Annotated in this window: 221 protein-coding genes, 1 tRNA gene, 5 pseudogenes and 3 riboswitches; of the genes and pseudogenes, 136 read left to right on the top strand and 91 right to left on the bottom strand. The window is 71.6% G+C overall.

Features of this window, described 5'->3' with window-relative positions; all coding sequences use genetic code 11:
• Positions 1–22 precede the first annotated feature (22 nt).
• The 3 genes from B0I31_RS01085 to B0I31_RS01075 form a co-directional block, all read right to left on the bottom strand.
• Positions 23–691 carry an RNA polymerase sigma factor gene (locus tag B0I31_RS01085; RefSeq protein WP_425444336.1) on the bottom strand — a complete coding sequence of 223 codons (669 nt, stop codon included), beginning with the start codon at positions 689–691 and terminating at the stop codon, positions 23–25.
• Complete coding sequence (locus B0I31_RS01080; protein WP_106613401.1) at positions 688–1248, bottom strand: RNA polymerase sigma factor; 561 nt, start codon at positions 1246–1248, stop codon at positions 688–690. Before B0I31_RS01080 ends, B0I31_RS01085 begins: the two co-directional genes overlap by 4 nt.
• Before the next feature lie 68 nt (positions 1249–1316).
• Positions 1317–1778: a hypothetical protein gene (locus B0I31_RS01075; protein ID WP_106613961.1), complete on the bottom strand. Its 462-nt coding sequence runs from the start codon at positions 1776–1778 to the stop codon at positions 1317–1319.
• Positions 1779–1836: 58 nt separating this feature from the next.
• Between B0I31_RS01075 and B0I31_RS01070 the strand changes: the two genes are divergently transcribed.
• The 7 genes from B0I31_RS01070 to B0I31_RS01040 all read left to right on the top strand — a co-directional run bounded on the left by B0I31_RS01070 (position 1837) and on the right by B0I31_RS01040 (position 8711).
• The gene (locus tag B0I31_RS01070; protein ID WP_106613400.1) at positions 1837–2385 is read left to right on the top strand and encodes a TetR/AcrR family transcriptional regulator; all 549 of its coding nucleotides are present in this window, start codon (positions 1837–1839) and stop codon (positions 2383–2385) included.
• Positions 2378–2659: a DUF167 domain-containing protein gene (locus B0I31_RS01065; RefSeq protein WP_106613399.1), complete on the top strand. Its 282-nt coding sequence runs from the start codon at positions 2378–2380 to the stop codon at positions 2657–2659. Before B0I31_RS01070 ends, B0I31_RS01065 begins: the two co-directional genes overlap by 8 nt.
• A 179-nt stretch (positions 2660–2838) precedes the next feature.
• The gene (locus B0I31_RS01060) at positions 2839–4311 is read left to right on the top strand and encodes a potassium/proton antiporter (protein WP_181319976.1); all 1473 of its coding nucleotides are present in this window, start codon (positions 2839–2841) and stop codon (positions 4309–4311) included.
• A 64-nt stretch (positions 4312–4375) separates the two neighbouring features.
• Positions 4376–4489, top strand: a riboswitch (SAM riboswitch).
• Between the two features lie 35 nt (positions 4490–4524).
• Positions 4525–5844, top strand: coding sequence for an aminotransferase class V-fold PLP-dependent enzyme (locus B0I31_RS01055; RefSeq protein ID WP_106613397.1), 1320 nt, complete (start codon positions 4525–4527; stop codon positions 5842–5844).
• Positions 5845–5867: 23 nt separating this feature from the next.
• On the top strand, positions 5868–6455 hold the full coding sequence (lspA, locus tag B0I31_RS01050) for a signal peptidase II (RefSeq protein ID WP_245949574.1): 588 nt from the start codon (positions 5868–5870) through the stop codon (positions 6453–6455).
• On the top strand, positions 6452–7387 hold the full coding sequence (locus B0I31_RS01045) for an RluA family pseudouridine synthase (protein WP_106613396.1): 936 nt from the start codon (positions 6452–6454) through the stop codon (positions 7385–7387). The genes lspA and B0I31_RS01045 overlap by 4 nt, the downstream gene beginning before the upstream one ends.
• A gap of 109 nt (positions 7388–7496) precedes the next feature.
• Positions 7497–8711, top strand: a complete 1215-nt coding sequence (locus B0I31_RS01040; protein WP_106613395.1) for a multidrug effflux MFS transporter — start codon at positions 7497–7499, stop codon at positions 8709–8711.
• A gap of 88 nt (positions 8712–8799) precedes the next feature.
• On the opposite strand, the gene B0I31_RS01035 is transcribed toward B0I31_RS01040, so the two are convergent.
• Entirely contained in the window at positions 8800–9711 is a 912-nt protein-coding gene (locus tag B0I31_RS01035) for an AsnC family protein (RefSeq protein WP_106613394.1), read from the bottom strand.
• A 213-nt stretch (positions 9712–9924) separates the two neighbouring features.
• On the opposite strand from B0I31_RS01035, the gene dnaE reads away from it, so the two are divergent.
• From dnaE to B0I31_RS01020, 3 genes are all read left to right on the top strand, one after another.
• Positions 9925–13458, top strand: coding sequence for a DNA polymerase III subunit alpha (gene dnaE / locus B0I31_RS01030; protein ID WP_106613393.1), 3534 nt, complete (start codon positions 9925–9927; stop codon positions 13456–13458).
• Positions 13459–13546: 88 nt separating this feature from the next.
• A complete protein-coding gene (locus B0I31_RS01025; protein ID WP_245949573.1) occupies positions 13547–14776 on the top strand; it encodes a cytochrome P450 family protein in 1230 nt (409 codons plus the stop codon).
• The gene (locus B0I31_RS01020) at positions 14763–16031 is read left to right on the top strand and encodes an adenosylmethionine--8-amino-7-oxononanoate transaminase (RefSeq protein WP_106613392.1); all 1269 of its coding nucleotides are present in this window, start codon (positions 14763–14765) and stop codon (positions 16029–16031) included. Before B0I31_RS01025 ends, B0I31_RS01020 begins: the two co-directional genes overlap by 14 nt.
• Here the strand turns inward: B0I31_RS01020 and B0I31_RS01015 are convergent.
• Both B0I31_RS01015 and B0I31_RS01010 read right to left on the bottom strand, forming a co-directional pair.
• On the bottom strand, positions 16011–16652 hold the full coding sequence (locus B0I31_RS01015) for a hypothetical protein (protein ID WP_106613391.1): 642 nt from the start codon (positions 16650–16652) through the stop codon (positions 16011–16013). The two genes, B0I31_RS01020 and B0I31_RS01015, sit on opposite strands and share 21 nt — an antisense overlap.
• Before the next feature lies 1 nt (position 16653).
• The gene (locus B0I31_RS01010; protein ID WP_106613390.1) at positions 16654–16893 is read right to left on the bottom strand and encodes a glutaredoxin family protein; all 240 of its coding nucleotides are present in this window, start codon (positions 16891–16893) and stop codon (positions 16654–16656) included.
• 60 nt (positions 16894–16953) lie between these two features.
• Here B0I31_RS01010 and bioD point away from each other — a divergent pair, with 60 nt between their 5' ends.
• From bioD to B0I31_RS00990, 4 genes are all read left to right on the top strand, one after another.
• Positions 16954–17670 (top strand): dethiobiotin synthase, encoded by a 717-nt coding sequence (gene bioD, locus B0I31_RS01005; RefSeq protein ID WP_106613958.1) that lies wholly within the window; start codon positions 16954–16956, stop codon positions 17668–17670.
• Between the two features lie 101 nt (positions 17671–17771).
• Positions 17772–18788, top strand: coding sequence for a biotin synthase BioB (gene bioB, locus B0I31_RS01000; protein WP_106613389.1), 1017 nt, complete (start codon positions 17772–17774; stop codon positions 18786–18788).
• A gap of 17 nt (positions 18789–18805) precedes the next feature.
• Entirely contained in the window at positions 18806–18994 is a 189-nt protein-coding gene (gene bsaP, locus B0I31_RS00995; RefSeq protein WP_342751448.1) for a biotin synthase auxiliary protein BsaP, read from the top strand.
• Positions 18995–19033: 39 nt separating this feature from the next.
• On the top strand, positions 19034–19630 hold the full coding sequence (locus tag B0I31_RS00990; protein ID WP_106613387.1) for a DUF2567 domain-containing protein: 597 nt from the start codon (positions 19034–19036) through the stop codon (positions 19628–19630).
• 6 nt (positions 19631–19636) lie between these two features.
• On the opposite strand, the gene B0I31_RS00985 is transcribed toward B0I31_RS00990, so the two are convergent.
• The 5 genes from B0I31_RS00985 to B0I31_RS00965 all read right to left on the bottom strand — a co-directional run bounded on the left by B0I31_RS00985 (position 19637) and on the right by B0I31_RS00965 (position 24042).
• Positions 19637–20389: a putative hydro-lyase gene (locus B0I31_RS00985; protein WP_245949572.1), complete on the bottom strand. Its 753-nt coding sequence runs from the start codon at positions 20387–20389 to the stop codon at positions 19637–19639.
• Positions 20390–20394: 5 nt separating this feature from the next.
• Entirely contained in the window at positions 20395–21657 is a 1263-nt protein-coding gene (locus B0I31_RS00980) for an MFS transporter (protein WP_106613385.1), read from the bottom strand.
• Positions 21658–21912: 255 nt separating this feature from the next.
• Positions 21913–22647 carry a type I 3-dehydroquinate dehydratase gene (gene aroD / locus B0I31_RS00975; protein ID WP_181319932.1) on the bottom strand — a complete coding sequence of 245 codons (735 nt, stop codon included), beginning with the start codon at positions 22645–22647 and terminating at the stop codon, positions 21913–21915.
• A gap of 31 nt (positions 22648–22678) precedes the next feature.
• Positions 22679–23356 (bottom strand): LON peptidase substrate-binding domain-containing protein, encoded by a 678-nt coding sequence (locus B0I31_RS00970; RefSeq protein ID WP_106613383.1) that lies wholly within the window; start codon positions 23354–23356, stop codon positions 22679–22681.
• A complete protein-coding gene (locus B0I31_RS00965; RefSeq protein WP_181319931.1) occupies positions 23353–24042 on the bottom strand; it encodes an NUDIX hydrolase in 690 nt (229 codons plus the stop codon). Before B0I31_RS00965 ends, B0I31_RS00970 begins: the two co-directional genes overlap by 4 nt.
• 64 nt (positions 24043–24106) lie before the next feature.
• Here B0I31_RS00965 and nadA point away from each other — a divergent pair, with 64 nt between their 5' ends.
• From nadA to nadC, 3 genes are read left to right on the top strand one after another with little or no spacing between them, the layout of a single operon-like run.
• Positions 24107–25126, top strand: coding sequence for a quinolinate synthase NadA (gene nadA / locus B0I31_RS00960; RefSeq protein ID WP_106613382.1), 1020 nt, complete (start codon positions 24107–24109; stop codon positions 25124–25126).
• Entirely contained in the window at positions 25123–26745 is a 1623-nt protein-coding gene (locus B0I31_RS00955) for an L-aspartate oxidase (protein ID WP_106613381.1), read from the top strand. The genes nadA and B0I31_RS00955 overlap by 4 nt, the downstream gene beginning before the upstream one ends.
• Positions 26742–27572 (top strand): carboxylating nicotinate-nucleotide diphosphorylase, encoded by an 831-nt coding sequence (nadC, locus tag B0I31_RS00950; RefSeq protein WP_106613380.1) that lies wholly within the window; start codon positions 26742–26744, stop codon positions 27570–27572. Before B0I31_RS00955 ends, nadC begins: the two co-directional genes overlap by 4 nt.
• Before the next feature lie 99 nt (positions 27573–27671).
• Here the strand turns inward: nadC and B0I31_RS00945 are convergent, their stop codons facing one another.
• On the bottom strand, positions 27672–28598 hold the full coding sequence (locus B0I31_RS00945; RefSeq protein ID WP_106613379.1) for a DUF2382 domain-containing protein: 927 nt from the start codon (positions 28596–28598) through the stop codon (positions 27672–27674).
• 112 nt (positions 28599–28710) lie between these two features.
• Positions 28711–29487 carry a carbon-nitrogen hydrolase family protein gene (locus B0I31_RS00940; RefSeq protein WP_106613378.1) on the bottom strand — a complete coding sequence of 259 codons (777 nt, stop codon included), beginning with the start codon at positions 29485–29487 and terminating at the stop codon, positions 28711–28713.
• A gap of 29 nt (positions 29488–29516) precedes the next feature.
• Here B0I31_RS00940 and B0I31_RS00935 point away from each other — a divergent pair, with 29 nt between their 5' ends.
• Both B0I31_RS00935 and B0I31_RS00930 read left to right on the top strand, forming a co-directional pair.
• The gene (locus tag B0I31_RS00935; RefSeq protein ID WP_245949571.1) at positions 29517–31061 is read left to right on the top strand and encodes an ABC transporter substrate-binding protein; all 1545 of its coding nucleotides are present in this window, start codon (positions 29517–29519) and stop codon (positions 31059–31061) included.
• Between the two features lie 64 nt (positions 31062–31125).
• Positions 31126–32256 (top strand): aminotransferase class V-fold PLP-dependent enzyme, encoded by a 1131-nt coding sequence (locus B0I31_RS00930; RefSeq protein ID WP_245949570.1) that lies wholly within the window; start codon positions 31126–31128, stop codon positions 32254–32256.
• On the opposite strand, the gene B0I31_RS00925 is transcribed toward B0I31_RS00930, so the two are convergent.
• Entirely contained in the window at positions 32237–33550 is a 1314-nt protein-coding gene (locus tag B0I31_RS00925; RefSeq protein ID WP_106613375.1) for a M14 family metallopeptidase, read from the bottom strand. The two genes, B0I31_RS00930 and B0I31_RS00925, sit on opposite strands and share 20 nt — an antisense overlap.
• 153 nt (positions 33551–33703) lie before the next feature.
• Between B0I31_RS00925 and hisD the strand changes: the two genes are divergently transcribed.
• The 5 genes from hisD (at position 33704) to B0I31_RS00905 (ending at position 37635) form a co-directional block, all read left to right on the top strand.
• On the top strand, positions 33704–35020 hold the full coding sequence (gene hisD, locus B0I31_RS00920; protein WP_106613374.1) for a histidinol dehydrogenase: 1317 nt from the start codon (positions 33704–33706) through the stop codon (positions 35018–35020).
• Entirely contained in the window at positions 35017–36120 is a 1104-nt protein-coding gene (locus B0I31_RS00915) for a histidinol-phosphate transaminase (RefSeq protein ID WP_106613373.1), read from the top strand. Before hisD ends, B0I31_RS00915 begins: the two co-directional genes overlap by 4 nt.
• On the top strand, positions 36117–36716 hold the full coding sequence (gene hisB / locus B0I31_RS00910; protein ID WP_073899729.1) for an imidazoleglycerol-phosphate dehydratase HisB: 600 nt from the start codon (positions 36117–36119) through the stop codon (positions 36714–36716). The genes B0I31_RS00915 and hisB overlap by 4 nt, the downstream gene beginning before the upstream one ends.
• Positions 36717–36872 carry a hypothetical protein gene (locus tag B0I31_RS40300; protein WP_181319930.1) on the top strand — a complete coding sequence of 52 codons (156 nt, stop codon included), beginning with the start codon at positions 36717–36719 and terminating at the stop codon, positions 36870–36872. It begins immediately after the preceding gene.
• 172 nt (positions 36873–37044) lie between these two features.
• Positions 37045–37635 (top strand): TetR/AcrR family transcriptional regulator, encoded by a 591-nt coding sequence (locus B0I31_RS00905; RefSeq protein WP_106613372.1) that lies wholly within the window; start codon positions 37045–37047, stop codon positions 37633–37635.
• On the opposite strand, the gene B0I31_RS00900 is transcribed toward B0I31_RS00905, so the two are convergent.
• Together B0I31_RS00900 and soxR are read right to left on the bottom strand one after the other, a co-directional pair.
• Positions 37607–38122 carry an RNA 2'-phosphotransferase gene (locus B0I31_RS00900; protein WP_106613956.1) on the bottom strand — a complete coding sequence of 172 codons (516 nt, stop codon included), beginning with the start codon at positions 38120–38122 and terminating at the stop codon, positions 37607–37609. The two genes, B0I31_RS00905 and B0I31_RS00900, sit on opposite strands and share 29 nt — an antisense overlap.
• A 52-nt stretch (positions 38123–38174) precedes the next feature.
• Positions 38175–38618 (bottom strand): redox-sensitive transcriptional activator SoxR, encoded by a 444-nt coding sequence (soxR, locus tag B0I31_RS00895; RefSeq protein ID WP_181319975.1) that lies wholly within the window; start codon positions 38616–38618, stop codon positions 38175–38177.
• 71 nt (positions 38619–38689) lie between these two features.
• Here soxR and B0I31_RS00890 point away from each other — a divergent pair, with 71 nt between their 5' ends.
• From B0I31_RS00890 to priA, 5 genes are read left to right on the top strand one after another with little or no spacing between them, the layout of a single operon-like run.
• Complete coding sequence (locus B0I31_RS00890; protein ID WP_106613371.1) at positions 38690–39385, top strand: thiamine pyrophosphate-dependent enzyme; 696 nt, start codon at positions 38690–38692, stop codon at positions 39383–39385.
• A complete protein-coding gene (locus B0I31_RS00885) occupies positions 39382–40281 on the top strand; it encodes a transketolase family protein (RefSeq protein ID WP_106613370.1) in 900 nt (299 codons plus the stop codon). The genes B0I31_RS00890 and B0I31_RS00885 overlap by 4 nt, the downstream gene beginning before the upstream one ends.
• A 9-nt stretch (positions 40282–40290) precedes the next feature.
• Complete coding sequence (locus B0I31_RS00880) at positions 40291–40761, top strand: hypothetical protein (protein WP_106613369.1); 471 nt, start codon at positions 40291–40293, stop codon at positions 40759–40761.
• 52 nt (positions 40762–40813) lie between these two features.
• On the top strand, positions 40814–41449 hold the full coding sequence (gene hisH / locus B0I31_RS00875) for an imidazole glycerol phosphate synthase subunit HisH (RefSeq protein WP_106613368.1): 636 nt from the start codon (positions 40814–40816) through the stop codon (positions 41447–41449).
• 19 nt (positions 41450–41468) lie between these two features.
• On the top strand, positions 41469–42203 hold the full coding sequence (priA, locus tag B0I31_RS00870) for a bifunctional 1-(5-phosphoribosyl)-5-((5-phosphoribosylamino)methylideneamino)imidazole-4-carboxamide isomerase/phosphoribosylanthranilate isomerase PriA (protein WP_106613367.1): 735 nt from the start codon (positions 41469–41471) through the stop codon (positions 42201–42203).
• On the opposite strand, the gene B0I31_RS00865 is transcribed toward priA, so the two are convergent.
• From B0I31_RS00865 to B0I31_RS00855, 3 genes are all read right to left on the bottom strand, one after another.
• The gene (locus B0I31_RS00865) at positions 42166–42891 is read right to left on the bottom strand and encodes a Clp protease N-terminal domain-containing protein (RefSeq protein ID WP_106613366.1); all 726 of its coding nucleotides are present in this window, start codon (positions 42889–42891) and stop codon (positions 42166–42168) included. The genes priA and B0I31_RS00865 overlap by 38 nt on opposite strands.
• Positions 42892–42940: 49 nt before the next feature.
• The gene (locus B0I31_RS00860) at positions 42941–43306 is read right to left on the bottom strand and encodes a PPOX class F420-dependent oxidoreductase (RefSeq protein ID WP_106613365.1); all 366 of its coding nucleotides are present in this window, start codon (positions 43304–43306) and stop codon (positions 42941–42943) included.
• Between the two features lie 80 nt (positions 43307–43386).
• The gene (locus tag B0I31_RS00855; protein ID WP_033437808.1) at positions 43387–43590 is read right to left on the bottom strand and encodes a cold-shock protein; all 204 of its coding nucleotides are present in this window, start codon (positions 43588–43590) and stop codon (positions 43387–43389) included.
• Positions 43591–43920: 330 nt separating this feature from the next.
• Here B0I31_RS00855 and hisF point away from each other — a divergent pair, with 330 nt between their 5' ends.
• The 3 genes from hisF to hisI are packed head-to-tail and all read left to right on the top strand — an operon-like array spanning position 43921 to position 45421.
• Positions 43921–44694: an imidazole glycerol phosphate synthase subunit HisF gene (hisF, locus tag B0I31_RS00850; protein ID WP_106613364.1), complete on the top strand. Its 774-nt coding sequence runs from the start codon at positions 43921–43923 to the stop codon at positions 44692–44694.
• Positions 44694–45071, top strand: coding sequence for a hypothetical protein (locus B0I31_RS00845; protein ID WP_106613363.1), 378 nt, complete (start codon positions 44694–44696; stop codon positions 45069–45071). The genes hisF and B0I31_RS00845 overlap by 1 nt, the downstream gene beginning before the upstream one ends.
• Complete coding sequence (gene hisI, locus B0I31_RS00840) at positions 45068–45421, top strand: phosphoribosyl-AMP cyclohydrolase (protein ID WP_106613362.1); 354 nt, start codon at positions 45068–45070, stop codon at positions 45419–45421. Before B0I31_RS00845 ends, hisI begins: the two co-directional genes overlap by 4 nt.
• Positions 45422–45427: 6 nt before the next feature.
• On the opposite strand, the gene B0I31_RS00835 is transcribed toward hisI, so the two are convergent.
• A complete protein-coding gene (locus B0I31_RS00835) occupies positions 45428–46042 on the bottom strand; it encodes a TetR/AcrR family transcriptional regulator (RefSeq protein ID WP_245949569.1) in 615 nt (204 codons plus the stop codon).
• Between the two features lie 94 nt (positions 46043–46136).
• Here B0I31_RS00835 and B0I31_RS00830 point away from each other — a divergent pair, with 94 nt between their 5' ends.
• From B0I31_RS00830 to B0I31_RS00795, 8 genes are all read left to right on the top strand, one after another.
• Positions 46137–47678, top strand: coding sequence for an anthranilate synthase component I (locus tag B0I31_RS00830; protein WP_106613360.1), 1542 nt, complete (start codon positions 46137–46139; stop codon positions 47676–47678).
• Positions 47671–48150: a Trp biosynthesis-associated membrane protein gene (locus tag B0I31_RS00825; RefSeq protein WP_106613359.1), complete on the top strand. Its 480-nt coding sequence runs from the start codon at positions 47671–47673 to the stop codon at positions 48148–48150. Before B0I31_RS00830 ends, B0I31_RS00825 begins: the two co-directional genes overlap by 8 nt.
• 210 nt (positions 48151–48360) lie before the next feature.
• Positions 48361–49170 (top strand): indole-3-glycerol phosphate synthase TrpC, encoded by an 810-nt coding sequence (trpC, locus tag B0I31_RS00820; RefSeq protein ID WP_106613358.1) that lies wholly within the window; start codon positions 48361–48363, stop codon positions 49168–49170.
• 20 nt (positions 49171–49190) lie between these two features.
• Positions 49191–50414, top strand: a complete 1224-nt coding sequence (gene trpB, locus B0I31_RS00815; protein ID WP_106613357.1) for a tryptophan synthase subunit beta — start codon at positions 49191–49193, stop codon at positions 50412–50414.
• Positions 50411–51196, top strand: a complete 786-nt coding sequence (gene trpA, locus B0I31_RS00810) for a tryptophan synthase subunit alpha (RefSeq protein ID WP_106613356.1) — start codon at positions 50411–50413, stop codon at positions 51194–51196. The genes trpB and trpA overlap by 4 nt, the downstream gene beginning before the upstream one ends.
• A gap of 150 nt (positions 51197–51346) precedes the next feature.
• The gene (locus B0I31_RS00805) at positions 51347–51931 is read left to right on the top strand and encodes a Uma2 family endonuclease (protein WP_106613355.1); all 585 of its coding nucleotides are present in this window, start codon (positions 51347–51349) and stop codon (positions 51929–51931) included.
• Positions 51932–51966: 35 nt separating this feature from the next.
• Positions 51967–53004, top strand: coding sequence for a prolipoprotein diacylglyceryl transferase (gene lgt / locus B0I31_RS00800; protein WP_106613955.1), 1038 nt, complete (start codon positions 51967–51969; stop codon positions 53002–53004).
• 5 nt (positions 53005–53009) lie between these two features.
• Positions 53010–53675 carry a response regulator transcription factor gene (locus B0I31_RS00795; RefSeq protein WP_106613354.1) on the top strand — a complete coding sequence of 222 codons (666 nt, stop codon included), beginning with the start codon at positions 53010–53012 and terminating at the stop codon, positions 53673–53675.
• Positions 53676–53682: 7 nt separating this feature from the next.
• On the opposite strand, the gene B0I31_RS00790 is transcribed toward B0I31_RS00795, so the two are convergent.
• Positions 53683–54213, bottom strand: coding sequence for an AMIN-like domain-containing (lipo)protein (locus B0I31_RS00790; protein WP_106613954.1), 531 nt, complete (start codon positions 54211–54213; stop codon positions 53683–53685).
• A 75-nt stretch (positions 54214–54288) separates the two neighbouring features.
• Between B0I31_RS00790 and B0I31_RS00785 the strand changes: the two genes are divergently transcribed.
• The gene (locus B0I31_RS00785) at positions 54289–55653 is read left to right on the top strand and encodes a sensor histidine kinase (protein WP_106613353.1); all 1365 of its coding nucleotides are present in this window, start codon (positions 54289–54291) and stop codon (positions 55651–55653) included.
• Here B0I31_RS00785 and B0I31_RS00780 read toward each other — a convergent pair.
• A complete protein-coding gene (locus tag B0I31_RS00780) occupies positions 55650–56594 on the bottom strand; it encodes a TAXI family TRAP transporter solute-binding subunit (RefSeq protein WP_245949568.1) in 945 nt (314 codons plus the stop codon). The two genes, B0I31_RS00785 and B0I31_RS00780, sit on opposite strands and share 4 nt — an antisense overlap.
• Positions 56595–56735: 141 nt before the next feature.
• On the opposite strand from B0I31_RS00780, the gene dctA reads away from it, so the two are divergent.
• The 5 genes from dctA to B0I31_RS00755 all read left to right on the top strand — a co-directional run bounded on the left by dctA (position 56736) and on the right by B0I31_RS00755 (position 66163).
• Positions 56736–58106: a C4-dicarboxylate transporter DctA gene (gene dctA / locus B0I31_RS00775; RefSeq protein WP_106613352.1), complete on the top strand. Its 1371-nt coding sequence runs from the start codon at positions 56736–56738 to the stop codon at positions 58104–58106.
• A 364-nt stretch (positions 58107–58470) separates the two neighbouring features.
• Positions 58471–63009, top strand: a complete 4539-nt coding sequence (gene gltB / locus B0I31_RS00770; RefSeq protein ID WP_106613351.1) for a glutamate synthase large subunit — start codon at positions 58471–58473, stop codon at positions 63007–63009.
• Positions 63002–64507 (top strand): glutamate synthase subunit beta, encoded by a 1506-nt coding sequence (locus B0I31_RS00765; RefSeq protein WP_106613350.1) that lies wholly within the window; start codon positions 63002–63004, stop codon positions 64505–64507. The genes gltB and B0I31_RS00765 overlap by 8 nt, the downstream gene beginning before the upstream one ends.
• A gap of 239 nt (positions 64508–64746) precedes the next feature.
• Positions 64747–65715, top strand: a complete 969-nt coding sequence (locus tag B0I31_RS00760; RefSeq protein WP_181319929.1) for a trypsin-like serine protease — start codon at positions 64747–64749, stop codon at positions 65713–65715.
• An 82-nt stretch (positions 65716–65797) separates the two neighbouring features.
• Positions 65798–66163: a carboxypeptidase-like regulatory domain-containing protein gene (locus B0I31_RS00755; RefSeq protein ID WP_181319928.1), complete on the top strand. Its 366-nt coding sequence runs from the start codon at positions 65798–65800 to the stop codon at positions 66161–66163.
• A 54-nt stretch (positions 66164–66217) separates the two neighbouring features.
• On the opposite strand, the gene B0I31_RS00750 is transcribed toward B0I31_RS00755, so the two are convergent.
• Complete coding sequence (locus B0I31_RS00750) at positions 66218–68182, bottom strand: helicase-associated domain-containing protein (RefSeq protein ID WP_106613347.1); 1965 nt, start codon at positions 68180–68182, stop codon at positions 66218–66220.
• 93 nt (positions 68183–68275) lie between these two features.
• On the opposite strand from B0I31_RS00750, the gene B0I31_RS00745 reads away from it, so the two are divergent.
• A complete protein-coding gene (locus B0I31_RS00745) occupies positions 68276–68932 on the top strand; it encodes a DUF2461 domain-containing protein (protein ID WP_106613952.1) in 657 nt (218 codons plus the stop codon).
• Between the two features lie 444 nt (positions 68933–69376).
• Here B0I31_RS00745 and B0I31_RS00740 read toward each other — a convergent pair whose 3' ends face one another.
• Positions 69377–69727, bottom strand: coding sequence for a VanZ family protein (locus tag B0I31_RS00740; RefSeq protein ID WP_106613346.1), 351 nt, complete (start codon positions 69725–69727; stop codon positions 69377–69379).
• A gap of 82 nt (positions 69728–69809) precedes the next feature.
• Between B0I31_RS00740 and pyk the strand changes: the two genes are divergently transcribed.
• Genes pyk through B0I31_RS00725 form a run of 3 tightly spaced genes read left to right on the top strand, consistent with a single transcriptional unit; the run spans position 69810 to position 72780 of the window.
• On the top strand, positions 69810–71234 hold the full coding sequence (gene pyk / locus B0I31_RS00735; protein ID WP_106613345.1) for a pyruvate kinase: 1425 nt from the start codon (positions 69810–69812) through the stop codon (positions 71232–71234).
• Positions 71235–71242: 8 nt separating this feature from the next.
• Entirely contained in the window at positions 71243–72166 is a 924-nt protein-coding gene (gene tesB / locus B0I31_RS00730) for an acyl-CoA thioesterase II (RefSeq protein ID WP_181319927.1), read from the top strand.
• A gap of 53 nt (positions 72167–72219) precedes the next feature.
• Positions 72220–72780, top strand: a complete 561-nt coding sequence (locus B0I31_RS00725; RefSeq protein ID WP_106613344.1) for a Uma2 family endonuclease — start codon at positions 72220–72222, stop codon at positions 72778–72780.
• Positions 72781–72795: 15 nt separating this feature from the next.
• Here the strand turns inward: B0I31_RS00725 and B0I31_RS42865 are convergent.
• Positions 72796–72870: pseudogene (locus B0I31_RS42865) on the bottom strand (VOC family protein); the annotation flags it as partial.
• Between the two features lie 130 nt (positions 72871–73000).
• On the opposite strand from B0I31_RS42865, the gene B0I31_RS00715 reads away from it, so the two are divergent.
• Positions 73001–73561, top strand: a complete 561-nt coding sequence (locus B0I31_RS00715; RefSeq protein WP_146173699.1) for a Uma2 family endonuclease — start codon at positions 73001–73003, stop codon at positions 73559–73561.
• Between the two features lie 20 nt (positions 73562–73581).
• Here B0I31_RS00715 and B0I31_RS00710 read toward each other — a convergent pair whose 3' ends face one another.
• The 4 genes from B0I31_RS00710 to B0I31_RS00695 are packed head-to-tail and all read right to left on the bottom strand — an operon-like array spanning position 73582 to position 76218.
• Positions 73582–73971, bottom strand: coding sequence for a VOC family protein (locus B0I31_RS00710; protein ID WP_106613342.1), 390 nt, complete (start codon positions 73969–73971; stop codon positions 73582–73584).
• Complete coding sequence (locus B0I31_RS00705) at positions 73968–74264, bottom strand: ArsR/SmtB family transcription factor (RefSeq protein WP_106613950.1); 297 nt, start codon at positions 74262–74264, stop codon at positions 73968–73970. The genes B0I31_RS00710 and B0I31_RS00705 overlap by 4 nt, the downstream gene beginning before the upstream one ends.
• Positions 74265–74296: 32 nt before the next feature.
• Positions 74297–75685 (bottom strand): pyridoxal phosphate-dependent decarboxylase family protein, encoded by a 1389-nt coding sequence (locus B0I31_RS00700; RefSeq protein WP_106613341.1) that lies wholly within the window; start codon positions 75683–75685, stop codon positions 74297–74299.
• Between the two features lie 26 nt (positions 75686–75711).
• On the bottom strand, positions 75712–76218 hold the full coding sequence (locus tag B0I31_RS00695) for an Lrp/AsnC family transcriptional regulator (protein ID WP_106613340.1): 507 nt from the start codon (positions 76216–76218) through the stop codon (positions 75712–75714).
• Between the two features lie 41 nt (positions 76219–76259).
• Between B0I31_RS00695 and B0I31_RS00690 the strand changes: the two genes are divergently transcribed.
• Positions 76260–76880: a LysE family translocator gene (locus B0I31_RS00690; protein ID WP_245949567.1), complete on the top strand. Its 621-nt coding sequence runs from the start codon at positions 76260–76262 to the stop codon at positions 76878–76880.
• A 68-nt stretch (positions 76881–76948) separates the two neighbouring features.
• Positions 76949–78721, top strand: a complete 1773-nt coding sequence (locus tag B0I31_RS00685) for a sigma-70 family RNA polymerase sigma factor (protein WP_106613339.1) — start codon at positions 76949–76951, stop codon at positions 78719–78721.
• Positions 78722–78806: 85 nt separating this feature from the next.
• On the opposite strand, the gene B0I31_RS00680 is transcribed toward B0I31_RS00685, so the two are convergent.
• The 3 genes from B0I31_RS00680 to B0I31_RS00670 form a co-directional block, all read right to left on the bottom strand.
• Positions 78807–80189, bottom strand: a complete 1383-nt coding sequence (locus B0I31_RS00680; RefSeq protein WP_219910566.1) for a hypothetical protein — start codon at positions 80187–80189, stop codon at positions 78807–78809.
• A gap of 76 nt (positions 80190–80265) precedes the next feature.
• Complete coding sequence (locus B0I31_RS00675; RefSeq protein WP_106613338.1) at positions 80266–82143, bottom strand: ricin-type beta-trefoil lectin domain protein; 1878 nt, start codon at positions 82141–82143, stop codon at positions 80266–80268.
• A gap of 163 nt (positions 82144–82306) precedes the next feature.
• Positions 82307–83314 (bottom strand): LacI family DNA-binding transcriptional regulator, encoded by a 1008-nt coding sequence (locus B0I31_RS00670; protein ID WP_106613337.1) that lies wholly within the window; start codon positions 83312–83314, stop codon positions 82307–82309.
• A gap of 123 nt (positions 83315–83437) precedes the next feature.
• Here B0I31_RS00670 and gndA point away from each other — a divergent pair, with 123 nt between their 5' ends.
• The 3 genes from gndA (at position 83438) to B0I31_RS00655 (ending at position 88037) form a co-directional block, all read left to right on the top strand.
• Entirely contained in the window at positions 83438–84877 is a 1440-nt protein-coding gene (gene gndA / locus B0I31_RS00665; RefSeq protein WP_106613947.1) for an NADP-dependent phosphogluconate dehydrogenase, read from the top strand.
• A 24-nt stretch (positions 84878–84901) separates the two neighbouring features.
• Positions 84902–85519, top strand: coding sequence for a rhomboid-like protein (locus tag B0I31_RS00660; RefSeq protein WP_106613336.1), 618 nt, complete (start codon positions 84902–84904; stop codon positions 85517–85519).
• A gap of 319 nt (positions 85520–85838) precedes the next feature.
• Positions 85839–88037 (top strand): SulP family inorganic anion transporter, encoded by a 2199-nt coding sequence (locus B0I31_RS00655; RefSeq protein WP_106613335.1) that lies wholly within the window; start codon positions 85839–85841, stop codon positions 88035–88037.
• Positions 88038–88272: 235 nt separating this feature from the next.
• Here the strand turns inward: B0I31_RS00655 and B0I31_RS00650 are convergent, their stop codons facing one another.
• On the bottom strand, positions 88273–88596 hold the full coding sequence (locus B0I31_RS00650; RefSeq protein WP_106613334.1) for a hypothetical protein: 324 nt from the start codon (positions 88594–88596) through the stop codon (positions 88273–88275).
• A 168-nt stretch (positions 88597–88764) separates the two neighbouring features.
• Between B0I31_RS00650 and B0I31_RS00645 the strand changes: the two genes are divergently transcribed.
• The 7 genes from B0I31_RS00645 (at position 88765) to B0I31_RS00615 (ending at position 99665) form a co-directional block, all read left to right on the top strand.
• Positions 88765–89613 (top strand): helix-turn-helix domain-containing protein, encoded by an 849-nt coding sequence (locus tag B0I31_RS00645; RefSeq protein ID WP_106613333.1) that lies wholly within the window; start codon positions 88765–88767, stop codon positions 89611–89613.
• Positions 89614–89629: 16 nt separating this feature from the next.
• Positions 89630–89821: a DUF397 domain-containing protein gene (locus tag B0I31_RS00640; protein ID WP_106613332.1), complete on the top strand. Its 192-nt coding sequence runs from the start codon at positions 89630–89632 to the stop codon at positions 89819–89821.
• Positions 89822–89970: 149 nt separating this feature from the next.
• Positions 89971–90618 carry a DedA family protein gene (locus B0I31_RS00635; protein WP_106613331.1) on the top strand — a complete coding sequence of 216 codons (648 nt, stop codon included), beginning with the start codon at positions 89971–89973 and terminating at the stop codon, positions 90616–90618.
• Positions 90619–91000: 382 nt separating this feature from the next.
• A complete protein-coding gene (locus B0I31_RS00630) occupies positions 91001–93856 on the top strand; it encodes an AfsR/SARP family transcriptional regulator (protein WP_106613330.1) in 2856 nt (951 codons plus the stop codon).
• Between the two features lie 103 nt (positions 93857–93959).
• Positions 93960–96293, top strand: coding sequence for a chitinase C-terminal domain-containing protein (locus B0I31_RS00625; protein WP_106613946.1), 2334 nt, complete (start codon positions 93960–93962; stop codon positions 96291–96293).
• Between the two features lie 181 nt (positions 96294–96474).
• A complete protein-coding gene (locus B0I31_RS00620; protein ID WP_106613329.1) occupies positions 96475–96663 on the top strand; it encodes a hypothetical protein in 189 nt (62 codons plus the stop codon).
• An 11-nt stretch (positions 96664–96674) separates the two neighbouring features.
• On the top strand, positions 96675–99665 hold the full coding sequence (locus B0I31_RS00615; protein ID WP_106613328.1) for a helix-turn-helix transcriptional regulator: 2991 nt from the start codon (positions 96675–96677) through the stop codon (positions 99663–99665).
• 139 nt (positions 99666–99804) lie between these two features.
• On the opposite strand, the pseudogene B0I31_RS43020 reads toward B0I31_RS00615, so the two are convergent.
• The 3 genes and pseudogenes from B0I31_RS43020 to B0I31_RS00600 all read right to left on the bottom strand — a co-directional run.
• Positions 99805–100057, bottom strand: a pseudogene (locus B0I31_RS43020) (transposase); the annotation flags it as partial.
• A gap of 168 nt (positions 100058–100225) precedes the next feature.
• Positions 100226–101383 (bottom strand): DegT/DnrJ/EryC1/StrS family aminotransferase, encoded by a 1158-nt coding sequence (locus tag B0I31_RS00605; RefSeq protein ID WP_106613326.1) that lies wholly within the window; start codon positions 101381–101383, stop codon positions 100226–100228.
• A 168-nt stretch (positions 101384–101551) separates the two neighbouring features.
• Complete coding sequence (locus tag B0I31_RS00600) at positions 101552–102541, bottom strand: LLM class oxidoreductase (RefSeq protein WP_106613325.1); 990 nt, start codon at positions 102539–102541, stop codon at positions 101552–101554.
• A 1092-nt stretch (positions 102542–103633) separates the two neighbouring features.
• Between B0I31_RS00600 and B0I31_RS00595 the strand changes: the two genes are divergently transcribed.
• The 8 genes from B0I31_RS00595 (at position 103634) to B0I31_RS40295 (ending at position 113603) form a co-directional block, all read left to right on the top strand.
• Positions 103634–104386, top strand: coding sequence for an ABC transporter ATP-binding protein (locus B0I31_RS00595; RefSeq protein ID WP_106613324.1), 753 nt, complete (start codon positions 103634–103636; stop codon positions 104384–104386).
• A 4-nt stretch (positions 104387–104390) separates the two neighbouring features.
• The gene (locus tag B0I31_RS00590) at positions 104391–106913 is read left to right on the top strand and encodes an ABC transporter permease (RefSeq protein ID WP_106613323.1); all 2523 of its coding nucleotides are present in this window, start codon (positions 104391–104393) and stop codon (positions 106911–106913) included.
• Between the two features lie 393 nt (positions 106914–107306).
• The gene (locus B0I31_RS00585) at positions 107307–108581 is read left to right on the top strand and encodes an extracellular solute-binding protein (protein ID WP_106613322.1); all 1275 of its coding nucleotides are present in this window, start codon (positions 107307–107309) and stop codon (positions 108579–108581) included.
• A gap of 62 nt (positions 108582–108643) precedes the next feature.
• Positions 108644–109558 carry a carbohydrate ABC transporter permease gene (locus tag B0I31_RS00580; RefSeq protein WP_245949656.1) on the top strand — a complete coding sequence of 305 codons (915 nt, stop codon included), beginning with the start codon at positions 108644–108646 and terminating at the stop codon, positions 109556–109558.
• 5 nt (positions 109559–109563) lie between these two features.
• Entirely contained in the window at positions 109564–110388 is an 825-nt protein-coding gene (locus B0I31_RS00575; protein WP_106613944.1) for a carbohydrate ABC transporter permease, read from the top strand.
• Between the two features lie 8 nt (positions 110389–110396).
• Positions 110397–111815, top strand: a complete 1419-nt coding sequence (locus tag B0I31_RS00570) for a GH1 family beta-glucosidase (protein ID WP_106613943.1) — start codon at positions 110397–110399, stop codon at positions 111813–111815.
• Between the two features lie 278 nt (positions 111816–112093).
• On the top strand, positions 112094–113413 hold the full coding sequence (locus B0I31_RS00565) for an alpha-lytic protease prodomain-containing protein (protein WP_106613321.1): 1320 nt from the start codon (positions 112094–112096) through the stop codon (positions 113411–113413).
• 28 nt (positions 113414–113441) lie between these two features.
• The gene (locus tag B0I31_RS40295; protein WP_181319925.1) at positions 113442–113603 is read left to right on the top strand and encodes a hypothetical protein; all 162 of its coding nucleotides are present in this window, start codon (positions 113442–113444) and stop codon (positions 113601–113603) included.
• A 61-nt stretch (positions 113604–113664) separates the two neighbouring features.
• On the opposite strand, the gene B0I31_RS00560 is transcribed toward B0I31_RS40295, so the two are convergent.
• The 6 genes and pseudogenes from B0I31_RS00560 to B0I31_RS00540 all read right to left on the bottom strand — a co-directional run bounded on the left by B0I31_RS00560 (position 113665) and on the right by B0I31_RS00540 (position 117406).
• Entirely contained in the window at positions 113665–114651 is a 987-nt protein-coding gene (locus tag B0I31_RS00560) for a LacI family DNA-binding transcriptional regulator (RefSeq protein ID WP_245949565.1), read from the bottom strand.
• An 82-nt stretch (positions 114652–114733) separates the two neighbouring features.
• Positions 114734–115825 carry a GNAT family N-acetyltransferase gene (locus B0I31_RS00555; protein WP_106613320.1) on the bottom strand — a complete coding sequence of 364 codons (1092 nt, stop codon included), beginning with the start codon at positions 115823–115825 and terminating at the stop codon, positions 114734–114736.
• 77 nt (positions 115826–115902) lie between these two features.
• Entirely contained in the window at positions 115903–116286 is a 384-nt protein-coding gene (locus B0I31_RS00550) for a hypothetical protein (protein WP_106613319.1), read from the bottom strand.
• 72 nt (positions 116287–116358) lie between these two features.
• Positions 116359–116655, bottom strand: a complete 297-nt coding sequence (locus tag B0I31_RS41470) for a DNA glycosylase AlkZ-like family protein (RefSeq protein ID WP_425444335.1) — start codon at positions 116653–116655, stop codon at positions 116359–116361.
• Positions 116656–116720: 65 nt separating this feature from the next.
• Positions 116721–116924 (bottom strand): annotated as a pseudogene (locus B0I31_RS43015) (DNA glycosylase AlkZ-like family protein); the annotation flags it as partial.
• 86 nt (positions 116925–117010) lie between these two features.
• Positions 117011–117406 (bottom strand): hypothetical protein, encoded by a 396-nt coding sequence (locus B0I31_RS00540; protein ID WP_106613317.1) that lies wholly within the window; start codon positions 117404–117406, stop codon positions 117011–117013.
• 124 nt (positions 117407–117530) lie between these two features.
• On the opposite strand from B0I31_RS00540, the gene B0I31_RS00535 reads away from it, so the two are divergent.
• The 4 genes from B0I31_RS00535 to B0I31_RS41455 all read left to right on the top strand — a co-directional run bounded on the left by B0I31_RS00535 (position 117531) and on the right by B0I31_RS41455 (position 122815).
• Positions 117531–118082, top strand: coding sequence for a DM13 domain-containing protein (locus tag B0I31_RS00535; protein ID WP_106613316.1), 552 nt, complete (start codon positions 117531–117533; stop codon positions 118080–118082).
• A gap of 249 nt (positions 118083–118331) precedes the next feature.
• Positions 118332–119324 carry an AraC family transcriptional regulator gene (locus B0I31_RS00530; protein ID WP_106613941.1) on the top strand — a complete coding sequence of 331 codons (993 nt, stop codon included), beginning with the start codon at positions 118332–118334 and terminating at the stop codon, positions 119322–119324.
• Positions 119325–119441: 117 nt separating this feature from the next.
• Complete coding sequence (locus B0I31_RS41460) at positions 119442–120758, top strand: phosphodiester glycosidase family protein (protein WP_245949563.1); 1317 nt, start codon at positions 119442–119444, stop codon at positions 120756–120758.
• Entirely contained in the window at positions 120719–122815 is a 2097-nt protein-coding gene (locus B0I31_RS41455; protein WP_245949562.1) for a metallophosphoesterase family protein, read from the top strand. Before B0I31_RS41460 ends, B0I31_RS41455 begins: the two co-directional genes overlap by 40 nt.
• 162 nt (positions 122816–122977) lie before the next feature.
• Here B0I31_RS41455 and B0I31_RS00520 read toward each other — a convergent pair whose 3' ends face one another.
• The 3 genes from B0I31_RS00520 to B0I31_RS00510 are packed head-to-tail and all read right to left on the bottom strand — an operon-like array spanning position 122978 to position 126752.
• Entirely contained in the window at positions 122978–125041 is a 2064-nt protein-coding gene (locus B0I31_RS00520) for a 3-hydroxyacyl-CoA dehydrogenase NAD-binding domain-containing protein (RefSeq protein ID WP_106613315.1), read from the bottom strand.
• Positions 125041–126243: an acetyl-CoA C-acetyltransferase gene (locus B0I31_RS00515; RefSeq protein WP_106613314.1), complete on the bottom strand. Its 1203-nt coding sequence runs from the start codon at positions 126241–126243 to the stop codon at positions 125041–125043. Before B0I31_RS00515 ends, B0I31_RS00520 begins: the two co-directional genes overlap by 1 nt.
• A gap of 56 nt (positions 126244–126299) precedes the next feature.
• Positions 126300–126752, bottom strand: coding sequence for a GNAT family N-acetyltransferase (locus tag B0I31_RS00510; protein ID WP_106613313.1), 453 nt, complete (start codon positions 126750–126752; stop codon positions 126300–126302).
• Positions 126753–126882: 130 nt separating this feature from the next.
• On the opposite strand from B0I31_RS00510, the gene B0I31_RS00505 reads away from it, so the two are divergent.
• From B0I31_RS00505 to B0I31_RS00470, 9 genes are all read left to right on the top strand, one after another.
• Complete coding sequence (locus B0I31_RS00505; RefSeq protein ID WP_425444334.1) at positions 126883–128007, top strand: acyl-CoA dehydrogenase family protein; 1125 nt, start codon at positions 126883–126885, stop codon at positions 128005–128007.
• A gap of 1 nt (position 128008) precedes the next feature.
• Positions 128009–129133 carry a CaiB/BaiF CoA transferase family protein gene (locus tag B0I31_RS00500; RefSeq protein WP_106613311.1) on the top strand — a complete coding sequence of 375 codons (1125 nt, stop codon included), beginning with the start codon at positions 128009–128011 and terminating at the stop codon, positions 129131–129133.
• A 409-nt stretch (positions 129134–129542) separates the two neighbouring features.
• Positions 129543–129704 (top strand): hypothetical protein, encoded by a 162-nt coding sequence (locus tag B0I31_RS40290; RefSeq protein WP_181319924.1) that lies wholly within the window; start codon positions 129543–129545, stop codon positions 129702–129704.
• Positions 129705–129905: 201 nt separating this feature from the next.
• Positions 129906–130394, top strand: coding sequence for a transcriptional regulator (locus tag B0I31_RS00495; RefSeq protein WP_077006273.1), 489 nt, complete (start codon positions 129906–129908; stop codon positions 130392–130394).
• 112 nt (positions 130395–130506) lie between these two features.
• Positions 130507–130890, top strand: coding sequence for a hypothetical protein (locus tag B0I31_RS00490; protein ID WP_106613310.1), 384 nt, complete (start codon positions 130507–130509; stop codon positions 130888–130890).
• Positions 130891–130905: 15 nt separating this feature from the next.
• The gene (locus B0I31_RS00485; RefSeq protein ID WP_106613309.1) at positions 130906–131208 is read left to right on the top strand and encodes a DUF3817 domain-containing protein; all 303 of its coding nucleotides are present in this window, start codon (positions 130906–130908) and stop codon (positions 131206–131208) included.
• A 63-nt stretch (positions 131209–131271) separates the two neighbouring features.
• Positions 131272–131359, top strand: a riboswitch (glycine riboswitch).
• A gap of 1 nt (position 131360) precedes the next feature.
• A riboswitch (glycine riboswitch) is annotated at positions 131361–131455 on the top strand.
• A gap of 125 nt (positions 131456–131580) precedes the next feature.
• Complete coding sequence (gene gcvT / locus B0I31_RS00480; RefSeq protein ID WP_106613940.1) at positions 131581–132684, top strand: glycine cleavage system aminomethyltransferase GcvT; 1104 nt, start codon at positions 131581–131583, stop codon at positions 132682–132684.
• Between the two features lie 15 nt (positions 132685–132699).
• Positions 132700–133965 (top strand): serine hydroxymethyltransferase, encoded by a 1266-nt coding sequence (gene glyA / locus B0I31_RS00475; RefSeq protein WP_106613308.1) that lies wholly within the window; start codon positions 132700–132702, stop codon positions 133963–133965.
• 79 nt (positions 133966–134044) lie between these two features.
• Positions 134045–134650, top strand: a complete 606-nt coding sequence (locus tag B0I31_RS00470) for a malonic semialdehyde reductase (RefSeq protein ID WP_106613307.1) — start codon at positions 134045–134047, stop codon at positions 134648–134650.
• Between the two features lie 69 nt (positions 134651–134719).
• Here B0I31_RS00470 and B0I31_RS00465 read toward each other — a convergent pair whose 3' ends face one another.
• Positions 134720–135382, bottom strand: coding sequence for a hypothetical protein (locus tag B0I31_RS00465; protein ID WP_106613306.1), 663 nt, complete (start codon positions 135380–135382; stop codon positions 134720–134722).
• A 171-nt stretch (positions 135383–135553) separates the two neighbouring features.
• On the opposite strand from B0I31_RS00465, the gene B0I31_RS00460 reads away from it, so the two are divergent.
• Positions 135554–137617, top strand: coding sequence for a S9 family peptidase (locus B0I31_RS00460; protein ID WP_106613305.1), 2064 nt, complete (start codon positions 135554–135556; stop codon positions 137615–137617).
• Between the two features lie 143 nt (positions 137618–137760).
• On the opposite strand, the gene B0I31_RS00455 is transcribed toward B0I31_RS00460, so the two are convergent.
• The 4 genes from B0I31_RS00455 to B0I31_RS00440 form a co-directional block, all read right to left on the bottom strand.
• Positions 137761–138603, bottom strand: coding sequence for a spermidine synthase (locus B0I31_RS00455; RefSeq protein WP_106613304.1), 843 nt, complete (start codon positions 138601–138603; stop codon positions 137761–137763).
• Complete coding sequence (gene speD, locus B0I31_RS00450; RefSeq protein ID WP_106613303.1) at positions 138600–139013, bottom strand: adenosylmethionine decarboxylase; 414 nt, start codon at positions 139011–139013, stop codon at positions 138600–138602. The genes B0I31_RS00455 and speD overlap by 4 nt, the downstream gene beginning before the upstream one ends.
• Positions 139014–139068: 55 nt before the next feature.
• Entirely contained in the window at positions 139069–140265 is a 1197-nt protein-coding gene (locus B0I31_RS00445) for a type III PLP-dependent enzyme (RefSeq protein ID WP_106613302.1), read from the bottom strand.
• Positions 140266–140363: 98 nt separating this feature from the next.
• Positions 140364–141581 carry a metallophosphoesterase gene (locus B0I31_RS00440; RefSeq protein WP_342751447.1) on the bottom strand — a complete coding sequence of 406 codons (1218 nt, stop codon included), beginning with the start codon at positions 141579–141581 and terminating at the stop codon, positions 140364–140366.
• A 115-nt stretch (positions 141582–141696) separates the two neighbouring features.
• Here B0I31_RS00440 and B0I31_RS00435 point away from each other — a divergent pair, with 115 nt between their 5' ends.
• The 3 genes from B0I31_RS00435 to pabB all read left to right on the top strand — a co-directional run bounded on the left by B0I31_RS00435 (position 141697) and on the right by pabB (position 145269).
• Entirely contained in the window at positions 141697–142200 is a 504-nt protein-coding gene (locus B0I31_RS00435; RefSeq protein ID WP_106613301.1) for a SigE family RNA polymerase sigma factor, read from the top strand.
• A complete protein-coding gene (locus tag B0I31_RS00430; RefSeq protein WP_106613300.1) occupies positions 142197–143126 on the top strand; it encodes a hypothetical protein in 930 nt (309 codons plus the stop codon). The genes B0I31_RS00435 and B0I31_RS00430 overlap by 4 nt, the downstream gene beginning before the upstream one ends.
• Positions 143127–143250: 124 nt before the next feature.
• Positions 143251–145269, top strand: a complete 2019-nt coding sequence (gene pabB / locus B0I31_RS00425) for an aminodeoxychorismate synthase component I (RefSeq protein ID WP_106613299.1) — start codon at positions 143251–143253, stop codon at positions 145267–145269.
• A gap of 65 nt (positions 145270–145334) precedes the next feature.
• Here pabB and B0I31_RS00420 read toward each other — a convergent pair whose 3' ends face one another.
• Positions 145335–145676 carry a histone-like nucleoid-structuring protein Lsr2 gene (locus B0I31_RS00420; RefSeq protein ID WP_015104119.1) on the bottom strand — a complete coding sequence of 114 codons (342 nt, stop codon included), beginning with the start codon at positions 145674–145676 and terminating at the stop codon, positions 145335–145337.
• A 273-nt stretch (positions 145677–145949) separates the two neighbouring features.
• On the opposite strand from B0I31_RS00420, the gene B0I31_RS00415 reads away from it, so the two are divergent.
• Both B0I31_RS00415 and B0I31_RS00410 read left to right on the top strand, forming a co-directional pair.
• A complete protein-coding gene (locus B0I31_RS00415; protein WP_106613298.1) occupies positions 145950–146231 on the top strand; it encodes a metal-sensitive transcriptional regulator in 282 nt (93 codons plus the stop codon).
• 68 nt (positions 146232–146299) lie between these two features.
• Positions 146300–146373 (top strand) — tRNA-Leu (locus B0I31_RS00410).
• A 925-nt stretch (positions 146374–147298) separates the two neighbouring features.
• Here B0I31_RS00410 and B0I31_RS00405 read toward each other — a convergent pair.
• The 4 genes from B0I31_RS00405 to B0I31_RS00390 form a co-directional block, all read right to left on the bottom strand.
• On the bottom strand, positions 147299–147565 hold the full coding sequence (locus B0I31_RS00405) for an RNA polymerase sigma factor (protein WP_245949561.1): 267 nt from the start codon (positions 147563–147565) through the stop codon (positions 147299–147301).
• 85 nt (positions 147566–147650) lie between these two features.
• Complete coding sequence (locus B0I31_RS00400; RefSeq protein WP_245949560.1) at positions 147651–148067, bottom strand: DMT family transporter; 417 nt, start codon at positions 148065–148067, stop codon at positions 147651–147653.
• Positions 148067–148387, bottom strand: coding sequence for a DMT family transporter (locus B0I31_RS00395; RefSeq protein WP_106613297.1), 321 nt, complete (start codon positions 148385–148387; stop codon positions 148067–148069). The genes B0I31_RS00400 and B0I31_RS00395 overlap by 1 nt, the downstream gene beginning before the upstream one ends.
• 33 nt (positions 148388–148420) lie before the next feature.
• Positions 148421–149008: a DsbA family oxidoreductase gene (locus tag B0I31_RS00390; RefSeq protein WP_106613296.1), complete on the bottom strand. Its 588-nt coding sequence runs from the start codon at positions 149006–149008 to the stop codon at positions 148421–148423.
• Between the two features lie 117 nt (positions 149009–149125).
• Here B0I31_RS00390 and B0I31_RS00385 point away from each other — a divergent pair, with 117 nt between their 5' ends.
• From B0I31_RS00385 to B0I31_RS00375, 3 genes are all read left to right on the top strand, one after another.
• Entirely contained in the window at positions 149126–149479 is a 354-nt protein-coding gene (locus tag B0I31_RS00385) for a MerR family transcriptional regulator (RefSeq protein WP_106613295.1), read from the top strand.
• Between the two features lie 83 nt (positions 149480–149562).
• On the top strand, positions 149563–150144 hold the full coding sequence (locus tag B0I31_RS00380) for a TetR/AcrR family transcriptional regulator (RefSeq protein ID WP_106613294.1): 582 nt from the start codon (positions 149563–149565) through the stop codon (positions 150142–150144).
• Positions 150145–150149: 5 nt separating this feature from the next.
• Positions 150150–152312: an MMPL family transporter gene (locus tag B0I31_RS00375; protein WP_106613293.1), complete on the top strand. Its 2163-nt coding sequence runs from the start codon at positions 150150–150152 to the stop codon at positions 152310–152312.
• 49 nt (positions 152313–152361) lie between these two features.
• On the opposite strand, the gene B0I31_RS00370 is transcribed toward B0I31_RS00375, so the two are convergent.
• A complete protein-coding gene (locus tag B0I31_RS00370) occupies positions 152362–153105 on the bottom strand; it encodes an SDR family oxidoreductase (protein ID WP_106613292.1) in 744 nt (247 codons plus the stop codon).
• 81 nt (positions 153106–153186) lie between these two features.
• Between B0I31_RS00370 and B0I31_RS00365 the strand changes: the two genes are divergently transcribed.
• The 5 genes from B0I31_RS00365 (at position 153187) to B0I31_RS00345 (ending at position 156453) form a co-directional block, all read left to right on the top strand.
• Entirely contained in the window at positions 153187–153681 is a 495-nt protein-coding gene (locus tag B0I31_RS00365) for an RrF2 family transcriptional regulator (RefSeq protein WP_106613291.1), read from the top strand.
• Positions 153682–153810: 129 nt separating this feature from the next.
• Complete coding sequence (locus tag B0I31_RS00360; protein ID WP_106613290.1) at positions 153811–154110, top strand: hypothetical protein; 300 nt, start codon at positions 153811–153813, stop codon at positions 154108–154110.
• Entirely contained in the window at positions 154110–155471 is a 1362-nt protein-coding gene (locus tag B0I31_RS00355; protein ID WP_106613289.1) for a putative T7SS-secreted protein, read from the top strand. Before B0I31_RS00360 ends, B0I31_RS00355 begins: the two co-directional genes overlap by 1 nt.
• A gap of 23 nt (positions 155472–155494) precedes the next feature.
• On the top strand, positions 155495–155980 hold the full coding sequence (locus B0I31_RS00350) for a hypothetical protein (RefSeq protein WP_106613288.1): 486 nt from the start codon (positions 155495–155497) through the stop codon (positions 155978–155980).
• Positions 155977–156453 carry a YbaB/EbfC family nucleoid-associated protein gene (locus tag B0I31_RS00345; RefSeq protein WP_245949559.1) on the top strand — a complete coding sequence of 159 codons (477 nt, stop codon included), beginning with the start codon at positions 155977–155979 and terminating at the stop codon, positions 156451–156453. The genes B0I31_RS00350 and B0I31_RS00345 overlap by 4 nt, the downstream gene beginning before the upstream one ends.
• A 1-nt stretch (position 156454) precedes the next feature.
• Here B0I31_RS00345 and B0I31_RS40285 read toward each other — a convergent pair whose 3' ends face one another.
• The 3 genes from B0I31_RS40285 to B0I31_RS40275 all read right to left on the bottom strand — a co-directional run bounded on the left by B0I31_RS40285 (position 156455) and on the right by B0I31_RS40275 (position 157150).
• Positions 156455–156631 carry an RGCVC family protein gene (locus tag B0I31_RS40285; protein ID WP_181319923.1) on the bottom strand — a complete coding sequence of 59 codons (177 nt, stop codon included), beginning with the start codon at positions 156629–156631 and terminating at the stop codon, positions 156455–156457.
• 103 nt (positions 156632–156734) lie between these two features.
• A complete protein-coding gene (locus tag B0I31_RS40280) occupies positions 156735–156881 on the bottom strand; it encodes a hypothetical protein (RefSeq protein WP_181319922.1) in 147 nt (48 codons plus the stop codon).
• 53 nt (positions 156882–156934) lie between these two features.
• Positions 156935–157150, bottom strand: a complete 216-nt coding sequence (locus B0I31_RS40275) for a hypothetical protein (RefSeq protein ID WP_181319921.1) — start codon at positions 157148–157150, stop codon at positions 156935–156937.
• Positions 157151–157303: 153 nt separating this feature from the next.
• Between B0I31_RS40275 and B0I31_RS40270 the strand changes: the two are divergent.
• A pseudogene (locus B0I31_RS40270) lies at positions 157304–157465 on the top strand (DUF6218 family protein); the annotation flags it as partial.
• A 67-nt stretch (positions 157466–157532) separates the two neighbouring features.
• Here the strand turns inward: B0I31_RS40270 and B0I31_RS00335 are convergent.
• Positions 157533–157733, bottom strand: a complete 201-nt coding sequence (locus B0I31_RS00335; RefSeq protein ID WP_106613936.1) for a cold-shock protein — start codon at positions 157731–157733, stop codon at positions 157533–157535.
• Positions 157734–158153: 420 nt separating this feature from the next.
• Between B0I31_RS00335 and B0I31_RS40260 the strand changes: the two genes are divergently transcribed.
• Positions 158154–158306 (top strand): hypothetical protein, encoded by a 153-nt coding sequence (locus B0I31_RS40260; RefSeq protein WP_181319918.1) that lies wholly within the window; start codon positions 158154–158156, stop codon positions 158304–158306.
• Between the two features lie 117 nt (positions 158307–158423).
• Here the strand turns inward: B0I31_RS40260 and B0I31_RS00330 are convergent, their stop codons facing one another.
• Together B0I31_RS00330 and B0I31_RS00325 are read right to left on the bottom strand one after the other, a co-directional pair.
• Positions 158424–159299 carry a dioxygenase family protein gene (locus B0I31_RS00330; protein WP_106613287.1) on the bottom strand — a complete coding sequence of 292 codons (876 nt, stop codon included), beginning with the start codon at positions 159297–159299 and terminating at the stop codon, positions 158424–158426.
• Between the two features lie 124 nt (positions 159300–159423).
• Positions 159424–160320 (bottom strand): helix-turn-helix transcriptional regulator, encoded by an 897-nt coding sequence (locus B0I31_RS00325; RefSeq protein ID WP_181319917.1) that lies wholly within the window; start codon positions 160318–160320, stop codon positions 159424–159426.
• Positions 160321–160652: 332 nt separating this feature from the next.
• Between B0I31_RS00325 and B0I31_RS00320 the strand changes: the two are divergent.
• Positions 160653–161333 (top strand): annotated as a pseudogene (locus tag B0I31_RS00320) (ATP-binding cassette domain-containing protein); the annotation flags it as partial.
• 121 nt (positions 161334–161454) lie between these two features.
• On the opposite strand, the gene B0I31_RS00315 reads toward B0I31_RS00320, so the two are convergent.
• Positions 161455–162933, bottom strand: a complete 1479-nt coding sequence (locus B0I31_RS00315; RefSeq protein WP_106613934.1) for an AAA family ATPase — start codon at positions 162931–162933, stop codon at positions 161455–161457.
• A gap of 156 nt (positions 162934–163089) precedes the next feature.
• On the opposite strand from B0I31_RS00315, the gene B0I31_RS00310 reads away from it, so the two are divergent.
• Genes B0I31_RS00310 through B0I31_RS00295 form a run of 4 tightly spaced genes read left to right on the top strand, consistent with a single transcriptional unit; the run spans position 163090 to position 167837 of the window.
• Positions 163090–164730 carry a phosphorothioated DNA-binding restriction endonuclease family protein gene (locus tag B0I31_RS00310; protein WP_146173696.1) on the top strand — a complete coding sequence of 547 codons (1641 nt, stop codon included), beginning with the start codon at positions 163090–163092 and terminating at the stop codon, positions 164728–164730.
• 9 nt (positions 164731–164739) lie between these two features.
• A complete protein-coding gene (recQ, locus tag B0I31_RS00305; protein WP_106613285.1) occupies positions 164740–166542 on the top strand; it encodes a DNA helicase RecQ in 1803 nt (600 codons plus the stop codon).
• Entirely contained in the window at positions 166539–167336 is a 798-nt protein-coding gene (locus B0I31_RS00300; protein ID WP_106613284.1) for a pentapeptide repeat-containing protein, read from the top strand. Before recQ ends, B0I31_RS00300 begins: the two co-directional genes overlap by 4 nt.
• A gap of 60 nt (positions 167337–167396) precedes the next feature.
• On the top strand, positions 167397–167837 hold the full coding sequence (locus B0I31_RS00295) for a hypothetical protein (protein ID WP_219910565.1): 441 nt from the start codon (positions 167397–167399) through the stop codon (positions 167835–167837).
• On the opposite strand, the gene B0I31_RS00290 is transcribed toward B0I31_RS00295, so the two are convergent.
• Both B0I31_RS00290 and B0I31_RS00285 read right to left on the bottom strand, forming a co-directional pair.
• Positions 167803–169803, bottom strand: coding sequence for an NACHT domain-containing protein (locus B0I31_RS00290; protein ID WP_106613282.1), 2001 nt, complete (start codon positions 169801–169803; stop codon positions 167803–167805). The genes B0I31_RS00295 and B0I31_RS00290 overlap by 35 nt on opposite strands.
• A 128-nt stretch (positions 169804–169931) precedes the next feature.
• The gene (locus B0I31_RS00285) at positions 169932–170732 is read right to left on the bottom strand and encodes an alpha/beta fold hydrolase (protein ID WP_106613281.1); all 801 of its coding nucleotides are present in this window, start codon (positions 170730–170732) and stop codon (positions 169932–169934) included.
• A gap of 92 nt (positions 170733–170824) precedes the next feature.
• Between B0I31_RS00285 and B0I31_RS00280 the strand changes: the two genes are divergently transcribed.
• Positions 170825–171208 carry a RidA family protein gene (locus B0I31_RS00280; protein ID WP_106613280.1) on the top strand — a complete coding sequence of 128 codons (384 nt, stop codon included), beginning with the start codon at positions 170825–170827 and terminating at the stop codon, positions 171206–171208.
• Between the two features lie 70 nt (positions 171209–171278).
• Entirely contained in the window at positions 171279–172475 is a 1197-nt protein-coding gene (locus B0I31_RS00275; protein WP_106613279.1) for an MFS transporter, read from the top strand.
• On the opposite strand, the gene B0I31_RS00270 is transcribed toward B0I31_RS00275, so the two are convergent.
• A complete protein-coding gene (locus tag B0I31_RS00270; protein WP_106613278.1) occupies positions 172476–172895 on the bottom strand; it encodes a CoA-binding protein in 420 nt (139 codons plus the stop codon).
• Positions 172896–172985: 90 nt separating this feature from the next.
• On the opposite strand from B0I31_RS00270, the gene B0I31_RS00265 reads away from it, so the two are divergent.
• Positions 172986–174278 carry a PI-PLC domain-containing protein gene (locus B0I31_RS00265; protein ID WP_106613277.1) on the top strand — a complete coding sequence of 431 codons (1293 nt, stop codon included), beginning with the start codon at positions 172986–172988 and terminating at the stop codon, positions 174276–174278.
• Here B0I31_RS00265 and B0I31_RS00260 read toward each other — a convergent pair.
• The 4 genes from B0I31_RS00260 to B0I31_RS00245 are packed head-to-tail and all read right to left on the bottom strand — an operon-like array spanning position 174275 to position 178399.
• Positions 174275–175096 carry a S1 family peptidase gene (locus tag B0I31_RS00260; protein WP_219910564.1) on the bottom strand — a complete coding sequence of 274 codons (822 nt, stop codon included), beginning with the start codon at positions 175094–175096 and terminating at the stop codon, positions 174275–174277. The genes B0I31_RS00265 and B0I31_RS00260 overlap by 4 nt on opposite strands.
• A gap of 59 nt (positions 175097–175155) precedes the next feature.
• Positions 175156–176226, bottom strand: a complete 1071-nt coding sequence (locus B0I31_RS00255; RefSeq protein ID WP_106613275.1) for a CaiB/BaiF CoA transferase family protein — start codon at positions 176224–176226, stop codon at positions 175156–175158.
• Positions 176227–176276: 50 nt separating this feature from the next.
• Complete coding sequence (locus B0I31_RS00250) at positions 176277–176786, bottom strand: DinB family protein (RefSeq protein WP_106613933.1); 510 nt, start codon at positions 176784–176786, stop codon at positions 176277–176279.
• Positions 176787–176815: 29 nt separating this feature from the next.
• Positions 176816–178399, bottom strand: a complete 1584-nt coding sequence (locus B0I31_RS00245; protein WP_106613274.1) for a thiamine pyrophosphate-binding protein — start codon at positions 178397–178399, stop codon at positions 176816–176818.
• Between the two features lie 63 nt (positions 178400–178462).
• Between B0I31_RS00245 and B0I31_RS00240 the strand changes: the two genes are divergently transcribed.
• From B0I31_RS00240 to B0I31_RS00205, 8 genes are all read left to right on the top strand, one after another.
• Entirely contained in the window at positions 178463–179053 is a 591-nt protein-coding gene (locus tag B0I31_RS00240) for a hypothetical protein (protein ID WP_219910563.1), read from the top strand.
• A gap of 190 nt (positions 179054–179243) precedes the next feature.
• Positions 179244–180206 carry a hypothetical protein gene (locus B0I31_RS00235; RefSeq protein ID WP_106613273.1) on the top strand — a complete coding sequence of 321 codons (963 nt, stop codon included), beginning with the start codon at positions 179244–179246 and terminating at the stop codon, positions 180204–180206.
• 206 nt (positions 180207–180412) lie between these two features.
• On the top strand, positions 180413–181018 hold the full coding sequence (locus B0I31_RS00230; protein ID WP_053718528.1) for an ANTAR domain-containing response regulator: 606 nt from the start codon (positions 180413–180415) through the stop codon (positions 181016–181018).
• 278 nt (positions 181019–181296) lie between these two features.
• The gene (locus B0I31_RS00225) at positions 181297–182472 is read left to right on the top strand and encodes a branched-chain amino acid ABC transporter substrate-binding protein (protein ID WP_245949558.1); all 1176 of its coding nucleotides are present in this window, start codon (positions 181297–181299) and stop codon (positions 182470–182472) included.
• A gap of 126 nt (positions 182473–182598) precedes the next feature.
• Entirely contained in the window at positions 182599–183561 is a 963-nt protein-coding gene (locus B0I31_RS00220; RefSeq protein ID WP_106613271.1) for a branched-chain amino acid ABC transporter permease, read from the top strand.
• Complete coding sequence (locus B0I31_RS00215; RefSeq protein ID WP_106613270.1) at positions 183558–184724, top strand: branched-chain amino acid ABC transporter permease; 1167 nt, start codon at positions 183558–183560, stop codon at positions 184722–184724. Before B0I31_RS00220 ends, B0I31_RS00215 begins: the two co-directional genes overlap by 4 nt.
• Positions 184725–184756: 32 nt before the next feature.
• Complete coding sequence (locus B0I31_RS00210) at positions 184757–185497, top strand: ABC transporter ATP-binding protein (RefSeq protein WP_106613931.1); 741 nt, start codon at positions 184757–184759, stop codon at positions 185495–185497.
• Complete coding sequence (locus B0I31_RS00205) at positions 185487–186191, top strand: ABC transporter ATP-binding protein (RefSeq protein ID WP_106613269.1); 705 nt, start codon at positions 185487–185489, stop codon at positions 186189–186191. Before B0I31_RS00210 ends, B0I31_RS00205 begins: the two co-directional genes overlap by 11 nt.
• A gap of 56 nt (positions 186192–186247) precedes the next feature.
• On the opposite strand, the gene B0I31_RS00200 is transcribed toward B0I31_RS00205, so the two are convergent.
• Positions 186248–186802 carry a DUF4352 domain-containing protein gene (locus B0I31_RS00200; protein WP_245949556.1) on the bottom strand — a complete coding sequence of 185 codons (555 nt, stop codon included), beginning with the start codon at positions 186800–186802 and terminating at the stop codon, positions 186248–186250.
• A gap of 61 nt (positions 186803–186863) precedes the next feature.
• Positions 186864–187286, bottom strand: coding sequence for a hotdog fold thioesterase (locus B0I31_RS00195; RefSeq protein ID WP_106613268.1), 423 nt, complete (start codon positions 187284–187286; stop codon positions 186864–186866).
• A gap of 51 nt (positions 187287–187337) precedes the next feature.
• Between B0I31_RS00195 and polA the strand changes: the two genes are divergently transcribed.
• Together polA and B0I31_RS00185 are read left to right on the top strand one after the other, a co-directional pair.
• Positions 187338–190013: a DNA polymerase I gene (gene polA, locus B0I31_RS00190; RefSeq protein WP_181319916.1), complete on the top strand. Its 2676-nt coding sequence runs from the start codon at positions 187338–187340 to the stop codon at positions 190011–190013.
• Positions 190014–190110: 97 nt separating this feature from the next.
• A complete protein-coding gene (locus tag B0I31_RS00185; RefSeq protein WP_146173695.1) occupies positions 190111–190560 on the top strand; it encodes a hypothetical protein in 450 nt (149 codons plus the stop codon).
• Positions 190561–190704: 144 nt separating this feature from the next.
• Here the strand turns inward: B0I31_RS00185 and B0I31_RS00180 are convergent, their stop codons facing one another.
• A complete protein-coding gene (locus B0I31_RS00180) occupies positions 190705–191160 on the bottom strand; it encodes a winged helix-turn-helix transcriptional regulator (protein WP_106613266.1) in 456 nt (151 codons plus the stop codon).
• Between the two features lie 77 nt (positions 191161–191237).
• Here B0I31_RS00180 and B0I31_RS00175 point away from each other — a divergent pair, with 77 nt between their 5' ends.
• The 7 genes from B0I31_RS00175 to B0I31_RS00145 all read left to right on the top strand — a co-directional run bounded on the left by B0I31_RS00175 (position 191238) and on the right by B0I31_RS00145 (position 197485).
• Positions 191238–191741 (top strand): GNAT family N-acetyltransferase, encoded by a 504-nt coding sequence (locus tag B0I31_RS00175; RefSeq protein ID WP_106613265.1) that lies wholly within the window; start codon positions 191238–191240, stop codon positions 191739–191741.
• A 14-nt stretch (positions 191742–191755) separates the two neighbouring features.
• Positions 191756–193057 carry an alpha/beta hydrolase gene (locus B0I31_RS00170; protein ID WP_245949555.1) on the top strand — a complete coding sequence of 434 codons (1302 nt, stop codon included), beginning with the start codon at positions 191756–191758 and terminating at the stop codon, positions 193055–193057.
• Between the two features lie 68 nt (positions 193058–193125).
• Positions 193126–194418, top strand: a complete 1293-nt coding sequence (locus B0I31_RS00165; RefSeq protein ID WP_106613263.1) for a Gfo/Idh/MocA family protein — start codon at positions 193126–193128, stop codon at positions 194416–194418.
• Between the two features lie 9 nt (positions 194419–194427).
• Positions 194428–195024 carry a P-loop NTPase family protein gene (locus B0I31_RS00160; protein ID WP_245949554.1) on the top strand — a complete coding sequence of 199 codons (597 nt, stop codon included), beginning with the start codon at positions 194428–194430 and terminating at the stop codon, positions 195022–195024.
• Positions 195021–195614, top strand: coding sequence for a Rossmann-fold NAD(P)-binding domain-containing protein (locus B0I31_RS00155; RefSeq protein ID WP_106613262.1), 594 nt, complete (start codon positions 195021–195023; stop codon positions 195612–195614). The genes B0I31_RS00160 and B0I31_RS00155 overlap by 4 nt, the downstream gene beginning before the upstream one ends.
• A gap of 85 nt (positions 195615–195699) precedes the next feature.
• On the top strand, positions 195700–196680 hold the full coding sequence (locus B0I31_RS00150) for a P-loop NTPase fold protein (protein WP_106613261.1): 981 nt from the start codon (positions 195700–195702) through the stop codon (positions 196678–196680).
• 7 nt (positions 196681–196687) lie between these two features.
• Positions 196688–197485 carry a hypothetical protein gene (locus B0I31_RS00145; RefSeq protein ID WP_106613260.1) on the top strand — a complete coding sequence of 266 codons (798 nt, stop codon included), beginning with the start codon at positions 196688–196690 and terminating at the stop codon, positions 197483–197485.
• 4 nt (positions 197486–197489) lie between these two features.
• Here the strand turns inward: B0I31_RS00145 and B0I31_RS00140 are convergent, their stop codons facing one another.
• The 5 genes from B0I31_RS00140 to B0I31_RS00120 form a co-directional block, all read right to left on the bottom strand.
• The gene (locus tag B0I31_RS00140) at positions 197490–198077 is read right to left on the bottom strand and encodes a TetR/AcrR family transcriptional regulator (protein ID WP_245949553.1); all 588 of its coding nucleotides are present in this window, start codon (positions 198075–198077) and stop codon (positions 197490–197492) included.
• Positions 198074–199969 carry a YhgE/Pip domain-containing protein gene (locus B0I31_RS00135; RefSeq protein ID WP_106613258.1) on the bottom strand — a complete coding sequence of 632 codons (1896 nt, stop codon included), beginning with the start codon at positions 199967–199969 and terminating at the stop codon, positions 198074–198076. The genes B0I31_RS00140 and B0I31_RS00135 overlap by 4 nt, the downstream gene beginning before the upstream one ends.
• Positions 199966–200583, bottom strand: coding sequence for a P-loop NTPase family protein (locus B0I31_RS00130; RefSeq protein WP_106613257.1), 618 nt, complete (start codon positions 200581–200583; stop codon positions 199966–199968). The genes B0I31_RS00135 and B0I31_RS00130 overlap by 4 nt, the downstream gene beginning before the upstream one ends.
• Before the next feature lie 84 nt (positions 200584–200667).
• A complete protein-coding gene (locus B0I31_RS00125) occupies positions 200668–201591 on the bottom strand; it encodes a GNAT family N-acetyltransferase (RefSeq protein WP_106613256.1) in 924 nt (307 codons plus the stop codon).
• 10 nt (positions 201592–201601) lie between these two features.
• Positions 201602–202435: a class I SAM-dependent methyltransferase gene (locus B0I31_RS00120; RefSeq protein WP_106613255.1), complete on the bottom strand. Its 834-nt coding sequence runs from the start codon at positions 202433–202435 to the stop codon at positions 201602–201604.
• A gap of 192 nt (positions 202436–202627) precedes the next feature.
• Between B0I31_RS00120 and rpsA the strand changes: the two genes are divergently transcribed.
• The 3 genes from rpsA to coaE all read left to right on the top strand — a co-directional run bounded on the left by rpsA (position 202628) and on the right by coaE (position 206078).
• Positions 202628–204124, top strand: a complete 1497-nt coding sequence (gene rpsA, locus B0I31_RS00115) for a 30S ribosomal protein S1 (RefSeq protein WP_073888692.1) — start codon at positions 202628–202630, stop codon at positions 204122–204124.
• 141 nt (positions 204125–204265) lie between these two features.
• Positions 204266–204874 (top strand): hypothetical protein, encoded by a 609-nt coding sequence (locus B0I31_RS00110; protein ID WP_245949552.1) that lies wholly within the window; start codon positions 204266–204268, stop codon positions 204872–204874.
• Between the two features lie 28 nt (positions 204875–204902).
• Entirely contained in the window at positions 204903–206078 is a 1176-nt protein-coding gene (gene coaE, locus B0I31_RS00105) for a dephospho-CoA kinase (protein ID WP_106613253.1), read from the top strand.
• Here the strand turns inward: coaE and B0I31_RS00100 are convergent.
• Both B0I31_RS00100 and B0I31_RS00095 read right to left on the bottom strand, forming a co-directional pair.
• The gene (locus B0I31_RS00100) at positions 206054–206572 is read right to left on the bottom strand and encodes a ribonuclease FAU-1 family protein (protein ID WP_106613252.1); all 519 of its coding nucleotides are present in this window, start codon (positions 206570–206572) and stop codon (positions 206054–206056) included. The genes coaE and B0I31_RS00100 overlap by 25 nt on opposite strands.
• A gap of 136 nt (positions 206573–206708) precedes the next feature.
• Positions 206709–207227: a ribonuclease FAU-1 family protein gene (locus B0I31_RS00095; RefSeq protein WP_106613251.1), complete on the bottom strand. Its 519-nt coding sequence runs from the start codon at positions 207225–207227 to the stop codon at positions 206709–206711.
• A 57-nt stretch (positions 207228–207284) separates the two neighbouring features.
• Here B0I31_RS00095 and B0I31_RS00090 point away from each other — a divergent pair, with 57 nt between their 5' ends.
• Both B0I31_RS00090 and uvrB read left to right on the top strand, forming a co-directional pair.
• Positions 207285–208583 (top strand): DUF5685 family protein, encoded by a 1299-nt coding sequence (locus B0I31_RS00090; protein ID WP_106613250.1) that lies wholly within the window; start codon positions 207285–207287, stop codon positions 208581–208583.
• Positions 208584–208645: 62 nt separating this feature from the next.
• Entirely contained in the window at positions 208646–210805 is a 2160-nt protein-coding gene (uvrB, locus tag B0I31_RS00085; protein ID WP_106613249.1) for an excinuclease ABC subunit UvrB, read from the top strand.
• Here uvrB and B0I31_RS00080 read toward each other — a convergent pair.
• The 4 genes from B0I31_RS00080 to B0I31_RS00070 all read right to left on the bottom strand — a co-directional run bounded on the left by B0I31_RS00080 (position 210798) and on the right by B0I31_RS00070 (position 213123).
• Entirely contained in the window at positions 210798–211916 is a 1119-nt protein-coding gene (locus B0I31_RS00080; RefSeq protein ID WP_106613248.1) for a hypothetical protein, read from the bottom strand. The two genes, uvrB and B0I31_RS00080, sit on opposite strands and share 8 nt — an antisense overlap.
• Entirely contained in the window at positions 211913–212479 is a 567-nt protein-coding gene (locus tag B0I31_RS00075) for an RNA polymerase sigma factor (RefSeq protein ID WP_106613247.1), read from the bottom strand. Before B0I31_RS00075 ends, B0I31_RS00080 begins: the two co-directional genes overlap by 4 nt.
• Complete coding sequence (locus B0I31_RS40255; RefSeq protein WP_181319915.1) at positions 212476–212631, bottom strand: hypothetical protein; 156 nt, start codon at positions 212629–212631, stop codon at positions 212476–212478. Before B0I31_RS40255 ends, B0I31_RS00075 begins: the two co-directional genes overlap by 4 nt.
• Positions 212632–212733: 102 nt before the next feature.
• On the bottom strand, positions 212734–213123 hold the full coding sequence (locus B0I31_RS00070) for a hypothetical protein (protein ID WP_106613246.1): 390 nt from the start codon (positions 213121–213123) through the stop codon (positions 212734–212736).
• A gap of 36 nt (positions 213124–213159) precedes the next feature.
• Here B0I31_RS00070 and B0I31_RS00065 point away from each other — a divergent pair, with 36 nt between their 5' ends.
• Positions 213160–213513, top strand: a complete 354-nt coding sequence (locus B0I31_RS00065; protein ID WP_106613245.1) for an MmcQ/YjbR family DNA-binding protein — start codon at positions 213160–213162, stop codon at positions 213511–213513.
• A gap of 52 nt (positions 213514–213565) precedes the next feature.
• On the opposite strand, the gene B0I31_RS00060 is transcribed toward B0I31_RS00065, so the two are convergent.
• Both B0I31_RS00060 and B0I31_RS00055 read right to left on the bottom strand, forming a co-directional pair.
• On the bottom strand, positions 213566–214492 hold the full coding sequence (locus tag B0I31_RS00060) for an ABC transporter permease (protein ID WP_106613244.1): 927 nt from the start codon (positions 214490–214492) through the stop codon (positions 213566–213568).
• The gene (locus B0I31_RS00055; protein WP_181319914.1) at positions 214489–217356 is read right to left on the bottom strand and encodes an alpha/beta fold hydrolase; all 2868 of its coding nucleotides are present in this window, start codon (positions 217354–217356) and stop codon (positions 214489–214491) included. The genes B0I31_RS00060 and B0I31_RS00055 overlap by 4 nt, the downstream gene beginning before the upstream one ends.
• Positions 217357–217635: 279 nt before the next feature.
• Here B0I31_RS00055 and B0I31_RS00050 point away from each other — a divergent pair, with 279 nt between their 5' ends.
• From B0I31_RS00050 to B0I31_RS00030, 5 genes are all read left to right on the top strand, one after another.
• Entirely contained in the window at positions 217636–218646 is a 1011-nt protein-coding gene (locus tag B0I31_RS00050; RefSeq protein WP_106613243.1) for a TerC family protein, read from the top strand.
• Positions 218647–218699: 53 nt separating this feature from the next.
• Positions 218700–220610, top strand: a complete 1911-nt coding sequence (locus B0I31_RS00045; RefSeq protein ID WP_106613242.1) for a S9 family peptidase — start codon at positions 218700–218702, stop codon at positions 220608–220610.
• Between the two features lie 144 nt (positions 220611–220754).
• Positions 220755–221438 carry a Crp/Fnr family transcriptional regulator gene (locus B0I31_RS00040; protein WP_106613241.1) on the top strand — a complete coding sequence of 228 codons (684 nt, stop codon included), beginning with the start codon at positions 220755–220757 and terminating at the stop codon, positions 221436–221438.
• A gap of 73 nt (positions 221439–221511) precedes the next feature.
• Positions 221512–222117 (top strand): nucleotidyl cyclase domain-containing protein, encoded by a 606-nt coding sequence (locus B0I31_RS00035; RefSeq protein ID WP_245949551.1) that lies wholly within the window; start codon positions 221512–221514, stop codon positions 222115–222117.
• A 198-nt stretch (positions 222118–222315) separates the two neighbouring features.
• Positions 222316–222879 (top strand): GNAT family N-acetyltransferase, encoded by a 564-nt coding sequence (locus tag B0I31_RS00030; protein WP_106613239.1) that lies wholly within the window; start codon positions 222316–222318, stop codon positions 222877–222879.
• Positions 222880–222886: 7 nt separating this feature from the next.
• On the opposite strand, the gene B0I31_RS00025 is transcribed toward B0I31_RS00030, so the two are convergent.
• The 5 genes from B0I31_RS00025 to B0I31_RS40250 form a co-directional block, all read right to left on the bottom strand.
• A complete protein-coding gene (locus B0I31_RS00025) occupies positions 222887–223543 on the bottom strand; it encodes an RES family NAD+ phosphorylase (protein ID WP_106613238.1) in 657 nt (218 codons plus the stop codon).
• A 39-nt stretch (positions 223544–223582) separates the two neighbouring features.
• A complete protein-coding gene (locus B0I31_RS00020; RefSeq protein WP_106613237.1) occupies positions 223583–224167 on the bottom strand; it encodes a DNA-binding protein in 585 nt (194 codons plus the stop codon).
• Between the two features lie 235 nt (positions 224168–224402).
• On the bottom strand, positions 224403–225278 hold the full coding sequence (locus tag B0I31_RS00015; RefSeq protein ID WP_106613236.1) for a hypothetical protein: 876 nt from the start codon (positions 225276–225278) through the stop codon (positions 224403–224405).
• 94 nt (positions 225279–225372) lie between these two features.
• Positions 225373–225789: a hypothetical protein gene (locus B0I31_RS00010; protein WP_106613235.1), complete on the bottom strand. Its 417-nt coding sequence runs from the start codon at positions 225787–225789 to the stop codon at positions 225373–225375.
• Positions 225790–225800: 11 nt separating this feature from the next.
• Positions 225801–226627, bottom strand: an 827-nt coding sequence (locus tag B0I31_RS40250) for a hypothetical protein (RefSeq protein WP_181319913.1), incomplete at its 5' end; no start/stop codon positions are given.

The following is a 226627-nucleotide window of genomic DNA, read 5'->3' as shown; positions in this document are numbered from 1 at the left end:
AAGCACGTCCTCGCCGGACGGGCTACCGCACGTCGTCCTGCTCCAGCCGCGCCTTGAGGCGGTCGAGGCAGCGGCCTCTGGTGGGGCCGATCGAGCCGCGTGGCATGGCGAGGGTCTCGGCGACGACGCGGTACTCGGCGCGGCCCGCCAGGACGGTCAGCCGGAGCAGCTCCTGACAACGGCGTGGCATGGAGTTGAAGGCGCGCCACAGCCGGCGATCACGGTCGTCGCGCAGGGCTTCCGGCTCCGGGAGCCACCGGTCGTCGGGCATGTCGACGGCCGAGTCGGTGGACAGGGCCGGGCGGCCGTTGAGGTCGCGCCAGGCCCGTTGTGCCTCGCGGCGGGTGGCGACGATCAGCCAGCCGGCCACGGCCCTGGGCTCGACCAGCCGGTCCAGGTGGCGCAGCAGGCTCAGCCACACCGTCTGCACGACGTCCTCGGCGGTGGCCTGGTCCAGGCCGTTGCCCCTGGCCACGTGCCACACCAAGGGGGTCAGCTCGGCCACCAGCGAGTCCATCGCCTCCCGTGAGCCGGACCGCGCGGCCACGACCAGGGCCGCCTGCCGTTCGTACCTCGACGCCTGAGCCATGATCGCGGCCACGCCGAGGTCGTCCGTGCCGGGGTCCTCCGGGATGGCTTCGGCCAGTTCGGCGCGCAGGTGGTCCAGCCGGGGGTCCAACTCGTCGGTCATGACGTCTCCTTCCCGCGCTGGGAGCCGCGCACCCGCCGCTCCTCGTTGCCGACCTGCTCGCTGACCAGCGCCCGCGCCTGCGACACGTACCGCCGCACGGACGCCCGCCTGCACCCCAGCACGTCGGCGATCTCGTCGTCGGCGAAGTCCCAGAACCGCAGCACCAGCGCGGTGCGCAGGTGGTCCGGCAGGTTCACCACCGCCGCCAGCGTGCTGACCAGCTCGTGCCACGTCTCGGCGTCCCGCTGCTTGGGCACCAGGATCCGGTACGTGCCGCGCTGCCGGGCGACCACCTCGTCGGTCAGGTCGCCCGGCCGCTCCCGTCGACGGGCCTGGTCCACCAGCAGGTTGCGGATCGTCTTCACCAGCCAAGCACGCCTGGACCCGGGAGCGATCACCGGCCAGTGCCGCCACGCGGCGACGAACGCCTCCTGCACCGCGGACTCGTGGTCCAGGTGCGGTGACATCACCGCCGCGAAGCGGAACAGCCTGGTGCGCTCGCGGTGGTAGAAGTCGCTGAAGGTGGCCGCGTGGTCGTCGGGATCCTCCGGCGTCACGAACCCTCCCCCCTCTGGTCCCGGTAACCGGTAGACGGACGAGACCGGGGGTTGTGGAGGAAATCCGGTCAGGCGGGTTGGCGGGCACCCCTCCGGGCCACCGCGCGCAGCAACCGGACCAACGGCGACCACCTGGCCGGGTGAACGGGCGGGTGGCCGGCGGCACGGGCCGCGTTGTCGAGCAGGTCTTCCAGGAGGGCGTCGTGCAACCACCGCACGGCCAGCGGCCACCCCAGCCGCATCAGGCCGCGCGGCCGACCGGTCAGAGTGTGCCGCAGCCCGCCCGGCACCGCTTCCAGGACGTGCCCGCCGTCCACGCCGAGGCTGCGCGCGAACGTGAACTCGACCCGCTGCCCCGGGACGTAGTCGGTGCAGCGGTAGCGCACGAACCCGTGCCCACCGTCCGCGCCGACGCCGAGCGGCCGGTCGAGCACCAGCGGCGGCCACCGGTCGGACGGCCACAGCTCCACGATCCGGTCGACCAGGCCCTCACTGTCGGGGAACAACCGGGTGTGCACGTTGTTGATCATCGACACCACCTCCGTACGGGACCGTATGGTCCGTTACCGTACGGTAGCGTATGGAGCTATGGCACGGCGGACGCGTGACGACTGGACCGGGGTGGCCCTGCGAGCGCTGGCGGAGGGCGGGGTGGCCGCGGTCGCGGTGGAACCGCTCGCGGCGCGCATCGGCGCCACCAAGGGCAGCGCCTACTGGCACTTCCCCAACCGGGAAGCCCTGCTCAAGGCCACCCTCGAACGCTGGGAGCGCGAGCACACCGAGGCCGTGATCGAGCTGGTCGAGTCGGTGCCGGGGCCGCTGGAGAAGCTGCGGCTGCTGTTCGCCACCGTGCTGGAGAGCGTCGAGGACAGCGCGGTGGAGCTGGCCATGCTCGCGGCCAAGGACGACCCGGCGGTCGCGCCCGTGCTGGGTCGCGTCACCGAGCGCCGCATCGCCTACATGGAGGACCTGTTCGGCCAACTCGGGTTCGACGCCGACGTGGCGCACCAGCGGGCCGTGCTCGCCTACTCGGTCTACCTGGGACAGGCCCAGCTGATGTCGTCCACCCCGCACGTGGTCAAGGGGCGGCGCGCGCTGCTGGAGGAGACGCTGACCATGGTGATGTGCCGTGCCTGAGGGGTTCAGGTTCGGGATCCGGGTGAAGCCGGGCGCGAAGCGGGAGGCCGTGGGCGGCCGGTGGGGTGACGGCGCGCTGGTCGTCGCGGTCGCGGCGCCCGCCGTGGAGGGCAAGGCGAACGAGGCCGTGCGCAAGGCGCTGGCCAAGGCGTTCGGCGTGCGCGGGCAGGACGTCGAGGTGGTCGCGGGCGAGCGCGGCCGGGACAAGGTCGTGCGGGTCGACCCCGCCCCGGCCGACGCCGCCGAGGTGCTGGCGCGGCTGCTGGACGGCTGAGCGCGCACGAACGTCCGTTGTGGACGGTGCGGGGCCGGAGGACTTCCGGCTGGTGACGCTGAGTGGTGCCGCGTGGTGCCGTCCGGGCGTGCCGGATTCGTCCATTTCGGTGTCACCGGGGAGAATGACCCCGTCGAGTGAAGTCGCGGTGACGACGGCCTGGAGGTCGAGTGGGCGGTGTGACGGGCTTCCTCGGCATCGCCGCCGCGGTTCTCCTGCTTTCGGTCATCGCGGTCAGGGTGTCGATCCGGCTCGGTCTGCCGTCCCTGCTGCTCTACCTCGGCATCGGGGTGCTGCTCGGCGAGGCCGTGGTGGGCATCCAGTTCGAGGACGCCGACCTGACCCGTTCGCTGGGCACGGTCGCGCTCGTGCTGATCCTCACCGAGGGCGGGCTGACCACGCGGTGGAGCGCGGTGAGACCGGCGCTGGGCCTGGGCATCGCGCTGTCCACGGTGGCCGTGGGCGTGAGCATCGCGGTCACCGGGTTCGCGCTGCACTTCCTGCTGGACATGGACTGGCGCACGGCGCTGCTGTGGGGCGCGGTGCTGTCGTCCACCGACGCGGCGGCCGTGTTCAGCGTGCTGCGCGGGGTGGGCGTGGGCAAGCGGCTCATCGGCGCGCTGGAGCTGGAGTCCGGCATCAACGACGCGCCGGTCTACATCGCCGTCGTGCTGCTCGCGTCACCCGATCCCATCACCTGGACCGCGCCGCTGCTCATGGTCTACGAGCTGATCGCGGGCGGTGTGATCGGGATCGTGCTCGGCTGGGTCGGCGGTGTCGCGCTGCGCCGGGCCGCGCTGCCGGCCACCGGCCTGTACCCGCTGGCCACGGTCGCCGTGTGCCTGCTCGCCTACACCGTCGGCGACCTCGCGCACGCGTCCGGCTTCCTCGCCGTCTACATCGCCGCCCTCGTGCTCGGCAACGCCCGCCTGCCGCACCGCGCGGACACCCTGTCGTTCGCCGAGGGGCTGGGCTGGATCGCGCAGATCGGGCTGTTCGTGCTGCTCGGCCTGTACGCCTCGCCCGACCGGCTGCTCGACGCGCTGGTACCGGCCCTGGTCGCGGGCGCGGTGCTGGTGCTGCTGGCCCGGCCGCTGTCGGTGCTGTGCGCCGCGCTGCCGTTCCGCGTGCCGTGGCGTGAACAGGTGTTCATCTCGTGGTCGGGGCTGCGCGGCGCGGTGCCGATCGTGTTCGCCCTGCTGCCGCTGATCCAGGGCGTGGCCGGCGCGCAACAGCTGGTGGACGCGGTGTTCGTGCTGGTCGTGGTGCTGACCGTCGTCCAGGGCACGACCCTGCCGTGGCTGGCCAAGTGGCTGCGGCTGGTCAAGTCCGGCGAGGCGCACGAGGTGCAGGTCGACTCGTCGGCGCTGGACGAGCTGGGCGCCGAGCTGCTCCAGGTCCGCATCCAGCCGGGCTCCAAGCTGCACGGCGTGTACCTGTCGGAGCTGCGGCTGCCGCCGGGCTCCTCGATCAGCCTCGTGGTGCGCGACGACAACGGCTTCACCCCGCAGCCGACGACCCGGCTGCAGGAGCACGACCAGCTGCTCGTGGTGTGCACGGAGGCCATGCGCACGGCGACCGAGCAGCGCATCCGGGCCGTCGACCGGGCCGGTCGGTTCGCCCGCTGGAAGGGCGACGTCGGCCTGCCGTGACGGCTCCCAGGATGTGAACGCCCCTCGACGGCGGGCGGCGGCCTGGGTTAACTTCGACGCCGAAGGTCATGAGTGCCAGCGCTAAGCCCAGGCTTGCTGGCCGGCAACCCTCCTACCGCGGTGGGGTGCCCCTGGTGAGGACCTGGCCGGCGCGCAGGGCGTCCGGCAAGCGCGGGCCTCCACGAGTGGGGTCCCGGACCCCCGGAGGGCGTCATGACCGTCGCAGTTCCCCGCACCGCAGTCGCCGCGTTGCCCCGCGTCGTCGGTTCGTCGCTGCGCGTGCCGCTGGTGACCGGCGAGCGCGTCGAGTACGCCAACCTCGACCACGCGGCCAGCGCGCCGTGCCTGGAGCAGGTGCGTGACGCGGTGGACGAGCTGCTGCCCTGGTACGCCAGCGTGCACCGGGGCGCGGGTTTCGCCTCGCAGGTCAGCACCAAGGTCTACGAGCAGGCACGTGCGTCGGTGCGCCGCTTCCTGGGTGCCCGGGCCAGTGACGCCGTCGTGTTCACCCGCAACACCACCGACGCGCTGAACCTGCTGGCCAGGAGCGTGCCCAAGCACACCGCCGTGATCCTGTTCGACACCGAGCACCACGCCGCGCTGCTGCCGTGGCGCGGCCCGAACGTGCGCCGCCTGCGCACCCCGGCCTCGCCCGCCCAGGCGGTGCTGGAGCTGGACCGGGCGCTGCGCGCGGCACCGGTCGGCCCGCGGCTGGTCGTGGTGACCGGCGCGTCCAACGTGACCGGCGAGGTCTGGCCGGTGGCCGAGCTGTCGCGGGTCGCCCGCCGGCACGGCGCCCGGATCGCCCTGGACGCCGCCCAGCTCGCGCCGCACCGGCCGGTGGACGTGCGCGCGCTGGACGTCGACTACACCGTGCTGTCGGGGCACAAGGTCTACGCGCCGTTCGGCGCCGGTGCGCTGGTCGGCCGGTCCGACTGGTTGCAGGCCGCCGAGCCGTACCTGGTCGGCGGCGGTGCGACCGCCCGCGTCACCGACCACGGCGACCGGCTGGGCGTGGCCTGGTCGGCGGTGCCCGAGCGGCACGAGGCGGGCACGCCGAACGTGGTGGGCGTGCACGCCCTGGCCGTGGCGTGCGACGTGCTGAGCAGGCACTGGGAGCAGACCGCCGGGCACGAGCGCGTCCTGCTGGAGCGTCTGCGCGCGGGCCTGAAGACCGTGCCCGGCGTGCACGAGCTGGCGCTGTTCGGGCCGGACCACGACCGGGTGGGTGTGGTGAGCTTCACCGTGGGTGGTCAGGACGCCGGCTACCTGGCCGCCGCGTTGTCCGCCGAGCACGGCATCGGCGTGCGTGACGGCGCGTTTTGCGCCCACGTCGCCGTGCACCGCCTCACGCACGGTGACCGGGCGCTGCGGGCGTCCATCGGGCTGGGCACCACCGAGGAGCACGTGGACCGGTTCGTGGCCGCGTTGCGCACGCTCGTGGTCGAGGGTTCGCGGTGGGAGTACGAGCTCCGCGACGGCCGCTGGGCCCCTCTGGACGACCAGCGCGCGCTCCCGCCGTTCCTGCGCTGACCCCGATACTGGACAATGGCCCGGTGAGCACCGATCCCAACACCGAGCCGGACACGCCGGACCAGCCGGACGCACCGCTGCCGAAGCGACGGGTCCTCCTGCTGGCCGTGATCGCGCCGCTGGTGTTGGCGCTCGACCTGGTCACCAAGATCATCGCGGTGGAGGAGCTGGAGGGGCGCGAGCCGGTCGAGCTGTTCGGCGGCCTGCTCTACCTGCCGCTGATCCGCAACACCGGCGCCGCGTTCGGCCTGGCCGAGGGCTGGACGGTGATCCTCGCCCTGATCGCGTTCGGCGTGGTCGTGTTCATCCTGTGGATCGCGCGCCGGCTGCGCTCGGTCGGCTGGGCCATCGGCCTCGGCCTGGTGCTGGGCGGCGCGTTGGGCAACCTGGTCGACCGGATCTTCCGCGGCCCCGGCCCGCTGCGCGGCGGCGTGGTCGACTTCATCTCCGTCCTCGACCCGTGGGGCAACTTCTTCCCCGTGTTCAACCTGGCCGACTCCGCGATCTGCGTGGGCGGCGGCGTGATCGTGCTGATGGCGTTGCTCCAACGCGACTACGACGGCACGCGCGTCGAGAAGAAGCCCAGCTCGAAGTCGGAGAAGAACGCATGAGTGGCGATTACCGGACCCTTCCCGTGCCCGATGGCCTGGACGGGATGAGGGTCGACGCCGGGCTGGCCAAGCTCCTCGGCCTGTCCCGCACGGTGGTCGCGGCGTTGACCGAGTCGGGTGACGTCGTGCTCGACGGGCAGCCCGCCGGCAAGTCGGACCGCCTCGTCGCGGGCTCCGTGCTGGAGGTCACCCTGCCCGAGCCCGAACGCCCGGTGCAGGTGCAGGCCGTGCCCGTGGAGGGCTTGGAGGTCCTCCACGAGGACGACGACATCATCGTGGTCGACAAGCCGGTCGGCGTGGCCGTGCACCCCAGCCCCGGCTGGACCGGTCCGACCGTGGTGGGCGGCCTGGCCGCGGCCGGGATCCGGATCGCCACGTCGGGTGCCGCCGAGCGGCAGGGCGTCGTGCACCGGCTGGACGTCGGCACGACCGGCGTCATGGTGGTGGCCAAGAGCGAGAGCGCCTACTCGGCGTTGAAGCACGCGTTCAAGGAACGCACGGTCGACAAGCTCTACCACGCCCTCGTGCAGGGGCACCCGGACCCGATCAAGGGCACCATCGACGCGCCGATCGACCGGCACCCCAAGCACGACTACAAGTTCGCCGTGATGGCCAACGGCAAGCCGAGCATCACGCACTACGAGGTGGTGGAGGCGTTCCGCGCCGCGTCGCTGCTCGACGTGCACCTGGAAACCGGCCGCACGCACCAGATCCGGGTCCACTTCTCCGCGCTGCGGCACCCGTGCGTCGGTGACCTGACCTACGGCGCCGACCCGGTGCTGGCCAAGCGCCTCGGCGTGACGCGGCAGTGGCTGCACGCCCGCACGCTCGGCTTCCACCACCCGGCGGACGGCCAGTGGGTGTCGTTCACCAGCGAGTACCCCGACGACCTCGCCGACGCGCTGGAACTGTTGCGCGCAGAGGGTTATTGATCTCCTTCACCCGAAAGTCTTGCGCCGAGCGCGTGACTTCGGCCATATCGCTTTCCCCCAGTTCGTTTGGCTTGCGAAGCTTTTGCCAGACGAGCCTGGGGGATGGCGCATGGACAACAGGTCCCGACTGGTGGCGCTGCTGGGCAGCCTGTGCCTGCTCGGACCGCTCTCGATCGACACGTACCTGCCCGCGTTCCCGTCGATCGCCGGTGAGTTCGGCTCGACGGAGTCGCAGATCCAGCTGTCGCTGACGACGTTCATCCTGGGCCTGTCGGTGGGGCAGCTGCTGGTGGGTCCGCTCTCCGACTCGTGGGGCAGGCGGCGTCCGCTGCTGTTCGGCATCGGCAGCTATGTCGTGGTCTCGCTGTTCTGCGCCGTCGCGCCCAACGCGCTCGCCCTCTCCGGCCTGCGCCTGCTCCAAGGGCTCGGCGTGGCGGCCGGGTTCGTGGTGGCGATGGCGGTGGCCCGTGACCGGTTCGAGGGCCTGGCGATGGCCCGGTTCATGTCGTTGATCATGCTGGTCAACAGCCTGGGGCCGGTGATCGCCCCGGTGCTGGGCGGCCAGTTGCTGCGGTTCACCAGCTGGCGCGGCACGTTCGTCGCGCTCGCCCTGGTCGGGTTGGCGTTGCTGATCGCCCTGGCGGTCGGGCTGCCGGAGACGCTGCCGCGGGCCAAGCGGCGTCCGGCGAACCTGCTGCTCACGATCAAGGTGTTCGGCGGGCTGCTGGCCGACCGCAAGTTCGTCGGGTACGCGCTGGCGTCGGCGCTGGCCCTCGGCTCGCTGTTCGGTTACGTCGCCGGGGCGTCGTTCGTGCTCCAGGGCGTGTACGGGCTGACGCCGCAGCAGTTCAGCCTGGTGTTCGGGGCGAACTCGGTGGCGATCGTGCTGGCCGGCCTGCTCAACACCAGGCTGACCGGTCGGATCATGCCCCGGCCGCTGCTCAAGATCGGGCTGGGTGGCGCGGCGACCGGTGGGGTCGGGCTGCTGGTCGGCGGGCTGGTGGGCGGTGGGTTGGCGACGTTCCTGCCGCCGCTGTTCGTGCTGACGATGAGCGTCGGCCTGCTCATGCCGAACGCCGGTTCGCTGGCGATGTCGCGGCACCCGGAGGCGGCGGGCAGCGCGTCGGCCGTGCTGGGCGTGACGACGTTCCTGGTGGGTGGCCTGATGGCGCCGCTGGTCGGCGCGGGCGGTTCGGCGAGCGTGCTGCCGATGGTGACCGTGATGGCGGGCTCGACGATCCTCGCGGTGATCTCGTTCGCCACCCTGACCAGGGGCGACATCGGCATCACCAGGGACACCGAGCCGGCGAACGCAACGGCCTGACGCCTGCTACCGGACCACCACGCGAGGTCGCGAACGACCGACTTCCAGGCGACCGAGCCCGCCGTCCGCGGAGCAGCGGGCATCGAGCTCAGTCGTCGATGGTCCAGACCAGGGTGTTCAGGTCGGTCTCGGGGCGGGAGCTCCAGCGGACCGAGAAGATCACGGTGTCCTCGGGCAGCACGTAGACGGTGTGGCCGCCCGCCGTCTCGCCCGGCTGCACGCCGATCTTGTGCGGCGGCCGGGACGACAGCGACACCGGCGCCTTGGTGACCGTCTCACCCTTGTTGGTCATCAGCACCAGGTACATGTCGGGCAGGGCGTTGAACGGCACCTGGCCGATGTTGGACAGCTCCGTGTGCACGACCACGGCGCGCTCGCCATCGGCCAGCTTGTAGCCGGCCGCGGTGAACAGGAAGTCCGCCGGGTCGACCACCTCGACCAGCTGGATGGTGAACCGGGCGCCCTCCAGGCCCTCGGTCTCCAACGTGCTGCCGATCTTGCCGGTGCGCGAGCGCGGCGCGGGTGCCTGGTCGCCGCGCGCCCAACCGGACGTGCCGGGCACGCCCCACGTGCTGACCGGCTCGGGCACGCGCACCGGGCCGGACGCCACGGGCTGCGGGCCGGTGCCGGGCTGCGCCGGGAACGGCGTGCTGGGCGGCCCCTGCGGGCCGGGGTAGCCGGGGTAGGAACCGGACGGCGTGCCGTGCACCGTGCCGGGCGCGGGCGGGTACGGGCCGCTCGGCGTGCCGCGGACGGCCTGGCCGCCCGGACCCGAGTAGTTGCCCCACGCCACGCTGTTGGCCAGCGCCTTGCGGATGCCGTTCGGGTCGCACTCCACGCCGACGAGCAGCGGCAACCCGCTGCCGGACAACGTGATCAGCCGGGTGGCGGCCTCGCGCGGGTCCATGCCGAGCCGTGCGGCCACCTCGTGCACGGCGGCACGGCCCATCTCGGCGATCATGGCCAGGAGACGGGCGTCGACGGGGTCCGGCGCTACCACACGTTGAACGCTACCCGCCTGAGAAGATCCTCGCGCCATCGCCCCGCCGACCGCCCCAGGTGTCCACCCCTCGGCACGTGGAGGTGACGTGAGGGTCGCTCGCGGTGACTCGGCGTGCCGCCATTCGTGTAGCGCGGCGGCCGTTATAGGGTCGGGCGAGTCTCTGCCCGAGCGCTTTGTCCCGGGCCCGCTGCGATCTTCAGGGGGGTTTGGGTGTCCGACTCGTTTGTGCACCTCCACGTGCACACCGAGTACTCGATGCTCGATGGCGCGGCGAAGCTGAAGGACATGTTCGCCGAGTGCGAGCGGATGGGCATGCCCGCCGCCGCGATCACCGACCACGGCAACATGTACGGCGCGTACGACTTCTACAAGCAGGCGACCGCCGCGGGCATCAAGCCGGTGATCGGCATCGAGGCGTACATGGCCCCCGAGTCGCGCTTCAACAAGAAGCGCGTGCTGTGGGGCGACCCGGGGCAGAAGGCCGACGACGTCTCCGCCAGCGGTGCCTACACCCACCAGACGATCTGGGCCCGGACGAACGAGGGCCTGCACAACCTGATGAAGCTCTCCAGCCGCGCCTCCACCGAGGGCCAGCTGGGCAAGTGGCCGCGGATGGACTCCGAGCTGATCGCCGAGCACTCGGCGGGCCTGATGGCCACCACCGGCTGCCCGTCCGGCGAGGTGCAGACCAGGCTGCGCCTCGGCCACGAGAAGGAAGCCCTGGAAGCGGCGGCCAAGTGGCGTGACATCTACGGCGCCGACAACTTCTTCGTCGAGCTGATGGACCACGGCATCGAGATCGAGAGCCGGGTCCGGGGCGGCCTGCTGGACATCGCCAAGAAGCTCAGCATCCCGTTCGTGGTGACCAACGACTCGCACTACACCTACGCCGAGGACCGCGAGGCCCACGAGGCGCTGCTGTGCGTGCAGACCGGCAAGACGCTCCAGGACCCGAGCCGGTTCAAGTTCGACGGCACGGGCTACTACCTGAAGTCGCCGGAGGAGATGCGCGCGATCGACTCCTCCGACGCCTGGCAGGAGGGGTGCCGCAACACCCTGCTGGTGGCCGAGAAGGTCGACACCACCGGCATGTTCGCCTTCCAGAACCTGATGCCGCGCTACCCGACGCCGGACGGCATGACGGAAGCCGACTACTTCCGCGAGCAGGTGTGGGAGGGCATGCGCCGCCGGTTCCCGGAAGGCGTGGACGAGGTCCACCGCAAGCAGGTGGAGTTCGAGATCGGCGTCATCCTCCAGATGGGCTTCCCGTCCTACTTCCTGGTGGTCGCCGACTTCATCAACTGGGCCAAGGCCAACGGCATCCGCGTCGGCCCGGGCCGCGGTTCCGCCGCGGGCGCGCTGATCGCGTACGCGATGGGCATCACCGACCTCGACCCGCTGGCGCACGGCCTGATCTTCGAGCGGTTCCTCAACCCCGACCGCGTCAGCCCGCCCGACATCGACATCGACTTCGACGAGCGCAGGCGCGGTGACGTGATCCGGTACGTCACCGAGAAGTGGGGCGTCGACAAGGTCGCCCAGGTGATCACGTTCGGCACGATCAAGGCGAAGGCGGCGATCAAGGACTCCGCCCGCGTGCTGTACGGGCAGCCGGGCTACGCGGTGGCCGACCGCATCTCCAAGGCCATGCCGCCCGCCGTGATGGGCAAGGACATCCCGCTGTCCGGCGTGTTCGACCCGGCGCACAAGCGGTACTCCGAGGCCGCCGAGGTGCGCGCGCTCTACGAGACGGACCCCCAGGTCAAGGAGATCATCGACACCGGCCGCGGGCTGGAGGGTCTGATCCGCAACGCGGGCGTGCACGCCTGCGCGGTGATCATGTCCGCGGAGCCGCTGACGGACCACATCCCGGTCTGGATGCGCCCGCAGGACGGGTCGATCATCACCCAGTTCGACTACCCGACGTGCGAGACGCTCGGCCTGCTGAAGATGGACTTCCTCGGCCTGAGCAACCTCACCACGATCGACGACGCGCTGAAGAACATCGCGCTCAACGGCAAGGGCGAGGTCGACATCACCACGGTCTCCCTCGATGACCGCAAGACCTACGAGCTGTTGGGCCGCGGCGACACGCTAGGTGTGTTCCAGCTCGACGGTGGCGCCCTGCGCGACCTGCTGCGGCTGATGCGCCCGGACAACTTCGAGGACGTCTCGGCCGTCATCGCGCTGTACCGGCCGGGTCCGATGGGCGCGAACTCGCACACGAACTACGCGCTGCGCAAGAACAAGCAGCAGGAGATCGTGCCGATCCACGAGGAGCTGCGCGAGCCGCTGGCCGAGATCCTGGACACGACCTACGGCCTGATCGTGTACCAGGAGCAGGTCATGGCGATCGCGCGGAAGGTGGCGGGCTACTCGCTGGCCCAAGCGGACCTGCTCCGCCGCGCGATGGGCAAGAAGAAGAAGGAGATCCTCGACAAGGAGTACGAGGGCTTCGAGGCGGGCATGGTCGCCAACGGCTACTCGCCCGAGGCGATCAAGACGCTGTGGGACATCCTGGTCCCGTTTGCGGACTACGCGTTCAACAAGGCGCACTCCGCCGCGTACGGCCTGATCGCGTACTGGACGGCGTACCTCAAGGCCAACTACCCCGGCGAGTACATGGCCGCGCTGCTCACCACGAACTCGGACAACAAGGACAAGTCGGCCGTCTACCTGGCCGAGTGCCGCCGGATGGGCATCACGGTGCTCCCGCCGGACGTCAACGAGTCCGAGCGCGAGTTCGTCGCGGTCGGCGACGACATCCGGTTCGGCCTCGGCGCGATCCGCAACGTCGGCGCGAACGTGGTCGACGCGATCATCAAGACCCGCAAGGAGAAGGGGAAGTTCGCCGACTTCTCCGACTTCCTGCGCAAGGTCGACGTGCAGGCGTGCAACAAGAAGGTCGTCGAATCGCTGATCAAGGCGGGCGCGTTCGACTCGCTCGGCCACCCGCGCAAGGGCCTGCACATGGTCCACGTCGAGGCGGTCGACGCGATCATGCTGACCAAGAAGGAAGAGGCTCGCGGCCAGTTCGACCTGTTCGGCGACGGCGGCGGCGACGGTGACGGCGCGTCGGTGTTCGACGTGAAGATCCCGGACGAGCACTGGGAGTCCAAGCACCAGCTCACGCTGGAGCGGGAGATGCTGGGCCTGTACGTGTCCGGCCACCCGCTCAACGGCGTGGAGCAGGTGCTCAGCTCCTACTCGGACACCACGATCCCGCGCATCCTGGAAGGCGACGTGCCGGACGGCACGCAGGTCACGCTGGGCGGCATCCTCGCCTCGGTCACCCGCCGGGTGAACAAGAACGGCGAGCCGTGGGCGTCCGCGCAGCTGGAGGACCTGGCCGGTGGCATCGAGGTGCTGTTCTTCCCCAAGAGCTACATGGTGCACGGCATGTCGGTGGCCGAGGACGCGATCGTGCTGGTGAAGGCGCGGGTGGCCAAGCGGGAGGACCGGATCTCGCTGATCGCCAACGACCTGGTCGTGCCGGACCTGTCGGAGCTGGGCGCGCAGGCGTTGAAGCTGAAGGTGGCGGCGTCGCGTTGCGACCCGAAGCTGGTGACCTCGCTGAAGGAAGTCCTCTCCGCGCACCCCGGCACCACCGAGGTGCACCTGAACCTGGTCATCAACAGCAGCCGCAACACGTTGCTGAAGCTGGACGACGCCCTCCGGGTTACTCCCACACCGTCCCTCATGGGTGATTTGAAGGCTCTGCTCGGCCCCGGGTGCTTGGGCTGATCGGGTGACAAGCTGAGCAAGCGGGGACAAGAGGGAGCCTCGGTTCGTTTGAGTGAACAGGGTTAACTCAAACGAAGAGGGGGTCCCTGTGGGGGAGAAGATCGCCGGTCTCGACGTGCTCGGCGAGGAGTACTTCGCCGATCCGCACGCCTACCACGCCCGGCTGCGCGAGCAGGCGGCGGCGACGGAGATCGTGCTGCCGCGCGGCACGAAGGCGTGGCTCGTCACCCGGTACGAGGAGGCCAGGGTGGCGCTGGCCGACGCGCGGTTCAGCAAGCACTTCGAGCGCTTCCCGGAAGTCATGGAGCGCAACCGGGTCGAAGGAGGCGACGCGCCCAAGTTCGACGAGTCCCTGGTGCAGCACATGCTGAACATGGACCCGCCGCACCACACCCGGCTGCGCAAGCTCGTCACCAAGGCGTTCACCGCCCGGCGGGTCGAGCAGCTGCGGCCGCGCATCCAGGAGATCACCGACGGGCTGCTGGACGAGGCGGCGGCCAAGGGCGAGGTCGACCTGGTGGACGCGCTGGCGTTCCCGCTGCCCATCACGGTGATCTGCGAGATGCTCGACGTGCCGTTGGACGAGCGCGACGAGTTCCGCGTGTGGTCCAACGTCCTGGTCGCCGGCAACGGCGAACCGGAGCAGCTCCAGCAGGCGGGTGCCCAGATGGCGGGCTACCTGGCGAAGTTGGTCGAGCACAAGCGGAACGCGCCCGGTGACGACTTCTTCTCGGCGCTGGTGCAGGCCGACGAGGAGGGCGACCGGCTCGACCAGCTGGAGCTGATCGCCATGGCGTTCCTGCTCCTCGTCGCCGGGCACGAGACCACGGTCAACCTGATCGGCAACGGCGTCTACCACCTGGTGCGCAACCCGGAGCAGCTGGCGAAGCTGCGCGCGGACCGGACGTTGCTGCCCGGTGCGGTGGAGGAGGTGCTGCGGTTCGAGAGCCCGGTCAACCAGGCGACGTTCCGCTACACCAACGACGACGTCGAGCTGGGCGACGTGGTGATCCCCAAGGACAGCGTGGTCGTGGTGTCGCTGAGCGGCGGCAACCGCGACGGGGCCCGCTTCGCGGAACCGGACCGGCTCGACATCACCCGGCAGGCGGCCGGGCACCTGGCGTTCGGCCACGGCATCCACTACTGCCTGGGCGCGCCGCTGGCCCGGATGGAGGGCGAGATCGCGATCGGGACGCTGCTGGACCGGTTCGACGTGGCCCTGACCGCCGGCCCGGAGGAGCTGCGGTGGCGCGCGGGCACGCTCATCCGCGGGCTCGAGGCGCTGCCGGTTAGCCTGTCCCCTCGTGGAGCGCGATGAGCTGCTGAAGCTGGACCAGGCACACGTCTGGCACCCGTACGGCCCGATGCCGGGCACTCACGAGCCGCTGGTCGTCTCCTCGGCCGAGGGTGTCCGGCTCCGGCTGGACGACGGGCGTGAGCTGGTCGACGGCATGTCGTCGTGGTGGGCCGCGATCCACGGCTACCGGCACCCCGTGCTGGACGCGGCGGTGCGCGACCAGCTCGGCCGGATGAGCCACGTCATGTTCGGCGGCCTGACCCACGAGCCCGCGGTGGCGCTGTCCGCCCGGCTGGTGGAGATCACGCCCGAGCCGTTGCAGCACGTGTTCCTGTGCGACTCGGGGTCGGTGTCGGTCGAGGTCTCGATCAAGATGGCGTTGCAGTACTGGCGCTCGCAGGGCCGGCCGGAGAAGCGGCGGCTGCTGACCTGGCGCGGCGGCTACCACGGCGACACGTTCCAGCCGATGGCGGTGTGCGACCCGGAGGGCGGGATGCACGCGCTGTGGCGTGGCGTGCTGCCCGACCAGGTGTTCGCTTCCGCGCCGCCGCGCGACCTGGAGACCGCGTACGTCCAGGAGCTGGCGGACCTGATCGAGGCGCACGCCGGCGAGCTGGCCGCGGTCATCGTGGAGCCGGTGGTGCAGGGCGCGGGCGGGATGCGCTTCCACGACCCCCGCTACCTGCACGTGCTGCGCGAGCTGACGCTGGCCAACGACGTGCTGCTGATCTTCGACGAGATCGCCACCGGCTTCGGCCGCACCGGCGAGCTGTTCGCCGCCGACCACGCCGGGATCAGCCCCGACATCATGTGCCTGGGCAAGGCGCTGACCGGCGGTTACCTGTCGATGGCCGCCACGCTGTGCACCTCACGGGTGGCGGACGGAATCTCGCGCGGCGAGGTGCCGGTGCTGGCGCACGGACCGACGTTCATGGGCAACCCGCTGGCCTCGGCGGTCGCGCTGGCGTCCACCGACCTGCTGCTGTCGCAGGACTGGCGGGCGTCGGTGCGGCGGATCGAGGCCGGGCTGCGGTCCGGCCTCGCGCAGGCGCCCGGTGACGTGCGGGTGCTCGGCGCGATCGGCGTGGTGCAGCTGGACCACCCGGTGGACATGGCCGCCGCCACCGCTGCGGCCGTCGACCACGGCGTGTGGCTGCGGCCGTTCCGCGACCTGATCTACACCATGCCGCCGTTCGTCAGCACGGACGACGACGTGGCCGCGATCGCCGCCGCCGTCGTCGCCGCGGCCGAGGCGTCACAGGCGCAGCAGGGTTGAGCCCCACACCAGCAGCAGCGTCGCGTAGCCGACGCACATCCAGCCGAGGGCCTGGTGGCTCGGCTCCTTCTTGTGCCCGGCCAGCTTGTTGACCAGCAGCCACCAGCCCAGCGCGGCCACGCCGAGGGCCACCGGCGTGAGGATCACGCCGTACGCGCCCGCGTAGACGCCCGCCCAGAAGTCCACCGGCAGGCTGATGCCGTTGGCGTAGCCGGTCGGGAACAGCTCCACCGCGACCGCCGACCACACCCACGCCACGACCCGCAGCCGCTTCACGGTCGCCGGCTTCGCCGTGTCGTAGTTGATGGCGAAGACACCCCACGCGACGAACGCGCCGCCGCCGAACAGCCAGCCCGCCACGGTCGACACGACCGGTACCCGGGCGACCGCCGCACCCAGGGCCGGGAAGATCGAACCCCACAGGACGAAGTGCCCGGCGACCACCAATGCGGTGACACCCAGAACGATGAGGGTCTGCACGCCGCCGTGCTGCCGCTGGAACCAGTTCTTCGGCTTCTCGGCCTGCTTGAGCGCCGTGCGCCTGCCCGCCGCGGTCAGCTTCGCGTCGCGGTCGCGCTGGGCACCCTGCTGACGCCGCTTGCGCCTGCCGTTCTTGCCCACGTCAGCTCTCGATCGCGGCGGCGAGCTCGGTGTTGGTCGGCTCCACCAGGACCCGGCCATCGGGCAGCACGATCACCGGGATGTTCTTGCGCCCACCGGCGAACTCGATCGCGCGGTCACGGGCCGCGTCGTCGTGTTCGACGTCGACGTCGGTGAACGGCACTTCGTGCTCCCGCAGCCACGCCTTCGCCCGCCGGCAGTCCCCGCACCAGTCCGCCCCGTAGAGAACGATCTCACTCATAGCGGTGACTGTAGAACGCGGAGGACCGCAACGCTCCGTATAGGCCTAGGGTGAGTGGCCGTGAGCGTCCTCGTGATCACCGGCACGGGCACCGAGGTCGGCAAGACCGTGGTCGTCGCCGCCCTGGCGGCGTTGGCCGCGGCTGACGGTCGACGGGTCGCCGTGCTCAAACCCGCGCAGACCGGTATCGCCGACGGCGAGCCGGGCGACCTCGCCGAGGTGACCCGCCTCGCCGGCGCCGTCACCGCCCGTGAGCTGCGCCGATACCCCGAACCGCTGGCACCGGCCACGGCCGCGCGCCGGTCCGGTCGGCCTACGCTGCACCCCAGCGAGGTCGCCTCGGCGGCCGTGGCGCTGGACGAGACGCACGACCTCGTGCTGGTGGAGGGCGCGGGCGGGCTGCTGGTCCGGTTCGACGACGCGGGCTCGACCATCGCCGACGCGGCGTGGGCGCTCAACGCGCCGGTGCTCATCGTCGCGCACGCGGGCCTGGGCACGTTGAACATGACCGCGCTGACCGCCGAGGCACTGCTGCGCCGCGGCCTGGAGTCCGTTGGCGTGGTGGTGGGTCGCTGGCCGGCCGTGCCCGACCTGGCCGCCCGCACCAACCTGGTCGACCTGCCCGAGGCCGCGGGCGCGCCGCTGCTCGGTGTGCTGCCGGACGGTTCGGCGGCCCTGGGCCGGGCCGAGTTCGTGGACATGGCCAGGGAAGGCCTCTCGCCGTGGTTCGGCGGCACGTTCGACCCGGAGAAGTTCGCCGCGCCGCACACCTGCTGAACCGGGGTTGAACGAACCAGTGACGCACATCGCTGGGTCGCTCGCGGGCCGGTGCGGCAGACTGCACGACGGACCACCGCCGGAGTTGACGAGGAGACGTCGTGACCGCAGCCCCCGAACAGGTCGATGTCCTGGCTGTTGCCCGCGAGCAGGTGCTGGAGCAGGGCGTCGGGTTGTCCGAGGAGCAGGTGCTCGAAGTGCTCCGGCTGCCCGACGACCGCATCCCCGAGCTGCTGGAACTGGCGCACGCGGTGCGGATGCGCTGGTGCGGCCCGGAGGTCGAGGTCGAGGGCATCGTGTCGCTCAAGACCGGCGGCTGCCCCGAGGACTGCCACTTCTGCTCGCAGTCCGGCCAGTTCCCCTCGCCGGTGCGCTCGGCGTGGCTGGACATCCCCGGCCTGGTGAAGGCGGCCCGGCAGACGGCCGAGACCGGCGCGTCCGAGTTCTGCATCGTCGCCGCCGTGCGCGGGCCGGACAAGCGGCTGCTGTCGCAGGTGCGCGACGGCATCAAGGCCATCCGCGAGGACGGCAACGACATCCAGATCGCCTGCTCGCTCGGCATGCTCACCCAGGAGCAGGTGGACGAGCTGGTGGACATGGGAGTGCACCGCTACAACCACAACCTGGAGACGGCGCGCTCGCACTTCCCGAACGTGGTCACCACGCACTCGTGGGAAGAGCGGTGGGACACGCTGAAGATGATCCGCGCGGCGGGCATGGAGGTCTGCTGCGGCGGCATCATCGGCATGGGCGAGACGCTGGAGCAGCGCGCGGAGTTCGCCGTGCAGCTCGCGGAGCTGGAGCCCGACGAGGTGCCGCTGAACTTCCTGATCCCCAACCCGGGCACGCCGTACGAGAACTACCCGGTGGTCGAGGGCCCCGAGGCGCTGCGCACCGTCGGCGCGTTCCGGCTCGCCCTGCCGCGCACGATCCTGCGCTTCGCCGGCGGCCGTGAGCTGACCTTCGGCGACCTCGGTGCCAAGCAGGGCATGCTCGGCGGCGTCAACGCGATCATCGTCGGCAACTACCTGACCAACCTCGGCCGCCCGGCGCAGGACGACCTGGACATGCTGACCGAGCTGGCCATGCCGATCAAGGAACTGAGCAAGACCCTGTGACCAGTGGACCGGGTGTGGTGACTTACTGCGGATTTTGCGGCAAGGAGCGCGCGGAGGGCGACCACTCCGCGTGCGCCTCACGGCTGGGTGTGATCGACCCGCCGCGGTTCTGCGCGGAGTGCGCGCGCCGGATGGTGGTGCAGGTGACGCCCTCCGGGTGGACGGCCGCGTGCAGCCGCCACGGCGAGATCTCCTCCGCGCGGTAACCTGCCCTGCATCAGTCACGGGTGCAGGGAGGTCGTCGGGTGGCGGAGCAACCGGTGGACGAGCGGGCCACTCCCGTTCGGGTGCCACCCGCACCGGCGTTCGAGTACTACTACGTGGTGCAACGCCCGCGGGTCGTGGTGAAGCGCGACCTGCTGCCCGCGTTCTCCGTGCTGTCCGCGATCTCGCTGTTCGGGCTGCCGGTGGGGTGGCTGTGGGCGTGGCTCGCGCCGCCGCAGAACGTGGTGGCGCAGCAGGACGGGTCGCTGATCCCGGTCACCGGTGAGAGCTACCACCGGCTCGACGGGCTGATGCTGTTCGTGCTGATGGGCCTGGCGGCCGGGTTGATCACCGGCATCGCGGTGTGGTTGCTGCGGGAGCGGCGCGGCCCGGTGGTGATGCTCGCGGCCACGCTCGGCGCGGGCGTTGCGGCCTACCTGGCGCAGCTGACCGGCGTCGGTTCGGCGGGCAGCCGGTACGCCGTCAGCGCCGCGCCCGAGGTGGGCGACGTCATCGCGCTGGCCCCGGTGCTGGAGACGTGGTGGGGCTTGCTGGCGTGGCCCTTGGGCACGGCGCTGGCGTACGGCTGCCTGGCCGCGTGGAACGGTCTGGACGACCTCGGTCGACGGCTCGGCTAGAGCGGGTCAGAGCACGTAGGCGCTGTCGGGCACGTCGGTGACAAACATGTGCCCCGGCGCGTGGGTGATCGCGAACGGCGGTTTCGACGCCATCACCGCCGCCTGCGGTGTCACGCCGCACGCCCAGAACACCGGCACGTCGCCCTCGTGCGGTTCGACGCGGTCGCCGAAGTCCGGCTGGTCCAGGTCCGTGATGCCGAGCGCGCCCGGTTCGCCGACGTGGACCGGTGCGCCGTGGACGGCGGGCATCCGGGCGGTGACCGTCCGGGCGGTCTCGACCAGGTCGGCCGGCAGGTAGCGCATCGACACGACCATCGGGCCGTGCAGGCGGCCCGCCGGGCGGCACTCGCGGTCGGTGACGTACATCGGCACGTTGCGCCCCTGCTCGACGTGCCGCAGCGGGACGTTCGCCTGCTTCAACGCGGACTCGAACGTGAAGCTGCACCCGATGAGGAACGCGACCAGGTCGTCGCGCCAGTACGCGGACGCGTCGGTCGGCTCGTCGACCAGTTCGCCGTCCTGCCAGATCCGGTAGCGGGGCAGGTCGCGCGTCAGGTCGGCGCCGCGGGCCAGCACGGTCGTGGTGGCGCCCCGGTCGGTGACGTCCAGGACCGGGCACGGCTTGGGGTTGCGCTGGGTGAACAGCAGCACCTCGTAGGCCCAGTCCTCGGGCACCGCGATGAGGTTGGCCTGGGCGTAGCCGTCCGCCAGCCCGGCGGTGGGTCCGTGGTGGTCGTTGCGAACCTGTGCCGGTGTCATCGTCGTCATCGCAGTTCGACGCCTTTCGTCTCGGGGAGGCCGAGCAGGGCGACCACGGCGATGCCGTAGGCGACCGCGCCGCAGATCATCGCACCGCCGACGCCCATGGTCCCGGCCAGGAACCCCACCAGGGTGGGGAAGAACGCGCCGACCGCGCGGCCGAAGTTGTAGGTGAAGCCCTGGCCGGTGCCGCGCAGGTCCGTCGGGTACAGCTCGGCGAGGAACGAGCCGAAGCCGCTGAAGATCGCCGACGTGGTGAACCCGAGCGGGAACGTGACCAGCAGGATCAGGCCGTTAGCGCCCGGCGGGATGTTGGTGAACAGCACGATGAGGATCGCGCTGAGCACGGCGAACAGGGTGAACGTGCGCTTGCGGCCGAGCAGGTCGGTCAGGTAGCCGCCGGTGACGTAGCCCGCGAACGCGCCGGTGATCAGCAGCGCCAGGTACCCACCGGTGCCGACGACGCTGAGCCCGCGTTCGGTCTTGAGGAACGTCGGCACCCAGCTCGCCAGGGTGTAGTAGCCGCCTTGGACGCCGGTGGCCAGGAGTGCGGCGAACAGCGTGGTGCGGCCGAGCTTGCCCTGGAAGACGGCCTTGAAGTTGCCCTTGCGCGGGCTGGCCACCAGCGCCCGCTCGGCGCGTGGCGCGTCCTTGACGTTGCGGCGGACGTAGAAGATCAGGACGGCGGGGATGGCGCCGGTCCAGAACAGCACGCGCCAGGCGATGTCCTGCGGCAGGAAGCTGAACACTGCGGTGTAGACGATGACGCTCAGGCCCCAGCCGACCGCCCACGAGCTCTGGATGAACGCGACCGTGCGGCCGCGGTACTGGGGCTTGCAGTACTCGGCGACCAGGATCGCGCCCGCCGCCCACTCGCCGCCGAAGCCCAGGCCCTGCAGGGCGCGGAAGACCAGCAGCGTCTCGTAGCTGGTGGCGAAGCCGCACAGGACCGTGAAGACGGCGTAGGTGATCACCGTGATCATCAGGGTGCGGACGCGGCCGATGCGGTCCGCGAGGATGCCCGCGATCGCGCCGCCGAGGGCCGAGACGACCAGGGTGACGGTGTTGAGCAGGCCCGCGTCGCCGGTGGTGATGCCGAAGTAGGCGGTGATCGCGAACAGGCTCAGGGGCAGGACCTGGAAGTCGTAGGCGTCCAGGCCGAAGCCGCCGAACGCGCCGACGAAGGCCCGCTTGCCGTTGCGCCCCAGCGTGTGGAACCAGGCGAACGGGCCTCGGTCCGCCGCGGTGTCGACGTCCGTGGTGCTCATGGGTGGTCACCTCGCAACCGTGGGTGGGTTGTGCCGTGGACCACACGCTAGAGGATTGTTGAACAATCCCACTAGAGGGCAATAGGACGAATCAACATCTCAACACCAACGGTCTACCGTCACCCTCCTCGCCCGCACGCTCCCGCACGCCCGCGCGAGTCGTCCCCTCGCGTCGCGCGTGTCCTACGTTCAGAACGACCGTGTCCTACGTTCGGGACCCCCGAGTTCAACGCTCAGGACGTCGGCCCCGGCAGCTCAGGCGTCGACCCCGCCCTTCCGCCGGTCGTACTCCGGGTAGAACCTGCGGATCAGCCGGGACGTCTCGGCGTAATCGAGTTGGCCCGACGTCGGCTGGTGTCCGATGAACGTGTAAGTCAACCGCGAACCGAGGGCGGGGAAGAAGATGCGGGACGCGGTGCCGATCTCGCCCATCGCGATCACGATCATCTCGGTATCACCGGCATTCACCAACAATGACGCCAGGACTTTCAGGTCGGCGGCATTCGTGGCCATCGTGGAAATCTTCACGATATCCGCACCGGCCTCTTTCGCCGAACGGGCGATCCGGTCCAGTTCGGCGATATCGGGCGTGTGGTCGAAATTGTGGTACGACACGATCGCCAACGCGTCGTGCGCGTGCGCGGCGGCGATCACGTCCGCCACCACCTCCCGCGACGACAGCTCCACGTCCACGGCGTCCACCAGCGGCGCGACCTCGCGGAACAGCTCCAGCCGCGCCTCCTCGGCACCGCTCCACCCGCCACCCTCCGCCGCCGAGCGCACGGTCGCCAGCACCGGCAGCCCGGCGAACGCCCCGACCTGTTCCCGGACGTGCCCGACGTCGGTCCGGGCGAACCGGTCGATGCGCAATTCGGCCACGTCCACCCCGGCGGAACGCGCTTCCGCCGCCGCCCGCTCGCTGTCCTCGTCGGCGAAACTCACCGCGATCAGGGGCAGGTCGAGGTCGAGCAGCGCACGCATGCTATTCATTCGCGGCATCTTACACCGCCCACGTGAACGGTCAGTTGCGATGAGGCAGGTGGCCCAATTCCGACAACGGCGCGGGCACGGCGCTCAACGCGTCCAGAATGCCCGCCTCGCGGTGCAGCACTTTCCGCACCATCCGCAACCGCCGCGCCGGCGAGGTCTCCTCCAGCAACCGCTGCCGGTCCTCCCACGTCAGCAGGCAGTCACCGGCCAACGCGTACGCCAGGTCGGCCAACCCCGTGTCCGGACCGGGCGGCCGACCCACGCTCCGGTACGCCGCCTGTCGGTACCGCCCGTGCGCCGCCCGCGCGCTCTCCGCCAACAGCGGCAGCACGGCCTCCACCTCCGGCGGCGCGGCGGTGTCCGGCAGCCACTGCACCGACGCGACCAGGTACGGCGCGCTCTCCTCGTCCACGTCCAGCAGCCGGAACCGCCGACCGCCCTTCGTGGTCAGGTCGAACCGCCCGTCCGGCAGCCGCCGCGCCTCCTGCAGCACGGCCGTGCAGCCGACGTCGGACAGCGCCTCCACGTTCTCCGCGCCGACCTCCCACCCCTGCTTGATCGACACCACGCCGAACGTCCGCTCCGGCACCGTGCCCGTCACCAGGTCGACGGTCAGCTGCCGGTACCGCGGCTCGAACACGTGCAGCGGCAGCGACGCCCCGGGCAGCAGCACGGTGCCCAGCGGGAACAGGGGGAGCGTCGTCGTCACGAACCCAAGCTACGGGTGGACGGTGGCCGCAGCACGGCGAACGGGTCGGTGACCCGCATCTTCCCGGACACGAACCGGAACAGCGCCGCCGGTCGACCACCGGACGGCCCCGGCTGCACGGTCCCGCCGGTCGGCTCCAGCAGCCCCCGCCGCGACAGCACGCGTTGCAGGTTGGTCGCCGACACCTTGTAGCCCAGCGCCGCGGAGTACAGCGAGCGCAACGCGGAGATGGTGAACTCCGGCGGCGCCAGCGCGAAGCCCAGGTTCGTGTACGACAGCTTCGACGCGAGCCGGCTGCGGGCGCGGCGGCAGATCGCCTCGTGGTCGAACGCGGTCGCGGGCAGCGCGTCGACCGGGTGCCACGCGGTGTCCGACGGCACCACCGGGTCGATGTGCGACGGCACCAGGCCGAGGAACGCGGTCGCCACCACCCGCGGTCCGGGCACCCGCGCGGGGTTGCTGAACACGGCCAGCTGCTCGACGTGTGACAACTGTCGCACGTCGACTTTTTCCGCCAGCTGACGGCGGATCGAGGCCTCGACGTCCTCGTCGTCGCCGAGCCCGCCACCGGGCAGTGACCAGCGGTGAGCGTGCGGTTCCCGGGCGCGCTCCCACAGCATGACCTGGAGTGATCCGGCTCTCACCTGGAGCACCGCGGCCAGCACCTCATGTCCCGCCAGTCCCACTCGGCTGATACTATCGGCCACGTTTTCGACCGATAGGCGAAAACCTGGCTCAAGGGAGGAACCCATGGTCGCTACCGCCTATGTGGAGCGAACCTCGGACGGCGCCTACGACGGGATCGCGCCCGATTCCGCCTGGCGCGACGAGGTGCTGGAGCTGGCGCGCAAGCGGGACGCGGTCATCCTGGCGCACAACTACCAGCTGCCCGAGATCCAGGACATCGCGCACCACACCGGTGACTCGCTGGCGCTCAGCCGCATCGCGGCCGCGAGCGACGCGTCCACCATCGTGTTCTGCGGCGTGCACTTCATGGCCGAGACGGCGAAGATCCTCGCGCCGCACAAGACGGTCCTCATCCCGGACGAGCGGGCGGGCTGCTCGCTGGCCGACTCGATCACCGGCGAGCAGTTGCGCGCTTGGAAGGCCGAGCACCCCGGCGCGGTCGTCGTCTCCTACGTCAACACCACGGCCGAGGTGAAGGCGGAGACCGACATCTGCTGCACCTCGTCGAACGCGGTGGACGTGGTGAAGTCGATCCCGGCCGACCGCGAGGTGCTGTTCCTGCCGGACCAGTTCCTCGGCGCGCACGTCAAGCGCGAGACGGGCCGGGAGAACCTGCACATCTGGGCGGGCGAGTGCCACGTCCACGCGGGCATCAACGGCCCGGAGCTGGCCGAGCGCGCGGCGGCGAACCCGGACGCCGACCTGTTCATCCACCCCGAGTGCGGTTGCGCCACGTCGGCGCTCTACCTCGCGGGGGAGGGCACCGTGCCGGCGGAGAAGGTCAAGATCCTCTCGACCGGCGACATGATCACCGCCGCGCGGCAGACCAGCGCCAAGTCGGTGCTGGTGGCCACCGAGATCGGCATGCTGCACCAGCTGCGCCGGGCCGCGCCGGAGATCGACTTCCGCGCGGTGAACGACCGGGCGTCGTGCCGGTACATGAAGATGATCACCCCGACCGCTCTGCTGCGGGCGCTGCGGGAGAACAGGGACGAGGTCCACGTGGACCTGGAGACGGCTCGCCGCGCGCAGGGCGCGGTGCAGCGCATGATCGAGATCGGGCAGCCCGGCGGCGGCGAGTGAACACGCCGCTGTGGGAGGCCCGCGCCGACCTGATCATCGTCGGCACGGGGGTGGCCGGTCTGACGGCGGCGCTGCGCGCGCGTGAGCTGGGGCTGCGGGTCCTGGTCGTGACCAAGGCCGCCGGCGAGGACGGCAACACCCGGTGGGCGCAGGGCGGCGTGGCCGTCGTGCTGCCCGGTGAGCACGACGAGGGTGACACGGTCGACGCGCACGTGCGCGACACGCTGGTCGCGGGCGCCGGGCTGTGCGACGAGGCCGCGGTCGAGGCGATCATCGCCGGTGGCCCGGCGGCGGTGACCAGGCTCCGCGAGCGCGGCGCGGTGTTCGACCCGGCGCCGACCGGTGGGCTGGCCCGCACGCGGGAGGGCGGGCACAGCGCGTTCCGGGTGGTGCACGCGGGCGGTGACGCGACCGGCGCGGAGGTCGAGCGCGCGTTGCTGGCGGCGGCGTCGGACGGGCGGGTGCCCGTGCTGGAGAACCACGTCGCGGTGGACGCGGTGCGCACCCCGCTCGGCGCGGTGTGCGGGCTGCTCGTGCTGGACGGCAACGGCGTGCCCGGCGTGCTCAGCGCGCCCGCCGTGCTGCTGGCCAGTGGCGGCCTCGGCCAGCTCTACCAGGCCACGTCCAACCCGGAGGTGGCCACCGGCGACGGCCTGGCGCTGGCGTTGCGCGCGGGCGCGGTGGCGGCGGACGTCGAGTTCGTCCAGTTCCACCCGACCGTGCTCTACACCGGCCGCGGCGCGCGTGGGCGCTGCCCGCTGGTCACGGAGGCGGTGCGCGGCGAGGGCGCGGTGCTGGTCGACGCGACCGGCGCCCGGGTCATGCGCGGCGTGCACCCGTTGGAGGACCTGGCACCGCGTGACGTGGTGGCCGCGGCGATCACCCGGCACATGGCGGGCGGCCCCGGCGGCGTGGACGACCACGTGTTCCTCGACGCCACGGGCATCTCGGACTTCGCGCGGCGGTTCCCGACCGTGCACGCGGCCTGTCTCGCGGCGGGAGTGGACCCGGCGGGCGAGCCGATCCCGGTCGCGCCCGCGGCGCACTTCGCCTGCGGCGGTGTGGTGTCCGATGTGGACGGACGGACGGGTGTCACCGGCCTGTACGCGGCGGGTGAGGTGGCCCGCACCGGGCTGCACGGCGCGAACCGGTTGGCGTCCAACAGCTTGCTCGAAGGCCTGGTCGTCGGCACGCGCGCAGCCGAGGCGGTCGCGGCGGACCTGGCGCTCGGCGTGCTGGCCCGCCCCTCGGCGTCGGCCGCGGTGGAGCTGCCGACGGCGCCGGTGGCCGACCGGGACTCGTTGCAGCGCGTCATGTCCCGGTACGCGGCGATCGGCCGGGACGCCGAGGGCCTGGCCGTGGTCGGCTCGGTGCTCGACCTGTCCACTGTGGACCGGAAGCTGGACGGTCGGCAGCTGGTCGAGGACGCGGCGCTCACCGTGGCCGCGCGGGCGTTGATCGCGGCGGCGGCGCAGCGCGAGGAGTCGCGCGGCTGCCACGTCCGCACCGACTTCACCGAGCGGGACGACGTGCGCTGGCAGCGCAGCCAGGTGGTCCGGCTCAACCCGTCCGGCCAGCCGGTGCTGGCTGATCCTGCGGTGGCGAGGGGAGTGGCATGAATCTCGACTTGGACGACGCCCGGCGGGTGATCGCGACGGCGTTGGAGGAAGACCTGCGGTACGGCGCGGACGCGACGACCGAGGCGACGGTGCCCGCCGACGCGGTGGCCGTGGCCGAGTTGACGCCGCGCGTGGCCGGTGTGCTGGCGGGCGTCCCGGTGGCGCTGGAGGTGTTCCGGCAGGTCACCGACGTGGAGGTGCTGGAACAGCGGCACGACGGTGACAAGGCCGTGCCCGGCGAGCCGGCCCTGGTGCTGCGCGGACCGGTGCGCGGGCTGCTCACCGCCGAGCGCACCGCGTTGAACCTGCTGTGCCACCTGTCCGGCGTGGCCACGCTCACCGCGGCCTGGGTGGACGAGGTCGCCGGCACCAAGGCGCGCGTGCGCGACTCCCGCAAGACCCTGCCCGGCCTGCGGCTGCTGGAGAAGTACGCGGTGCGCTGCGGCGGCGGCGTCAACCACCGGCTCGGCCTCGGCGACGCGGTGCTGATCAAGGACAACCACGTGCGCGCCGCCGGGTCGGTGCGGGCGGCGCTGGCCGCCGTGCGCGCCCACGCGCCGCACCTGCCGTGCGAGGTCGAGGTCGACTCGCTGGACCAGTTGGACGAGGCCGTCGCCGAGGGCGCGGAACTCGTGCTGCTGGACAACTTCACCGCCGCCGAGTGCGCGGAGGCGGTGCGCCGGGCGGGTGGTGTCGCGCTGGAGGCGTCCGGCGGGCTGACGCTGGACGTGGCCAGGGCCTACGCCGAGACGGGCGTGGACTACCTGGCCGTCGGCGGCCTCACGCACTCCGCCCCGGCGCTCGACCTTGGGCTGGACCTGCGCTAGCGCGGCGGTGGTGCCGCGACCTCTGCCGGTCGCGGCACTCGCCGCGGGCGGGAGGTAGGACGGGCCCGCGCCCGGGGCACAGGCGCGGGCGCGTCCAGGTCAGGTGTCCCGCCGCTCGGTCCGGTCGTCGTGCTGCGCGATCTGGTCGTCGCGCTCGACGTCCACCCGTTCCTTGCGCACCTCGCCGCGCACGTGCTGCTGCTCGGTCACCGTCTGCTTGTCCAGCCGGACCTTCTCCGCGGCCTTGGTCTTCTTCTCCACCACCGGTTCCTGCCGGCGCAGCGTCACCTCCGCCTCCTCGTCCACGAACGCCCGGTCGGTGGGCGCGCCATCGGCGGGCTCGCGCACCACGCGGACCTCTTCGTGCGACACCGGCACGGTCATGTCCCTCTGCTCGGTCACGGTGTGCTTGACCAGCCGCACCCGACCGGCCTCGACGTCGCGGGTGCCGACGTCGAGCTCTTCCTCGTAACGGGTGACCGAGTCGCCGGTGCGGGCCTCGTGGCGGCCACGCTGCCCGGTGGCGGGCCGGTCGGCGGCGGTCTCCCCGCGCACGTTGCCGAGTCCTTCGGGCCGGGTCTCACCGGGCGCCCCGCCGCCGCGCATCTCGCCGCGGGTCAGGCCGGACGTGCGGCCCGCGCCGGGCATCGGCATCGGCTTGGTCTCGGTGCGCCCGCCCGGCAGGCGGTCGTGGTCACCGGTGCGGTGGGTCGGGATCAAGCCGTAGTACTCGTACAGCTCGTCCTGCTGCTTGTCCGACATGTGCTGGTCGGACACGTCGATCCGGGGCGCGTCCTTGACCTGCTGCTTGTCCACGGGAACGGTGATGACGCCGTTGCCCAGGGTCGCGTCCTGGATCGGCACGAACGACTCCTTGAGACCGAACAGGCCGGTGTGCACCGAGGCCCACATCGGCCGGCCGTCCTGGTCGTCGAGCCACACCTGTTTCACCGAGCCGATGCGCTCACCGTGCTCGTCGATCACTTCGCAGTCGTACAGGCGGTCCACTTCGGCCTGGTTGATCATGGCCGGGTCCCCTTCGCGTGTCGTGTTACGTCCCGCAAAAGGCTTCCCGGCCCGAAGGGCCACCTATTCGGCTGCCACCCGTTCGTGTGAGGCAACGTCCCCCGAAAGAAATTCAGAGACGGCGATTCGCCAGGACCGGCAACGTATTCCTCGCCCGCGTGACACTCCCAGTGTCCACTTCGGTCACCAGCATCCCCGGCTCGCCCGCCAACTGCTCCACCACCTCGCCCAGCGGCGAGGCGACCGTGCTGAAGCCGATGCCGGTCGGCGCGCCGTGGTCGACGCCGGGATCGGCCTGCCCGCAGGCCAGCACCCACGACGTGCAGTCCAGCGCACGGGCGCGCACCAGCAGCTCCCACTGCTCCCGCTTGCCCGGTCCCGCGCCCCACGACGCGCACACCAGCACGGCCGTCGCGCCCCGGTCGGCCAACGCCCGGAACAGCTCCGGGAACCGCACGTCGTAGCAGGTGGCCAGGCCGAGCGTGACGCCGTCCACGTCGACGGTCACCGGCGTCGAGCCGGGCGCGACCGTGCGCGACTCGGTGAACCCGAACGCGTCGAACAAGTGGATCTTGTCGTAGCCGACGTGCCGTCCACCGCCCGTGACCAGCAGCGTGTTCGCCACCCGGCCGTCCGGCGCGGGTGTGAACATGCCCGCCACGACGACCACGCCGTGCTCGTCGGCGATGTCGCGCACCGCGCCCGCCCAGGGCCCGTCCAGCGGCTCGGCCACCGGGTCGAGGGGCACGCCGAACCGGCACATGGCGGCTTCCGGGAACACCACCACGCGGGCACCGCCGGCCGCGGCGCGCTTGGTCTCCGAGCGCACCAGGTCGAGGTTCGCCGCCGGGTCGCTGGACGAGGTGATCTGGCAGAGGGCGACACGCATGTGGCCCACTCTAGGTAGTGTCGGGTCTCGTGCGCTCCCTCCTGCCCCCGCTCGTCGTCGCAGCCGTCCTCGTCGCCGCGGGGTGCACCGGCTCGACGACACCGAGCGCCGAGGGCACGTCGGACAACAGCGCCATCGTGCTGGCCGACCCGATCGAGCCGACCACGCTGAACCCGCTGCTCGGCTACGGCCGCGAGGGCGTGTCGAAGCTGTACGACGGGCTCGTGGAGCACCGCGTGGACGGCTCGGTGCGGCCGAAGCTCGCCGCCGACCCGCCCACGCCCTCCGCGGACGGGCTGAGCTGGACGGTGCCGCTGCGCGAGGACGTGAAGTTCACCGATGGCACGTCGTTCGGGCCCGAGGACGTGGTGGCCACCTACCGGGCGTTGCTGGACCCGGCGTCCGGCTCGACCGAGCGGGCCTCCTTCGCGGAGCTGACCGGCGTGGAGCAGCTGGACCTGCACACGGTCCGGTTCACGCTGGCCAGGCCGTGGGCGGCGTTCCCGCACACGCTCGTGCTCGGCATCCTGCCCAGCGAGGCGCTCGGCGGCCCGTTGCGCGAGGTGCAACCGGTCGGCACCGGCCCGTACCGGCTGGTGGAGTGGCGCAAGGGCGACCGGCTGGTGCTGGAGGCCAACGCCTCCTACTTCGGCGGCGAGCCCAAGATCCGCAAGCTGACCGTGGTGTTCGTGCCGGACGACAACACGCGGGCGCAGCGGCTGCAGGCGGGCGACTTCGACGGCACCGCGCTGCCGCCCCGGCTGGCCGCGTCGTTCGGCAGCGCGAACGGCATGAGGGTGATCACGCACCGCACCGCCGACCTGCGTGCGGTCACGCTGCCGGGTGGCGCCGTGACGGGTGACAGCGCGATCCGGATGGCGTTGAACCACGCGGTCAACCGCAAGGGCATGGTGGACAACCTGCTCGGCGGCAAGGGCGCGGAGGCGAGCACCCCGGTGCCGGACACGCTGCCGGAGTTCGTGGAGACCGGCGCGCGGTTCGCCTACGACAAGGGGCTGGCCGAGCTGCTGCTGGACCAGGCCGGCTGGGTGCGCGGCGCGGACGGTGTGCGGACGCGTGACGGCGTGGTCGCCCGGTTCACGTTGATGTACCCGATCGGCGACGTGGTGCGCGCCGACCTGGCCACCGCGTTCGCCGCGGACGCCAAGGCGGTCGGCATCGACGTGCAGCTGGCCGGGCTGGGCTGGGACGCGGTCACGCCGAGGCTGGGCGTGGACGCGCTGCTCCACGGCGGCGGCACGCCGTTCGACCCGGACCTGATGACCTACCAGCCGCTGCACACGCCCAACCCGTGGGGCTACTCGAACCCGCAGGTGGACGCCGCCCTCGACACCGGGCGCTCGCTGCTGGACCCGGCGCAGCGGGCGGCGGCGTACAAGCAGCTCCAGCGCGCCTACGTGGCGGCGCCGGGCATGGTGGTGCTGGCGACGGTGCAGCACACGTACGTGGTGCGGGAGAACTGGAACGGCTACCAAGAGGTCGTGGACCCGCACGCGCACGGCGCGCTGTCGTGGGGCCCGTGGTGGAACCTGGAGAAGTGGACGCCCCGCTAGCCCCGTTCTTGTTGCATGCTGGTGGCGATAAGTGCGGGCAGCCACGAGCGCATGGGGGCACTCAGTGACCATTTTCCTGGACTCGGCCGGTTCGTCCCTGCCTCCGCGTGAGGTGCTGGACGAGGTGATCGGCCACCTGCGGCGGGAGGCCGAGGTCGGCGGGTACGTCGCCGCACGCGAGCGCGAGGACGACCTGGAAGCCGGGTACGGGGTGTTCGCCGAGCTGCTGGGCGCGCGGCCGGACGAGATCGCGTTCACCGACAGCGCGACCAAGTCGTGGCTGGCCGCGTTCGACGCCGTGCCGCTGGCCGCGGGTGACCGGGTGCTGTTCAGCGAGGCGGAGTACGCGGGCACGGCGATCCCGATCCTGCACCGGGCGCGGGAGGTCGGTGCCTCCGCGGAGGCGGTGCCTTCGGACGAGTTCGGGCAGATCGACGTGGCCGCGTTGAAGGAGGTGCTGGACGAGCGGGTGAAGCTGGTCTCGCTGGTGCACGTGCCGACCAACAGCGGGCTGGTGAACCCGGCGCGCGAGGTCGCACAGGCGGCGCACGAGGTGGGCGCGCTGGTGCTGCTGGACGCGTGCCAGTCGATCGGGCAGCTGCCGGTGCGCGCCGACGAGCTGGGCGTGGACCTGATCTCGGGCACGGGCCGCAAGTGGCTGCGCGGTCCGCGTGGCACCGGCGTGCTCGTGGTGCGCCGTGAGGCCGCGGAGCGCATGAGGCCACGCCTGGTCGACCTGCACAGCGCCGAGTGGACCGGGCCCGACGAGATCCGGCTGCGGGACGACGCGCGGGTCTACGAGACGTGGGAGACCAGCGTCGCCGACCGGCTCGGGTTCATCGCGGCGGCACGGTACGCGCTGGCCAAGGGCATCGACGTGATCGAACGCGAGGTCGGCGAGCGGGCGGGTCGGCTCCGCGAGGGCCTGGCCGCGCTGCCGGGCGTGACCGTGCGCGACCCGGGCGTGCGCAAGGCGGGCATCGTCACGTTCACCGTCGACGGCCTCACCGCGACCGAGGTGCGCGACCGGCTGGCCGAGGCGGGCGTGACGGTGACCGTGAGCGGCGCGTCGTCCACGTTGCTGGACATGACCCGGCGCGGGCTCGACGAGGTGGTGAGGGCCTCACCGCACTACTTCGTCGAGCCCGACCAGGTCGATCAGGCCGTGGAGGCCGTCAGCAGGTGCGCCCGGTGATGCGCGGTACGCAGTCGGAGTAGTCGAGGAACAGCTGCACCGCGGTGTCGTTGCGCGAGGTCTGCGCGGCGATCACCGTGTCACGCGGGTAGAAGCCGCTGGTGCCGCTCGCGGACCTGGGGTACATCTCGAACGTGTAGCTCCAGATGCCGTGGGCGGCCCACATCCAGTCGTCCACGCTGCCATCGGTGATGTAGAGGTCGCTGGCCTGCTGCGGGGTGTAGCCGTTCAGCGACGCCATCCGCCTGCCCATGGTCTGGAACACGTTGGCCTGGGTGGCGTCCAGGCCGGGCGCGGTGTCGTTGTAGGTGTAGCCGTACGGCCACAGGATCAGCTCCGAGAACGTGTGCCAGTCGATGTGCGACTTGATCTGCTGCACACCGCCCACCACGCGGGTGTTCACGAAGTCGCGCACGCGGGCCACCTCGGGCGCGGAGAACGCGGACGGGCCGCGGTAGGTCTCGCTCGACCCGCTGCCGCTGGAACCGCCGCAGCAGCCCCACTGGTGGCCCCAGTTGCGGTTCGGGTCGGTGCCGGTCGAGGTCGAGTTCGGCTGCCGGTTCTTGCGCCACGCCCGGAACGAGCCGGTCGCGATGTCGTACTCCGCGCCGTCCGGGTTGACGCTGGGGATGACCCAGATCTCCCGGCTGTCGACCGCACCCTTCACGGCCGCGTTGGACGCGTAGTTGTCCGTGTACCGCTTGATGATGTGCAGGCACATCTCCACGGTCAGGTGCTCACGCGCGTGCTGGTTGCAGGTGAACAGCACCTCCGGCTCGGACTCGTCGGACGCCGGGTTGTCGCTGATCTTGATCATCCACAGGTCGCGGTTCTGGTACGACTTGCCGATGCTGCGCAGCGTGACCAGGTTCGGGTGGTCGCGGACGGTCTGGTTCAGCTCGGCGACCATCTCGGCGTAGTTGTGGTAGCCGGTGTAGCCGGACGGGAAGTCCAGCGTGCCGAGCTGGGGATCGGCGAAGTCCGCCTTGCCCAGGCCCGCGAGCTGGGCGTCCGCGTCACCGGCGTGCCGCACCGGCAGCCCGGTGGCGCGCAGCAGCCACTGCTGGCGGGGTTCGGCGATCACGGTGAGCGTGTCGCCGTGCTGACCGAGGACGTCGACCCCGGTCCGGGCGACCTTCGTGCGCGCCTCGGGTGTGGTCGCGGTCACCTCGAACACGATCCGCTCGGGGGATTGCGCGGTCGCCGGTTGTGCCGACCCGGGGTGCGCAGGGAGCACCAGGGCCACGCTCGCGACCAGCGCGGCGGCCACAAGGCCGCGCCGCTTGGTGAACATCAAGCCTCCATCATCAGCAGGGTTTGCGACGGAGATGTGCACACGCAGCGTGGCCCCTTGATCACGGATAGAGGTAGCCTCCGTTTGTCGGGTTCACCACTCGCGACCCGGGCTGACAGTTGACGGAATTGGCGACGCCTTACCCTTGAGGGCATGCTCAGCCGCATCGACCTGCGAGGTCGTGTCCCGTCACCCGCCGAACTGCGTGCCGCGCTGCCGCGCGCCGAGGTCGACGTGGACGCGGTGCTGCATCAGGTCCGGCCACTCGTCGACGACGTGCGCGAACGGGGCGTCGAGGCCGTGCTGGAGCACGGCGAGAAGTTCGACAAGGTGCGCCCGGCGTACCTCCGCGTGCCCGCGTCCGAGCTGGAGCGCGCGCTGTCCGAGCTGGACCCGGCCGTGCGGGCGGCGCTGGAGGAGTCCATCGCCCGCGCCCGCAAGGTGCACGCCGACCAGCGCCGGGTCGACACGACCACCCAGGTCGTGCCCGGCGGCACGGTCACCGAGCGCTGGGTGCCGGTGTCCCGGGTCGGCCTGTACGCGCCCGGTGGCCTGGCCGTCTACCCGTCCAGCGTGGTCATGAACGTGGTGCCCGCGCAGATCGCGGGCGTCGAGTCGCTGGTGGTGTGCTCGCCGCCGCAGGCGGAGTTCGGCGGCCTGCCGCACCCGGCGATCCTGGCCGCCGCCGCGCTGCTCGGCGTGACCGAGGTGTGGGCCGTGGGCGGCGCGCTCGCGGTCGCGCTGCTGGCGTACGGCGGCACGGACACCGATGGCGGGGCGTTGGAGCCGGTCGACCTGGTGACCGGTCCCGGCAACATCTACCTGACCGCCGCCAAGCGCCTGCTGCGCGGCCTCATCGGCATCGACTCCGAGGCCGGGCCGACCGAGATCGCGATCCTCGCCGACGACACCGCCGACCCGGTGCACGTGGCCGCCGACCTGATCAGCCAGGCCGAGCACGACACGCTGGCCGCGAGCGTGCTGGTCACCACGTCGGCGGAGCTGGCCGACGCGGTCGACGCCGAGCTGGAGCGCCAGGTCGCCGCGACCAGGCACCACGAGCGCGTGCGGACCGCGTTGCAGGGCAAGCAGTCCGGGACCGTGCTGGTGTCCAGCCTGGAGGAGGGCCTGCGGGTGGTGGACACCTACGCCGCCGAGCACCTGGAGATCCAGACGGCTCAGGCGCGTGAGGTCGCCGCACGGGTGCGCGCGGCCGGCGCGATCTTCGTCGGGGCGCACTCGCCGGTGTCGCTCGGCGACTACTGCGCGGGCTCCAACCACGTGCTGCCGACCGGCGGGTGCGCGCGGCACTCGTCCGGGCTGTCGGTGCAGACTTTCCTGCGCGGCATCCACGTGATCGACTACAGCGAGGACGCGTTGCGCGAGGTCGCGCCGCACGTCGTGGCGCTGGCCAACGCCGAGGACCTGCCCGCGCACGGCCAGGCCGTCACGGCGAGGTTCTCCGGATGAAGCCCATCGGTGCCAGGGTCGAGCTGATCGACCTGCCCCTGCGTGACGACCTGCGTGGACGTACGCCGTACGGCGCGCCTCAGCTGGACGTGCCCGTCCGGCTGAACACCAACGAGAACCCGTACCCGCCCACCCCCGCCCTGGTGGAGGACGTGGTGCGGGAGGTCGCGGCGATCGCGGGCGAGCTGCACCGCTACCCGGACCGGGACGCGGTGGCGTTGCGCGAGGACCTGGCCGCCTACCTGGCGTCGTCCACGGGCGTGTCGCTGACCTCGGCGAACCTGTGGGCGGCGAACGGGTCGAACGAGGTGTTGCAGCAGATCCTGCAGGCGTTCGGCGGTCCGGGCCGCTCGGCGCTGGGCTTCGAGCCGTCGTACTCGATGCACCCGATCATCGCCGCCGGCACCCGCACGGAGTGGGCGCCCACGCCTCGCCGCGCGGACTTCTCGCTGGACGTGGAGCGCGCGGCGGAGATCATCGCCGAACGCGCGCCGGACGTGGTGTTCGTGACCAGCCCCAACAACCCGACCGGGCAGAGCCTGCCGATCGACGACCTGCGCGTGCTGATCGAGGCCTCGCCGGGCATGGTCGTGGTGGACGAGGCGTACGCGGAGTTCTCGTCGCGGCCGAGCGCGGTGGTGCTGCTGGAGGACTACCCGGCGAAGCTGATCGTCAGCCGGACCATGAGCAAGGCGTTCGCGTTCGCCGGCGGTCGGTTGGGCTACCTGGCCGCCGCGCCCGCCGTGGTCGACGCGTTGCAGCTCGTGCGGCTGCCCTACCACCTGTCGGCGTTGACGCAGGCGGCGGCACGGGCGTCGTTGCGGCACGCGGCGGAGACGCTGGGTTCGGTGGCCCGGTTGGCCGCCGAACGGGACCGGGTGGTGGACTCGTTGGCGGGTCTGGGCTTCTCGGTCGTGCCGAGCGACGCGAACTTCGTGCTGTTCGGGTGGTTCGAGGACGCGCGCGCCACGTGGCGGTCGTATCTGGAACGCGGTGTGCTGATCAGGGACGTCGGCATCGCCGGACATCTGCGGGTGACGGTCGGTACTCCGGAGGAGAACGACGCGTTCCTCGCGGCGAGCAAGGAGGTTGGCCGGTGAGCCGGGTCGGCAAGGTGGAGCGCACCACCAGGGAGTCGTCGGTGTACGTCGAGGTGGACCTCGACGGCACCGGGAAGGTCGAGATCGCGACGGGGGTGCCGTTCTACGACCACATGTTGACCGCGCTGGGCGTGCACGGGTCGTTGGACCTGGTCGTCCGGGCGACGGGTGACGTGGAGATCGACGCGCACCACACCGTGGAGGACGTGGCGATCGTGCTCGGCCAGGCGTTGCGGGAGGCGTTGGGGGACAAGGCGGGCATCCGCCGGTTCGGCGACGCGTGGATCCCGATGGACGAGACGCTGGCGCACGCGGCGGTGGACGTGTCGGGGCGGCCGTACTGCGTGCACGTGGGCGAGCCGGAGCAGTTCAACACCTTCACCATCGGCGGCAACTACCCGTTCGTGCTGAACCGGCACGTGTTCGACTCGCTGGCGTTCCACGCGGGCATCGCGCTGCACGTGCGGGTGGAGTACGGGCGGGACCCGCACCACATCGCCGAGGCGCAGTTCAAGGCGATCGCGCGGGCACTGCGCGCGGCCGTCGAGCCGGATCCTCGGGTGGGCGGCGTGCCGTCGACCAAGGGCGTCCTGTAGATGCCGAAGGAGTACGTGGTCATCGGGCTGATCGCCCTGGCCGGCTTCCTCGGCGGTGGCGTCTACAGCACGTGGAAGACGGCCCGCGGCCTGGCCGTCGTCCTGCTGGTCCTGACCGTCGTCGCCGTGGGCGCCGCCCTCGCCTGGCTCCTCTGACCCGAACGCAGAACTCGGGGGTCCTGAGCGTTCGACAAGCGCGTTCGGAACGTAGGACACGCGCGCGTGTCCTACGTTCGGGTCCCGTGTGTCCTACGTTCAGGACCCTCGAGGTTGAACATTCAGGCGCGTTGGGCGTGGCGGGCTTGGCTGTCTGCGTATGGTTGGTCACATGTCGTCACCGGCGCAGGTCGCCATCACCGTCGGTCGCCCTCGGGAACGGGCCGACGCCGCACGCAACCGGGCCCGCGTGCTCGCCGCCGCGGAAGAGGTGTTCGCCGCGGCCGGCGGGGCGGTCGGCGTGACGATGGAGGACATCGCACGGGCCGCGGGCGTGGGCCGGGCCACGCTGTACCGGCGCTACCCGGACACGACGTCGATCGCGCAGGCGCTGCTGGACGAGCACGAGTCCGAGATCCAGGACCGCATCCTCACGGGTCCGCCGCCGCTGGGGCCGGGCGCGCCGCCGGACGAACGGCTGGCCGCGTTCTACCGGACCATGGTCGGCCTGCTGGAACGGCACCTGCACGTGGTGCTCGGCGCGGAGACGGGCCGGGCGCGGTTCCGGGCCGGTGCCTACGGGTTCTGGCGGCGGCACGTGGCCTCGCTGGTGGACGGCGCACCGGCGGCCGTGGTGGACGCCCTGATGGCGCCGTTGGCCCCGGAGGTCTACCAGTACCAAAGACAGGTGCGGGGCTTGACCCCGGACGAGGTCGTCGCGGGCCTCGACTGGCTCACGAGACGTGTTCTCGCAGGTAGTTAGGCGGCACGGCGGCCACCAGCCACACGCCGTTGGCGCTCACCCGGAACTCGTGACCGTCTGCGGCCATGGCCGCGGCGTCGACGACCAGCACCACCGGCTTGCCCCGGCGTGACCCGACCCGCACGGCCGTCTCCACGGACGCGGACAGGTGCACGTCGTGCCGCGCCATCGGCCGCAGCCCGTCCCGGAAGATGTCGGGCAGGGACCGGCCCACCGTCCCGTGGTACAGCTCGGCGGGCGGCTCGGTGACCGGCAGGTCCAACGACACCTCCACGGTGTGCCCCTGGTTGGCCCGGATGCGCCCGTCCTCGATCGCGAACCGCTGCTTGTCGTTGTCCGCCACCACCTCCAGCACCTGCGCCCGGCTCACGCCCAGGGCGCGCACGAAATCGTCCAGGTCCACCCACCCGGCCGCGTCGAGCGTCAGCCCGACCCGTTCCGGTTCGTGGCGCAGGACCTTGGACATCCGCTTCGACAAGCGGATCATCTGCTTCTTCTCTTGCACGACTTCCAGTGCAGCACGCGGGCACAACAGGTTTTCACGTGCCGCCTTCGACGGCGGGTTTGAGCTTGGGCGCGCCGGGACCGTCCGCGGCCTGCTCGTCGTCGAAGTTCTGCAGCGTGCAGCTGCGCAGCGACAGGCACCCGCACCCGATGCACGAGGTCAGCCGGTCGCGCAGCCGGCGAAGCGCGTCGATCCGCGCGTCCAGCTCCACCTGCCAGCTCGCCGACAGCCTGCTCCAGTCCGACTTGGTCGGCGTGCGGTTGTCCGGCAACGTCGCCAGCGCCGCGTGCACGTCCTCCAGCGACAGCCCGACCCGCTGCGCGGTGCGGATGAACGCCAGCCGCCGCAGCACGTGCCGCGGGTACCGGCGCTGGTTGCCCGCGGTGCGGTCGGACGAGATCAGCCCCCGTTCCTCGTAGAACCTCAACGCGGTGTGCGGCACGCCGCTGCGTTCGGCCACCTGACCGATGGTCAACATTTCCGGCAACTTGCTCACGTGCCCATACTATGGGTTGACCTCTACCTAAGTCGAAGTTGTTTCGTGGAGTCATGACGGTCATGGACAAGTCGGGCTACGCGGACCTCCCCGCGTTGTTCGGGCGGATGACAGGTGACGAGAAGCACGAGTGGGCGGCGGCGTCCACGCTCGACGTGCTGTGGGTGCTCTACGACCGGGTGCTGGACGTCTCGCCGGACCGGGTGGACGACCCGGACCGCGACCGGTTCCTGCTGTCCAAGGGGCACGGCCCGATGGCGTACTACGCCGTGCTGGCCGCGAAGGGCTACCTCGATCCCTCCACATTGGACACGTGGACGGCGTGGGACTCGCCGTTGGGCCAGCACCCGGACCGCGTGCTGGTCAAGGGCGTGGAGCTCAGCAGCGGCTCGCTCGGGCACGGCCTGCCGATCGCCGTCGGCACCGCGATCGGCCTGCGCCTGCAGGGCCGCACCGCGCGGACGTTCGTGCTGGTCGGCGACGCGGAGCTGGACGAGGGCAGCAACCACGAGGCGATCGCGCTGGCCGGGCGGCTCGGTTTGGAGCGCCTGGTGACGGTGGTGGTGGACAACGCCTCCGGTACGCACGGTTGGCCCGGCGGGGTGGCGAAGCGGTTCGAGGTCGAGGGCTGGCAGGCGTCCACAGTGGATGGACGGGACCACGCCGCGCTCTACGCGGCGTTCACGCAGGACCACCCCGGTCGGCCGTTGGTCGTGGTGGCGGAGATCGGCAAGGGGGAGCGGCGATGACGTCGATGCGGCAGGTGTTCGTGGACACCGTGGAGGACGTGATGCGGCACGACCCGCGGGTCGCGGTCGTGCTGGCCGAGATCTCGCGGGACGCGTTCGCGCCGCACGAGCGGGTGATCAACGTCGGCATCCGCGAGCAGGCGATGGTCGGGGTGGGCGCGGGCCTGGCGCTGAGCGGGCTGCGGCCGGTGGTGCACACCTACGCCCCGTTCCTGGTCGAGCGGCCGTTCGAGCAGATCAAGCTGGACTTCGGCCACCAGGACCTGGGCGGTGTGCTGGTCAGCATCGGCGGCTCGTACGACGACCCGGTGTGGGGCCGCACGCACCAGGCGCCCGGCGACGTGGCGCTGTTCGGCACGTTGCCCGGCTGGACGGTCCGCGTGCCGGGCCACCCGGCGGAGGTCGGCCCGATGGTGCGGGACGCGCTGGCCCGTGACGACCGGATCTACCTGCGGCTGTCGTTGCGGGAGAACAGCGCGCCGCACCCGGTGGTCGAGGGGTTCACCGAGGTGCGGCGCGGTCGGCAGGGCGTGGTGGTGGCGGTCGGTCCGATGCTCGACACCGTGCTCGAAGCCACCCGGGACGCGGACGTGACCGTGCTCTACGCGACCACCGTGCGGCCGTTCGACGCGGCCGGCTTGCTGGCGGCGGTGCGCCGGGTGGAACGGGCCGACGTGCTGCTGGTCGAGCCGTACCTGGAGGGCACGTCGGCGCACCTGGCAACCGAGGCGCTGGCGGACGTGCCGCACCGGCTGCGGTCGCTGGGCGTGCGGCGGGACACCGAGCTGCGGGCCTACGGCACGGCCGAGGACCACGATTCGGCGCACGACCTCGACGTGCTCGGCATCGCCGCGGCCGTGCGTCGGATGTTCGGCCACCCGGCCGCTGCGGCATGATCTGTGCCTGTGAGCGTGCCGAGAACCCTGATCTGGACACCCGCGCCGACCGCGGAGCTGCAGCTGAACCTGCACCGCGCCGCCGCGGGCCCCGCGGCACTGGTCCCGGTGGCGTCCGGGACGGTGCTGCTGCCGCGCAGGCAGATCGGGTTCCCGGCGGCGCTCCGGCTGGCCGAGCAGGTCCGGGAGACCGGTGCGGCGGCGCTGCTGCTGCGCTGGTCTCCCACCGCCGAGGTGTGGACCGATGGTGAGCGGGCGGGTTCCACGGGCTCGGCCCGGCGGCTGGTCGGCCTGCTGCGCTGGTGGCGCCTGGACGCCCGGCCCGAGCCCGTCGACCTGCCCGCCGACGTCGCCGAGGTGCGCTCCCTGGTGGACGAGGGCCGCGCCGACACGTGGGTGACCGCCCTGCCCGACCGCGCCGGCCTGCCGATCAACACGGTCCTGCCGGTGGTGCCGGTGACCCAGGGCGGGTTGGCCTGACCCTCGCCCCCGCCTGCGGAGCAGCGGCAATCCAACGCAGTAGGCTGGATGGGTGCCCAAGGTCGTTGTGCTGGACTACGGATTCGGCAACATCCGCTCCGCCGAGCGCGCGCTCCAGCGCGTCGGCGCCGACGTGGAGGTGACCGCCGACCATCGGGCCGCGCTCGCCGCCGACGGCCTGGTGGTGCCGGGTGTCGGCGCGTTCGCGGCGTGCATGGCCGGGTTGGACGCGATCAAGGGCGGCCGGCTCATCGGCCAGCGGCTCGCGGGCGGGCGTCCCGTGCTCGGCATCTGCGTCGGCATGCAGATCCTGTTCGAGCGGGGCATCGAGCACGGCGTGCTCACCGAGGGCTGCGGCGAGTGGCCCGGCACGGTGGAGCGGCTGGAGGCTCCCGTCGTGCCGCACATGGGCTGGAACACCGTCCGCGCCCCCGAGGACACCAAGCTGTTCGCGGGCCTGGACGCGGACACCCGCTACTACTTCGTGCACTCCTACGGCGTGCGCAAGTGGGAGCTGGACGCGTCGGACACGCTCAAGGCGCCGCTGGTGACGTGGGCCGAGCACGGCGGTGACGAGTTCGTCGCGGCCGTGGAGAACGGGCCGCTGTGGGCGACCCAGTTCCACCCGGAGAAGTCCGGGGACGCGGGCGCGCAGCTGCTGGAGAACTGGCTCAAGAGCGTCGACTAGCGTCCACTAGGCTGAACGCGTGACTTTCACGCTGCTCCCGGCTGTTGACGTGGCCGATGGCCTGGCCGTTCGGCTCGTGCAAGGCGAGGCCGGCACCGAGACCAACTACGGCGACCCGCTGGACGCCGCGCTCGCGTGGCAGCGCGACGGCGCGGAGTGGGTGCACCTGGTCGACCTCGACGCCGCGTTCGGCCGCGGCAGCAACCGCGAGCTGCTGGCCCGCGTGGTCGGTGAGCTGGACGTCCGGGTCGAGCTGTCCGGCGGCATCCGCGACGACGAGTCGCTGGCCGCCGCGCTGGCGACCGGCTGCGCGCGGGTGAACCTGGGCACGGCCGCGCTGGAGGACCCGGTGTGGTGCGCCAAGGTCGTCGCCGAGCACGGCGAGAAGATCGCGGTCGGCCTGGACGTGCGGATCACCGAGCAGGGCCACCGGGTGGCCGCGCGCGGCTGGACCAAGGACGGCGGCGACCTGTGGGAGGTGCTGGAGCGGCTCGATCGCGACGGCTGCTCCCGCTACGTGGTGACCGACGTGAGCAAGGACGGCACGCTCACGGGCCCGAACGTGGACCTGCTGCGCGAGGTGTGCGCGCGCACGGACGCGCCGGTGATCGCCTCCGGCGGCGTGTCCAGCGTGGCCGACCTGGTCGCGCTGGCGGCGTTGTCCCGCGACGGCGTCGAGGGCGCGATCGTGGGCAAGGCGCTCTACGCGGGCGCGTTCACGCTCCCCGAGGCGCTGGCCGCGGTCCGCGACTGATCGCGTCCTGGATCTCCCGGACGATGTAGGCCTCCGCGGCCGCCTCGGTGACGCCCGTGCGTTCGAGGACCTCGGCCGCGGTGCCTTCCGCGTCGGCGAGCAGGCCGAGCAGCAGGTGTTCTGTGCCGACGAACGTGTGGCCGTGGCGCAGTGACGCCCGCACGGCCAGTTCCAGCGCCTTCTTGCAGTGCGCGGTGAACGGCTGCGGCTCGGGCCGCGGCCGGACCACGCGGTCCAGCTCGGCGAGCACCGCCATCCGCGTGGTGCCCTCCGCCGCCTCCAGCTTGGCGATCGTCTTGGCGGCCAGGCCGCCGGACTCGTCCAGCAGGCCGAGCAGGAGGTGCTCGGTGCCGATGTGCTCGCTGAACCGGGCGTGGTGGCGGGCCAGCACGATGACCCGCCTGGCCCGCTCGGTGTAGCGGTCGAAGCTCGGCTTCAGGTCCGGCGATTCCTTGGGCACGAACCGCTTCTGCGCGGCCTGCTTGGTGACGCCCAGGCTCGCGCCGATGTCGGTCCAGCTCGCGCCCGCGCGGCGCGCCTCGTCCACGAAGTGGCCGATGAGGTGGTCGCCCAGCTCGTCGAGCTGGCCGCTCAGCTCCACGGCGGCGGCCAGCCGGCCCAGCACGTCCGGGTGCTCGGACGCGACGGTGACGATGAGGTCCGTGAGCTGGACGGGTGGCGCGATCATCCGTCAACTCTAGGTTGACGGTATCCGGTGGGTCAACCTCAGGTTGACGCTAGGCGGGCTTGATCTCGATGCCGATCGTGCCGTCGCGGCCACGGCGCAGGCGGCTGCCGAGCAGCGAGACCCGGCCCATGACGCCGTACTTCTTGGCGATGAGGGACCGGACCCGGTCGCTGCCCGCGCGGTCGAGCAGCCGGGCGGTGGCCGGGATCTGCTCGCCGGTGGGCTTGCCGCGGAAGTCGCACGGTCCGATCTGGACGTCGCCGCTGCGGCGGATGCGCTTGACCTTGCCCGCGTCGGCGGCGGACCACGCGTACAGCGTGCCGTCCCGGCCCGCGACCCAGACGGGTGTCGGCACGGCGGTGCCGTCCTTGCGGAAGGTGGTCAACAACAGGTACTTGCCGGCTGCGAGGTCCATGTCCGGCAACGTTAGCCCCGCGGACGCGGAAGAGCCCCGCTCCCACGAGGGGAACGGGGCTCTTCGCGAGTAACGCTAGGTCAGATGACCGTCACGTTGGTCGCCTGGGGGCCCTTGGCACCCTGGCCGACATCGAAGCTCACCCGCTGGTTCTCCTCCAGGCTGCGGTAGCCGCCGCTCTGGATCTCCGAGTAGTGGACGAACACGTCCGCGCCGCCATCCTCGGGGGAGATGAAGCCGAAGCCCTTCTCCGAGTTGAACCACTTCACGGTGCCCTGCGCCATCTTTGTACTCCTCATACAGCTACCAACGGGGCGAACGCACCCGCTGGGGCCGGTCCAAACGCTGACCCTGAGGAATCACACGCTCAAACAATGTTTCGCGAGCGTGGATGACACGAACACAAAACTTGCGACCTCCACAAGTGAACCACACTTTCGCCGCCACGTCGCCCTCCAGCGCCCACGGATCCCGCTTTCGGGTGTCACGAAGCCAACGTTTAGCCCCGCGTGTCCTACGTTCAGAACGCGTGTGTCCAACGTTCAGGACACCCGAGTTGAACGCTCGGGCACGCCGAAGTCCGCCGCTCAGGGCGTCCACGTAGGCTTTCGGCCATGTCAGTCGCGGTGCGCGTGATCCCCTGCCTGGACGTCGACCGGGGCAGGGTCGTGAAGGGTGTGAACTTCACCAACCTCGTCGACGCGGGCGACCCGGTCGAGCTGGCCAGGGCCTACGACGCGGAGGGCGCGGACGAGCTGACGTTCCTCGACGTGACGGCGTCGTCCAGCGACCGCGAGACCACGTTCGACGTGGTCCGCCGCACGGCCGAGCAGGTCTTCATCCCGCTCACCGTGGGCGGCGGCGTGCGCAGCGCGGACGACGTGGACAAGCTGCTGCGGTCCGGCGCGGACAAGGTGAGCGTGAACACGGCCGCCATCGCCCGCCCCGAGCTGCTGGGCGAGCTGTCCCGCCGCTTCGGCGCCCAGTGCATCGTGCTGTCGGTCGACGCACGCCGTGTCCCGGATGGTGAGCGGCCCACCCCTTCGGGGTTCGAGGTCACCACGCACGGTGGCCGCAAGGGCACCGGCATCGACGCCGTCGAGTGGGCCGCGCGGGGCCAGGAGCTGGGCGTCGGCGAGATCCTGCTGAACTCCATGGACGCCGACGGCACCAAGTCCGGGTTCGACCTGGAGCTGATCCGGCTCACCCGCGAGGTGGTCGACGTGCCGCTGATCGCCAGCGGCGGCGCGGGCGCGGTCGAGCACTTCCCGCCCGCCGTGGCCGAGGGCGCGGACGCCGTGCTCGCGGCCAGCGTGTTCCACTTCGGCACGCTGCGCATCGGCGACGTGAAGCAGAGCCTGCGCGCCGCGGGCGTGGAGGTGCGCTGATGCGGAACCCGCGCAACGGGCCCATCGAGGTGTTCCTCGCGACGGTGATCGGCGCGGTGGGCGCCCTGGTGTTCGCGCTCATGGGGCTGATCCAGTGGCAGGTCCAGGACGACCCGGTGGCGTTCAAGTTCCCGGTGATCGTCGCGGTGCTGGGGCTGCTCGCGGTGGGCGGCCTGGTGGCCGGTCCGCGCCCGGCCCGGCTGATCGCCGCGTTCGTGTTCGGCCTGGTGGCGCTGATCCACCTGCTCGCGGTGCTCAACCAGGTGCCGGTGTGGATCCGCGTGCTGTCGGGTCTGCTCTCGGCGGCGCACATCTTCGCCGTGGTGATGCTCAACACCAAGCCCGCCCGGATCCACTTCCTCGGAGGACAGCGTTGACCAGCGCGCTCGACCCGTCCATCGCCGCACGGCTCAAGCGCACCGCGGACGGCCTCGTCTGCGCGGTGGTGCAGCGGCGTGGCACCGGTGAGGTGCTGATGGTCGCGTGGATGGACGACGACGCCCTGCACCGCACGCTCACCACCCGCCGCGCCACGTACTACTCGCGCAGCCGGCAGCAGCTGTGGGTGAAGGGCGAGACGTCCGGGCACACGCAGTACGTGCACGAGGTGCGGCTGGACTGCGACGGCGACGCGGTGCTGCTGGTCGTGGACCAGGTCGGTGCCGCCTGCCACACCGGCGACGCGACGTGCTTCGACGCCACCGCGCTGCTGTCGCCCGAGGACTGACGCGGCTCAGCCCAGGTCGCCGGTCAGGTAGCGCTGCAGGTTGGGCGCGATGGCCTTGACCATGGTCTCCACGTCCGCCGAGGCGAGCGGCTCGAACCGCACCACGTACCGCACCATGCCCATGCCGAAGATCTGGCTGGCCACCAGCGTCGCGCGCAGCTCCGGGTCGGACACGCCCAGGTGCATGACTACCCGCTTGATCAACGTCTGCACGAAGAAGCCGCGCAGCACGTCGGCGACCTGGCTCTGCGCGGTCACGCTGCGCACCATCGCGGCGAACTGACCGCCGCCGATGGGGTCCCAGATGCCGATGAAGTTGCGCACGATCCGTTCGCCGATCTCCTCGTCCGGACCGTCGAGGAGGCGTTCGACCAGCACGGTCGGGTCGACCGGCACCTGGAGCACGGCCTTGGCGAACAGGCCTTCCTTGCCGCCGAACCAGTGGTTGACCATCGCCGCGTCCACACCGGCCCGCGCCGCGATGGAGCGGACGGTGGCGCCCTCGTAGCCGCGTTCGACGAACACCTCGCGCGCGGCGGCCAGCAGCGCGGCCTTGGTGTCCTCGCCGCCCGCCCGTCGACCGCGGCGCTTGGGTTCGGTTTGGTCCGAGCCGGGGTTCACGCCATCATCATGGGGCAACCCCGGCAGTATTTCAACATGTGTTGAATTGGGGTACGGCCAACATCCCCACAGGTACAACCGGCACAATGTCGCCATGGTGAGCGTCATCGGTGCAGGTGCGGGTCTGGGCGAGGTCAGCCCGACGCGCGAGGAGTTCCGCGAGCTCGCCGCCCAGCGGCGGGTCATCCCGGTGGTGCGGCGGCTGCTGGCGGACGCGGAGACACCCGTCGGGCTGTACCGCAAGCTCGCGGCGGACCGGCCGGGCACGTTCCTGTTCGAGTCGGCCGAGAACGGCCGCTCCTGGTCGCGCTGGTCGTTCGTCGGCGCGCGCAGCGCGGGCGCGTTGACCGCCACCGGCGGCGAGGCGTTCTGGCTCGGGCCGCACCCCGTGGGCCTGCCCGAGGGCGGCGACCCGCTGGTGGCGCTGCGCGAGACCATCGAGGTGCTGCGCACCGACCCGCTGCCCGGCCTGCCGCCGCTGACCGGCGGGATGGTCGGCTACATCGGCTACGACGCCGTGCGGCGGCTGGAGCGGCTGCCGTCGTTGGCCGAGGACGACCTGAAGGTGCCGGAACTGGTGATGCTGCTGGCCACCGACCTGGCCGCGCTCGACCACCACGAGGGCACCGTCACGCTCATCGCCAACGCCATCAACTGGGACGACTCGCCAGAACGGGTCGACGCCGCGTACGACGACGCGGTGGCCAGGCTCGACGCGATGACGCTGGACCTGCAGAGCCCCGCGCCGCCCACGGTCGCGGTGTTCGCCCGGCCCAAGCCGGAGTTCGTGCGCCGCCGCACGCAGCAGGAGCACTACGCCGTGGTGGAGAAGGCCAAGGAGGCCATCCGCGCCGGTGAAGCCTTCCAGGTCGTGCTGTCGCAGCGGTTCGAGATGCGCACCACGGCCGACCCCCTCGACATCTACCGCGTGCTGCGGACGTCCAACCCGAGCCCGTACATGTACCTGCTGCGGTTGGACGACTTCGACATCGTCGGCTGCAGCCCGGAGTCGTTGGTGACCGTGCGCGACGGCAAGGCCACGACTCACCCGATCGCGGGCACCCGGTGGAGGGGCGTCGACGACGAGGAAGACGCCCTGCTGGAGAAGGACCTGCTGGCCGACCACAAGGAGCGCGCCGAGCACCTCATGCTGGTCGACCTGGGCCGCAACGACCTGGGCCGGGTGTGCAAGCCGGGCTCGGTGACCGTGGTCGACTTCTTCAAGGTCGAGCGGTACAGCCACGTCATGCACATCGTGTCCACGGTCAGCGGTGAGCTGGCCGAGGGCAGGACGGCGTTCGACGCGGTCGCGGCGTGCTTCCCGGCGGGCACCCTGTCCGGCGCCCCCAAACCGCGCGCGATGGAGCTGATCGAGGAGCTGGAGCCGACCAGGCGCGGCCTGTACGGCGGCGTCGTCGGCTACCTGGACTTCGCCGGTGACGCGGACACCGCGATCGCCATCCGGACCGCCCTGGTGCGCGACGGCGTGGCGTACGTGCAGGCCGGCGGCGGCATCGTGGCCGACTCCGACCCGGTCGCCGAGGACAACGAGTGCCTGAACAAGGCGGGTGCGGTGCTGTCGGCCATCGCGACCGCGCAGACCATGGCGCCGGCGGTGGACCCCGCCCGTGTCTGAGGGGTCGGCCGCCCGGCGTCCACTGTGGATCGTGGTGGCGCTGCTGCTGCTCGGCGCGGTGGCGTTGTGGGGCGCCGCCGCGATGTCCTGGGACGCTTCGGCGGACCGAAGCGGCGGTGACGTGGTGCCCGCGCTGACCCCGCTGGCGCTGCTGTGCCTGGCCGCGATCGCCGCCGTGGTGGCGCTGAGCGGCTGGGTGCGGCGCGTGCTCGGCGTCGTCGTGCTGCTCGCGGGCGTGGCGTCGGCGTTCCAAGGCGTGGACGCCGACGGGCCCCTGACCGGCCGCGGCCTGGTGCTGCTGGGCGCGGTGCTCGTGGTCGGGGCGGGCGTGCTGCTCGTCGTGCGCGGATCGGCCATGCCGCGCCTGGGAGGCGGCTACCAGACGCCCGGCGCGGCCAAGCGGACCGCCGATCCCGAGCGCGAGCTGTGGAACGCCCTGGAGCGGGGGGACGATCCCACTGAGCGGGACTGACGGCACGCTGACGTGCCACTGACGCACCGGCGGCGCACGTTTGCGCACGTCGGCTCGTGAAGGGCCCTGGTCATCAGGGGGAACGGGCCCACCCGGTGGCCGGACGGGGTTCGCGGCGGGGTTAGCATCCTCGTGGCGGGAAGGGGAGCATGACGTGCGGGAGCTTGCGACTGAACCGGAAGGTCTGACGGAGTCGAGCGAGGTGCTCGGATGACCGTGCTCGAGTCGATCATCGAAGGCGTCCGCGAGGACCTCGCCGAGCGCGAGGCGGCACTGCCCTTCGACGTGCTCAGGGAAAAGGCGGCGAAGGTGGCGCCACCGCAGGACGTGATGTCGGTCCTGCGCTCGCCGGGTGTCGGCGTGATCGCCGAGGTGAAGCGGCGCAGCCCGTCCAAGGGGCAGCTGGCCGACATCCCGGAACCGGCGGACCTGGCCGTGCAGTACGAGCTGGGCGGCGCGCGGGCGATCAGCGTGCTGACCGAGCAGCGCCGGTTCGGCGGGTCCCTGGAGGACTTCGACGCGGTGCGCGCGGCGGTGGGCGTTCCCCTGTTGCGCAAGGACTTCATCGTCAGCCCGTACCAGGTGCACGAGGCGCGCCTGCACGGCGCCGACCTGGTGCTGCTGATCGTGGCGGCGCTGGAGCAGAACGCGCTGGTGTCGCTGCTGGACCGGGTCGAGTCGCTGGGCATGACGGCCCTGGTCGAGGTGCACACGGCCGAGGAGGCCGACCGCGCGCTGGAGGCGGGTGCGAGCGTCATCGGCGTGAACGCCCGCAACCTGCACACGCTGGAAGTGGACAAGGACGTGTTCGGGCGGATCGCGCCCGGCCTGCCCTTCGACACCATCAAGATCGCCGAGTCCGGTGTCACCGGTCCGGGTGACCTGATGGCGTACGCGGGCGCGGGCGCCGACGCGGTGCTGGTCGGCGAGAGCCTGGTGACGAGCGGCGACCCCAAGGTCGCGGTGAACAAGCTGGTGACGGCGGGGTCGCACCCCGCGTGTCCCCGGCCGAGCCGGTAAGACCCGTAGGAGGAGAGCGCATGGCGCGCGGCCAGTTGGCTCCGACACCCCACGACCCGGACGAGCGGGGCCACTTCGGGCCGTGGGGCGGCCGGTTCATGCCGGAAGCGCTCATCGCCGCGGTGGACGAGCTCGCCGCGTTCTACGAGAAGGCGCGGGTCGACCCCGAGTTCCTGGACGAGTTCGCGCGCCTCCTGCGCGATTTCGCCGGACGTCCGTCGCTGCTCACGGAGGCGCCGAAGTTCGCCGCCCACGCGGGCGGCGCGCGGATCTTCCTCAAGCGCGAGGACCTGAACCACACCGGTTCGCACAAGATCAACAACGTGCTGGGCCAGGCGCTGCTGACCAAGCGGATGGGCAAGAAGCGGGTCATCGCCGAGACCGGCGCCGGCCAGCACGGCGTGGCCACGGCCACCGCCTGCGCCCTGATGGGCCTGGACTGCGTCGTCTACATGGGCGAGGTCGACACCGAGCGGCAGGCGCTCAACGTGGCCCGGATGCGGCTGCTCGGCGCGCGGGTCATCCCGGTCAAGACCGGCTCGCGCACGTTGAAGGACGCCATCAACGAGGCGCTGCGCGACTGGGTCGCCAACGTCGACGACACGCACTACCTGCTCGGCACCGCCGCCGGGCCGCACCCGTTCCCGGTGCTCGTGCGCGACTTCCACCGGATCATCGGCATCGAGGCGCGCGAGCAGATCCTGGAGAAGGCCGGCCGGCTGCCCGACGTCGTGGCGGCGTGCGTGGGCGGCGGGTCGAACGCCATCGGCATCTTCCACGGCTTCATCGACGACCCGTCCGTGCGGCTGGTCGGCCTGGAGCCCGGCGGCGACGGCATCGACACCGACCGGCACGGCGCGACGCTCACCGCGGGCACGCCCGGGTCGCTGCACGGTGCCATGTCGTACGTGCTGCAGGACGAGGACGGGCAGATCGCCGAGGCGCACTCCATCTCGGCCGGTCTGGACTACCCCGGCGTCGGCCCCGAGCACGCGTTCCTGAAGGACAGCGGGCGGGCCGAGTACCGGCCGGTGACCGACGCCCAGGCGATGGAGGCGTTCGCGCTGCTGTCGCGCGAGGAGGGCATCATCCCGGCGGTCGAGTCGGCGCACGCGCTGGCCGGTGCCCTGGTGCTGGGCCGTGAGCTGGGCCCGGACGGGTTGATCCTGGTGAACCTGTCCGGGCGCGGCGACAAGGACATGGACACCGCGATCAAGTGGTTCGGGCTGGGGGTGGAGTCGTGAGCAGGCTTGAACCGGTTTTCTCGGCTTGTCGGGCGGAGTCGCGCGCGGCCCTGATCGGGTACCTGCCCGCCGGCTACCCCACGGTCGAGGGGTCGAAGGACGTGCTGCGGACGATGGTGTCGTCCGGGTGCGACCTGGTCGAGGTCGGCCTGCCGTTCTCCGACCCGGTGATGGACGGCGTGACGATCCAGCGGGCGGCCGAGCAGGCGCTGCGCGGCGGGTTCCGGGTGCGTGACCTGTTCGGCGTGGTCGAGTCGGTGGCGGCGGCCGGTGGGCGCGCGGTCGTGATGACGTACTGGAACCCGGTGCTGGCCTACGGGGTGGACCGGTTCGCGCGTGACCTGGCGGCGGCCGGCGGGCTGGGCGTCATCACGCCCGACCTCGTGCCGGACGAGGGTGCCGAGTGGATCGCGGCGACGGACGCGCACGACCTGGACCGGATCTTCCTGGTCGCGCCGTCGTCCACGGAGGAGCGGATCGCCCTGACGGCCCGCTCGTCGCGCGGGTTCCTCTACGCGACGTCGGTGATGGGCGTGACGGGCGCGCGCGATGTCGTCTCGTCGGCCGCTCCGGCGCTGGTCAAGCGGGTGCGTGAGCACACGGACATGCCGATCGGCGTGGGGCTGGGCGTGCGGAACGGAGCGCAGGCGGCCGAGCTGGCGGCGTTCGCGGACGGCGTCATCGTGGGCTCGGCGTTCGTGTCGGCCGTGCAGGACGACACGGTGGCGGCGCTGACCGAGGAGTTGGCCAGTGGGGTGCGCCAAGCGGCAGCGGCCGTATAGCACGCACGTTCGAGTGAACTAGTCCTTTCGGTGGCTCTTGTGGCTCGGAATTGTCGGTGAGCGTCGGCATCCTGGGCTCGTGATCAAGCTCATCCACGACCCGACGTGCCACACTGGCGTGCGTCGGGCTGCCTCCGGAGGTGATGTCGCATGGCTCTGCCGGCGGACTACGAATCGACACTGGCCGACTACGAGTACTCCCACCCCCTGCTGGCACACGACGGACCCTGGACGCTGGACGAAGTCATGGCGCTTCCGGAGGACTCGTCGCAGCGGGTCGAACTCGTCGACGGGTCGCTGATCATGAGCCCGATCGGCAACCTCCGCCACCAGCGCTTGCTCTTCCGCATCGCCTCGGCTTTCGACGCTGCCTGCCCGCCGGGCTTGGAGGCGCTCCCGGGACTCAACCTCAAGATTTCCGGCACTCGGATGCTCATCCCGGACTTCACCGTCAACGTGGCAGGTGAAGAGGGCTTGCTTCTCCCGGCAGCGCAACTGGTAGTGGCAGGGGAGGTGCTGTCACCCAGTAACCGGGTCAACGACCTGGTGCTGAAGCGGAAGCTCTACGCCGATGCCGGTATTCCGTTCTACCTCGTCGTGGATCCGGAAGGCGGCGAGGTCACCGCGACGATGTTCGAGTTGCGGGCAGGGCAGTACGTGGAAGCGGCGCGCAGCGAGGGCGGCGTGCTGAAGTTGAAACGACCCTTCCCGGTAACAATCGAGCTGTCGCCGTAGGACGAACGGGCGCACCCACTACGGTGGTGGCCGTGGTGACGACTTACCTCGCGACGATCCCCAGCCCCGACCAGGGCGTGTGGCAACTGGGACCGATCCCGATCCGCGCCTATGCGCTGTGCATCATCCTCGGCATCATCCTGGCCATCTGGTGGGGTGAGCGCCGCTGGGTGGCGCGCGGTGGCCTGAAGGGCGAGGTCACGGACATCGCGGTCTTCGCGGTCCCGTTCGGCCTGGTCGGTGGGCGGCTGTACCACGTGGCGACGGACTACCACAAGTACTTCGGCGAGGGGCGCAACCCGCTCGAGGCCCTGGCCATCTGGAACGGTGGCCTCGGCATCTGGGGTGCCATCGCCCTCGGTGGTGTCGGCGCGTGGATCGGCTGCCGGCGCAAGGGCATCCCGCTGCCCGCGATGGCGGACGCGCTGGCGCCCGGCATCGTCGCGGCGCAGGCGGTCGGCCGCCTCGGCAACTACTTCAACCAGGAGCTCTACGGCGGTCCCACCACGCTGCCGTGGGGCCTGGAGATCTACGAGCGCGTCGACCCGGAGACCGGCTTCGAGGACGAGCTCGGCGGCGTGGCGCTGGACCACACCCCGATCGAGATCGTGCACCCGACGTTCCTCTACGAGATGCTGTGGAGCCTCGGCGTCGCGCTGCTCATCGTGTGGGCCGACCGGAAGTTCCGGCTGGGCCACGGCCGCGTGTTCGCCCTGTACGTCGCGGGCTACACGGCCGGCCGTTTCTGGATCGAGCTGATGCGCACCGACCCGGCCACCGAGGTGTTCGGGCTGCGGATCAACGTCATCGTGTCGGTCGTCGTGTTCCTCGGCGCGATCGCCTACTTCGTGCTCGCCGCGAAGAGGGGCGACCGCGAGGTCATCGTGCGCGAGGAGCCGTCCACCGAGCCGCCCGAGTCCGGGTACGCGAGCGCGGACAGCCGCGCGACGGCGGGTTCGTCCTCGAAGACCGACGTCGACGAGCCGACCGCCGATGCCGAGCAGGCGACCGTCCCGGACACGACGCCCGCGTCCGACAAGTCCGCGGACACCGGCGACAAGCCCGGCCAGTAGGCGCCGTGCGCATCCTCGTCGTCGAAGATGACGACCGGGTGGCGCGTGGGCTGCTCACCGCGCTGCGGCACGCCGGCTACGAGGTCCACCGGGTGGGCACGGCCGCCGCGGCGCTGACCGCACCACCGGCGGACGTCGTGCTGCTCGACCTCGGCCTGCCCGATGGCGACGGCCTCGACGTGCTGCGCGAACTCCGCCACCGCACCGGCACCGCGATCATCACCGTCACCGCACGCGGCGAGGAGCGGGAACGGGTGCTGGGCCTGCGGCTCGGCGCGGACGACTACGTGGTGAAGCCGTTCGGCACGGCCGAGCTGCTGGCCCGCATCGAAGCCGTGCTCCGCCGCACCCGCGCGGCCCGGGCCGCCGCACGCGAGCACGAGGTCACCCTCGGCCCGCTGACCCTGGACCCGGCCGGCCGGGAGGCCAGGGTCAACGGCGAACCGGTGCCGCTGACCCGCAAGGAGTTCGACCTGCTCGCCCTGCTGGTCGGCCGCGCGGGCACGGTCGTCAGCCGTGACCTGATCGTGGACCAGGTGTGGCAGGCGCACTGGGAGGCGCCGTCACGCACCCTCGACACCCACATCGCCGCCCTGCGCGGCAAGCTCGGCGACGCGCTGCGCATCGAGACGATCCGGGGTGTGGGCTACCGGGTGGCAGCCCACACCTGACCGGTGGTCACCACACGTGGGCGACGTCCACCACGACCCGGTTGCTCAACGTGAACACCCGGAACGGCAGCAGGGCGCGCACGCCCAGCCCGACCGTCGTCTGCCCCTCGAACGACCCGGCCCACGCGACCTGCCGGAACGTCTGGTAGCCCGTGACGTCGACCAGCTCCGACCCGTTCGGGTAGGTGTAGGTCGGGTTGCCGTCCTGGTCGTAGGCCGGCGAGTTCACCGTGATCTGCAGCTTGCCGCCGCCGCGCAGCGGCACCGGCTTGCCCGACCCCTCGTGCGTCACCTCGGGCACGTACTGCACGGTGTAGCCGTCGTTCGTGCCGGTGAAGTCGAACACGAGCCGGTCGTAGCACTCCTGCCGGCCGGCCCGGATGTTCGTCAGCAGCGCGGTCGTGGTCTGGGACGCGTACTTGGCGCCGGACCCCCAGTCGACCGGCGTGCAGGCGACCGGCGCGGCCGACGCCGTCACCGGCGCCACCACCGCGAACGCCGTCACCGCCGCGAGTAACACCGCAACCTTGCGTAGCATGCTCATTCCCCCTTCCGCGGGCCGGGCGGCCCGCAGACGACATGACGCACGTCACCCCCGGGAGGTTGCCTCCGCGTGCTGCGCCGCCTGCTGGTCCTCATCGTGCCGCTGCTGGTCGCCCTGGTCGCGGCCCTCGGCGTGCCGCTCGCGTTCGCCGTCGTGCAGCGGGAGAGCCAGGAGACCTACCTCGACCGGTTGGGTGACGCGAGCCGGTTCGCGTCGCTGGCCGAGAACGCGCTGGCGTCGGACCGACTGACGGCGTTGCGCGAGGAACTGCTCCGCTACGACCGGCTCTACGGCATCTCGGCCGCCCTGGTCGGCACGGACGGCACGGTGCTCGAATCGTCGCGCCGGCCGTTCCCGCTGACCGACCCGAACGTCGAGGTGGGCCTGGAGGCGGCGTTCGGCGGCTACCGCGGCGAGACCGACCAGTCGGTGTGGCCGTGGGAGGAGGTGGACCTCGTCGTGGTCGAACCGGTGGGTCGGGACAGCGAGGTGGTGGCCGCGGTCGTCACGATCTCCCCGACCGGCGGCCTGCGGTCGGCGATCCTGCGCCAGTGGGGCGTCCTGGCGCTGATCGGCCTGGTCCCGATGCTCGGCGTGGTGGCGGTCGCGTGGCCGATGTCGCGCTGGGTGCTGCGCCCGGTCCGCACCCTGGACGAGGCGACCGCCGCCGTGGCGGGTGGCCGGCTCGACGCCCGCGCGGACGAGCTCGGCGGGCCGCCGGAGCTGCGCAGGCTCGCCGCCAGCTTCAACGCGATGGTCGACGTGGTCGGCCGGGCGCTGCGCCGGCAACGCGCGTTCGTCGCCGACGCCTCCCACCAGCTGCGCAACCCGCTGGCCAGCCTCCGCCTCGCGGTCGACAACCTGGCGCCCCACGTCACCGGTGACGCGGGCCGCGAGGCGCAGCGCATCGCCGTCGACGAGGCCGAGGAGATGGGCCGCGTCCTGGACACCCTGCTGGCCGCCACCCGGCTCGACAGCGCCTCCGCCGCCGAACCGGTCGACGTGGACAACCTGCTCGCCACCCACGTGCCCGGCTGGCGTGCCCTGGCGGGCGACCTGCGCCTCGAAGTCGCCGTGCCACCCGGCCTGCGGGCACTGGAACCGCCCGGCGGCCTGGGCAGCGTCCTGGACGAGCTCGTCGGCAACGCCATCCGCCTCTCCGGCGGCACGCACGTGAAGGTGTGGGGCCGGACCACGGACGGCCACGTCGAACTCCACGTGACCGACAACGGCACGGGCCTGACGGACGACGAGCGAGCCGAGGCCGTGAGCCGGTTCTGGCGCGCGCCACGTCACCAGAACATCGCGGGCACCGGCCTGGGCCTGGCCATCTGCGCCGAGCTGATCGAGTCGGCCGGCGGTGAACTCGACCTGCGCCCCGCCGAGCCGCACGGCCTGGACGCCGTCGTCCGCCTCGGCACCAACACCGCCTAGCGCTTGGTGGCGCGGAACCAGCGCTCGGCGCCCCGGTGCAGGGGGACCTGGCCGGTGGCGATGCCCGTCCGCACGTTGATGCGGCTGGCCTCGGGGTGGCCGGCGGCGATCCTGGCCGACTGGGTGAACACGGTCCGGGTGACGACCTCGACCACGTCCGCGTCGAGCGAGGTCCTGGCCAGCAGCAGGTTCGGCACGGCGAACGTGCGGCACGGTCCCAGGTCGCCGTAGGTCGTGGCCGGGATGGTCGCCGGCACGTACGGGCCCGGGTAGGCCTCGGCCAGGGCTTCCGCCTCGGCGGGCAGGTCCAGCAGGCGCAGGGGGAACGCGTGGAGCGTGTCGGTGATAGCGGGCGTGGGGATGCCGGTCAGGGCCAGGACCGCGTCCAGCGCGCCGGTCACGAGTTGGTCGGCCGCGTCGGCGTGGGCCAGGCGGCGGGCGTCGACCTCGATGCCCAGCAACGACAGCAGTCGGGTGGCGGTGAACTCCGTGCCGGACTCGGACGGGCCGAACGAGACGGTGCGACCGGCCAGGTCGGACAACGTCCGCAGCGGTGAGTCGGCGGGCACGGCGATCTGCATGAAGCTGTCGTAGAGCCGGCCGACTGCGCTGATGCCGCCGGGGTCCTCGGCGCTGAGCAACGTCCCGTCGACCAAGGGATCCAGAGAGGACAGTCCGAGGTGGACCTCGCCGGAGCGCAGCAGGCGGACGTTCTCCACCGACGCGCCGGTCTGGCGCTCCACCACCCGGGTCGCCGGCAGCTCGTCGGCCAGCGCCGCCGCCAGCGCGCCGCCGATCTCGCGGAACACGGCACCGTCCGGGCCGGTCGCGAGGACCAGTTCGCCGATCACCGGCGCGCTGCTCGACGTGCACCCGGCGGCACCGGCGGGCACGGCCGCCAGGGCGGCGGCTCGCAGCACCGAACGCCGGGACACCCGCACGACCAGCAGCGTAACCCCACCGGGCGAGGTGAACGGAGCGTTACGTCAGAGGGATCTGAAGTTTCCGGCGTCCTCCTTGTCGCCGCCACGGGCTGTGCTCAGGATCACCAGTCAACTCCCATCGGTCCCCTTGGAGGAGACGTGGTCAGCGCGCAGGCACGTGAGCGCAAACCGATCTACCGGCACCTCTACTTCTGGGTGCTGGTGTCGATCGTGCTGGGCGTGGTCGTCGGCTACGCCTTCCCGGCGCAGGCGTCGGGCATGAAGTGGCTGGCGGACTTCTTCATCGCGCTGGTGAAGGTGGTCATCGCGCCGACGATCTTCTGCACCGTCGTGGTCGGCATCGCGGGCCTGGGCAACCTCGCCAAGGCGGGCGGCCTGGCGCTGCGCACCATCCTGTACTTCACCGCGATGACGACGGTGGCGCTGGCGATCGGCCTGCTCGTGGTGAACCTGGTGCAGCCGGGCCACCACGGCGCGTCCATCCCGATCAACGACGGTGCGGCGGAGAAGACGCTGGCCGACGCCAAGACCGCCGAGACGGGCGTCACGGGTTTCATCCTCGGCCTGGTGCCGAAGTCGTTCCTCGGCGCGTTCACCGACGGTCAGCTCATCCAGGTGCTGGTGGTCGCGATCCTGGTCGCGGTGGCCGTGGCGGGCATGGGCAAGCGCGGCGAGAAGGTGGTGTCCGCGCTGGACACCACGGCGAAGGTGATGTTCGGCGTCATCAAGATCGTCATGTACGCGGCGCCGATCGGCGCGTTCGGCGGCATCGCCTACACGATCGGCAAGTTCGGCGGCTCGATCCTGGGCAAGCTGGCGTGGCTGATGGGCTCGTTCTACGCGACGTGCCTGCTGTTCGTCCTGGTGGTGCTGGGCGGTGTGGCGCTGTACGCCGGGTTCTCGATCTTCAAGTTCCTCCGGTACATCAAGGACGAACTGCTGATCGTGCTCGGCACGTCGTCCTCGGAGACGGTGCTGCCGCGGATGCTGGTGAAGCTGGAGGCGGCGGGCGCCGACAAGTCGGTGGTGGGCCTCACGATCCCGACCGGCTACTCGTTCAACCTGGACGGCACGTGCATCTACCTGACCATGGGCGCGATCTTCATCGCCCAGGCCACGGGCGTCGAGGTGGGACTGGGCACCCAGATCGGGCTGCTGCTGTTCATGCTGCTGGCCAGCAAGGGCGCGGCGGGCGTGACGGGCGCGGGCCTGGTCACGCTGGCGGCGTCGCTGAGCGCGTTCGAGGGCAACAGCGCGATCCCGGCGGTCGGCATCGCGCTGATCGTGGGCATCGACCGGTTCATGTCCGAGGCGCGGGCCATCACCAACGTCATCGGCAACGGCGTCGGCACCCTTGTGGTGGCGCGGTGGCAGGGCCAGTTGGACCGCGACCGGTTGCGCGAAGTGATGGACAACCCGTCTCAGGTGGACGTGGACGCCCTCATGGAACGTCAGCACGGTGACGAGGACCTCACGGAGCGTGAACCGGTGGGTGCGGCCACCCGCTGAGACACCGCACGTGAGCCCCCGGCGGCGTCGCCCCACCAGGCGACGCACGGGGGCTCACCTGCGGATTCGATCAACACCGGGGCCCGTCGGGGCGTGTTGGCCGGCTCTCACCGACGCGCGTGGCGGGCGGCCCTCCGTTATGCTTACCAACGCGTAAACAAACCGGCCCTGGTATCGCTCGAACGGGCCGAATCGTTACGCGTCGCCGGCCAAGATCACCCGAAGGATGGTGTGGTTCGGTTTCGCGACTGTTAAAGTCGCGTCAACACGCGGGCCATCGTCGTCCCGTGCCCAGCACCCGGATTCCAGGACCTGGACACGAGGACTCGTTCTTTCACCAAGGACGACGAAGGAGGTCTGCGCAGTGATCTTCTCCGCCATCCCGTCCCCGCAGGGGCTCTACGACCCCGCCGCGGAACGTGACGCTTGCGGTGTGGCGATGGTCGCCGACATCAAGGGCCGGCGCTCGCACGACATCGTCGTCGACGCGCTCACCGCGCTGGCCAACCTGGAGCACCGAGGCGCCGCGGGTGCCGAGCCGACCAGCGGCGACGGCGCCGGGATCCTGCTGCAGCTGCCCGACGCGTTCCTGCGCGACGTGCTGGACTTCGAGCTGCCGGAGCCGGGCGCGTACGCGGCGGGCATCGCGTTCCTGCCCGCCGACGAGGAGCCGCGCGCGAAGGCCGTCGAGCTGGCCGAGCGGATCGCCGCCGAGGAGGGCCTGCAGGTCCTGGGCTGGCGCGACGTGCCCACGGCGCCCGACCACGCCGGTGTCGGCCCGACCGCCCGGTCGGTGATGCCGCACTTCGCGATGCTGCTGGTCCGCAGCGAGACCGGACGGCGTGACGTCGAGCTGGACCGCCTCACGTTCGCCCTGCGCAAGCGGGTCGAGCACGAGAGCACGGCGGCCGACGTCGGCACGTACTTCCCGTCGCTGTCGTCGCGGACGATCGTCTACAAGGGCATGCTGACCACGGGCCAGCTGCCCGCGTTCTTCCCCGACCTGCGCGACGAGCGGCTGGCCAGCGCGATCGCCCTGGTCCACTCCCGCTTCTCCACCAACACGTTCCCGTCGTGGCCGCTGGCGCACCCGTTCCGGTACGTCGCCCACAACGGTGAGATCAACACGGTCCGCGGCAACCGCAACCGGATGCGGGCCCGTGAGGCGCTGCTCGCGTCCGACCTGATCCCGGGCGACCTGACCAGGCTGTTCCCGATCTGCCACCCCGAGGGCTCGGACTCGGCGAGCTTCGACGAGGTGCTGGAGCTGCTGCACCTGGGCGGCCGGAGCCTGCCGCACGCGGTGCTGATGATGATCCCGGAGGCGTGGGAGAACCACACCTCGATGGACCCGAAGCGGCGCGCGTTCTACGAGTTCCACGCGAGCCTGATGGAGCCGTGGGACGGCCCGGCGTGCGTCACGTTCACCGACGGGTCGCTGGTCGGCGCGGTGCTGGACCGCAACGGCCTGCGCCCGGCCCGCTGGTGGCAGACCGCGGACGGCCGCGTGGTGCTGGCCTCGGAGACCGGTGTGCTGGACGTGCCCGCGGACCAGGTCGTGGCCAAGGGCCGCCTGCAGCCCGGCAAGATGTTCCTGGTCGACACGGTCGAGGGCCGTCTGGTCGACGACGACGAGGTCAAGGTGGAGCTCGCCGACGAGCTGCCCTACGACGAGTGGCTGCACGCGGGCCTGCTGGAGCTGGCCGACCTGGCCGACCGCGAGCACGTGGTGCAGAGCCACGAGTCCGTGGTGCGCCGCCAGCTCACGTTCGGCTACACCGAGGAAGAGCTGCGGATCCTGCTCGCCCCGATGTCCACCACGGGCGCCGAGCCGCTGGGCTCGATGGGCACGGACACGCCGGTCGCGGCGCTCTCGCAGCGCTCCCGGCTGCTCTACGACTACTTCGTGCAGAACTTCGCCCAGGTCACGAACCCGCCGCTGGACGCGATCCGCGAGGAGATCGTCACCAGCGTGTCCCGGGTGATGGGCCCGGAGCAGAACCTGCTCGAGCCGGGCCCGGTCAGCTGCCGGCACATCAAGCTGACCTACCCGGTGATCGACAACGACGAGCTGGCCAAGCTCATCCACATCAACGACGACGGCGACCTGCCGGGCTTCGCCTGCACCGTCCTGTCCGGACTGTACGAAGTGGACGGTGGCGGCGCGGCGCTGGCGGCGGCGGTCGAGCGGGTGCGCCGGGAGGCGTCCGAGGCGATTGCGAACGGCGCCCGCACGCTCGTGCTGTCCGACCGCGACTCCGACCACCGGATGGCGCCGATCCCGTCGCTGCTGCTGGTCTCCGCGGTGCACCACCACCTGGTGCGCACCAAGGAGCGGCTGCGCGTGGCTCTGGTCGTGGAGACCGGTGACGCCCGCGAGGTGCACCACATCGCCGCGCTGCTGAGCTACGGCGCCGCCGCGGTGAACCCGTACCTGGCGTTCGAGACGATCGAGGACATGATCGCCCAGGGCGCGATCACCGGCATCGAACCGCGCAAGGCGATCCGCAACTACGTGACGGCCCTGGTCAAGGGCACGTTGAAGATCATGTCGAAGATGGGCATCTCGACCGTCGGCGCGTACACGGCGGCGCAGGTGTTCGAGGCAGTCGGCCTGTCCTCCGAACTGCTGGGCGAGTACTTCACCGGCACGGTGTCCAAGCTCGGTGGCGCGGACCTGGACGTGCTGGCGGAGGAGGTGGCGCTGCGGCACCGCCGCGCCCACCCGGACAACCCGACCGACCGGGTGCACCGCAGGCTCGAGGTGGGCGGCGAGTACGCCTACCGCCGCGAGGGCGAGCTGCACCTGTTCACGCCGGAGACGGTGTTCCTGCTCCAGCACGCCACCAAGACGGGCAAGCAGGACGTGTACCGGCGCTACACCGAAGAGGTGGAGCGGCTGTCCCGGCAGGGCGGCACGCTGCGCGGCCTGTTCTCGTTCGCCGCCGAGGGCCGCACGCCGATCCCGATCGACGAGGTCGAGCCGGTGTCCTCGATCGTCAAGCGGTTCAACACCGGCGCCATGTCCTACGGGTCGATCTCGGCGGAGGCGCACGAGACGCTGGCCATCGCGATGAACCGGCTCGGCGGCCGGTCCAACAGCGGCGAGGGCGGCGAGGACCCGGAGCGCCTGTACGACCCGGAGCGGCGCAGCGCGGTCAAGCAGGTCGCGTCCGGCCGGTTCGGCGTCACGTCCGAGTACCTGGTCAACGCCAGCGACATCCAGATCAAGATGGCGCAGGGCGCGAAGCCCGGCGAGGGCGGCCAGCTGCCCGGCTACAAGGTGTACCCGTGGATCGCGCGGACCCGGCACTCCACGCCGGGCGTGGGCCTGATCTCCCCGCCGCCGCACCACGACATCTACTCGATCGAGGACCTGGCGCAGCTGATCCACGACCTGAAGAACGCCAACGAGCAGGCCCGCGTGCACGTGAAGCTGGTCAGCGAGGTCGGCGTCGGCACGGTCGCGGCGGGCGTGGCGAAGGCGCACGCGGACGTGGTGCTGATCTCCGGCCACGACGGCGGCACCGGCGCGTCCCCGCTGAACTCGCTCAAGCACGCGGGCACGCCGTGGGAGATCGGCCTCGCCGAGACCCAGCAGACGTTGCTGCTCAACGGTTTGCGCGACCGGATCACGGTGCAGGTCGACGGCGCCATGCGCACCGGCCGCGACGTGGTGGTGGCCGCGCTGCTGGGCGCGGAGGAGTTCGGCTTCGCGACCGCGCCGCTGATCGTCGAGGGCTGCGTGATGATGCGGGTCTGCCACCTGGACACCTGTCCGGTCGGCATCGCCACGCAGAACCCCGAGCTGCGCAAGCGCTTCACCGGCCAGGCCGACCACGTGGTCAACTTCTTCCACTTCGTGGCGCAGGAAGTCCGGGAACTGCTGGCGTCACTGGGTTTCCGCACCATCGACGAGGCCGTGGGCCACGCCGAGCTGCTCAAGACCGACGAGGCGATCGAGCACTGGAAGGCGGCCGGGCTCGACCTGACGCCGGTGTTCGAGGTGCCCGAGACGCCCTACCGCACGGCCAAGCGCAAGGTCCGCGACCAGGACCACGGCTTGGCCCAGGCGTTGGACCGCACGCTGCTCCAGCTCGCCGACGCGGCGCTCAACGACGCCCGCCCGGTGCGGCTGGAACTGCCGCTGCGCAACGTCAACCGCACCGTCGGCACGCTGCTCGGCGCGGAGGTCACCCGCCGGTTCGGCGGCGACGGGCTGCCCGACGACACGATCCACGTGACGTTCACCGGCTCGGCAGGCCAGTCGCTGGGCGCGTTCATCCCCCGTGGCATCACGCTGGAGATGATCGGCGACGCCAACGACTACGTCGGCAAGGGCCTGTCCGGCGGCCGGATCGTGGTGCGGCCGCACCCGGACGCGCCGTTCGCGGCCGAGCAGCAGGTCATCGCGGGCAACGTGATCGGCTACGGCGCCACGTCCGGCGAGATCTTCCTGCGCGGACGGGTCGGCGAGCGGTTCTGCGTGCGCAACTCGGGCGCGCTGGCCGTGGCCGAGGGCGTGGGCGACCACGCGTTCGAGTACATGACCGGCGGCCGGGCCGTGGTGCTCGGGCCGACCGGCCGCAACCTGGCCGCGGGCATGTCCGGCGGCATCGCGTACGTGCTGGAACTCGACCCGGCCGCGGTCAACACCGCCATGGTCGAGCTCCAGCGGCCCGGCGCCGAAGACCTGCGCTGGCTGCGCGAAGTGGTGGAACGCCACCACCAGCTCACCGGATCGGCGGTGGCCGCCTCGCTGCTCGGCGACTGGCCCCGGCGTTCCGCGTCGTTCACCAAGGTCATGCCCGGTGACTACCAGCGCGTGCTCGAAGCGATGAGGCTCGCCCGCGCGGAAGGCAGGGACGTCGACCAGGCGATCATGGAGGCCTCCCGTGGCTGACCCGTACGGTTTCCTCAAGCACTCCCGCTCCGAGCCGAAGAAGCGGCCCGCCGCCGAGCGGCTCAGCGACTGGAACGAGGTGTACCTCGACGTCCCCGCCGAGCGGCGGGACGCGGAGGTGCGCACGCAGGCCACGCGGTGCATGGACTGCGGCATCCCGTTCTGCCACTCCGGGTCGGCCGGGTGCCCGCTGGGCAACCTGATCCCCGAGTGGAACGACCTGGTGCGCCGCGGCGACTGGGAGACCGCGTCCGACCGGCTGCACGCGACGAACAACTTCCCCGAGTTCACCGGCCGGCTGTGCCCCGCGCCGTGCGAGGCGGCGTGCGTGCTGTCGATCAGCCACGACGCGGGCGGCCCGGTCGCGATCAAGCGGGTCGAGCAGGCCATCGCCGACGTGTCGTGGGAACAGGGGCTCGTGCCGCCCGTGCAGTCGCACGTGTCGTCGGGTCGTCGGGTGGCGGTCGTCGGTTCCGGCCCGGCCGGGCTCGCGGCGGCGCAGCAGCTCACCCGGGCGGGGCACGAGGTCACCGTGTTCGAGCGCGACGACCGGCTCGGCGGGCTGCTCCGCTACGGCATCCCCGAGTTCAAGATGGAGAAGAAGGTCCTCGACCGGCGGCTCGCGCAGCTGCGCAAGGAGGGCACGAAGTTCGTCACCGGCTGCGAGGTCGGCGTCGACCTCACCGTCGAGGAGCTGCGGTCGCAGTTCGACGCGGTGGTGCTCGCGGTCGGTGCCCTGCGGGGCCGTGACGACACGACCACGCCGGGGCGTTCGCTGGAGGGCATCCACCTGGCGATGGAGCACCTCGTGCCCGCGAACCGGACGTGCGAGGGCGACGGGCCGGCGGCGATCGACGCGGCGGGCAAGCACGTCGTGATCATCGGCGGCGGCGACACCGGTGCCGACTGCTACGGCACGGCGTCCCGCCAGGGCGCGGCATCGGTGCTGCAGCTGGACCAGTACCCGATGCCACCGTCCACTCGGGACGACGCCCGCTCGCCGTGGCCGACGTGGCCGTACATCCTGCGCACCTACCCCGCGCACGAGGAGGCGGGGGAGCGGAAGTTCGCCGTCGCGGTGGAGGAGTTCGTCGGCGACGAGGACGGGCACGTGCGCCACATCCAGCTGCGCAAGGTGCGGGTGGAGAAGGACGCCTCCGGTCGGCGCCAGGTCGTGCCGACGTCCGAGGAGGTCGAGGTGCTGCCGGCGGACCTGGTGCTGCTGGCCATCGGCTTCGAGGGCGTCGAGCACATGCCGCTGCTGGACGGGCTCGGCATCCAGCTCACCTCGCGCGGCACGATCTCGTGCGGCTCGGACTGGCAGACCCAGTCGCCCGGCGTGTTCGTCTGCGGTGACGCCCACCGCGGCGCGTCCCTGGTCGTCTGGGCGATCGCCGAGGGCCGCTCGGTGGCCAACGCCGTGGACCGCTACCTGACCGGCTCGTCGGACCTGCCGTCCCCGGTGATCCCCAACATGCTCCCGCTGGCTGTCGTGTAACCCCTCAGACCGCCGTTTCGCTGGATACCCGGCCGCCCCGACAACGACGTCGGGGCGGCCTCTTATTTCCACGTCACGTGTCCTGAGCTGGACTTTTGTGCGTCCGTTGGATGGTGCGGAATGGGCTGTCACGTCCATTCGAGTCGGCAAGTGGCTCAAGTTTTACCTATTCCGTACCAAATCATGAATTCGTGCGACTTCACCCGTCGAGGGCTTTTCCTCCGACGAAGGGTGCACGGGTGAACATTCAGAGATCGTCGAGGCGGGTCGGCGTGGCGCTGGCGAGCGCGTTGCTGGCCACGATCGGCCTCGTCTCCACCGCGTCCGCGGGCACGCCGAAGGGCGTGGAACTCGCCGCGAGCGACACCGGGGGCGTGACCCTGTCGGCCGCACCGTCGCACCGGCTGCGCGGGGTGTCCGGCTACGAGGGCGCGGGTGCGCCCTCCGACGTGACCGCGTACGGCGCGCAGCGCGTGCCGTCCGGCCACCGGATCACGGGCTACTCGTCGCCGACCGGCGACGACCTCGGCGTCCAGTCGATCATCGGCGCCGACAACCGGGTGCGGGTCAACCCGACCACGAGCTTCCCGGCCAGCGCCACGGTGCTGATCACGCGCACCGTCAGCGGCGTCGAGCGGCTGCACTGCACCGGCTGGATGTTCGGCGCGAGCCTCGTGCTGACCGCCGGCCACTGCGTCTACAACCAGAGCACCGGCTGGTACACCGGCCAGCTCAAGTTCTACCCCGGCGCGAACGGGACCACCTACCCGTACGGCTCCTGCACCGCGGCGACCCTGCGGTCCAACACCGGCTGGACCACCGACGGCAACCCCGACGCCGACTACGGCGGCGCGTCCCTGAACTGCTCCATCGGCAACACCACCGGCTGGTACGGCGCCTACTGGACCACCGCGTCCCTCAACGGCACGTCCACCACCATCCAGGGCTACCCCGGCGACAAGGCCCAGCAGCAGTGGACCCACACCGACCAGGTGCGGGAGAGCGGTTCGCTGCGCCTGTACTACGACAACGACACCGTTGGCGGCAACAGCGGCAGCTCCGTGCACACCGTCCGGGCGTCCGGGTCGACCGGCTGCGCGGGCCATTGCTCGCTGGCGTTCCACGCCTACGGCGTCGGCTCCAACGGCCACAACAGCGGGCCGCGCATCACCGAGAGCCGGTTCAACCTGGTCATCGGCTGGCGCTGACCCGATCCGGTGAGGTTCGTCGGCGCGCGGCAACCGGGAACGCCGTCCGCTCCGTCCCAGCGGTGACCGAGAGGAGCGAATCGTGAGACGCGCACACCTCGCGCTGCTGATCGGCGTGCTGGCGCTCGCGGCGTGCGGCGGGGAGACCCCGACGTCCGACGCCGACACCCCACCGCCCACCACCGCGCAGGCCACCGTCACCGGGGTGGTGACGGACTCCGCCGGCCTGCCGGTGTCCGACGTGCTCGTGCAGCCGAGGTCGCTGGACACCCCGCCCCACCCGGTGCCGGAACTGGCGGTGCTGTCCGACCAGGAGGGCCGCTACACCTGGCACCTGACCCCGGGCCACTACGAGTTCTCCGCGACCAAGGACGACCGCACCGGGCCACCGTCCGAGGTGACCACCGAAGCAGGCAGGACCGACACCCTCGACCTCCGCCTGCCCTGACGCGCGTGGCCCCGACCCGAGGACCCGGGATCGGGGCCACCTGCCGTTACGTGCTCAGACGCCGGTCACCGCGCGCACCGAGCGGATCCGGCTGACCAGGAACTCGCGGTGCTCACCGCGCGGGGCGCAGTTGGCCTTCAGGTTGCCCGCCGCGTGGTCCACCGGCGTGATCACGTGCTTCACCGTGCTGCGCGGGCCGTTCGCCACGGCGATCTCCACCGACGTGCGGCTCACCAACGCGTCCGCCAGCAGCACGACCTCCGAATCGCGCAGCACCAGCGACTGGTCGCGCAGCAGCCGCGCCGTGCCGATCCGCTGCGACTCCGCGGGCGGCAGCACGAACTTCGGCCTCGGCCGCTCCCGCTCCACCAGCGCCGCCGCCAGCTTCGCCAGCTCCTGCTCGGTCAACGGCGCCCGCCACCCGCCGGTCGCCCGCCGGGGCACGGGCGGCTCGACCCGACGCCGCGGCACCCGTTCCACCACCGCCGTGCCGTCCACCGCCGACGTCGTCGGCGCGTAACCCGCCGCCCGCAGCAGCGCCAACGTCTCCGTGGCGGGCTTCGCCGACGCCAGCACGGTCGGCGCCAGCGGCTGCAGCGACAGCTGCGCCAACGACCGGTGCCCGGCGATCTCGCTCAGCAGCACCGGGTCCTCCGTCCGCACGCAGCACGCCACCGGCGTCACCGTGATCCGGCCGTGCTGCCGCGCCACCTCCCGCACGAGGTGCGTCAACGTCGGCGGCACACCGTGCTCGGCCACCGACGCCAACCGCGCCAGCAACGCGTCCGGCTCGTGCCCCGCGTCCAACGCCCGCCGCACGCTCGCACCGCTGAACCGCCACCCGCCCGCCGCGCCGTCCGCCGCCAGGTCCAGCACCGCGCTCAGCTCTTGAGACGGCAGCCCGGCCACCACGGCGGTCAGGTCCGGCCGCAGGTGCGCGGTCTTCGCCGCGGGCGGCACGAACCGGCCCGCCACCTCCGCCACCCCGTCCACCTCATCGCCGGCGAGCACCGCGCGGCCCAACGCCGTCGCCGCGCCCAACGCCACCAGCCCCACCGACTCGGCCTCCACCAGCGCCGCCTCGGTCGCCGCACGCCCGTGCACGGCCGGCCGCGTCCACACCAGATCCGACACCACCTCGTGCCGGTGCTCGAACGCCTCGTCCTCGCCGAGCCCCGAGTACCGCTCCAACAGGCCGCGCCTGGTCCGCTCGCCGGCGTCCGACGAGGACGGTTCCGCCGACGCGGGCCGCTGCTTGCCCGGCGTCCACGTCATCCGCGGCCACGCCCGCACCAACGCCGTCAACCGGTCCGCGGGCGACGCCGCGCGCCACGGGTCCGCCGCGACCGTCGGGACCAGCCTGCCGTCGTCCACCGCGAGCAACCGCGCCTCCACGGCCAACCCCACCCACAACCGCGTCCGGCTCTCGTCCGCGCGCAGCAGGCCCGCGAGCCGCCGCAGCTCGCGCAACCCCACGCCACCGCGGCACACCACCAGCTCGACGTCGCACAGGTCGACCAGCCGCGTCACACCGTCCACAGTGGAGGTCGCGGGCGTGATCGCGGCCCGGTCCGCGAAACCCCGGTTCTGCGGTGTGCGGCGCGGCGTGCGGGGCGCGGGCGTGATCCGGCGCGGCGGCTCGTCCTCCAGCAGCCGCAACCCCGGCGAGCCGACCAGTTTTTCTCCCTCCGGCCACACGAGCGCCCTCGCGCGCAGCTGCGCCAACGTCCGCCTCAGCTCGGCCCGCGACGCCTTCCCGTTGCAGCGCAACCGTTCCGCCACCACCTCCACCTCGGCCTCGTCGCCCAATCGCACCACGGTGTCCAGCACGTCCCGGCAAGCCTGGTCGAGCCCGTCGACCGCCGCGCGCAGCGACGCCGTCGTGGTCAACTCGTCCGCCAGCGCCCGCAGCGAGTGGGGTCGGTGATCGGCGGCGTCCTTGCGCAGCGCCAAGATGTCCCGGATCTCCCCCGCGTCGAGCTCGCGCAGCCAACCGGCCAGCGCCGTTTTCCTACCCACCCGGCCGATTATGCACAGCACGTGACCGTTCGGTCATGCGTTGCGATAGAGCGAGTGAATGAGCCACGAATGGACGAACGTAAGCTGGGTGCCGTGGAATTCACCGGCTTCGGCGAACACGCCATCGACTTCTACGACGGACTCGTCGCCGACAACTCCAAGGCGTACTGGGACGACAACAAGCACGTCTACCTGCGGGATGTGCGTGCGCCGATGGAGGCGTTGCTCGCGGCGCTGGAGCCCGAGTTCGGCAAGGGAAAGGTCTTTCGGCCCTATCGCGACGTGCGGTTCAGCAAGGACAAGACGCCGTACAAAGACCACTGCGGCGGCGTGGTCGAACTCGGCCGCGGTGGCGGTGCGCACTACGTGCAGATCGGACCCGAGGGCCTGTTGGTGGCGGGTGGGTCGTTCGCCATGGCTCCCGACCAGCTCGCGCGCTACCGCGAGTCCGTCGCCGACGACGTGCGCGGCCGTGCGCTGGAGAAGGTGCTCGCCAAGCTCGCCAAGTCCGGCTGGGAGCTGCGCGGCGACAAGCTCAAACGCGCCCCGCGCGGCCTCGACCCCGAGCACCCGCGGATCGAGCTGCTCAAGCACAAGCGCGTGTACGTGGCCAAGGTCTGGCCGCCCGACGACGTCCTGCACGAGCCGCACTGCCTGAAACGCGTCCGCGACGCCTGGCGCCAAGCAACCCCACTGGTCAACTGGTGCGCCGACCACATCGGCCTGACCGAACTGGGCTTCCGCCGCTGACGACGCCGGCGGCGCTGACGCGCCCAGCCGCCCGGAGTGGGTCGGCGGGCCAGTACGCGGGCTCGGCTGCGCTGACAGGCCTGGCTGGAGGGCTGGGGCAGCTTGGCGGGCCGGGGCAGGCTGCCGGGCTCGGCCGGCTGGGCTGAGCCGGTGGGTTGGGCGGGCCGGGCTGTGGCGGGCCTGGGCGGCTGGGTCGGGCAGGCAGGCTGGCAGGGCCGTGCGGGCTGGCAGGGTGGGTTGGCGCGGTGGCCGGGCGGACTGCGCGGTGGGCCAGGGCTGGCCGGGCTGGGCTCTGGCCGGGCCGGGCTGGTTGGGCTGGGCCTGGCCTGGCCGGACTGGTTGGGGGCTCAGAGGGCCGGGCCGGTGGGTTGGGCGAGCGGGCTGGTGGGCCGGGCAGACCGGCTGCCGGCTACGCAGGCGTCAACCCTCAGGGGACCCCCGGTTTTATTCTCCCAGAGGGGTACGACGTTTTCGGGTGGCCGAGCGGGCCAGGAGGTAGGCGAAGCCGATGCCGGCGACGTCCACCAGGGCGTCCAGGACGTCGCCGCCGCGGTTCAGGGCGGTGATGAGCCACTGCAACGCTTCCGAGACCGCGGCGTAACCGAAGAGGCAGGCGGCCAGCGGCCACGTCGGCAGGCGCGCGTAGCGGCCGGTGCCCATGAGCAGCGCAAACAGCACGAAGTGCACGACCTTGTCGGTGCCCGGCGGAGCCGTGGGCACACCTGACGCCGGGGTGAACAGCACGATGACGCTGAGCAACACCGCGACCACGAACGGAAGGATTCTGGGGCCCACGGTGCGGATTCTGCCTGTTTCGCCGAGATTACTTCCCGGTACATCCTGATCGGTCCAGTGACAGGGACTACTCTGACTAGACGTGAGTCGACGCGCGAAGATCGTCTGTACGATGGGTCCTGCCACCGCGACCGAGGACAAGGTCAACGAGCTGGTGGCGGCCGGTATGGACGTTGCCCGGATGAACTTCAGTCACGGCAGCCATGCCGACCACAAGCAGGTCTACGACCTCGTCCGCAACGCGGCCGATGCGTCGGGCCGGGCGGTCGGCATCCTGGCCGACCTCCAGGGACCGAAGATCCGCCTCGGCCGGTTCGCCCACGGCCCCGTCGAGTGGCGCACCGGTGACATCGTCCGGGTGACCGTCGAAGACGTCGAAGGCACCCACGACCGCGTTTCCACCACCTACAAGCAGCTCGCGCAGGACGCGAAGGTCGGCGACCGGCTGCTGGTGGACGACGGCAAGGTGGGCCTGACCGTCACCGAGGTCGACGGCCCCGACGTGGTCTGCGAGGTCACCGAAGGCGGCCCCGTCAGCAACAACAAGGGCCTGTCGCTGCCCGGCATGGACGTGTCCGTGCCCGCCCTGTCCGAGAAGGACATCGAAGACCTGGAGTTCGCCCTCAACCTGGGCGTGGACTTCATCGCCCTGTCGTTCGTGCGCTCGCCCGCGGACATCGACCTGGTCCACCAGGTCATGGACCGCGTGGGCCACGGCCGCAAGCCGGTGATCGCCAAGATCGAGAAGCCGGAGGCGGTCGACAACCTCGAGGCGATCGTGCTCGCCTTCGACGGCGTCATGGTCGCCCGCGGTGACCTGGGCGTCGAGCTGCCGCTGGAGCACGTGCCGCTGGTGCAGAAGCGGGCCATCCAGATCGCCCGCGAGAACGCCAAGCCGGTCATCGTGGCCACCCAGATGCTCGACTCGATGATCACCAACTCCCGGCCGACCCGCGCCGAGACCTCGGACGTCGCCAACGCCGTGCTCGACGGCGCCGACGCGCTGATGCTGTCCGGCGAGACGTCGGTCGGCCGCTACGCCATCGAGTCGGTCAAGACCATGGGCCGCATCATCGAGGCCGTCGAGACCGAGTCCACCGTGGTGCCGCCGCTGACGCACGTCCCGCGCACCAAGCGCGGCGTGATCTCGTACGCGGCGCGCGACATCGGCGAGCGGCTGAACGCGAAGGCGCTGGTCGCGTTCACCCAGTCCGGTGACACCGTGCGGCGGCTGGCCCGCCTGCACACCCCGCTGCCGCTGCTGGCGTTCACGCCGGAGCCCAGCGTGCGCAGTCAGCTTTCTCTCACCTGGGGCACGGAGACGTTCCTCGTGCCTAAGGTGGACTCGACGGACGAGATGGTCCGCCAGGTGGACCTGTCGATGATCGACATCGGCCGGTACCAGCCCGGTGACCTCGTCGTGGTCGTGGCGGGCTCGCCGCCTGGCACGATCGGCTCGACGAACCTCATCCGGGTGCACCGCCTGGGGGAGGACGACCACGCTTAGGAGATGACGTGACCGAGGCTGCCCGCGCCGCGGCGACCGCCGAGTTCTCGGACGTTCCCCTGGACGCCGACGGTGTGCCGCACGGGCAGCCCGTGCTCGACCGCCTCGTGGCGCTGCTCGACCTGGAGCGCATCGAGGAGAACATCTTCCGCGGGGTGTCGCCCGCCGAGTCGCCCGTGCGGGTGTTCGGCGGGCAGGTCGCCGGCCAGGCCCTGGTCGCCGCCGGCCGCACCGTGCCGCCCGAGCGCCGGGTGCACTCGCTGCACTCGTACTTCATCCGCGGCGGCGACCCGACCGTGCCGATCGTGTACGAGGTCGACCGGATCCGGGACGGGCGCTCGTTCACCACCCGGCGCGTGGTCGCCGTCCAGCACGGCAAGGCGATCTTCGCGCTGTCGGCGTCGTTCCAGCTGGACGAGCCGGGCCTGGACCACCAGGAGCCGATGCCGACCGTGCCGGAGCCGACCTCGCTGCCCACCTACGCCGAGTCGGCGGCCGGGTACCTGGAGAAGATCGGCATGGCGCGGCTGCCGAGGCCGATCGACATCCGGTACGTGACCGAGCCGCCGTGGCGCGCGCGGGAGGACGGGCCGGGCGAGGCGCGCAGCCAGGTGTGGATGCGGGCGGACGGCAAGCTGCCGGACGACGACCTGCTGCACGTGTGCGTGCTGGCTTACGCGTCGGACATGACCCTGCTCGACTCCGTCCTCGTGCGCCACGGGGTGTACTGGGGCACGGACAAGGTCCTGGGCGCGAGCCTGGACCACGCCATGTGGTTCCACCGCCGGTTCCGCGCCGACGAGTGGTTCCTGTACGACTGCGCCTCGCCGTCGGCCTCCGGTGCCCGCGGCCTGGCCACCGGCCGCTTCTACAGCCACGACGGCCAGTTGGTGGCTACCGTGGTGCAGGAGGGCCTGCTTCGGGTCCTGTAGTCGACCAGCTACGCTGCGCAGTCGATGGAGTGCGTCATGGGAGGTGGGCCGCGATGAGCGCAATGCCCTGGCCTGACCACTTGCTCACCTTGGAGGAGTGGGACGCGCTTCCGGAAGACGAGTCGTACCACATCGAGCTGGTCGAAGGGATCCTGCTCGTGGCCCCGAAACCGGCACCCAAGCACCAGGTGGCCATGAAACGGCTGGGCACCTGGCTGGACGAACAACTGCCGCGGGACGTCGTGGCCGTCCCGGATGTGGATGTCCTGGTCAAGCCGGTGGCTCCGATCACCATGCGCGCACCGGACATGGTCATCGTCCCCCACGAGCGCTTCTTGGAGTACCCGAAGCGCTTCAACCCGGACGACGTCCTGCTGGCAGTCGAGATCGTATCGCCGGGCACCGGCGGCACGGACCGCGTGATGAAGCCCGCCGAGTACGCTGCGGCCGGCATCCCGCACTACTGGCTCGTGGAGATCGACGACCCGGTGACGCTCACCGCCTTCACCCTGGTCGACGGCTACTACGAGCGCGTAGGCGGTGGCACCGGGAAGGTGGAGATCCCCAACCCCTTCCCGGTGGTGTTCGAGTTGGACGAACTGCTGAGCCGCTGAACGGTCAGCGCGTGGCTACTTCACGGTGGCGAGCTGGATCAGGTTTCCGCAGGTGTCGTCGAGGACGGCGGTGACGACCGGGCCCAGGTCGGCGGCCGGGTACCTGCTTCTACAGCCACGACGGCCAGTTGGTGGCTACCGTGGTGCAGGAGGGCCTGCTTCGGGTCCTGTAGTCGACCAGCTACGCTGCGCAGTCGATGGAGCAAGAGAGGTGGCCGCGATGAGCACCATGCCCTGGCCTGACCACTTGTTCACGCTTGAGGAGTGGGACGCGCTTCCGGAGGACAAGTCGCGCCACTTCGAGCTGGTCGAAGGAGTCTTGCTGGTGGCCCCAAGGCCGGCACCGAAGCACCAAGTGGCGATGGCGAACCTCCGTAGCTGCCTGAAAGAGCAATTGCCTGCGGGGATGGTGGCGGTCCAGGACGTCGATGTCGTGATAGACCCGGGGCCTCCGCTCTCACTGCGCGCACCCGATGTCGTGGTGGTGCCGGCCGAGCGCTACTGGGAGCAGCCGAGTCGGTTCAACCCCGATGACCTGCGATTGGCAGTGGAGATCGTGTCGCCGGGAACGGGCCGGACAGACCGCGTCTTCAAGCCGATCGAGTACGCCAAGGTCGGTATCCCGCACTACTGGGTGGTGGAACTGGACGAGCCGGCCACGCTCATCGCGTTCAGCCTGGTCGCCGGCAGGTACAAGCAGATCGCCCAGGGCACCGGGAAGGTCGAGGTTCCCGAACCTTTCCCGGTTACCGTGGACCTCGCCACGCTGATCAACCCCTGAGCCGCAGCGCCTCCCGGTGGCTACTTCACGGTGGCGAGCTGGATCAGGTTTCCGCAGGTGTCGTCGAGGACGGCGGTGACGACCGGGCCCAGGTCGGTGGCCTCCTGGGTGAACTCGACGCCGAGGCCCTTGAGCCGCTCGACCTCCGCGTAGACGTCGTCCACGGCGAACTGGGTGAACGGGATGCCGTCGCCGACCAGGGCCTTCTTGAACGGGCCCGCAGCGGGGTGGCCGTCCGGCTCCAGCAGCAGTTCGACGCCGTCCGGGTCGGCGGGGGAGACCACGGTGAGCCAGCGGGCGTCGCCTGCCGGGACGTCGGTCTTCTTGATGAACCCCAGCTTCTCGGTGTAGAAGGCCAGCGCCTTGGCCTGGTCGTCGACGAGCACGCTGGTGATGTTGATGCGGATCACGGGTTCGGTTCCTCTCGGTCGATGGGCCACCGCTCCACGATCGAGCGCAACGGGCTCGTGTCGAGGTGGTGGAACTTGTACCGGCCCTGCCGCCGGGTGCGCACCAGACCGGCCTGTTCGAGCACCGCGAGGTGCTGCGAGATGGCCTGGCGGCTCGAGGCCAGGCCGTGCTTCATCGTCAGCCGGCCGCAGATCTCGAACAGCGTCTGACCGTCCCTTTCGGTCAGTTCGTCCAGGATGGTGCGTCGCGTCGCGTCGCCGATCGCCTTGAACAGGTCGGGGTCTGCGTCCACCACCCAGTTATAGGCAAGTGGCGACTTGCCTGTCAAGCCGGGAGGCCGGTCAGGGTGTCCCAGAGCGCGCGGACGTGGTGCTCCCTGGTCGCCTCCGCGCCGATCGCCACCCGGATGGCGAACCTGCCGTCGACCACGGTGTGGGTGACGAAAGCGTCGCCCGTCGCGTTGACGTGGTCCATCGCAGCTCTGGTGGCCTCGTCGCCGGCGCGGTGGGCGATGGTGACCAGGGACAGGGTGCGCGGCACGACCAGCTCCCAGTCCTCGGACGCCCCGACCCAAGATTCGAGCAGCCGCGCCAGTTCCACGTGCCCGCGCAGGTGTTCGCGCACGCCCTCCAGCCCGTACCAGCGCAGCACCGACCACAGCTTCAACGCCCGGAACCGGCGGCCCAGCGGGATCTGCCAGTCGCGGTAGTCCACGACGGCGCCCGACTCGGTCGCCGTGTTCCGCAGGTACTCCGGCAGGATCGTGAGCGCGTCCACCAGCACGTCCGGGTGCGCCGTCCAGAACAACGACAGGTCGAACGCCGTCAGCATCCACTTGTGCGCGTTCGCGGTGAACGAGTCGGCCGTCTCCACGCCGTCGAACAAGCCGCGGAACTCCGGGCACAGCGCCGCCGGGCCCGCCCACGCCGCGTCCACGTGCAGCCAGATCCCGTGCTCGGCGCACAGCGCGGCGATCTCGCGCACCGGGTCCACCGCGCCCGTGCCCGTGGTGCCGACGGTCGCGCACACCATGATCGGCCGCCGCCCGGCCTCCACATCGGACCTGATCCGGGACGTCAGGTCGTCGACCCGCATCGCCAACCGCGAGTCCACCCCGATCGCCCGCACGGCCTGCTCGCCCAGCCCCGCCATCCGCGCCGCCCGTTCGAGCGACGAGTGGGTCTGGGACGACACGTACACCGTCTCCGTGCCGTCCACGCCGGACTGCCGCCACTTCCCGCCCGACGCCCGGTGCAGGGCGGCGAGCACCGCGACCAGCGCGGCGGACGAAGCGGTGTCCTGGATGACCCCACCGCCGAGGAACGACGACGGCAGGCCGAACGCGCCCACCAGCTCGTCCATCAGGTGCTGCTCGACCTCGGTGGCGGCGGGCGAGGTGGACCACAACATGCCCTGCACGCCCAGCCCCGACGACAGCAGGTCGCCGAGCACGGACGGCAGCGAGGCGTTGGACGGGAAGTACGCGAAGAAGCCGGGGTGCTGCCAGTGCGTGGTACCCGGCAGCACGACCCGGTCCAGGTCCGCGAGCAGGCCGTCGAAGCCCTCACCCCGCTCGGGCAGCCCGGCGAGCTGCCCCCGCACCCACCCGGGCTCGACCGGTGACCTGACCGGGAAGTCCTCGACGCGCGAGCGGTAGTCGGCGATCCAGTCGATCACCTCGTGGCCGATCCGGCGGAACTCGTCAGGGTCCATGACGAAAACCTACCTGCCGGGGATTCCTAGACGCGGCGCCTGCGGTGGGTGGGGCGCTGGTCGTCGGGCGGGGTGAGGGCCCGCGTCTCGACCCGTTCCAGCACCACCGAGCTGGTCAGGTTCCGCACCTCCGTGCGCGAGGCGATCTTGTCCATCAGGAACGCCTGCAGGTGCGTGCTGTCGGCCACCGCGATGTGCACCAGGAAGTCCGCCTGCCCGCTGACGTGGAACAGCGATCGCGTCTCAGGCTGAGCCATCACGAACCGCCGGAACGCCGCCACCACGGGCCTGGTGTGCGGCCGCACGTTCACCGACACCACGGCCTCCAGCGGCAGCCCGGTGGTCCGCGGGTCGACCACGGCGTGGAAGCCGGTGATCACGCCCAGCTCGCGCAACCGGCGCACGCGTTGCAGGCACGTCGACGGCGCGATGCCCACCAGCTCGGCCAGGCTCCGGTTCGGCAGCGTCGCGTCGTTCTGCAACGCCTCCAGGATCAGCCAGTCGACCGAATCCAGTTCGGCTGTGTCGCTCACAACCGAACACTGTAATCGTCGGGTGGAATACACCCGAACGAGTGACCGAGGATGCGGCCGTGCACATCGCCTGGACCTCGTTCCTGCTCGCCCTCGTCGTCATCACCGTCGTGCCCGGCCCGGACTTCGTGCTGATCACCGGCAACGCCGTGCGCGGGGTGCGGTACGGCGCGCTGACCGCGGCGGGCGTGGTGACCGGGCTGCTGGTGCACGCCCTGCTGGCCACGGTGGGGCTGTCCGCGCTGGTCGCGGCGGCACCGGCGGCGTTGCTGGCGGTCAAGGCGGTCGGCGCGCTGTACCTGGCGTACCTGGGCATCGCCACGCTGCGGGCGGCACGGCGCGGTGGGCCGATCAGGCAGGCGCCGAAGTCGGACCGGTCGCTGTTCCTGCGCGGCGTGCTGTGCGACCTGCTCAACCCGAAGGTGATGCTGACGTTCCTCAGCCTGGTCCCGCAGGCCATGGACCCGGCGGCACCGCCGCTGCCGCAGGCCGCGCTGCTCTCCGCCGTCGCGGTGGGCGTGTTCGCGTGCTTCTGGGCCGTGGTGGTGCCGTTGGCCGGCCGGCTCTCGGCGCTGCTCACCCGGCCCAAGGTGCGGCCGGTGTTCGAGCGGCTGTGCGGCACGGCGCTGATCGGCATGGCGGCGTCGGTGCTCGCCGCGTGATTGTCGTTATCGTGGCGCGTCCGCGGAGTCTCCGGTGAGGTAAGCCCGACTCGGCCGAGAGGAACGGTATGCGCACACCAGGGGACGCCGCGGCGGTGACGGCCGCGCAGCGGGGCGAGCCCGGCGCGTTGGACGCGCTGGTGGCCGCCTACCTGCCGCTGGTCTACAACGTGGTGGGTCACGCGTTGGCGGGCCACCCGGACACCGACGACGTCGTGCAGGAGACCATGCTCCGCGCGTTGAACGGCCTGCCGAAGCTGCGGGAGCCCGAGGCGTTCCGGTCGTGGCTGCTGGCCATCGCGCTCAACCAGGTGCGCGACCACCACCGGACCAGGCTGCCGCTCGCCGACGCCGAACCGGCCGACGTCGCCGACCCGGGCGCGGACTTCGCCGACCTGGCCATCACCCGGCTCCAGCTCACCGGCCAGCGCCGCGAGGTGCTGGCGGCGACCCGGTGGATCGGTGACGACGAGCGCGAGCTGCTGTCGCTGTGGTGGCTGGAGCAGGTCGGCCGGATCACCCGGGCCGAGCTCGCCGAGGCCTTGGACCTGACGCCGCAGCACGCGGCCGTGCGGGTGCAGCGGATGAAGGCCCAGCTCGACGGGGCCCGGGTGGTCGTCCGGGTGCTGGCCCTGCCGCGGTGCGGCGCGCTGGCCGACGTGCTCGCCGGCTGGGACGGGCAGCCGAACGCGTTGTGGCGCAAGCGGATCGTGCGGCACGCGCGGGAGTGCGGCCGGTGTGCCCGCGGGTTCGACGACCTGGCCGCGGTGGACGGCCTGCTGGCCCGGATCCCGCTCGTGCCGCTGCCCGCCGGGTTCGACCTCGGCGCGGAGCCCGTGGTCGCGGTGGTGAAGAAGGGCTTCTGGGCGCACGCGGCCACCAAGCCGCTGATCGCGGCGGCGGCCGTGGCGGCGGTGGCGGGTGCGGTCGTGCTGCTGCCCGGTGAGCGGACGCCGACACCGACGCCGATGGCCGCCCCCGTCGCCGCCACGACCACGCGGCTGCCCTCGACCGTGCCGTCCACCACCGCCACCACCACGACAACGACGACCACAACGACAACGACGACGACACCGGCCGCAGCGGCACCGGTCGTGCAGCCCGTCGCCAAGTCGGTCAAGAAGGGCGTCAGCACCTGGCACTTCGACGGCGTGACGCGGGCGTTGTCCGACGTCGGTGCCGGCTGGTTCTACAACTGGGCTCCCACCAGGGAGAACGTGCAGCCGCCGGCCGGCGTGGAGTACGTGCCGATGATCTGGGGCGCGAAGACGGTGACCCCGGCGAACCTCCAAGCGGTCAAGGCGCAGGGCACCACGCTGCTCGGCTTCAACGAACCGGACCTCGCCAAGCAGTCGAACCTGACCGTGGAGCAGGCGCTGGACCTGTGGCCTCAGCTCCAGGCCACGGGGATGCGCCTGGGCAGCCCCGCCGTGGCCCACAGCGGCGACAAGCCGGGCGGCTGGCTCGACCGGTTCATGGCCGGTGCCCGCGAGCGCGGCCTGCGGGTCGACTTCATCACGCTGCACTGGTACGGCTCTGACTTCGGCCCGGCCGCTGTCGGCCACCTGAAGAACTACCTCGATGCCGTGCGCGCCCGCTACGGCCTGCCGATCTGGCTCACCGAGTACTCGCTGATGGACTTCTCCGGCGGCGGTGTGCGCTACCCGGACGCGCAGCAGTTGGCCGACTTCGCCGGTGCGTCGTCACGGATGCTCGAAGACCTGCCCTACCTGGAGCGCTACGCGTGGTTCGCGCTCCCCGCCGACAAGCCGGGCACGGGGCTGTACGTGCCCGGAGGGACGCCGAACCGGGCCGGCGAGGCTTATCGCGCGACCGGTTAGGCGAGCGCCCGCGGCCGGTCGTGCGGCGCGGGCGCTCCGCGGTACCGGCCCGCCGCTGGTCGAGCAGCGGCGGGCCGGATACCCCTCAGGCGGCCGGCCGGTCGTCGAACAACGGCTGCCACCGGCCGTCGAAGCCGCCGTTGGCCGCCAGGTGCCAGCCCGGTGGCAGCCAAATGCCCACCTCGTGGCTCGCCCGGTCGTCCATGCCGCCCGAGTGCACGAAGTACTCGTGCTGCCGCCAGTACGCGCCGTGCGAGGCCGGGTCACCGCTCACCGCGCCGCGGCTGCGGCCCGAGCTGTCCAGGCCCGTGCCCGCGAACCCGCCGAAGTCGTCGGACCCGGACGGGGTGTCCTCGTCCAGCTCCGCCGAGTACGCGCCGAAGAACCAGGCCTTGGACAGGTACCCCTCGCGGCCGTCGGTGAGGTCGGAGGCGGCGTCGTCACGGGACTGGTTGTAGAACCGCTGCACGCCCGTCCCGATGCCCAGCGCGGGCGTCTCGAACCGCACGTCCACCACGTCGGTGGCCAGCCAGTGCCGCTGCCACGCCGACTGTGCCCAGTGCGTGGGCACGATGTCGGCCAGGTCCTGCAACTCGTAGGTCAGCCGCTTGACCCGCGGCCACGCCACCTTCGTGCCGTTGTCGACCCGGCTGGCCTGCGCGGACGCGTTGGCGAACGTCAGCGGCACCGCGCCGAGCGCGGCCACCGCCCCCGCCGCGCCCTCCGGCACGAACGCGTAGTGCACGTTGCGCCGGTTGTCCGCGCCGGAGATCCGCACCTCGGCGTTCGCACCGGACGCCATGCGGCCCGAGACGTAGGCCCAGGTGTCGGTGACGAACCGCAGCTCGTGCGCGTGCGGCCCGGCGTCGGGCAGGTCGAAGTCGCTCTCGTCGGCCTGCCACAGCAGCAGGTGCCTGCCGTCGGCGGTCTGGAGGAAGTTGACGTCCGGGTCGTAGGAGCGCCGCATGACGTGGTCCTTGTGGTGGGTCACGGTCGCGTTGCCGAACGACTCGCCCGCGCTGCCCGGCGTGCCGGTCACCCCGCGCACCACGATCTCCACCCGTTCCCAGTCGTGGATCTCGTCGCCGTCCTTGTCGGCCGCGTTGTAGACGTGGTACAGCAGCACCAACGACTTGCTGCCGTTGTCGGTGAACTCCAGCAGCGCGGTGTAGAGGGTGGGCCGGACGCGCCACCGCTCGTAGCCCGCGGTCCCGGCGACGAACTGCGGGACCTGCTTCCAGTTCGCGCGGTTGGAGGCGTAGTTGCCGTCCCGGTCGAAGTCGAAGTTCGCGAGCCAGTCCCGGCCCTGCTTGCCGTCGTTCTCGTCACCCCTTTTGAGGATGACGGGCGCGTAGTAGTTCAGGTACGCCTGCCGTTGCGCGGTGGTCAGCGTCCACGAGGCCTGGGCCGCGGGCGCGGTCAGGCAGGCCGCGAGCACGGCCGCGACGAGCACGAGGAGTCGTGTCATGCCCAGGACTCTCGCGCCGTCGCGGCCGGGTTGTCAGCGGGGTCCCGCCCCGCCGGAGCGGGACCCCGTAGCTCGTTCAGGCGATGGTCCACTTCTGGTTGGCGCCGCCGGTGCAGGTCCAGATCTGCAACCTGGTGCCGTCCGCGCTGGTGTTGCCGGTGACGTCCACGCACTTGCCGGTCGCCGGGTTCACCAGGTCGTTGCCCGAGGTGTGGGTCCACTGCTGGTTCGCGCCGCCCGCGCAGCTCCACAGCTGCAGTTGCGCGCCGTCCGCGGTGCCGCGGTCCTTGATGTCGAGGCACTTGCCCAGCGCGCGCAGCGTGCCGTCACCGGGCCGCGACCACTGCTGCGCCGCGGTGCCGTTGCACGTGTACAGCTGCACCGCCGCGCCGTCCGCGCTGCTCCCGCCCGCCACGTCGACGCACTTGCCCGCCAGGCCGGTGATTGCGCTGCCACCGGTGCCACCGCCGTTGCCGGGCGTGCCCTGCCAGGTGAACGTCGCCGAGGTGCGGGCGGGCAGGGTGTAGGTGAACGACTGGTTGCCCCAGTTGACCCGGATCGACTGGGACGACGTGCCGCCGTTGTGCGCGATCAGGGCCTTGGAGCCGTCCGGGTTGCGGTAGGCCACGTTCTGCACGGTGCCGTTCGCGGTCGAGTCGATCCGGTACGCGCCCGGCTTGACGAACTTCGTCAGGTGACCGGTCGTGTAGTACTCGACGGTGTAGTCGACCTGGCCGGCCCGCGACCCGCCCTCCTGCACGGTGATCAGGCCGGTGCACGTGCCGCAGCCACCGTTGTGCGGGCCCATGTTCTGGTTGAGCGCGAGGCTCCACTTCACCAGGCTGGAGCTCCAGTTGCGGGCGTAGTTGACGATGTCGGCCATGTCCTCGTTGTGCTGGTTCGAGATCCACGTGCCGCCGGAGTGCTCGGTGCTGAACTGCCGCACGTTCGGGTACTGGTTGTGCACCTGGGTGCCGACCGCCGGGTCACCGAAGTAGCCGTGCCACGCGATACCGCCGAACAGGGGGTCGTTGCGCACTCCCGCGTCGTTCAGCACGCCGGAGCCGAAGTTGGCGTAGTCGCCGTAGTTCCAGTCGTGCACCAGCACCTTGGTGTTGATGCCCGCCGCGCGGAACGCCGGGTAGAGGTTGTTCTTGGTGAACTCGACCAGGCCCGCCGGGTTCCAGCTCATGCCGGGGTAGTTCATCGCGGTCGGGTTGGACGCCTGGCAGCAGTTCGGCTCGTTCTGCACGGACACGTAGTCGATCGGGATGCCCGCCGCCTGGTAGCTCTGCACGTACTTGACGAAGTACTGGGCGTACACGGGGGCGTACTCCCACTTGAGCCAGCCCATCTGGTCCATCCGGCCGTTGTCCTTCATCCAGCCCGGCGCGCTCCACGGCACGCCCTTGACCCGCAGCTGCGGGTTGAGCTGCTTGGCCTGCTGCGTCAGCAGCCGCACGTTCGTGTCGTAGCCGTTGGTGCCCCAGTCGTTGAGGTCGCAGCACGTGTCGTCGAGCGAGACGTTGCCGGGCCGGGACAGGTCGGAAGCGCCGATCGGGTTGCGCACGAACGACAGGCCGATGCCGTCGACCGGGTGGAACAGCTTGCGCATCACCGCGTCCCGGGTGGCGGCCGAGACGGGACCGCCGCGCAGCAGGTAGGCGGTGGTGTCGGTGATCGACGCGCCACCGCCCTCGAACTGCTGGTAGGTCGTGCCCTCGTTGACGGTGATGGTGTGGGTCGCGCTGCCGCCGTTCGAGCTGAACGCGATCGACGGCTGCTGCTGGAGACCGCGGGTGACCGTGCGGCCGCCGCTGTCGGAGGTGGTGGTCAGGTGGACGTTGACGGACTCGCCCGCCGCGGCGGCGGGCTGCGAGGCGGCGAGGGCGGCGGCGACCGTGATCAACGTTATGCCGGCGCTGATGAAAGCCCGACGGTGGGAAGAGGGCACCCCGGACTCCTTTCACGACGTTGTGGGCAGGGGTCGGCATCTGAAACAAGGTGGAACATTTGTGGAACTTGTCCGCACCTGAAGGAAACAATGACGCCGAACCCGTGTCAAGGTCGCGGATTTATACCGGTAAAGACCGTGAAAACGAGTGGAACGCGGTGCGTCAGACGCGCGGCGCGGGGCCCGTGGACGCCCTGACCACCAGTTCCGTGGCCAGCTCGACGTGCAGGGCTTCCAGCTCGTGCCGGTCGAGCAGCCGCATCAGCAGGGTCACGGCCATCCGGCCCATCTCCTGCAACGGCTGCCGCACCGTGGTCAGTTCCGGTCGCGTGGCACGGCTGAGGTCGAGGTCGTCGAAACCGGCGATCGACACGTCACCCGGCACGTCGAGGCCCTGTTCCCGGGCCGCCCGCAAGGCGCCGACCGCCATCTTGTCGTTGAACGCGACCAGCGCCGTGGGCCGGTCCGCGAGGCCGAGCAGGTCACGGGCGACGAGGTGGCCGTTCTCCTCGGTCGGCTCGTCCACGTGCCGCAGCAGCTCCGCCGACGGCAGCACGCCCACGTCGGACAACGCCGCCGCGTACCCGGCCAGCCTGCCGTCGCTGACCAGCCAGTCACCGGGGCCGCCGATGATCCCGATCCGCCGGTGGCCCAGCTCCACCAGGTGCGCCATCAGCCGCCGCGCGCCCGCGAAGTGCGCCGCCGACACCGACGCCACGTCGCGCGGCAGCTCGGTGCGCGGGTCGACCACCACGAACGGGAACCGGCGGTCGCGCAGCCGGACCAGCTCCTCGGCGGGCTCCGGCGGCAGGATCAGGATCGCGCCGCCCACGTCCGACCGGCTCGCCAGGCCCGGCAGCACGGTCTCGCGCTGCGCGGACACGCCCGCGCTGAGCAGCACCTGCCGGTGGTGCAGCGCCAACGTCTCGGCGACGCTGGAGACGATCAGCCCGAAGTAGTCGGTGAGCAGGTACGGGCAGCGCACGCAGATCGGGCCCGCGGGCTTCACGCCACGCGCCCTCGGCGCCTCCGCGCCCAACCCGGCGACCGTGCGCAGCACCAGCTCGCGGGTGTGCTCGGCGACGTTGGCCTGCCCGTTGAGCACGCGGGACACCGTGGCGATGGAAAGCCCGGTGGCCCGTGCCACGTCCCGCACCGTCGCCCTGGCCATCCGCGCCCCCCGTTCCACTGCTGTTTCACGATGTTACAGGGGTGATCGACGCCGCAGCGCGCAACCGGGGTTCAGGGGTCCCGGACAGGTGCGCGCGGGCGCGGATTTGGGCACGCTGTGCAGATGACCACCTCCGAGGCACCCGCGCGGATCGCCGTCACCGGGCTCGCCGTCATGGGCAGCAACCTGGCGCGCAACCTCGCCCGGCACGGCTACCGCGTCGCCGTGCACAACCGCAGCCACGCCCGCACCAAGGCGCTCATCGCCGACCACGGCCACGAGGGCGACTTCGTGCCGGCCGAGACGCTGGAAGAGCTCGTCGCGAGCCTCCAGACGCCCCGCCAGATCATCATCATGGTCAAGGCGGGCGGGCCGACCGACGCCGTCATCGACGAACTGGTGCCCCTGCTGGAGCCCGGCGACATGGTGATCGACGGCGGCAACGCCCACTACGCCGACACCCGCCGCCGCGAGGCCGCGCTGAAGGACGCCGGGCTGCACTTCGTCGGCGCGGGCATCTCCGGCGGCGAGGAAGGCGCGCTCAACGGCCCGTCGATCATGCCGGGCGGGTCGAAGGAGTCCTACGGGCACCTCGGGCCGGTGCTGGAGGACATCGCGGCCAAGGTCGACGGCGTGCCGTGCTGCGTGCACGTCGGGCCGGACGGCGCCGGGCACTTCGTCAAGATGGTGCACAACGGCATCGAGTACGCCGACATGCAGCTCATCGCCGAGGCCTACGACCTGCTGCACCGGGTCGGCGGCCTGGCGCCCGCCGACGTGGCCGAGGTGTTCCGCGGCTGGAACACCGGTGACCTGGAGTCCTACCTGGTCGAGATCACCGCCGAGGTGCTCGGCCACGTCGACGTCGAGACCGGTGCCGCGCTGGTGGACGTGATCGCGGACGAGGCCGAGCAGAAGGGCACCGGCCGCTGGACCGTGCAGGAGGCGCTGGAGCTGGGCGTGCCGGTGACCGGCATCGCCGAGGCGGTGTTCGCGCGGTCGCTGTCCGGGCGGGCGGGCCAGCGGCAGGCGGTGCGGGAGGCGTTCGGGCCCGCCGAGGTCGAGGGCGGTGCGGACGACTCGCTGGTCGAGGACGTGCGGCAGGCGCTGTACGCGTCGAAGGTCGTGGCGTACGCGCAGGGCTTCGACCAGATGCGCGCGGCGAGCGCCGAGTACGGCTGGGACCTCGACCTGGGCGCGATGGCCACGATCTGGCGCGGCGGCTGCATCATCCGGGCCCGGTTCCTCGACCGCATCCGCGAGGCCTACGACAAGGCGCCGGAGCTGGCCTCGCTGCTCGTGGACGACTACTTCCGCGACGCGGTGAAGTCGGCCGAGGCCGCGTGGCGGCGGGTCGTGGTGAAGGCGGTGACGGCGGGCGTGCCCGCGCCCGGTTTCGTGTCCGCGCTGGCGTACTACGACGGGCTGCGGTCCGAGCGCCTGCCCGCGTCGCTGATCCAGGGGCTGCGCGACTTCTTCGGCGCGCACACCTACCGCCGCACCGACCGCGAGGGCAGCTTCCACACCCTCTGGTCGGGTGACAGGTCTCAAGTGGACGCCTGAGACCGCCGGCCCGATCATGGCCGGGTGCGTGAGCATTTCCGGCGCCGCCCCGTCACGGCCGGCTACCTGTCGGCCGTGGCGGGGCTCGCGCTGCTGATGCGGTTCGTGTTCGCGGACGGGATGTCGGCGCAGGTGCGGGAGTCGTTGAGCACGAACGCCGCCAACCTCGCCGACCACCCGGTCAACGCGCTGCTGGGCAGCGCGTTCGTGCTCGACACCGCCGGGGACGGCCTGGTGGCCACCGTTCTCGCCGTGGTGGCGGCGGCCGTGTGCCTCGGCGTGCTCGAACGCGAGGTCGGCCCGTGGCGGGCCGTCGCGGTGGTCCTCGCGGGCCACGTCGGCGCGGTGCTCGTCACCGCCGTCGTCATCTCTTCGGGTGTCTACCCGACCGATCTGACCGACGTGGTCGACGTCGGTGTCGGTTACGTGGCGTTCACCGCGGCGGGCGCCATCACCGTGTTGGGTCCGGTGGTGCTGCGCGTGCCGTGGCTGGCGCTGCTCGTCGCGTACCCGTTGCTGGGCGCCGAGTGGTTCGGCGCGGTGCCCGAGTTCGCCACCGTGGGCCACCTCGCGGCCGTCCTCTTCGGACTGTGCGGCGGCACGTTCGCGGTCAGCCGCGCCTACGCGGCAGTCGGCCGGTAGGTCCGTCACCAGGGGTGACGATCCCGTTCGTGATCAACACGACCGGGTGGAACCGCTGTCAGACCGCCCACTTCCTCAGTCATCATGGTGTGGACGCGACCTGTGCGACGCGGGCTGTGCCGACACGTTCTCCCTGTGCCGACACGGAGGTGCCACCGTGGCGAACCCTCACCACCGCGCCGGGGCCGAGTTCCGACTCGAAGCCTGCTGGCCGCGCCTGCTGCCGCCCTTAGCGCGGTCGTAGGCACCCCTCCCCGTTGTGCCGACACCCCGCGCGCCGCGTGGGGTGATGACCCCTTGCCGCTCGAAAGGACCCGACATGAACCGGCCGCGCCCCAACAAGTCCCACGCAGGCGAGCACACCACGGCGGGCCCTCCGGGCGGCCTCGCGACCGTGCTGCGGCACGACCTGCCCGCCTCCGCGGTGGTGTTCCTGATCGCCGTGCCGCTCTCGCTCGGCATCGCCGCCGCCACCGGCGCGCCGCTGATGGCGGGGCTGATCTCCGCCGTCGTCGGCGGCATCGTGGCGGGTGCCCTGTCCGGGGCGCCGTTGCAGGTCAGCGGCCCCGCGGCGGGCATGGTGGTGATCACCGCGGGCATCATCGCCGAGTACGGCTGGGCCGCCACGGCGGCCATCACCCTCGCCGCCGGCGGCGTCCAGATCTTGTTCGGCCTGAGCAAGCTCGGCCGCCTCGCGCTGTCCCTCTCGCCCGCCGTGGTGCACGGCATGCTCGCCGGCATCGGCGTGAGCATCGCGATCGGCCAGCTCACCGTCGTCCTCGGCGGCACGGCGGCCACCTCGGTGTTCGACAACCTCGCCAAGCTCTTCACCACCGACGTGCGGTGGACCGCCCTGCTGGTCGGCGCCCTCACCGTGCTGGTCCTCGTGCTGTGGCCCAAGGTGCCGCGCGCGTCGGTCGTGCCCGCGCCGCTGGTGGCCGTGCTGGCGGCGACCGTCGTCGGGTCCGGGATGGACGTGACGCGGGTCGACCTGCCCGACGACCCGCTCGGCCAGGTCGTGCTGCCGCAGATGCCGTCCGGGAGCTTCGCCGGGATCGTGTTCGCGGTGCTGACCGTGGCGGTGGTGGCCAGCGTCGAGTCGATGCTGTCGGCGGTGGCCGTGGACAAGCTGCACGACGGCCCGCGCGCCGACTTCGACCGCGAGCTGGTCGCCCAGGGCACCGCCAACGCGGTCGCGGGCGCGCTCGGCGGGCTGCCGGTGACCGGCGTGATCGTGCGCAGCTCCACCAACGTCGCCGCGGGCGCGCGCACCCGTGCGTCGACCGTGCTGCACGGCCTGTGGATCGCGGTGTTCGTGCTCGCGCTCGGCTGGGTGCTGGAGCTGATCCCGATGGCCGCGCTGGCCGGCGTGCTGGTGGTGATGGGCGCGCGGCTGGTGAGCGTGCGCCGGATGCGGGCGCTGTGGCGGCACGGCGAGTTCTCCGCGTACGCCGTCACCGTGCTGGGCGTGGTGGCGCTCGGCCTGGTGGAGGGCGTGCTGCTGGGCGTCACGGCGGCGGCGCTGCGGTCGCTGCACCGGCTGACCCGCTCGTCGGTGCGGATCGAGCAGGAGCCGGACGGCTGGCGGGTGGTGATCCGCGGCTCGCTGGTGTTCCTCGGCGTCGGGCGGCTGGTGCGCGGCCTGCGCACCATCCCGCTGGGGCAGCGCGTGGTGCTGGAGCTGCACATCGACTTCCTCGACCACGGCGCGTACGAGGCGATCGACGACTGGCGCGTCGGCTACGAGCGGCTGGGTGGCCACGTCGAGGTGGACGAGGTGCACGACACCTGGTTCAGCAAGGCCAGGAAGGGCATCCCGGCGCTGCGCAAGACACCGCTGTCGCCGCTGCCGAGGTGGTTCGCGCCGTGGTCGCACTGGCAGCGCCACCGGCACGTCACCGTGCCGCGTCCGCGCGCGGACGCCGACCCGATGATCCGCGGCATGCGCGAGTTCGAGCGCACCACCGCGCCGCTGGTCCGGCCGTTCCTGGCGGAGCTGGGCGCGCGCGGCCAGCGCCCTCGTCAACTGTTCATCACCTGTGCCGACTCCCGCGTGGTGCCGAACCTGATCACCACCAGCGGGCCGGGTGACCTGTTCTGCGTGCGCAACATCGGCAACCTCGTGCCGCTGGACGGCGACGACTCGGTCGGTGCGGCGATCGAGTACGCGGTGGAGGTGCTGGCGGTCGAGACGATCGCGGTGTGCGGCCACTCCGACTGCGGCGCGATGAAGGCGGTGGTGCACGGCTCGACCCGGCCGGGCACGCAACTGCACGGGTGGCTCAAGGCGGTCGAGCCGAGCCTCATCCGGTTCCACGCGGGCGAGTCCGACCTGCCCCCGGTGGAACGGCTGTCGGTGGCGAACGTCGCCCAGCAGCTGGACAACCTGATGGCGTACCCGAGCGTGCGGGAGGCCGTGGCCACGCGGTCGCTGCGCCTGGTGGGCATGTACTTCGACATCTCCGCGGCGCGCGTCTACCTGGTCGACCCGGAGCGCGACGGCCTGGTGCGGTGCTGACCGGCCGGTGAGGCCATCACGGGGTGGTCGGCCCGGTGGCCGGGCCGACCACCCCGTGCCGAGCCCGGACCGGCGAGGCGGCGGTCATCCGGCACGGAACCGGTCCCGGTCGGGGGTACGGGGTCGGTTCGGTGCCTCGGGCTCGGATCGGGTCGGGCGGCGCTGGTGGGGCTCGGTGGCGGGGGAGCGCGTCGCCCGACCGGAGCGGGGACGCGCCCCCGCTCGGCTGTGGTGGCTAACCGACGCTGCGCAAGTGCTTGCGGTGGTTGCCGGACGGCTCGTCGCCGCTGACGGTCAGCGCGAGCTGCGCGCCGAGGTACGCCCGGCACGGCGAGGGCAGGCGGCGGCGGAAGCGGCGGGTGCGGCAGGTCGGGCAGCGGCCGTGCTCGTCGGGCGTGTGCTCGTCCAGCAACGCCTTGATCGCGGTCACCACCCTCGGCAGCTCGCAGCGGGCCAGCTCGACCGCCGTGTCGTCGTCGCCGGTCGTCGCCAGGCGGACCAGCGTGGCCAGGTGTTCGCGGAGGGACCGGTCGAGCTGGCTGAAGACGGTGGTGGACACCTTCAGCGCTCCTTCCCTGGGGCGGTGTGCTCCACGCAGCCTGTTACCGCCTCCGGCTGTCTGCAAGTTGCAGTACACGATTGGATGACGTCACTTTGCTCCGTTCGCGGGCGCCCACAGACTGGGCTGCGGCCCGACGGGTCCGGTCCGCAGACGAAAGGTGTCCGCATGCCACGGGGCAGCAGCCCGACGCTGCGCAAGCGACGGTTGGTCAGCGAGCTGCGCAGGCTGCGCGAGGCGGCCGACCTGACCATCGAGGACGTCGCCGCGCGGCTGGAGTGCTCGGCGTCCAAGATCAGCCGCATCGAGACCGGCCGCGTAGGCGTCACGCCGCGCGACGTCCGCGACATGCTCTCCGCCTACGGCGCCGACCGGGCCACGCTGGACGAGCTGGTGCAGCTGGCGCGTGACGCGCGGCGGCGGGCGTGGTGGGACGAGTTCGGCGACATCGCGCCCGGCCGGTACGTCGGGTTCGAGGCCGACGCCGAGTGGGTGCGCACCTACCAGGGGTTGATGGTGCCGGGCCTGCTCCAGTGCGAGGCCTACACCAGGGCGTTGATCCGGGCCGTGCTGCCGGACGCCGCGCCGGCCGAGGTGGACCGCCGGGTGGAGCTGCGCAAGGCGCGCCAGGCGCTGCTGGTCGAGGACGACCCGCTGTGCCTGCACGTGGTCGTGGACGAGGCAGCCTTGCGGAGGCTGGTGGGCGGCCGGGAGGTGATGGCCGAGCAGTTGAGACGACTCCTCGAAGTCGGAAACCGGCCGAATATCACCCTTCAGGTGGCCACGTTCGAGGCGGGCGGTCACGCTGCGCTGGACGGTCCGTTCGTCATCCTGTCGTTCCCCGAGCAGTCGGATCCGGCCGTGGTATACATCGAAAGCCCGAAAGGCGACGTCTATTGGGAACACCCCTCGGACGTCGCCCGGTATTCCGACATGTTCGCTCGGCTCAGCGCCGAATCGCTCGATCCGGCCGCCTCGTCCGCGCTGATCGGGCGGGTGGCGCGCGAGCTCGCCTGAATCCGAGGTGAAGGCCATGCGACGCCAGTGGCGCAAGAGCACGCGGTCGTCCGCGGGTGGTCCGGAGTGCGTGGAAATCGCGCTCGACCGGGACGCGGCCGGCGTGCGGGATTCGAAGAACCGGACCGGCGGTGAGTTGGGCTTCGGTTTCACGCAGTGGTCCCGATTCGTGCGCACCGCGAAGAACGGCGTTCTCGACCGCCCTTAAGGCGCATCCCTGACTTTCGACCACCGGCCCGTACGACCGTGGTCTGGTGACCGGTCAGCCCTCGGTCCGATGCGCCCCCTGGCGTGGTTGCGGTGGACTCCCCCTAGCCTGCACACCGGTGCTTGTCGTGATCCACAGGGGGATGAACCATGGCCTTGCTGACCGACGCCCTGGAAGGGCTCGCCGGTCTGCCGCAGCCCGCGGTGCTCGCGGTGACGGGCGCGTTGACGTTGGCGGAGTGCACGCTGGGCGTGGGCTTCATCGCACCGGGCGAGAGCGCGCTGCTGCTGGCCGCCACGACGGTCACCAGCGTGCCCCGGTTCCTGGTGATGTGGCTGGTGGTGTCGGTGTGCGCGGTGGCGGGCGACAGCATCGGCTACTTCCTCGGCCGCCGGTACGGCGACCGGCTGCGGGACAGCAAGGTGGTGCGCAAGCTCGGCCAGGAGCACTGGGACAAGGCGGGCGCGCTGTTGCGCAGGCGTGGCGCGTGGGCGGTGTTCTTCGCCCGGTTCATGCCGGTGGTGCGGACCTTGGTCCCCGCGTCGGCGGGCGCGTCGAAGCTGGAGTACCGCCGGTTCCTGCCCGCGTCGATCGCGGGTGCGGTCAGCTGGTCGGCGCTGCACATCGGCATCGGCTCGGCGGCGGGCGCGTCCGCGAAGTACATCGAGTCGGTGTTCAACGGCGCGATGTGGGGCCTGATGGGCATCGCGGTGGTGGTCGGCGCCGTGGTGGTGCTGCGCCGGCGGCGCAAGGCGGCCAAGGCGGGCGAGCCGCGGGAGCTGGAAGAGGTCGCCTGACCCGCGCACCGTCCCCGGACGTAGTCGAAGGGGCCGCGGCCGGGGGTTCGGATCCCGGTCGCGGCCCCTTCCACTGGGGGGAGGGCAATGGAGGTGGGTCATCCCCTACCGGATGACCCTTCTCCGGTGGAGAAGGGGACGAGGGCGGGCCGGCGTTCCGCCGCCGCGGGCTGGATGCCCCTTGCACGCCGGCCTGCCCTCGTCGATCAGGGAGAGCAGCGGAGGTTCCGCTGTCTGGTCCAACCTCGCTCACCGGGGTTCGCCCTGTGTGGTTGATCGGACACGCTTAGCGTAAGAATGCGGCTACAGGACGACTGGAGCCGGACTGAAGTGATCTCCTAGGCTCAGTCGGGGGACTCGACGTTCGGCGAAGGATCGGTCGGTGGCAGACGGCGGCGGCGAGCGCTTGCGGTTCGAGGTGCTCGGCCTGCTCCGGGCGGTGCGCGGCGGCGGGGAGGTCGACCTCGGCGCCGCCAAGCAGCGTGCCGTGCTGGCGGTGCTGCTGCTGGCCCGCAACACGCCGGTCAGCCGTGACCAGATCATCGAGGCCGTGTGGGGCGACAACACGCCCACCAGCGCGGTCAACCTGGTGCAGACCTACGTGGCCGGGCTGCGCCGCGCGCTCGAACCCAGCCGCGCCCGCCGTGCCCCGGCCGAGCTGCTGACCTCGGTAGGCGACGGCTACCTGCTCCGGGTGGACCCGCAGCAGGTCGACCTGGACGAGTTCGAGCGCGGCGTCGCGGAATCGGCCCGGCTGCGCGCGTCCGGTGACCTGATCGCCGCGGCCACCGCGCTGGACGAGGCGCTCGGCCTGTGGCGCGGCGAACCGCTCGGCGGTGTCGCGGGCCTGTTCGCCGAGGTCGAACGCGGTCGGCTGGCCGAACGCAGGCTCGCCGTGCTGGAGGAGCGGGCCGAACTCCTGCTGCTGATCGGCCGGGGCGCGGAGCTGGTGCCGTCGCTGACCACGCTGGTCGGCGAGCACCCGTTGCGGGAACGCGGGCACGGCCTGCTGATGCGCGCGCTGTGCCAGGCGGGGCGGCAGGCCGAGGCGCTGGCCGTCTACCGCGAGGCACGCCGGGTGCTGGTGGAGGAGCTGGGCGTCGAGCCGGGACCGGAGCTGCGCAAGCTCCAGCAGGCCGTGCTGGCGGGGGAGAACCCCGAGCCGGACCGCCCGACCAGGCCGATGGCGCTGCGCCCGGCCGACGGCGCCGCACCCGCCATCACGCCCGCGCAGCTGCCGCGCGCCTCGGCGTCCCTGATCGGCCGCGACGACGAGCTCAAGCGCCTGGACGGCCTGCTGGCGTCCTACCCGGAGGGTGGGCTGGTCCTCGTCGTCACGGGACCGGCCGGGGTGGGCAAGACCGCGCTCGCCCTGCACTGGGCGCAACGCGTGCGCGAGGACTTCCCGGACGGGCAGCTGTACGTGGACCTGCACGGCTACGACCCCAACCAGGAGCCGTTGGGCGCCGGCGAGGTGCTGAGCCGGTTCCTGCGCACGCTGGGCGTGCCGTCGCCGGACATCCCGGTGACGGTCGAGGAGCGGTCGGCGCTGTTCCGCACGCTCATCGCGGACCGGCGGATGGTGGTGATGCTGGACAACGCCCGCGGCTCGACCGAGCTGCTGCCGCTGCTGCCCGGACCGCCGTCGTGCGTGCTGGTGACGTCCCGTCGGCGGTTGGTCGGGCTGGTCGCGCACGCCGAGGCGCGGCTGGTCGAGCTCGACATGCTGGACCCGGACGCGTCGGTGGCCGTGGTGAGCCGGGTCGCCGGCCGGGACGCCACGGAGGCCGCCGCGCTGCGCAGGCTGGCCGTGCTGTGCGACGGGCTGCCGCTGGCGCTGCGGATCGCCGCGGCCCGGCTGGCCGTCGCGCCGTCGTTGCGGGTGGCCGAACTCGTCGCCGAACTGGACGACGAGCACGGCCGGCTGGCCGCCCTGGGCCTGGAGGACGAGGACTCGACCGTGCGGGCGGCGCTGGACGCGTCACGCCGGGCGCTGCCGCCGCTGCCCGCCCGGCTGCTGGCGCTGCTCGGCCTGCACCCCGGCCCGGACGTGACCGCGTTCGTGGTGGGCGCCATGGCGCAGGTGCGGGTCGGTGACGCGCAGCGCGCGCTGGACGCGTTGACGGCGGCGAACCTGCTGTCGGTCAACGAGCCCGGCCGGTACGGGGCGCACGACCTGGTGCGCGTCTACACGCGGACGTTGGCCGCCGAGCTGTCGGCGGCCGAGCGGCACGAGGCGACCAGCCGGATGCTCGACTACTACCTGCACTGCGCGGACCTCGCCGACGACAGGCTGCCGGTGACGCGGAGCAGCACCGTGCGGGTCGCGCCCGAGCACGTGCCGGTGGAGGTGCCGAAGCTGAACGGTTCGGTGGAGGCGAACGCGTGGTTCGACGCCGAGCAGGGCAACATCATCGCCGCGGCGGAGTTGGCGGCCGCGGCGGGTTCGGATCCGGCGTGGTTGGTGCACGCCTGGCAGTTGCCGTACACGTTGTCGCGGTACCTGTGGTTGCGGGCGGACCGGACGACGTGGCTGCGCACGACGGAGGCCGCGTTGGAAGCGGCCATGACGCTGGGTGATCCCGAGGCGAAGTTCGTGATGTTGTTCAACCTGGGTATCGCGTTGGCGCAGTTCCAGCGGATGGACGAGTCCCTGGCGCGGCACCGTGAGGCGTTGGAGGTGGCGCGGGCGTCGGGTGATGTGAACGCGCAGGCCAGGGCGTTGACCACGGTCGCGGACATGCTGCAGTTCCTGGGCCGGGTCGACGAGTCGGAGGCCTCGTACCGGGAGGCGCTGGAGGTCAGCCGGGCGGCCGGGTCGCGGTGGGCCGAGGCGAACGCCCACCACAACCTCGGGCTGCTGTACCTGAAGACGCGCCGCTACGCCGAGGCCGAGTCGTGGCTGCGGGCGGCGGTGACGATGTACCACGAGGTCGGCGAGCAGTGCGGTGAGTCGACCTGCCACACGGACCTGGCGACGGTGCTGCTGGAGTCGGGCGAGGGCGCGCAGGCCGTCACGTCGGCCCGCACGGCGCTGTCGGTCGCGTCGGCCGCGGGGAGCACGTACCACCAGGCGCAGGCGCACGACCGGCTGGCCACCGTGTTCGACCGGCAGGGGCTGCCGGGTGCGGTGGCGCACTGGCAGCGGGCGCTGGCGCTGTTCACCGAGCTGGGCGCCGCGGACGCCGACCGGGTGCGGGCGCACCTGGCCCGCACCCGCGCCACGACCTCGGTCTGAGCACCCGTAGGTGGTCTGGACCTATTGACAGAGAGGTCTAGACCTATTTACGGTTCGGTTGCTGCGTCGTGGCCGCCGCCTCGTGCAGGAGGTGTGCTGGGCCGTGTCCAGGAGAACCAGGTTGTCGCCGCTCGTGGCGTTGCTCGCCGCGGTGGCCGGACTCGTCGTCGCCGTCGTGTCCCCGTCGTCACCCAGTGCCGCCGCCGCGGGGGAGGAGTGCCGTCCGGACGGCCTCTACCAGACCCCCGGTGTCGCGGTGCCGTACTGCTCCGTCTACGACGCCGAAGGCCGGGAGTCGATGGGGGCCGGCCACTCCCGCCGGGTCATCGGCTACTTCACCAGCTGGCGCACGGGCCGCAACGGCGCGCCCGCCTACCTGGCGTCCGACATCCCGTGGACCAAGGTCACCCACCTCAACTACGCGTTCGCGCACATCGACGCGCAGAACCGCGTGTCGGTCGGCCCGGACGGTCCGGACAACGCCTCCACCGGCATGACGTGGCCCGGCGTCGAACTCGACCCGTCGCTGCCGTACAAGGGGCACTTCAACCTGCTCAACAAGTACAAGAAGCAGCACCCGAACGTGAAGACGCTGATCTCGGTCGGCGGCTGGGCGGAGACCGGCGGCTTCTTCAACCCGGACGGCACGCGCAACGCCTCCGGCGGGTTCTACAAGCTCGGCGCGCAGCCGCAGTCCACTGTGGACGCGTTCGCCGACTCCGCGGTGGACTTCATCCGCAAGTACGGCTTCAACGGCGTGGACATCGACTACGAGTACGCCACGTCGAACAACCACGCGGGCAACCCGGACGACTTCTGGATCGCCAACGCCAACCGCGGCACGCTGTGGGCGGGCTACGAGAAGATCATGAAGACGTTGCGGGAGAAGCTGGACCGCGCCTCGGCGCAGGACGGCAAGCACTACCTGCTCACCGCCGCCGTGCCCGCCTCGGGCTGGCTGCTGCGCGGGCAGGAGGCCTACCAGGTCACCCGCTACCTCGACTACCTCAACGTGATGAGCTACGACCTGCACGGCTCGTGGAACCACTTCGTCGGCCCGAACGCCGCGCTCTACGACGACGGCAAGGACGGCGAGCTGGCCGCCGGCGGCGTCTACACCGCACCGCAGTACGAGGGCATGGGCTACCTGAACACCGACTGGGCCTACCACTACTACCGCGGCGCGATGCAGGCCGGCCGGATCAACATCGGCGTCCCGTTCTACAGCCGCGGCTGGCAGGGCGTCACCGGTGGCACGAACGGGTTGTGGGGCCGGGCCGCGCTGCCCGACCAGACGAAGTGCCCGCCCGGCACGGGTTCCAGCGTCGGTTCGACCACCCCGTGCGGCAACGGCGCGGTCGGCATCGACAACCTGTGGCACGACTCCACCGCGGGCGGCGCCGAGGTGCCTTCGGGCGTGAACCCCATGTGGCACGCCAAGAACCTGGAGAACGAGATCACGCCGGACTACCTGGCCCGGCACGGCCTCGACCCGGCCAACGACCCCACCGACCGGGTTTCCGGCTCCTACCAGAGGTTCTACGACAGCACGCTCACCTCGCCGTGGCTGTGGAACGCGGACAAGAAGGTGTTCCTGTCCACTGAGGACGAGCAGTCCATCGCGGCCAAGGCGAAGTACGTGGCGGACAAGGGCATCGGCGGCATCATGATCTGGGAGCTGGCGGGCGACTACCGCTTCGACAGCGCCAAGGGCCAGTACACCGTCGGCGACACGCTCCTCACCAAGATCAACGACGGGCTGCGCGGCGCGGCGCCGTACGGTGCGCGCAAGGCCTCCGGCACCACGCCGGGCCAGGTGCTGAACGTGAGCGCCACCGTCTCCGGGTTCGCGCTCGGCGACAGCAACTACCCGATCACGCCGAAGCTGAAGCTGACCAACAACTCGACCACCACCCTGCCGGGCGGCACGAAGATCGAGTTCGACTACGGCACCAGCGCACCGGGCAGCATGGCCGACCAGTCCGGTTTCGGCCTGCGGGTGACCGCCAAGGGCCACTCCGGCAGCAACGTCGGCGGCCTCAAGGGCGACTTCCAGCACGTCGAGCTGACGTTGCCCACGTGGCAGTCGCTGGCACCCGGCGCGTCGGTGGACGTCGCGCTGAGCTACCAGCTGCCGATCGCGTCGCCGTCCAACTTCAAGCTCACGTTCGGCGGCAAGTCCTACGCCATCGCCTCCGACCACCCGCGCGGTGGCGGCGACACGGGCACGACCACCAGCACCACCACGACCACCACCACGACCACGACCGACCAGCCGAGCTGCACCGTGCCCGCGTGGGACCGCGCCAAGGTCTACAACGGCGGCAACGAGGTCTCCCACCGGGGCAAGCGCTGGCAGGCCAAGTGGTGGACGCAGGGCGAGGAGCCGGGCACGACCGGCGAGTGGGGCGTCTGGCGCGACCTGGGTGCCTGCTGAGGGACACCTGACGTGCCCTGACGTGCACCTGAGGCATCCCTTACCCGCCGTCTGCCACCCCTTACGGCGGCGGGTAAGGGGACCAACGCGGTAACCCGCGTGAACGTCCGATGCCCGCACCCCCGCCTCAGGACGACTCTTCGTGTCACCAGAGAGAAGCGAACGACACGAGGAGCAAGTCATGGAGTGGACGCCCGAGTCCCTGAAGGCGGAGATCGACTACCGGCAGGCCGCGCTGCGCGCGGACGCGGCGCACTACCGCGTGAGCCGGCGGACGAACCCGGTGAAGCGGTCCTGGTGGCGGCGGCTCGGCCACGGCACCGGCCAGGAGGGGTCCGATCCCCGAAATGGCCACCGCGACGCCGCCTGAGGTGTGACAGCATGCCTGGTGTGGCACGCCTCGGTTCCGGAATCCCCTTGGTGGCGCGTAGCCGGGAGATGACCAGGCTGCGCGCCGCCCTCGACGACGCCGCGCGCGGCGAGGCGGGCGCGATCCTGCTCGCCGGCGACGCGGGCGTCGGCAAGACCCGCCTGGTGGACGAGCTGTCCGCCACGGCCGGTGACGCGCTCGTGCTCACCGGCCGCTGCCTGGACGTCGGCGAGACCGGCCTGCCGTACCTGCCCTTCACCGAGGCGTTGGGCCAGGTGCGGCAGGCCGGACTGCTCGACGTCGCGGCCCGGCCCGCGCTGGGCCTGCTGCTGCCGGAACTGGCGCTGCCCGCGGGCCACGACGGCAGCACGTCGGTCTCCGGCCTGCCGTCGCACCTGGTCGGCCGCCGTCCCGAGCAGGACGTCGGCCAGCTCCAGCTGTTCGACGCGGTGCACGGCCTGCTCGGCGAACTGGCCGGGGAACGGCCCGTGCTGCTGGTGCTCGAAGACCTGCACTGGGCCGACGCCTCCACCCGCTACCTGCTGTCGTTCCTGCTCTCGCGGCTGCGCGCGCAGCGGCTGCTGGTGGTGGGCACCTACCGGTCCGACGACCTGCACCGCAGCCACCCGCTGCGGCCCCTGCTCAACGAGCTGGTGCGGCTGCCCGCCGTGCGGCGGCTCGACCTGACCCCGTTGAGCGCGATCGACGCCCGCTCGTTCGTCGCCGCGCTGTCCGACGACCTGTCCGACGAGCTGGTCCTGGAGGTCGCCGAGCGCTCGGACGGCAACCCGTTCTTCGCCGAGGAGCTGATCGCGGTCGCCTGCTGCGGTGACCGCGAGGTGCCGTGGACGCTCGCCGAGGTGCTGCTGGCCCGCATCGAACGGCTCTCCCCGGACGCGCAGCGCGTGGTGCGGGTGGCGTCGGTCGGCGGCCGGTCGGTGCGCCACGACCTGCTGCGCGACGTGGCGGGCATGGACGACTTCGCGCTGGACGAAGCGCTGCGCGAGGCCGTGCAGCACCACGTGCTGCTGGTCGACCGCGCCGAGGTGTACACGTTCCGGCACGCGTTGCTGCGCGAGACCGTCTACCACGACCTGCTGCCCGGTGAACGCGTGCGGCTGCACTCCGCGTACGCCGGCCGGCTGGCCTCGTCCGGCGACCGGGGCGCCGCCGCCGCGCTGGCCCACCACAGCCTGGAGTCCCACGACCTGCCCCGCGCGCTGCGGGCGTCGGTCGACGCGGGGCAGGAGGCGCAGGCCGCCGGCGCGCCCGCCGAGTCGCTGAGGCACCTGGAGCAGGCGCTGAAGCTGTGGCACGCGGTACCCGCCGAGCAGCGGCCGCCGGGCCTGACCGAGCTGCACCTGCTGCGCAGCGCGTCGTGGGCGGCGGGCACGGCGGGCCAGCCCGAGCGGGCCATCGCGTTCGCCCGGACCGGCACGACCGTCGTGGACGAGTCCGACCCCGAGGAAGCGGCCGTGATGTGGCGGCGCTTCGCGCAGGCGTTGCAGGTGGTCGACGGCACCGACGACGAGAAGTACCACGCGGTGGAGGAGGCGTGGCGGCTGGTCCGGGACCGGCCCGCGAGCCCGGCCCGCGCCTGGGTGCTGGCGGTGTGGGCGGCGGCGCTGCGGCACGACCGCAAGTACGTCGAGGCGCGTGAGCGCGCCGAGCTGGCGGTGGCGGACGGCCGCGCGGCGGGCGCGGAGTCGGCCGTGGCGGACGCGTTGACCACGTTGGGCCTGCTGGACGAGCCGGACGGCCAGGTGTCCCGGGCGCGCGAGCACCTGACGGCGGCGGTGGCGTGCGCGATGGATGCCGACGCGGTCAGCACCGAGCTGCGGGCCCGGTACTTCCTCGGCCTGCACCACTACGACCTCGGCGAGCTGGACGAGGCCGGGCGGGTGTTCGACGAGGGTGTGGCGCGGGCCAAGGCCACCGGGCTGACGTGGAGCTCGTTCGGCCTGGAACTGCGCATCATCCAGGTCCTGACCAGGTACTACCGCGGTGAGTGGGACGGCGCGGCGACCGCGGCCGAACCGCCCGGCCTGCGGGTGTCCAGCACGGTGTCGGCGCGGCTGGCCGCGGCGGGCACGCACGTGGCGGTCAGCCGGGGCGAGTTCGACCAGGCCGAGCGGATGATCCGGGAGCTGCGCGCGGACTGGCACCGCGACCTGCAGATCGCGTTGATCACCGGCGGCACGGGCGCGGAGCTGGCGCTGTGGCGCGGGCAGCCGGAGCTGGCCGTGGATCGGGTCGCGGACGCGATCAGCTGGTCGCGCAAGGAGGGTGAGTGGATGCTGGCGGGCATCCGGCTGGCCGCCCTCGGCGTGGCGGGGCACGTGGAGATCGCGGCACGGGCGCGGCGGCGCAAGGACCGGGCGGCCGAGGAGAACGCCGTGCGGGCGGGCCGCGAGCTGGCGGAGTACGCGCGCACCACGGCCGAGCTGGGCATGCCGCGCTCGGGCGTGCTGGGGCCGGAGGGTCGGGCGTGGCTGCTGCGCGCGTCGGCCGAGGAGTCCCGGCTGACCGGACCGGGTGACCCGGAGCTGTGGCGGCGGGTGGTCGACGCGTTCGGGTTCGGCTCGGTGTTCGAGCAGGCCGTGTGCCGGTGGCGGCTGGCCGAGGCGCTGCTGGGCGCGGACCGGCGCGAGGAGGCCGCGGCGGAGCTGCGGCTGGCCAGCGCGGTGGCCGACGAGCTGGGCGCGGCGCCGTTGCGGGAGGCCCTCGACCTGGTCGCCCGGCGGGCCAGGGTGGCGTTGCGCGACGTGGGGCCGCGGGACCGGGTCGACCCGTTCACGCCGCGGGAGCGGTCGGTGCTGGAGCTGGTCGCGCTGGGCCGGACGAACCGGCAGGTCGGCGAGGAGCTGTACATCTCGGAGAAGACGGTCAGCGTGCACCTGAGCCGGATCATGTCGAAGCTCGGCGCGAGCAGGCGGGGCGAGGCGGTGGCCAACGCGTTCGACCGCGGCCTGCTCGACCTGCCCGGTCAGCCCGCCGAGTAGAGCCGGTCGGTCGACTCGTTGTGGTCCAGCAGGCAGTCCGAGGCGCTGGTCGCGTTGCGGGTGCACAGCGTTTCGTAGACGATCCGCCACCACTCGACCAGACCGGGGTCGTCGAGCTGGTTGACGCGTTCGTCCACCTGCTCCCACAAACCGATCCGCGTCCATTCCCGGAATCGTCGGTGCACGGTCGACACCTTGACGCCGAACAACGGCGGCAGTTGTCGCCACGAACACTCGCTGGTGACCACGAATACGATTGCCGCGAGAATCTGCCGGTCGTCGACGCAACCGCGGCCACCGCCCTGGGTGCGCACACCCGCGGGTGGGGCCAGCGGTTTGACGATGTGCCACAGCGCGTCGGGGGCCAGCCGTCGGGACAGTTGGTCGACCACGGATTCACCCTCTGCTGTTCGGGTGTGGTGCCCAGGGGCGTCTGAGACGCCGGAATACGACCAGCCTACCAGCGGCCCGTGGCCCCGGTGCGTGGTTCCGAAGCGGGAGTTCGGCGGGGCGGGACGTCGCGCGGAACCGCGTCCGGTGACGTCCCACCCCACAACGGTTCAGCCGTGGTCGGCGAAGAACGACGTGACCCCGGCGATGACTGCCTGCTGCTCCGCATAGGACAGTTCCGGGTACATCGGCAGGCACAGCAGCTTCGCGTTGTTCGCCCGCGCGACGGGTGTCGGCTCGACCCGGTGCGGGAGGTGGGCGAACGCGGGCTGCTCGGAGAGCAGGTACGGGTAGATTCGTTCAGTGGAGATTCCGCGATTCTTCAGGTGCGATTCCAGCGCGTCCGCGTGCTCGGTGTGCACGGTGTACTTGTAGAACACGTGCTCGCGGTCGGGCAGCACGGTCGGGGTGGCCAGCGGCAGGCCCGCGAAAGCCTTGTCGTAGGTGGTCGCGATGAGCCGCCGCTGCTCGTTCCACTCGGGCAGCATGGTGATCTGGTGCGACAGGATGGCGGCGTTGAGCTCGCTGAGGCGGGCCCGGCTGCCCCAGCTGTGGTGCAGGTAGCGGATGGTGCGGTCGCGGCCGAGGTTGTGCATGCGCTGCATGGCCTGCAGGTTCTGCTCGTCCTTGACGATGACGAACCCGCCGTCGTCCAGCCCGCCGACGTTCTTGCCGACCCACATCGAGAAGCAGCCGAAGTCGCCGAACGAGCCGGCCGGCTTGCCCTTGTAGGTGGCGTCGTGCGCCTGCGCGCAGTCCTCGATGACGACCAGGCCGTGCTCCTCGGCGATGGCCATGATCTCGTCCATCTCGGCGACCTGGCCGTACAGGTGCACCGGGATGATCGCCTTGGTCTTCGGCGTGATGGCCTTGCGGATCGCGTCGGGCGAGATGAGCCAGGTGTCCGGCTCGACGTCGACGAACACCGGCGTGGCGTGCGCGGCGTTGACCGCGAACGCGGTCGACACGAACGTCATGTCCGGGACGATCACCTCGTCACCGGGCCCGATCCCGGCGATGCGCAGGGAGAAGTGCAGTGATTCGGTGCCGGACGAGGTGGCCACCGCGTGGCCGCCCCAGCGCTCGCCGAGCTGCTGCTCCAGCCGCCGCGTGTACTCGCCCAGCAGCGACGTGCCGCTGTCGATGACCTGGTCCAGGTAGCGGTGGATCAGGTGCCGCATGTTCGCGATGCGTCGGTGCTGGCCGTCCGGCGGGACGGGTAAGTGCGTTTCGTCGGTGCTGGTGGAGGCGATCAGGGTGCCGGTCACGGTGGTTCCTTTCGAGATTTGTACCGAGTGGTGTCTCGTCCTCTTTCGGCGCTTGCCGGCGCCGGGTGTGGATCGGGGTGGCTCCGCGGTCCGATCGTCCGGGCGCGGCCGCCACCGTGCCGGCCGCCGGTCCTCGGCGGCCGTGCTGGTGTTCCGGGTGTCCAGGGGTCAGTCGAGCGCCGGGACCGCCGCGGGCGCGTGCGGTGGGAAGTGCGTCCGGACGTGCTCGCCGAGCTCGGCCAGCACGTCGGCCACCGGGCGCCTGCTGAACTTGAAGTTGAGGCCGACGTGGTTCACGCCCGCCTGGCGCAGCACCTCCAGGTAGTTCACCAGCCAGTCGGCGCCGCAGCGGAAACCGAGGTGGATCGGGCGGGGCGGGAGGCTCGAGTCCTCCGCCAGGTCGAGGTAGAGGGACTGGGCGAACGGCTTGAACCCGGCGCCGGCGCTCGCCACGGCCGCGTGCCAGCCCGTGACGACCCGGAGGTGGGTGTCGACGTCGAGCCGCGGGTAGGCCAGCCAGCCGTCGGAGTTCTCCGCGATCCACGACATCGTCTGCCTGCTGCTGCCGGTGACCAGGAGAGGGATCGTCCCGAGCGCCGGCTTGGGCAGCACGTCGACGCCCGCCCAGCGGCCGAACGCGCCGCGCGACTCGGCGTACGAGCTGCCCCACAGCTTGCGCAGCGTGGCGAACGACTCGCGGAACAGCTCGCCGCGCTCCTCGATCGGGCGGCCGAACGCGGGGAACTCCACCGGCCGGTCACCGGTGGCGACGCCGAGCACCAGCCGGTTGCCGCTGATCAGGTCGATCGAGGCGGCCGACTTGGCCAGGTGGATCGGGTGCCGCAGCGGCAGGATCACGGAGCCGGTGGCCAGGCTGATCGCGGAGGTGTGCGCACCGATGTGGGTCAGCCACACCCACGGGTCGTACAGCTGGCCGCCGTCACCGAAGCCGGGGTCGAGCAGCGGCACGTCCCGCACCCACAGCGCGGCCAGGCCCGCTCGCTCGGCGGCCTGGGCCAGCTCGACCTGGTCGTCGTTCGTGGGTACCGGACCGGCGTAGGACTCCAGCGGGAAGAACGCGCCCACGGTCAGTCGGCCCGGGGCGAACATTCGCGCGAACCCGTCGTGCCCGGCGACCGGTGATTGCGCTGTCGACATCACGTGCTCCTCGTTCTTTGATGAAATTCTGCGCATCGTGCCCGGTGCGCCCGCGGGTGCACCCCGTGGTCGGGCGGACAATGTGCGTCACGGACTGGCTGTGTGGCACGGGCACCGGCGGCGGAGAAAGCCGTGGTGGCGGACCTCCGCGTGGAGGCATGTCCGATTCCCCGGTTCGTGCGCGCACCCCAGGACGTCCCCAGTGGGCCAAGTTACTTGGCGTCAATTCTCCCCAGTCGCCGGGTCGCATCGGAAGTAGTCGCTTTCGATTCGACTCGGCTGGAAATTGACTGTAGTGAAGCTATCGTGCCAATTCAACGCGACCGATCGGGTGGCGTCGCAGCGTAGTTGGCCCATTCTCCAGGTGTCTCGTTTGGTCCTGTCGGCGGTGACCGGGAGCGGTTCGGCGGGTCCGCCTCCGCGCTCGGTCCGCGAACGTGCCAGGTCGGCTGAGCCACTCGCCGCGCCCGTCGCCCAGGGCGCTGCCGGGAGCATTACGCAGGGCGAGCGCGACCCCGGTTCGGAGGTCACGGCCGGTGGCACTCGCGATCGCGCTCCGGACGGGGTCGGTCACGCGTCCACCCAGGCGGGAATCGGCCGTGCAACCCGTTTCGGTGGCCGATCGGTGCAACGCGTGTGCGTCCGTGCGGGCCATGGTGGGCAAAGCGGATCCGATGTCACGTGACCGAGTGAATTATGGCTGGTAGGGCGGGCGCCGCGAAAATACACGGCTCGCTGCCATGTGGGACAACAGAGAGTAACCGAGTAGCTCTAGATGCACCTCCGATTGGGTGTTGTTCGGCTCACTCATCACCTGATTTGAGAGCGGAACGTAAGAGCTACCGACCGGTCGGTGGCTCCGTTTCGGGGCGTCACCTCAAGGCTCACGCCACGTCACACGTCGTTAACCGCGGGTCCAGCCGTTACCGCGGCGGCCCGGGCAGGGCCACTACCAGCGGCGGGACGTCAGACCGGAGGACTACGGATGGTCATCCCGGCGGTTGACCCGGGGTTCCGCCGCCGAGGTGACGACCGGGTACCCGGCCGGCCCATAGCTTTTCGACGTCACCCAGACCGAGGAATTGAGGGAGCATGTCCGCACTGGTGTCCGACGTCGGGACCCGCACCGCTGTAGCCGCCGCGAACCTGGTGAAGGTGTACGGCAAGGGCGACACCGCCGTGCGGGCGCTGGACGGTGTCAGCGTCGCGTTCGCGGCGGGGAAGTTCACCGCCATCATGGGCCCGTCCGGGTCCGGCAAGTCCACGCTGATGCACTGCCTGGCCGGGCTGGACAACGTCGACGGCGGCAGCGTGCACGTCGGTGGCACCGAGATCACCTCGCTGGGTGACAAGGAGCTGACCAAGCTGCGGCGCGACCGGGTCGGGTTCGTCTTCCAGGCGTTCAACCTGCTGCCCACGCTCACCGCCGAGGCCAACATCCTGCTGGGTCTGGAGCTGGCCGGCCGCAAGCCCGACCGCGAGTGGTTCGACACCATCGTGGACGTGCTCGGCCTGCGCGACCGGCTCAAGCACAAGCCGACCGAGCTGTCCGGCGGCCAGCAGCAGCGCGTGGCCTGCGCCCGCGCCCTGGTCGCCCGGCCCGACGTGGTTTTTGCCGACGAGCCGACCGGCAACCTCGACTCGCGCTCCGGCGCCGAGGTGCTGGACTTCCTGCGCATGTCCGTGCGCAAGCTCGGCCAGACCGTGATCATGGTGACGCACGACCCCGTCGCCGCCTCGTACGCCGACCGCGTGGTGCTGCTGGCCGACGGCCACCTCGCCGGCGAGATCGACAACCCCACCGCCGACTCCGTGCTGGCCGCCCTGAAGCACCTGGGGGCGTGACCTGATGCTGCGCACCATCATCGCGGGCCTCAAGGCCCGCACCGCGCGGCTCGTGCTGTCCTCGGTGGCGATCGCCCTCGGCGTCGCCTTCGTGACCGGCACCCTGGTGCTCGGCGACGCCATGACCGCGAGCCTGCGCGACGAGCTCGCCAAGGAAGCGCGCAACGTCGACGTCTCGGTCACCGTGTCCGGCGAGTCGTCGTCACCCGACGAGGTCCAGGGCATCAGCCCGGAGACGCTGGCGAAGATCCGGCAGACACCGGGCGTGGCGGGCGCCGACGCGCGCGGCTCCCACTCCGTGCCGCTGGTCGCCGCCAACGGCAAGGCGAAGCCCGCGTGGGCCGTTCCGCTGGCGAGCAACGAGAGGTTGCGCGAGTTCGACCTCGTCGACGGGCGCTACCCGGCGGAGGCGGACGAGATCGCGGTCGACAAGCGCACCGCCGCCACCGCCAAGCTGACCATCGGCCAACCGGTCGTGCTGCTGGGCAAGGAGGACGAGCGGCACGAGTTCACGCTCGTCGGCACCTACCAGCAGGGCACCAACCAGCTGGTCCTGGGCGGCTTCGACCACGTGGGGCTGACGCCGGAGGGCTTCGCGTCGCTGGAACCGGAACGGCCGCCGTACCAGGTGGTAGCCGTCGCCGCGGCCGGCTTCACGCAGCAGCAGGTGCTGGACAACGTCCGCCAGGCCATCGGCGACAGCGGTTTCCGCCTCCAGACCGGCGAGCAGCTGACGGAGGAGGCCCTGGCCCGGGTCGAGCGCCAGTCGGGCGAGTTCACCACGCTGCTGTTGGCGTTCGCGATCATCGCGCTCGTCGTCGCGGCCATGGTCATCTACAACACGTTCACCATCCTGGTCGCCCAGCGCACCCGTGAGCTGGCGCTGATGCGCTGCGTCGGCGCCAGCCGGAGCCAGGTGTTCCGGGGGGTGCTGGCCGAGGCGCTGGTGATGGGCCTGGCCGCGTCGGTGATCGGCCTGCTCGGCGGCATCGGGGTGTCCGCCCTGCTGCAACAGGTGATCTTCTCGTTCGGCGACAGCGGTGGCGAGGGCACCGTGCAGCTGCCGGTGACGGCCATGACCGTGCTCGCCGCGTTCGCGGTCGGCACGCTGGTGACCGTGCTCGCCGCGGTGCTGCCCGCCCGCAAGGCGACCCGGGTCGCGCCGGTGGCTGCCCTGCGCAGCCAGCCGGACAGTGGCGAGGAGGTCGCCCGCACCGGCCTGCTGCGGGTACTGACCGCCGTGCTGTTCGCGGTGGTCGGTGTCGGCGCGATCGTGCTCGGCCTGGGCATGGAGAACGACGACGCGGCGATGTTCACCAGCGGCGCGGGCACGATGGCGTTGCTGGTCTCGGTGGTCGTGCTGGGTCCGCTGCTGGTCGGCCCGGTCAACCGGGTGCTCGGCGCGGTGCCGCGGGCACTGCTCGGCGTGCCGGCCAAGCTCGCGTCGGCGAACGCGGGCCGCAACCCCAAGCGCACCGCCGCGACCACGGCGGCGTTGATGATCGGCGTGACCATCGTGTCGCTGGTGACCGTGGTCGCCAACAGCGCCAAGGAGACCGTCAACGCCGAGATCGACCAGCGGATGCCCGCCGACTACACGGTGACGTCCGCGGTCTACGACCGGCCGCTGCCCGAGGAGTTGGCCGAGCAGTTGGCCGCCGTGCCGGAGGTGGCGAAGGTCGCGCCGACCACCGTCGTCTACGGCGACCAGGGGTACTTCACCGGCGTGCCGAAGGACGCGGTGGGCGACCTGTTCCGGCCGACCGTCACCAGCGGGTCGCTCGCCGACCTGCGGGACGGCACGATGGCGGTGAACGCCGAGTTCGCCAAGCGCCAGGGCGCGTCGGTCGGCTCCACGGTGACCGTCGATCCGGGCGAGGGCGAGCCGCAGGACCTCAAGGTGGTCGCCGTGGTCGAGGGCCAGGGGCTGTCCGACGGGATCATGACGATCGAGACGTCGATGCGGTTCCCGCAGGCCGCCGAGGGCTACGAGAGCATCCTGGTCAAGCTCGAGGACGGTGTCGCGAACGGCCGCGCGGCGGTCGAGAAGGTCACCGACCCCTCGCCGCTGGCCGTGCTCGACAGCGCCGCCGAGACCAAGGAGCAGCTCAACCAGCAGCTCAACCAGGTGCTCACGTTCATCTGGGCGTTGATCGGGCTGGCGGTGGTGATCGCGTTGTTCGGCATCGCCAACACGTTGACGCTGTCGGTGCTGGAGCGGACGCGCGAGTCGGCGCTGCTGCGGGCGCTCGGCCTGACGCGAGGACAACTGCGGCTGATGCTGGTGGTCGAGTCGGTGCTGATGGCGTTGATGGGCGCGGCGATCGGGCTGTCGCTCGGCATCGGCTTCGGGTGGGTGCTCACCCGGGCGTTGTCCAACGACAACTTCTCGGTGGACCTGGTCGTCCCGTTCGGACAGATCGGCGTGATGCTCGCCGGTGCGGTGGTGGCGGCGGTGCTGGCCGCCGCGCTGCCCGCCCGGCGTGCCGCCCGGACCTCGGTCGTCGCGGGGATGGCCGAGGCGTGAAAGACCCGGTGGCCCGCTCTTCTTCGGGGGAGGAGCGGGCCACCGGGTCCGCGCCGCGTCACCGCGAGGACGTTTTCGCTCGTCCATGCCCTTGACCTCGGTCGTGGCGGTGGGACGCGGGTCACAGAAATTCTGCTGAGGGCGCGTCACATCCGGGCCGGAATCGCCTCTAACAGGGTGCCGGGTGGCCCGGGCGAGGGCCGGGCCACCCGGCTTCAACGTCTCACGGATCGTCGCGGAGCCGTCACCGTCAGCGCACGAGAGCGCTTCAGATTATTGCGGAACGGTGTCGACCGGTACTTCCCGGGTTGACACCTCGGACCGTGACTCACGACTGTGAGAGCGCTCTCATGACGTCGGGTCCGAGCCCGGCGAGTGCGTCGAGGAGGACGGATGGGCAAGACTCCGGTCGGTCGGGCGACGGCGGTGGCGTTGGCCGCGACGGTGGTGGCGGCGTGCGGTGGCGGCGGCGGGGACGCGGGCGACGGCAAGGTCAAGCTGTCGATCGGGGTGTTCTCCGACTTCGGCTACACCAACCTGATCAAGGAATACCAGGCGGCGCACCCGGACATCGAGATCGAGCAGCGCACGGTCAAGATGGAGCAGCACCACACGCAGCTCGCCACGCAGCTCGCGGGTGGCCGGGGCGCCGCCGACATCGTGGCCATCGAAGAAGGCAACATCACGCAGTTCCGCCAGTCCAAGGACAAGTTCGTCAACCTCGCCGACCACGGCGCCAAGGACCTGGAAAGCCAGTGGGCGGCCTGGAAGTGGAACCAGGGCACCACCGACAACGGCAACTTCGTGCTCGGCCTCGGCACCGACATGGGCAGCCTCGCCCTGTGCTACCGGCGTGACCTGTTCGAGGCGGCCGGCCTGCCCACCGACCGCGAGGAAGTCGGCAAGCTGTGGCCGACCTGGGAGAAGTACCTCGAGGTCGCCGACGCGTTCAGCGCGAAGCTGCCGGACAAGAAGTTCGTCGACACCGCCCAGAACGTCTACAAGGCCATCCTCGACCAGACCGAGGAAGGCTACTTCGCCAAGGCCGACGACTCGTTCATCGGCGACAAGAACGACAAGGTCGAGCAGGCCTTCACGCTGGCCGCGAGCCTCGGTGAGAAGAAGCAGACCGGTGCGCTGGCGCCGTTCAGCCAGGACTGGAACGTCGCGCTCAAGCAGGCGTCCTTCGCCACCACGACCTGCCCGGCCTGGGCGCTCGCGCTGATCAAGGCGGGCGCGGGTGACGAGGCGTCGGGCAAGTGGGACGTGGCGGCCGCGCCCGGTGGCGGCGGCAACTGGGGTGGTTCGTTCCTGGCCGTGCCCAAGCAGACCAAGCACCCGAAGGAAGCCTACGAGCTGGCCAAGTGGCTCACCGCGCCGGAGCAGCAGAAGCGGATCTTCAAGGAGACCGGGAACCTGCCCAGCGAGCCCGCCGCGTACCAGGACCCCGAAGTCACCGCGACCGAGAACGAGTACTTCAACTCCGCGCCGGTCGGCCAGATCTTCGGCAACTCGGCCGAGAGCCTGAAGCCGACCTACCGCGGTACCAAGGACTCGAAGGTCACCCCGGTCTTCGGCAACGCCCTGTCCCGCGTGGAGACCGGCAAGCAGTCCACCGCGGACGCTTTCGACCAGGCCGTCCGGGAAGCGCGGGACGCCGTCAAGTGACGGTCGCACCGGAACGGGCGGCGGGGCGGGGCACGACGTCCGCCCCGCCGCCGGCGCAGCGCCTGTCGTGGCGGGACAAGCTCGGCCGGCTGGACGCGAAGTTCACGCCGTACGTCGTCATCGCGCCGTTCTTCGTGGTGTTCGGGATCTTCGGCCTCTACCCGCTGCTCCACACCGCGTGGGTGTCGCTGCACGAGTGGCAGCTCATCGAGGGCGATCAGGGCTTCACCGGCCTGGCCAACTACGCCGAACTGCTGTCGGACGGGAACTTCTGGAACGCGCTGGGCAACACGGTCAGCCTGTTCCTGCTCTCCACGATCCCGCAGCTGTTCGCCGCGCTCGGCCTGGCCGCCCTGCTGGACCGCGGTCTGCGCGGCCGGGCGTTCTGGCGCGCGGGCGTGCTGCTGCCCAACGTGATCTCGGTGGCCGCGGTGGCACTGGTGTTCGCGCAGCTGTTCGGCCGCGACTTCGGCATCGTCAACGCCCTGCTCGGCTTCGTCGGCGTCGACCCGGTGGACTGGCGCGCCGAGACGTGGGCCTCGCACCTGGCGATCAGCTCGATGGTGATGTGGCGGTGGACCGGCTACAACGCGCTGATCTACCTGGCCGCGATGCAGTCGGTGCCCAAGGACATGTACGAGTCGGCGATGCTGGACGGCGCCTCCCGTTGGCGGGTGTTCTGGTCGATCACCGTGCCGAGCATCCGGCCGACGATCCTGTTCACCGTCATCGTCTCCACCATCGGCGGCATGCAGCTGTTCGTGGAACCGCAGCTGTTCGACCCGGGTGGCACGGCCACCGGCACCGGCGGCGACGACCGGCAGTTCCAGACCCTGGTGATGTACCTGTACGAGAAGGGCTTCCGGTTGTTCGACGCGGGCTACTCCTCGGCCATCGCGTGGGTGCTGTTCCTGGTGATCCTGGTGGTCGCGGTCGTGAACTTCACGGTGGCGCGGCGCATCGCGTCGAAGGGGTGAGGGCCGTGCGCTTCACGAAGGCCGGGCCGCTCGCCTACGCCGTGCTGGTGGTGGTCCTGCTCGCGTCGGTGTTCCCGCTGTACTACTCGTTCCTCATCGCCAGCAAGGACAACTCCGCGCTGGGCGACGCGGTGCCGTCGCTGGTGCCCGGCGGGAACCTGATCGACAACCTGACCAGGGTGTTCGACACCGTCGACTTCTGGCTCGCGATGCAGAACTCGCTGGTCGTCGCGGGCACGGTGGCCATCAGCAACGTGGTGCTGGGCACGCTGGCCGGGTTCGCGTTCGCCAGGCTGCGGTTCCGGGGCTCGAACTCGCTGTTCCTGGTCGTGGTCGGCACGTCGATGGTGCCGACGCAACTGGGCGTCATCCCGCTCTACATGCTGATGTCGGACCTCGACTGGTACGGCACGCTGCAGGCGGTGATCGTGCCCGCGCTGATCGGCGCGTTCTCGGTGTTCTGGATGAGGCAGGCGTGCGAGGAGTCCGTGCCGTACGAGCTGATCGAGGCGGCACGGGTGGACGGGTGCTCGGTGCTGCGCACGTTCTGGCACGTGGCGTTCCCGGCGGTGCGCCCGCAGGCGGCCGTGATGGGCATGTTCACGTTCATGACCGCGTGGAACGACTTCTTCTGGCCGCTGATCGTGCTGGACCCCAACGACAGCCCCACGGTGCAGGTGGCATTGTCGACGTTGGCCAGCGGTTACTACACGGACTACTCGCTCATGCTCTCCGGCGCGTCGCTCGCGGTGCTGCCGGTCGTGGGGATCTTCATCCTGCTGGCGCGGCAGATCGTCGGCGGGATCATGCAGGGCGCTGTGAAGGGGTGAACTCGCGGATGACGACAACCGACCCGGACACCGAGGTCGGACAGGACCTGCTGCGCTTCCCACCGGGTTTCCGGTGGGGAGCCGCGACGGCGTCCTTCCAGATCGAAGGAGCGACCACAGTGGATGGTCGCGGTCCGTCCATTTGGGACACTTTCGCGGCCAGGCCGGGCGCGGTGCTCGGCGGCGACACCGGCGAGCCGGCGTGCGACCACTACCACCGCTACCCCTCCGACGTGGCGCTGATGGCGGAGCTGGGACTGGACTCGTACCGGTTCTCGCTGGCCTGGCCGCGCATCCAGCCGGTCGGCGCGGGCCGCGTGGAGCCCAGGGGACTGGCGTTCTACGACCGGCTGGTGGACGAGCTGCTGGCCCGGGAGATCGAGCCGGTCGTCACGCTCTACCACTGGGACCTGCCGCAGGCGTTGGAGGACGCGGGCGGTTGGCGCAACCGCGACACTGCGTTCCGGTTCGCCGAGTACGCGGCGCTCGCGCACGAGCACCTGGGCGACCGGGTGCGGCAGTGGACCACGTTGAACGAGCCGTGGTGCTCGGCGTTCCTCGGGTACGCCAACGGCATCCACGCGCCCGGTGTGGTCGACCCGAAGGGCTCGCTGGAAGCCGCCCACCACCTCCTGCTCGCCCACGGCCTGGCCGTGCAGGTGATGCGGGACCAGGCGCCGGACGACCACGAGCTGTCCATCGTGCTGAACTTCTGCGCGCTGACGGTGGACGACGACTCGCAGCTGGACGCGGCGCGCAAGGTCGACGGCCTGCAGAACCGGCTGTTCCTCGACCCGCTGGGCGGCCGCGGCTACCCGCGCGACGTCATCGAGGACACCGCCTGGCTGGGCGACTGGACGGCCGTGGTGCACGACGGCGACCTCGACGTGATCGCCGCGCCGATCGACTGGATGGGCGTGAACTACTACAGCCCGACCCGCGTGGCCCCGGCCGACGACCCGCTGAAGGTGGACGACGGGCCGTTCCCGGGTCTGCGGGGCGTGGACTTCCTGCCGCCGCGCGGCGAGGTGACCGGGTTCGGCTGGGAGGTCGACGCGCGGGGCCTCACCGCGCTGCTGGAACGCCTCCAGCGCGACGTCGGCCTGCCACTGGTGATCACCGAGAACGGCTCGGCGTTCCCGGACGTGGTCGAGGACGGCCAGGTGGTCGACGAGGCGCGCACCCGGTACCTGGTGGACCACCTGCGCGCGGTGCACCGGGCGATCGCGGCGGGAGTGGACGTGCGCGGGTACTTCGCGTGGTCGCTGCTGGACAACTTCGAGTGGGCGGCGGGGTACAGCCAGCGGTTCGGCATCGTGCACGTCGACTACGACACGCAGGTGCGCACGGTGAAGCGCAGCGGCAGGACGCTGGCCGAGGTGATCGGCGTCAACGCCGTCCCCGGGAACGGCTACGACGTGCCCTGATCCGGTCCGGGAGGGCCGTCCGGCTCGGGCGGCCCTCCCGGTCGACGTGTCCGGGCGGCGGGACACGCGTTGTTGGGCCATCCGGTTGACGGCACGCGGTCGAGTGCGTGCCACCCCCACCGTGCGCTAGCGTCGGTCGCGGTTGCGGTTTCGGGCGCGCAGCCGGGAAACCGTTGCCAGGCAAGCAGATCGTCCGCCCGGTTCGGCGTGCTACCGCGCCGCGACCGGCGCCGACGACGATCGATCCCGCCGGAACGCGAACACACCACGGGGGAACTGTGTCGTACAGACGCGCCTTCACCATCGTCACGGCAGTCGTACTCGGGTTGACCGCGCTCGCACCGGGCGCGAACTCGGCGCCGCCCGACCCGCGCAACGACGTCGCCTGGGTCTTGGCCGAAGAGGACGCGGGCGCGGTCCGCGCGTACGTGGAACAGCACCCGCAGGACTTCTCGGGCTTCTGGCTCGACCGCGCCCGGAACAGGTTCGTGGTGGCCGTCCCCGAAGGACTCGACGCCGCGCCGCGCACCGGTGCGCTGCGGCGGTTGGCACCTGTCCGGGCGGCCTCGGCCTTCACCGCACCGGTGGAGGTCCAGCGGCGGCCGACCTCGCTGGCCGTGCTGAACGACGCCCTCGCCGAGGTGGGCGAGGAGTTGACGGCGGCCACGTCACCGGTCAACTCCTGGTACGTGGACGAGCAGCTGGGCAAGGTCGTGGTCGAGGTCGGCGAGGACGTCGCCGGTGCCACCGCGTCCGTCACCGAGTCGGTCACCGCGTCCGTCACCGGGGTGGTCGACGCCGACCTGGTCTCGGTCGTCACCGTGAAGGGCCGCAACACCACCCACAAGGCGGTCGTGCCGGTGCGGGAGCCGGTGAAGGCGGTGAAGGTCACGAAATCCCGGGTGGACGAGCTGAACGCGATGGCCTACCCCGGCCCCGACCGCGAGTACGACCACCTCCCGTTCTACACCGGCAACAGGATCATCCGGTGGGACGAGGGGCAGGTCAGCTGGTGCAGCAGCGCCTCGGTCAACTACGCGAGGACGCACATGTACACGGCCGGGCACTGCTTCGTCGTCGGCCAGGAGATCCTCCAGGGTTACTTCGACCAGGCCGCCAACCTGATCTACTACTCCGACGAGATCGGGTCGGTCGTGTCGTCGCAGTGGGGCAACAACCGCATCGACGCCCAGTCGCTCAGCACGACCAAGTACGCGAACCGCCAGTACCACGGTGGCGTCACGACGCAGAACTACCTGACGCAGTTCAAGAACACCTCCGCCTACACCGGGATGCGCGTGTGCGGCAACGGCTCGGTGAGCGGGACGCGGTGCGCGGGGGAGCTCGTCCGCACGAACGTCTGCGTCACCTACGCGGACGACGGCGTCACCCCGTGCGGCATGTCCGTCGTCCAGTCCCTGACCACCACTCCGCTCAGCCAGTCCGGCGACAGCGGCGGCCCGGTGATCCTGGACAGCACCGGAACCGGCGCGCAGGTGGTCGGCATCATCTCGGGCGGGAACGACACGCAGCGCACCTTGTTCTACTCGCCCATCGCCGCGGCCTGCGCCCAGGTCAGCCCGTTCACCTGTGACTGAGCCGCCACCCGGGGATAGCATCGGGACCATGGCCCGAACCGTCCCGGTCGCCGTGATCGCCCTGGCGGTCCTGGCGGTCGCCACCGGTTGCCGCGACGTGGAAGAGGGGGACAGCGTGCCACCGGGCACTGCCTCCAACCCGTCGCTGACCATCACGCACATACCCCCTCCCACCAAGCCGAGCCCTTAGAGCCGGTGGGAGGACCGAGCGGGGATCCCTCCGTCGAGGGGTCCCCGCTCGGTGGCCCGGGTCAGGAGGACTCGCGGCGCACCAGGACGGTGGGCAGGACCTCGCGTCGCGCGCGGATGGACTCGCCGCGCAGGAGCCGGAGCAGGTGGGTGACCATGTGGCGGACCTGGGCGCTGGTGTCCTGCCGCACGCTGGTCAGCGACGGCGTGGTGTGCGGCGCGATCATCGGGTGGTCGTCGAACCCGACGATGGCGACGTCCTCCGGCACCCGCTTGCCCGCCTCGCGCAACGCGTCCAGCACACCGGCCGCCATGTGGTCGGACGCCACGAACGCCGCGTCCAGGTCCGGCACCCGGGCCAGCAGCGCCTCCATCGCCTTGCGGCCGCCCTCGCGGGAGAAGCCGCCGTCCGCCGTCATCAACGCCGTGGTCTCGTCGTCCGCGCCGACCGCCGTGCGCCAGCCGGCCAGCCGGTCCATCGCCGAGTGCTCGTCCAGCGGACCCGTCACCGAGACGATCTTCTTGCGCCCCAACGAGATCAGGTGCTCGGTGGCCAGCAGCCCGCCGCCCTCGTTGTCGTGGTCCACGGTGTGGATGCCGCGCAGCGAGCCCCACGGCCGGCCCGCGTACACCACCGGCAGCGGCAGCTTGCGCGCCACGGTCGGCAGCTGGTCGCCCTTGTGCGGCGCGAACAGCAGCGCGCCGTCCACGTGCCCGCCCGCCAGGAACCGCTCGGCGCGGGCCTGGTCCTGCGGCGAGTGCACCAGCATCAGCACCATCTGCACGTCCGCGTCGGCCAGCGACCGTGCGGCCGAACGGATCAGCCAGGCGAAGTGCGGGTCGTCGAAGATCTTCGGCTCGGGCTCGGAGAACACCACCGCCACCGCGCCGGAACGCCTGGTCACGAGCGCCCGGGCGGCCTGGTTCGGCTGGTAGCCCAGCTCCATCACCGCCGCCGTGACCGCCTCGTGCGCCTCCGGGCTCACCCTGGGCGACGCGTTGAGCACCCGTGACGCGGTCGCCCGGGAAACGCCGGCTTTCGCCGCCACGTCCTCCAGCGTGGGCCGCGCGCCTGAGTGCGATTGAACCGACACGAGCACCACTCCTCGACGATCGCCCTACGAACCCAGCTTAGCTGGAGGCGACCTGCCGGGAAGCGCTCTCAACAGGACCCGGACCGGTGACCCGCGCACCCTCGGTGGCGATCGACACGCGCAGCAACCCGTCCTCGCGTCGCACCGAGGTCGGCAGCCCGGCGCGGGCCGCGGTGCGGACCAGCCCGCTCTCCTCGGGCAGGCACCAGCCGACCAGCTCGCGCCGCCCGTCCGCCCGTGCCGCGCCGGCCAGCGCACCGAGCAGCGCGGTGCCCACGCCGCGGCCCTGCCAACCGTCCTCCACCAGCAACGACACCTCGGCGCTGTCCGGAGTGGACATCGGGATGAGCTGCCCGAGGGCGACCACCCGATCCGCGCACTGGGCCACCACGGTGGTGCCGCGGGGCGGGCTGAGCAGCCGGTGCAGCCACCGCCTGGGCACGGTCCGCAGGCCCGCGTGGTAGCGGTTGAACAGGGTGCCCATCGAGCACCGCGAGTGCAGCTCGGCGACCGCGTCCTCGTCGCCCGCGCGGCCGGGCCGCAGCACCAGCGCCATGCCGTCGTCGGTCAGCAGCGCGGTCGGCTGGGGCGTCGTCACGCCGTGGGCGGCCAGCAGGTCCAGCAACGCCTGCCCGCGGGCAAGCTCCACCTGCGTGAACGGTGCCCAGCCGCGTTTGATCGCCGCTGCTCCGCAGACGGCGGGCGAGGCGACCTCGCGGTGGTGGTCGGTTGCGGAGTCGTGGATCGGTGGATCGGTGGGCTCGAGTGTGACCGAGTCGGCGCCCAGGACGGTGCGCAGCGCCTCGGCGACCGTGCTCGGGTCGCGCAGGGCCCGCGCGGCGGCGCGCAGTGCCGCGGTCGGCGCGTCGACCAGGTCGCGCACGTCGGCGGCGGTGATGCCGACGCACCGGCCGCCCTCGGCCCGCACCGCGTCGACCAGGTCGGCGGGCAGCACGCCCGGCCCGGCCTGGACCACGAGTTCGTCGAGGACGCCGCCGGGCACCGGCATCACGGACAGGGCCAGCACGTTGCAGTCCTGGTGCGCCAGCCGGATGGTCACCCGAGCCAGGGCGCCGGGACTGTCGTCCAGCTCCACGCGCAGTCGCCAGGTCTTCGGTGTGGTGTCCATGCGACCAGGCTGCTCGGCCCACGTTGCGGGACGGGGACGTGGGCGTTTCGGCGACGTGAGGGATCGCCGCCGCGCGGTCAGTCCCGGCAGTGCGGTGGCGGCAGCGGGTTGATCGGGCTGCACGGCCACTCGGTGCTCTTCACCCTGGTCGTGGTGGTCGTCGTCGGCGGCGCCTCGGCCGTCGTCTCCGGCGGTGGCGGCGGTGCGGCCGGCGGTGGCGTCGTCGTGGTGGTCCGAACCGTGGTGGTCGAACTCCGCGGCGACGACAAGGCGTCCGTGGTGACCGCGCTCGGCGGCGTGGTGGAGCTGCCGACGGTCGACGGCCGACCGGTGATCCACGTCGAGGCGGGCGTCTCGGCCTGCTGCTCGTCCTTCACCCCGTCGAGGTACACCCCGATGAGGACACCGATCAGCGCCGACGCCGCCACGGCCAAGCCGCACGTGGCCCACAGCACCCGCACAGCAAGCCTCCTAACAGAACGTACTTGTGGCGCAACGGTCAGCAGCTGAACAGTACCGCCCGGCGGACCGGCTCACCCGGCCCAGTGCACCTCGATCGGGCCCGGTATCCGGTCCACCTCGCTGAGCACGGCTTTCCGTGCCGCAGCGGACAACGAGCGGAACGGCTCCACGGTGACGGTCGTCCGGCCGCCCGTGCGCTCCTGCGACCAGACCCCGGCCCGCATCCCGTTCACCATGAGTACCGGGGACAGCCATCCCTGCGGTCGGTACACCATTTCGGGCGTCCCACCATCGAGAAGGTGGGTGGCGTGGCGTGTTGCCGCGACGACGTACTGGTCGAACGCGGGCAGCAGTCGCGCGGTCCGCACCGGTTCCGCCGTGCGCAAACTTTCGACGTCCCCCGCCCGCACCCGGTGGGCCGGTAGTGCCGGTAGGTGGCGAACCCGGCTTGCCACAGCGGGTACTCGGCGGCGGGCAGCAGGTGCAGCGTGCCGCGCATCGACCACGTCTTGACCAGCGCGCGGTCGGTCCACAAGGCCTGTTCGACGGCGTCGTCCGGCAGCCCGTCGACGCGGGCGCGCAGCGTCGCCCCGGCCGACGACATCAACTGCGCGTGCAGCCCGCACAGCCGGGACACCACCTCCAGCGCCTCACCGGCGGGTCGCCGCACGTCGAGGCCGTGCCTGCGGGTGCGCCAGGCCGCCACCTGCCGCCACGTCACGCTCACCGGCGTTCGCCCCGGGCCTGCCCGGCCGCGAGCCTGCGCTCCAGCGCCGCCGTGCCCAGCGCGCGGGCCAGCACGAGACCGGCGCCGGACAGCCCGGCCGCGAGCACCGCGCCGGTCAGGTGCCACGTCGGTGCGTCACCTGTACAGGTGAACACGTTCGTGAACTTGTCCGAGGAGCAGGTTACGAACGGCACCGAGGCCAGCCCGATGCTGGCCGCCGCGACCCCTCCCAGCAGCGCGGACCCGAACGTGCACATCAACGGGAACGCGGCGTTGGCCGCCCCGACCGCCGCGACCAGGAACAGCAGCGGCACCGGGTGCGGGAACGGGCCGAACGCGGCGCAGCCCACCATGAGCGCGCACACGATCGCCAACCCGGCCCGTTCACCCACGTGGCGACCCTAACAACGCGGGACCGGGAGACGTCAGAACTTCGTAAGCGGGTTTCGCCCGCGCACCGGCGTCCGGTTCGCCAGAGTTGTCCGGTAGGCAGGACGACTTTCCGGAAGGCGTGAGATGTCCAAGCGGGTAGTGGTGATCGGGGTGGCCGGCGTGCTGGTGGTCGCCCTGGTGGTGGGGCTGTACCTGTTCCAGCCGTGGCGGCTGTTCACCGACCGGACGGCCGACGAGGCGCTGTTGCTGCCGACGTCGACGACCACGACCACGACCACGGCGTCGGTCGGCTCGACGACGCAGGCACCGACCACGACGACGACGCCCGCCGGTCCGGTCGCGCTGGCCTCCGGCCCGTTCCGCTCCCTGGACTACACCACGACCGGGAGCGCGACGTTGGTCCAGCTGCCGGACGGCAAGCGCGCCGTGCAGTTCGAGGCGCTGGACACCAGCGACGGTCCGGATCTCTACGTGTACCTGTCGGACAAGCCCGCAGACTCGCCCGAAGCGGCGTTCGACTCCGGGTTCACGAACCTCGGCAAACTGAAGGCCAATCGCGGCAACCAGGTCTACGAAGTGCCCGCCGAGCTCGACCTGAGCACCGTCCGCAGCGTCGTGATCTGGTGCAAGAGGTTTTCCGAGGGCTTCGGAGTAGCGCCGCTGGAACAGGGCTGACACATAGGCGAAACAAATACGCGGTGGTCTGGGCCACTTATAGCCTTTTCGCCGTATTGACGTATCTGGTCTAGACCACATAGAGTGGTAGGCACCACAACGTCCCTCGTTGGTGGGCGGGCGGATGCCCCATCGACGAGGAGCCGGCTCACTGGGGTGGGCCACCGTTGGCGGCGGCGCGGCGCTTTCTCTCCCCGTTCCGCGCCGCCGCACACGGCCTGCCGGTGACCGTGATGCACACTGTGAGTGATGCTCACCAGGACCATCGCCATCCACTACGTCAACGCCGCGCTGCGCGGCGCCGTGCGGCGTGGTCACGATGTCGCCGGGCTGCTGGCGACGGCGGGCATCAGCGAGGCACTGCTCGCCGACGAACGCGCCCGCGTCACGCCCGCCCAGTACACGAAGCTGGTCCAGGCCCTGTGGGACGCGCTGGACGACGAGTTCATGGGCCTGGGGCCGAAGCCGAGCAAGCGCGGCACGTTCCCGACCATGTGCCTGCTCGCCGTGCACTGCGCGTCACTGGAGGACGCCCTGCGGCGCGGGCTCGCGTTCTACGGGCTGTTCGACGTGCGGCCGGCGATGACGTTGGGCGAGCACGACGGCGTGGCCGCCTTCACCCTGTCCGCGGCGGGCGTCGACGACCCGGACCGGTTCCTGGTGGAGTCGCTGCTGGTGCTGTGGCACCGGTTCTCGTCGTGGCTGATCGGCAGGCGGATCCCGTTGCGCGGGGTGGACCTGGCCTATCCCGAACCGGCGCACGGCGCGGAATACCACCTGATCTTCGGCGCCCCGCTGCGGTTTTCCGCACCCGCGACCACGTTGACCTTCGACGCGCGATTCCTGCGGATGCCCGTGGTGCAGGACGAAGCCGCGTTGAGGCGGTTCCTGCGCAATTCGCCTGCGGAGTTGCTGTCCCGGCGCGATTACGGCGCGGACGCGTCGAGCCAGGTGCGGCGGATGCTCGGCGGTGGCGTGGTGGGGCTGGAGAACGTGGCCGCGCGGCTGGGGATGAGCGCGCCGACGTTGCGGCGCAAGCTGGCGGCCGAGGGCACGTCGTTCCGCGAGGTGCGGGAGCAGTTGCTGCGCGACCAGGCCGTGGCGAGCCTGGTGCGCGGCGGCGAGTCGGTGGAGGAACTGGCGCTGCGGCTGGGTTTCTCCGAGGCGAGCGCATTTCACCGGGCGTTCAAGCGGTGGACGGGCACCAGTCCTGGTACGTACCGGGCCGGCCCTGTTAGCTGACCTCGCCGGACGGCCGATCGGGTCGTCAACTGCGGCCGAACGGCCGTGTCCGGCGAATCGTCAACACGGTGGACTTACATCGCGTAAGAATCTCACCCCACCCCTGCGGGAGTGCCCGTGTTCCCACGCCCTCGCCCCGCCGCCCTGGCCGGGGCACTCGTCTTCGCCCTGGCGACCGCCGCGCCCACGGCGCACGCCGAACCGCCACCGCCCACCACCGCGGTCGACCTGCCGGGCGTCGCGGTCGCACCCGCCGTCGACCCGGCCCGCCGCATCGAGACGGCCCGCAGCACCCGCCCGGTCGCGCCGGGCGTGTCGCTGAGCTCGTTCGACTGGTACGAGCCCGGCGGCGCCGGCGGCTGGATCCGCGGCGACGCGCTCACCGTCGACCTCACCGCGGGCACGAAGGTCGACTACCTGCACCCCGGGCACGTCGCCGCCGCCGAACCGCTGTCCGCCCAGGCGAACCGGACCCGCGCGGTCGCCGCCGTCAACGGCGACTTCTTCGACATCAACAACTCCAACGCACCCCGCGGCGTCGGCGTGCAGGACGGCCGCACGGTCAAGTCGCCCGTCGCCGGGCACCGCCGCGCGGTCGGCCTGGACGCGGCGGGCGTCGGCCGGGTGATGGAGGTGTTCTTCGACGGCAGGATCACCCGCGCGGACGGCTCCTCGATCCGGCTGCACCAGCTCAACAGTGCCGCCGTCGAGTCGGGCGGGGTGGGGCTGTTCGACCCGATCTGGGGCTCGTACAGCAGGTCGCGGGCGGTGCAGGGGGCGTCCCGGGTGACCGAGCTCGTCGTGCGGGCGGGCGTGGTCACCGAGCGGCGCGACCGCGCGGGCGACGACCCGATCCCCGCGGACGGCCAGGTGCTCGTCGGCCGGGAGGCGGGTGCCGACGCGCTCGCCGCGGTGGGCGTCGGCGAGCGGATCACCGTGGAGCACACCACGAAGGCCGACGACGGCAGCGCGCTGCGTGCCGCGATCGGCGGCAACCAGCTGCTGCTCAAGGACGGCGAGGTCGTCGCACCCGCCGACCCGCTGCACCCCCGCACGGCGGTCGGGTTCTCCGCGGACGGCAAGAAGATGTTCCTGCTCACCGTGGACGGCCGCCAGGGCGCCTACCTGCTCGGGCTCAACCTCCAGGACGTGGCCTCGATCCTGAAGGAGATGGGCGCGCACAACGCGCTCAACCTCGACGGCGGCGGCTCGTCCACCCTGCTGGCCCGCACGCCCGGTGCGGACACCGTGTCGGTGGAGAACACCCCATCCGATGGCGGTGAGCGGCCCGTGCCGAACGGGCTCGCGCTCTACGCGCCGACGGGCAGCGGCTCGTTGACCGGCTTCTGGGTGCGGACCGCGATCGACCCGCGTGGCGCGCCGGGGTCGGACCCGTGCCGGGCGGTCACCCCGACCGGGTGTTCCCGGGGCTGACCCGGCGGCTGGTGGCCGAAGGGCACGACGAGACGTACGGCCCGGTGCAAGACGACGCGCACCGCTGGCGCACCGCCCGTGCCGACGTGGGCCGGGTGGATCACGACGGCGTGTTCCACGCCCTGCGGCCGGGCACGACGACGGCCGTGGCGCAGCGCGGCGGCGTGACCGGCGAGGTCGAGCTGACCGTGCTCGGCGCGTTGGCCGGGCTGTCCGCGACCACCACCAGGCTCAGCCTGCCCGAGGTGGGCGGCACCAACCGGTTCGGCGTGGTCGGCCGGGACCGTGACGGGTTCACCGCGCCGATCGAACCCGCGGACGTGGCGCTGGACTACGACCGGTCCGTGATCGACATCGTGCCCGGTGACCACGGCTCGTTGCGCGTCACGGCGGTGAAGCCGGGTGCGACGACGGTGGTGGCGCGCGTCGGGTCGCACGTGGTGCGCGTGCCGGTGACCGTGGGGCTGGAGGAGCGGCTGATCGCCGGCTTCGACGACGGCGCTTCGTGGACGTTCGGGTCGGCGCGCGGCTCGGGCTCGGTGGCGCCGGTGGCCGAGGGGCGCACCGGGGCCGGGCTGCGGATGACGTACGACTTCGCCAAGTCCACCGGCACCCGGACGGCCTACGCGATCCCGCCGCGGCCGATCGAGGTGCAGGGGCAGCCGCTGGCGTTGGGCGCGTGGGTCTACGGGCACGGTCGCGGCGAGTGGACGGCGTTCACCGTCACCGACTCGTCGGGGCTGAGCCGCTCGCTCTACGGGCCGTACATCACGTGGACGGGGTGGCGGTACCTGGAGGTGCCGGTGCCGTCCGAGCTCGCGTTCCCCTTGCGGGTGAACAGGTTCTACACGATCGAGACCAAGGCGGACCGGCAGTACACCGGTGAGGTGGTCGTGGACGACATCGTGGCCAAGGTGCCGCCCGCGGTGGAGCTGCCGGTGGTGTCGGAGCCGGCGGACCGGTTCGTGGTGCGGGACGGCACGGTGGCGGACCGGCCGTGGCGGTTCGCGGTGATGTCCGACGCGCAGTTCGTGGCGCGCAACCCGGACAGCGAACTGGTCCGCGCGGCACGGCGGACGTTGCGCGAGATCAAGGCGCAGCGGCCGGACTTCCTGGTGGTCAACGGTGACTTCGTGGACGAGGCGTCGCCCGCGGACCTGGCGTTGGCGCGTCGGGTGCTGACCGAGGAGCTCGGCGACGAGCTGCCCTGGTACTACGTGCCGGGCAACCACGAGATCATGGGTCCGGGCACGATCGAGAACTTCCGGCGCGAGTTCGGCGCGACCAACCGGGTGTTCGACCACAAGGGCACCCGGTTCGTGCTGCTGGACTCGTCCACCGGGACGTTGCGCGGTGGTGGGTTCGACCAGGCCGTGATGCTGCGTGACGCGTTGCGCGACCACTCCGCCGTGCACTCGGTCGTGGTGATGGAGCACCACCCGCCGCGCGACCCGACGCCGACGAAGGGCAGCCAACTGACCGACCGGATGGAGGCCGACGTGGTCGAGGACTGGCTGGCCGGGTTCCGGCGGACGACCGGCAAGGGTGCGGCGTTCATCGGCGCCCACGTGGGCCTGTTCCACGCTTCGCGGGTGGACGGCGTGCCGTACCTGATCAACGGCAACTCGGGCAAGGCGCCCGCGGGCGAGGCCGGTCGCGGTGGCTTCACCGGCTGGACCATGCTGGGCGTCGACCCGCGTCTCGGTGACTCCTGGCTGGCCGCCGAGATCCGCCCGCACGTGGACGGCCTTACCCTGACCGCCGAGCCCACCACCCGCATCGGCAGCCCGACCAACGTGACGGCTTCCATCACCCAGGGCAGCCGCCAGGTCCCCGTCGCCTACCCCGTGACCGCGGACTGGTCGGGCTCGCTGAACCTGCACATCGGCCCGGCCTCCGGCCTGCGCCCGTGGCACGTCGCGTGGCTCGACCCCGACACCGGAACCCTGGCCGCCCTCCGCCCTGGCCGGATCACCATCGCCTTGACGGTCAACGGCACAACCCAACGGACCGAGGTGACCACCGCCTTCCCCGAACGCCCCCGCGCCACCGCCTGACCTGCGCCCACCGCGAGAGTCCTACGTTCGCGCCGCGAGAGTCCAACGTTCGGAGCACCTGAATTCAACGCTCAGCACCGGAAGCACCTGCGCTGAGCGTTGAATTCGGGGTGCCTGAACGTTGGACTCTCGACGCTTGAACGTAGGACTCTCGGGGGTGGGTTAGAAGGGGGTGTTGCGGGTGGCGCGGTCGCGGAGGGAGGTCGGTGGGCGGAAGCGCTCGCCGTAGGTGTCGGCCAGGTAGTCCGCCCGCTCCACGAACTCGGTGAGGCCGTAGGAGTTGACGAACTGGACGGTGCCGCCGCTCCACGGCGCGAAGCCGAACCCGAACACCGAGCCCACGTTCGCATCACCGATCGACGTCAGCACCCCCTCGTCCAGGCACCGCACGGTCTCCAGCGACTGGATGAACAGCAACCGGTCCTCGACGTCCCGCTCGGTCACGCCCGCGTCGGCCCGCGCGTACCGGGACAGGCCCGGCCACAGGAACTTCCTGCCGCCCTCCGGGTACTCGTAGAACCCGGCACCGCCGGACTTGCCCGTGCGCCCCTCCGCGACCAGCTCCTCCAGCACCTTGAACGCCGGGTGGTCGGCCAGGGCGCCGGCCGCGGCCGGGTCGTCGGCCAGCGCCTGGTCCCGGATCTTGAGCTGCAACGTCAGCGTGACCTCGTCGGACACCGCCAGCGGGCCCACGGCCATGCCCGCGCGACGGGCGACGTTCTCGATCAACGCCGGTGACACGCCCTCCGCCACCATCGACACGGCCTCGGTGACGTAGGTGCCGAACGTCCGCGACGTGTAGAAGCCGCGGCTGTCGTTCACCACGATCGGCGTCTTGCCGATCTGCAGCACGTAGTCGAACGCCCGCGCCAACGTCTCGTCCGACGTCTTCTCCCCGCGGATGATCTCCACCAGCCGCATCTTCGGCACCGGCGAGAAGAAGTGCAGCCCGATGAACCGCGAGGGATCACCCACCGCCGACGCCAGCCCGGTGATCGGCAACGTCGACGTGTTCGACGCGATCACCGCGTCCGGCAACGCCGCCGTCTCCGCGGCCGGCAGCACCTTGTTCTTCAGCTCCCGGTTCTCGAACACGGCCTCGATCACGAGGTCGCAGCCCGCCAGGTCGGCGTCGGAGTCGGTCGGCGTGATGCCCGGCGTGTCACCGGCACCCCGCCGCGCGCCCTCCAGCGTCACGTCCTTGAGCACGACCTCGATCCCGGCCTTGGCGCTGACCTCGGCGATGCCCGCGCCCATCATGCCCGCGCCGAGCACGCCGACCTTGGTCACCTTCGACCGCTCGACCCCGGCCGGCCGCGACCCGCCCGCGTTGATCTCGTTCAGCTGGAACCAGAACGTGTTGATCATGTTCTTGGAGACCTGGCCCGACGCCAGCTCCACGAAGTACCGCGCCTCGACCTTCAACGCCGTGTCGAAGTCCACCAGCGCGCCCTCGACCGCGGCGGCCAGCACCTTCTCCGGCGCCGGGTACACCCCGTGCGTCTTCTTCCGCAGCACGGCGGGCGCGGCGGCGAGCAGCCCGTACAGGTTCGGGTCGCCGACCCGCACGTCCGGCACGGTGTACCCCGGCTTGTCCCACGGCTGCTGCGGCGCCGGGTTCTCCTTGATCCACGCCCGCGCCTTGGCGATCAGCTCCTCGCGCGAGGACGCCAGCTCGTGCACGATCCCGGCCTGCAACGCCCGCGCCGGCCGCAGCTGCTTGCCCTCCATCAGCAGCGGCAACGCCGGCTGCACGCCGAGCAGCCGCACCATCCGGGTCACGCCGCCGCCTCCGGGCAGCAGGCCCAACGTCGCCTCGGGCAGCCCCAGCTTGATCTTGTCGTCGTCCAGCACCACCCGGTGGTGGCACGCCAGCGCGATCTCCAGGCCACCGCCGAGTGCGCTGCCGTTGATCGCGGCGACGACCGGCTTGCCGAGCAGCTCCAACCGCCGAAGCTGGCCCTTGATCTCCTCCAGGAACCCGAGCGCCTCGGCGGCGTTCCCGGGCGTGATCTGGATGAGCACGTTCAGGTCGCCACCGGCGAAGAACGTCTTCTTGGCCGACGTCAGCACCACACCGGTGATGTCGTCGCGCTCGGCCTCCAGCCGCGCGACCGCCGCGCCCATGTCCTGGTGGTACTCGGCGTTCATCACGTTCGCCGAACCGGACATGTCCATCGTGAGGGTGACGACCCCCTCGTCATCCCGCTCGAAGTGGATAGCCATCAGACCCTCTCGATGATCGTCGCGATGCCCATGCCGCCGCCCACGCACAACGTGGCCAGCCCGCGCCGCAGGTCCCGGCGCTCCAGCTCGTCGAGCAGGGTGCCCAGGATCATGCAGCCGGTCGCGCCCAGCGGGTGGCCCATCGCGATCGCGCCGCCGTTGACGTTGACCTTGTCGTCGGGCAGGTCCAGCTCGCGCTGGAACTTCAGCACGACCGACGAGAACGCCTCGTTGATCTCGAACAGGTCGATGTCCTCGACGGTCAGCCGCGCCTTGTCCAGCGCCTTGCGCGCGGCCGGGGCGGGACCGGTGAGCATGATCGTGGGCTCGGAGCCGACGACCGCGGTGGCGATGATCCGCGCGCGGGGCGTCAGGCCCAGCTCACGGCCGACGCGCTCGTTGCCGATCAGCATCGCCGCCGCGCCGTCCACGATCTGCGACGAGTTGCCCGGCGTGTGGACGTGGTCGATGCGCTCCACGGTCGGGTACCGGTCGATGGCCACGGCGTCGAAGCCCAGTTCGCCGTGGAACGCGAAGCTCGGCTTGAGCTTGCCCAGCCCCTCCAGCGTGGTCTCCGGACGGATCGCCTCGTCGTGGTCGAGCACGACCGAGCCGTTCTGGTCGACCACGGCCACCACCGACCGGTCGAAGTACCCCTTGTCCCGGGCCAGCGTCGCCCGCTGCTGCGAGCGCAGCGCGAAGGCGTCCACGTCCTCGCGGCTGAACCCCTCCAGCGTGGCGATCAGGTCCGCGCTCACGCCCTGCGGCACGAAGTTGACCGCCATGTTGGTCTCCGGGTCGGCCATCCACGCGCCGCCGTCCGAGCCCATCGGCACCCGCGACATCGACTCGACGCCGCCCGCCACCACCAGGTCCTCGAACCCGGACGCGACCTTGGCCGCGGCCAGGTTCACCGACTCCAGGCCGGACGCGCAGAACCGGTTGAGCTGCACGCCCGCCGGCCGCAGGTCCCAGCCGGCCGCCAGCACCGCCGTGCGGGCGATGTCCGCGCCCTGCTCGCCGACCGGCGACACCACGCCGAACACCACGTCGTCCACCGCGGAGGTGTCCAGGTCGTTGCGCCGCGCCAGCGCCGCGAGCACCCCGGAGGCGAGGGTGATCGGCTTGACGCTGTGCAGCGATCCGCGCTTTCCCCTGCCACGCGGTGTGCGCACCGCGTCGAAGATCAAGGCTTCGCTCATGTACTCAACGGTAACCACCGCTGCCGACCCTGCCCATGACCGCGCGAGGTGACTTATTAGCTCACCGTCGTGAGCGGGCGGTCCATGGTCTCGCCCTCGCCGACGAACCCGAGCCGCGCGTACAGCCGCCGGGCCGTCTCGTTGTCCTGGAACACGCGCAACCGCACCCGCGACCACCCGTGCTCACGCGCCCACGCCAGCACGTCGCCCACCAGCGCCTCGCCCACGCCACGCCGCCGGAACTCGGGCTTGACCCACATGGAGTACAGGTACAACGCGTCCGAGTGAACTTCGTGCGGCACACCGGCGACCAGCCCGACCGGGTCCGGGTCCTCCGCGACGACCTTCACCCCGCGCTCCGGCGCCAACAGCTCCCGCCACCGCGCCTCGTCGAACTCCCGCTCCACCGCCAGCGTCGAGCCGAACGCCGCCGCGTCGCTGCCCAGCGCGGTCAACCGGATGCCGCGCCACGTCGCCCAGTCGTCCGGCCCGAGCCGCCGCAGTCGCATGCCACCAGTCTGGCCCAAGGTTCTGACATTTGCGCTCACGATCACGCGTCACCCTGGCGCGCTGCGGTCATGGCGGTGCGGGCCGGCCGGTGGGAACGTCGGTGTCATGCCAACTCGCCGTTCCGCATGGATGACCGAGGACCTGGACCAGTTGCGCAAGCTGGCCCGGACGTTCTTCGAGAGGGAGGCGGTCCCGCACCAGGAGCGCTGGGCCGCGCAGAAGCAGGTGGACCGGGACTTCTGGACCAAGGCGGGCGGGGTCGGCCTGCTCTGCCTGTCCATCCCCGAGGAGTACGGCGGTGGCGGCGGCACGTTCGCGCACGAGGCAGTGCTGCTGGAGGAGCAGGCCCGGTGCGGTGACAGCGCCTGGGGCAACAGCGTGCACAGCGGCATCGTCGCCCACTACATCAACGCCTACGGCACCGAAGAGCAGAAGCAGCGGTGGCTGCCGAAGATGGCGTCCGGCGAGTACGTCGGCGCGATCGCCATGTCCGAGCCCGGCGGCGGCTCCGACCTGCAGAACATCAAGACGCGGGCACTGCGGCGCGGCGACGAGTACGTGCTGTCCGGTTCGAAGACGTTCATCACCAACGGCGCGCAGGCCGACCTGGTCATCGTGGTCGCCAAGACCGACCCCGGCCAGGGCGCGACGGGCATCTCGCTGCTGGTCGTGGAGACCGCGCAGGCCCGGGGCTTCCGCCGCGGCCGGGTGCTGGACAAGGTCGGCATGCACGGCCAGGACACCGCCGAGCTGTTCTTCGACGACGTGCGCGTGCCCGCGGCGAACCTGCTGGGCACCGGCGAGGGTCAGGGGTTCATCCAGCTGATGCAGCAGCTGCCGCAGGAGCGGCTGATCATCGCGGTGGCGTCCGTGGCGGGCATCGAGGCGGCGGTGGACCTCACGCTGGCCTACGTCAAGGACCGCACGGCGTTCGGCCGCGAGCTGATCAAGTTCCAGAACACCCGGTTCAAGCTCGCCGAGTGCGCCACCGAGGCCCGCGTGACCAGGGCTTTCGTGGACGAGTGCGTGCAGGACCACCTGGCGGGCCGCCTCGACGTGCCCACCGCGGCGATGGCCAAGTGGTGGGCCACCGAACGGCTGTGCCAGGTGGTGGACGAGTGCGTGCAGCTGTTCGGCGGCTACGGCTACATGACCGAGTACCCGATCGCGCGCGCGTGGGCGGACGCCCGCGTGCAGAAGATCTACGGCGGGACGAACGAGATCATGAAGGAAATCATCGCGAGGTCCCTCTGACATGCCTGGACCGCTGGAAGGGCTCAAGGTCGTCGAACTGGCGGGCCTCGCGCCCGCCCCGTTCGGCTGCATGGTGCTGGCCGACCTCGGCGCGTCGGTGGTCCGGGTGGACCGCGTCGGCGGCGGTACCGAGGTGCCGCTGCTCGGGCGCGGGCGGCGGTCGATCGGCGTGGACCTGCGCCGACCGGAGGGCGCCGAGCTGGTGCTCCGCCTGGTCGCCGGGTCCGACGTGCTGGTCGAGGGCTTCCGGCCGGGGGTGACCGAACGGCTGGGCATCGGGCCGGCGCAGTGCCTGGCCCGCAACCCGCGACTGGTCTACGGGCGGATGACCGGCTGGGGGCAGGACGGCCCGCTGGCCGACCGCGCCGGGCACGACATCAACTACATCGCGGTGGCGGGGGCGCTGGAGCCGATCGGCCGGGCCGGTGCGCCGCCGACCGTGCCGCTGAACCTCGTCGGCGACTTCGGCGGCGGTGGGCTGCTGCTGGCGCTGGGCGTGCTGGCCGCGCTGTACGAGCGGGAGAGGTCCGGGCGCGGGCAGGTGGTGGACGCGGCCATGGTCGACGGCGCGGCGCTGCTGACCACGTTCCTGCACGGCATGTCGTCGGCCGGCGCCTGGCCCGGTGCGCGCGGGGAGAACCTGCTGGACGGCGGCGCGCCGTTCTACGACGTGTACGAGGCCGCGGACGGCAGGTTCGTCAGCATCGGGGCGCTGGAGGAGAAGTTCTACGCCGAGCTGCTGGTCGTGCTCGGCCTGGCCGACGCCGGGCTGCCCGGCCGGCACGACCCGGCGAACTGGCCGGAGCTGCGGTCACGCATCGCCGCCGCGGTGGCCACCCGGACGAGGGACGAGTGGGCGGCGCTCGCGGAGGGCACCGACGCGTGCCTGGCGCCCGTGCTGGCTCCCGGCGAGGCGCCCGGGTACGGGCACAACGCGCGGCGGGGGACGTTCGTCGAGGTGGACGGGGTGGCGCAGCCCGCGCCGGCGCCGCGGTTCGAGCGGACGCCCGCCGGCACGCCGGGTCCGCCGCCCGCGGTGGGCGAGCACACGGTCGCCGTGCTGGGTGAACTGGGGCTGGGGGAGGACGAGATCGCGGGGCTGCGGCGGTCCGGGGTCGTCGCCTGAGGTGACCGGTACCCGATTGGTCTGGAAAAGGGCGCGGTAAATCACCTGAAGGGGGACCGGAATTGACTGGCAGCCCTCATCGACCTTTGTCACGCTCGGTGCGTGCGTCGGCGCAATCAGGTGATGGGCGGCGAAGAGATGAACGTGTCCTGGAACCTCGGTGTCCGTGCCTGGGGGGTGGGCGACTGCCCGTACCTTGGTGATCGGCGGGACCACAGGTCCCCTTGATCGTCCGTTCGAGTGACAGTCGAGATGGTTCCAGCCTGGTTGCGTGGTCGATCCGACCGCCGGTCGGGCGATGGCGGCGGGTTCGACCGTCATCATCCGGGTGAATGAGGGACCATGGCCGTTGACACGACCGGAGCGGCGCCCGGCCGCCCTGCCCAGTGATACGGACGGAGAGCGATCAGTGAACGTCAAGAAGGTGGTGACGCTGGCGGCGGTCGCGCTGGTGCTGTTCCTCCTGATCACCCAGCCGAACGAGTCCGCCGAGGCGGTGAGGACCGCGCTCGGGTGGCTCCAGTCCGGCGCCGAGTCGATCATCACCTTCGTCCGCAGCCTCTTCGCCTAGATCACCCGCCGCACTCCCACCAACTCCGCTCAGTGCGGTCACGATCGGTGACTATGCGCCCCGGCCGTTGCACCGTACGGGTGGAATGAGGGCTATAACGCCCTGGTAACAGGGTTTTAGACAAACCGGGGTCTAGCGGTTGTCGGTACCCGCTAATACGGTGCGTCGCATTGGCTGATCTTCGACCGATGAGGAGGCAGAATGGTCGAGGACTCCGGAGTCGACGAGCTGTTGCGGCAGTGGGCGGCTGAGCGCTCGGACGACGCCGAGCTGCAGGAGGTGAACCGGATCAAGGACGCGTGGCTCGCGGAAGCCCCGCCGTCCGCGCCGGGGATCCCCGTGCAGCGGGCGAATGGCGGTCCCCGCGGCCTGGTGAAGGTCGAGTCCGCGGATCCGGCGTACGTGGCGGCGATGCGGAAGCGGGCGCCCGAGGTGCCCGAGGCCCTGCTCGCGGCCGCCGCCAGCTACTGGCAGCTGGTGGGTGACCTGTCCGAGGCGGAGCAGTGGTGGGACGCGGGCATCAGCCCGTTGGACCAGCGCGCTCTGGACTACCGGGCGGCCGGGCTCACCCCCGCCGACCTCGGTCGTCGCCTCGGCCCGATGACGGTGCTCCAGCACCTGCGTCGGGGTAGCGCGGCGGCCTGGTGCGTGGCCAGGCTGCAGAGGCAACGCCGGGACGGCGTGGCCTAGGTCCGACGAGTCGGGGCGGGCTCCTGCGGTCTTGGAGCCCTCACCTTTCCGAGGGGCGGGCTCCTGTGCGGGGAGCCCCAGCCCCGTGTGAAGTACGAAGTACTCTTGAGGCGTGCGAGGCCTCATCACTCCCCAGCGGCTGGCCATCGTCGCCGTGTGCCTGGCGTCGCTGGTCGTGTGCTGCGGCCTGGCCTACTGGCAGTGGGAGCGGTTCTCGCAGGCCGGTGGCACGTTCCAGAACCTCGGCTACGTCTTCCAGTGGCCGCTGTTCGGCCTCTTCCCCGCGTTCATGGTGTGGCGCATCCGCAGGCTGGACGCCCGCCGCAAGGCCGAGGCCGCCGACGTGCCCGCCGTCGCGCCGGAGCCGGTGGTCGAGCCGTCGCGGCCGGTCGTTACCGTTGAGCCCGTCAGAACACCCGTGCACGACGACGAGGACGAAGAGCTCGCGGCCTACAACCGTATGCTCGCCGAACTCAACGCGCGGGACCAGCGGTGAGGTGAAGGTAGGGCGATGAGCGGCGCGTTGAGCAGGTTCCGGTTCATGGCTTACGTGGTCGGTGTCGGCCTGCTGCTGCTCGTGGTCGCCATGATCGCCAAGTACGCGGGCGACAACGAGGGCATGATGCAGGTCGTCGGCCCCGTCCACGGCTTCCTGTACGCGGTGTACCTGGTGCTCACCGTCGACCTCGCGCTCAAGGCCCGCTGGTCGATCAAGGGCACCGTCCTGGTGCTGCTCGCGGGCACGATCCCGTTCGTGTCGTTCTACGCCGAGCGCAAGGTCGTCGAGAGCGTCCGGGCCGAGAAGAGCCTGTGACCGGGGTTGACCCCACCCGGCGGGCACCCCTAGCGTCTGGCGGTACCAACTGAACACGGCCGTCGATGTCGAGCGGGAGAGTCCCCGACCGGGGCGCCGAAGGAGCAACTCCTCCCCGGAATCTCTCAGGCACAGGTACCGCCCGACGAAGGCAACTCTGGAAAGCAGGCGCACCCGGTGCGCCTCGCCCACGGTGCAAGCCGCCCTCACCGGGCGGCGAAGCTCTCAGGCTCATGGCAGAGGGGGAGGCTCACTCGACGAGGAGTCTCCGATGGACCGTGTCATCCTTTCGCTCGTGAATCTCTCGGACGTGCCGCCCGCCGACCCGACCGGTCGGCGCCGTCGCCATGTCCGCACCCAGGGAGGGCCCGCCTGATGGAAAGCCGCCGCACGCCCCTGCACGCCGAACACGAGGCGCTGGGCGCCATGTTCACCGACTTCGCGGGCTGGCGGATGCCGCTGCGCTACGACAGCGAGCTGGCCGAGCACCACGCGGTGCGCACGTCGGCGGGCCTGTTCGACCTGACCCACATGGGTGAGATCCTGCTCACCGGCCCCCAGGCGGGCGCCGCGCTGGACCACGCCCTGGTCGGCCACGCGTCCGCGATCGGCGTCGGCCGGGCCCGGTACACGATGATCTGCGAGGCTGACGGCGGCGTCATCGACGACCTGATCGTCTACCGCACCGGTGACCAGGAGTACCTCGTCGTCGCCAACGCCTCGAACGCCTCGGTCGTCCACCAGGCGCTGGTCGAGCGCGCGAAGGGCTTCGACACCACCGTCGAGGACAAGTCCACCGACTACGCGCTGCTCGCCGTGCAGGGCCCGGAGTCCACCGCCATCCTCGCCGGCCTCACGCCCACCGACCTGGCCTCGGTCAAGTACTACGCCTCGTACCCGACCGAGGTGGCGGGCAAGCCGGTCCTGCTCGCCCGCACCGGCTACACCGGCGAGGACGGCTTCGAGCTGTTCGTCGCGCCGGACGACGCCGCCCACGTCTGGCAGGCGCTCCTGGAAGCGGGCGCGCCGCACGACCTCAAGCCCGCCGGCCTCGGCTGCCGCGACACCCTCCGGCTGGAGGCGGGCATGCCGCTGTACGGCAACGAGCTGGGCCGCGACCACACGCCGTTCCACGCGAACCTCGGCCGGGTGGTGAAGCTGGACAAGCCGGGCGACTTCGTCGGCCGCGACGCCCTCGCCACCGTCGCCGAACAGGGCGTGGACCAGGTCCTGGTCGGCCTGAAGACCACCTCGCGCCGCGCGCCGCGGCACGGCTACCCCGTGCTGGACGCGTCCGGCAACCCGATCGGCGAGGTCACCAGCGGCGCGCTCTCGCCCACCCTCGGGTACTCCGTGGCCATGGCGTACGTCACCGTGGGCAACACCGAACCCGGTACCCCGCTGTCCGTCGACGTCCGGGGCAAGCACGAGCCGGTCGAAGTCGTCGCACTGCCCTTCTACAAGCGATCCAGCTAAGGGAGAGACCCACACATGTCCGAGCACTTCAACACCTCCCTCGCGGAGTTCGACCCGGAGGTCGCGAACGCCGTCGCCGCCGAGCTGCACCGGCAGCAGAGCACGCTGGAGATGATCGCCTCGGAGAACTTCACGCCGGTGTCGGTGCTCCAGGCGCAGGGCTCGGTGTTGACGAACAAGTACGCCGAGGGCTACCCCGGCCGGCGCTACTACGGCGGCTGCGAGAACGTCGACGTGATCGAGCGCCTGGCGATCCAGCGCGTCAAGGACCTCTTCGGCGCCGGTTTCGCCAACGTCCAGCCGCACTCGGGCGCGCAGGCCAACGCGTGCGCGATGTTCGCCCTGCTCCAGCCGGGTGACACGATCCTGGGCCTCGACCTGGCGCACGGCGGGCACCTCACCCACGGCATGCGGATCAACTTCTCCGGCAAGCTCTACAACGTGGTGCCCTACCACGTCTCGGAGTCGGACGGCCGCGTCGACATGGCCGAGGTCGAGCGCCTCGCCCTGGAGCACCGCCCGAAGCTGATCGTCGCGGGCTGGTCGGCCTACCCCCGCCAGTTGGACTTCGCCGAGTTCCGGCGCATCGCCGACTCCGTCGACGCCTACCTGATGGTCGACATGGCGCACTTCGCCGGTCTCGTCGCCGCGGGGCTGCACCCGAGCCCCGTGCCGCACGCGCACGTCGTGACGACGACCACGCACAAGACCCTCGGCGGCCCGCGCGGCGGCGTGATCCTGACCAACGAGGCGGACCTCGCCAAGAAGATCAACTCGGCGGTGTTCCCCGGTCAGCAGGGCGGGCCGCTGGAGCACGTGATCGCGGGCAAGGCCGTCGCGTTCAAGCACGCCGCGTCACCGGAGTTCGCCGACCGCCAGCGGCGGACCGTCGAGGGCGCGAAGATCCTCGCCGACCGCCTCTCCCAGCCCGACGCCGCCGCGGCCGGGGTGAAGGTGCTCACCGGTGGCACGGACGTCCACCTCGTGCTGGTCGACCTGGTGGCGTCCGAGCTGGACGGCAAGCAGGCCGAGGACCGCCTGCACGAGGTCGGCATCACGGTCAACCGCAACGCGGTGCCGAACGACCCCCGTCCGCCGATGGTGACCTCGGGCCTGCGCATCGGCACGCCCGCCCTCGCCACCCGCGGCTTCGGTGCGACGGACTTCACCGAGGTGGCGGACATCATCGCCACCGCGCTGCAGGCCGCACCGGACCTCGCCGACCTGCGCGCCAGGGTCGAGGTCCTCGCGGCCAAGCACCCGCTCTACCCGACCCTGTGAAGACCGCCACGAAATAGCCGGCGCTTACTGGAGGTTGTCCCGTGCGCAACCCGCGTACGGGACAACCGAAAGAGGCACCATGACCGCGACCGTCGCCACTCTCACCTTGCCGGGCGAAGCACAGGACCTGCTGTTCCGCGAGGCCCGTACGGCGAACGCGTTCACCGACGAGCCGGTGACCGACGACCAGCTCCGCGCCGTCCACGACCTCGTCAAGTGGGGCCCGACCGCGATGAACAGCCAGCCGCTGCGCGTGCTGTACGTCCGCGGCCAGGACGCCAAGAACCGCCTCGCGCCCCACCTGGCGGAGGGCAACCGGGCCAAGACCCTCGCCGCACCGGTCACCGCGATCCTGTCCGCGGACACCGACTTCCACGAGCACCTGGCCACGACGTTCCCCCACTTCCCGGGCGCCAAGGCCGCGTTCGCCGACGACGCCAAGCGCACCGAGGCGGCCAGGACCAACGCCCTGCTCCAGGCCGGTTACTTCATCATCGGCGTCCGCGCCGCCGGCCTCGCCGCGGGCCCGATGAGCGGCTTCGACCGCGAAGGCGTGCGCCGGGAGTTCCTGGCCGACACCAACCACCAGCCCCTGGTGATCGTCAACATCGGCCACCCGGACCACTCCGGCACCCACCCGCGCAACCCGCGCCTGGACTACAGCGAAGTCGTCCGCACCGTCTGACACCCGCTGTGCGACACCCGAATCCCCCGGCCAACCCCAGGCCGGGGGATCAGGGCATTCCACAGTGGACTACGCGGCGGGAGGCGTCACCCCCGGCGGGAGGCACTCGACGTTGCGCTTGCCATCGGGCTGCACCACGAACCAGGTGCCGCCGACGCCCTGGCCCTTCCACTGGCCCGGCGCCTCGTCCTTGGCGTAGGTGTAGAGCGGCCAGCCGTCGAGCGTCACCTGCTCGGTGCCATCGGCCCTCTTCACCGTCGACACGAGTGCCGGGTCGACGCCCTGGAGCTGCGGCGTGCCGTTGGACAGCACGGGAGGCCACGTCACGGCGCACTGACCCTCGCAGTTGGACTTCGCCGGGTCCGGCGTGTCCTTGTCGAACCGGTACAGCGTGCGGCCGTCGCCGTCCTGCACGACCTCGCCCATCTTGGGCACGCTCTTGCCCACCAGCGTGACCTGCGGACCGGACGGCGCGGGCGCGGCCTGCCCCTCCGGCGCGTCCGCGGCGGGCTCCTCGGCGGGTTCCTCGGCGGGCGCGGCTTCCTCACTGGTCGGAGGGGCCAAGGGCTCCTGGACGTCGCCGTAGTCGCCCTGGGCCGCGGCACCCACCTGCTCGGTCTGCGCGACCGTCCTGCCCTGCAGGCCGGTCGCGTTGGAAGTCCACATGACCAGCGCGAGCACGGCTGCCATGCCGCCCGCGACGGCGATGGCGATGCGGTTTCGTCGGATCACACTCACTCCTCCTTGGTCCGTCAATCGCTCCACCGACGACTACGGCCCTCCCACCTCCGCGGTTCAGCGCGCGCCCGAAGACAGGGGTAGGCGCCACCCGGGCTCCCACCGCTGCGCCCGGCTGCCGTCACACCGCCACCCCACCGCCGCCCGAAGACATAGGGTGTCGAGGTGGGCAACGAGATCTCCTTCCCGCGCCAGCACGCGCGCACCCAGCGGTTCACCCTCGGCGCACCCCGGACGTTCACCGCGTCCCCGGACGGCACGAAGGTGTACTTCCTCCGCACCGCCACGGCCACGAGCCGGGCGAACGGCCTGTGGGCGTTCGACACCGCGACCCGCGCCGAGGCGCTGCTGGCCGACCCGGGCACCCTGCTGACCGACCCCGAGGACCTGCCCCCGGAGGAACGGGCACGCCGCGAGCGCACCCGCGAGTCGGCCGCCGGCATCGTCGGCTACGCCACCGACCGCGACGTGCGGCAGGCCGTGTTCGCGTTGTCCGGCAGGCTGTTCGTGATCGAGCTCGCCACCGCGTCGGTCCGCGAGCTGCCGGTCTCCGGTGCGGCCGTCGACCCGCGGCTGGACCCGACCGGGCGCAAGGTCGGCTACGTGGCAGACGGCGCGCTGCACGTCGTGGACCTCGAAACGGGGACCGACCGGGTGGTCGCGTCACCGGACGGCCCGGACGTCACGTGGGGCCTCGCGGAGTTCATCGCGGCCGAGGAGATGGGCCGCTACCGGGGCTACTGGTTCTCCCCGGACGGCGAGCACGTGCTGGCGGCGCGCGTCGACAACGCGCCCGTGCCGCGGTGGCACATCGCCGATCCGGCCAACCCGGCCACGCCCGCCACCGAGATCGCCTACCCGGCCGCCGGTGAGGCCAACGCCGCGGTGGAGCTGGTGCTCTTCGGCACCGGCCGGACCGACGTGACGTGGGACCGCGAGGCGTTCCCGTACCTGAACACGGTCTCCTGGACCTCGCACGGCAAGCCGCTGGTCCAGGTGCAGTCACGTGACCAGCGCCGGGTCCTGGTGCTGGCGGTGGACGTGGCGACCGGTGCCACCGAGGTCGTGGCCGACGACACCGACCCGCACTGGCTGGAAGTCGTGCCGGGTGCGCCGCGCTGGACCCCGCGCGGCGAGTTGGTGCGCGTGCTGCCGATCGGTGACGCGAACCGGCTCGTGGTCGGCGACCGCCCGTGGACGCCGGACGGCTTCCAGGTGCGCGCGGTGCTCGACGTCGCCGAGGACGGCGTGCTGGTGACCGCGTCCACCGACGACCCGACCCAGACGCACGTGTTCCTGGTCGACGAGGGCAACGTCACCCGACTGTCCACTGAGGATGGTGTGCACAGCGCCACCCGTGCGGGCGGGGTGCTCGTGCTGGCCCGTTCGTCGATGGACCACTTCGGACCCGAGGTCACCGTCTCCACCGGCGGCGGGATCGGCTCGTTCGCCGAAACCCCAGTGCTGACGCCGGAAGTGCGCCTGCTCACCGTCGGCGAGCGCGACCTGCGCGCGGCGCTCCTGTTCCCGCGCGGCCACGTGCCGGGCACCAAGCTCCCGGTCCTGCTCGACCCGTACGGCGGCCCGCACGCGCAACGCGTCGTCTCGGCGCGCAACGCCTACCTGGCCTCGCAGTGGCTGGCCGACCAGGGTTTCGCCGTCCTCGTCGTGGACGGCCGCGGCACGCCCGGTCGCGGTCCCGCCTGGGAACGGGAGATCGCGTTCGACTTCGCCGGCGCCACCCTGGAAGACCAGGTGGACGCCCTGCACGCGGTCGCCGCCGCCGAACCGGACCTCGACCTGACCCGAGTAGGCATTCGCGGCTGGTCCTACGGCGGCTACCTGGCGGCGTTGGCCGTGCTGCGCCGCCCGGACGTGTTCCACGCGGGTATCGCGGGTGCGCCGGTCACCGACTGGCGGCTCTACGACACCCACTACACCGAGCGCTACCTGGGCCACCCGGCCGACAAGCCCGAGGTGTACGACGCCAACTCGCTCATCGCCGACGCGCCGAAGCTGGAGCGCCCGCTGATGATCGTGCACGGCCTGGCGGACGACAACGTGGTGGCCGCGCACACGCTGCGCCTGTCGTCGGCACTCCTCGCCGCCGGCCGACCGCACACCGTGCTGCCCCTGTCCGGCGTGACCCACATGACCCCGCAGGAACAGGTCGCCGAGAACCTCCTCCTGCTCCAAGTCGACTTCCTCCACCGCTCCCTCACCCGATAGCGCGAGAGTCCTACCTCCAGCGCGCGAGAGTCCTACGTCCAGAGCACCTGAGTTCACCATTCGGCATACCGGCTGGTCGGCCGAGTGTTGAACTCAGGGCTCGTGAACGTAGGACTCTCGCGTTGTGAACGTACGACTCTCGGTCAGGCCAGGGAGTGGCGCACCAGGTAGGGCGGGATCGAGTTGCCGACCAGGGCCAGGTCGTCGATCGTCTCCGGCTGGTAGCCGCACTCGGCCAGCCGCTCGACCATCAGCGCGGTCGGGTCGGCCACCTCGTCGGCGCGCCCGAACAGGTACGCCCACTCGTGCTCGTCCGAGCCGTAGTACGCGACCGTGCCGAACACCTCGTTGAACCGCTGCCACATGCGGGTCAGCGTGGTGTTGCGCCACATCGTCTGGCAACCCGCCTGCGACACCACGACACCACCCGGCGTGAGCAACCCCTTGCACATGGCCAGGAACTCGGCGCCGTACAGCCGGTTGTGCTGCGCCTCCTCCTCGCGCTCGTCCGGCAGGTCCACCAGGACGATGTCGTAACGCTCCGACGTCGTCCGGATGTACTCGTAGCCGTCGATGTAGCGGACGTGGATCGGGCCCTCGCCCTTCTCCGCCAACGCGAGCTCGTCCAGCGTGTACCCGTAGGGCAGGTGCTCGGCGCACAGCCGCACGGCCTGCGCGTCGATGTCGATGTGGTCGACCACCGAAGCGCCCGCCGCCACCGCCATCTGGCACACCACGCCCTCGGACGACCCGATGACCAGCACCCGGTCGACCCGGTCGGCCAGCAGCAGCGCGGGCACCATCAGCGCCTCGTGGTAGGTCAGCTGGCTGAACTCGGTGCTCTGCCGGTCGTCGTCGCAGAACAGCGACAGCCCCTGTGCGGTGCGGGCGATCACCAGGTGCTGGAACTCGGTCCTGGTGTCGACCACGACCTCCTCGACGTCCCAGTGCCTGGTCATACCGGCCGCGAGCGGTTCGCGGATCAAGACGCTTTCTCCTCACCGACGAGCGCGGGGACGCGGTGTCCCCGGCTGACCATGTCCGTCCGTACCGACACGGCACCCAAGGCCTCGGCCAACAGCTGCACCGCGAGCGCGGGCTTGGCACGAGTGCCGCACGTGAACACGTCCACGAACACGGCACCGACCTCCGGGTACGTGTGGATGGACGCGTGCGACTCCGACAACAGGGCCAGCACGGTGACCCCTTGCGGCTCGAACTGCTTGGAGACCACCTCCAACACCGTGGCATCAGCCTGGGTGAGCGCTTCACCGAGCGCGTGTCGCAGGAACTGCTCGTCATCCAGCAGTTCCGGGCTCACGCCTTCCAGCTCAGCGAGCACGTGCTGTCCTGCGAACAAGCCAACCGGCTCGGATTCGCACGGGAGTTCGGACATCAATCACTCCAAACATCTTCAGGAGGGGCACTGCAGCGGACAGGCGGGGGCGTGCTCATCGCACGCAGTGGGTGGCCAGCGGCGGGAAGCCGTTGAACGCCACCGACGAGTAGCTCGCCGTGTAGGCACCCGCACCGAGCAGGTCGACGTGGTCGCCCGCGCGCAGGTCCAGCGGTAGCTCGTAGCACGTGTTCTGGTACAGCACGTCGTCCGCGTCGCACGTGGGACCGGCGAGCACGACGGGACCGACCTGGCCACCGGGCAGGAGCACGCCGTCCCGGCTGGTGACCAGCGGGTACGCGATGGCCTCGCCCTCGGTCTCCGCGAGGCCGCCGTAGCGGCCGATGTCGAGGAAGACCCAGCGGCGTTCGTCCGAATAGGACTTCCGGGACACCAGCACCACTTCGGAGCGGATCACACCGGACTCGGCCACGACAGCGCGTCCGGGCTCGATCATCACCTCGGGCGCGAAACCGCCGGACAAGGCGCCGAAGTGACGGGCGATCGACGCGGTGATGGCCGCCGCGTACTCCGCGAGCGGCGGCGGCTGGGTCAGGTAGCCCGCGGGCAGGCCGCCGCCCAGGTTGACGGTGGTCGGTGAAAGCCCTTCGGCGCGCAGCTTCCCGATGATCTCGGCGGCGTCGGCGATCGCGCCGTCCCAGCCGTTCGGGTCGAGCTGCTGCGACCCCGCGTGGAACGCCACGCCCAGCGGAACGAGTCCGAGTTCGGCGGCCAAGCGCAGGAGATCCGTCGCCATTTCGGGGGAGCAGCCGAACTTCTTGCCGAACGGGTACGTGGAACCCTTGCTGTTGACCAGGATCCGCAGCAGCACCGACGCGCCGGGCGCGTGCTCGGCCAGCGTGCGCACGTCCTGTTCGCTGTCGGACACGAAGAGTCGCACCCCGCGTGAGAACGCGTACGCGATGTCGCGCGCCTTCTTGATCGGGTTGCTGTAGGAGATGGCCTCCGGTGCGGCGCCCCGCTCCAGGCACAGGTCGATCTCGGCCGGGCTGGCGACGTCGAAGCTCGACCCCTCGGCGGCCAGCAACCCGACCACGTCGGGCGTCGGGTTCGCCTTGACCGCGTAGAAGATGCCCACCCGCGGCAGCGCCGAGCGGATCGCCGCGAACCGGTCGCGCACCGTCGGCAGGTCGATGACCAGGCAGGGCGTGTCCGGTTGATCGTGGTCCAGGAAACGACGAATACGAGCCATTGCCTCGTGGAGCCGTTCGTCGGCAAAGCTCGTCGTCATCTCGCTAGGGGTCCCCCTCCGCAACCGTGTTCAGGCACGGTCTGACCGTCTTCGGGCACGGCCGTCCACTCTAGGCGGTGAAGGCGAAAAAAGCGCTATCAGCCGGCGAACTTGTGATGCAACTCCACGACGCTGATGTCCGGCGGCGCGCCGACGCGGACCGGCGGACCCCAGAAACCGGCACCGTTGCTGGTGTAGACCTGCGTGCCGTCGACGGTCTCCAGGCCGCTGCGGACCGGCTGCTGCAAGCCGACCACGAGGTGGAACGGGAACATCTGGCCGCCGTGCGTGTGCCCCGACAGCTGCAGGTCCACGCCGTACTTGGCGGCCTCGCGGACCTGCACCGGCTGGTGCGCCATCAGCACCACCGGTGTGGACGTGTCGCGGCCGTCCAGCGCGCGGGCGAAGTCGGCGCCGTCACCGAAACCCTCGCCGGTGACGTCGTTGACGCCCGCGAGGTCGAACGACGCGCCGGCCCGCTCGATCCGCAGCCGCTCGTTGCGCAGCGGGTTGACCCCGAGCCGCTCCAGCTCCGCCAGCCACGGTTCCGCGCCCGCGTAGTACTCGTGGTTGCCGGTGACGAAGAAGCTGCCGTGCGTGCTCACCAGGTCGCGCAGCGGAGCCGCCGCCTCGCCCAGCTCCTCCACCGTGCCGTCGACCAGGTCGCCGACGATCGCCACCAGGTCCACCTGCTGCTCGTTGATCATCCGCACGATCCGCTCGGTGTGGCCGCGGCCGAGCAGCGGGCCGAGGTGGATGTCGCTCACCACCGCGATCCGGTAGCCCGACAGCCGCTGGTCGAGCTTGCCCAGCGTCACCGGCACCCGCTTGACGACCGGGCCGCCCAGTGCCTGCGTGGTCCCGAAGCCGATGACGCCCGCCGTGGCCACCCCGCCCGCGACCGCGAGCGACCGCGCGATGAACAGCCGCCTCCCCGCGTCGGCCGGCTGGTCGGCGAGCACCGCGTCGGGCGTCTCGACCGCGACGTCCGGCGCGCCGACCACGGCCGGCACCTGGCGCGCCCGCGTCGCGCGCAGCAGCACCAGCCGGGGGATCTCCAGCACCGCCATGATCAACGCGAAGTAGAACGCGCCCGCCAGCCAGATGGACCCGGACCAGGCCACCACCACGCCGAGCACGCCACCGCCGTCCCCGCTCACCAGCAGCGACGCCATCAGCAGCAGGTAGAGGAACACGACCACGCCGGTGCCGATCCAGCGGCCGCGACCGGGCCTGGTCGTGGACCGCACGGCCCGTCTCCAGACGTAGTAGTGGGCGGCGCCCATCACAGCCGCGAACATCAAGAAGAACAACAAGGTGGCGCCTCCCCGGTGGTGGTGAGTCCAGTTTCCACGAATCTCGAAGCAGCGATGCAACCCGCCGGCGGCCCACGAGCGTGATTACCTCGTACCGCAGCACGGGGGAGGACAGATGAGTGATCGGGACACCGCGTTCGCGGAGTACTTCGCGGCGCGGTCCGAGGCCATGCGCGGCACGGCGTACCTGCTGTGCGGCGACTGGCACCGTGCAGAGGACCTGGTCCAAGCCACCTTCGCCAAGCTCTACGTGGCGTGGCAGCGGATCAACCGGCACGAGGCACTCGACGCCTACACCCGGCAGACGCTCGTCCGGACGTTCGTGTCCGACCTGCGCCGGGGCTGGTTCCGCAAGGAACGGGTGAGCGAGACGAGCACCGACGTGGCGGACGTCCCGCGCGGCTCGGCGGAGGACCGGCTGGTGCTGCTAGCGGCGCTGGCGAAGGTGCCTCCGCGGCAACGGGCCGTGCTCGTGCTCCGGTACTGGGAAGACCTGTCGGTCGAGGAGACCGCCAGGGCGTTGCGCTGTTCGGAAGGAACGGTGAAGAGCCAGGCCGCGCGGGGGCTGCAGACGCTGCGCGGCCTGATCACCCCTCAGCAGGGAGAGATGGTGCGATGAACGAGCACGAGCTGAAGAGCGCGTTGCAGGATGTGATGGTGGCGAGCAGCCCGCCGCCACCCATGAGCCCGGAGGCCGCGCTGGAGCACGGGCGTCGTGCCCAGCGCCGGCGGAAGACCACGGTGGGTGGCGGGTTCGCCGGACTCGCCGTGGTCGCCATCGCGGTCGGCGCGGCCGTGGTGCCGAACCTGACCGGTGGCGGTGCCGACCTCCCGGTGGCGGCGGGGCAGTCCTCGGAGTCACGGCCGTCGGTCACGCCGACCGCCAGCGCGCCGCCGTCCGTCACGGTGACGGCCACCCCGTCGTCGCCTCCGGGCGGGTCGACCGAGACGCCGTGGCCGAACGGGCAGACGGACCGGACCGCCACCAGCGGGCCGCGGGCGGACAAGGGCGCCAAGGTGCTCAACGACCTGGCGTCGTCGCTGCCGCCCGGCGTGAAGGCCGAGGACCGGACCCGGATCGGGTTCTCCGACTACGGGCCCATGACCACCCGCCAGGCCCAGTTCGCCGAGTACGTCGGTGACCTGCAGGTGTGGGAGTACTGGGTGCGCACGCCGGTCGTGATCACCGGTGAGGCGGGTGTCGGCGAGCTGATGCTCCAGGTCGAGACCAAGGGCAACACGCGGCTGGGCGACCTCGACGGGTGCCAGGCGGCGGCCGCGTTCCCGTACCCGATCTCGGGCGGCACGTGCGCGTTGGTCGACGTCGCCGGCAAGCAGGTCGCCGTCGTCACCGGCGCCACCGCGGACGGTGGCGCCAACACGATGGACACCGCCGCCTTCTACCGGTACCCGGACGGCACGCGGGTGATCGTCGGGTACGCGAGCGAGTTCCAGGAGTCCGGCCACCCGGCGTTGTCGCGGCCGGCTCTGACCGGGGCGCAGCTCGCGGCGATCGCCGCGGACCCGAAGTTCCACCTCGACTAGGAGCCACCGCCGGGGACGGGGAGGCCGGGCGCCAGGTGCGCCCGGCCTCTTCGGTGTCGTGGCGGCGTTCACCTTCCCGTGGGTACTCCATACGGGTGTTCGTGCAGGTACCGTGCTGTTTGCCATGCGGACGCTGCTCATCGACAACTACGACTCGTTCACCTTCAACCTCTTCCAGTACCTCGCCGAGGTGAACGGGCGCGAACCGGTCGTCATCACCAACGACGACCCGCGGTTCGGGCTGTCCGACCTGCGGCGCTTCGACAACGTGGTGATCTCGCCCGGTCCCGGCCGGCCGCAGCGCGCCGCCGACTTCGGCCTGTGCCGCGCGGTGATCGAGCACGCCGACATCCCCCTCCTGGGTGTCTGCCTGGGCCACCAGGGGCTGTGCCTGGCGCACGGCGCGTCCGTGGGCCTGGTCACGCCGCGGCACGGCGTGGTGGACCACGTGCGGCACACCGGCGTGGACGTGTTCGCCGGTTTGCCGTCGCCGCTGCCCGTCGTGCGGTACCACTCGCTGGCCGTGTCCGACCTGCCGCCGTCGCTGGAGCCGATCGCCTGGTCGGAGTCCGATGGGGTGCTGATGGGCGTGCGGCACCGTTCACGGCCCGCGTGGGGCGTGCAGTTCCACCCCGAGTCGGTGTGCACGTCGCACGGCCACGAGCTGCTGGCCAACTTCCGCGACCTGACCGACGCCTCGGCCGCATCACCCGCGCTGCCACCGCCGGCCGTACCTCCTGCCGCCGCCGGCGCTCGTGAGGTGCTGGTGCGGCGCGTGGACGTGCACCCGCCGCCCGAGGACGTGTACGCGGCCCTGTACGGGGCGTCCAGGGACGCGTTCTGGCTGGACAGCAGCCTCGTCGGCGCCCGCGGCCGGTTCTCCGTGATGGGGGACGCCTCCGGGCCGCTGGCACGCGTGGCCACGTACGACGTGTGGACCGGCGAGGTGACGGTGGACGGGCGGACGCACCCCGGGCCGTTCTTCGACTGGCTGGAGGCCGACCTGGCGGCGTGGCGGGTGGCGCCGCCGGACGTGCCGTTCGAGTTCGCGCTCGGCTGGGTGGGTTACCTCGGGTACGAGCTGAAGGCCGAGTGCGGCGCGGCGGCGGCGCACCGTTCGGAGCAGCCCGACGCGGCATTCGTGTTCGCCGACCGGGCGCTGGTTTTCGACCACGTTTCGCGGTGCGTGTACCTGTTGGCGTTGTCCGACGAGGACGGCTGGTTGGGCCGAACGGCCGATTTCCTGCGTGATTTCACCGCCGTGCCGTCGCCCGCGCCGCGCACGGCCCGAGCCGACTCCGTGCAGCCGCGGCATCGCCGTTCGCACTACTTGAAGCTGGTGGCGGCTTGTCAGGAGGCCATCACGGCGGGCGAGAGCTACGAGGTGTGCTTGACGAACACGGTGACGTGGCGCGGGTCGGTCGACCCGTGGGACGCCTACCGGTTCCTGCGCGCGGAAAGCCCCGCGCCGTTCGGGGCGTTGCTCCGTTTCGGTGCGCTCTCCGTGCTCAGCACTTCACCCGAGCGGTTCATCCGGGTCGACCGGCAGGGTGTCGTCGAATCCGAGCCAATCAAGGGCACACGCCCCCGCGGGGCGACCCCGGCGGAGGACGCGGCTTTGCGCAGGGCCTTGGCTACCAGCGCGAAGGACCGCGCCGAGAACCTCATGATCGTCGACTTGGTCCGCAATGATCTGGGCCATTGCGCGGAAGTGGGCAGCGTCGAGGTGCCCAGGATCTTCGAGGTGGAGAGCTACGCGACGGTGCACCAGCTGGTGAGCACCGTTCGGGCCCGACTGCGTTCCGGTAGTTCCGCCGTGCGGGTGGTTAGGGCGGCGTTCCCGGGCGGGTCCATGACAGGGGCGCCCAAGATCCGGACAATGCAGATCATCGACGGGCTGGAAGCCGGGCCCAGGGGCGTCTACTCCGGGGCGCTCGGTTACTTCTCACTCTCCGGAACGGCCGACTTCAGCATCGTCATCAGGACGCTCGTGGTGGACCGCGACAAGGTGAGTTTCGGGGTCGGGGGCGCGGTCATCGCGCTGTCCGACCCCGCGGAGGAATTCGAGGAGACGGCGGTCAAGGCGACCGCGCTGCTCAGGCTGGCAGGCGTCGGGTTCCCGGAGCGTTCTTCGCTGCCCTGAAGGCCCCTGACCTGCTGTTTTCCCCTGCGGTTGGAGTAGTCCACCGCAGGGGAAAACGACGCGACTCAGGAGGCGTGGGCTTCCTGGAACTGCACGACCAGGCCCTGGGGAATGCGGCCGCGGTCGGAGATCTGGTGGCCCTGCGCGCGTGCCCAGTCCCGAATGGCCTGGGCCTGCGCCTTGTCACCAGCCTTTACCGTGCTCTTGCCGGTGCCCTTGCGCTGCTTGCGGCCACCTGCGCGGCGCGCCTTGGCGACGAAGTCGGCCAGGGACTCGCGGAGCTTGTCCGCATTGTCCTTCGAGAGGTCGATGGAGTACTCCACACCGTCCAGCGCGAAGGTCACGGTCTCGGCGGCTTCGCTGCCGTCGAGGTCGTCGATGAGTTGGACGACGGTCTGCTGTGCCACTGTTCCTCCGTGTGTGCTCGCATAGCGCGTGCTGCCCTCGACTAGTTCTGCGCCACACGCTTGAGTCGACACCATAGTGCACGAGAGGAATATCGCCTAACCTTTCGCGGTGAAAATGTGACTGATGCCCCCGGACGGGTCATTTCGCGACACAAACCGCACCGAGCCGAAATGTGCGGCCCGCCGGCCGTCACCCCGTGGTGCCCGTCACACCCGGTCGAGTGGCCTATCCTGGACGCGGATACCCGCCCAGGGTAGGGAAGGTCGGGAGCGATGCTCGGTTACACGGCGGACAAGGACGCGTACCTCAAGCGATTGCGGCGGATCGAAGGGCAGGTCCGCGGCCTCCAGCGGATGGTGGAGAACGACGAGTACTGCATCGACGTGCTGACCCAGATCTCCGCCGCGACGAAGGCGTTGCAGGCGGTCTCCCTGGGCCTGCTGGACGAGCACCTCAAGCACTGCGTGGCACAGGCCGTCGCCGAGGGCGGCGAGGTGGCGGACGAGAAGATCGCCGAAGCCTCCGCCGCCATCGCCCGCCTGGTCCGCTCCTGACCGACCAGGCCCCGGCCGTCCCCCCGAACGGCGGCCGGGCAACCTGATCGAGTACAGTGCTCGCGCCGGCCCCCGTAGCCCAATCGGCAGAGGCAGCGGACTCAAAATCCGTCCAGTGTGCGTTCGAGTCGCACCGGGGGCACGTACAGCATCCACACAGCGTCACCTGCGGTGTGGTGGTGATGGATGTGGTGGATCGCCCGGCTGCTGTGGTGCGGTCGGAGTGGTCTTCAGTCGGGTCGGTTCGTAGCGGCGTCGTTGCAGGTTCTCCGATGCCCCGTGCGGGTTGGGTTTGTTCCGGTCGCGGTGGCCGCGCCGGGTCCGTCCGTTGTAGACGTCGTGGCCGCCCGCGACGTCTGTCGCTTCGTAACGGATCCACCAGCAGGCACGAAGCACCTGTATGCGGATGGAGTCGGCGACGAAGCGTGCCCAAGGGGCGGTGCGTGATGTCCTGCTCGTGCTGCTCGGCATCGTAGGAGCCGCGGGCGTCAACCTGTTGACCTCGCTCGCCGACGAGGAGACTGTGCACCGTTGGCGGTGGCCGCTCACGGCGGTCGTCTTGCTGGCGTTCGTCCTGCCGGTTGTGTGGAAGCACCGGTCGCGAGGTGCGGACGTCCCCGCCGGGAAGCTGCTCCGGGTGGCCGCGGTCGACACCGGCGAAGGTGGGATGGACGTTCTGGCGGCGACCGAGAACGGCAAGGTGATCGCTGCTACGTGTTCGGACAAGAACGTGTGGTCGCCTTGGCGCGTGATCCTGGAGGCGGGGTTCGCCTGGGACGTGGCCGCCGTCGTTCCTCGACAGGGGATGGTCGAGTACTACGCGGTTGATCGCGACGGCACCATCCGCATGCGCACACGCGATCGCGGCCACTGGTCGACGTGGCAGGTCGTCAGGATCCCCGGGAATGCGCACGGGCGAGCTATGCGGCTTGCGTCGAGCAGTCTCGTTTCCGGGCATCGCGAGCTGATGACAGTCACCGACTCCGGTCGGCTGCTGCACGCATGGCGAACGGACGGACGAGGTTGGTCGCAGTGGCGTGATTCGGGGCTCGCCCGGGCCCGCGACGTCACGGTGTGCGCACCACACGACGGACTGCTCGAGAACTTCGCCGTCGATACCGATGGCGAAGTGCGGCACCGGTGGAGCGGTCGTAGCTCGCCCGGGATTCGTAGGCCGCCACCCACACGTCGCCGAGCACGTCCTCGGCGGCCTGGCGGCCCACTCGGCGCGCGAGGTAGTTCCCGATCACCGTCTCGTGACGGCTGATCACCTCCACGAAGGCATCGGTGTCTCCGCGCAGCGATCTGCCGATCAGTTCCGCGTCTGACGACATGAAGCTCCTCGGGTTTCGCTCCGCCCTTGCACCCCGTCTTTGCCAACGCGCGACGAAAGTGTTCAGGCCGGGCGAAACCCGCTGCTCAGCGGGTGCGACGCTGCTCGGGGGCGTCGGAGAGCTTGAGCCAGACGACGCCGGCGATGATCACGGTCAGCCACAGCGCCTTCACCGGCGTGAGGGTTTCGGCGAAGAAGACCGGGCCGAGCAGGGCGGCTCCCACCGCGCCGATGCCGGCCCAGACGGCGTAGCCGATGCCCACGTCGATGGTGCGCAGGGCAACGCTGAGGGCGAAGAGGGTCAGCAGGAAGAAGACCACGGCGGCGAGGGACCAGGACAGCACGGTGAAGCCCTGGCTGCCGCCGACGCAGAGGGCGTAGCCGATTTCGAAGGCGCCGGCGAGGAGCAGGACGAGCCAGGCTCGCGCACGGTGGCCGCTGGTCGGGTGGTTGGTGGACATGCGAGTGCGTTCCTCGGGTTCGGGGTTGGTGGTGTCAGGCATCACGCGACTCCGCTGAGCTGGAGGCCGACGACGCCGACGATCACGGCGGCGATGCCGAGGAGCTTGCGCCAGTCGAGGCGCTGGCCGAAGAGGAGAGCGCCGAGGACGGCGATCCCGACGCCGGCGACGGAGGTCCAGATCGCGTAGCCGACGCCGACGTCGAAGGTCAGCAGCGCCAGGCTGAGCAGGTAGGTGGCGATGCCGCCGCTGACCAGCGTGGCGGCGGTCCAGGCGGGTCGGGTGAAGCCCCGCGCCTTGCCGGCGGCGATGGCGACGGCGATCTCGAAGACGATGGCGATGCCGAGGTACAGCCAGTGCATGAGTGAGCGTCCTTTGTGGAGTGTGAGTGGGTGTCACGCGTCGTGCAGGGCCTGGTGGATCACGTCCTCGGTGGCGACGCCCTCGATCCGCCGGGTGCCGATGACGATCGTGGGCGTGACGGTGATGTCCAGCCGGACCGACTCGGCCAACGCCTCACGGTGTCGCTCGGCGTACGCCGGGTCGTCGAGGGCGGCGGCGTAGGCGGTCGGGTCGAGCCCGGCTTCCCCGGCCAGCCGGGTCAGGACCACGGGATCGCCGATGTCGAGGTCCTCGCGGAAGAACGCCACCCGGACGCGTCGGTGGTACACCTCGGCCCGGCCGTGGTCCGCGGCGTACAGGGCGCCGCGGAACGCCAGTTCGGTGTTCGGCTGCGGGGAGGTGCTCGGCAACCGCAGCGGCACGTCGTGGCGGCGTGCCAGCGGGTACACGGCACGCTGCCAGGTGTCGGGCACGTGCGGGTCCTCCGGCCGGAGCGTGGGCGCCGGCCGGGGGCGGAGCTCGTGGGCGTGGTGGACGACCTCGACGTCCGGTCGTTCGGCGATCGCGCGCCCGATCACCTCGTCGGCGATCAGGCTGAACGGGCAGACGTAGTCCGACCACACGTGGATGCGAGCAGTCACGGGTGAACCTCCGGTGCCACAAGGGATCTGTCGGGGCGGGCCCGTCGATGGTGGAACTTCACACCGGTGTCAACTGCAAGAATCGCGGTGCGGGCGGACGGCCCGGGAGGAGGTCTCATGCGCATCGGTGAGCTGGCGGACGCCAGCGGCGTCAGCACCCGCTCCCTGCGGTACTACGAGGAGCAGGGGCTGATCCGCTCCGAGCGCACGCCCGGCGGGTGGCGCGACTTCGACGGCTCCACGGTCGAGCGGGTCGTCCTGATCCAGCACCTGTTCGCCGCCGGCCTGACCAGCGCCACCATCAACGAGTTGCTGCCGTGCCTGGAGGCGCCGCCCGAGGAGCGCACCGGCGTCATGGAGCAGTTGCTCGCCCAGGAGGTCGAACGCCTCAAGGCCAAGCGGCGCGACCTCGACCGCGAGATCGACACCCTGCAGGCACTGCGCGGTGAGGTGGCGCTGCCCGGCGAGTGACGTGAGCCCGGGGTGACGGAACCCACCTACCGGATCGGTCGGCTTACCGACCGGATCGGTAGGTGCTTGCGTACCGTGGACGTATGGCACGAGCACTGCGCCGGGAGACCGATGACCGGCTGCTGGACCGCGTGGCCGGTCTCTTCGCACGTCACGGCTACGACCACACGTCGTTGCAGGACCTGGCCGACGCCGTCGGGCTGTCGAAGGCGGGCCTGCTGCACCACTACCCGAGCAAGCAGGCGCTGTTCGAGGCCGCCCGCGACGTCGGCCGCACGCACAGCCGGGAGCTGTTCGAGCAGGCCACACAGGTGCCCGCGGGCCGGGCGCGGGACCGGCGGGCGGTGGAGCTGCTGGTCGACTTCGCGCTGGACCGCCCCGGCCTGATCGCGCTGGAGTCCCGCGCGATCAGCCTGCTCGGCGCCGACGACGTGGACGGCGACCGCCTGGACGCCCTGTCGCAGCACGTGCTGTCCGTCTTCGGCGTCGACGAGGGCGGGGGTGACACCGAACGGCTCGTCCGGGTCGTCGGGATGCTCAGCGCCCTGGCCGTGCTCAGCCTGGCCGCCAACCAAGCGGGCGAGAAGACCGCGTGGCGGCCGCACATCATCGCCACCTGCCTCGACGCGCTCGGGCACCGCGACCCATCCCACCCGGAGGCCTGACCACCATGGCACGTCTGCTCTACCGACTCGGCTTCGGCGCGCACCGGCGCCGACTGGTCGTCGTCCTGCTGTGGCTGTTGGTCCTCGGCGGCACGGCGTTCGGCGCCGCCACCCTGGCCGGCACCACCTCCGGCTCGTTCTCCATCCCCGGCCAGGAGTCCACCACCGCGCTGGACAAGATCGGCGAGGAGTTCGGCACCGGCGGTGGCGCGACCGCCCGCGTGGTCGTGCAGGCACCGGCGGGACAGCAGGTCACCTCACCGGAGAACGCCCAGAAGCTCGCCGGGCTGGTGCGGGAGCTGTCCGAGCTGCCCGGCGTGACGTCGGCGAGCAACCCGCTCGACCCCCGCGCGCCGACCGTGAACGCCGATCAGGACGTCGCCTACAGCACGGTCACCTACGAGGCCGAAGCCGGTGACGTGACCGAGGCGCAGCGCACCGCGCTCTTCGACGCCGCACGGGACGTGAACGGGCTCACCGTCGAGGTCACCGGTGAGGCGACGCAGGCCCCGCCGCACGTGGGCGGTCCCGCGGAGGTCATCGGCGTGGTCATCGCGCTGCTGGTGCTCGCCGTCACCTACGGCTCGCTCGTGCTGGCCGGCATGAACCTGCTGACCGCCGCCGTGGGCGTGGGCATCGGCGCGTTGGGCGTCACGATCGCCACCGGTTTCATGGACCTGCAGTCCACCACCCCGATCCTGGCCGCGATGCTCGGCCTGGCGGTCGGCATCGACTACGCCTTGTTCATCATCAACCGCTACCGGCAGGAGCTGCGCCGGGGCCGGGACGTGGGCGACGCCATCGGCACGGCCGTGGGCACCGCGGGCTCGGCCGTGGTGACCGCCGGGTTGACCGTGGTCATCGCGCTGGCGGGCCTGGCCGTCGTCGGCATCCCGTTCCTGACCCAGATGGGCGTGGCCGCCGCGCTGACCATCGTGGTCGCGGTGCTGGTCGCCGTCACGCTGGTGCCCGCCGTGCTGGGCTACCTCGGCCGTCGCGTGCTGCCGCGCAAGCAGCGCAACGCGCCCGTCGAGAACGCCGAAGACGCCGAGTCGCACGATCGCGGCTTCTTCCGCGGCTGGATCGGCGGGATCACCCGCAACCGGGTCGTGGCGCTGCTGCTCGCGATCGCCGGGCTCGGCGCGGTCTCCGTGCCCGTGCTGTCGATGGAGACGACCCTGGTCGCCGCCCCGGCCGCCGACTCGACCCAGGCCCGCGCGGAGAAGGTGCTCGCGGACGGTTTCGGCGAGGGCTTCAACGGTCCGCTGATCGTGCTGTTCGAGGGCGACGGCGCCGCCGCGACCGCCGCCGCCACCGTGCCGACCATCCAGGGCGCCGGTGACGTCGCGCTGGTCACGCCGCCGGTGCCCAACGCCGACGGCACGGCCGCCATGGTCACCGTCATCCCGAAGTCCGGCCCGGCTACGCAGGCCACCGAGCAGCTGGTCACCGACCTGCGCGAACGACTGGCCGACGTGGACGGCGCCACCACCTACGTCACCGGCGCGACCGCCGTGAGCGTGGACGTGGCCGTCGCCCTGGACGAGGCCATGCCGGTCTACCTGGCGCTGGTCGTCGGCCTCGCCCTGGTGCTGCTGGTCCTCGTGTTCCGGTCGCTCCTGGTGCCGCTGGTGGGCGTGCTCGGCTTCCTGCTCACCATCGGCGCCTCGCTCGGCGCGACGGTCGCGGTGTTCCAGTGGGGCTGGCTGGCCGACGCGGTCAACCTGGACGGCACCGGCCCGCTGCTGAGCCTCACGCCGATCCTGATGGTCGGCATCCTGTTCGGCCTGGCGATGGACTACCAGATCTTCCTGGTGTCCCGGATGCACGAGGCGCACCACCACGGCAAGGCGCCGCTCGACGCCATCGGCACCGGCTTCCGCCAGGCCGCGCCGGTCGTGGTGGCCGCCGCGCTGATCATGTTCTCGGTGTTCGCCGGGTTCGTGCCCGCGGGTGAAGGCCCGATGAAGTCCATCGCGTTCGCGCTGGCCATCGGCATCCTGTTCGACGCGTTCGTGGTGCGCATGGTGCTCGTGCCCGCCGCGCTGGCGCTGCTGGGCGAGAAGGCCTGGTGGCTGCCGAAGTGGCTGCGCCGGCTGCCCGCCCTCGACGTGGAGGGCGCTGGCCTGGAGGACGACCGGAAGGTTTTGGTCGACGCGGCCCGGTGACGTTGACCGGTCCGGTGCCGCACCCCGGCGCCGGACCGGTCCGGCGGTGTCAGACCGACTTGGCGAGCCACTCGTCGAACGTGGTCGGCGCGATGCGGGCGTTCTCGCCGGGCAGCAGCGCGTTCCCGGCCATCTCCGGGCCGAACACGCCCGACCACGTCGGCACCAGGCGCACGTCACGGCCACGCGCCTGGTGCGTGCGCCGGGCCAGGTCGACCAGGTCCTGCGTCTCCGGGCCGGCGATGTCCGCGTAACGCCCTCGCGGCTCGCCGACGACGATCTCGGCGAGGATGTCGGCCACGTCCTGCGGCGCGATCGGCTGCACGAGCAGCGGCGCGATGGTGGCCACGCCGTCCTGCTCGGTCCAGCCCGCGACCATCTCGGCGAAGTCGTGGAACTGCGTGGCGGGCACGATCGTCCACGGCACGGGACCCTCGGTGACCAGGCGTTCCTGCTCGCGCTTGCCCGCGTAGTGCACGTTGCCCTCGATGTCGGCGATCCCGACGATCGACAGCAGCACGTGGTGCCGCACACCGGCCCGCGCCTCGGCGTCGAGCAGGTTCCGGGTCATCCCGCTGAACAGGCCCACGGTCTCGGCGCGGTCCGCCGAGGGCACGTTGACGGCGTCCACCACGGCCTCGACCCCGGCCAGCGCCGCGTCGAGCCCTTCGCCGGTCGACAGGTCCACGCCCGCCGAGCGGCTGATGCGCACGACATCGTGCCCACCGCGCTCCAGGCCGGCGACGGTGAGGGAGCCGATGTTGCCGGTCGCGCCGGCGACTGCGATCCGCATGACGATCCTTCCGCTTCTGGTGTGCGCCGTGAACCTATCTCGGACTAAATAGATCCGCAATATCTTGGATAGACTGTCCGGGTGAAGCTGCCTGTGAGCACCGAGTGGGTACTGCACTGCGCCACGACCCTGGCGCAGCTCGAACCCGGCGCCACCGCGTCGGCGGCCCAGCTCGCGGCGTACTACGACCTGCCCGCGCCCTACCTGGCCAAGCAGCTGCAAGCCCTGGTCAAGGCCGGTGTGCTGGCCGCGACCACCGGCCCGCGCGGCGGCTTCCGGCTCGCCCGGCCCGCGGCGGAGATCACGTTGCTGCAGGTCGTGGAGGCCCTCGACGGCGCGTCCTCGCCGTACGAGTGCCAGGAGATCCGGCAGCGCGGCCGGGGCGCGCTGCCGCCGCAGGACTGCCGGGACACGTGCGTGCTCGCCGCGAAGATGGCCGACGCGCACGAGGCGTGGCGGCGCACCCTGGCCGCCGAATCGCTGGCCGACGTGCTCGCCGTGCTGCCGCCCACGGCCCCGGCGCGCACCCGCTCGCTGCTCGCCGCGACCGCGTCCCCGCCACGTCGGACGTCCTGACGCACGAACCCTTTTTCCTCCGAACGCCCGCGCGGCCACTGCGCCTACCGCTATAGGTGTACCCGTGGGAACGGCCGAGGGGCCTGCGCCGTCTGACGGCGTGGTGTCGAGTGGACTGGTGGAGCGGACATGAGCGGGTTCGGGGCGGTGCCCGAGGAGTTGCGGCGGGCGGCCGGGCAGATCGGCGACGTCGGTGACAAGACCGCGGGCCTGGTGTGGCGCGGTCCGAGCGGCGAGTACGGGCACGCCGGGGTCGCGGGCGCGTGGGAGCTGTTCATCGAGGAGATGAAGGCTTCCGTGGAGCGGCTGCGGCTGGAGGCCGACGAGCACGCCATCGGGCTGCGCGCGGCGGCATCGTCCTATGTGGACGTCGACGGCACGCGGGCGGACGTCTTCGGCCGCCTCAACCCGCACGGGCCGGTGTCCTGATGGCCGCACGACTCGGCGAGACGAACGACCCGAAGGCACTCGTCCCCGGCGAATCCGAACTGATCTCCGGTGACCTGCGGCAGCTCGTGCAGACGCTGCGGATGGTCGTGGCGGTCGGCGAGGACCTCGGCCGGATCGACCCGGGCGGCTGGAGCGGGCCGGCGAGCGGCGCGTTCCGGTCGGCCTTCCACGCCGAGCCGCCGCGGTGGTTCCAGGCGGGGGAGCACCTCGGTGGCGGCGGGCAGCTGCTGGCCGACTACGGCGACGCGCTGGTCGCGAGCCAGCGCGAGGCGCAACGCGCCGTCGAGCTGTACCTGGAAGCACAGGCCGCGACCCGGTTGGCCGCCGCCGAGCACGCCGCGCTGGCGGTCTCCGGCGCACCGACCGCGCCGTTCCAGGACCCCGGCCAGGCGGGCACGGCCCAGGCGCAGAAGGTGCTGGACGACGCCCGCAAGGGCCTGTCCGGCATCGGCGACGTGGTGGCCAAGGCGCTCGGCTGGGAGTCCGACGGCAAGGGCGGCTACAAGAAGTCGTTCGGCAAGCAGTCCTACGGCGCCGCGCACCGCGAGAAGGACGAGGACGGCGAGGACACCGGCGGCTGGCAGTACAGCGTCGACGGGCGCTCGTACGAGGCCAAGTCCGGCAGCGAGTCCAAGCGCCTGCTCACCGACGCGCTCGGCGAGATCGCCGAGAAGTTCGGCATCGACCTGCACGAGCGCGAATGGGGCGACGACAAGCACGTCGACGTCAAGCACGGCGAGGAGGACGGTGACTTCGACGCGGGACCGGTCACCGGCAAGGGCCGGATCGGCGGCTCAGTGCTCGGCGCGGACGCCGGTTACACGGCGACCGCGAGCTACGCGGGGGTGTCGGTCGGCGCTCACGCGGGCGCGTACCTGGCCAGCGGGTACGCCGATGGTGAGATCAAGCTCGGGCAGCACGCCAGCGTGTCCGGCAGCGCCGAGGGCACCATCGGTGCCGCCGCGGAGGCCAAGGGCTCGATCGGGCTGCTCGGCGCGAAGGGCAACGCGGAGGCGTTCGCGGGCGCCAAGGCGTCCGGCCAGGCGGGCGCCGAGGTCGCGGGCATCGGCGCCGGCGTGAACGGCGAGGCGTGGGCCGGTATCGGCGGGCACGCCAGCGGCCAGTTCGGCATGGGCGAGGACGGCAAGTTCCACGTCGGAGGGTCGGTGGGGCTCGCGTTCGGCGTGGGTGGCAAGGTCGGGTTCGACGTCAGCGTCGACCCGGTCGAGGTCGTGGAGACGGTGGTCGACGTCGCGGACGACGTGGGCGAGATCGCCCAGGACGTCGGCCGGGGTGTCGAGAACGCCGGTCGCGCGATCGGCCGCCTGTTCGGCCGATGAACCACCCCAGGAGGACACCAGGCATGACCACCACACTTCCGGTGCCGATCGAGTTCTCGCTGCCGGCCGGGTGGCTCTCGGCGCCGCCCGACGAGGTCGGCGCGTCGCAGGCGGCGTTCGTCGCGCTGCACCCCGGTTCGAGCGCGGGCTTCACCGCGAACATCACCATCAGCGGCGAGGTCCGCGCCGACGACGTCACGCTGGCGCAGCTCGCCGACCGTGCCGCGGCCCGGTTGCGGCAGGACGTCGGCGAGGTGGAGGTGGGCCGGCGCAACGAGCTGGAGTCCGCCTACACGCAGGTGCTGCGCCTGACCGCGCCGGTCGGCGGACGTCCGGTGGAGCTGGTGCAGCTGCAGGTGTTCCTGGCCATGGCGGACGTGCGCGACGAGCGCAGGCGTGCCGTGCTGGAGATCGTGCTCAGCGCCACGACCGGGCAGTTCGAGGACCTGGTCGGCGACTTCCAGGCGTTCCTGAAGACCATCCGACCGGACGAAGGGGCGAGCCGGTGACCGAGTCCGCCGACATCCTGCTGCGCCGCATCGAGGCCATCGACACGGCCGCGGCCGACAACCGGTGGCGCGCGGAGTCGTTCCAGCGCATGGCCGAAGGGCTGCGGGACGTGGTCGGCACGGCGACGTCCGACGACGGCGTGGTCACCGTGGTCGCCGGGTCGGACGGCGCGGTCAAGGCGATCACGTTCGGCCCGGCCGTGCGCACGGCGGACCCGGCCGCGCTGTCGTCCGCCACGCTGCGCGTGATCGCGCTGGCCCGCGCGGACGCGGCCCGCAAGCAGGCCGAGGTCGTCCGCTCGGCGTTGGGCGACACGAAGCTGCTCGACCAGGTGCTCGCCGAGGACCGGCGGGTGTTCGGCGACGAGCCGCCGCAGGAACCGCCCGCCGTGCCGCCCCGCGTGGTCCGCCGGGTCGCGCCTGTGGAGGACGAGGAGCCGGAGCCCGCCTACCGCAGCCGCGACGCCTGGTGAGTCAGGAGCCGCAGACGCAACCGCGGGTGTGGTTCTCGCTGACGGTCGCGGTGCAGAAGCGCATCGCGATCCGGTCGTGGGCCTCCCACGGGTGCGGGCACACGGCGCACTGACGGGTGTCGGCGGCGGTGGTCTCGGTGACGTCGGTCGGCTCGATGGTCGGCGTGACGTGGTTCATCGGATCTGTCCTGTCCGCACCCCGCGGAAGACGTCGATCTCCGGGCGGTGCGAGATGGGTCGGGACACCGGCAACTCATGACTGATGCTCGAACGGTTCCCGCCTACGCCCCAAAGGTACACGCCGAGCCGGTGCCGGCGCCGCACCAGCCGTCCGCCGGAGCCCTCTCGGCGGCGAGCACGTCACGGACCGGCTCGGCGAACCGGTCGTCCAGCTCCGGCACGGCCAGCACCAGCTCGAGGACGGCCACGGCTCGTCCGCGCGGTGGTGCGCCAGGCCCAGGCACGCCTGTACGCCGCGCACTCACAGCTGCGGCGCGTGCCTGGCCAGGGCGCGGCCCATCTCGTCGTCCGGCGGCACGGGCGGGTGGACCAGCACGCCGAGCAGGTCGGGCAGGTCGGGGCGGTGCAGCCAGGCGACGTCCAGCCACGGCCGGTGCGGCTCGTGCGCGGCGACCGCGACTTCACCTGCGGCGTCGAACCGTTCGTCCGCGCAGTGCTCGGATCCGCCGTGTGCCATGGCCCCTCCCGGTCGGAGCCGAATCGTACCGAGTGGATCAGCGGTTCGGGCGAACCTCCAACGACCCGGCGATCACTCGGTCCATTGTGGAGTGATGGATATCCTTCCGTGGCGCTGGAATTTACGCCGTACGGGTGACGTGTCACTGCCGATGCCCTGCTGACCGGCCGGATGGCGGGGTGGGTCGTGCGGCGGTGGCGGGAGACCGCGGGCGCGCTCGGGCGGCGTGACTACCTGCGGACGTCGTTCGGCGAGCCCGCGGTGCTCGCGCCCCCGTGGGAGAAGCGCCTGGCGGATGCGTACCGGCCCGCGTGACGGGTGGGGAAAGCCGACGCCCCTCGGCTCCGGGGGGAACCGAGGGGCGCGGGGGTGGTGCGTGGGGTCAGAGGGCGCGGACGCCGACTGCCTGCGGGCCCTTGGGGCCCTGGTTGACGTCGAACTCGACGCGCTGGTTCTCCTCGAGGCTGCGGTAGCCGTTGCCCTCGATCTCGGAGTAGTGGACGAACACGTCCGGGCCGTCCTCGCGGGCGAGGAAGCCGAAGCCCTTCTCCGAGTTGAACCACTTCACGGTGCCCTGAGTCATGATCTTCTCCTTGGCGGTGCTGGACGGCGCCCCGGTCGGGGCTCCGGGTCGGATTTCAGACGACGACTTCTCCAGCTTGTCCGGCAAGGCAAAGAAAGAGCTTCGTCCGCAACATCATTCCCGCGAAACTTCGATGGAAACACGGACACAAAATTGACGACCACCCGGTACAACCCCGTGGTGGCCGGTTTCGTTCCCCGCGGTGGCCCAAGTCACCCGGTCGGGGCGGGGAGGTGTCGCCGGGCCGCCACGCGGGAAGTACGAATGCTGTGGCGGTCACCGCACCGCGACGTGTACCGTGGGCCGCATCGGGGCGTTCTTTGTCTACGAACCCCGAATACCCTCGCGCCGTGCGGGGAACTCCGGACCGGCATCGCCGACCGTGAGCACGCACCGGACGCGAAGAAAGTCGGAAAACACATGTCATCAACGTACGAAGAGCTGTTCAGCCACCCGGACACGGACCGGCCCGAGGACGCGAGCGGACCGCGCCGCGACGAGCAGCGCTCCTACACCGACCTGTTCCGCGAGCCGGTCGACGTGCCGCCGCAGAACTCCGGTGGCACCGCCTGACCAGGCCGGTTCACCGGTACGACCGCTCGACCTCCGGCGCCGCGGTGTGCGCCACGCGGGAAACCCCTCGGTGCCTCCGCACACCGAGGGGCTCCCTTCGCGGGCGTCAGGCCGCGGTCACTCCGCGCGCCACAGCGCGGGCACGTTCGGTGGTTCCCAGCCCCGCTGGGCGAGGTGCCCCTGCAAGCACACGTACCCGACGCCGTTGTAGGTGACGGTCGCGCCGATCGCGTAGTTCGTGCCCGCCGCCCACGTGCCGCCGCCCGGCGACGACGGGGTGGTGGTCGTGGAGGTCGGCCGCGTGGTGGTGCTCTGCGGCACGTTCAGCACGAAGTCGAACTTCGCCTCACGGCCACCGCCGACGTTGCGCACCTCCATCAGCAGCCGCGGGTCGAAGATGCTGTCGGTGTTGTTGCGCGGCTCGCCCGGGAAGTACAGCTGCGTGGTGAGCACCGGTCGCCCGGGTGCCTGCACCTTCACGTGGATGTGCCTGGTGCGGCCCGGGTAGAGGCCGGGCACGATCGTGGTCAGCGTGAACGTGCCGTCCGGGTTGGTGAACTGGTGGCCGCGGAACCGGTAGCCCGAGTTGTCGTACACGCCGTTGACGTCGGCCTGCCAGAAGTCCATCAGCACGTTGCCGAGCGGCAGGCACGCCAGGCCGAACACGTAGCCGGTGACGGTGAGCCTCGTGCCCGGCGTGCCCGCGTCGACCAGCGACGTGCGGCGCGGCGAGTTCGGCTTGAAGTACGGTCCCTCGGTCTGCGGCGGTGTCGGGTCGTCGCCGTCGTCGCACGCCGGGGTCAGCTCCAGCGGACCGCCGTTCGCGCCGATCGTGCGGGCCAGCGCGGGCACGCCCATCATGGCCACCGGCAGCGCGACCCCCGCGGCGACCGCGGCGCGCAGCACCGTCTTGCGGCTGAGGTGGCGGGCGTCCGTCCCGTCGCCGAGGGGTTCCTCGGTCGTGCCGCGGTCGCCGTCCGTGGATGCGTCCATGCCTTGCTCCTCGTGGGGCTTCGGTTCGGGATTCACCACGAAGCTACGGACGCGAGCCGGACCTGGACGATGGACTGACACCGTCGTTCGTGGTGATCCTCGCGGTCGCCGTTGCCGCTCGGGCTCACTGTGAACGAACCGCCGCGCGGCGGAACCCGCCGGGGCTCACGCCGGTCTCGCGGCGGAAGAAGCGGCAGAAGTAGGCGGGATCGTCGAACCCGACCCGGTGCGCCACCTGCCGCACGGTCAGCTCCGTCTTCGCCAGCAGCCGCTGCGCCTCCTGCGTGCGTGCCTCCCGGACCAGCTGCGACGGCGTGCGCCCGGTCGCCGCCTTCACCGCCTCGGTCAGGTAGCCGGGGGTGACGCCGATCCGTTCCGCGTACGCCCGCACGGACCACAGCCGGTGGTCGGTGCGGGCGGCCAACCGGACGAACTCCTCGGCCACCGCGCCGGGCCGGGCGGGCGGCGCGGCGGCCGGTGTCGCGGGAAGCCGGGCCACGCGCACGACGAGCACGTGCAGCAGCGCCCGCAGCACCGTCTCCACGCCCGCCTCGCCGCGCCGGTACTCGTCGTGCAGGTCGGCGATCGTCCGGCCGATCCGGGCGTGCGCGTGCTCGTCCAGGGTCAGCCAGGGCCGTGCGCTCAACCGGCGCAGCAGTTCGCGGTCGGCGGGGTGGTCGAGCAGGAAGTCGTCGGTGAACAGCAGCACCGACCCCTGCAGGTCGCGGGCGTCGTCCCAGTGGTGCACCTGGCCGGGCGCGATCACGCACAGGTGCGGCGGGCGCAGTTCCCAGCGGGCCAGGTCGACCACGTGCGTGCCGCTGCCGCCGGTGACGTGCACGATCTCGTGGAACGTGTGCCGGTGCGGGAACGACGCGCGCGACATCGGCCCGATCGAGTCGAACGTGCCGACCGCGAACGGCAGCGCGTCGGGCACCGGCACCTCCAGCCGGTGCAGGGGCAGCTCGCCCTCGCGTGCCGCCCGGCAGGGCGTTCCCGGTAACACGGTGGTGCCGCGCATCGCCTACCGTCCCCTCTCCGGTGAAGGTCCAGACCAATGTTGTCCTACACCATGGCACGTGCCAGCCACGCTCGGTAAGCGCTTCCAGGCGTTCTGTCGATCGCCGGCCTCCCGATCGCTCTCCGTGGCGCCTGCGGTCTAGACCGTTACAACGTTGTATCAACGATGTAGAACGGACCCGCCCTTGAAGAGTGACACCGCTCACTCACACCCGGATCGAGGAGGCACGATGTCCCTGCCTGCCCGCGTCGGCGTCGCGGTGGTCGCGACCACCGCCCTGCTGACCTCCTGCACCAGCCGTGAAGCCGCACCGTCCGCGCAGAGCACCGGCGGCGCTGGCGCGCGCGGTCGCCGCGGACGCGCACGTCGTCATCATGGACGAGCCCACGTCCTCGTTGGAGCCGCGCGAGGTCGAGACGATGTTCTCGGTCATCGAGCGGCTGCACGGGCGCGGCGTGGCGATCGTGTACGTCAGCCACCGGATGGACGAGCTGTACCGGATCTGCGACCGGGTCACCGTGCTGCGGGACGGGCGGCACGTGCACACCGGGCCGCTGGCGGACCTGCCGTGGATCGAGCTGGTGTCGATGATGCTGCGCCGCAGCGTCGGCGACATCCGCGTGCACGGCGCGACGGCGTTCAGCGAGGAGCACCACGCGGGCGCGGATCCGTTGCTGCGCGCGGAGGACCTCACCAGCGGACGTCGGCTGGCGGGCGTGTCGGTGTCGATCCGGCCCGGTGAGGTCGTCGGCCTGGCCGGGCTGCTCGGCTCCGGCCGCACGGAGACCGCGCGGGCGATCATCGGCGCGCTGCCGCTGGACTCCGGCACGGTCCTGCTCGGCGGTCGGGAGCTCAAGCGCGACGTCGGCGCGTCCGTGCGCGCGGGGGTGAGCATGCTCGCCGAGGACCGCAAGGCGGAGGGGATCGTGCCGAACCTGTCCGTGCGGGAGAACATCGTGCTCGCCGCCCTGCCCCGGCTGTCCCGCTTCGGCGTGGTCAGCCGGGCGCGGCAACTACCAGTCGGTGGTGAGCGGCGCGTTCCTGCTCGTGGTGGTCGTGCTGCAACGCACCCTGGCGGCACGCGGCGGCCAGCGCGGTGGGGCGCGACCGTTCGCGCGGTCGCGCCCCACCGGTTCACCACGAATAGCGGTAGCGCGTCACGTGCGGTTCCAGCCCCGGTTGCGGCAGGCCCGGTCCGCCGGGGCCGCCCCGCGGACCGTCCGAGCCGCCGAGCAGGACCCCGGTGAGCGAGGCCCGTTCGCCTGCCATGGCCCGTGCCACGTCGGCGAGCTCGTCACCCACCACCGGCACGCCGCCCGCGCCGTCCGCCCGCACCGCGTTCAGCACGGCCCGCCGCAGCAGTTCCTTGATGAACGACGCCGTGACGCCCTCGGTCGCCTCCACCACCGGGTCCAGGTCGGCGCGCAGGTCCACGCCGCGGCCGTACAGCTCGATCAGCCTGCGGCGGCCGTCCGCGTCCGGGCGGGGCACCTCGATGGCCAGGTCGACGCGTCCCGGCCGGTCGGCCAGCGCGCGTTCCAGCTCGTCGGCCCGGTTCGTGGTGAGCACGAACGTGACGTCCGCGTCCGCGCCGACCCCGTCCATCGCGTCGAGCAGCGTGAACAGCAGCGGGTTCGTGGGTCCGTTCGCGAAGCCGCGGTCCATCGCCACCAGGTCCACGTCCTCCACGACGACCATCGACGGCTGCAACCGCCGGGCCAACGCCGCCGCCTGCCCGATCAGCCGCATCGCCTGGCCGGTCAGCAGGATCACCGTGCAGTTCTGCAGCCGGCTCATCAGGTAGCGGACGGTGTGCGTCTTGCCGGTGCCGGGCGGGCCGTGCAGCAGCAGCCCGCGCTTGAGGTGCTGTCCCGCCGCGAGCAGCCGTTCGGAGTGCTCGGCGATGCCGATCACGTGCTCCTCGATCGAGTCGAGCACGCCGTCCGGCAGCACCACGTCATCGGCGTCGAGCGTCGGCCGGGGCAGGAAGGTCACCAGCTCGTTGCCCCGGTGCTCGCTCACCCCGAACGCCAGCACCTGCCGCCGGAACACGTCGTGCTCCCGCATCAACCGCTCGATCTCCGCGCCGACCGCCCGTGCCGCCGCGCGGTCCGCCGCGAGCACCTCCAACCGGCTGGCCGGCGGCCCGTAGTCGTTCGGCCCGCGGATGCCCACCAGCACGGGCGTGCCATCGGGCGCGGTCGTCGGCACCAGCCCGAGCTGCACGACCTCCACGCTGTCCTGCGGCCCCACCGCCGCCGTCGCGTAATCCGCCGACCCGAGCCCGTACCCGACCGAGTGCCGTGCGGCGATGAGCATCCCCATGATGTCCTCGTGGCCGCGGTGCTGCCCACCGACCCCGAACCACTGGGCCTCCGGCGTGCGCTCCGCCAGGTACGCCTCGACACCGCGGTGCAGGTTGACGTGCTCCCACGTCTCGAACCTCGTCGCGACCGACAGCACCTCCGCCAACTCGCACCCGAGGTGATCACGGACGCGCGCGATCAACGGCGCCGCCTCACCGTCCTGCTCCACGAGGTTCGCGGTCAACTGCATGAGCCGCCGCAAACTGCCTGCCAACGCCTTCGCCTCGTCCCCGGAGAGTTCCCCCACGGCCTCCACCCCCTCATCCCCATAATCACGCACCGGAGCGGTCTTGTCGCCCATCCGTCACAGACGGCCCAGGGAAGGGCGGCGAATGGACGCGGCTCTTGGCCAGGGGTCCAGGTCTTCCGCATTTCACCCCATCAGGTCTGGCACGGTGGGGTGGTGCGAGTGGTGGACGAGGCCGGTGGCGAGTTGAACGCGGACTTCTCGGTGGAGGCGGACGGTGGGCGGCTCGCGGTGGTGCTGGAGAGTGCCGGCGGGCAGACGGCGGATGGTCGTGGGGCGCGGAACGCTCATTACCGGCCCGCGTTGGAAGTGCTGCTGAGCAGGCTCGCGGAGCGGGACGCGGTGCTGGTCGACGCGTTGGTGGACTCGTCCCGGGTCCGTGACCTGGCCGAGGACGAGCGCAGGGTGCTCCAGGAGCCCGTGTGGCTCGGCCGGGGTGTCGACGTGTCCGCCCTGCGGCAGCGGCTCACCAGTGGGCAGGGGCGCATCGGGCAGCGGCCGGGTGCGAGGAAGGCCGGCAACAACAGCAAGCGGTTGCGGTTGCGGGTCGAGGTGCCCGGGTACCGGCCCGCGGACGCCGAGCGGCTCAAGCGGGACATCGCGTGGCCCCGGACGCGGCTCGAAGAGCGGTTCCGCGTGCCCGACCTGCTCGCCGTGCTGGAGAACTCGGCCGCGCACCGGCAGAAGGGTGAGGTCACGCAGCCCTTGGTGCTGACGTGGGCGCTCGGGCAGCTGGAGGCCGGTCACGACCGGTTGTTCGAGTGGGCCGAGTTCTGGCCGCCGGTCGCGGAGCTGTTGCGGGAGTTCGGGCGCACCAGCGCGGTGCCCCGGGACCTGTTCTGGCAGCTCCGGTCCGCCGAAGCGCTGTGGGAGACGCACGGCTCGACCGAGGAACCCACGACGGCGGACGGGTCGGCGCGGGCCGGGTTCACCGAGCAGGCCGCCGCGCTGCTGGCCGATCCGGCTGTGCGGGCGCAGGCGGCCGAGGTGTTGCGGGTCACCTACCTCGCCGAGGTCGACCACCGGGCGCTGTGGCGGCGGGTCGGCCTGCCGGTCGCCGAGCCGCCGCGGGCGCTCGACGTGCTGCGCGGGCTCATCGGCACCGAGTTGCCGACGTCGTCCGGCCAGGCTGTCGAGGTGGTCGGGGTCGGCGCGTCGACCGGCCTGGTCGCCACCGGAGGCGGAACCGTCGAGATCGCGGTGGACGACCTCCAGGCCGCGCTCGACCGGCTCACGGAGGACGGTGCGGTGACCGCCGCCGGGGGTGGGGTGCTGTCGGCCGTGCTCGGCACGGTGGCCGGTGCGGTCGTCGAGGACGGGCAGGTCGTGCTCGGGAACGACCGCGACCGGCGCGACAAGCACTTCGCCGAGCTGGACGGCCGGGTGGTCGCGAAGTACCGCAAGGAGCAGGGCGAACTGCGGAAGGTGCTGGTCGGGGACGCGGCGGAGGCGCCGTGCGCGCTGTGCGGCCGGGTGTTCCCGGTCGCGCTGCTGGTCGCGGCGCACATCAAGCGTCGGGCGGTGTGCGATGACGACGAGCGCAACGACCTGCGCAACGTCGCGATGCTCGCGTGCTCGTTCGGCTGCGACCGCCTCTTCGAGCTGGGCCACGTCGCGGTGGACGACGACGGGACGGTGCTCGTCGCCTCCACCGGAGGGTCGCTCGACCTGCACCTGGAGCACCTGAAAGGCCGCGTCACGGACGCCTTCCACGAGCGGTCGGCGGGGTACTTCCGGTGGCATCGCCGCACCGTGTTCCAGGGTCGGACCGCGGGGAGTGTCGGAGGGGTCCGTTAGGATCGCGCGATGGCTTCGCAAGAGGTGCTGCGAAGGGTCTTCGGGTACGAGTCCTTCCGCGGGGACCAGCAGGACATCGTCGACCACGTCGTCTCGGGCGGGGACGCGTTGGTGCTCATGCCCACCGGGGGCGGGAAGTCGCTGTGCTACCAGATCCCCTCCCTGGTGCGCGAGGGCACCGGTGTGGTGATCTCGCCCCTGATCGCGTTGATGCAGGACCAGGTGGACGCGCTGCGGGACCTCGGCGTGCGCGCCGGGTTCCTCAACTCGACCCAGTTCCCCGACGAGCGCGCCCTGGTCGAGGCCGAGTTCCTGGCCGGTGAGCTGGACCTGCTCTACCTCGCACCCGAACGCCTGCGCACCGAGCAGACCACCCGGCTGCTGGAGCGCGGCAGGATCGCCCTGTTCGCCATCGACGAGGCGCACTGCGTCTCCCAGTGGGGCCACGACTTCCGGCCCGAGTACCTGGCGCTGTCGCACCTGCACGAGCGGTGGCCGGAGGTGCCCCGGGTGGCGCTCACCGCGACCGCCACCCCGGCCACGCACGCCGAGATCGCCGAGCGCCTCAACCTCGGCGCCGCGAAGCACTTCGTCGCCAGCTTCGACCGCCCGAACATCCAGTACCGGATCGTGCCCAAGAACGAGCCGAAGAAGCAGTTGCTGGAACTGCTGCGCACCGAGCACCAGGGCGACGCGGGCATCGTCTACTGCCTGTCGCGCAACTCGGTGGACAAGACCGCCGAGTTCCTCACCCAGAACGGCATCCCGGCGCTGCCCTACCACGCGGGCCTGGACGCGGGCGTCCGCTCGCGCAACCAGTCGCGGTTCCTGCGCGAGGACGGCCTGGTGATGGTCGCCACCATCGCGTTCGGCATGGGCATCGACAAGCCGGACGTGAGGTTCGTCGCGCACCTGGACCTGCCGAAGTCCGTGGAGGGCTACTACCAGGAGACGGGCCGCGCGGGCCGGGACGGGCTGCCGTCCACCGCGTGGCTGGCGTACGGCCTGCAGGACGTCGTCCAGCAGCGCAAGATGATCGACGACTCCGAGGGCGACCAGCAGCACCGGCGCAAGCTCATGGCGCACCTCGACGCGATGCTGGCGCTGTGCGAGACGGTCGAGTGCCGCCGCGTGCGGCTGCTCGACTACTTCGGCCAGTCCTCCACGCCGTGCGGCAACTGCGACACGTGCCTGGCGCCGCCGGAGACGTGGGACGGCACGGTGGCCGCGCAGAAGGTGCTGTCCACCGTGGTGCGGCTGCGCAACGAACGGCGGCAGAAGTTCGGCGCGGGCCAGACGATCGACATCCTGCTCGGCCGCAAGACCGCGAAGGTCATCCAGCACGACCACGACCAGCTGAAGGTCTTCGGCATCGGCACCGAGCTGAACGAGAGCGGCTGGCGCGGCGTGATCCGCCAACTGCTCGCGCAGGGCCTGCTCGCGGTCGAGGGCGAGTACTCCACGCTCGTCCTCACGCCCGCCTCCGACGAGGTGCTCTACCAGGGTCGCCAGGTGGCGATGCGCCGTGAGCCGGAACGCCTGGCCAAGGTCAAGACCGCCAAGGCGGCGAAGAACGCGCCGGTGGACCTGCCCGCCGAGGCCGCGCCGGTGTTCGAGAAGCTGCGCGTGTGGCGCACGGCGCAGGCGCGGGAGCAGGGCGTCCCGCCCTACATCATCTTCAACGACGCCACGTTGCGGCAGATCGCGGCGACCACGCCGACCACGTTGGACGAGCTGAGCGCGATCAGCGGCGTCGGCGAGAACAAGCTCGCCAAGTACGGTCAGCAGATCCTGGACACGTTGAGCGCATGAACGACCTCCGCGCCGACTGCACGCGCTGCTTCGCCCTGTGCTGCGTGGTGCCCGCGTTCGCCGTGTCGGTCGACTTCGCGATCGACAAACCGGCGCGCACGCCGTGCCCGAACCTGCGCGACGACTTCCGCTGCGGCATCCACACCGAGCTGCGGGACACCGGTTTCACCGGCTGCACGGTGTACGACTGCTTCGGCGCGGGCCAGCAGGTGGCGCAGGTGACCTTCGGCGGCACGAGCTGGCGGGACGACCCGGCGTCCGCGCGAACCATGTTCGACGTCTTCCCGGTCATGCGGCAGCTGCACGAACTGCTCTGGTACCTCACCGAGGCGCTGGACCTGGAACCCGCCCGCGCGCTGCACCCCGAGGCACGTGACCTGAAGAAGACGATCGAGGCGCTCACGACCGGCACCCCCGAGGAGCTGCTGGAGCTGGACGTCGGCCCGCACTGGCAGCGCGCGAACGCCCTGCTGCTGCGGGCCAGCGAGCTGACCAGGGGCAAGGGCAAGAACCGGCGCGGCGCGGACCTGATCGGCAAGGACCTCAAGGGCGCGAACCTGCGGGCGTCCAACCTGCGCGGCGCTTACCTGATCGGCGCCAAGCTGACCAACGCGGACCTGAGGCTGGTCGACTTCATCGGCGCGGACCTGCGCGGCGCGGACCTGTCCGGCGCGAACCTCACCGGCAGCTTCTTCCTCACCCAGGCCCAGGTGGACGCCGCCCGGGGCGACGGGGCGACGAAGCTGCCGAAGTCGGTGACCCGCCCGGCGCACTGGGTACGTCGACAGGCGTAGGCGCGCGAGCCGCTGTCGGGCCGACGCGGTGACGGTGCACGGCGGGCCACGCTGTGCGCCATGAGACCGAAGGCACGCAAGACGTGGCTGCTGCTGCACGTCATCACCTCCGTGGGCTGGCTCGGCGTCACGGTCGGCATGCTCGTGCTGGCGCTGGCGGCGTTCGACGCGCCGCAGCTCTACCAGGCCATGGAACTGCTCGGCGACCTCGTGGTGCTGCCGCTGGCGTTGGGTGCCCTGGCCACCGGCGTGGTGCTGTCCCTGGGCACGAAGTGGGGCCTGGTGAAGCACAAGTGGGTGCTGGTGAAGTTCGTGCTGACCGTCGTCGCCGTGGTCGCCACGACGTTCTCGCTGCGCTCGGGCCTGCACGAGGCGGCGGACGGGGTCGCGGCGGCGGGCGGTGACGTGCTGGCGGCGGCGTGCGTGTCGCTGGCGCTCTACACGTTCAACACCGTGCTGTCGGTGTTCAAGCCCTGGGGCCGGACCCGGTGGGCGCGCTGAGCGCGGCACGCCGGTGCTCGACGCTCGCCGCCAGCTCCGCCGGGTCGCACTCGGCGAGGTGGTCGCGGACCACGTCGTGCGGGAACCGGTGCTCGTCGACCAGCAGCACCCGGTCCCGGGCGGACTGCAGGACCGCCTTGCGCCGCAACGGGAACTCGTCCAGCGCGAGCGGCCGGGCCAGCAGCTCGGCCACGAGGTGGAACGGCCGGTTCAAGATCGGCGTGACGGCCAGCCCGACCAGCACCCCGGTCACCGCGCCCAACGCCGAAGGCCGCACGCCCGCGCCCGCGAGCGCCGCCAGGCCGACCCCGGCCGCGCCCGCCGCCGGCAGCCAGCGCAACCCGGTGGCCGGCCGCACCCGCAGCCCCGACCACACCTCCCGCAGCCCGCCGACGAACGCGCCCGCCACGGCGCCCGCGCCGAGCCCGATCCCCAGTCCCGCCACCACCTCCGCCGGACCCACCACGGCCATCACCCCGATGGGCACGAGTTCGCACGCCACCGCCAGGTAGCGGTCACGGGTGGTGCCGTACGCGACGACCAACGAGACCACGACGACCACGCCGAACCCCACCGCCCACGGCCACCGCGCGATCTGCGTGCCGATCACCCCGCCGAGCAGGGCCACCCCGCCCGTCACCACCGCCCCGGCCACGAAACCCGTTGCGGCCCAGAGGTTTCCCCGCCGCGGGTCACCGCGCGTCACCCGGAAGGTGCTGTGCGGCACCAGCACCGTCGCCACGGCGGCGACCCCGGCCGCCACCAGCCCCAGCCGCAGGCCCACCACGAAGCACAAGGCCGCCGCCGCACCCGCCAACGCACCCGGCGCGGCCCGCCGGAACATCCGCCACACCACCTCGGGGCCGACGAAGTCCAGCCACACGTGCCGCGCGGGCAGCCGCGACCGCGCCACCAGGTCGCGCTTGCGCCGCGCGATGCGGGCCAGGAACCGCAACGCGCGCACCGTCCGCTCCGGACGCACCGCACCCCGTGCCGCGGACTCGACCACGTAGGTGTCCAGCACGCCCCGGTACTCCGCCCGCCCGGCCCGGTACGCCAGGGCCAGCAGGCCGAACGCGAGCGGCGTGCGCAGCTCGTCCCACAGGTCCGGGTTCTTCTCCAGCTCGTCGTGCAGGCCGTCCAGGCGCGGGCCGCACGCGGCGATCAGCTCCTGCACCACGGTGCGGGACAACGGTTCCACCGGCACGACGTCGTAGCGGGGCAGGTGCTCGTGCTCGTCGCTCGCGGTGCACAGCACGACCTGCGGCACGTTCAACGCGGTGATCCACGCCAGGCACTCGACCCGGTCGGCGGGCGCCAGGTCGTCCAGCCCGTCGAACAGCAGCACGAGGTTGCGCTCCCGCAGCCACGCCCGGCCGACCCGCGGCGCGATCCGGTACCGGTCGGCGAGCACACCCAGTAGCCACCGGCCGAAATCGTCGTCACGCCGCCACCCGCCGAGGTCCACCACCACCGGTATCGGCCGCACCGGGTCGAGCGCGGCCCGCGCGAGCAGCGCCTCGGCCAGCTCCAGCAGCAACGTCGTCTTGCCCGCGCCCGGCTCGCCGGTCACCACGACGGGGTTGCGCAGGCGCGTCGACAGGCGCGGCCCGACCCGCGGCACGACGCCGAGCTTGAGCCGCAGCTGCTCGGCCAGCGACCCGTCCACCCGGTCCCGCACGTACCGCTCCACCCGGTCCAGCGCCACCCGCCGGTTCGCCGGGTGCGCCGGACGTCTTCGCACCAGCAGCGCGCCGAGCCGATCCCACGCCGCCAGGCACGCGGTGAGCGCGGACAGCACGACCAGCGCCGGCCACAGCCACCGCGCGTGCGGGCCGAGGACGGGCAGCGCCGAACCGCCGGTGGCGGCGTTGATCGCGACGGGCACGAGCACGAGACCCGTGACGCCGCCGACCGCGATCAGGGCGACCAGCCGGGTGGTGCGGCCGAGTCGTCGCGCGTCCATGTGCCCTCCCACCAGGTCGCGATCGACGGTAACGGCGTTCGCGACGCGGGGGTAGGCGGGTTAGCGTGGTCAGCCGGTCACCGTCGGTGGTCATCCACCTCCACCAACGGCGGCTGCGGCCAACCGGTTCAGCCCTTGAGGAAGTCCACCAGGAGCCGGTTGACCGCGGCCGGCTGTTCGAGGAAGCCGAAGTGGCCCGCGTCGGCCACCTCCTCGTAGCGCGCGCCCGGGATGGCGTCGGCCACCTCGCGGGCCAGGTGCGGCGGCAGCACGCGGTCGTCGGCGAAACCCACCACCAGGCACGGCACGGAGATGGCGCGGTAGGCGGCGAGCCGGTTGTCGAACTCGTTCATCTCCATCTGCGCGCGCACGCCCTTGCTCACCGCCGACCCGGTGTACTCGAACACGTCCAGCCAGTCCCGCACGCCCACCTGGTCGCGCAGCGTCGCGGGCGACAGGTTCAGCACCGCGTTCACCGCCGCGTAGTACCGCGGTGGCAGCGTGATCCCTTGGTCGTGCAGCGCGCGCTCACCTTGGGACAGCGCGTTCTGCACGGCGTCGTTGCGGCCCGCGGTGGCCAGCATCACGGCCTTCGACACCAGGTCCGGCCGGGCCAGCGCGAGTTCCTGCGTGACCCTCGCGCCCATGGACGTGCCGACGACGTGCGCCCGGCCGCCGAGCTCGGAGATCAACGCCGCGACGTCGCCGACCAGGTCCTCGATGACCATCCCGGACGCGCACTCGTCCGTCGGCGGGATGCCCCGGTTGTCCACGGTCGCCACCCGGAAACCGGCCTTGCGCAGCGCGGGCACCTGGTGCGCGTGCCACACCCGCCCCGGGCTGCCGGTGCCCATCACCAGGACGACGAGATCGCCGTCGCCCTCCACCTGGTAGCTGAGGTTGATCCCGTTGAGCGCGACGACCGGCATGGCCCGGGAGGTTACCGACCGGCCCCGCACGACGGCCATCACCGCGCCGAAACCACTGCGGGCGCGGCGTGGGCGGCACATAGGGTGACGCCATGAGGCGAGCGATCCTGTCCGGTTCCACGTTCGAAGAGCAGATCGGCTACGCGCGTGCGGTGGTCGACGGCGACTGGGTGCACGTCTCCGGCACGACCGGGTTCGACTACACCACCATGACCATCTCCGACGACGTGGTGGCGCAGGCCGAGCAGTGCCTGGCCAACATCGGCGCGGCGCTGGCCGAGGCGGAGAGCGGTTTCGCCGACGTGGTGCGGGTGACGTACTACCTGCCCGACGCCGAGGACTTCGAGCCGTGCTGGCCGGTGCTGCGCGCGGCGTTCGCCGAGGTCCGCCCGGCCGCGACGATGCTGGTGTGCGGCCTGGCCGACCCGCGGATGCGCATCGAGATCGAGGTGACGGCTCGTCGCCAGGCCCGCTAGCGCGGTGTGTGTCCCGGCTCACGCCACTGTGGGTTGAAAGTGACACCGGTGTCAGGTTCGACCATGCGGTATGCGCATCACCGCTGCTCGAACCGACACCGTGCCACGCACGGGAAAGCTGCCGCTGCGGCCGCTGCTCGCACTGGCCACGGCCGCGTTCACCACCGTCCTGACCGAGGCGCTGCCCGCCGGCGTGCTGCGCGGGATGAGCGCCGGCCTCGGCGTGAGCGAGTCCGCGACCGGCCAACTCGTCACCGTCTACGCGATCGGCACGGTCGCGGCGGCGATCCCGCTGTCCGCCGTCACGTCCACCTGGCCGCGCAAGCGCTTGCTCCTGGCCGGGGTCGCGGGTTTCGCGGTCGCCAACACCGTCACCGCCGTGTCGTCGCACTTCCCGCTCACCCTGGCCGCCCGGTTCGTCGCCGGGGTGGCCGCGGGCGTGGTGTGGGCGCTGCTGGCCGGGTACGCCCGCGGGGTCGCGCCCGACCACCTGCGCGGCAAGGCCACCGCGCTGGTCATGGCAGGCATCCCGGTGGCGTTGTCGCTCGGCGTGCCCGCGGGCACGTTCCTCGGCAACGCACTCGGCTGGCGTGCCGCGTTCTGGGCGATGACGGCGCTGGCGGTCGTGCTGATCGCCTGGACGGTGGCGGTGGTGCCGGACCGACCCGGCCAACCGCGCGGCGGTCGCGTCCCGGTCGCGCGGACCCTGGCCCTGCCCGGTGTGGTGCCGGTGATGGTCGTGACGCTGGTGTTCGTGCTCGCGCACACGATCCTCTACACCTACATCGCCGCGTACCTGGCGCGGCTCGGCCTGGCCGACCGGGTCGACGCGGTGCTGCTCGTGTTCGGCGTGGCGTCGGTGGCGGGCATCTGGGTCGTGGGCGCGCACATCGACCGCCGGCTGCGCGCGTTGATGATCGGTGCCGCCGTGCTGTTCGCGGTCGCGGTCACCGTGCTGGCCGCCGACCTGGCCGCCGCGCCCCTGGTCTACGTCGCGGTCGCGTTGTGGGGCCTGGGGTTCGGCGGTGTGCCGACGCTGCTGACCACGGCGGCCGGTGACGCGGGCGGCGAGGCGGCGGACTCCGCGCAGGCCCTGCTGGTCACGTTGTGGAACGCGGCCATGGCGGGCGGCGGCGTGGCGGGCGGGCTGCTGCTCGACGGGTTCGGCGCGGGTTCGTTGCCGTGGAGCGCGCTGGTGCTCCTCGTGCCCGCCCTGACCGTGGTCGTCGCCGCCCGCTCGCACGGCTTCCCGGCGGTCCGGCGGTGATCAGCGCGGCCCGTGCTCGGCCCACTCGATGGCGGGGCAGCGGTCCATGACGACGTCCAGCCCGGCGGCCGTGGCGCGCTCGTAGGCCTCCTCGTCGATGACGTCGAGCTGGAACCACACCGCCTTGGCGCCGATCCGCACGGCCTCGTCGGCGAACGCGCCCGCCGCCTCGGACCGGCGGAACACGTCCACCACGTCGACCGGGAACGGGATGTCGGCCAGCGTCGCGTAGCCCTGCTCGCCGTGCACGGTCGGCGCGTCCGGGTGCACGGGCACGATCCGCTTGCCGCGCTGCTGGAGGAACTTCGCCACACCGTAGGCGGCGCGGTGCGGGTGGTCGGCCAGGCCCACCACGGCCCACGTGCCGCCCTCGGCGAGGACGCGGCGGATCTTGTCGGGGTCACCCCAGGGTTCGGTCATGGCACCAGCGTAGGACGGGCTGACGTGAAGGGATTTCGCGTTTACTCTGTGGACTGCCCGCCGCCGCGGAGCCTCCGAGAGGACTTCTTGATGCGCGCCACCCGATCAGCCCTGATCGCCACGCTCGTCACCTCCCTGATCGCCACCGCCGCCGCACCGCTCACCGCCCGAGCCGCGCCCGCTGACGGCGTCTACTACGTGCAAAGCGTCACCACGGGCCTGAACGCCGGCGTCTCGGGCACGTCCGTGCTCCAACGCCGGCCGAAGGGCGACGAGGACCGCCAGCAGTGGGCGCTGGCCGGTCGCACGCTGCGCGAAGGCACCCAGTGCCTGGGCCGCCAGGGCGACCAGGCCGTGGTGCTGCCCTGCGACAGCACGGACGCCCAGTGGGACGTGCTGCCGGACGGTGACCGGTTCCGGCTCAAGGTGCCCGGCGCCGACCGCTACCTGATCGCGTCCGGCACGGACCAGGTGCGGATCGGGGCCGGGGCCGACCGCTGGTACCTCACCCCGGTGTCACCCCAGCGGGTGCCCGCGCCGCCGGAGGGTGAGCGGCGGCTGGACCAGGTCACCTTCCTCACCGCGCACAACGCCTACGCCAACGGCGTGGACGGCGGCTTCGCCCCGCCGTTCGTCAACCTCGCCCCGAACCAGGCGCGCGGCCTCGAACAGCAGCTCGGGGACGGTGTGCGCGGGTTCCAGCTGGACGTCCACCAGACCCCGGACGGCGCGATCCTGTGCCACAACAGCTGCACGTGGGTCAGCCGCCCGGTCGCGCTGTGGGTCGACGTGCAGCGAATCGTGGACTTCCTCAAGCGCAACCCGACCGAGTTCGTCACGATCTTCCTGGAGGACTACGTCTCCGCCGAGGTGCTGCGCGCCGAACTGAGCCGCGTCACGGGCCTGGCCGATGTCCTGTTCCGCCCGGACCAGGCGGGCGTGCGGACGAACGGCTGGCCCACGCTGAACACCCTGCGCGCCACCGGCAAGCGCCTGATGATCTTCACCGACCACAGCCGTGCCGGCGACACCGTGCCGCGCGACAGCTTCGGCGTGATGTACCAGCCGGAGTGGACGGTGGAGAACCACTGGTCGATGGGCTCGGGCCTGGGCGCCTCGGACTGGTCCTGCCACAGCCGCTGGAGCACGCCACTCACCCGCACCGAACCCGGCTTCCGCCCGCTGTTCGTGATGAACCACTTCCGCGACGTCCCCTTCACCGGCACCGCGACCACGGACAACGGCAAACTCACCGACCGCGCCCGCCGTTTCTGCGAACCCGCCGCCCGCAAGACCCCGACCTACCTGGCCGTCGACCACTACCACCTCGGCAACCCGATGGCGGCCGTCCAGGCACTGTCCGCCGAACGCTTCCAGCCCTAGGCCGCCGGTTTCTGCAGCCCGCAACCGGGGGCGGTCAGGTCCACCCGGCCGCCTCCGGTCAGGCACGGCACGATCTGGTACGTCTGCTGCGCGTACCCGATGCCCTGGCGCACGGTCACCTCACCGGTCTCGTCCACCTCGCACGGGTTGTTGTCGGTGCACCGCTCGCCGTCCTCGTTGCCGGTGTTGTTGACCGCCACCACCTTGCCGGTGGCCACGTCCACCACGGGAGAGCCGGACGTGCCGCCCCTGGTGCGGCAGTCCTCGGTGTAGCGCATCGAGTCCTTCCAGCTCCACCGGCCCTCGCGCAGCTCGTGCACGTAACCGTCCACCTCGCACGAGTAGATGTGCCGCCAGTAGCCGGACACCACGCCGATGTCGATGCCGGTGCCGGGGTGCTCCGCCGCCAACTCCAACGCCCGGCCGCCCATCGCCTCGACCTCGCCGTAGGTGGCGGTGACCCGGAACAGGGCGACGTCGGTGCCGGTCATCGTGGCGTAGACCAGGGTGTCCGCGCGCAGCTTGCCGAGCTCGTCCTCGCCGTTGCCGGCGAGCAGCGTGAACTTCCGGTCCGAAGGCTGGTCGACCACGACCACGCCGGGGTCCATGAACCGCACGCAGTGCCCGTTCGTCATCACCAGCGCCGGGTCGGACGGCTGGTGGGCGGGCGGCCGGACCACCGAGCCCGAGCAGCCGTCCAACGACACGGCGCCGCTGAAGTCGACCTCGACACGTGGGGGAGCAGCCGGTGCGGCGTACACGGGTGCGGCGGACACGGACAGCACGAACGCGGCGAGCACCGCGACCAGGTGGCGCATGGACGTTGATCCAATCAGCCGCTGCCGAACGGCGCACGCCCGTTCACCCGCTCGCGTCATCACGGGAGCTTGGGCGGCGGCAGCCGGTACGTCGGCGGGGTCGCGGACAGCCGGATCGGGTTCGCCACCAGCTCCAGCCCGTCGACGTCGGCGGTGGGTCGCAAGCCGAGCGACTCGGCCAGCGCGAACGCACCGGCCAGGTCGTTCACCGGACCGCACGGCACGCCCAGCGGCGTCAGCAGCTCGAACCAGTGCGCCGCCGGACGCGTCCGCAACCGGGCGCCCACCAGCTCCGCCAGCTCCCGCACGTGCGCGACCCGCAGCTCGTTCGTGGCGAACCGCGCGTCCGGCGGCAGGTCCAGCGCTTCACGCAGGCGGGTGAACTGCCGGTCGTTGCCCACGGCCAGCACCACCGGCCGGTCGGCGGTCGGGAACACCTCGTAGGGCGCGATCGACGGGTGCCGGTTGCCCAGCGGACCGGGCACGACCCCGGCCAGCGTGTAGCCGGCGCTCTGGTTGACCATGCTCGACAGCAGCACGGACAGCAGGTCGACCTCCACCAACTGGCCCTCGCCGGTCGCGTCGCGGTGCCGCAGCGCGGCGAGGATGCCCACGGCCGCGTGCATCCCGGTCAGCACGTCCACCAACGCCACGCCGACCTTGGTCGGCTCGTCCGTGCCCGTCACGCTCATCAGCCCGCCGACCGCCTGCACCAGCAGGTCGTAGCCCGGCAGGTGCGCGCCCCGGCCCGCGCCGAACCCCGTCACCGAGCAGTAGACGAGCCGTTCGTGCTCCTCGGACAGCGTCTCGTAGTCCAGCCCGAACTTCCGCATGGTGCCCGGCCGGAAGTTCTCCACCAGCACGTCCGCGCCCAGCGCCAGCTCACGCGCCGCCGCACGGCCCTCCGCCGTGGCCAGGTCCAGCACCCGCGAGCGCTTGTTCCGGTTCACCGAGAGGAAGTACGTGGCCTCGCCGCGCGCGTGCGGCGGACCCCAGGCCCGCGTCTCGTCACCACGCGGGTGCTCGACCTTGACCACCTCGGCACCGAGGTCGGCCAGCACCATCGTCGCGTACGGCGCGGCCAGCACCCGCCCGAAGTCCGCGATCACGACCCCGTCCAACGCGCCCACGCCGACCTCCCGATCCCACCAGCCCGACCGCCTCGACCCGTGCCACCGGGTTACTCGCCCTTCTCCCCGTCCGCCAGCTCGCGCAGGAAGTCCAGGTGGCCGACGTGCCTGCCGGTCTCCTGCACCAGGTGGGCGAGGACCCAGCGCACGGTCCGCCCCTTGCCGTCGTGGTCGCCGCGCGTCAGGTCGTCCGGGCCGAGCCCGCGCAGCGCGTCGGCCGACCGCTCCCACTCGGCGCGGTACTCGGCGATGACCGACTCGACCGTGTCACCCTCGTGCAAGCGCCACGACGCGTCCGCGTCCTCACCCCACAGCGACGGCAGCTCCACGCCACCCGCCTCGATCGACAACCACCACCGCTCGACCGCCGTCAGGTGCCGCAGCACGCCGAGCGCGCTCACCACCGGTGACGTCGGGATCGGCGTGGCCGAGGCGTCCTCCCAGCTCAGGCCCTCCACCTTCGACACGGCCGTCAGGCGCAGGAAGGTCAGGAACTCGGTCATCAACCGCAGCTCGTCGTGAGCGTCCGCCGCGGGCCACACGCGTTGATTCGAACTCATGTTCGACACCCTAGGGGATCCGGGACGCGCTACGCCGCCCGATACCAGCGCGGCGACGTGTTGACCGGTGGTTTCAGCGCCGCCGCGCGCACCACGAGCACGTTCGGCCCGGACCGCGCGGCGTAGTCGTCCAGCCGGGACCGGAAGTCCCGGCCGAAACCGTCCACATCGGACGCCTCGACACCGAAGCTGCGGGCCAGCGCGACGAAGTCCGGCGACCGCAGGTCCACACCGAACGGCTCGTGCCCGGCCCGCACCTGGTCGTGCCGCAGCATCCCGTACCCGCCGTCGTCCACCAGCACCACGGTCACCGGCAGCTGCTCCTGCGCGGCGGTGGCCAGGTCACCCACGGCGAACAGGAAACCGCCGTCACCGCACACGGCCACCACCCGCCCGGTCACGGCGGCACCCAGCGCGGCGGGGAAGCCGAAGCCGAGCGTGCCCCACCCCACCGGGTACGCCAGGCCGCGGGGCCGGGTGATCCGGCCGAACCCGCCGACCCAGTACCCGGCCACGCACATGTCGGCCACCACCCGGTGACCTTCCAGCGCCTCCAGCAACGGCACCGCGCGCGGCTCGTCGGCCTCCACCGCCTTGCGCACCAGGTCGTTCAGCTCGGCGACCCGCTCGGCCACGCCGGTGTCCGGCCGCTCGGGCACGGCGGCGGCCAGCGCCGACACCACCATCCGCGCGTCACCGCGCAGCGTCACGTCCGGCCGGTAGTTGCGGATCGCCTCGACGTTGACGTTCAGCAGCCGGGGCGGCGCGGGCTGCCGCCAGTTCTGCGTCATCATCCCGTCGAAGTCGCTGCCCACCCCGATGACCAGGTCGGCCTCGTCCCACAGCGCGCCGACCTCCGGCAGGTGCACGGGACCGTGCACCACGTGCGGGTGGTCGACCAGCCCGCGCGCGCCGTAGGTGGTGACGATCGGCGCGCCGATGCGCGAGGCCAACCCGCCGACCGCCGCACCCGCGCCCGACCGCGCCGCGCCGCCGCCCGCCCAGATCAGCGGTCGTTCGGCAGCCGCCACCAGCTCGACGCCCGCCGTCACGTCCGGCACCGACGGCGCACGGGTCGGGATCCGGTTCCACACGCCCGCGTCGGCGGTGAGGAAGTCGGTCGGCACGCCCAGGTACACCGGTCCCTGCGGGGCGGCGGTGGCCAGCAGCGCGGCGCTGTCGGCGTAGATGCCGACCGACTCGGCCGCCCGCAGCGTCCAGCCGCCCTTCACCACCGGCAGGAACATCGCCCGCTGGTCCCGCGTCTCGTGCAGCGTGCCCCGGTACTCGCCGGGACGGCGCAGCGTGGACGGGATGTCGGTGGCGATCACCAGCACCGGCGACCCCGACGCGTACGCCTCGCCGGTCGCGCCCAGGCAGTTCGCCGCGCCCGGCCCGGTCGTCACCAGCGCGACGCCCAGCCTGCCGGTGGCGCGGGCGTATCCGTCCGCCGCGTACACCGCGGTCTGCTCGTGCCGGACGCCGACCAGCCGGATGCCGGAGGTCCGCAGCGCCTCCCACACGGGCAGGTTGTGCACGCCGGGCAACCCGAACACGACCTCGACGCCGTGCGCGGCCAGCACACCCAGCAACCGCTCCGCCCCGCTCACCATGAGCCAGACGCTAGGGACGCGCGGCCTCGCGGGCAACGTCACCCGGTCGTGTCATCATGCGCCGTGCTCCGATTGTCGCCGGCAGTCCTCGTCGCGCTGCTCGCCGGCTGCACCTCGGCGGTGCCCGGCGCACCGGCTCCCGAACCGGACGGCGTGCAGGCGCGCTGGTGGACCTGGGCCGCGTCCAGCCCGAACAGCCGCAACCCGGTCACCGACGACACCGGCGAGTTCTGCGCGGTGGACCAGCCGGCGGACCTGTGGTTCGTCGCGGGCACGTTCGGCGGCGCGGTGGAGCGCACCTGCGAGGTGCCCGCCGACCGCGAGCTCGTCGGGCCCGTGGTCAACCACACCGCCGACACCGCCGACACCGCGGACGCCTGCGCCGGCACCGCCGAGAACGCCTACGGCGAGGTCACGCTCGACGGGCGACCGCAGGACGTGCGACGCCTCGGGCCGGACCGGATCACGTTCCGCGGCACCGAGGACAACGCGGTGACCGGCGAGCAAGGCACGTTCCGCACCTACGCGTGCGGGCTGTGGGTGCGCATCCCGCCGTTGTCGCCCGGCGAGCACGACCTGCTGATCGACGGCCGCAGCGACGGGTTCCGCACGACCGCCCACTACCGCCTGATCGTGCGGGTGCCGTCGCTGTAGAACCCGTTTTGCTATGGTCGGAACCGGCGTGTGTGGGCAGACGTGAGGCTGGAGCCACTCCCCGGCAACGGGTGGCGTGATCCGCCGCGGGGTGAAGGCACCCCTGCTCACGGGGTATCACCGAAGTCCGTTGAACGACGCGTGACGCGTCCTTGTTGCGCCGAGCCGGGCGGCGGGAGCGAGGACTGCCATGGCGCGATCATCGTTGACCGAACAGCTGGTCGACCTCCGCCGGCGCTACACCGGCGAGAACCTCACCCAGGCCGTGCCCGCGGTGAAGGCCGTGCTGCACGACCTGCCCGACGACCGCCGCGAACGCGTGGTCGACGCCCTGCGCGGCGAGGCCGACGTGCGCGGCCTGTTCCTGCCCGACGCCGAGGAGGACGACCAGCGCGCGCTGGAGTGCGTGCTGCTCAAGGCGGGCATCGACGCGGGCCTGCACCTGCAACTGCGCCCGCCCGCGAGCATGCTGCGCCCGGCGCACGCGTTCCGCACCGTCGAACCGGGCAGGCACCCGCGCGTGCACCTCACCGACCACGCCCTCGGGCCGCTGCTGTACGAGCTGCTGCCGCGCCACGACGACTCGTGGGTGGCGGGCGTGGCCGGGCTGCGCGTCACCCACCACCCGCGCTCGGTGGAGCTGCGGCTGGTCGGGCTGGACGCGGCCGTGCACCTCGCGGGCGTGGACGAGCGGGCCTGGGCGGACGGCATGAAGTACGTGCGCACCCTGCTCAAGGGCCGCGGGCTGAACGCCGCGTTCGTCGACGGCCCGCTCGCCGCCGTCGAGCGCGACCACCTGGCCGAGACGCCGTACCCGACCGGTGTGGGCAGCGCCGTGCTGCGCCGCTACCACCTGTTCAGCGCGGCGCCGTGGGTGCGTGCGCTGGCGCAGGGCGACCGGTGGTGGGTGGAGTGGCCCGCGAGCCTGGGCGTGCCGAAGGTCGCCGACCAGCTGCTGCACCCCGTGTTCGGCCTGCCCGGCGCGGTGGAGACCCCCAGCGCGGGCGGCGGCCTCGGGCTGTCCACCGGCTGGTACGACCTGTTCCTGCGCGAGGTCGACGGACCGGACCCCGAGCACGAGCCCGCACTGGCCGCGATGGAGTGGCCGGAGGGCGTCACGGGCTGGTGGGAACCGCCGCAGGCCGTCAAGTGAGCCGCACCCCCCGGGCGGGTGACACCTGCCCGGGGAGGTGTTCACCCACGGCGTTCGGACCAGCGGAGCCGTCCGAACCGACGAAGTCCTCGCCGGTGGCCGTGATCACGGCCCAAGCGGGCGGACGGCGCGGTGCACGCCGGTAGACTGCGGTTTCGTCCGACGCGACCGCGTCGAGCCGCCGTCAGAGTGTCAGGAGGACCCCGGTGACCCATCAGGCTGCCGAGGCCCAGCCCGAGGTCGCGCCCCGGCGCGTGCTCGTGGCCGAGGACGAAGCCCTCATCCGCCTCGACCTGGTCGAGATGCTGCGCGAAGAGGGGTACGAGGTGGCCGGCCAGGCCGCCGATGGCGACGAGGCGGTCACGCTGGCCACCGAGCTGCGGCCCGACCTGGTGATCATGGACGTGAAGATGCCCAAGGTCGACGGCATCGAGGCCGCGTCGGTGATCGCGGGCAAGCGCATCGCGCCGGTGGTCATCCTCACCGCGTTCAGCCAGCGCGACCTGGTGGAGCGCGCACGTGACGCGGGCGCGATGGCGTACCTGGTCAAGCCGTTCGCCAAGCGCGACCTGGTGCCCGCGATCGAGCTGGCGATGAGCCGGTTCGCGGAGCTGCAGGCGCTGGAGAACGAGGTCGCCGGGCTGACCGAGCGGCTGGAGACGCGCAAGGTCGTCGAGCGCGCCAAGGGATTGCTGATGACCAAGCAGGGTCTGTCGGAGCCCGAGGCATTCCGCTGGGTGCAGCGCACCGCCATGGATCGGCGCACCACCATGAAGGCAGTGGCCGAAGCCGTCATCGAAAACTTCGGCTGAGTATCCCCGCGAGTGATACACGTTCGAGTATCGGACAGTCGGTCTGGTCATTCTCGGTTACTGTTCGCATTGGCGTTGTGACCTGCGGCTATTTGAGCTGGATTTAAGCTTGTTAACGCGGGGGCATTTCCCCGTGACAACCGTCACGATGTGGACACAGAGCAGTAAGACCACCTGTTCACCGAGTTCAACTGAAGCTACGTTCCTGCCCTAACCCACGCCCTCGTGTGAGGGCTCCGCCTACCGGCGGGATGGTTGGTGTCATGGGAGGTATTCCGGTGTCAGGAGCACGACTCGGCCGAGTTCTGGCGCTGGCGGCGGCTACGTCGCTGGTGCTCGCGGCTTGCGCTGGAGGCGGCGGCGGTGGCGAAGCGGGTGGCGACGTCACCTCGGTCAAGATCGGGTTCATGGGTGACCTCACCGGCGAGAACGCGGCGATCGTGATCCCGCCCCGGAACGGGGCCGTGATGGCGGTTGAGGAGTACAACGCCAAGAACCCCAAGGTCAAGATCGAGCTGGTCCAGTACGACAGCCAGGGCAAGGCCGACCAGGCCACTTCGTTGATCACGAAGGCCATCACCCAGGACAAGATCGTGGCCCTCATCGGCCCGGCCTTCTCCGGTGAGTCCAAGGCCATCGGCCAGCAGCTCGAAGAGAGCAAGATCCCCAGCGTCTCGCCTTCGGCCACGAACCCCGGTCTCGCGGAGAACGGCTGGACCTACTGGCACCGCGTCGTCGCGAACGACGCCGACCAGGGCCCCGGCATCGCCGACTTCCTGGTGCAGGCGAAGAGCCCGAAGAAGGCGTTCGTCCTGTCCGACGACCAGGAGTACAGCGTCGGCCTGGCCGACGCCGTCGCCGAGTCGTTCGAGAAGTCGAACGTCACGGTCGAGCGCGACAAGTTCGCCAAGGACGCGTCCGACTACTCCTCCACGGTCACGAAGGTCGCCGCGGCGAACCCCGACGTGATCGTGTTCGGTGGTTACTACGCGCAGGCCGGCCGGCTGCTCAAGCAGCTGCGCGACGGTGGTGTGAAGGCCACGTTCGCCTCCGGTGACGGCTCGCTCGACCAGCAGCTCGTCACCGGCGCGGGCCCGGAGGCGGCCGAGGGCGCCGTCCTCGCCTGCCCGTGCAACATCCCGACGCCCGACGTGACCGGCGCGCTCAAGACGTTCTTCGACAACTACAAGAAGAGCGCCAACGTCGACCCGGCGATCTACGCCACCGAGGGCTACGACGCCGCGACCGCGTTCATCAAGGCCGTCGAGGCGGGCCACACCACCGGCGAGAAGATCAACGAGTTCCTGAAGAGCGTCAGCTTCGAGGGTGCCTCCAAGCCGATCAAGTTCAAGGCCAACGGCGAGCCCGAGAACAACGCGATCTTCATCTACCAGGTCGTCGACGGCAAGGTGAAGCTGCTGGGTGCCGCGGAGGAAGCGAAGCTCGAGGGCTGATCCGGGACGGATCAGGTAGCAAGCTAGGCGCGCTGGGGAGCGGGAGTGTCGTGGGAACGACAGCTCCCGCTCCCCACCACTATGGCGAAGTTTCTCTCCCCGCCCGTCTCGTGAGGCAAACCTGTCATGCTTGATGATTTCCTCAACCAGTTCCTGCCCAGCACGGTGGGCGGACTGGTGTTCGGCTCCATCTACGCGCTCGTCGCCCTCGGCTACACGATGGTCTACGGCGTGCTGCGTCTGATCAACTTCGCGCACTCCGAGATCTTCATGATCGGCACCTTCACGTCGCTCGTGGTGATCACGGCGATCGCGCCCGCGTCGCCGCTGACCGGGATCGCCCTGTTCGGCGTGATGCTGTTGATCATCGTGGCGTCCGCGGCGATCTCCGGCGGCGCCGCGATGCTGCTGGAGCTCGTGGCCTACCGGCCGCTGCGCAGAAAAGGTGCCACCCGGCTCACCGCGCTGATCTCCGCGATCGGCGCCTCGCTCTTCCTGCAAGAGCTGTTCGCACTGGTCATCATCCCCTGGTTGACCGGCAAGCCCGGGCGCAACCAGCAGTCCGCGGCGCGCATCGTCGACCGCGACACGGTGTTCACCATCGGCAACGCGGCCGTCCGCACCGACCACATCATCGTCGTGGTCGCCGCGGTCATCATGATGATCGCGCTGGACCGCCTGGTGAACAAGACCAAGATCGGCCGCGGCATCCGCGCCACCGCCCAGGACCCCGAGGCCGCCGTGCTGATGGGCGTCAGCATCGACAACATCGTGCGGGTCACGTTCCTGCTCGGCGGCGCGATGGCGGGCGTGGCCGGCGCGCTGTACCTGATGGAGTTCGAGAACACCGTTTTCAACGTCGGTTTCGTGCTCGGCATCAAGGCGTTCACCGCGGCGGTGCTCGGCGGTATCGGCAATCTCCGCGGCGCCCTGCTCGGCGGTATCGTGCTCGGCCTCATCGAGAACTGGGGCGCGATCTTCCTGGGTTCGGAGTGGAAGGACGTGATCGCGTTCACCGTGCTGGTGGTCGTGCTGATGTTCCGACCGACCGGCATCCTCGGCGAATCCCTGCAGAAGGCCCGCGCATGAAAGGCAACGGAGTGACTGGCAACGCGAATCCGTTGAGGCGCGTGGGCGCCCTGTTCGACGGCGCCCGCGACTGGTGGGAACACGCCAAGGTGTGGCAGCGGTACCTGGTGTACCTCGGCGCGATCGTGTTCGCGCTGATCCTGCCCGCGCCGGTGATCGGCGAGTTCATGTCGCCCGGCTCGGACTGGACCACGGTCCTGATCTACCCGATCGGCACCTACATCCTGCTGGCCATCGGCCTGAACGTGGTGGTCGGCCAGGCGGGCCTGCTCGACCTCGGCTTCGTCGCGTTCTTCGCCATCGGCGGCTACTCGGTGGCCTACTTCGGCACCCAGTACGGCTGGAACTACTGGGCGACCGTGGTGTTCGGCATCCTGCTGGCCGCCGTGTCCGGGGTCATCCTCGGCGCGCCGACGCTGCGGCTGCGCGGCGACTACCTGGCGATCGTGACGCTCGGCTTCGGTGAGATCGTCCGCATCACCGCGAACAACACCGACGAGATCGGCGGCGCCCGCGGTATCACCAACGTGCCGCACCCGACCGACATGCCGTCGATCGGCGTGGAGTTCGGCGTGCTGCCCGCGCCGTACTACTACCTGATGCTGATCGCCATCGTGCTGGTCATCATCTTCTCGGTGCGGCTGCAGAAGAGCCGGGTCGGCCGCGCGTGGGCCGCGATCCGCGAGGACGAGGACGCGGCCGAGCTGATGGGCGTGCCGACGTTCAAGTTCAAGCTGCTCGCGTTCGCCATCGGCGCCATGATCGGCGGCCTGGCGGGCGGCATCTACGCGGGCAAGGCAGTGTTCATCGAGCCGAACACGTTCCCGTTCATCCTGTCCGCGACCATCCTCGCCGCGGTCGTGCTCGGTGGCTCGGGCAACCTGCCCGGCGTCATGCTGGGCGCGTTCGTCATCGCCTGGCTGCCCGAGCGGTTCCGCGAGGTCGACTGGCTGAAGGACGCGCTGGGCAAGGACCCGGCCGAGTACCGCATCCTGCTGTTCGGCGGCGTGCTGGTGCTGATGATGGCGCTGCGGCCGGAGGGCCTGCTGCCCTCACGCAGGCGCAAGGCCGAACTGCACGAGGGCACCGGCGGCATGGGCACCATGGGCGCCGAGGTCGCGGGCCCGGACACCGATGTCTCGACGACGGAGGCGGCCAAGTGAGCACTCCCGCCCTTCAGCTGGACAACGTGACCATGCGCTTCGGCGGCGTGGTCGCCCTGCGCGAGGCGAAGCTCAGCATCGCCGAAGGCGAGATCTTCGCCCTGATCGGCCCCAACGGCGCGGGCAAGACCACGGTGTTCAACGTGGTCACCGGCGTCTACCAGCCCACCGAGGGCCAGGTGCTGTTCAACGGCGAGCGGATCAACGGCACCAAGCGGTTCAAGATCACCAAGCAGGGCATCGCCCGCACGTTCCAGAACATCCGGCTGTTCCACAACATGTCGGCGCTGGAGAACGTGATGGTGGGCGCGGACGCGCACCACAAGACCGGTGCGATCGGCGCCACGCTGAACCTGCCCTGGCACCGTAAGGAGGAGAAGCGCGGCCGCGAGCTGGCCCGGGAGCTGCTCGACTTCGTCGGCATCCCCGGCCGGATGAGCGAGACCGCGAAGAACCTGCCCTACGGCGACCAGCGGCGGCTGGAGATCGCTCGCGCGCTGGCCACGGACCCGAAGCTGCTGCTGCTCGACGAGCCCGCGGCCGGCATGAACCCGGCCGAGAAGGAATCGCTGCAGGCGCTGATCCGCAAGATCCGCGACAGCGGTCGGACCGTGCTGCTGATCGAGCACGACATGAGCCTGGTCATGGGCGTCAGCGACCGCGTGGCGGTGCTGGACTTCGGCCAGCTGATCGCAGAAGGGCTCCCGCAAGAGGTGCAGAGCAACCCGAAGGTCATCGAGGCGTACCTGGGGGTGTCCGAAGATGCTTCTTGAGATCAAGGACATCCACGTCCACTACGGCAAGATCGCCGCGATCAAGGGCATCAGCCTGCAGGTCGAGGACGGTGAGATCGTCTCGCTCATCGGCGCCAACGGCGCGGGCAAGACGACCACGCTGAAGACCATCTCCGGGCTGCGCCCGCTGACCAGCGGCCAGGTGCTGTTCAACGGCGCGGACATCTCCAAGATGCCCGGCCACAAGCGGGTCATCGCGGGCATCGGCCAGTCACCGGAAGGCCGTGGCGTGTTCCCCGGCATGACGGTGCAGGAGAACCTGCTGATGGGCGCCTACACCCGCAAGGACGCGCTCGACGCCGACCTGGCCGAGGTCTACGAGCTGTTCCCGCGGCTGGCGGAGCGCAAGAACCAGTTCGGCGGCACGATGTCCGGCGGCGAGCAGCAGATGATCGCCATCGGCCGGGCGTTGATGACCAAGCCGAAGGTGCTCCTGCTGGACGAGCCGTCGATGGGCCTCGCGCCCATGCTCATCGCGCAGATCTTCGAGATCATCAAGGAGATCAACAAGCGCGGTACCACCGTGCTGCTGGTCGAGCAGAACGCGCAGCAGGCGCTGAAGCTCTCCCACCGCGCGTACGTGCTGGAAACCGGCCGGGTCGTGAAGAGCGCACCCGGACCGGAGCTGCTGGACGACCCCCAGGTGCGCGCGGCGTACCTCGGCGGTCACTGAGAGTGCCGGAGTCCCGCCGGTCCGGCTGTGGCCGGCCCGGCGGGATCCGGTCTCGGCTACGGCTGGGCGAGCGGGATCTCGGTGCTCGACTCGTCCTTCAGATCGGTCAGCGTCGGACCGCCGTACACGCGCAGCGCGAGCGGTTTCGCGTCCTCGGGCAGGTCGTAGTAGACGTCGTACTCCAGGCGCACGTTCGCGCCGAGGTCGATCGTCTCCGGCTGCCGCTTGATGGTCATGGCCTGCGCGTCCACCTGGTGCTCGACCTCGCGGTCGTCGATCAGCACGTGCCTGCGCGCGTCGAACGACACGCTGCTGCGGCCGTTGTTGATCACGCTCATCCGGATCCGGACGAACTGGCCCTTGGCGTGGAACTCGGCGTGGCTGCCGATCAGCGTCGGCACCTCGGTGGTCAGCCCGACCAGCGTGAACGCCGTGTCGCCGTCCGCGGTGGTGGGTATCTTGAGCGGCTTCTCGTCCGGCCGCACGGTCTGGGCGGGCACCGGGTACGTCGGCGCCGACGACGCCGAGGTCTCCGGCCCGGCCACGACCGGGGTGTCACCGCACCCTGCCGCGACCAGCACCACGGCCATCACCGCCACCACGCGCCGCACGCCCACCTCCGACTCACCGGGTCACCTTGAATTGCACACCTCGGCGGACCGAACCGCACCTTCACACTTTCGGGGCATCCTTGAGGAAGCACGTCAGCCGGGCCGTGCAGGCGCGCCTGCCCTGCTCGTCGGTGATGACGATCTCGTAGGTGGCGGTGCTGCGGCCCCGGTGGATCGGCGTGCACACCCCCGTGACGACGCCCTCGGTGACACCCCGGTGGTGCGTGCACGACAGCTCCAGGCCGACCGCCAGCCGGTCCGGCGCCGCGTGCATGGCCGCCGCGACCGAGCCCAGGGTCTCCGCCAGCGCCGCGTTCGCCCCGCCGTGCAGCAGCCCGTACGGCTGGCGGTTGCCCTTGACCGGCATCGTCCCGACGAGCCGGTCGGCATCCCATCGGGTGATCTCGATGCCCAGCTTCGAGGTGAGCTGCTCGTGGGCGACGGCCTGGTCGGCGCCGGGGACGTCCTCGGGTGCTGGCGTCACGGTTGCTCCAGTCGGTGCGGAACTGTCGGACCCCCACCCTAGACTCGGCGCGTGAGCACTTCAGAAGCCTCCCGCCTGCTGCTGGTCGACGGTCACTCCATGGCCTACCGCGCCTTCTTCGCGCTGCCCAAGGAGAACTTCCAGACGGGCACGGGCCAGACCACCAACGCGGTCTACGGCTTCACGTCGATGCTCATCAACCTCCTGCGGGACGAGAAGCCGACGCACGTCGCGGTGGCGTTCGACGTCTCGCGCAAGACGTTCCGCACCGAGGCCTACGCGGAGTACAAGGCCGGTCGCAGCGAGACGCCGGACGAGTTCCGCGGCCAGGTGAGCCTGATCGAGGACGTGCTCGGGACGCTGAACATCCCGGTGCTGTCCAAGGCCAACTACGAGGCCGACGACCTGATCGCCACGCTCACCACGCAGGCCACGGCGCTGGGCTACGAGGTGCTCATCTGCACCGGCGACCGCGACGCGTTGCAGCTGGTCACCGACAAGGTGACGGTGCTGTACCCGGTCAAGGGCGTGTCCGAGCTGGCCCGCTACACCCCCGAGCTGGTGCTGGAGAAGCAGGGCGTGCCGCCCGAGCTGTACGCCGACTACGCGGCGGTGCGCGGCGACTCGTCGGACAACCTGCCGAACACCCCCGGCGTCGGTCCCAAGACGATCGTGAAGCTGCTCACCCAGTTCGGCTCGCTGAACGGCCTGATCGACCACATCGACGAGGTGCCGGGCAAGGTGGGCGACGCGCTGCGCGCGAACCTGGCCAACATCATGTTGAACCGGCAGCTCACCGAGCTGGTGCGGGACGTGGAGCTGCCCGTCGGCCCGGTCGAGCTGGAGGCCAGGCCGTGGGACCGCGACGCGGTGCACCGGCTGTTCGACGAGCTGGAGTTCCGGGTGCTGCGGGACCGGCTGTTCTCCACCCTGTCCACCGCCGAGCCGGAGGCAGAGGAGGGCTTCACGGTCAGCGGCGGTGAGGTGCCCGCCGGCAGGCTGGCGGCGTGGCTCGAAGCGCACGCGTGCTCCGGCCGGGTCGGCATCGCGTTCCGCTCCGCCGGTGGCGAGCTGGAGGGCCTGGCGCTGGCCGCGGTCGGCGGCGAGGGCGGGTACGTCGAGGTCGGCTCGCTGACCGAGGCCGACGAGAACGCGCTGGCCGCGTGGCTGGCCGACGAGTCGATGGCCAAGGCGGCGCACGACCTGAAGCTGCCGCTGCGGCAGCTGCGGGCGCGCGGCTGGAAGCTGCGCGGGGTGAGCAGCGACACCGCGCTGGCCGCCTACCTGGTGCGGCCGGGCCAGCGGTCGTTCGCGCTGGACGACCTGGCGCTGCGCTACCTCAAGCGCGAGCTGCGCGCCGAGGAGCCCGACGACGGCCAGCTGTCGCTGCTGGCCGACGAGTCCGAGGAGCGGCAGAAGACCGCGCAGGCGGCGATCGTGCGGGCGTTCGCGGTGGCGGAGCTGGCCGACGCGCTGGACGCGGAGCTGGTCGCCACCGGCCAGGAGTCGCTGCTGGCCGAGCTGGAGCTGCCGCTGATGATGGTGCTGGACGAGGTGGAGGCGGTCGGCATCGCGATCGACGCCGAGCACCTGGCGGCGCTGGAGGCGCACTTCGCGGCGGGCGTGAAGCAGGCCGCTCAGGACGCGTACTCGGTGATCGGCAAGGAGATCAACCTCGGGTCGCCCAAGCAGTTGCAGACCGTGCTGTTCGACGAGCTGCAGATGCCGAAGACGAAGAAGACCAAGACCGGGTACACCACGGACGCGGACGCGCTGCAGAACCTGTTCGAGTCGACCCAGCACCCGTTCCTCCAGCACCTGCTCGCGCACCGGGACGTGACCAGGTTGAAGTCGACCGTGGACGGGCTGCTCAAGTCGGTGGCCGACGACGGCCGCATCCACACCACGTTCCACCAGACGATCGCGGCGACCGGGCGGCTGTCGTCCACCGACCCGAACCTGCAGAACATCCCGATCCGGACGGACGAGGGCAGGCGCATCCGCGAGGCGTTCGTGGTCGGGCCGGGCTACGCCGAGCTGATGACCGCGGACTACAGCCAGATCGAGATGCGGATCATGGCGCACCTGTCCGAGGACGAGGGCCTGATCGAGGCGTTCCGCAGCGGGGAGGACCTGCACACGTTCGTCGCGTCGCGGGCGTTCTCGGTGCCGACGTCGGAGGTCACCGCCGAGCAGCGCCGCCGGGTGAAGGCCATGTCGTACGGGCTGGCGTACGGGCTGTCGGAGTACGGGCTGGCGCAGCAGTTGCGGATCTCGGCGGCCGAGGCGCGGGAGCAGAAGGAGGCGTACTTCGCCCGGTTCGGCGGGGTGCGCGACTACCTGCACGCCGTGGTCGAGGACGCGCGGAAGAAGGGCTACACCGAGACCATCCTCGGCCGGCGCCGCTACCTGCCCGACCTGACCAGCGACAACCGGCAGCGCCGGGAGATGGCCGAGCGGATGGCGTTGAACGCGCCGATCCAGGGCAGCGCGGCGGACATCATCAAGGTGGCGATGCTCGGCGTGTTCCGGGCGCTGGAGGAGTCGGGGCTGCGGTCGCGGATGCTGCTGCAGGTGCACGACGAACTGGTGCTGGAGATCGCCGAGGGCGAGCGCGAGCAGGTCGAGGCGCTGGTCCGCGCGCAGATGGGCGGCGCGTACGAGTTGTCGGTGGCGATGGAGGTCTCGGTGGGTGTCGGCCGATCCTGGGACGCTGCTGCCCACTGACCGGTTTCGCCTGGTCACGCAGGGTGGGTGCTACGGACACCCGTACTTCGCCCGGCAGGTCGCCCGCTCATCATTCGTGGTGACGAAGGGGGTGGCCATGGCCGACAGGTCGGTGTTCGGGGGCGGTGCGCCGTGGTCGAGGCTGTTCATCCCGGTCGGGGTGTTCCTCGCGGTTTTCGGGGTGTTGAACTTCGCCGAGCTGCCGTTGGGGTGGAAGGACCGGCAGCAGCAGGTCGGGCGGTACCTCGATGCCACCTTGGAGCTGGGGCCGGACTGGGTGTTGCCGGTGATCTGGTTCGCCAAGCTGGTCGAGCTGGCGCTGGGGTTGCTCGCGGTGGCGGCCTTGGTGCGGCGCAGTACACGGTGGCTGGCGGCGGCGGTGGTGGGGTGGCTCGGGTGGTTCACGGCTTTCACGGTCATGGACGTGTGGGCGGCTGACCGGGTTGAGCTGCAGGAGCACACGGTCTACTTCGCCATGTTCGCGGTGCTGCTCGGGTTGATCTTCGTGGTCTCGGTGGTGGAGCGGGTGCTCGCCTCGCGCCCGTGAGTCGTACGTTCAGGGCGCGAGAGTCGTACGTTCAGGGTGCGAGAGTCCAACGCTCGAAGTATGTGAATTCAACGCTCAGGGTCGGTTGCGCGGGTCCGGCCGGCTGCGGGGTCCGTTGTGGGTGAGTGGGTGGGGTGGCTCGGGTTAGGGATGTGAGTCGCGCAGTGGTGTGACGCGGACGTCCCTTGCGCTCAGCTCGGTGCCGCAGGTCTCGCAGGAGACGTGGACGCCTACGTCGCCGCCGCACGTGCGGTGGTGGAGGTCGAAGGACGGGCCCTCGGCGGGGGACATCCAGCGGTCGCCCCACTTCCGCAGGGCCATCAGGACGGGGTAGAGGTCGAGGCCCTTTTCGGTCAGGCGGTATTCGTACCTGGTCCGGACGTCCTTGTAGGCCTCGCGGCGCAGGATGCCCTCCTCGACCAGGGTGCCCAGTCGTTCGGTCAGCACGCTGCGCGAGATGTCCATGGACGTCTGGAAGTCCTCGAACCGCCGCGTGCCCAGGAACGCCTGCCGCAGCAGCAGCAACGTCCACCGCTCACCCAGCAGGGCGGCGGGCAACGACACGGTGCACAGCTCGTCGGCAACCTTCACGTGGGCCATGTCCGCCGACGATACTCCTTGCGTTCGGAAAACGGATCCAGCTAGGGTTCGGAATCCGAACCCAAGGGGCGTCCGTCATGAGAGTCCGCGAACTGCACGCCGCCGAGGCGGGCCACGCCGTCGACACCGTCTTCGACGGCCTGTCACCGCGGAGCCGCTACCTGCGCTTCCACGCCCCGGTGCCGCGGCTCACCGCGTCCATGCGCCGCCGGCTGACCGATCTCGACGGCTACCGCAAGGCCGCCGTGGTCGCCGAGTGCCGCGGCACGCCGATCGGCATCGCCCGCCTGATCGCGACGGGTGACGACACCGCGGAGATCGCCCTGGCCGTGGTGGACCCGTGGCAGCGCAAGGGCGTCGGCACCGAGTTGATCGCCGCCCTGGTCCGGCTCGGCACCGACCTGCGCTACGCCGAGCTGCACGGCGACGTGCTGGGCGAGAACGAGGCGATGTTGGGCCTGGTCGCCCGCGCGTTCCTGGGTGCGCGCCTGACCCGCGAGGACGACGACGTGATCCGGGTCAGCTATCCGTTGAACTACCAGTTGACCCACGAAGAACTGGTGGCCGACCTGCGGTGGTGAGCACAATGGGCGCCATGCGACGGATCTTCGGGTTGGCGCTCGTCCTGGTCCTGCTGGCACCACCGGCCGCGGCGTCGACGCCGCCCGGTGGTCAGCCGCTGCCCGGCTACACGATCAACAACCCGCCGTTGCCGCCGGCGCTGGTCGGTGGCGAGCCGTCGCGGGTGCTGCAAGGCGTGCACGAACACGCCGCGTACACCATCGAGGTCCCGCCGCGCTGGAACGGCCGACTGGCCATGTGGGCGCACGGCTTCCGCGGCGCGAGCACCGTGCTGACCGTCGACCCGCCCGGCTACGGGCTGCGCCAGAAGCTGCTCGACCAGGGCTTCGCGTGGGCGGCGTCCAGCTACTACGGCAACGGCTACGACGTGAAGGCCGGTGTGCTGGGCACGCACGGGCTGGCCAAGCACTTCCACAAGCTGGTCGGCAAGCCCCGCGACATCCTCATCGCCGGTGTCTCCATGGGCGGTCACGTCATCGGCCGGTCGCTGGAGCAGTTCCCCGGCTTCTACCGGGGCGCGCTGCCGTTGTGCGGGGTGCTCGGCGACCAGGAGCTGTTCGACTTCTTCCTCGACTTCAACCTCACCGCGCAGGCCCTCAGCGGCATCCGCGCGTGGCCCGCGCCGGACGACTACCTGACCTCGGTCGTGCCGCGGATCCAGGCCGAGCTGGGGCTGACCGGCACGCCGAACGAGCGGGGCGCGCAGTTCGCCGCGATCGTCACCAACCGCAGCGGCGGCCCGCGTCCCGGTGCGGCGCCGGCGGTCGCGTTCTGGAAGGACTTCCTGTTCGGCCTGGCCGCGCCGTCGGCCGGTGACGGTCTGGCGGCCGACCCGGGTCAGGTCGCCACCAACGCCCTGACCCGGTACGCGCCGAACGCGCCGGTCGACGTCAACCGCGAGGTGCAGCGCGTGCTGCCGGAGAACGTGAAGGCCCGCGTCACGCCGAAGCTGACCGAGGTGGCCCGCATCGACGGCCGCCCGACCGCGCCGGTGCTGTCGCTGCACGACCTGGGCGACCTGTTCGTGCCGTTCTCGATGGAACAGGTCTACGAGCGCGAGGTCGAGCGCAACGGCCGCGGGCACCTGCTCGCGCAGCGGGCGATCCGCGCGGTCAACCACTGCGAGTTCAGCCCGAACGAGGTCGGCACCGCCTGGGACGACCTGCTGACCTGGGTGGACACCGGTCGCAAGCCCGCCGCGGACGTGGTGGACGACCCTGTCGTGGTCGCGGCGCCGGACTACGGCTGCAAGTTCAGCGACCCCGCCGCCTACACCGCGCCCAACACCACCCGCCGCCTGTTCGCGCCCTGCTGACGGCGGCGGCCCGGTGGCCCGGCCCTGGCTGTTAGCGTGGTGGAAAACGCTTTCCAGGGAGGCGAGGCATGGCACGCAGGCGCTACGCGGTCGTCGGCACCGGCGCACGGGCCGAGTTGCACGTCGACGCGATCGTCCGGCACTCCGACCAGGGCGAGCTGGTCGCGTTCTGCGACGTCAACCCCACCCGCATGGCGGTGCACAACGAACGCCTCGACCGGCCGGTGCCGACCTACGCCGCCGAGGACTTCCTGCGGATGATCGAGCGCGAGCGGGTCGACGTGGTCGTGGTCTGCACGGTCGACCGCCACCACGACACCTACATCGTGGAGGCGCTGGACGCGGGCTGCGACGTCGTCACCGAGAAGCCGATGACGGTCGACCCGGCCGGTGTCGGCAAGGTCTTCGACGCCGTCGACCGCACCGGCGGCCGGGTCACCGTCACGTTCAACTACCGGTACAACCCGGTGCACGAGAAGGTCCGCGAGCTGCTGACCGGCGGCGCGGTCGGCGAGATCGGCTCGGTGCACTTCGAGTGGCTGCTCGACGTGCGCCACGGCGCCGACTACTTCCGCCGCTGGCACCGCGACAAGGCGAACTCCGGCGGCCTGATGGTGCACAAGGCCACCCACCACTTCGACCTGCTCAACTGGTGGGTCGACTCGGTGCCGGACGTCGTGTACGCGCACGGGCGGCTGTTCTTCTACGGCGACGAGAACGGCAAGCGCCACGGCAACCACCGGCCCTACGACCGGGTGCACGGCTCGCCGGAGGCCCAGGGTGACCCGTTCGCGCTGCACGTCGAGCGGAACGACTGGCTGCGCCGGCTCTACCTCGACGCCGAGCACGAGGACGGCTACCACCGCGACCGGAACCCGTTCGCGCCCGGGGTGTCCATTGAGGACGACATGTCGGTGCTGGTGCGCTACGCCAACGGCGCCAACTTGACCTACCACCTCACGGCCTACTCGCCGTGGGAGGGCTACCGGCTGATGGTCAACGGCAGCCGCGGCAGGCTGGAGCTGGAAGTGGTGGAGAACAGCTGGGTCAGCGGCCAGCAGCCCGCGGTGCACGGCAAGGAGGCCAACCCCGAGGAGGGGCACGTGCGGCTGACCGTGCAGCCGCTGTTCGGGCGGGCCGACGAGATCCCGCTGGAGGCCGGTGGCGCCGGGCACGGCGGCGCGGACGCGCGGATGACCGACGTGCTGTACGGCGAACCGGGCCAACCGGACCCGCTCGGTCGCCGCGCCACGCACCGCGACGGCGCGCTGTCGCTGGTCACGGGGTTCGCCGCGAACCGGAGCCTCGAGACGGGAGAACCCGTGCGCGTGGCGGAGTTGCCGGGCGCCGGTTGGCGGTAGCCTGGCTCGGTGCCGCTCCTGGGACCAGCCGACGAGTTGCCGCACCCGCCGCGCCGGGTGCTCGTGACCGGCACGTCCGGCTCCGGGAAATCGACCCTCGCCAGTCTCGTCGCCCGCACCCTCCGGCTGTCCTATGTGGAGATGGACTCGCTGTTCCACGGTCCACAGTGGACGCCCAGGCCGGAGTTCGAGGACGACGTGCGCCGGTTCGTCAAGGGCGACGCGTGGGCCACCGAGTGGCAGTACCGCCTGGCGCGGCCGGTGCTGCTGGAGCACGCCGACACGCTGGTCTGGCTGGACCACCCGCGGCACGTGGTGATGAGGCGGGTGACGGTGCGGACGGCGGTGCGCCGGCTGCGCCGCCAGGAGCTGTGGAACGGCAACGTCGAACCGCCCCTGCGCACGGTGTTCACCGATCCGGAGCACCTGTTGCGGTGGGCGTGGAAGTCGCACACCCGCACCGGCGAACGGGTCCGCGAGGTGCTCCGGGGCGAGCACGCGGACCGGCTCGCGGTGGTGCGGCTGCGCGGGCAGCGTGAGGTCGACCAATGGCGGTCAGGCCCGTTGCGGCGGGCCGCGGAACGCGGCGAGGAGTCAGTGCGATGAGCGAGCGGACGGCGTTGGTGCTGGGCGGTACCGGGATGCTGAAGGGGTGCGCGGACGAGCTGCTGGCGCAGGGGTGGCAGGTGGTGCTGCCCAGCAGGCGGCCGGACGGCGTGCTGGGCCGTGCGGCGAAGGCCGCCCTGCGCGGTCGCGACCACGTGCCGCACGTGACCGAGGGACAGGGGTCGCGGGTCGCGGTGGCGGCGGACTGGGCCAGACCCGCCGAGCTGGTCGACCGGGTCCGCGAGGTGCTGGAACGGCCCGCCGACCTGCTGGTGGCCTGGGTGCACGCCAGCTACCGGGACGCCGTGCTGCGGGCCGTCGCACCCCTGCTCGCGCCGCACGCGCCGGTGGTCGAGGTGCACGACAGCGGCTCCATCAACGCAGTGGAAGGCGTGCCCGACCCGGCGCTGGACGGCCACCCGGCGCAGCAGGTGGTGCTCGGCTTCGCCCGGCACGGCGGCAGCACCCGCTGGCTCAGCCACGAGGAAGCCTCGGTCGGCGTCCTGGAAGCCGTCCACCGCGCCCTCGACGGCCGCCCGCCCTCGGTGCACCAGGTCGGCGAGATCGACACCTGGGTGATGCGGCACTGAGCCGCCGACACCCCGCTCGGTGCGGGCTCACCGTGTGCGTTCGGTGCGATACTCACCGTGCCGGAACGCTCACGCGGAGGTGCCCATGGAGCCGGTGACCTCTTCGAGCACCACCCCGGCCAAGCCCGCCCGCCCGCGACCGTCCCCCGCCGACGCGGTCGTCACCGCGATCGAGGAGGTGGTCGTCGGGTGGCCCGACGACGATCCCCCGATCACCGTCGCGGTGACCGGTTGGGACACGGGTGGACGACCCGACATCGCGGGTTCGCTCGCCGAGCGGTTCCCGGCGCGGTCCCACGTCATCTGCTCGTTCGACGCGGTCGACTGGGAAGGGGACGCGCGACCGCCGGGCGCGCTGCTGGCACGTGGCGTCGCGCGAGCCGCCGGCCGGCGCCGGAACCGGCTCCGCAGGGCGTTCCAGCCGATCTCCGTGGAGATGAGCTCACCGAGCACGCGACGGCGGCGCAAGGTCCTCGCCGGTGTGGTGTCGGCGTTCATCGCGGCCGGGGTCGTCGTGCTGCCCGACGTGCGCGCCGCCGTCTTCAGCCTCGCCGGGAAGGGTGGCCCGATCGGTGAACTGGCCTCGCAGGCCGTCCGCTCGCCGGTGGTGGCAGCAGTCCTGCTGGCCCTGGTGTTCTGGGTCGTCCTGGGCCGGGCGTGGACGGCGACGACCGCTGTCGCCCGGTTCGCCGCGAGCGTGCGGGACGAGGCCACGAAGGGCACGTTCGAGGAGGTCCGGGACCAACTCGCCAAGTTGGTCCGGCAAGCGCTGCGCGCCCGCAGGCACGGGCGCAGGTTCGTGGTCGTCGTGCGGAACATCGACAGCTGCGGCGGTGACTTCGTCCTCGAGCTGTGCGAGACGGCGAAGAAGATCGTGCGTGCGCCCGGCGTCGTGCTGGTGTTCCTCGGCGACCTGAGGACGGTGGAGGAGGCCGCGGTCCGCAAGACCGGCCTCCCGGTGGAGTCCGCGCATGCCCGCCGCCTGGGTCGCCGGCACGTGCGCAAGCTGATCCCCAACGTCGTGCCACTCCCGCACGCGACGACCGACGAGGTGTGGGAACGGTGAGGCGGCCATGACGTGGGACATCCTGTTGGCGCTCTCCGGTGAGGTCATCGCGGGCGGCATCGCGAGGGACATCCGGGACTTCCTCGCGCCCCTCGCGGCGGTCATCATCGGCGTCATCGGGCTGAAGTACCTGTTCGGGGATCAGCGCAGCATCGCCGGGTTCGTCGGGTTCCTCTTCCTCGGCGTGGTCGTCTACTCGCTCATCAAGTGGGGCGACGCCATCCTGGGGTCGCTGGGCGGGCTGTTCCGGGGCTGGGTCGAGGATGGCAACGCGCTGCCCCTCTTGGCGGCGATCCTCATCGGGGTCGCGGCTCTGGCGTTCGCCGTCGTGTTCGGGATCGTCCTGGACCGGGCTCCCGATCAGGAGGCAGAGGGCGGGGTGTCGGTGACGCCGGCCGACGAGCCGCCCGCCGAAGCCGGGAGTCCGTCGCGCGACGGCTGCACCCGGGCCGCGTGGGCGGTCCTGCCGGACTGCGCGCCGAAGCACGCCGACCCGGGCGACGTCGGACGGTGGCGCAACCAGATCCGGCTCGCCGTCGTGGTGGCGGTGGAACGCGGTGTCTTCGACGCCGGGTCGCCCGTGACACCGGCCCACCTCGCCAAGTGGGTGGTGCTGCGCGACCTGTGGCCCGACGTCGTCGACCGGCTCTGGACGGACGTGGACCTGTTGCGGGTCCTGGAGGAGTCGCCGCACGCGGTCGACGAGGACGACGAGGCGCTGGTGCGGTTCCTGAGCACCGGACCGCCGTTGCACCCCGTGGTGCGCAACCTGCTGCACATGGTCCCGTCCGTCGACCCCGGCTAGCCGATCAGCCCGGTCGCAGGCCCCGGACCAGCGACAACACCGACTCGCGCACGTCGGCGAGGCTGCGCTCGGGCTGGAACACCTGCCAGTCCAGCGCGATCACCAGCAGGGTGCCGAACAACGCCGCCGACGCCGTGCCGACCTGCACGCCCTCGGGCAGCAGGCCCGCGTCGGACAGCCGCTGCATCTGGCCGCGCACGATGGACACGATGTCGTCGCGCAGCAGGCTCAACGTGTCGTGCCACTGACCGGGCGTGCGCCACAGCTCGGACACCAGCAGCTGCCCGAACGCGGGGTACTCGGCGAAGAACCCGAGCATCCCGTCCACCAGCGACGCCATCGCCGCGGCCGTGTCGTCCTGCTCCTCGGCCGCCTTCAGCCGTGCCGCGAGCAGGTCGACCCCGTGCCGCAGCAGCGCGTCCACCAGCGCGTCCTTGCTGGCGAAGTTGTAGTAGACGGTGCCCTTCGCGACGCCCGCCTCGGCGGCGATCTCGTCCACCGTCACCCCCGCGGCGCCCCGCTCGCCGACGAGCCGCAGCGCGGCGTCGAACAGCTTCTGCTTGGTCGCGGCGGTGCGGCCGGGGCGGGTCACAGCACCAGTTCGGGCTTGAGGCGAGACGGCGTCCACACCCGCTGCTTGTACGCGGCGAGCGTCGTCAAGGCAAGGCTTGCCGCCAGGTAGCCGACGAGGATCAGCGCGTCCCGGCCCACGCCGCCCAGCGAACCGCCGTACATTAGGTGCCGCAGGCCGTCCACGGCGTAGCCCATGGGCAGCCCGTAGTGCAGCGGGTACAGCGGCACCGGGATGGTCTGCCACGGGAACGTCCCACCGGCGCTGACGAGCTGCAGGATCAGCAGCACCAGGCCGATGAACTTGCCGACCGCGCCGAACAGGGCGTTCAACGCGTGCAGCACGGCCACGAACGTCGCCGACACCAGCAGCAGGAACGCCAGCGTGCCGAGCGGGTGCGCCGGTCGGATGTCCACCACCAGCGTCACCGCGGCGTACATCACCACGACCTGCGCCGCGCCCAGCAGCACGCCCGGCAGCCAGCCGCCGACCGCCACCCGCCACGACGGCTGCCCGGCCGCCAGCCCGCGCCGGGACAGCGGCCTGAGCAGCAGGAACAGCACGAACGCCCCGATCCAGGTGGCCAACCCGAGGAAGAACGGCGCCAGGCCCGCGCCGTAGCTGCCCGCCGACGTCTGGCTCACCCCGCGCACGTTCACCGGGTCGCCGATGGTCTGCGCGGTCGACTCGCGGGTCGGGTCGTCGGGGTCGGGGATCTGCGAGACGCCCGCGGCCAGCCCGTCGCGCAACTGGTTCGAGCCGTCCACCAGCTGCGCCTCGCCGTCACGCAGCCGTCCCGCGCCGTCCCGCACCTGCGCCGCACCGGACGAGACCCGCGCGGCGCCGTCGTTCAGCCGGGTGATGGCATCGGTGAGCGCGGGCGTGCTCGCGGCCAGCTGGGCCGCGCCATCGGAGACCTGCTTCGCGCCATCGGCGAGCGTGCGCAGCTGCCCGGCGGTGCCCTGCACCTCGGCGTTGGCGTCGTCCACCGGCTTGCGTGCCTCGCCCAGCGTCGCGAGCACGCGTTGCACCTGCTCTTCGGTGAACCCGAGCGCGCGCAGCCTGGCGGCCACGTAGCCGTTGACCGCGTCCAGCCGCCCGACCAGGTCCTGCGCCTTGGCGGCGTAGTCCTCGGCGGTCCGGGCGACGGTCTCGTTGCCCTCGGCCACCTGCTCGGCCCCGGACGCCAGCTGCTGCGACTTGACCGGCAGGTCCGCGGTCGAGTCGCGGAGCCGCGTGAGGCCGGACGACACCTGCGCCGCGCCGTCCGCCAGCGGCGCGGTGCCCTCGGCGAGCTGCTGCGCACCGGTGTAGGCGTCCTGCTGGCCCGCGGCGAGCTTCGTCGCGCCGTCCGCGGCCTCGGCGGTCTTCTGCCGGATCGTGGAGAAGCCGAGCAGCAGCTTGTCCGCGGCCTCCGCGCCGACCTTCACCGACACCGACCGGCGCACCTCGGCCACCACCTGGTTGGCGATCGTGGAGCCGAGGTAGTTGTTCGCGTCGTTGGTGGTCAGCACGATCACGCCCTGGCGCGGTGTGAAGTCGCCGGACGACAGCAGGGCCTGCGAGAAGTCCTCGGGCAGGGTCAGCGCGAACGTGTAGGTACCGTCGCGCACGCCCTGCTCCGCCTGCGCGGCGTCGACCCGGCGCCAGTCGAACCTGTCGCCGCGCACCAGCTCCTCGGCCACCTCGTGGCCCGCGTCCAGGCGCGTGCCGTCGCTCGCGGTCGCACCCTTGTCCTCCACGACCAGCGCGGCGGGCACCTGGTCGAGGTGCGCGTACGGGTCCTTGTTGGCGTACAGGTACAGCGCCGCGTAGAGCAGCGGCACGAGCGTCAGCGCCAGCACCGCGAGCTTGGGCAGCTTGCCGGAGGTGATCCGGCGCAGCTCGTTGAACGCCATCCGGAGGGCGGTCACTCGGACTCCTCGTTGTCCGCGCCGATGCGCGCGACGGGCACGTCGAGCACGGCGGCGCTGGTCGTGGTGCACAGGACGACGACGGACCGCTCGGGCGTGACGTGCCGGCGCGCCAGCTCCCACCAGCCCTCCGGGTCGCCGTGGTAGCGGTCGGGGCTGTCGACCACGAGCGTCGTCGCGCCGGGACGGCCCGCGGCCAGCTCCAGCATCAGCGCGCACCGGGTGGCGGCGGGCACGTGCTCGAACCGGCGGTCCAGGTGCTCCTCCGCGCCGCGCTCGACCAGCCAGTCGGCCACCGCCTTGCGCCCGCTGCGGGCGCCGTTGACGGCCAGCTCCTCGCCGACCACGCCCGCCAGGGTCAGCGACGCCTCGGGCTCGCTGACGTCGGGGGAGTCGACCAGCACGACGTGCCTGCGCAGCTCGGCGGCCGAGGGGGAGACCTCGCCGGTGCTCGGCCGCATCCGGCCGGACAGCACCAGGCCCAGCGCGGTGTGCCCGGTGCCCGGGTCGCCCGCCACCAGCACCGGCTCGCCCGGCTCCACCAGCAGTGACGTCGGTTTCAGCAGCGGGCCGTGCGGCCCGGTGACGCCGACGCGCCGAGCGTGGATCCGCACCGTGCGACCTCCTATTTGAACTGACCGGTCAGTTCAAATAGTCGTCCGGTCGGAGGTGCCGCGCAACTCGACGCGGTGTGACACCTAGCGCAACGCGCCCGCGGGGCGCACCTCCCACATCGTCCACAATGGACGATAGCCCTGCCGCGGCCAGAACACCGAGGACAGCGGGTTCGGCGGGTTGTAGTACAGGTAGGTGCCGACCGTGCCCAGCCGGTGCAACTCCTGGTGCGCGTGCGCCATCAACTGGCGGCCGACCCCGGTACCCCGCGCGCCCGGCAGCACGGACACGCAGTTCACGTAACCCCAGCGGCCCGGCGGCAGCCTGGTCGCCGTCCAGTTGCCCGGCTCCGAGGTCACCACCGCGCACTCGGCCAGCGCCACCGCGATGCCGTCCCGCTCGGCCAGCCACGCCGGACCGCCCGCGGTCAGCCGGTCGGCCAGCGTCCGCCGCTTCAGCGCCGCCGCGTCCGGCCGGTGCACCGTCGAGCCCACCATGGACGAGTAGCGCAGCTCGGCCAGCGCCAGGGCCAGCACCGTCTCCAGGTCCGCGGGCGTGGCGCGGCGGACCGTCGCGGCACCCGTCACCGGCGGGGGAGGGGCCTGCCGCACCGCGATCACGGTCAGCGGCACCAGGCCGTGGTCCAGCAGCGCCCTGGTCGACTCGGCGTCCCGGCTCGGCCAGGTCAGCACGCACGCCGAGTCGCGATCGGCCGGTCCGAGCAGGTCGAGCCGCTTGCGCCAGGCGCGCAGCAGCGCGTCCATGCCCGCCGCGCCCGCGCTGCCCAGCAGCGGCGTCAGCTCCCACACCTCGGTGGCCGACCAGAGCCGGGCGGGCGAGCGCAGGTCGTGCACCTGGCGCTGCAACACGCCCGCGACCCTCGTGCCGTCCGGCAGCGCCGCCGTGATGACGTCGCCGTCCGGCGGCGCGACCACCGCCGGCAGCAGCGGGTCGACGCTCGCGAAGCGCGCGCTCTGCGCCTCCATCAGCCCTTGACCGACGGTCATGTCCGGCAGGTTACGGCCTCTTCCGGGTGCGGAAGATCGCCGTGCCGGGGAACAGCCGGCCGCGCAGCGGGCTCCACTGCCCCCACGTGCGGGTGTGGCCGGCGGGCCACTCCGGTTCCACCACGTCCAGCAGCTCCAGGCCCGCGCCGACGAGCGCCCGCACGTAGTCCCCGGTGGTCCGGTGGTGCTCCACGTACGTCGCCCGACCGGTGTCGTCCACCTCGACGTACGGCGTGCGGTCGAAGTACGACTGCGTCACGGTCAGCCCACCCGGTCCCGGGTCGTCAGGGAAAATCCACCGGATCGGGTGAGTGACCGAGAACACCCACGGCGCACCCGGCCGCAGCACCCGCGCCACCTCCTGGAAGACCTCGCCCACGTCCGCCACGAACGGCACCGCGCCGAACGCCGAGCAGGCCGCGTCGAAGCTGCCCGACGCGAACGGCAGCTGGTCGGCGCTGGCCTGCACCAGCGGCACGGCCACCCCGGTCGCCGCGTTCGCCGCCGCCGCGTGCCGCAGCATCCCGGCCGAGATGTCGAACGCCACCGCGTGCGCGCCGCGCGACGCCAGCCACCTGGCGCACGGAGCCGAACCGCAGCCGACCTCCAGGACCCGGCGTCCGCGCAGGTCACCGAGGTATCCGGCGTCTTGCTCGCGGACGCCCTCGGGGCACCACACGAAGTCCGCCGCGCCCAGGAAGTCGCCGTGCTCGGCGTGGTAGTCGTCGGCGTCGGCGTCCCACCACATGCGGTTGGCCGCGCGCGACTCGGCCGCGTCCACGCCCCGCTTGGCGATGCCGGTGGTGCCGAGCGCCAGTTCGGCGCTCGCGTGCTGGTCGGACACACTGCTCCATTCAAGGGTGCCGGTTTGCCCGGCGGGCTCGAAGCCGCGTACGATATCGCCCGCGTAGTGGGTTCGCGCTGTCCTGATCGGTGATCACCTGGTGAGTCGGTCTTCTCGGTGGGGCGGGCCCTGTCGCGCAAGCGTTGAACCCGCAGGCCACAAACCCCAATCCGTACCGGAGCCACCTACCTAATGTCCACCGACACCACCACTGTCCCGGTTGCCGCTGCGCCGAAGCAGGTCGCTATCAACGATATCGGGACGGAGGAGGACTTCCTCGCCGCCATCGACAAGACGATCAAGTACTTCAACGATGGCGATATCGTCGAGGGCACCATCGTCAAGGTCGACCGGGACGAGGTCCTGCTCGACATCGGCTACAAGACCGAGGGCGTCATCCCCTCGCGCGAGTTGTCGATCAAGCACGACGTCGACCCGAACGAGGTCGTCAAGGTCGGTGACGAGGTCGAGGCTCTTGTTCTCCAGAAGGAGGACAAGGAAGGTCGGCTGATCCTCTCCAAGAAGCGCGCCCAGTACGAGCGCGCCTGGGGCACCATCGAGGCCCTCAAGGAGAAGGACGAGCCCGTCAAGGGCACGGTCATCGAGGTCGTCAAGGGCGGCCTCATCCTGGACATCGGCCTGCGCGGCTTCCTGCCCGCCTCCCTCGTCGAGATGCGTCGCGTCCGCGACCTGCAGCCGTACGTCGGCCGCGAGCTCGAAGCCAAGATCATCGAGCTGGACAAGAACCGCAACAACGTGGTCCTGTCCCGCCGCGCGTGGCTGGAGCAGACCCAGTCCGAGGTCCGCAGCGAGTTCCTCAACCAGCTGCAGAAGGGCCAGGTCCGCAAGGGCGTCGTGTCCTCCATCGTCAACTTCGGTGCCTTCGTGGACCTGGGTGGCGTGGACGGCCTGGTGCACGTCTCGGAGCTGTCCTGGAAGCACATCGACCACCCGTCCGAGGTCGTCGAGGTCGGCCAGGAGGTCACGGTCGAGGTCCTGGACGTCGACATGGAGCGCGAGCGCGTGTCGCTGTCGCTCAAGGCGACGCAGGAAGACCCGTGGCGCCAGTTCGCCCGCACCCACGCGATCGGCCAGATCGTGCCGGGCAAGGTCACCAAGCTGGTCCCGTTCGGCGCGTTCGTCCGGGTGGACGAGGGCATCGAGGGCCTGGTCCACATCTCCGAGCTGGCCGAGCGCCACGTCGAGATCCCGGAGCAGGTCGTGCAGGTCGGCGACGACGTCATGGTCAAGGTCATCGACATCGACCTGGACCGCCGCCGCATCTCGCTGTCGCTCAAGCAGGCCAACGAGGGCTTCACGGTCGACTCCGAGTTCGACCCGACCCAGTACGGCATGGCCGCCGAGTACGACGACCAGGGCAACTACATCTACCCCGAGGGCTTCGACCCGGAGACCCAGGAGTGGCAGGAAGGCTTCGACAAGCAGCGCGAGGAGTGGGAGCGGCAGTACGCCGAGGCCCACACGCGCTACGAGGCCCACATGAAGCAGGTCGCCAAGGCCGCTGCCGCCGAGGAAGAGGCCGCGGGCGAGACGAACTACTCGTCCGGTGGCGAGGCCCCGGCCGCCGCGTCGTCGTCCAGCACGGGCGCCCCGGCTCAGGCCGGTGGCACGCTGGCCAGCGACGAGCAGCTGGCCGCGCTGCGCGAGAAGCTGTCGGGCGGCGCCTGAGCAGCACCGGTCGGCGGATCCTCGCTGGCTGACTGAACGACACCGGTCGCCCCTCGCCCACTTCGGGCGGGGGGCGATCGTCGTTCACTCCTTCGGGGGTGAGTTGGGGTGGCCGTGCGCTAAGTTGAGAATGCTATGAGCATGCGGGCGACGGTGTTGGCGGCGATGGTGGTGCTGGTGTGCGCGGGTTGCGCCGCCGTGCAGCCGCAGCCCGTCGCCCAGCCGCAGATCCCGACGATCCTGCCGCCCACCACGATCAGCCGGGTGCCGCAGATGGTGGATCGCCCGATCCCGGACGACTGCGAGCTGGTCGTCCCGGTCGAGCTGTTCCACCAGAAGCTCGGCCGCGAGCTGCCCGGTGAGCTGAAGACCATCATCGGCATCCCGGAGCCGTCGCTGGGCCGCACCGGGAAGATCGACTGCTACTACGCCGTGCCCGAGCGCAAGCCCATCGCCGCCGCGCCGGTCATCATCGGCCTGGCCGCCTACACCGACGCGCCCACCGCCGCCGCCCGGGTCGAGGAGAGCGTGACCGCCGAACGCCAGGAAGGCGCGACGGTCCGCGAGGTCGACGTGGGCAAGAAGAAGGGCCAGTTCGTCAGCACGAAGGACGAGCGGCTCGTCATGGGTTCGCTGGGCAAGACCACGTTCGTGGCCCGGGCGAAGCTCGGCGTGCTGCCGGACGACGCGATCGCCGGTTTCCTGGCGGCGCTGGCCCAGCAGGCGATGACGCCTGTCGAAGGAGCCTGAAGATCGTTCGCATGGCAGGCTGGACGCCATGTTGCGAGTGGGGCTCTCCGGGGGCATCGGTTCGGGCAAGTCGACGGTGGCGGGCAGGCTCGCCGAGCACGGCGCGGTGGTGATCGACGCCGACCGGCTGGCCCGTGAGGTGGTCGAACCCGGCACCGACGGGTTGCGGGAGGTGGTGGCGGCGTTCGGTGCGGAGGTCCTCGGCCCGGACGGCGCGCTCAACCGGCCCGCGCTCGCGGCGAAGGTGTTCGGCGACGAGCAGGCCCTGGCCACGCTCAACGGCATCACGCACCCGCGGATCGCGGCCCGCACGGGCGAGCTGATCGCCGCCGCGCCCGAGGACGCGATCGTCGTGCACGACGTCCCGTTGCTGGTGGAGAAGGACATGGCGCCGCTGTACCACCTGGTGGTGATCGTGCACGCGGACCTGGACGAGCGCCTGGTCCGGCTGCGCGACCGCGGCGTGGCCGAGGAGGACGCGCGCCGGCGCATCGCCGCGCAGGCCGACGACGAGCGCCGCCGGGCCGTGGCCGACGTGTGGCTGGACAACTCCGGCACGCCCGACCTGGTGTTGGCGCAGGTGGACGCGCTGTGGGCGGACCGGCTGGTGCGGTACGAGTCGAACATCCGGTTGCGCCGCTACGCCGCCGGTCCGCCGATCGTGGTGCCGTACGACGAGACGTGGCCCGTGCAGGCGACCCGGGTCGCCGCCCGGATCCGGCTCGCCGCCGGTGGCCGCACGGTCGAGCACATCGGCTCCACGGCCGTGCCCGGTCTCGCCGCGAAGGACGTGCTGGACTTCCAGCTGGGCGTGGAGTCGCTGGACGAGGCCGCCGAGCTGGAGGAGGCGTTGACGCAGGCGGGCTTCCCGGGCCGGGGCGTTGCCGAGGACGCCGTGCGGTACGAGGACGACACGCAGGAGAACTGGCTCAAGCGGCTGCACGCGGGCGCGGACCCGGGACGGCGGGTCAACCTGCACGTCCGGGTGGAGGGCGGGCCGGCCTGGAACTGGGCGATCCGGTTCCGAGACTGGCTGCGGGCGGACGCGGCGGCGCGGGACGAGTACGCGGCGATGAAGTTGGAGCTGTCGGAGAAGCACAGGGGTGACGCGGAGGGGTTCGCCTACGGCGACGCGAAAGAGCCGTGGATGGAAACGGCGACCGCGCGCGTGGACGCCTTCTACAGGGACGGCCAGGCGTCGTAGATGCCCCGGTGGGTCAGCCACGAGCCGAGGTCGTGCCGGTGCAGGCTGACCTCTTCCAGGGTGCGGTGCACGATGCGCAGCGCCTGGTCGGCGTCACCCGGCCCGAGGACACGTCCGGCGACCGCGGCGGCGAACTCCTCGCAGCGCACGATCCGCGCGGTCGTGCCACCCGGCACGGCCAGGCCGAGCAGCAGGTCGGTGGTGCGCCACGCGCGGCCGTCGCGCTGCACGCGGACCGCGCTGAGCACGCTGGGTCCGCTGCGCGCGTGCCTGGACCGGGGTCGCTGGTGGGTGAGCCGGAGTCCGAGCGAGGGCATCAACCAGGTGACCTCCGAATCGGAGAACGGGTCCTCCGGCGTCGGGCACTCCAGCCGCAGTCCCCACGGCTCCACCCGACACGTGGACAGGTGCCGCGACATGCCGCTGGAGTAGCTGCGAACTGCGCTGACGGTGTCGACCACGTCGACGAGCTGAGGTGTGATGACCGCTCCCACGCGACCCGAGGGTAGACGCAGATGTGTCCTTGGTAACTATCAGGTTTGATTCGTTACATCACGGTCTGTGTTGGAAGCGGTCTCTATCAGGTGACGGACACGGATGGCGGTTGACCTGCAAGTGTGACCCTCTGTATTACCGCCGACGCCAGGTGGTGATCGTTCCCTGGGCCGCGAGCCAGCGCACCGCGTCGTGCCCGTGGGCGGCGATGCCCGCGACGGCGCGGTAGGTCGTCTCCAGGGCCCACTGCGCCCGGTCGGCCTGGATGAGCCCGTGGTCGAGCGCGGTCAGCAGCTCGTCGGTGTCCAGCACGGTCACGCTGCGGCCCGTGCGCACCACCAGGTCCAGGTACAGGTCGACGGTCTTCCACACCGAGCCGCTCGAACTGATCTCGACCACGTCCACGTACAGGTCGTAGTCGCGCTCGTGGCCCGGGTGCCAGGACTGCCGGGTGACGCGCAGGCCGTGCGCGGGCAGCAGCCACGACTCGAAGTGCGACAGGTGCGGGTGGCCGGGCACCGGGCGGAACATGTAGAGGCCGTGCCGGGTCAGCCGGTACTCCTCGACCCCGCGCAGGTGGCCCTTGGGATCGGTGTTGCTCTTCGCGTCGAGGTCGAAGTACTCGATCTTCGGCGGGTGGATGTGCGGCGACACCGGCAAAAGTCTCCTTTGCGTCACCCGAAAGCAGGATGATCGCCTACTCTTCCGGCCATGTTCGGCATCATCCGCCCCTGCCGCAACCGCCTGGGCCCTGAACTGCGTGAATCGTGGCTCGCCCACCTGTGCGGGCTGTGCCTGGCGCTGCGCGACGACCACGGCCACCTCGCCCGCGTGGTCACCAACTATGACGGCCTGGTCATCTCCGCGCTGGTCGAGGCGCAGGTGGGCCGGTCGCGGCGCACCGCCGGGCCGTGCGCGTTGCGTGGCATGCAGTCCGCGGACGTCGCCGTGGGCACGGGCGCGCGCCTGGCCGCCTCGGTGTCCCTGGTGCTGGCGTCGGCGAAGGTCGGCGACCACGTGTCCGACGGTGACGGCGTGTTCGCGCGGGCGCCGATGCGCGGCGTGGGCAGGCAGGTGGCGCGGCGGTGGGCGGCCCAGGCCTCGGAAACGGGCCTCGACCTGGGCTTCGACACCGCGGTGCTGGTGGACGCCGTGCGGCGGCAGTCGGCGGTGGAGGCCTCGGCGGGCCTCGGCTCGTCGGTGCTGGCGGTGACCGAGCCGACCGAGACGGCCGCGGGCGAGGCCGTGGCGCAGACCGCCGTGCTGGCCGGTCGTCCGGCGAACGCCGGACCGCTGCGCGAGGTGGGACGGCTGTTCGGCCGCCTGGCGCACCTGCTGGACGCCGTGGAGGACCTGGACGCCGACCGCGCTTCCGGCGCCTGGAACCCGCTCGTCGCCACCGGCACGACGCTCGACGAGGCCCGGCGGCTGTGCCAGGACGCCGCCCTGGGCATCAAGCTCGCGATGGAGGAAGTCGAGTTCGCCGACGACCGCCTCGTCCACGTGCTCCTGGTGCACGAGGTCCAGGAGTCGATCCGCCGCGCGTTCGGCGACCCCCACACGCACGCGCCCCACTCGCACACGCCACCCCCGCCGCCCGGCTGGCAACCCGCGCCGGGCATGTACCCGCCGCCCGCCCAACCGCACGGCCAACCCGGCTTCCACGGCACCGTGCCGCCTCCCGGCCCGGTACCGCCGCCGTCTGCACCCGGCCACGTCGGTCCGCCGGACCCGCCCAAGGGCGGCAAGAAGGGCCGGCGCGGCAACGAGCCGCCCCCTCCCGGCAGCGGCCTGTGGTGCTGGCCCAAGTTGAAGCAGCCGCCGGTGACCCGCGGCGCGTTCCTGGGCTGCCTGGCCGTGCTCTACCAGTGCGGCACCTGCCAGTACTGCTGTCGCGACCCGTACCCCGGCCCGTTCAGCGGCAAGCCGCGCGAGGCGTGGTGCAACTGCGACTGCGGCCCGAACTGCGACTGCAACTGCGACTGCTGCGGCTGCGACTGCAACTGCTGATCTCTCGCCCCTGACCTGGGCCGGATCGGAATTTGTCGTACCCCCGGCGTACCGTCGTACCCGTGGCTTTCCCAACCGAGATCCCGGTCAAGGCGCACTCGTCGCATCGTCCCGTCGGTGACATCCCCCGCACCGACGGGAAGTTCCGCGTGGTCAGCGACTACCAGCCGGCGGGCGACCAGCCCGCGGCGATCGCGGAGCTCGAACGGCGCGTCCGCGGCGGGGAGAAGGACGTCGTGCTGCTCGGCGCGACCGGCACCGGCAAGTCGGCCACCACGGCGTGGCTGGTGGAGAAGGTGCAGCGGCCCACGCTGGTGATGGCGCCGAACAAGACGCTGGCCGCGCAGCTGGCGAACGAGCTGAAGGGGTTCTTCCCGGACAACGCGGTGGAGTACTTCGTCAGCTACTACGACTACTACCAGCCCGAGGCGTACATCCCGCAGACCGACACCTACATCGAGAAGGACTCCTCGATCAACGAGGACGTCGAGCGGCTGCGCCACTCGGCCACGATGAGCCTGCTCACCAGGCGTGACGTGATCGTGGTCGCGTCCGTGTCGTGCATCTACGGCCTCGGCACGCCGCAGTCGTACCTGGACCGGTCGATCAAGCTGGAGGTGGGCGCCGAGGTCGAGCGCGACCTGCTGCTGCGCGCCCTGGTCGACGTCCAGTACACGCGCAACGACATCGCGTTCAACCGCGGCACGTTCCGCGTGCGCGGCGACACGGTGGAGATCATCCCGGCGTACGAGGAGCTGGCGCTGCGGGTCGAGTTCTTCGGTGACGAGATCGACAAGCTCTACTACCTGCACCCCCTGACCGGTGACGTGGTCAAGGAGGTCGACGAGCTGCGCATCTTCCCGGCCACCCACTACGTGGCGGGTCCGGAGCGGATGGAGAAGGCGATCCGCAACATCGAGGCGGAGCTGGCCGACCGGCTGGCCGCGCTGGAGCGGCAGGGCAAGCTCCTGGAGGCCCAGCGGCTGCGCATGCGCACGTCGTACGACATCGAGATGATGCGCCAGGTCGGCTTCTGCAACGGCATCGAGAACTACTCGCGCCACATCGACGACCGCGGTCCGGGCACCGCGCCCGCCACCCTGATCGACTACTTCCCGGACGACTTCCTGCTGGTCATCGACGAGTCGCACGTGACGGTGCCGCAGATCGGCGGCATGTACGAGGGCGACGCGTCGCGCAAGCGCAACCTGGTGGACCACGGGTTCCGCCTGCCCAGCGCCCTGGACAACCGCCCGCTGACGTGGGAGGAGTTCGCCGACCGGATCGGCCAGACCGTCTACCTGTCGGCCACGCCCGGCCCGTACGAGATGGGCCAGACCGGCGGCGAGTTCGTCGAGCAGGTCATCCGCCCGACCGGCCTGGTCGACCCGGAGGTCGTGGTCAAGCCGACCGAGGGCCAGATCGACGACCTGGTGCACGAGATCCGGGTGCGGGCGGAGAAGGACGAGCGGGTCCTGGTCACCACGCTGACCAAGAAGATGGCCGAGGACCTGACCGACTACCTGCTCGAACTCGGCATCCGGGTCCGCTACCTGCACTCGGAGGTCGACACGCTGCGCCGGGTCGAGCTGCTCCGCCAGCTGCGCCTGGGCGAGTACGACGTGCTGATCGGCATCAACCTGCTCCGCGAGGGCCTCGACCTGCCCGAGGTCTCCCTGGTCGCGATCCTGGACGCGGACAAGGAGGGCTTCCTGCGGTCGGGCACCAGCCTGATCCAGACGATCGGCCGCGCGGCCCGCAACGTGTCCGGCGAGGTCCACATGTACGCGGACCGGATCACCGACTCGATGCGGCACGCCATCGACGAGACCAACCGCAGGCGGGCCAAGCAGGTCGCCTACAACGAGGAACGCGGCCTGGACCCGCAGCCGCTGCGCAAGAAGATCACCGACATCCTGGAGCAGGTCTACGCCGAGGCCGAGGACGCCATCGCCCCCGGCGGCTCCGGCCGCAACACCTCGCGCGGCAAGAAGCCGACCGGGGACCCGGGTGCGGGCGGCCGTGCGAGCTCGGGCGTCCTGGCGGACCGCGACACCACCGCCATGGCCCGCTCCGAGCTGGCCGACCTCGTCCAGCAGCTGACCGACCAGATGATGAACGCGGCCCGTGAGCTGCAGTTCGAGCTGGCCGCCCGGCTGCGCGACGAGATCCAGGACCTGAAGAAGGAGCTGCGCGGCATGGACGCGGCCGGCGTCAAGTGACCGCCCCGGCGTCGGCGGTGTCGGCCTGGACCTCGTAGAGGCCGGGCCGCAGCTCGACCGAGCCGCGCCGGACGCGGTCCTGCCACGCCTGGTGCCACCGGGTGCGCTCGGACCAGCGCAGGCCCTCCAGCGGGATCCCGTCGAGGGGCACGTGCGCGAGGTCGGCGTCGACCACGTCCGTGACGGCGTCGGTGATGCGGTCCACGGCGTCGGCCACGTCGTCGTGCGGCCCGGTGGCGAGCGCGTCGGCCAGCGCCCGCGCCGACGTGTCGGCGGAGCCCTCGACCCGTTCCCGTGCCTGGTCGAGGGCCAGGTCGCGGGCCTGGTCGAGCACCACCGCGAGCAGCTCGGCCGTGTCCCGGTCCCGGGCGAGCACCACGTTCTGAGCCGCCGCGCGCACGGTGTTCAGCCGCCGGAGCAGCGGGCCCACGTCGTGTCCCGGCACCGGCAGGTCGAGGTCGGCGAGCAGGACGTGCAGCCGTTCCCGGGCACGAGTCGTCGTCCGGCCGCGAGCGTGGTCCGCGACGGTGGTCACCGCGAGGACCAGCGCGTGGTCCGCGGTGGTGGTCAGGGCCCGCGCGCGGGCCAGGTCGTCGGCCGCGGCACGGGCCTGCCCGAGGTCGAGCCCGAAGCCGAGGTCGAGCGCGGGCAGCACCGCCCGGTCGAGGACGTCGTCCAGGTCACGGCCCAGCTCGCGGGCCCGGTCCCGCAGGTCGGCCCGGAGCGCGACGAGGTCGCGGGGCGAGAGGTGCCCGCGCAGCCGGTGCTCGATCCGCTCGGTGAGCGCCACGTCGCGGGCACGGGCGAGGTCGCGGTCGTGGTCCAGCACCGCGGCCCTGAGCCGGGTGAACGACCGCGCGGCGGCCAGTTCCCGGCGGGGGAGCCAGGTCCGGGCGACGACGCGCTCGTGCGGCGGCCGTGCGGCGAACCGGTCCGCGAACCCGCGCAAGGTCGTCCCCGCCCGATCACGTCGCGCGGCGCTCACGGCCGCCGGGCGCGGTGCGGCGGGCAGGATCGCGGCGAGCCCGGCGTCGAGGTCGAGGACGGCCCCGACCTCGCCCGCCAGCGCGGTCAGCCGCTGGTCGAGTTCGTGCTCCTCGAACGGGTTCACCGGTCACCTCCGTTGCCGTGCAGGTCCCTGATCAGCGCGCGGCGGGCCTTGAGCAGCGTGGACCGCACGGTGTCGGCCCTCAGGCCGAGTTCGGCGGCGATCTCGGCGGGCGTGCTGCCCGCCAGCGTCCACGCCATCACCTGCCGCTGCCGCTGCGGCAGCCGCGTCACCGCGCGGGCGACGTCGTGGTGCCGCTCCCAGTTCTCGATCGCGGTCGGCCGCAGCAGCGGTGACGGTTCGGGAGGTTCGGCGACCGGCTCCTCCCGGGCCGACGCCAGCCGCCGGACCAGCGCCCGTGACGCCACCCGGAACGCCCACGCCCGCGGGTTGTCCAGGTCGTGCCAGCGCCGGTAGGCCGCGGCCATCGTCTCCTGCGCCACGTCGGCCGCGTCGGCCAACCGCGCGCCCCGCACCACCAGGAACGCGACCAGCGGCGGTGTCGTGGCCCGGTAGAAGTCGGTGAACGCCGGCTCGTGCCCCGCGCGGGCGCGTCCGGCCTGGCCGGGAACGTCGACCTGTTCGGCGCCGCCGACCGGCGCCTCGGCGGACTCCGCCCCGCTCACCGCTCACCACCCGCGAGCGCCCACCCGACCGTCAGGCTCAAGGTCACCCGTGCCCGCCGGCGTCCCCGCACGGCCTGCCACCGCACCCGCAGTCCCGCCCCGGTCAGCCCGGCCACCTGCGCGCCGAGCAGCACCACCACCCAGTGGTCCATCCGATTCCCCACTCCCCGTGACTGGTCCGTCACGGGTAAGAGGCGCCGGCCGGCCACGCCGTGCACCGGGCGCCGGTGAACCACTCGATCGGCCCTGCGGGCTCAGCCCTCCAGCGCGGCCCGCACCTTGCCCAGCACCGCGTCCTCGGCCGACCCCACGCGGCCGTCCGCCCCGGCGACCTCCGCGCAGACCGCGAGCACCGCCGCCGGGAACGCCGCGGCCTCCTCCGGCGTCTTCGCCGACAGGACCTCGACCGAGCGCCGCAGCGCCTCCAGCACGCCGACCTCCACGTCGGCCGCGGAACCCACGGGCAGTTCGGGACGAGCGGCACCGAGCACCTGGCGCAGCCGGGGCGAGAACGCCGCCATCGCCCGGATGCCCGCGTGGCTCTCCTCGTCCAGCGCGCCGGGCTCGGCCGTGGACACCAGCACCATCGCGCCGAAGACCGCCGTGCGCAGGGTCCGGCCTTCCTCGTCCGTGTAGACAGTCACGTGATCACCTTAAATGTCACCGGTTAGCGTGGCGCCATGACGTTGGACGACGTGATCGCGCACTGCCTGGCCAAGCCCGGAGCCGAGGAGACCTACCCGTTCGGCGACGGTGAGCTGTGCTGCAAGGTCGGCGGCAAGATCTTCGCGTTCATCAGCCTGGACGGCGGCAGCGTCGGCGTGAAGTCGGGCGCCACCGCCGACGACGCGGGGCACTGGCGCGAGCTGTACCCGGACGACGTCACCGTCAGCGCCTACATCGGGCGCTACGGGTGGAACCGGGTGCGGCTCGGCGGTTCGGTCCCGCACGACGAGCTGCTCGAACTGCTCGACCTGTCCTACCGGCTCGTCGTGGACAAGCTGCCCAGGTCCAAGCGGCCTCCCACCGCGTGAAAGGCGAACGGCGCACCGGTTGGTCCCGATGCGCCGTTCCGCGGAGCACAACTCAGCTGGTGATGTCCTTGCGCGCGAACTTCCGCGCCGCCAGCAGGGTGAAGAACGCCCCGTACGCCAGCGCCGAGAACGTGCCCTTCGCCATCTCCGACCAGTCCACGTCCGACGACAGCAGGTCGGCCCACGCCAACCCGTAGTGCGTCGGCAGGTAGTCGCGCAGGCCCTCCAGCGCGGTGATCTGGTCGAGGATCTGCGACACGATCGACGCCAGCACCGCGCCGCCCACCGCGCCCAGCGGCGCGTCCGTGGACACCGACAGGTACAGCGCCAGCCCGGCCACCCAGAACAGGTGGATGGAGATGTAGACGACGGCCAGCGCCACCCCGTACACCCCGGCGCCGAACGACGCGGCCTCACCGGTCGGCGACACCGCCTCACCGGCCCCGTACCAGACCACGCCGACCGCCAGCGCCACCGCGGGCAGCAGCGCCAGCGCGAACACCGACATCAGCCCGGACGCGACCGCCTTGCGCCGCAGCAGCCGGTGCCGCGGGATCGGCGCGGCCAGCAGGTACTTCAACGACGACCACGACGCTTCCGACGCGATCGTGTCGCCGAAGAACAGCGCCACGATCATCGGCAGCAGGAAGCTGCCGCTGACGAACAGCGTCAGGATCACGAAGTTCACGCCGCTGGCCGTGGCCAGGTCGACGAACCCACCCGACCGCCGGTTCGGCGACGCCTGCCCCAGCTCGAACGCCACCACCAGGATGAACGGCAGCAGCACCAGGAAACCCAGCACCAACTGCGTCCGCCTGCGGCGCAACTGCCGCACCAACTCGACCCGCACCGGCAACGTCCGCGACGCCCGGTACCCGACCTTCGACCCGTCCGGCGCGACCGCCGAGTGCTCGGCCTCCGCGGCGTCCGTCAGATCGGAGATCGCGGCCGGATCGGTGTGCACACCGTTCTCGCTCATTCGCCCACCAGCTCCAGGAATGCGTCTTCCAACCGACGACGTGGACCGGCCTGGTCCACCGCCACGCCCGCCGCCACGAGCGCCTGCAGCGCCGAGGCGCGCGGGGTGCCGTTGAGGCTCGCGTGGACCTGTTCGCCGTCCACGTGCACGTCGTGCACGCCGGACAGCCCGCGCAGCACGGTGGCCGCCTGGTCCGGCTGGTCGACCTTGAAGCTGGCCTCGCCGCCGCCCGTCGCGATCTCGTCCACCGGACCGGCCGCGACCAGCGAACCCTTGTGCATGACGACCACGTGGGTGCACGTCTGCTCGACCTCGGCGAGCAGGTGGGACGACACCAGCACGGTCCGCCCGGCCGCCGCGTAGCGGCGCAGCACCTCGCGCATCTGGTGGATCTGCGGCGGGTCGAGCCCGTTGGTCGGCTCGTCCAGCACCAGCAGGTCCGGCAGGCCCAGCATGGCCTGCGCGATCGCCAGCCGCTGCCGCATGCCCTGGCTGTAGGTCCGCACGCGCCGGTGGACGGCGTTGCCCAGGCCCGCGATCTCCAGGGCCTCCTCGACGTGCGCCTGCTCCAGCGGACGACCGGTGGCCGCCCAGTACAACCGCAGGTTCTCCGCACCGGACAGGTGCGGCAGGAAACCCGAGCCCTCGACGAACGACCCGATCCGCGACAGCACCGGCGCACCGGGGCTGACCCGGTGGCCGAACACCCTGATCCCGCCCTCGGTGGGTCGGATCAGGCCCATCAGCATCCGCAGCGTGGTGGTCTTGCCCGCGCCGTTGGGCCCGAGCAGGCCGAGCACCTGGCCGTGCTCCACCCGGAACGACAGGTCCTTCACCGCGACGAACCCGCCGGGGTAGGACTTGCTCAGGTTCTCGATCACCAGCGGCACCGACTCGAGCTCCGGGTCGACGTCGGCGGTCAGCCTGCGGCGGAACCACGCGACCACGGCCGCGATGACGCACACGATGAGCACGATCGCGATGCCCCACAGCGCGCCGGTCGGCACCTCGCTGGTCGCGTTCACGCCCGGCACCACCGGCACCGACAGCGCGGGCGAGGCCAGCGAGACCCGGTACGCGGCCGGCTCGGCGGCGTTCGAGTACGCCATGTCGGTGGTCGACACGACGAGCTGCAGCCGGTGGTCGGCCTCGACCGGGCGCACCGCGCCGGGCAGCGTCACGGTGACCTCGACCGGCGTGCCGTCGGCGGGCAGGTCCGTCACCCGCACCGGCGCGACGGCCGAGCCGGGCAGCGTCCGCACGCCGCTCGCGTCGGCGTCGTACAGCTTCACGAACAGCACCGCGCCCTCGGCGGGCACCGGCTGACCCGGCACGGCGGCCACCCGCAGCCGCACCGTGGACGCGCCGGTCAGCAGCGTCTGCGCGGTCTGCGGCTCGCTCTGGAACACCGCCGCCTGGCCGGGCATGTCGATCGACAGCCGCGACGACAGCGAGCTGGACCGCGACACCACCGACCCGAGGCCGGGCAGGCTGGACACCGCCGCCGGGTTGCCGCCCGCCGGGTTCACCACCACCTGCTCGCGGCCGGTCAGCGGCACGTCACGGCGTTCCACGGCCGAGCCGGCCAGGCCCGGGTAGCTCGGCGCGATCACGTTGCGCAGCGACGGCGACCCGCTGCTGCGGAACGCGCCGACCACGGTGTACTCGAAGCTCGTGCCGGGGTCGGTGCCCTCGCCCTCCAGGTGGAACGCCATCCAGTCGGCGATCTGCCCGCGCAGCTCGGGGCCGGGCGAGCCGCCGTCGTGGCCACCCGCGTACCAGACGACCTTGACCTTGGCGCCGTTCGCGGCGATCTGGCGGGCGTTGGCGTCGGCCTGGTCGAGCCCGAACAGGGTGTCCTGCTCGCCCTGGACCAGCAGCGTCGGTTGGGTGATCTTGTCCGCCACGGTCGACGGCGACGCGCGGCGCAGCACCTCCAGGGTCTGCGGGCCGGCCTTGCCGGTGGTCGCGACCTCGGTGTACGCGGCGCACACGTCGGCCTGGAAGCGGCCGCACGCGCCGTTGACCGGTCCGGTGGGCCGGGCGTCGCCCTGCTGCTGGGGCGGCGCGGTGATCGCGGCGGCGGCGCTGTCCGCGGCCTCGCCGTCATCGTCCTGACCCGGCTCGGAGGCCTCCTGGCCGGGGTTGGTCGCGTCCGCGCCGGACAGGCCGGCGGAGAAGAAGATGCCCGCCCACGACCGCTTGAACACGCCCTCGTCGGCGAACGCGTTGGCCGCCGGGGTGGCGGTCGGCACGTCGCCGGTGCTCGCCGAGTTCGGCAGCAGGGCCTGGGCCAGGTCGTTGTACGTGATGACGGGGGCGATGGTGTCGACCCGCGGGTCCACGCCCGCCAGCGACAGCGCGAGCGCGCCGCCGTACGAGCCGCCGGTCACACCCACCTTCGGGTCCCCGGCGCCATCGGTGACCACCTCCGCGCGGGTGGCCAGCCAGTCGAGCAGCTTCTGCGCGTCGCGGACCTCGTGGTCGAGCGAGTTCAGCGCGATCTGGCCGGTGCTGCGGCCGAAGCCGCGCGCCGAGTAGGCCAGCACGACGAACCCGCGGCGGGCCAGCTCGGTGGCCTGGGAGTCCACGCTCGCCTTGCTGCCGCCGAAGCCGTGCGGCAGCAGGACGGCGGGTGCGGGTGTGCGTTCGGGCAGGTACAGGGTGGTGTCGATCTGCACGGTGCGGTCGCTGTCCGGACTTTCCGGCACGTCGATCACCGCGTCGCGGGTGCTCACCGGGGCGGGGTCGTCCCCCTGGCGCGTGAAGACCACGATGGCGCCCACCAGGGCGACCAGCACGACCAGCGCGGGGAGCGACCACCTGCCGCGGAGGCGGTTGAGGGAGGCCACGGAGTTGACCATAGGCGTGATTAGCTGAGAACGGGCTGTCAGCACGGCGTCGCGCTCTCAGCGAAACCCGCTGGTTCCGGCGGCCCGGTCGGGTGCCTCTGATCACCTCCGCTGGCGCCGGACCGCATTCATGCGTGAGACTGTGTAGGCGTGGAGGGGAGTACTCCCTCGCGGCGGTGTCGTCAGCACGGAGCCTGGCGTGAGGTTCCCGGTGCCGCCGGTCGGTCGTTCAAGCCGGCGGAGGAGACCTCCGGTCATTGGCGTGCGCGCGATGCACCGGAGGGTTAATCAATGTCTGTACCCGTGTGGCTGTGGTTCGCCACGATCGCCGGCCTGGTGGTCCTGTTGGCCATCGACCTCTTCATCGTCGACCGCAAACCGCACGAGGTCACCATCGGCGAAGCTGCCCGGTGGGTCACGTTCTACGTGGGCGTCGCGGTGCTGTTCGGTCTCGGCATCTGGTTCTGGTCGGGTGGTGTCTACGCCGGTGAGTTCTTCGCGGGGTACATCACCGAGTACTCGCTGAGCGTCGACAACCTGTTCATCTTCTTGATCATCATGACCACCTTCAAGGTGCCCGCGATCCACCAGCACAAGGTGCTGCTGATCGGCATCCTGATGGCGCTGGTCATGCGCGGCATCTTCATCGCCGTGGGCGCGGCGGTCATCGCGCAGTTCAGCTGGGTCTTCTACCTCTTCGGCGCGTTCCTCATCTACACCGGCTACAAGCTGGCGCGCACCGACCACAACGAGGAGGAAGAGGAGTACAAGGAGAACGTCGCGCTCAAGGTCGTCCGCAAGGTCTACCCGGTGACCGACAGCTACCAGGGCGCGAAGTCGTTCGTGAAGATCGACGGCCGCCGGTTCGTCACGCCGATGTTCATCGTCATCGTCGCCATCGGCACCACCGACCTGCTGTTCGCGCTCGACTCCATCCCGGCGATCTTCGGCCTGACCAAGGAGCCGTTCCTGGTCTTCACCGCGAACGCGTTCGCGCTGATGGGCCTGCGCCAGCTGTACTTCCTGCTCGGCGGCCTGCTGAACAAGCTGGTGTACCTGTCGATCGGCCTGTCGGTGATCCTGGGCTTCATCGGCGTGAAGCTGATCCTGGAGGCGCTGCACACCAACTCGTTGCCGTTCCTCAACGGCGGTGAGCCGCTGCACGTGCCGACCATCGGCATCGAGGTGTCGCTGTCGGTGATCATCGGCGTGCTGGCCATCACGACGATCGCCAGCCTGGTCAAGGTGCGGCGGAACCCCGAAGCGGTGAAGCACGTCCCCACTCCCAGTGACCATCTGTGAGCGTCAAAATCTCGTGAGCCTTGCTAATGATCGTTGGGGTAACGTGCTGAAGCGTGCGCCCCGATGACTTGCAGTCGTTGACCCAGCCCGGCTCCGTGTCGGTGCGTGGTGACCTCGTGCTGGTGAACGTCTTGACCCCGGACGTCACCGCGAACGCCTACCGGGGCGGCCTGCACCGGGTCGCCCTGGACGGCGGCGGTACGAGGCGTTGGACGTGGGCGGAACGCGACCTGGCACCCCGGATCTCCCCGGACGGTCGCTGGGTCGCGTTCCTGCGCGTCACCGAGCGCGGCAAGCCGCCGCAGCTGCACGTGATGCCGTCAGACGGCGGCGAGGCCCGTGCGCTCACCGACTTCGAGCTCGGCGCGGGCGTGCCGGTGTGGGCGCCGGACTCGCGTCGGCTCGCGTTCACCTCGCGGGTTCCCGAACCCGGCCGCTACGGCGCGCCGCTCGTCGCGGGCGGCGAGGCGCCGACACCGGACGCCGAGGCACCGCGGCACATCACCCGGCTGGACTACCGCGTGGACGACGTCGGCTTCACCACCGACCGGCACGCGCGGCTGTTCACCGTCGACGCGCTCGACCCGGACGCCGAGCCGGTGGAGCTGACCGACGGCACGTTCTCCGCGCTGGACCCCGCCTGGACCGCGGACGGCGAGGCCGTGCTGTTCCTGGCCGAGCGCGACCTCGGCGCGGCCGAGACGTTCCACAACGACCTCTACCGCGTGACCGCGGCCGGCGGCGCGCCCGAACTGGTCGTGCCGGCGCCCGGCGCGGCCATGCTCCCCGTCGCCCTGCCGGACGGCGGCGTGCTGTTCTACTCGCCCGAGCACGCGCCGGGCACGGCCGCCATCGCGCGGAACGTGAGCCTGTGGCGGTTCGACGGCGAGGGCCTCACCCGGCTCACCGACGTGGAGACCGTCGACTGCGAGAAGGCCGCCGGGGCGCCGGTGGTGACGGACGCGGGTGTGCTCGTGGCGGTCCGCAACCGGGGCGCGGTCGAGCTGCGCCGGGTGCCGCTGGACGCCGACAACGCCGTGCTGGCCGACCTGGAGCTGCTCGCGGGCGAGCAGGCCGAGGTGAAGTCGTTCGCCGCGGACGGCGACCGGATCGTGGCCGTGGTGACCACCTCGGACAACACCGGCGAGGTCGAACTGGTCGGCGGCGGCACGCTGACCGACTTCGGCTCGACCGTGCCGCTGCGGCCCTCGGTCGAGCTGACCGGCACCGCGCCGGACGGCTACCCGGTGCACGGCTGGGTCGTGCTGCCCGAGGGCGAGGGGCCGCACCCGGTGCTGCTGGCCGTGCACGGCGGCCCGTTCATGTACCACGGCTGGGGCTTCTTCGACGAGGCGCAGGTGTACGCGGCGGCCGGTTACGCGGTCGTGCTGCCCAACCCGCGCGGGTCCGCCGGGTACGGCCAGGCGCACGGCCAGGCCGTGATCGGCGGTTTCGGCACGGTCGACGTGGACGACATCCTCACCGTGCTGGACGTCGCGCTGGAGCGCCCCGAGCTCGACGCGGGCCGGGTCGGCGTGATGGGCGGCTCCTACGGCGGCTTCATGACGTCCTGGCTGGCCGCGCACCACGGCGAGCGGTTCCGCGCCGCGTGGAGCGAGCGCGCCGTCAACGCGTGGGACTCGTTCTCCGGGTCCTCGGACATCGGCTGGTTCTTCACCGACGCCTACTGCGGGCCCGGTCTGGAGGCGCAGCGCGCCATGAGCCCGCTGACCTACGCCGAGAAGATCTCCCTGCCGTTCATGGTGGTGCACTCCGAGCACGACTGGCGGTGCCCGCTGGAGCAGGCGCAGCGGATGTTCGTCGCGCTGCGCCGCAACGGTGTCGAGGCCGAGATGCTGGTGTTCCCCGGCGAGGGCCACGAGCTGACCCGCTCGGGCAAGCCCCGCCACCGCGCGCAGCGATTCGCGCACGTCCTCGACTGGTGGGCGCGCCACCTGTCCTGACCCCGCCTGTCCCGACCCCGCCTGTCCTGGTAGCGACCCGGCCTGGCGTCACCTGATCGGCCACTTGGCCGGAACCGGTCGGAATCCCGGATCTTCCTCCTCCGCGAGCGGCACACTGGGTCCTCGCGGAGGAGGTCGAACGAGATGGCGATCCCATCAGGCTGGCCCACCGGCACGTACCTGGAGACGGTGTCCGCCGCCGGTCGCGCGGCGCTGCTGCAACTGGGCGTGCAGAAGGTCTTCCGGCGCGGCGAGGCGCTGGTGCGCGAGGGCGAGCGGTCCGACCACGTGATCCTGCTCGTCCAAGGGCTCGTCAAGGCGACGGTGACGCTGGAGAACGGGCGGGTCGCGCTGCTCAACGTCAAGGTCGGCGGCGACGTGGTCGGCGAGATGGCGTTCCTGACCGGCAAACCGCGTTCGGCGACCGTGACCGCGTGCGTCGACACCCGCACCCGGGTGATCAGCGCGGCGCAGTTCACCGACTACCTCACCCGGTTCCCGGCCGCCCACTTCGACCTGGACAAGATGATCCTGCGCACGCTGGAGTGGGGCGAGCAGCGGCGGATGGACTTCAACGGCTACGCGGCGTCCGTGCGGCTGGCCCGCGTGCTGGCCTACCTCACCGACGCCTACGGCCACCAGGGCGGCGACGGCATCGCGTTGAAGCTCAACCTGACCCAGGGCGAGATCGGGTCGCTCGTCGGCGTGGAAGAGGACACCGCGCGCCGGGAGTTCCGCACCCTGCGCGACCGCGGTGTCATCACCATGGGGTACCGGAGCACCACGATCGTGGATCGGGACGTGCTGCGGAAGATCGCCGAGCTGTGACTCGCCCGATCGGGCAACAGGAAACCCGGTGATCGCCCTACTTCCGGACGCGGACCGGCGCGATGCTCCTGGTGTGACGTTGGAAATGGTGACGCCCCTCCACGGACTGGTCTACCGCCTCGTGGTGGCCGTGGACGTCGAGGGCTACAGCAAGCTCGACGCGCTGGACCAGTCGCTGGTCCAGTCGCGGCTGAGCGACGTGCTGGACGTGGCCGCCCGCAAGGCCGGGCTGGACCGCGACCTGTGGTACCGGCAGGTGCGCGGCGACGGCGAACTGGCCGTGCTGCCCACCGACGCCGACGCCGCGTGGGTGGTCGCCCACTTCACCGAGCAGCTCACCGAGGCGCTGGCCGACCTGCGCCGGGCGGGCACGCCGCTGCGGATGCGCGTGGCCATGCACTGCGGCCCGCTCACCGCCGGCGCGTTCGGCCTGGTCGGCGACGCCCCGATCGTGACCTGCCGGCTGCTCGACGCCAAGGTGGTCCGCGACGCGCTGGCCACCGCCGACGACGACCTGGTGCTGGTGATCTCTCAGCAACTGCACGACGACGTCGTGCGCACCCGGTTCCACGACCTCGACCCGTCCCGGTTCCGCCCGACCCGCTTCCGGGTGAAGAAGCAGGTGTACTCGGGCTACCTGTGCCCCGGCGCACCCAGGCGGGGTTGGCCGAATGGCTAGTGCCGCGACCGGCGGCCTTCGCCCCCTGTTCCGACGGTCAGCCGGGTGGATCGTGGTGCCGGCACCGCGTCCTCATCCTGGTTGGCTGTGGGCGTGGGGCCGGTGCCGCGAAGCGCCCTGCTGTGCGCCGGAAGACGCGGTGAAGGTTGCTGGTCGCGGCACTAGCGGACGGCGCCGTGGTTGCGGCACGCTCTCCCGATGCAGTGGACCGTGCGGGCCGGACGTCCCGACGACGCGCCCGAGATCGCCAGGATCAACGTGGACGCGTGGCAGCACTCGTACCGCGGGATAGTGGACGACCCGGTGCTGGACCGGATGCTGCCGGAGAGCAGGCTGCCGGCGTGGGCGCGCGTGCTGCGGCTGCCCGAACCCAGTCGGGTGTTCGTCGCGGTCGACGAGAGCACCGGCCGCATCGGCGCGTACTGCGCCGTCGACTCGGTCCGCGAGTCCAAGGACGCGCACCCCGACCTGCACACCGGTGAGCTGGTCGCGATCTACGCCGACCCCCGCTACCACGGGCAGGGCGCGGGCCACGAGGTGCACGAGGCCGGGCTGCGGCACCTGATGGACCAGGGCTTCCGGTACGCCGTCCTGTGGGTGTTCCAGGACAACGCCCGCAGCCGCGGGTTCTACGAGTCGCACGGCTGGCGGCACGACGGGCTGGTGCACTGCTACGAGCTGGGCGACCAGGAGCTGCCCGAGGTCCGCTACGGCCGGTTCCTCCCGGCGCCGCGCCGACGCGGCCTGCCGAGCCGGGTGTAGCCGCGCCTCAGCCGAGCAGGGTGTAGTTCAGCTCCTCGCACACCCGCGCCAGCGGCAGGTCGAGGCCGGGGTGCTCCAACGGCAGCAGCACGTCCGGCGAGGCGGGCAGCCCCGTGCCGCCCGGCGGGTCCCACAGGCACACCGCCGGGCCGCCGGAGTCCATCGACGAGCGGTACCACAGCCCGTCCAGCTCGGGGTAGGCCGCGCGGATCGCCCGCGCCCACTGCTGGGTGATCGCCTTGGGCCCGGAGCTGATCTCCTGCGACGCGCCCGCCCGGGTCGGCCACAGGCCGGTGAGGTCGAGCAGCCGCAACGTCCGGCGCGGGCGCAGCACCACCAGGAACGGGCTGCGCGTGCGGCGGTCCACCACGGACGTCGCCTGGAACACCTCGGCCACCGACGTCCGCACGGTCAGGCCGAAGTACAGCACCCCCTGGTCGTGGGCGTGCGTCGGCGAGCCGTCAGGGCCGGGCGGCTGGGTGTCGAACCGCGCGTGCGGCAGCGGGCCGGTGTAGCGGAAGCTGTTCCACCGCTGCGGGTGCAGCCCCTTCGCGGCGAAGACGCGCACCAGCCGGGTGGCCCGGTGCACCGCCACCACGTCCTCGGTGCGGCGCAGGTTCGCCTGGAGCACAGCGGGAGAGGGCGGCTGGGGTAGCCGTGACATGCGTGTCCAAGGTTCTCGGCGACAGGGGTCGGCGACCGGTCAGGCGGGCGTGCCCAGCTGCTCGGCCAGCGCCGCCACGCGGCGGGGTTCACCGCCGGCCAGCAGCCACTCGCGCGGCGTCGTGGGCGCGCCGTCCACCACCAGGTCCTGCTGCTCGGTCGTCATGAAGCCGGCGACCACGAGCGCGGGCTGGTCCGGTGGCACGGCCGCGAGCACGGCCTCCAGCCCCGGCAGCACCCCGGCGCCCGCGAACTGCCAGGCGGGCAGCCGCCAGCTGCCCCGGTCCTTCCAGCCGACCAGCCTGCCGACGCCGAGCCGGTGCCGGATGCGGCTGGTGTCCACGCCCAGCTGCCGGGCGGCCTCGGCGACGGTCAGCGCCGAGTCGCGCAGCACGGCGTGCGCCACCACGGTCCGCGCGCGGCCCTGGTCGTCGGTGATGCGGTGCGGGCTGAGGTCGAGGCCCACGTCCTCCAGCGCGTCGCGTTGGTCGGGTGGGAAGTAGCTCGCCGGATCCGGGTGTGGTGGGGCCAGCTTCTTCGCCGCGTCGGCCACGAGCGACAGGAATTCGTCGGGGGTGACCTGCAGACCTGCCTTGGCCAACACCGCCTCCAGCGCGGGACTCATGCGCACAGGGTATCCCGGGCGTGCGCTTTTGTGCGCATAGGTAGCCCGATCGTCGGACTGCGTCGACAGAGTGCGCACACTTAGCGACTCTACGTAAACGAACGAGGTCGAGCACGGTGACCTCGGCCTCACTCCAGGGTGGCGGCGGTCCCGTCCGTGGGACGTCCCGGCGCGCGGCAAGTGACGGCCGCGATCGGCGTGATCGCGGCCGTGGTGCGTGCTGCGGAGCCGGTGGTCAGGCGCCGCCGGTGATCAGCGCGACCGCGCGCTCGCGGGTCGCCTCGTCCACCTCGCCCAGCCGGAAACCGCGGGCGACGATGTGCGCCACCAGGTCCGGCTCCGGCGGCAGGCCGTGCTTGCGCAGGTAGTGCGGCACCGCGCCGGCCCAGATCCAGGCCCCGTCGGTGCGGAAGTTCAGCGGCACGTCCTGGTCGCCGGGGACGAACTCGTCCACGTCCAGGTTGCGCGCGGCCAGCACGACCGGCGCCGCCTCCAGGTAGGTCAGCAGCGCGTCGGCCAGCTGGGGGTCGAGCAGCTGCCGGTTCACCACCGGGCGGCCTTCCTCGTCCCGGCCGTCGTAGACGTGCGCGGTGCGCAGTTCGCCGTCCTGCGGTGGCTGCGGGGTGCCGGGCTCGGGTTCGGGCGTCGGTTCGGGCGTCGGCTCGGGCAGCGGCGGCAGGCCGACGCGCTGGCGCAGCCACGGCGGGATCCGGTCGTCCTGGCGGGGGAACGTGCGCAGCTCGTCCTGGAAGCCGATCACCGGCGGCGCGTTGCGCCAGCGCGGCTCCTCGTCGGCGTTGAAGTCGACCGAGAACGCGGCGGGCGCCTCGATCTCGTACACCGCGCTCAGCCACGTGCCGCGCACCGGCTCGTACATCCCGGCCCGCAACTGCCCGAAGAGCTGGACCACGTCCATCGGCGGGCGCACCGGCCGCCACTGCCCGTCCGGGCCCGCGAACGCCAGGTCCACCTCGATGTGCCGACCGGCCGCCCGGTACTCCGCCCGGATCCGCTGCCAGCCGGGCGGCAGGGCGGGGAGCATGGCGCGGCCGATCTGCTTGACGAGCTGGTTCTGCTCCTGCTCGGTCAGCGGTGTGGCTGGCTGGCTCATGCGTCGAACACCCCTTTTGGCTCCCCCCGGACACGGTGCGCTGATCTTAACGGCCACGACACGCCGTCGTGGTCCGGTTGGGTGAGTCCCCAGGTCAGGGGAGGCGCAGGTCGGTCACCGGTAGCAGACCGCGTTCGCGCAGCGCGGTGAACGACGCCAGCATCCCGTCCACACCGCCCCGGCGCGGAAGTCCGGCCTCGTCCACCAGGCGCGACAACTCGTCCGAGGTCAGTGGCCGGGGAACACCGCGGAGCTCCACGAGCGTGGACACGGCGGCGGCACGCCGTTCGGCGGCCAGCGCGTGCGCGGCGACCCAGCGGACCTCGCCGAACAGCATGGGGATGCTGATCAGGTCCGGTGTGTCGTCGGCCAGCAGTTCCTCCACGACGGGCAGCAGGCGCGGATCACCGCCGGGCTCCTGGGCCAGCACGCCCAGCATGGTGGTGCGCTGGTGCGCGTCCGGCGATTTCAGGAGGTCGATGATCTCGGCGACCTCGTCACTGGTGGCCATGCGCGTTCTCCTCAGTCTGCCCGGTAGCGGCGGACCGCCTCGACGACGTCCGCGATGCGCGCGGTGGACGGCAGGCCGAGCTTCTCGGCCACCCTGCTGCCGAGCTCCACCCGGCTCTCCGCCCGCTCCTGCCAACGCGCGTAGTTCGAGTGGTCGGCCATGGGAACGCCGTCGACCACCATGTGGTCGCGGCCCTCCGCCCTCCGGTCGGCGACCGCGGCCAACGACCTCGACATCGGAACCTGGCCGTTGGTCAGCTCCTCGACCTTGCGCGCGAGGAAGTCGTACTCCTCTTCCAATGCCGCGCGGTGCGCCTCCAGGTAGGCCCTGTCGTGGTCCGAGCGCCACGTGGCCCGCTGGGCCGTCGACATGTCGTCGTAGTTGCGGCCGAGGTGGTCGAACCCGGTGCGGTTGCCGATCTCCCGCAGTCGTCGCTGTTCAGCCGCCTCGTGCGCGATGAACTGCGCGTCCATCACCGAGCCACGTCCCGACGTGAGCCTGCGCCACGCCGAGTAGTTGTCGTGGCTCATCGCGATGCCGGGGCTGTCGAACAGGTACTTCTTGATCGACCTGATGGTCTCCGGGTCGACGTCGAGGCCCAGGCGGTCGAGTTCGCGCCGCATGCGGTTGGTGTCGTTGACCTCCATCAGCTTCCGGCGGGCCGCGTCGATCTCGTCAGGTGTCCACGGGTTGCCGGTAGCGGGGTTGTCGCCCCACTTGTGCTGGTCGTACAGACCTCGCCGGCCCCGGTCCCGCGCGCCGTCTGCGTCGGTGTGGCCGGTGCGGTGGCTGTCGGGGGTGTTGGGGGCGTAGCCGTCGTCGCCGGTGCGGGTGGTGG

Origin of the sequence: Saccharothrix carnea (genome assembly GCF_003014735.1) — a bacterium.
Classification (GTDB): domain Bacteria; phylum Actinomycetota; class Actinomycetes; order Mycobacteriales; family Pseudonocardiaceae; genus Actinosynnema; species Actinosynnema carneum.
The sequence above is the reverse complement of the archived record's forward strand: the minus strand, read 5'-3'. Positions and strand labels throughout refer to the sequence as shown.

Bases quoted from the DNA above. Each gene is read 5' to 3' on its own strand.
- hisD (WP_106613374.1), top strand. From the start codon at position 33,704: ATGCTCAGCCGCATCGACCTGCGAGGTCGTGTCCCGTCACCCGCCGAA.
- B0I31_RS00945 (WP_106613379.1), bottom strand. From the start codon at position 28,598: ATGATCAACCAGGCCGAAGTGGACCGCCTGTACGACTGCGAAGTGATC.
- B0I31_RS00350 (WP_106613288.1), top strand. From the start codon at position 155,495: ATGACCACCACACTTCCGGTGCCGATCGAGTTCTCGCTGCCGGCCGGG.
- B0I31_RS01075 (WP_106613961.1), bottom strand. From the start codon at position 1,778: ATGATCAACAACGTGCACACCCGGTTGTTCCCCGACAGTGAGGGCCTG.
- B0I31_RS00885 (WP_106613370.1), top strand. From the start codon at position 39,382: ATGACGTCGATGCGGCAGGTGTTCGTGGACACCGTGGAGGACGTGATG.
- B0I31_RS00655 (WP_106613335.1), top strand. From the start codon at position 85,839: ATGAACCGGCCGCGCCCCAACAAGTCCCACGCAGGCGAGCACACCACG.
- B0I31_RS00445 (WP_106613302.1), bottom strand. From the start codon at position 140,265: ATGACGACGAGCTTTGCCGACGAACGGCTCCACGAGGCAATGGCTCGT.
- B0I31_RS00235 (WP_106613273.1), top strand. From the start codon at position 179,244: ATGGCGCGATCATCGTTGACCGAACAGCTGGTCGACCTCCGCCGGCGC.
- B0I31_RS00050 (WP_106613243.1), top strand. From the start codon at position 217,636: ATGTCTGTACCCGTGTGGCTGTGGTTCGCCACGATCGCCGGCCTGGTG.
- B0I31_RS00725 (WP_106613344.1), top strand. From the start codon at position 72,220: ATGAGCGCAATGCCCTGGCCTGACCACTTGCTCACCTTGGAGGAGTGG.
- B0I31_RS00855 (WP_033437808.1), bottom strand. From the start codon at position 43,590: ATGGCGCAGGGCACCGTGAAGTGGTTCAACTCGGAGAAGGGCTTCGGC.
- B0I31_RS00980 (WP_106613385.1), bottom strand. From the start codon at position 21,657: ATGAGCACCACGGACGTCGACACCGCGGCGGACCGAGGCCCGTTCGCC.
- B0I31_RS00060 (WP_106613244.1), bottom strand. From the start codon at position 214,492: ATGAGCGAGAACGGTGTGCACACCGATCCGGCCGCGATCTCCGATCTG.
- B0I31_RS00865 (WP_106613366.1), bottom strand. From the start codon at position 42,891: ATGATCGCGCCACCCGTCCAGCTCACGGACCTCATCGTCACCGTCGCG.
- B0I31_RS00110 (WP_245949552.1), top strand. From the start codon at position 204,266: ATGCGGGCGACGGTGTTGGCGGCGATGGTGGTGCTGGTGTGCGCGGGT.
- B0I31_RS01045 (WP_106613396.1), top strand. From the start codon at position 6,452: ATGAGTGGCGATTACCGGACCCTTCCCGTGCCCGATGGCCTGGACGGG.
- B0I31_RS00515 (WP_106613314.1), bottom strand. From the start codon at position 126,243: ATGAGCGAAGCCTTGATCTTCGACGCGGTGCGCACACCGCGTGGCAGG.
- B0I31_RS00400 (WP_245949560.1), bottom strand. From the start codon at position 148,067: ATGCCTGACACCACCAACCCCGAACCCGAGGAACGCACTCGCATGTCC.
- trpC (WP_106613358.1), top strand. From the start codon at position 48,361: ATGACCGTGCTCGAGTCGATCATCGAAGGCGTCCGCGAGGACCTCGCC.
- B0I31_RS00505 (WP_425444334.1), top strand. From the start codon at position 126,883: ATGACCGAGGACCTGGACCAGTTGCGCAAGCTGGCCCGGACGTTCTTC.
- B0I31_RS01055 (WP_106613397.1), top strand. From the start codon at position 4,525: ATGACCGTCGCAGTTCCCCGCACCGCAGTCGCCGCGTTGCCCCGCGTC.
- B0I31_RS00355 (WP_106613289.1), top strand. From the start codon at position 154,110: ATGGCCGCACGACTCGGCGAGACGAACGACCCGAAGGCACTCGTCCCC.
- B0I31_RS40255 (WP_181319915.1), bottom strand. From the start codon at position 212,631: ATGGACCACTGGGTGGTGGTGCTGCTCGGCGCGCAGGTGGCCGGGCTG.
- B0I31_RS01040 (WP_106613395.1), top strand. From the start codon at position 7,497: ATGGACAACAGGTCCCGACTGGTGGCGCTGCTGGGCAGCCTGTGCCTG.
- B0I31_RS00470 (WP_106613307.1), top strand. From the start codon at position 134,045: ATGACCGCGACCGTCGCCACTCTCACCTTGCCGGGCGAAGCACAGGAC.
- B0I31_RS00685 (WP_106613339.1), top strand. From the start codon at position 76,949: ATGCGCACACCAGGGGACGCCGCGGCGGTGACGGCCGCGCAGCGGGGC.
- B0I31_RS00900 (WP_106613956.1), bottom strand. From the start codon at position 38,122: ATGATCCGCTTGTCGAAGCGGATGTCCAAGGTCCTGCGCCACGAACCG.
- B0I31_RS00415 (WP_106613298.1), top strand. From the start codon at position 145,950: ATGCTCGGTTACACGGCGGACAAGGACGCGTACCTCAAGCGATTGCGG.
- B0I31_RS00670 (WP_106613337.1), bottom strand. From the start codon at position 83,314: ATGGCCAGGGCGACGGTGCGGGACGTGGCACGGGCCACCGGGCTTTCC.
- B0I31_RS00290 (WP_106613282.1), bottom strand. From the start codon at position 169,803: ATGGACGCGCGACGACTCGGCCGCACCACCCGGCTGGTCGCCCTGATC.
- B0I31_RS00015 (WP_106613236.1), bottom strand. From the start codon at position 225,278: ATGAGCCAGCCAGCCACACCGCTGACCGAGCAGGAGCAGAACCAGCTC.
- B0I31_RS00250 (WP_106613933.1), bottom strand. From the start codon at position 176,786: ATGAGTTCGAATCAACGCGTGTGGCCCGCGGCGGACGCTCACGACGAG.
- B0I31_RS00270 (WP_106613278.1), bottom strand. From the start codon at position 172,895: ATGACCGAACCCTGGGGTGACCCCGACAAGATCCGCCGCGTCCTCGCC.
- aroD (WP_181319932.1), bottom strand. From the start codon at position 22,647: ATGAATAGCATGCGTGCGCTGCTCGACCTCGACCTGCCCCTGATCGCG.
- B0I31_RS00530 (WP_106613941.1), top strand. From the start codon at position 118,332: ATGCTCACCAGGACCATCGCCATCCACTACGTCAACGCCGCGCTGCGC.
- nadC (WP_106613380.1), top strand. From the start codon at position 26,742: ATGAATCTCGACTTGGACGACGCCCGGCGGGTGATCGCGACGGCGTTG.
- B0I31_RS40260 (WP_181319918.1), top strand. From the start codon at position 158,154: ATGTCATCAACGTACGAAGAGCTGTTCAGCCACCCGGACACGGACCGG.
- B0I31_RS00860 (WP_106613365.1), bottom strand. From the start codon at position 43,306: ATGGACCTCGCAGCCGGCAAGTACCTGTTGTTGACCACCTTCCGCAAG.
- B0I31_RS00435 (WP_106613301.1), top strand. From the start codon at position 141,697: ATGAGTGATCGGGACACCGCGTTCGCGGAGTACTTCGCGGCGCGGTCC.
- B0I31_RS40300 (WP_181319930.1), top strand. From the start codon at position 36,717: ATGCCGAAGGAGTACGTGGTCATCGGGCTGATCGCCCTGGCCGGCTTC.
- B0I31_RS40285 (WP_181319923.1), bottom strand. From the start codon at position 156,631: ATGAACCACGTCACGCCGACCATCGAGCCGACCGACGTCACCGAGACC.
- B0I31_RS00180 (WP_106613266.1), bottom strand. From the start codon at position 191,160: ATGGCCCACGTGAAGGTTGCCGACGAGCTGTGCACCGTGTCGTTGCCC.
- B0I31_RS00155 (WP_106613262.1), top strand. From the start codon at position 195,021: ATGAGCGAGCGGACGGCGTTGGTGCTGGGCGGTACCGGGATGCTGAAG.
- B0I31_RS00025 (WP_106613238.1), bottom strand. From the start codon at position 223,543: ATGTCACGGCTACCCCAGCCGCCCTCTCCCGCTGTGCTCCAGGCGAAC.
- B0I31_RS00360 (WP_106613290.1), top strand. From the start codon at position 153,811: ATGAGCGGGTTCGGGGCGGTGCCCGAGGAGTTGCGGCGGGCGGCCGGG.
- B0I31_RS00405 (WP_245949561.1), bottom strand. From the start codon at position 147,565: ATGTCGTCAGACGCGGAACTGATCGGCAGATCGCTGCGCGGAGACACC.
- B0I31_RS00275 (WP_106613279.1), top strand. From the start codon at position 171,279: ATGCGCATCACCGCTGCTCGAACCGACACCGTGCCACGCACGGGAAAG.
- B0I31_RS00215 (WP_106613270.1), top strand. From the start codon at position 183,558: ATGAAAGGCAACGGAGTGACTGGCAACGCGAATCCGTTGAGGCGCGTG.
- B0I31_RS01010 (WP_106613390.1), bottom strand. From the start codon at position 16,893: ATGAGTGAGATCGTTCTCTACGGGGCGGACTGGTGCGGGGACTGCCGG.
- B0I31_RS00645 (WP_106613333.1), top strand. From the start codon at position 88,765: ATGCCACGGGGCAGCAGCCCGACGCTGCGCAAGCGACGGTTGGTCAGC.
- B0I31_RS00520 (WP_106613315.1), bottom strand. From the start codon at position 125,041: ATGGCTATCCACTTCGAGCGGGATGACGAGGGGGTCGTCACCCTCACG.
- B0I31_RS00635 (WP_106613331.1), top strand. From the start codon at position 89,971: ATGGCCTTGCTGACCGACGCCCTGGAAGGGCTCGCCGGTCTGCCGCAG.
- B0I31_RS00615 (WP_106613328.1), top strand. From the start codon at position 96,675: ATGCCTGGTGTGGCACGCCTCGGTTCCGGAATCCCCTTGGTGGCGCGT.
- B0I31_RS00555 (WP_106613320.1), bottom strand. From the start codon at position 115,825: ATGGACACCACACCGAAGACCTGGCGACTGCGCGTGGAGCTGGACGAC.
- B0I31_RS00210 (WP_106613931.1), top strand. From the start codon at position 184,757: ATGCGCTTCGGCGGCGTGGTCGCCCTGCGCGAGGCGAAGCTCAGCATC.
- B0I31_RS00805 (WP_106613355.1), top strand. From the start codon at position 51,347: ATGGCTCTGCCGGCGGACTACGAATCGACACTGGCCGACTACGAGTAC.
- B0I31_RS00620 (WP_106613329.1), top strand. From the start codon at position 96,475: ATGGAGTGGACGCCCGAGTCCCTGAAGGCGGAGATCGACTACCGGCAG.
- B0I31_RS00790 (WP_106613954.1), bottom strand. From the start codon at position 54,213: ATGCTACGCAAGGTTGCGGTGTTACTCGCGGCGGTGACGGCGTTCGCG.
- B0I31_RS00030 (WP_106613239.1), top strand. From the start codon at position 222,316: ATGCAGTGGACCGTGCGGGCCGGACGTCCCGACGACGCGCCCGAGATC.
- B0I31_RS00170 (WP_245949555.1), top strand. From the start codon at position 191,756: ATGCGACGGATCTTCGGGTTGGCGCTCGTCCTGGTCCTGCTGGCACCA.
- glyA (WP_106613308.1), top strand. From the start codon at position 132,700: ATGTCCGAGCACTTCAACACCTCCCTCGCGGAGTTCGACCCGGAGGTC.
- B0I31_RS00300 (WP_106613284.1), top strand. From the start codon at position 166,539: ATGAACGACCTCCGCGCCGACTGCACGCGCTGCTTCGCCCTGTGCTGC.
- B0I31_RS00590 (WP_106613323.1), top strand. From the start codon at position 104,391: ATGCTGCGCACCATCATCGCGGGCCTCAAGGCCCGCACCGCGCGGCTC.
- pabB (WP_106613299.1), top strand. From the start codon at position 143,251: ATGCGGACGCTGCTCATCGACAACTACGACTCGTTCACCTTCAACCTC.
- B0I31_RS00280 (WP_106613280.1), top strand. From the start codon at position 170,825: ATGAGGCGAGCGATCCTGTCCGGTTCCACGTTCGAAGAGCAGATCGGC.
- B0I31_RS00020 (WP_106613237.1), bottom strand. From the start codon at position 224,167: ATGAGTCCCGCGCTGGAGGCGGTGTTGGCCAAGGCAGGTCTGCAGGTC.
- B0I31_RS00925 (WP_106613375.1), bottom strand. From the start codon at position 33,550: ATGTTCACCAAGCGGCGCGGCCTTGTGGCCGCCGCGCTGGTCGCGAGC.
- B0I31_RS00395 (WP_106613297.1), bottom strand. From the start codon at position 148,387: ATGCACTGGCTGTACCTCGGCATCGCCATCGTCTTCGAGATCGCCGTC.
- B0I31_RS00260 (WP_219910564.1), bottom strand. From the start codon at position 175,096: ATGCGCCACCTGGTCGCGGTGCTCGCCGCGTTCGTGCTGTCCGTGTCC.
- B0I31_RS00700 (WP_106613341.1), bottom strand. From the start codon at position 75,685: ATGGACCCTGACGAGTTCCGCCGGATCGGCCACGAGGTGATCGACTGG.
- nadA (WP_106613382.1), top strand. From the start codon at position 24,107: ATGGTCGCTACCGCCTATGTGGAGCGAACCTCGGACGGCGCCTACGAC.
- B0I31_RS00165 (WP_106613263.1), top strand. From the start codon at position 193,126: ATGGCACGCAGGCGCTACGCGGTCGTCGGCACCGGCGCACGGGCCGAG.
- speD (WP_106613303.1), bottom strand. From the start codon at position 139,013: ATGTCCGAACTCCCGTGCGAATCCGAGCCGGTTGGCTTGTTCGCAGGA.
- B0I31_RS00335 (WP_106613936.1), bottom strand. From the start codon at position 157,733: ATGACTCAGGGCACCGTGAAGTGGTTCAACTCGGAGAAGGGCTTCGGC.
- B0I31_RS00295 (WP_219910565.1), top strand. From the start codon at position 167,397: ATGAGACCGAAGGCACGCAAGACGTGGCTGCTGCTGCACGTCATCACC.
- B0I31_RS00570 (WP_106613943.1), top strand. From the start codon at position 110,397: ATGACGACAACCGACCCGGACACCGAGGTCGGACAGGACCTGCTGCGC.
- B0I31_RS00940 (WP_106613378.1), bottom strand. From the start codon at position 29,487: ATGCGTGTCGCCCTCTGCCAGATCACCTCGTCCAGCGACCCGGCGGCG.
- B0I31_RS00065 (WP_106613245.1), top strand. From the start codon at position 213,160: ATGACGTTGGACGACGTGATCGCGCACTGCCTGGCCAAGCCCGGAGCC.
- B0I31_RS00150 (WP_106613261.1), top strand. From the start codon at position 195,700: ATGGAGCCGGTGACCTCTTCGAGCACCACCCCGGCCAAGCCCGCCCGC.
- trpB (WP_106613357.1), top strand. From the start codon at position 49,191: ATGGCGCGCGGCCAGTTGGCTCCGACACCCCACGACCCGGACGAGCGG.
- B0I31_RS00325 (WP_181319917.1), bottom strand. From the start codon at position 160,320: ATGCGCGGCACCACCGTGTTACCGGGAACGCCCTGCCGGGCGGCACGC.
- B0I31_RS40275 (WP_181319921.1), bottom strand. From the start codon at position 157,150: ATGGCACACGGCGGATCCGAGCACTGCGCGGACGAACGGTTCGACGCC.
- hisF (WP_106613364.1), top strand. From the start codon at position 43,921: ATGTCAGTCGCGGTGCGCGTGATCCCCTGCCTGGACGTCGACCGGGGC.
- gndA (WP_106613947.1), top strand. From the start codon at position 83,438: ATGACCACCTCCGAGGCACCCGCGCGGATCGCCGTCACCGGGCTCGCC.
- soxR (WP_181319975.1), bottom strand. From the start codon at position 38,618: ATGTTGACCATCGGTCAGGTGGCCGAACGCAGCGGCGTGCCGCACACC.
- B0I31_RS00055 (WP_181319914.1), bottom strand. From the start codon at position 217,356: ATGGTCAACTCCGTGGCCTCCCTCAACCGCCTCCGCGGCAGGTGGTCG.
- B0I31_RS00375 (WP_106613293.1), top strand. From the start codon at position 150,150: ATGGCACGTCTGCTCTACCGACTCGGCTTCGGCGCGCACCGGCGCCGA.
- B0I31_RS00985 (WP_245949572.1), bottom strand. From the start codon at position 20,389: ATGACACCGGCACAGGTTCGCAACGACCACCACGGACCCACCGCCGGG.
- B0I31_RS01085 (WP_425444336.1), bottom strand. From the start codon at position 691: ATGACCGACGAGTTGGACCCCCGGCTGGACCACCTGCGCGCCGAACTG.
- B0I31_RS00430 (WP_106613300.1), top strand. From the start codon at position 142,197: ATGAACGAGCACGAGCTGAAGAGCGCGTTGCAGGATGTGATGGTGGCG.
- B0I31_RS00370 (WP_106613292.1), bottom strand. From the start codon at position 153,105: ATGCGGATCGCAGTCGCCGGCGCGACCGGCAACATCGGCTCCCTCACC.
- B0I31_RS00595 (WP_106613324.1), top strand. From the start codon at position 103,634: ATGTCCGCACTGGTGTCCGACGTCGGGACCCGCACCGCTGTAGCCGCC.
- B0I31_RS00205 (WP_106613269.1), top strand. From the start codon at position 185,487: ATGCTTCTTGAGATCAAGGACATCCACGTCCACTACGGCAAGATCGCC.
- B0I31_RS00640 (WP_106613332.1), top strand. From the start codon at position 89,630: ATGCGACGCCAGTGGCGCAAGAGCACGCGGTCGTCCGCGGGTGGTCCG.
- B0I31_RS00905 (WP_106613372.1), top strand. From the start codon at position 37,045: ATGTCGTCACCGGCGCAGGTCGCCATCACCGTCGGTCGCCCTCGGGAA.
- B0I31_RS00535 (WP_106613316.1), top strand. From the start codon at position 117,531: ATGTCCAAGCGGGTAGTGGTGATCGGGGTGGCCGGCGTGCTGGTGGTC.
- B0I31_RS00185 (WP_146173695.1), top strand. From the start codon at position 190,111: ATGGCCGACAGGTCGGTGTTCGGGGGCGGTGCGCCGTGGTCGAGGCTG.
- B0I31_RS00715 (WP_146173699.1), top strand. From the start codon at position 73,001: ATGAGCACCATGCCCTGGCCTGACCACTTGTTCACGCTTGAGGAGTGG.
- B0I31_RS00040 (WP_106613241.1), top strand. From the start codon at position 220,755: ATGGCGATCCCATCAGGCTGGCCCACCGGCACGTACCTGGAGACGGTG.
- B0I31_RS00265 (WP_106613277.1), top strand. From the start codon at position 172,986: ATGCGCGCCACCCGATCAGCCCTGATCGCCACGCTCGTCACCTCCCTG.
- B0I31_RS40295 (WP_181319925.1), top strand. From the start codon at position 113,442: ATGGCCCGAACCGTCCCGGTCGCCGTGATCGCCCTGGCGGTCCTGGCG.
- B0I31_RS00915 (WP_106613373.1), top strand. From the start codon at position 35,017: ATGAAGCCCATCGGTGCCAGGGTCGAGCTGATCGACCTGCCCCTGCGT.
- B0I31_RS00830 (WP_106613360.1), top strand. From the start codon at position 46,137: ATGGTGAGCGTCATCGGTGCAGGTGCGGGTCTGGGCGAGGTCAGCCCG.
- B0I31_RS00245 (WP_106613274.1), bottom strand. From the start codon at position 178,399: ATGGTGAGCGGGGCGGAGCGGTTGCTGGGTGTGCTGGCCGCGCACGGC.
- B0I31_RS00495 (WP_077006273.1), top strand. From the start codon at position 129,906: ATGGTCGAGGACTCCGGAGTCGACGAGCTGTTGCGGCAGTGGGCGGCT.
- B0I31_RS00330 (WP_106613287.1), bottom strand. From the start codon at position 159,299: ATGGACGCATCCACGGACGGCGACCGCGGCACGACCGAGGAACCCCTC.
- B0I31_RS00090 (WP_106613250.1), top strand. From the start codon at position 207,285: ATGTTCGGCATCATCCGCCCCTGCCGCAACCGCCTGGGCCCTGAACTG.
- B0I31_RS00600 (WP_106613325.1), bottom strand. From the start codon at position 102,541: ATGTCGACAGCGCAATCACCGGTCGCCGGGCACGACGGGTTCGCGCGA.
- B0I31_RS01070 (WP_106613400.1), top strand. From the start codon at position 1,837: ATGGCACGGCGGACGCGTGACGACTGGACCGGGGTGGCCCTGCGAGCG.
- B0I31_RS00890 (WP_106613371.1), top strand. From the start codon at position 38,690: ATGACGGTCATGGACAAGTCGGGCTACGCGGACCTCCCCGCGTTGTTC.
- rpsA (WP_073888692.1), top strand. From the start codon at position 202,628: ATGTCCACCGACACCACCACTGTCCCGGTTGCCGCTGCGCCGAAGCAG.
- recQ (WP_106613285.1), top strand. From the start codon at position 164,740: ATGGCTTCGCAAGAGGTGCTGCGAAGGGTCTTCGGGTACGAGTCCTTC.
- B0I31_RS00510 (WP_106613313.1), bottom strand. From the start codon at position 126,752: ATGCGACTGCGGCGGCTCGGGCCGGACGACTGGGCGACGTGGCGCGGC.
- B0I31_RS00285 (WP_106613281.1), bottom strand. From the start codon at position 170,732: ATGCCGGTCGTCGCGCTCAACGGGATCAACCTCAGCTACCAGGTGGAG.
- B0I31_RS00175 (WP_106613265.1), top strand. From the start codon at position 191,238: ATGAGAGTCCGCGAACTGCACGCCGCCGAGGCGGGCCACGCCGTCGAC.
- B0I31_RS00680 (WP_219910566.1), bottom strand. From the start codon at position 80,189: ATGACACGACTCCTCGTGCTCGTCGCGGCCGTGCTCGCGGCCTGCCTG.
- B0I31_RS00010 (WP_106613235.1), bottom strand. From the start codon at position 225,789: ATGGCCACCAGTGACGAGGTCGCCGAGATCATCGACCTCCTGAAATCG.
- B0I31_RS00125 (WP_106613256.1), bottom strand. From the start codon at position 201,591: ATGACCGTCGGTCAAGGGCTGATGGAGGCGCAGAGCGCGCGCTTCGCG.
- B0I31_RS00485 (WP_106613309.1), top strand. From the start codon at position 130,906: ATGAGCGGCGCGTTGAGCAGGTTCCGGTTCATGGCTTACGTGGTCGGT.
- B0I31_RS00145 (WP_106613260.1), top strand. From the start codon at position 196,688: ATGACGTGGGACATCCTGTTGGCGCTCTCCGGTGAGGTCATCGCGGGC.
- B0I31_RS00585 (WP_106613322.1), top strand. From the start codon at position 107,307: ATGGGCAAGACTCCGGTCGGTCGGGCGACGGCGGTGGCGTTGGCCGCG.
- B0I31_RS00385 (WP_106613295.1), top strand. From the start codon at position 149,126: ATGCGCATCGGTGAGCTGGCGGACGCCAGCGGCGTCAGCACCCGCTCC.
- coaE (WP_106613253.1), top strand. From the start codon at position 204,903: ATGTTGCGAGTGGGGCTCTCCGGGGGCATCGGTTCGGGCAAGTCGACG.
- B0I31_RS00845 (WP_106613363.1), top strand. From the start codon at position 44,694: ATGCGGAACCCGCGCAACGGGCCCATCGAGGTGTTCCTCGCGACGGTG.
- B0I31_RS00380 (WP_106613294.1), top strand. From the start codon at position 149,563: ATGGCACGAGCACTGCGCCGGGAGACCGATGACCGGCTGCTGGACCGC.
- B0I31_RS00500 (WP_106613311.1), top strand. From the start codon at position 128,009: ATGCCTGGACCGCTGGAAGGGCTCAAGGTCGTCGAACTGGCGGGCCTC.
- B0I31_RS00220 (WP_106613271.1), top strand. From the start codon at position 182,599: ATGCTTGATGATTTCCTCAACCAGTTCCTGCCCAGCACGGTGGGCGGA.